Below are 226991 nucleotides of genomic sequence, written 5' to 3'. Positions count from 1 at the left end.
AGCCGCCCTTGGCCGCGGGGGCCTCGACGATCTGCACGAGGGTCTTCAGCATGCCGAATGCCTCTTCGAAGCGGAGCGGGGTCGGGTTGTGCGAGTTGCCCACGAAGCCGGTGACACCGGGCGTGTGGCGCACGACCGACCAGCTGTCCTCGTTGAGGTCCATGCGCACGAGCACGTATCCGGGGATGCGCACGCGGGTGACCATCTTGCGCTGGCCGTTCTTGATCTCGACGACGTCCTCCATCGGAACCTCGACCTGGAAGACGTAGTCCTCCATGGCCATCGACTGGCGACGGTTCTCGATGTTCTGCTTCACGCGGCGCTCGAAGCCGGCGTAGGAGTGGATGACGTACCACTTGCCGGGCTGGAAGCGCAGCTCCTGGCGGAACTCCTCATATGGGTCGACCTCGGCGGGCTCGGCGTCGGCGTCGGCCTCGGCGGCGTCCTCCTCGGCGAAGACCTCTGCGGCGTCCTCGGTCGCCTCGAGAGCGGCTTCCGCCTCGTCGACGGAGTCGATCTCGAGGGCGTCGTCGACGACCGCGTCAGCCTCGGGGTCGTTGCTGTCTGCGATGGCGTCGAGCGCGGCATCCAGGTCGATCTCGACGTTGTCGGGGTCTTCGATGTGGATCGCGGAGTGCTCGGCGGCCTCTACGGAGTCCTCGTCGTGCGCGAGGGTGTTGCCCTCCTGCGCCTCGTCGTCCTCGGACGACTGCTCTGCAGCCGTTGCCCAGTCGACGTCGTCGTGCTCAGTCTTAGCCACTTGCTCTCAATCCTTAGTTTGTGCGTACTTCCGTACGATGCCTGCCCGTGCAGCCGCGGACGGCCGCTGTGTCGAACTCGTGTGTTCGTTACTGAGGGGTACCGAACACGTAGGCGACCACGAGGGCGAACACCCAGTCCAGCCCGGAGACGAGCGCCATCATGATGATCACGAAGACCAGCACGACGCCGGTGTAACTGAACAGTTCCTTGCGGGTCGGGGTGACGACCTTCTTCAGTTCCCCGAAGACCTGGCGGATGAAGAGCGCCATACGGGCGAACGGGCCGCGCTTGGAGTCGCGGTCGCGCTTGGCGTTGGCGACGACATCTTCGCTCGGCTCGTCGATAACTTTTCGGGCCACCTCAGTTACACCTTTCGTGGGCCGGTACGTCAGCACCGACTTGCAGGGCGGACAGGACTTGAACCTGCAACCTGCGGTTTTGGAGACCGCTGCTCTACCAATTGAGCCACCGCCCTAAGGCATCCGTCGGATGCCGTAGATCGCGAGCCCTGCTCCATTCCCAGCCACCCCGAAAAAGGGCGCAGAGAATCTTGCTGAATTCACAACATGCACAAGTGTACGCGACGGGGCGGAGAGAGTAAAACCGCGACGGATGCCGTCCCCGTGGATATCATCGCTGAATGACGTTCATCGATCCTGACGGCGCCACTGGGGGCAACATCTGGGGGGATCCCGACGCGGCCATCGCGCGGGTCAACGCTCAGATCGCTGAAGCGGCGGAACGAGCCGAGCGCGCGGAGGACGTGCGCCGTGATGTCGACGCGCTGCGAGCGCGGGCGAGTTCGCCGGGTGGCGAGGTGACGGTCGAGGTCGATGCCACCGGCCGACTCACGAACATCGAGTTCGACTCCGCCGCCCGCACGCTCCGGTCCGATGCGCTGTCGCAGGCCGTTCTCAAGGCCGCGGCATCCGCCCAGCGACAGGCTGGAGACAGGGCCGTCGCCATCGCAGCCGATGCGTTCGGCGAGGAGTCCGAGGTGACGGCGCACCTCAGGGCTGAGGTCGAGGAACGGATGCCGCCGGCCACCGACGACACGACTCTGGGGTACCGATGAGCGACCGCATCTCGATCGACTTCGATCGCATCCAGCAGCACGCCACGAGGGTGGGCACCGTGGCCTCCGACGTGCGCAACGCGAAGGATGCCGCCGGTTCCATGAACCTGGGCGGCGGCGCCTTCGGACTCATGTGCAGCTTCCTCGTCGCTCCGGCCAGCATGATCACCGGGGTCGCCAGCAGCATGATCGGCACGGCGGGCGCCCTCGTCGAACGCAGCGCGCGCGAGATCCGCGGCGTGGGATCGGACTTCACGGCGCTCGAGAACCACATCAGCGACGAGCTCGCGCCCCTGCTCTCCGCCGTCGACCAGGTGCGTTGATGGCTGCGAACTCCCTCGTCGCGGCATCCGTCGACATGTCGACCCCGTTCTCGGGGACGTTCCTGCTCGAAGACGGCGAAGCCCTCGTTCAGGCAATCCAGTCGGGCGACTGGGTCTCCGGCGGCCTCGCCGCGTTCTCCGCCATCGCCGACACCGTCGCCGCCGTCATGGACCCGCTGGGCTCCCTGATCGCCGCGGGTCTCGGCTGGATCATGGAGCACCTCGAGCCGCTCAAGGGCTGGCTGAACGACCTCACGGGTGATGCCGGCGAGGTCGCCGGGTTCGCCGCCACCTGGGCCAACATCGGGGCCTCCCTTGCCGCCTCGGGTGACAACCTCGTGAGCGTCCTGGGCGACCTCGACGCGTCGGAGGGCGACGCGATCGACGCCTACCGTCGCTTCCAGCAGGAGACGGCCGAACACCTCCGCGCCGCGGGCGGCTGGGCCGAGGCGATCGGCGTCGGCATGAACATCGCCGCCACCATCGTCAAGATCGTGCACGACCTCACCCGCGACGCGATCGCCCAGATCGTCGGCTCCGTCATCAGCTACGCCGCCACGCTCGTCATCACCCTCGGCACGGCGACGCCGCTGATCATCTCGCAGGCCACCAGCCGCGTCTCCTCCCTCTCGGCCCGCATCGGCAAGACCGTCACCCGCCTGCTCGAGTCGGCGAAGCAGCTCACCAAGCTGATCGACCAGCTCGCCACGCTCTTCAAGCGCTTCGACGCAGCAGCCGGCCGGATGCTCCCCGGCGGCCGCACGCCGGATGCCCCCGGCGCACGCTCTCCCGAGCTTCCCGGCGGCCGCTCCCCCGATGGGCCGGGTGGGCACCGTCCCGGCGATGGCCATGTCGACATGAGCTCTCGTCCGGATCCGACGCCGTTCCCGGACGATCCACCGACACCGACGCCCATCGATCCCTCTCTCGTCGACTGGAGTGTCGTGAACCAATTCGATCCCCGCACCGGTGACGGCAATGCGACGTTCTGGTCCGGTCGAGTGCGTGACGGCGATGACATCGTGCCCGACGGGTCGCAGGTGGGTGCTGCACGACTCACCGATCAGACCCACGGCGCCACACTCGAGCAACTTCTGGAGCGACAGGGACTCACCGACCGGATGCCGAGTGACTGGGACGCGAAGTCCACCCAGCAGACATGGGCCGAGGTCTCGAGCCAGCTGGCGCGAAACTCGTCCGGAGACGTCCGTGCCTACGTCGGCGACATCCGACCGGCTTCGGTGTGGAACCAATACGAGCTCCCGGAGCTGCTCCACAACCCGAATGTGAGTTCGATCACTCTCATTGACGCCCACACAGGAAAGATCATTCAGGTCTATGAACGCTGACACCTTCGACCCAGGACTCATTGCCGAGGCGATCATCGCCTACACGGGCAAAGGGCGCGAACGCACGCCGAGCGCTCATCCGGAGGCTGTGCTCGCGCTCGTTCCGGGAGCCACGGGAGAACAGCTCCTCACGGAGGTTCGGCGCATCGTCGAACTCTCCGACACCGTCACAGCAGACTGGTCGGAGGCGGTCGGCGACAGCCTGTTCCCCGTTTTCGCTGAACGGATGACCGCGCTCTATCCGGGTCTCACCGAACCCGCTCTGCGAGCTCTCTCCTGGCGCTGGGCATTCGTCGCGTTCTATTGATGGCGGATGGCGTGGACTCGACAGAGCGTGGGGTGCCACCTCGAGGCGTACGACTCGCCCCACCCGCGGCCCGGCAGTCCCGCGGAATCCTCATCCCACCGATTCGATCTCACCAGGAGGGACCGTGACGACCCTCTCCGACGTGAAGCAGATCATCGCATCCGAAGGGCTGACGAAGTACCGACTGTTCGATGACGAGCAGCGCCGACCCGACGAGGTCGGCATCCGGCGGGTCGATGGCGGCTTCCTGGTGTTCACGACCGACGAGCGTGAAGTACCCGGGAACGAACTCGTGTACGACGATGAGAGCGCCGCCTACGACGACTTCCTCAATCGTCTCCGCGCAGGAGCACGTCTCGATGCGCGGCGACGGGCACGCAGGAACGAGTGATGGGTCGGGTGGCGCGCGACGCCGTCGACGACGGCCTGCACCCGGTCGTCGCCGAGCTGATGCTGCTGCTCGAGCCAGGACCGGATGACCGCGCGCTGCACGCTCCGTCCTGGCGATGGTCCTATCTGCGGACCTTCTGACCGACGCCATCCTCTGTCTCAGGCGAGGCCCGTGGCTAGGATTGGACCGTGGCTGAACTGCGTCGAATCTCCTCCAAAATCTCTGCGATCGCCGAATCGGCGACCCTCAAGGTCGATGCCAAGGCGAAGGCCCTGCAGGCCGCCGGGCGTCCGGTGATCAGCTACGCCGCCGGCGAGCCCGACTTCGCGACTCCCGCGCACATCGTCGAGGCGGCCCTCGCGGCTGTGCACGACCCCAAGAACTACCGGTACACGCCGGCGGCCGGCCTGCCCGAGCTGCGCGAGGCGATCGCGGCGAAGACGCTGCGCGACTCGGGACTCGAGGTCTCCCCCAGCCAGGTCATCGTGACCAACGGCGGCAAGCAGGCCGTGTACCAGGCGTTCCAGACACTGCTCGACCCGGGCGACGAGGTTCTCGTTCCCACGCCGTACTGGACCACGTACCCCGAGGCGATCAAGCTCGCGGACGGCGTGCAGGTCGACGTCTTCGCCGGCAGCGAGCAGGGCTACCTCGTCACGGTCGACCAGCTCGAGGCCGCTCGCACCGACCGCACCAAGGCGCTGCTCTTCGTGTCGCCCTCGAACCCCACCGGCGCCGTCTACTCCCCCGAGCAGACGAAGGCCATCGGCGAGTGGGCCGACGCCAACGGCCTCTGGGTGATCACCGACGAGATCTACCAGAACCTGGTCTACGACGGCGTGAAGGCGGTCTCGATCGTCGAGGCCGTTCCCGCCCTCGCCGACCGCACCATCCTGGTGAACGGCGTGGCCAAGACCTACGCCATGACCGGATGGCGTGTGGGATGGATGGTCGGCCCCGCCGACGCCATCAAGGGAGCCGCAAACCTCCAGTCGCACCTGTCGAGCAACGTGTCGAACATCTCCCAGCGCGCTGCAATCGCAGCCCTCACCGGCCCCCAGGACACCGTCGAGGTGATGCGCCAGGCCTTCGACCGCCGTCGCAAGACGATCGTCGCCGAGCTCAACAAGATCCCGGGCATCGTCGCGCCGACCCCTGAAGGCGCGTTCTACGTCTACCCCGACGTCTCCGGCCTGCTCGGCCGAGAGTGGCACGGCGTCACGCCGACGACCTCGCTCGAGCTCGCCGACCTCATCCTCGAGAAGGCCGAAGTGGCCGTGGTTCCCGGCGAGGCCTTCGGTCCGAGCGGCTTCCTGCGACTCAGCTACGCACTCGGCGACGACCCGCTGCTCGAGGGCGTGCAGCGCCTGCAACGGCTTTTCGCGTAGGCGCTCGCTCGCCGGCTCCCCTCAGCGCCCGAGTGCGAGCCGCTCGAAGCCGTCCAGCAAGCGGTCGAGACCCCAGGTGAACTGCTCGGTGCCGATGTAGCGCGCCATGACCTCGGCGCTGGCCGCTGACAGCGGGAAGTGCTCGGCGGGCACGGCGGCGAAGGTCGCGCGGCGTTCCGTGATCCGTTCCTCCTCAGACGGAACCGCTGCGGTCTGGTCGACCTCTGCAGCCTCGAGGGCGATCGCGCCGAGCACGTAGACGATGATCGCGTACGAGGCGCGGGCGGCGTCGTCGGGCGCGAGCCCGGCATCGGCGAGGAGCCCCAGCATCGCCTCCCCGAGGGCGAGCGAGTTCGGTCCGTCGATCGGCGAGCCCATCAGCAGGGCTGCGGACCCCGGATGCGCCAGCAGAGCGCCGCGGATGTCGAGGGCGACTGTGCGGAGGCGATCTCGCCATGCCGTCTCGGCACGCCCGAGCACCGCGGTGTCGCTCTCGCCGATGAGCCTGTCGACGACCGCGCGCAACAGGGCCGCCTTGTCGGGGAAGTACGTGTAGATCGCGTTGGGCGCGACGCCTATGCGCGCAGCGATGCGACGGATCGAGACGGCTTCAGCTCCGCCCTCGTCGAGCAGTTCCAATGCGACGGTCACCACCTGCGCGTCCGTGAACGCCCGCTCCGGACCCGGCCGTCGTTTCTCATCCCCCACGAAGTTCTCCTCTTGACAAGATCACTGTACACCGTGCAGTCTTAGGGCATTGGCATCACTGAACACCGTACAGAAATAGAGTGCAGATCATGAAGAGGACCACCGTCACCGGGCTCATGCTCATCGCCAGCGCCGTCGTGGTGAACGCCGCGTTCATGCTGCTCGGCATCGCCTTCGACTACCCCGACATCCTGCAGCGACCGGCGACCGAGGTGCTGGCCCGTTTCGCAGCCGACCCGTTCGTCATCGGCGTCGGCTTCACGCTGCTCGCTGCCGGAGCGGCCATGATGGCGCCGATCGCCGTCCGCATCGCGCGGCACGTGCCGGCAGGCCGCATCGGAACGGCAGCCGCGATCGTGGGGATCGCCGCCGCCGTGGTGCAGGTCGTCGGACTCCTGCGCTGGCCGCTCATCGTGCCGTTCCTCGCCGCAGCGATGGGCGATGCGACACCAGCACGGCGGGCCGACATCACCGCGCAGTTCTCCACCCTCAACGCCGTGCTCGGCCAGGCGGTCGGCGAGACGCTCGGCTACCTCTTCACCGCCGCATGGACGATGCTCGTGGTCATCGCTCTGCGTCGCGCCGCAGTGATCGGTCGGTTGCTCGCCGTACTCGGGTTCGCCTCGGCCGCCCTCATCCTGACCGGCGACCTCATCCCGTTCGGAGTTCCCGGAGCGGATGCAGCCAATTTCATCGGCTACGTGCTCTGGAGCGTGTGGCTCGTGGCGCTGGGTGCCGTGTTCATCAGGCGCGGCATCCGACGGGTCGCGCCGCCGGTGCCGGCACTCGCCTCGTAGCGCGCACGAATGCAGGATGAGGCGCGACCTGGCCGCGTATCGCTGCCGAGTCGAGCCTCATCCTGCATTCGCCACGCGCTCAGGGGCGCAACGCCTCGCGTGCGGCATCCGCCACGGCGTCGGCGACCGCCGTGAGCAGCTCGGAGCGCAGGTTCCACTGCTGCCAGAAGAGCGGCACGTCGATCGACCTGTGCGGCTGCAATCGAACGAGCTCGCCGGCCGCGAGGGCCTCGGCGCATTGGGCCTCCGGCAGCATCCCCCAGCCCATCCCGAGAAGCACTGCCCGGGCGAAGTCGGCGGATGCCGGCACGTAGTGCAACGGAGGGTCGCTGGGCACGCCGTACTCCCGCAACGCCAACGCCTGCAGGTCGTCACGGCGGTCGAAGTACACGCTGGGAGCGAGCGCGTAGTCCGCGACATCCGGATGCCCCGGACTCCCCCGATGACCCGGCAGCCAGCGATCCCGGAACGCCGGCGAGGCGACGGCCAGATAGCGCATCGCCCCGAGACGGCTCGACGTGCAGCCGGCCACCGGCGCCTCCCGCGACGTGACCGCAGCCATGACGGCTCCGGTCTCGAGGAGCTCGGCCGTGTAGTCCTGGTCTTCGCGGTGCAGGTCGAAGACCACGGGAACGGATGCGGCCACGCGCGCGAGCGGCGGCAGGATCCACGTGGCCAGGCTGTCGGCGTTCACCGCGAGCGGCATGCGCGTCACCTGCTCCTCGTCGAGTCCGACAGCGGCGAGCGCATCGTGCTCGAGCAGGGCGGTCTGGCGGGCGAGGCGCACGACGGCGGCACCGGCATCCGTCGCCCGGACCGGCTTGGAGCGCACGAGCAGCACGCGTCCGAGTCGCTGCTCGAGCGCCTTGACGCGCTGGCTCACGGCCGACGGCGTGAGGCGCAGGTCTCGGGCCGCGGCCTCGAGGGTGCCGGCGTCGACGACGGCGAGCAGGGTGCGGGCCAGATCGAGCGGGATCTCCATGTGAAGCAACGCTAATGCAGGTACAGAATCTTGAGCTGGATTGATGACCAATGGGCCCGTAGCGTCGTCACCATGCTCCCCCTCGTGCCCCTGCTCGCCGGTCTCGGCGTCGGCTTCTCGCTCATCATCGCCATCGGCGCGCAGAACCTCTACGTGCTGCGGCAGGGCATGCGCCGTGAGCACGTGATCGTCGTCATCGCCATCTGTGCCATCTCCGACGCCGTTCTCATCGCGGTCGGCGTCAGCGGAATCGGCGCCGCGCTGCAGCACCTTCCGTGGCTCGTGGTCGTGGTGCGCTGGGCCGGGGCCGCATTCCTCATCACCTACGGACTGCTCGCGGCCCGGCGGGCGTGGAGCGGCGAAGGCGGACTCGTCGACGCCTCCGAGGGCACTCCGGTTGATGCTCCGGCGACGGATGCCGCAGGCCCGGCGAGCGGTGGCATAAGCGCAGGCGTCGCCACAGCAACGCGCGCGCCCCGAGTCGCGGCATCCGTCACCGCAGTCGTCACGACGACCCTCGCCCTCACCTGGCTGAACCCGCACGTGTACCTCGACACCCTGTTCCTGCTCGGATCCGTCGCCAACAGCTACGCCGACGAGCGCTGGTGGTTCGCAGTGGGCGCCATGGCAGCCAGCATCATCTGGTTCTCGGCACTCGGCATCGGAGCGGGCCACCTCGGCCGCGTGCTGCGGTCTCCGCGGGCCTGGCGCATCCTCGACGGAGTGATCGCGGCCGTCATGATCGTGCTCGGCGTGCTGCTCGTACTGCCGCTCTAGGACGCTCGGCAACGAATCGAGCCGAATCCGCACACCTGTCGATTCCGCCGTTCCCCTGTTCGTCGTACTGACGTAGCGTGACGAGAAGTCGCGCGGTGCAGACGACGAGAGCAGGAGAACAGATGCGTTACATGTTGTTCGTGGCCACGGACCCCGAGGCCGAGCCGTACGACGCCGGGAAGGACGACATCCGGGACTGGGTGAAGGAGGTCTACGGCAGCGGCATCGGAGTACTCGGCGATCGCCTGCGCGAGCCGCAGGACGCCCGCGTCGTGCGGGTGCGCGGCGACGAGTTGCTCGTCACCGACGGCCCGTTCACCGAGTCGAAGGAGTGGATCGCCGGCTTCGACATCCTCGAGTGCGCCTCGCTCGACGAGGCGGTCGAGATCGCGTCGCGGCATCCGATGGCCCGGTTCGGACGCATCGAGGTGCGCGAGTTCTGGACCCTCGGCCTCGACTCGGAGGGCTGAGACTCATGCAGTACGTCATGTTCGTCGTGGTGGATCCGGATGGCGAGCCCTATGTGGCCGCCGACGACGACTACGCCCGGTGGGACGCCGACCTCGAGGAGCGCGGGGTGATGCTCGACAAACGGCGCCTGCGCCCGGCCGACGAGGCCACGACAGTGCGCATGCGCGGCGGCGAGTTGATCGTCACCGACGGGCCGTTCACCGAGTCGAAGGAGTGGATCGCCGGATTCGCCGTGCTGGACTGCGCCGATCTCGACGAGGCCATCACGATCGCCAGGACGCACGCGATGGCCCGCTTCGGCCGCATCGAGCTACGTCCACTCGCGCAGGCGAACGGGGAACCGCTGGCGTGACGAGGGATGCTGATGCTGCGATCACGGATGCCGCGACTCCGGATGTCGTCGCCGCAGCCGTCTCCGCTGCCCACGCGGCGGAGTGGTCGCGCATCGTGGCGAGCCTCATCCGAGTGACCCGTGACTGGTCATTGGCCGAGGATGCCGCGCAGGACGCGTTCACCAAGGCGATCGAGCGTTGGCCTGTAGAGGGAGTGCCCCGCAACCCCGGGGCGTGGATCACGACGGTGGCGCGGAACGGCGCGCTCGACCGCATCCGTCGCTCCGCGAACGAGGCGCTGAAGATGAGGGAGGTGGCGATGATGGACGAGCTCGACCGGCCCGACCGCGAGTACGACTCCGGGCACGACATCGACGACGACCGCCTGCGCCTCATCTTCACCTGCTGCCACCCGGCTCTCGCGATCGAGGCCCGGGTGGCGCTCACCCTGCGCACCGTCGCCGGGCTCACGACTCCCGAGATCGCGCGGGCGTTCCTCGTGCCGGAGGCGACCATGGCGCAGCGGCTGGTGCGGGCCAAGCGCAAGATCCAGAACGCCGGAATCCCCTATCGCGTGCCGCCGGCCGAGCTCCTCGACGAGAGGCTCGGGGGCGTGCTGGCCGTGCTGTACCTCGTCTTCAACGCGGGCTACACGCTGACGGATGACGCCGCCCACGACGAGGCACTCTCGCGGGAGGCGATCCGCGTGGGCAGCCTGCTCACCGAACTGCTGCCCCGGTCGGCGTCGGCTCAGGGGCTGCTCGCCCTGATGCTGCTGCAGCACGCACGTCGCGCCGGGCGCACCGATGCCGACGGCGAGCTGGTGTCGCTCGAAGACCAGGACCGCTCGCGCTGGGATGCGCTGGCGATCCGGCGCGGACTGAACGCGCTCGACGCCTCCTACCGACTGGAGCCCGTGCCCGACCGCTACCAGGCCCTGGCGAGCATCGCGGCCTGCCATGCGACGGCGGCGTCGTCCGACGCCACCGACTATGCGCGCATCGCAGCGCTGTACGCCGGGCTGGCCGCAGCGGACCCTTCGCGCGTCGTCGCACTGAACGCCGCCATCGCCCGCGGCATGGCCGATGGCCCCGTGGTCGGACTCGGAGCGGTCGATGAGGTCGCGGCATCCGGAGCCCTCGACGGCTACTACCTGGTGCCGGCCGCCCAGGCCGACTTCCTGCGCAGACTCGGGCGAGCGGATGCCGCCGGCGAGCGTTACGACGCGGCGATCGCGCTCGCGCCTCCCGGCCCCGAGCGGCGGTACCTGGAGCGGCGGCGCGCGGCGCTTCCCGTTCGTTGACGCCCGGACGGAGTCCGCGGCCGAACGCACCGATGGCGAGCCGACGCTTCGGGCGTCGCTCCGCTCGGCGCGACGCTTCGGGCGTCGCTCCGCTCGGCCCTCAGCGAGCGCTGGAGCATCCACCACTCGGTGGATGCCGCGAATCAGCCGACGAGGGGCTGCCGCCGCAGAGCCGCCGCTGCCACTCTGGGGGCATGACCGAACCTGAATCCGTCGTGCGGGTGCGCGACCTGCACAAGAAGTACGGGCACCACCACGCCGTCGACGGTGTGAGCTTCGACATCCACCGCGGCGAGACCTTCGCCCTGCTCGGCCCGAACGGCGCAGGCAAGTCCACGACGATCGAGATCCTCGAGGGCTACCGCGACCGTACCGAGGGCGACGTGAGCGTGCTCGGCACCGACCCCGGCAAGGGTGGCTTGGCGTGGAAGGCCCGCCTCGGCATCGTGCTGCAGTCCGGTGGGGAATCCGGCGTCATGACGGTGTCCGAGCAGCTGCGGCACTTCGCGGGCCTGTACCCGAACCCGCGCAGCGTCGACGAGGTCATCGCCGCCGTCGGACTCCAGGAGAAGGCGAAGACCCGCATCAGCCGGCTCTCGGGCGGCCAGCGTCGTCGGGTCGACGTGGCCCTCGGCATCATCGGTCGGCCCGAGCTGCTGTTCCTCGACGAGCCGACGACGGGCTTCGACCCCGAGGCCCGGCGCGACTTCTGGACCCTCATCCGTCAGCTGAAATCGGAGGGGACGACCATTCTGCTCACCACCCACTACCTCGACGAGGCCGCCCAGCTGAGCGATCGTGTCGGAGTCATCGCGGGCGGCAAGCTCATCGACATCGGAACGCTCGACGAGATCGGCGGCGACGACGCACGCATCCCGCGGGTGCGCTGGCGCGATCGCGACGGCCTGCGCGAACGCAGGACGCCCGAGCCCGGCGCCCTGGTCAGCGCCCTGTGCGCCGAGTTCGGCCACGAACCGCCTGAACTCGAGGTGATCCGCCCGAGCCTGGAGGACATCTACCTGCGCCTGGTCGCCGACTCGCAGGCCGCGACAGAGGCGGCCGCGACGCCGGTAGCCGCGGCACCGGCAGCGGCCGCACCGGCCGCACCGGCCGCCGACGACGAGGAGGTGCTCGCATGAGCATCGTCACCCTGGGCGCCTCCCGCGTGCGCTACGAGACGGCCAGCTACTTCCGCACCCCCGACGCCGTCTTCTTCACCTTCCTGTTCCCGCTCATCATGCTCGGAATCTTCACGACGGCCTTCAGCTCGTCAGGAGACGTGAGCGCGGGGCCGGGCACCACGACCATCAGCGTCGGGGCGTACTACCTCCCCGGCATGCTCGCAGCGGGCATGCTGCTCTCCGGCGTGCAGAACCTCGCCGTCGACATCGCGGGTGAGAAGGGCGACGGCACCCTCAAGCGCCTCGGCGGCACTCCGCTCTCCCCCGTGAGCTACTTCCTCGGCAAGATCGGGCAGGTCTTCGTGACGGGCATCCTGCAGGCGGCACTCCTGCTCCTCGTGGCCGGGACCCTCTTCGGAATCGCCCTGCCCACGGAGCCGTCGAAGTGGCTCACCTTCGCGTGGGTCTTCGTGCTCGGCGTCATCACCTCGGCATTCCTCGGAATCGCCCTCTCGGCACTTCCGCGGTCCGGACGCAGCGCGACCGCCGTCGTCATCCCGATCGTGCTGATCCTGCAGTTCATCTCGGGTGTCTACCTGCAGTTCTACCTGCTGCCCGAGTGGATGCAGAACATCGCCAGCATCTTCCCGCTCAAGTGGATGGCACAGGGCATGCGCGCGGTCTTCCTGCCCGAGGACTTCCAGACGCTCGAGGTGGGTGGAACCTGGGACCTCGGCGCCGTCGCCATCGCCCTCCTGGTCTGGCTCGTGATCGGCCTGGTGCTCAGTCGGCTCACGTTCCGCTGGATCCGCAAGGATGCCTGACGGGTCGCCTCGATTCGTTCACGGATGCCGCCCGCCACGTTGGTGACAGAGTAGAGCCGTGCAGAACCGACGCTGGTGGGACGTGGCCGCGGTCGCGGTCGCGGTCGTGGTGGCCGCGATCTCGGCGATCGCCGGCTCGCTCATCGCCTCGGACTGGGGCGCCTGGGCGTCCACGGCTGCATTCCTGGTGTTCTACTTCGCCTACGCTCGCTGGCGCATCACCGCACCTCCCAGCCCGCACGATGCGGTCGCCGTGCTGGGGTTCTCGGTCATCCTCGCTGTCGGCGTGGCCTTCGAGCCGTCGTTCGCCATCCTGCAGACCTTCCTCTACCCCTTCGCCTGGTCGATCGCCACGAACACGCGCAGTGCCGTCTTCGCCAACCTGCTCGTCGGCTCGGCCGTCGTCGTCGGCTACACGGCCCGCTACGGCATGGGCGGCCTCTGGAACGGCATCGCGATCGCAGCCCTGTCGGTCATGTTCTCGCTCGCGCTCGGCCTCTGGATCACCCGCATCGCGGAGTACGGCGAGGAGCGCGCCCAGCTGCTCTCCGACCTGCAGGCCGCGCAGGGCCAACTGTCTGCGCTCTCCCGCGAGTCCGGGGTGTCGAGCGAGCGCGAGCGGTTGGCCCGCGAGATCCATGACACCATCGCGCAGAGCCTCACCGGACTCGTCATGGTGGCGCAACGTGCCCGTGGGGAGGTGGCGGCTCTCGAGGGATCGGAGCGCGCCGTCGAGAGCATCGAGATGATCGAGGCCCTCGCCCGCGAGTCACTCACCGAGGCGCGCTCACTGGTGGCGTCGATGGCGGCGGTGCCGTCTGGGTCGAGCCTGGCCGAGGCGATCGAGCGGCTGGCGGAGAGGTTCCAGCGCGAGACCGGCGTGCTGGTCAGCACGACGGTCGATGCCGAGGGCCTCGACCGCGAACGCGAGGTGGTGCTGCTGCGCTGCACACAGGAGGGTCTCGCGAACGTGCGCAAGCACGCGCGGGCAGCCACGGCATCAGTTCGCATCGAGAGCCGGGACGACGCGATCGTGCTCACCATCAGCGACGACGGGTCGGGGCTCGCCGGGGTTCCCGACGGGGCATCGGGCGGCTTCGGCCTCGCCGGCATGCGCGAGAGGGTGGGGCTCGTGGGCGGACACCTCACCGTCGGCGAGACGCCGGGCGGTGGAGCGACGCTGACCATCACGCTGCCCGTGGCCAACGCCGCGCCTGCAGTCCCCGCCTCGTCCGCTGCTGAGACCGCGGGGACGGATGCCGGCGGCGGCGTCGCTGCATCCGATGCCCAGCAAACGGGCCTGCCGAGCTGGCGCAACGGGGTGACGCCGTGATCCGGGTGGTGGTCGCCGACGACCACCCCATCGTGCGCGCGGGCATCGTGGGGCTGCTCGCGACGGCCGACGACATCGAGGTCGTCGGCGAGGCGTCGGACGGCGAGGAGGCGCAGCGCCTGACGGCCGAACTGCAGCCGGACCTCGTGCTCATGGACCTGCGTATGCCGGGCGTCGGAGGCGTCGAGGCGACGGCCCGCATCCTGGCCGCGAGCGGTGCTGCCGGGGCGACTGGAGCGACGCGGGTGCTGGTGCTCACGACGTACGAGACCGACGACGACATCATCGGCGCCATCGAGGCCGGGGCCAGCGGCTACCTGCTGAAGGCGGCTCCGCAGGCCGAGATCATCGAGGGGGTGCGCGCCGTCGCCCGAGGGCAGACCGTGCTCGCCCCGAACATCGCCGCCATGCTCGTGCAGCGAGTGCGCATGGGAACGCAGGTCCCGGAGGCGGCAGACACACCGCGGCTCTCGGCACGCGAACTGCAGGTGCTCAGCCTGGTGGCGGCCGGCCACAGCAATCCGCAGATCGCGGCCGCGCTCTTCATCGGCGAGGCCACGGTCAAGACTCACCTCCTGCACGTCTTCGAGAAGCTCGCCGTGAGCGACCGCACCCGCGCCGTGACGCGCGCGATGGAGCTGGGCCTTCTCTAGCCCGCCTCGCCTCACCTCGCCTCAGGAGACGACTTGTCAGTTGTGGTCGGGTGACGGATGCCGCACCCAGCCACAACTGACAAGTCGAGCTCAGAGCGCCAGGGCGACGAGCAGCAGCACCAGGCCCAGCAACGGGGCCGTAGCCTGCACCATCGCGGCGCGGGCCTTGGTGCGGTCCGACAGGATGAGCACCAGGGCGGCGGCCACCATGGACCCGGCGCTCGCGAACGCGAGTGCCGCGCCGATCTCGAGCGAGCCGACCGCCAGGAAGACCACGCCGATGGCGAGGATGATCGCCAGGAACAGGTTGTAGAAGCCCTGGTTGAAGGCGAGGCCCTTCGTGATCTCCGCGGTCTCGGCGGTGGTTCCGAACGTCCTGCGCGTCGACGGCTCGGTCCAGCGCACTGACTCCAGCACGAAGATGTAGACGTGGATCAGGGCGGCGATGGAGAGGATGACCAGGCTGGCGATGAGCATGCCATCACCCTATGACCGGCGGTGCGGATGACGCAGCTACAGCAGCTTGCGCGCCGTCGCCCAGGCCGTGAGTTCATGCCGCGACGACAGCTGCAGCTTCCGCAGCACGCTCGACACGTGGGTCTCCACGGTCTTGGTCGAGATGAACAGCGTCGCCGCCACCTCCTTGTAGGCGTAGCCGCGGGCGATGAGGCGCATCACCTCCTGCTCGCGGGCCGACAGCCTGTCGAGCTCCTCATCCGTCGACGCGATCTCGCCGCCGGCAGCACCGAAGGCGTCGAGCACGAACCCGGCCAGCCGCGGTGAGAAGACGGCGTCGCCGCCGGCCACGGCGTGCACGGCACGGCTGACGTCCGACCCCGAGCTGCCCTTGGTGATGTACCCGCGGGCACCGGCACGGATCACTCCCACCACGTCCTCCGCCGAGTCCGAGACGCTCAACGCCAGGAAGCGCGTGCCGGGCACGAGGGCCGCCGTGCGCCTGATGACCTCGGCGCCGCCGGAGGATGCCGCATCCGTCCCTCCCGGGAGATGCACGTCGAGCAGCACCACAGTGGGCGCCGCAGCGGTGATGACCGCGATGGCGGAGTCGACGTCGTCGGCCTCGCCGACCACGAGCACCGAGTCGTCGAGATCGGCCCGCAGTCCGGAGCGGAAGATGGAGTGGTCGTCGACGACGACCACGGTGATCTGATCAGCCACGCGCTGCCTCCCCGGTCTCGAACCGCAGGTGCACCTCGGTGCCCACGCCGCCGGCACCCGGGCCGACCGTGCCGCGGCCGCCGGCTCGCCGCATCCGTCCGATGATCGATTCGCGAACGCCGAGACGATCCGAGGCGACGGATGCGACATCGAAGCCGGGCCCGCGATCGCGCACGAACACGTCGACCGCCGTCGCCGCGCCCTCGATGTAGACCGAGACGTCGCCCCCGGCGTGCCGGGCGGCGTTGAGCATGGCCTCGCGCGCGGCAGCTGCGAGCTCGCCGCTGGCGCGCTCGGTGGACGATCCGACGGCCACCACTTCGATGTGCACGGGGTAGTCGAGTTCGAGGGCCGAGGCGAAGTCGCGGAGGTCTGAGGCGAGATCGCTGTCGGCGGGCGAATCGCCCTCGAACAGCCAGCTGCGCAGCTCCCGCTCCTGGGCGCGGGCGAGGCGGCCGGCCTCGCTCGAGGCGCCGGCGCGATTCTGTATGAGGGCGAGGGTCTGCAGCACGGAGTCGTGCAGGTGAGCAGCGATCTCGCTGCGCTGCTCGTCACGGATGCGCGCGACGCGCTCCGTGGTGAGGTCGTTCCAGAGCGTCACGAGCGACGGCGCATAGAGCAGCCCGATGCCGATGACGACGAACAGCGCGGCGAGGAACACGAGGGTCGGAGCCTGATCGGCGCTCGGCCCCGTGAGCAGCACCACCGCGAGCACGGTGAGGGCGCCCGTGGCCACGAGGCGCACCGCGAGCTCGGTGCGGCGCCCGCGCTCGGGGTCGCGGCGATCGATGAAGCTCGCCCACGCCCCGGCGGCCACCGCGAGGAGCACCGTGATCACGACCGTCGGGATCCACGGAACCGCGCCGCCGACGCCCACGTCGTACGTGGTGAGAGCCTGGCCGATGGCCGTGACGGCGCCGCCGATGGTGAGGGCGACGAGGATCCAGGCGACGGGGGCCCGACGCGTGACGCGAGGGGCGGCATCCGTCGGCTCAGCCCACGGCGTGAAGGCCCAGAGCCAGATGTAGAGCAGCACTCCGGCGCCGATCAGACCCGTGACGAGGAAGATGACGCGCACCAGCAGCGGCGACCAGCCCAGGTGCGTCGCCAGCCCGCCGGCCACCCCGGCGACGTAGCAGTCGCGGTCGCGCACGAGCGCTGGCACGGGGCCGGCGCTGCGGGGAGCGCCCGACCGCGCGTTCTGCGCGTTCAGACGGCGGGCGGATGCTGTTGACACTCCTGAATCCAATCACGCGACGGTCGACCCCGGGAGGACGGCAGGGAGAAGTCAGGGTGCGGTCAGGGTCGTACCTGATAGCGAGCCGAGTGCCCGGGCGGCACCATCGAGATATGGCAGTGAAACAGACCCCATCAGAAGAATCGTCCGGCTCCGAGTCCGCGGCACCGGACACGGAAAGCAGCACGACGGATGCGGCGTCGACTGCCATGATCCCCGCGGATGCCACGGCACGCACTGCCGAAGCAGACGCGGGGAGCACGGCCGGCGGATCGCCGGGGGGCGAATCCGCCGGCCGCATCCCGGGCGGCGAAGGCGACGAGGGACACACGGGCCACACCGACGGCTCAGCCGCAGTTGACGGAGCGGGCTCCGCGGCTGGCGGCGCCGACGGCACCGGAGGCACCGGGGGCGCCGGAGGCACCAGAGGCAGCGGCACCGGGGGCGCCGGAGGCAGCGGCACCGGGGGCACCGGAGGCAGCACAGGCGCACCCTCCTCCGGTGCAGCACCATCCGCTCCCGACACCGGCTTCTTCGGCTGGATGCGCTCACTCGGTGTTCCGCGCCTCCCGGGCTGGCTCGGCGGTGTGGCTGCCGGCGTGAGCGCCCGCCTCTCGATCGACCCCATCATCGTGCGCGGAGTCCTCGTCGTGTGCGCCCTGTTCGGCGTTCCCGTCTTCCTCCTCTACGGCCTCGCCTGGCTGCTGCTGCCCGACCTCACCGGGCGCATCCACCTCGAACAGCTGCTGCGCGGAGTGTTCGACAAGGCCCTCGTGGGCATCGCGATCCTCGTGCTGCTCGGTCTCTCGCCCTTCGCCATCGGCGGCGACCCGTTCTACGGCGACGCCTGGAACGACATCCAGTACGGCAGCTTCTGGACGTCGAGCCCGTGGGTCTACGGCATCCGCTTCCTCTGGACCATCGCGCTCATCGGCGCCATCACGGCCCTCATCATCTGGCTGGTGCGCCGCAACCGCACCTCCGACCTGGCGTCGCGCTCCGCCTCGACCTCCCCCGAGGCTGCGTTCGCGCAGTACGAGGCCGAGGCGGCCGCAGGTACCGCCACGGCCTACGGCGCGCCCACCGCGGCAGCGGCATCCGGAGTCCCCAACCCGACGCAGACAGCTCCGGTGACGGATGCCGCCCTCGACGGCACCGAGCCCGTCGCCCCGACACAGCCGGCCAGCACAGACCCCGGCACGGACGAGTACGAGGCGTGGAAGGCCCAGCACGCCGCCTGGCGTGTCGACCACGAGGCGTGGCGGCAGTCGCAGGCCGACGCCAACCGCGCCGCGCGAGCTCAGCTCGTCGCCGACAACAAGGCGCGCGCCGCAGCCTTCACCGCTCGTGCCGACGAGGCCAGGCGCCTGCGCAAGCTCACCCGCCCGCGCACCAGCTTCGCCTACATCGTCGCCACCCTCGGCGCCGGCCTCGTGGCCGGATCGATCGCCGCGATCACCGCACTCGACGGAGTGAACGGCGCCTACGCCGTGACGATCGGACTCGCCGTCGCCGCCCTCGTGTCGGCGCTCTCGATGATCGTCGCCGGCCTGCTGCGTCGGCGCAGCGGCTTCCTCGCCTTCGTGACGATCGCCGCCCTGGTGCTGGCCATCGGGTCGGCTGCGGTCCCCCGCACCGATCACCTGCTCCTCGGCGACAACTCCATCGGGCTCGACGGATCGAAGAGCTACCTGCTCCCGGCCGGCACCGCGTTCATCACGGCGGCCGCGAGCACGGCGGCGCTGCCCGGCACGCAGAAGGTCGACATCACCCTGGGCGCCGGCAACGTCTACCTCGACGTCTACGACGGAGCCACGGTGAAGATCGACGCCGAGCTCGCCTCGGGCTACTCCTCGGTGTGGACAGTCGGCGCCGACGGCGAGTACACCGACGGGCAGGACCTCAGCCGGGTGACCGACGCCGACGGCGACATGCACCTCGTCGGGGTGGTCGGTGAGAGCCCGGGCATCGGCACAGCGCCCGACGCCGCGATCACCATCCACGGACTGACCGGCGGCATCCAGGTCACCGTCCACGAGGAGAACTGACCATGAGCGACGACCAGGATACGCAGAGCCGCCATCACCGTTCACGGACCGACCGGTTGAATCCAGGTCACCAATCTCGAGGGGCAACGACCATGAGCACAGACTCGAACCCGACCACGCCGTACGATTTCGGCACGACGGCGACGGATGCCGCTGCGCCGGATGCCGCGTCGACGACGCTCGGTTCCCCGACACCGGCGGCATCCGTCCCGGCCGGGCCCGTCATCCGCTGGGCCGCCATCGTCTGGGGACTCGCCTTCGCGGCGATCGCCTCCGTGCTGCTCGTGATCGTCACCGACGTCGAGCGCCGCCAGGACTTCTCGTCGTGGCTCGAGACGCTCACCCCGGGCACCTTCGCGCTCTACGCGGTGCTCGCTCTCGGCGGGCTGCTGCTCGTGGCCGGCCTCGCAGGCATCCTGCGGCGAGCGACGCGCGCTCGACCCGCTCGCTGAGGCCCGGACGGAGTCGCGGGCGCTTCCCAGTCGCCCGCTCGCCGCTTACGGCCGCTCAGCTCAGGCTGAAGCGGCCAAAAGTGGCGAGCGGGTGGTGGGCGCCTCGGGCGGTCGCTTCGCTCGGCCCTCAGCGAGTAGGTGGTTGGCGAGGTCGGAGCTCAGCGAGCCGGCACCCGATCCACGACGATCGCGCCATCGACAACCGTCAGGAGCACCGGTGACTCGGCGAAGGCGTCAGGATGCGTCGTCAACGGGTTGTCGGCGAACACGGTGATGTCGGCGCGCTGTCCGACCTCGAGCCGGCCACCGTCCTCACCCACGGAGCGCCAGTACTGGCTGGTGTAGCCCTCGACCGCCGCTGCCGCAGAGATGGCCTGCTGCGGCTGGACCGGCTCGACCTCGAGACGCCCCGTAGGGCGTCGCAGCACCGCGGAACCCAGCGAGGCCCGCGGGTCGTAGGGTGCGATGGGCCAGTCGGATCCGAGGGTCACGATCACCCCACGCCGACGCAGGTCGCCGATGCGCCAGGCGCGATCGGCACGCTCGTCACCGAGTCGCGTCGACCAGTTGTCGGTGTGATCGGCCCGGGAGTAGTGGGTGCAGTGCGTCGGCTGCATGCTGGCCGCGATGCCCGCCCGGGCGATGGTGTCGAGCACGTCGTCCGGCAGTGTCTCGATGTGCTCGATGCGGTGCTGTGTGCCGTTCGAGCCCAGTGCGGCCAGTGTCTCCGCGACGAAGGCGATGCCCTTGTCTCCGATGGCGTGGGTGGTCGTCGGGATGCCTCGATCGTGCAGGAATGCAACGGCGCGGCGGTATTCCTCCTCGTCGAGCCAGAGCGAATCGGTCGACTCGCCTCGCGCATCTGGTTCGAACAGCCAGGCTGTCCCGTTGTCGATGGTGCCGTCGATCATGAGCTTGACGCCCTTCACGTGCCAGCGCCGACCGCCGGTGCCCTGCAGAGCCACGACCTGGTCGAGGTCGGCATCCGTGAAACCGGGCATGACGAAGGGAGAGATGCGCAGACGGATGCCGAGCTCTGCGCGCGCCTCGACGGCCTCCAGAAGTTCGAACGAGTCCGGAGCCGAGAGATCGAGCATCTGGCCCGCCACGAGACCCGACTCGGCCATGCCGCGGAACAGCGCCTCGAGAGCGTCGACCCGATCGGCGAAGGTCTGCTCGGGCAGGTGCGGCCACACCAGTGCCTGTGCACTCAGCTCGAGCAGCAGCCCGGTGGGAGCGCCCAGCGAGTCGACGACCACGCTCGAAGCGTCCGCGAAGGTCTCGCGGCCGGTGATGCCGGCGACGCGCAGCGCCTCCCGGGAGGCCACGGCCGAGTGCCCGTCGAACAGGGTGACATAGACCGGGCGGCCCCCGTCGATGCCGTCGAAGAGGGAGAACGACGCCTCCCCCGACCCGAAGGCGTTGGGGTCCAGACCCCATCCGAAGATCCACGGGTCATCGCGGGCGCTGATGTGCGCCGCGAGTGCCGCGCGAACCTGCTCCCACTCCACGAGCCCGGACAGGTCGACGCCGCGGGTCATCTGCAAGCCCATGATCGGGTGGATGTGCGCGTCGATGAATCCCGAGCTGATGGTGGCGTCGCCGAGATCCACCACACGAGCGGCATCCCACCGGTCGGAGTCCGACGCGGGCCCGACCCCGACGATGACTCCACCGCTGATCGCGACGAAGCCGGCTGATGCCGCCTCGCCATCGAGCACCTCGGGGGTCAGTACGGAGCCCCCGAGCACGAGCAGGTCGCACGTGGCGTTCATCGCGTCACCTCGGTGTACTCGCTCGCTCCGCCGATGCCGGCGTAGACGTCGGGGCGAGTGCGCTTCCAGACAGCGGCGAGTACGACGCCGATGAGGAAGGTGACCGGGGTGATCGCGATCAGGATGGCGTTGACGGCCGGGCCTGCAGCGGTGAGCAGGTCGAACGATGTGCACAGCACCCAGAGGATGGCGATCTGCAGCACCCCGGCCACGATGGCTGCGGGGATGACGTACCACCTGCGCGCGAGCTCGCGGTTGCGCAGGAAGAAGACGACCACGGCTATGCAGGTCAGCACCTGCAGGGCGATGATGCCGATGACGCCGGGGCTGTTCACCCAGAGCAGCAACTGCAGGTACGGGTCGAGGCCGAAGACGGCGAACGCACCGACGACGATGACGGCGAGCGCTGTCTGCACGAGCCCGGAGACGACCGGCGATCCTGTCTTCGGGTCGACGCGGTGCAGCACCCTCGGAAGCACCCCATCGCGGGCGAGTGAGAAGGTGTAGCGGTTGATGGCGTTGTGGAAGGCAAGCTGCGAGGCGTAGACGCTCGTGAGGATCAGCAGGTACATGACCAGCTCGGCCCAGGCTCCGAGGTACTGGCCGGCCTCGGCGAAGACCAGTCCGGCCGGGTTCTCACCTGCAGCAGCAACCGCGTTCGCCTCTCCCAGGCCAATGATGATCGCCCAGAGGATGAAGCCGTAGAAGACGGCCATGAAGATCACCGAGATGTAGGTGGCTCGAGGGATGGTCTTGTTCGGGTCGCGCGCCTCCTCGCGGTAGAGGGCGGTCGACTCGAAGCCCATGAAAGCGGCGAAGCCGACACCGAGGATGGCGAACATGCCCGGGTTGAACAGGTTCGCCGGATCGAGGGTGCCGAACGTGATGCCGTCCGCACCACCCTGCGCGAGAATCACGACGGCGAGCACGATGAGGATGAGCGCCTCGAGGGCGAGCAGCACGCCGAGCACCTTCGCACCGACGTCGATGCCGCGCCACGCCACGAGGAAGACCGCGGCGATGCCGATTCCGGCGATGACCCACCAGGGGACGTCGATGCCGAACTCCTTCTCGAGCATCTCGTGACCCTGCGTGCCCATGAGGCCGTAGAGGCCGATCTGCAACGCGTTGTACGAGACAAGAGCCACGAAGGAGGCGCCGAGGCCGACGGCCTTGCCCAGGGCCTGCGTGATGTAGGTGTAGAAACCGCCGAGTGCCTTCACGTAACGCGTCATGGCCATGAAGGCGATCGCGAAGATGCCCAGGATGATGCCGGCCACGGTGTACGCCAGCGGCGCCGAGACGCCACCGATGAGGATGGCCAGCGGCGCGACGCCGGCGATGATCGTGAGGGGCGCGGCCGCGGAGATCACCATGAACACGATGCCCCCAGTGCCCAGGGCATTCGTGCGGAGGGACTGCGAGTCCTGTGGCGCGGTGGCTGATGCGGTCACGGATGCATCCTGCTCCGATGCGGGTGACGTGTCGATGAGTTCCATGGCTGAGCTCCCTTGCTCGAGTCGTTCGTGTCAGCGATCCAGATCGGTGATGACGGCTCGATAGGCGATTGCGATGGTGTCGACGGTAGGAGTCAGATGTTTCGAGCACGTCACGAAATTCAACCGATTTCGTAAAGTAAATCGATTATGCACTATTTATTTCGTATTGCATAACCGATTTTGCACGACTAAATCCGCATTTCTGATGCAGTATGTCTACGGAATCCGTCGCGTGGATCGCCTCTCGATGACGGAGATCGCGACCTCGACGCGCTCTCCTCGCCGGGAGCCGCCGTCGAGGGAGTCCGCGAGAAGCTGCATGCACTGGCGTCCGAATTCGCGGGCATGCAGGTCGAGCGCTGTGATCGAGGGCTCCACCAGAGCGAGCGAGTCGCTGTCGACGTAGCTGGCGAGCAGCAGGTCGTGCCCGATCTCCAATCCGGCCGAGCGGATGGCGTCGAGTGCGATGAGAGCCGTGCCTTCAGGGGCCGCGATGATGCCGTCGACACCGTCGAGGGCGCCCAGCAAGCCGTCGAGCAGGCCGCGCACCTGCTCCGTCGTCGACTGGAAGTCGCCGACGAGCATGTGCTCCGCGATGCCCTTCTCGGCGCACCACTCCCTGTAGCCGTCCTGCATGCCGCGGCCCCAGGCGATCGAACGGTCGGGCAGCAGGCACGCGGGCCGGCGGCATCCGTTCGCCCACAGATGATCGAGCAGAAGGCGGATTCCGCGACGGTGGTCGCCGTAGACGACGCCGTACGGCTCCTCGGCGTCGGCCGGTGCGTCTTCGCCGCTCACCACGGGGCTGCGCCCCGAGAGCAGGCGCTCGACGATGGGGTCGCCGTCGATGGGGTCGATCATGATGAAGCCGTCGAGGTGTTCGGTGATTCCGGAGCGTGGAGCGAATGCCGTGGGCATCAGGGTGACGAGAAGGTCGGAGGCCTGAGCCTCCTCCACCGCGCCGAACGCCACGTCCATGTAGTACCTGAAGCTCAGGGTGTGGTCGGGAACGTAGAGGCCGATGGCACCGGAGCGGGAGCCCCGCAGGTTGCGGGCCATGACGTTGACGACGTAGTCGAGATCGTCGGCGGCATCCTTCACGCGCTGACGCGTGGCCGGCGCGATCCGCCCCTTGCCGCTCAGCGCGAGGGAGGCCGTGGCCCTGGAGACGCCGGCCCGATCGGCGACATGCTGGAGGGTGATGACGTCGGGGGCTTGCTGCACCTCGTCAGTCTAGGCACGGCACCGGGGCGCTTCAGCCGCGGACTGCGTCCGGGCCTCAGCGACCGGGTTACTCCGGTGACTCGGTCTCAGCCGCCGTCAGCGTCTCGCCGCGGAAGAAGGCGGGGCGCTTGTGCCACTGCCAGAGCATCACGACGACGCCGCCGAGCAGCACCACCATGCCGAGCACGAACACCAGGCCGAGGCCGCCGACCGACGACCCGCTGCCGTAGTCGGGGTCCATGCTGTCGATGAGCGTCGTGAAGAACAGCACGCCCAGGATGACGCCGCCGATGAGCGGGAACAGCAGGGTGAAGAACACGTTCCGCACCGAGCGGAACCACTGGGCGCGGAAGTACCAGACGCAGGCGAACGCCGTGATGCCGTAGTAGAAGCAGATCATCATGCCGAGTGCCGTGATGGTGTCCCACAGCACGTTCTCGCTGAGGAAGCGCATCACCGTGTAGAAGACCGAGGCCACGATCGCCGACACGATGGTGGCATAGCCGGGGGTGAAGAACCGCGGGCTCACCTTCGCGAACTTCTCCGGCAGAGCGCCGTAGTGGCCCATGGCCAGCAGGGTGCGCGCCGGGGAGACGAATGTGGACTGCAGGCTCGATGCCGAGCTGGTGAGGACGGCGAGCGAGACCAGCACAGCGAGCGGTCCGAGGATGGGGCCGGCGAGGTGGAAGAAGACGTTGTCCTGGATGTCGGGGTTGCCGAGGCCGTACTCCCCGTCGCCGACGCCGGCGAACGCGATGAGCGAGACGGCGATGAGCAGGTAGAGGATCACGATCGTGACGACGGTGATGGTGGCTGCCTGGCCGGGCGTCTTCGATGAGCCCTTGGTCTCCTCGTTCATCGTGAGGGTCACGTCCCAGCCCCAGAAGATGAAGATCGAGAGCGAGAGGCCGGCGGCGAACGCGCTGAACGAGTCGATGGCGAACGGGTTGAACCACGACCACTCGATGGCCGTGGCGTCGAAGGCGTTGCCGTTGGCCACCTCCACCAGTGCCGCGACCGAGAAGAGCACGAGCACGAGCACCTGGAATCCGACGAGCCAGTACTGCAGCTTCTGCGTGGTCTGCATGTCGCGATAGGAGATCCATGTCGCACCCAGCATGAAGAGCAGGCAGGTCACCACGTTGACGAAGGGGTTCATCGCGATCTCGGCGATGTCGGGGTTGCCGACGATCTGCGAGATCAGCAGGAACAGGAAGTCCACGGCGATGCCGGCGAGGTTCGACAGCACGAGGATGGTCGCCGCGATGAGGCCCCATCCGGCCATCCAGCCCACCCACGGCCCGAACGCCCGGGTGGCCCAGGTGAACGAGGTGCCGGAGTCCGGCATCCGTCGATTCAACTCGCGATAGCCGAAGGCCACGAGCAGCATCGGGATGAACCCGACCAGGATGATGGCGGGAACCTGCACCCCCACCTCGGAGACAGTCGGACCGAGCGCCGCGGTGAGCGTGTAGGCCGGGGCGATGCACGAGATCCCGATGACGATGGCGCCGATGAGCCCGACCGAGCCGGCGCTCAGGCCCTTGCCCTTCTTCGCTGTCTCACTGCCGGCTGCCGTGCCGGGGATGGCGGAACTGGCCGCTGTGAGCGGTGCCTGCGGGTCTGAGGGGTGCGTCATTGCTGCCTCTTTCAGGCGGTGGTGCGGGGCACCACGATCATGGGGACGGGGAGCTCGCGCAGCATCTTGGCCGCTGTCGAACCGAGGAAGAGGTGTCGGGGTGCTGCGAGGCGGCTCGAGCCCACCAGCACCATCTCGCCTGGCTCCCAGTCGAGGGCGCGCACGGCATCTTCGATGCTCGAGCCCGTCGCCGTGGCTGCCGACGCCGCGATGCCATCGGGGAGGGCGCGGCGGGCCTCGTCGAGCACTTCGTCGGCGTGGGCGCTTCCGGTGAGGGCTGCCAGGTGCTCGTCGAGTCCTGCAGGCAGGTCGATCGAGGCGAGCGAGAGCAGCCGCAGCGGCGTCTCGGTCTGTCGGGCCAGGCGAACGGATGCCTCGAGCAGCGCATCCGCCCCCGGGCGCGTTCCGATCATCGTCGTGACACGCGTGACGCCCAGGTCCACGGGCACTTCGCGCGACCCGGCCGGCGCCAGTGCGACGGGCACGTCGGAGGAGTGCAGCAGCTCGTCTGCGACCGAGCCGATGCGCGACCGGCCGAACAGGCCTCCGCGCGCGGCGCCCACGACGATGAGCCTGGCGCCGAACTCGTGCGCAGCCTGGATGAGCCCCTCGGCGAACGATTCGGCGTAGCGGATGTGCAGGGCGCGCTCGACATCGTCGCCGAGGGCGCGCGACGCCGTGGTCAGCCAGGCGCGCGACTGCTCCTTGAGGAAGCGCTCGTAGCCGGCATCCGTCGGCACCGAGGCGTTGCGAGCCTCGCTCGGAAGTACCATGACCACCTCGAGCAGCGCACCGCTGGCGCGGGCGAGACGTCCGGCGAGGGCCAGGGCGTCTGCCCCCGAGTCGTCGGCTGTGTAGCCGGCGACGATGCGGGGCGCGGCACTCATGCGCCCGCCCGCTCCACGATGGCGGCGGCGGTCTCGATGCCCATGCGGATGGCTCCGTCGACGTGTTGGTAGCCCTTGCCCGCCAGATCGCTGCAGGAGAAGTGGATGGGCCCGACGGGGGTGCGCAGGTCTGCGCCGTAGCGGGCCAGGCCTCCCATGTCGAAGCTCGCGGCATAGGCGCCGCGGGTCCATTCCTCGCTTCCCCAGTCGCTCAGGTAGAACACCTCGGGGGTGAGGGCCTCGTCGCCGTAGTAGTGCGACAGTGACTCGAGGATGCGCTGCTTCCGTTCCTCCTCGCTCACGGCGAAGACGCCGTCGGCCGCCTCATCGGCCACGAAGCCCACGAGGGTGCCGCGCGGGTCGCCGTGGTAGCTGTTGTCGTAGGCCTCGTGCACCAGCTCGTAGGGGCTGAACGCCGTGCCCGAGAGGCCATTGGTGCGCCAGAACGGCGTCGAGTACACGGCATGGACCTTGATGACGAAGCCCATGGAGAGGTGCTGGTGCAGCTGCTGCTGCCGACGCGGGAGCGGCGGCTCGTAGGAGATGCGGCTGATCAGGATGGGAGGCACCGCGAGCACGGCGAAGCGGGCGCTGACCTCCACGTTCTCGCTGATGGCGGTCACGCCGTCCGGCCCCCACCGCAGCGTGCGCACAGGCGAGTTCAGGTGCACGTCGTCGCCGAGGCGCTCGGCGAGCAGGAGGGGCACCTGCTGCAGGCCGCCGACCACGCGCTTGTCGAGGATGAAGTCGGCGTCGACGAGGTTCGAGAAGCTGCCGGCGGATGCCGCCATCAGGAGTGCCTGCAGGGCGGAGAACGCGTGGGCGGGCTTGGTGAGCATCGCGCCGGCGATGAACATGCCGATGTTCTCGCGCGCCTCCTCGTCTTCGGTCTGCGTCTCGAGCCAGCGGCTGAACGAGATCTCGTCGAGGTCCTTGGCGAGCGGATGCGCCCACGGCTGGTCCGGGTCGATCTCTGCCACGAGAGCGTCGAGCTTCTCGATGAGCGTGACGATCTCCTGCTCGGTCTGCGCTGCCACGGGGAAGATCTCGCCCTCGAAGGTGCGCTTCTCACCGGTCGGGCCGATGTAGACGTTGAGTCCCTCGCGGTAGCGCTCGTAGGTCTCGAGCCCGAGGTCATCGAGGGTCTCGATCAGGGCGTCCTGGTCGGGTGACACCCACTGGCCGCCGATCTCCAGCGTTGCGCCGTCGATGTCGTCGGTCCAGAGGCGGCCCCCGACGCGGTCGCGGGCTTCGAGCACGGCGACGGTGAGGCCGGCCTTGCGCAGCTCGGTGGCGGCGGTGAGTCCGGATGCTCCGGCTCCGATCACGACGACGTCGCGTTCGATCTTCTGCATGGTGCGTGTGTTCCTTCTTCAGTTCTCGGTCGCTGAGGCCCGGACGAAGTCCGCGGTCGAAGCGCTGCTGGGGTGCGTCGCCCTCTGCGCTTCGGGCGGTCGCTTCGCTCGGCCCTCAGCGAGCGGTGGTCGGCTAGGAGACGGGGATGAGCGTGTACTTCGTCGAGAGGTACTCGTGGATGCCCTCGAGCCCGCCCTCACGGCCGATGCCCGACTGCTTGACCCCGCCGAACGGCGCGGCCGCGTTGGAGACGACGCCGACGTTGAGGCCCATCATGCCGGTCTCGAGGCGCTCGATCATGCGGTGTCCGCGCGCCAGGCTCTCGGTGAAGACGTACGACACGAGGCCGTACTCCGTTCCGTTCGCGAGGCGCACAGCCTCATCCTCGTCGCTGAACGTCGTGATGCCCAGCACCGGACCGAAGATCTCCTCGCGGAGCATGCGACTGTCGGCCGGAACGTCGGTCAGCACTGTCGGCTCGAAGAAGCTGCCCTCGCCGTCGACGGCGCTGCCCCCGGTGAGCACCGAGGCGCCACGGGAGACGGCATCCGTCACCAGCTCCAGCGAGGTCGAGACCGCTGCGTCGTTGATGAGCGGGCCGATGGCCACGCCGTCCTCGGTGCCACGGCCCACGGCCATCGCCTTCACGCGCTCGGCGACCTTGGCGGCGAACTGCACAGCCACGGCCTCGTGCACGATGAAGCGGTTGGCTGCGGTGCAGGCCTGGCCGATGTTGCGGAACTTCGCCAGCATCGCGCCGTCGACGGCCTTGTCGAGGTCTGCGTCCTCGAACACCACGAACGGGGCATTGCCGCCGAGCTCCATCGAGGTGCGGAGGATGCCCGTGGCCGCCTGCTCGATGAGCTTGCGGCCGACACCGGTCGAGCCGGTGAACGAGAGCTTGCGCAGGCGCGGGTCGGCGATGATCGGACCCGAGACGGCCGACGACGTCGACGTGGTGATCACGTTGACGACTCCGGCGGGCAGGCCCGCCTCGACGAGCAGGGCGACGAACGCCAGCGTCGTGAGCGGGGTGAGCTCGGCCGGCTTCACGACCACTGTGCAGCCCGCGGCGAGCGCCGGCGCGATCTTGCGCGTCGCCATCGCCAGCGGGAAGTTCCACGGCGTGATGAGGAAGCAGGGGCCGACGGGCTGCTGCGACACGAGCATGTGGCCGGTGCCCTCTGGATTGAGCCCGTAGCGACCGCTGATGCGCACGGCCTCCTCGCTGAACCAGCGCAGGAATTCGCCGCCGTAGGCGACCTCTCCGCGCGCCTCGGCGAGGGGCTTGCCCATCTCGAGCGTCATGAGGAGGGCGAAGTCCTCCTTGCGCTCCTGCAGCAGGTCGAAGGCCTTCCGCAGGATCTCGCCGCGCACACGGGGTGCGGTGGCCGCCCAGTCGGCCTGGGCGGCGACGGCGGCGTCGAGCGCGCGGGCGCCGTCCTCGACGGAGGCGTCGGAGATCGTCGCGATGACGGCGTTGGTGGCCGGGTCGCGCACGTCGAGCGTGGCACCGCCAGCGGCATCCGTCCACTCGCCGCCGATGAAGAGCTGGTGGGGAACGGATGCGAGCAGCTCGGCCTCGCGCGATGCCGTCACCGTGGCGCTCATGCTGCGACCGCCCCGGTGTCGGCTGCGAGAACGTCGGCGATGACGCCGAGGCCCTCGAGCAGCAGGTCGTCGCCGATGGTGAGGGGTGGCAGGAACCTGATCACGTTGCCGTAGGTGCCGCAGGTGAGAACGATGACGCCGGCTTTGTGGGCGGCGCCCGCGACGCGACCGGTGATGGCGGCATCCGGAGCTCCGGTGGCCGGGTCGACCAGCTCGATGGCGACCATGGCACCCCGACCGCGCACGTCTCCGATGCGAGGGTCGGATGCCGCGAGCTCGTTGAGGCGACCGAGGAGCACCTCGCCGATGGCGGCCGCGCGCTCGATGAGGCCGTCGTTCTCGTAGGCGTCGATCGTGGCGAGGGCCGCGGCGCAGGCGATGGGGCTGCCGGCGTAGGTGCCGCCGAGGCCACCGACCTGGGCTGCGTCCATGATCTCGGCGCGACCGGTGACGGCCGACAGCGGCAGTCCGCCCGCGATGCCCTTGGCGGTCACGATGATGTCGGGCACGATGCCCTCGGCATCGCTGGCGAACCACTGGCCGGTGCGGCCGAAGCCCGTCTGCACCTCGTCGGCGATGAACACGACGCCGTTGGCGCGGGTCCAGGCGAGCAGGGTGGGCAGGAAGCCGTCGGCGGGAACGATGAAGCCGCCCTCGCCCTGGATGGGCTCGATGATGAGCGCGGCGAGGTTCTCGACGCCGATCTGCTTCTCGATCTGCAGGATGGCGCGCTCGGCGGCTTCGACGCCGTCGAGGCCGCCGTCGCGGAACGGGTACGAGAGCGGTGCGCGGTAGATCTCGGGGGCGAACGGGCCGAAGCCGTTCTTGTACGGCTGGTTCTTGGCGGTGAGGCCCATCGTGAGGTTGGTGCGACCGTGGTAGGCGTGGTCGAAGGCTACGACGGCCTGCTTGCGCGTGTAGTGTCGGGCGATCTTCACGGCGTTCTCCACGGCCTCGGCGCCCGAGTTGAACAGGGCGCTGCGCTTGGTGAAGTCACCGGGGGTGAGGCGGTTGAGGGCCTCGGCGACCTCCACGTAGGAGTCGTAGGGCGCCACGGTGAAGCAGGTGTGGGTGAAGCGCTCGAGCTGCTCTGCGACGGCGGCGACGACGCGCGGGTTGGAGTTGCCGACACCTGTGACGGCGATGCCGCTGCCGAGGTCGATGAGCGAGTTGCTATCGACGTCGACGACGACTCCCCCGCCGGCGGCAGCGGTGAAGATCGGGATGGTGGCCCCGACTCCGGCCGCGACGGCCTCGGTCTTGCGGCTCATCAGCTCGATCGACTTGGGTCCGGGGATGGCGGTGACGAGGCGGCGTTCCTGCGGCAGGCTCGGGCCCCCGGTGACGGCAGACGTGGGCGCGGATTCGACGAGGGTCATGAGCGGTCTCCAGATGGTGCGAGGGTGACGTGCGATGTGGCGATGCTAGACCCGCTCTCGGCGTGAGCCGATGGCCGCTGCGTACACTGAGGTTGCCTGCACTGTTCATGATGTCTATCGCCTGGAGGGACCGATGCTCCCCACGCTCGCCACCCTGCTGCACCGGCCCGAGCTCGCCCTCACCCTGTTGAGCGACATCGACGCACTGCCGATCGGCGCTCTCGACCGCGGCGTGCAGTGGGCTCACAGCACCGACCTCGTCGACCCGACCCCGTTCCTCGTCGACGATCAGGTGCTCCTGACGACCGGCACGCAGTTCGGCGATTCACCGACGGATGCCGACGCCTACGTCGCCCGGCTCGTCGAACGCGGCGTCGTCGGCCTCGGCTTCGGCACCGAGGTGGTGCGCGACGGCACCCCGACCGCCCTCGTCGACGCCTGCCGCCGCTCCGGGCTGCCGCTGTTCGAGGTGCCGTACCGCGTCCCCTTCATCGCGATAGCCAGGGCCACAGCCGATCTCATCGCCGAGGACGCCTACGCACGGCACTCATGGGCTCTCGATGCGCAACGCGCCATCTCGCTCGCGGCCCTCCGCCCAGACGGCCTGCGCGCAGCCCTCGCCGAACTCGCTCGCAGCCTCGGTCAGGGCGTCGCGCTCTTCGACGCGTCAGGAGCGGTTGATCGGGTCTTCCCGGCCGACGCGATCGACCCGACGGCGCTCCGCGGAGTGCGTCAGGATGCAACCCTCCTCCTCACCCGCGGAACCCGCGCGAGCGCGACCTCGGCCGCCGGCGACGACACCCTCACGCTGCACACCCTCGGGCGCCGCGGCCGGCTGCGCGGAGTGCTCGCCGTCGGCGGTGGAACCTCGCTCGACCAGTCGGCGCGCGAGGTGGTGGCATCGGTCGTCGGGCTCGCGAGCCTCGCCCTCGAGCAGAACCATGAACTCGACGCCTCCAGGTCACGCCTGCGCACCGGGTTGCTCCGCCTGCTGCTCGGGGGCGAGGTCGAGTTGGCGAGCACCTCGGGAACCGAACTCTGGGGCGGGATGCCCACGGGCGACGTGAGAATGGCCGCCATCGCCGTCGACACCGACCGCCGGGGCGCACTCGAGGAGCTCCTCGAGTCCGAGACCCGCCGCACCCCGTCGTCCCTCTTCTTCGGTGCCGTCGACGGAGACCTGCTGGCCGTCGCGACGTCGGCCGTGCTCCCTGTGCTGCGCCGGCTCGCCGCGACCTTCGACGCGCGCATCGGGTTGTCGGCTCCCGGCCCTCTGACCGAGCTGGCACGCTCTCGGGCGCAGGCGCACCGCGCGCTGGGGGCGGCATCCGTCATCGAGGGATCGGGCGGGTCCGTCGTCGACTTCGAGACCGTCGCTGCCGGCGGTGTCCTCGCCTCGCTCGGGGCGACGGATGCCGCTGAGATCGCCCGCGCCAGCCTGGCCCCGCTGGCGCAGCACGACGCCGAGAACGGCACCGTGCTCGTCGCGACGCTGCGCGCATGGCTGGAGAACGACGCGCAGTTCGACGCGGCGGCCCAGGCACTCGGGGTGCATCGGCACACTGTGCGCAACCGCATCGCGGTGGCCGAGCGCGTTCTCGGACGGGACCTCTCGACCTTCCCGGCGCGAGCGGAGCTATGGGCGGCGCTGGTCGCCTCCCGCTGACCTCCGCTCGCGGGTCGGGACCTAGATCTCCAGGCCCACGGTCACGGGCTCAGGATGCAGGATGATGCCGAACTCTGCCTGCACTCGCTGCTGCACGTACCGCGCCAGCTGGGCGATCTCCTCGCCCGTCGCCTCACCGCGGTTGGTGATGGCGAGGGTGTGCTTGCTCGAGATGGCGGCCTGCGTTCCGGGCAGCCCGAAGCCGCGACGGATGCCGGAGTGCTCGATGAGCCATGCCGCCGACAGCTTCACGAGGCGCGGGGTCGGCTCCGCCGAGGGTGCCGGTGCGGCGAGAGCCTGCTGCGCAGCCTCCCACGGGTCGATGGACGGCCTGTCGAGGGGCTCGACGACGTCGGGCTCGTCGGCCGCCATCGGCCAGCGCGGAGCATCGGCCGGAAGCGTGCGGGCGAAGCTCTCGCGCACGATCGGGTTGGTGAAGAACGAACCGGCGCTCCAGGTGTCGTTGTCGTCGGCGTTCAGCACCATGCCCTTCGACGCACGCAGCGCAAGCACTGCAGCCCGCACCTGCGAGATCGAGACCCTGTCTCCCGGCTGCACGCCGAGGGTGCTGGCCAGCTGCGCATAGGCGATGGGCTGACCGAGCTCCTCGCCGAGCACGTCGCGCTCGTGCGCCGTGTCGTGCAGCTCGAGCTCGATCGACACGACGACGCCCTGGCGACCCTGCTTGATGACCGAGGTGCGGTAGCCGAGTTCGAGGTCGGCCGCATCGACCCGCTCGACCTCGCCACTGTCGTAGTCGAGGAACTCGATGGCGGTCAGAGCGCTGGAGACCTCCTGGCCGTAGGCTCCGATGTTCTGGATCGGGGCGGCTCCGGCCAATCCGGGGATGCCGCTGAGCGCCTCGATGCCCGACCAGCCGTGCCGCACCGTGTAGGCCACGAGGTCGTCCCAGGGTTCACCGGCCTGTACCCGCAGCCGCACGAGCCCCGGGCCGGAAGACTCCGGCAACACCTCGATGCCCTTGGTCGCGATGCGGATGACGGTGCCATCGAACGGCTCGTCGCTCGCGACGGTGTTCGAGCCGCCGCCGAGGAGCAGCCAGTCGCCGCCATCGGCCCACACCGCGAGAACCGCATCGACGAGGTCGCGCTGCGTCGTGACAGTGAGCATCCGTTCGGGCAGACCACCGACACGCATGGTGGTGAGCTCGCGCAGGGCGACGATCGAGGAATGGGACATGGGCTAGAGCCGCACCCGCACCTGGGCCTTGCCCAGCACGGTCGCATCGTCGAAGCTCACGGTCAGGTCGATCCGGGCGACGGACGCCTCGACGTCGAGTGCGCCGACCTTGGCGACGACGCTCACGACGGCGCCGTCCTGCGGGTCGACGAGTACCGGACGCGTGAAGCGCACCTGGTAGTCGACGACGCGGGCCGGGTCGCCGGCCCAGTCGACGACGGGCTGCACGGCGAGACCCATGGTGAGCATGCCGTGGGCGAGGACGCCGGGCAGGCCCACGGAAGCCGCGACGTCATCGCGGTAGTGGATGGGGTTGAAGTCTCCGGATGCACCGGCGTAGCGCACGAGGGAGTCCCGCGTGAGGGTGACGGATCGCTCGGCGACGATGTCGCCGACGGTCAGGTCGGTCAGCTGGGGCATCACTCGTCTCCTCGCACGACCAGGGTGGAGATGGCGGTGACGACGTGCTCTCCGGCTGCATCGGTGATGGTGGACTCGGCGGTGACCATCGAGTGGCCGCCCAGGGTCTTGACGCTGGTGACTGCGAGCTGCGCTGTGAGCTCGTCGCCGGCGACGATGGCGCGCGTCGTCGTGAAGCGCTGGTCGCCGTGCACGACCCGGGTGAAGTCGATGCCCGAGTCCTCCTCGGCCAGCAATTGGGCGAGGGTGATCTCCTGCACGACGATGGCGAACGTCGGCGGCGCGACGAGGTCGGCGTGGCCGGCGGTGCGGGCGGCGTCGACATCGAGGTTGATCGGATTCGTGGCGAAGACCGCACGCGAGAACTCGCGCACCTTCTCACGACCGACGAGATAGGAGGGCGCAGGCGGGAACGTGCGTCCCAGCAGCTCGGGGTTCACAGGCACCCGGCCAGTCTACTGGTCGCGCTTCGACCGCGGGCTGCGCCCGGGCCTCGGCGAACGAGTACCTCACGCTCGCTGAGGGCCGAGCGAAGCGACCGCCCGAAGCGCACAGCCTCCGCCACCTTCGGCTAGCGGGTCGGCTGGCAGGTCTAGGCTCGACGGGTGCCCGGCCGAGCCGGCACGGGATCGGGGAGAGTACGTGTTCAGCAGTTATGTGGCCATCGGAGACAGCTTCACCGAAGGCGTCGGCGACGAGCAGCCCGACGGCACTGTGCGCGGTTGGGCCGACTTCGTCGCGGTCGGGCTCGCCCAGCACGCTGCCTCGACGGGCGGCGGTCCTGTCACCTACGCGAACCTCGCCATCCGTGGCCGCAAGCTCGTTCCGATCATCGACGAGCAGCTTCAGCCGGCGCTCGACCTGCGCCCCGAGGTGATCAGCTTCAACGGCGGCGGCAACGACATCCTGCGACCGCGCATGGACGTGGAGCTCATCGCCGGGCGCTTCCGCGGGGCCATCGAGCGCATTCGTGCCGAGGGCATCCACGCGCTCATGCTCTCGGGAGCCAATCCCCTCGACCACCTGCCGTTGGGCTCGGCGTTCGACCGTCGCGGCCGCGACCTCACGACGGCGCTGCGCGACCTGGCGGAGTTGCCCGGCGTGACCTTCGTCGACAACTTCTCGGATGTCGGACTGCGCGACATCCGCTACTGGTCGGCCGACCGCCTGCACCTGAACGCGCTGGGCCACGCCCGCGTCGCCAGCAACGTGCTCACCGAGGTCGGGGTTCCGGTGCCGGTCGAGTGGGGCGTCGAAGAAGTCGCTGCGGCTCCCTCAGGACCGAAGTCGCGCAACACCGCCGCGTACTACCGCGAGTTCGTGCTGCCGTGGATCGGGCGCCGCCTCACCGGGCGCTCGTCAGGCGACGGCCGCGCGGCCAAGCGCGCTGTGCTGGAGCCCGTGCAGCTGTAGCAGCCCCGTTCGCTGAGACCCGCGCGCAGCGCGCGGTCGAAGCGTCGCCTGACCGCGTCGCTCAGCCCCGGGGCGCTTCGGCCGCGGACTTCGTCCGGGCCTCACCGAGCGATGCGGCCGCATCCGTCGCCGCCGCAGACACCATGCGGATCAGCACGATCAGCCACGTGAAGATGAGCGCGAAGGCGATGATCTCGACGGCGGTCAGGTTGTAGTACCCCGTGGCGAAGAAGACGGCAGTCACCGCGATCACCGCGATGAAGATGTAGCCGACCACGAAGAACGCCCGCGGCAGGCCTGGAACCACCCACGGCAGCCTGAACACCAACACGGCGAACACGACGGCCATGCCGATGGCGACGGTGTTGTGGATGGCGAAGAAGTCGTCGACGGGGAAGATCCCGACGCAGGCCAGGAACACGCCGATCAGGACGAGCGACCACTTGACGTATCGGGCTCGGCCTCGAGACACGGCATCCGTCGTCGTCTCGTCGGTTCGCGTGAGCGGCCCGGACTCCAGTTCGGCCGTCATGTAGTTGGCCATGGTGGTGATCACGATGCCTGCGATCACGAGGGTGAAGTTGAACACGTATCCCGACAGGTCGTCGCTCATGCCGAGAGCGCTGATGTTCATCTTCCACCAGTTCGGATCGCCGGCCGTCAGCATGCTGGTCAGCAGACCGAGCACCAGGAAGATGGCCATGGTCGCCGCCACGCGCGAGGTCGTCATGTGCACGGCGGAGAGGTAGACGAAGTAGCTGCTGGCTGCACACGCGGCACCGAGCATTGCTGCCGCTGCGAACGGGAACACGACCGCGCCGATGAAGGCGCCCTCCAACAGCTTGAAGAGCACGCCGAAGGCCAGGAAGCAGAGCACCGCATGCGCGAAGGCCAGCCCGCCGATGTCGAGGAACTGCCGGCCGAGGCGCACATCGCGCAACCAGGCCCGCGACGGCTCGGCGTACGACAGCACGTACCCGGCGATGAACACGACGAGCGCGATGACAGCGCTCACCACGGCGGTCACGTTGCCGAGCGAATCCGCGCCGGCGAGAGGCACGTCGCGGCCGCCGAACAGGATGAGCCCGATGACCGCCGCGGCCACGAAGCCACCGATGGCGAAGAGCAGCGCGCGCGATTCGACGTTCGCAGCCGTGGTGGCTCCGGTCGGGCCGGGTGGGGCGACGGATGCGACGGACTCGGCGGGTGTCGACTGTGCTGGTGTGGGGTGGCTCACGCGCCCGAGCATAGTGAGGCGGGGGCACCGGCCGCCCGCGACGCGCGCACCCCGCTCGGTGAGGCCCGGACGCAGTCCGCGGCCGAAGCGCCCTGTCACCGCACTTCGGACTGTCGCTGCGCTCGGTCTGCTTCAGGGCCGCTTCGCGGTCCTTCAGTACGGCGCTCAGCGACCGGGAAAGTCAGTCGACCGCGTCGAACTCCACCAGCACGGCGTTCTCGGGCGCGATCAGCGGCATCGGCAGCCCGACCTCGCCGAGCACGGCTCCCGAGAGCACGACCTCGCCTGCCTCCCACCACGCCGGGGCGGCATCCTGCAGCGTGAAGACGTCGGCGCCGAGCACGAGCGGGCGCACCCTGTAACGCCGCGCGGGATCGAGCCCCGGGAAGCGCTGGGGCGCCGGGATCGCGGCCGCCGGAGCCGCCAGGGCCGCGTAGCTGAACAGCGCCCGCGAGCCGTCGGACGCGACGACGCCGTGACACAGGATGGCGGCATCGCTCGCGTCGGGTCGCACGACGCGGCCGCTGTGCAGCAGTCCGCGCTCGCGCTTGTACACGGCGATCCACTCGGCCACGCTCGTGCGCTCCGCCGGGGTCGCCTCCGCGATGTTCCACTCGATACCGGCGTGCCCGAACAGCGCCGTCGCGAGCCGGAACGACAGCGTGGCGGTGCGCCCTGTCGTGTGCGCCCTCGCGACGCCGAGGTGCCCGCCCAGATACTCCGGCGGAACCACGAGCGAGGTGTACCGCTGGATCGACTGCCGCTCGAGCGGGTCGTTGGTGTCGCTCACCCACACTCGATCGGTGCGCTCCAGGATGCCGAGGTCGACGCGACCGCCACCCGAGGCGCACGATTCGATCTCGACGCCGGGGTGGGCCGCACGCACCGCGTCGATGAGGCGGTACAGCGCCGACGTCTGCCGGTGCGCGGAGCCGCCGAGCAGGTCGCGGTTGTGATCCCACTTGAGGTACGCGATCGGATACTCGGCGAGCAGGGCGTCGAGCCTCCGGAACACGTAGGAGAAGGCGTCGGGATTCGACAGGTCGAGCACGTTCTGCCAGCGCCAGGTGACGGCATCCGACGCCCCGAGAACCCAGTCGGGATGCGCGCGGGCGATGTCGGAGTCGCGGTTGACCATCTCGGGCTCGACCCACAGGCCGAAGTCCATTCCGGATGCCACAACGCGTTCGATCAGCGGATTCAGCCCGCCGGGCCATGCGGCCGGGTCGACGAACCAGTCGCCGAGCGCCCGGCGGTCGTCGCTGCGGCCGGTGAACCAGCCGTCGTCGAGCACGAAGCGCTCGACGCCCACCTGGGCCGCGGCGTCGACCAGCGGTGTCAGGCGTTCGAGGGAGTGGTCGAAATAGACGGCCTCCCAGGTGTTGAGGACGACAGGCCTCGCGCTCCGGATGGTCGACCACGATCGCACCCACGGATGCAGCCTGTCGGAGACTCCGTCGAGCCCGTCGTCGGAGTACACGAGGACGGTCCACGGGGAGGCGTACGAGGCGCCGGCGTCGAGGCTCAGCTCGCCGGGCGCGAGCATCTCGCCAGCGCCGATCGTCGACGGACCCAGTGGAGAGCGCTCGGCCCAGACCACAGCGTCTCCACTCCAGGCGAGGTGCGCAGCCCAGACCTCGCCGTGCCCGAAGCCGAAGCCGGGCGTGCCGGCAGCCAGCAGGTACGCGTTGTCGTGACCGGGGCGTCCGTGCCGCGACTCACGCGACCACACGCCCTGACCGAGGGTCCGGCGTTGCGGGCGGCGCTCGTGGGTCCAGAGACCCGAGAAGTCGAGCACCTCGCCCGCGCGATCGGGCACCGGCACGACGACGGATGCCGCCGCCAAGCCGAGCCCGGAGTCGCCGGTGTTCGTGACGGTGTGGCGCACGCGCAGCACGCCCTCGACGCTGAGCTCGATCTCGGTGGCGACGTCGACTCCTGCTGCGGCATCCGTCAGCCTCACGACGACGCGGGATGCAGTGCCGGAGCCCGCGGACTCGACCTCGACGAGCTCCAGCGCCAGGTCGACCGGAGCATCGCGGAACACCGACAGCGCCGGCCGTCCGCTCCAGCCATCGCGGAACGAGGGCAGGAGGCTCAGCCTCAGCGGCACGTCGATCGACGACGGAGACACGGCGGGAACCAACGCGTCGGCGAGCGACACGAGTTCGGCGTCGGGCAGGGGGCCGAGGTCTCGCCCCCAGTGCACGATGCCGGGCACGCCCGTGCCGCGGGTGTCGAGAAGGAGACTGACGCCCGCGGCACGGAGGTGATGCATCAAATGACTATCCCTTGACCGGAATCGACTGGGCCTTCATCGCGTCGATGGTCGACTTCTGGCCATCGGTGAGCGCATCGAACAGGGTACCGTCACCGGTCACGGCGGCCTTGAAGCCGTCGGAGACGTCGGCGTAGGTCTGCGTCATGGTGGGGCCCCACACGAAGTCGGGGTTCACCTGGGTCGCGGCATCCGCGAAGACGTCGTAGATCTTCTGGCCGCCGTAGAACTCGACGCCCTCCTGCAGCGACGGAAGGGTGAGGCCCTCGGTCGTGGCGGGGTAGATGTTCGCCGACTTGTTGAGCAGCGTGAGCGACTCGTCGGAGGTGTTCAGCCAGAGTGCGAACTTCGACGCCTCGTAGAGGTGGTCGGTTCCCTTGAAGACGGCGACGGATGATCCGCCCCAGTTTCCGGCCTTCTCCTCGCCTGCGTTCCACTGCGGAGCGGGAGCGACCGACCACTTGCCGGCAGTGTCGGGAGCGCCGCTCGCGATGGAGTTGGCACCCCAGACGGCGGAGTTCCAGCTCCAGACGTTGCCCGAGTTGTAGGCGTTGTTCCACTCGTCGGTCCAGGCCGGAACCGTGGAGACGAGATCCTCGTCGATGAGCTCCTGCCAGTAGTCGGCGACCTGCTTGGAGGCGTCACCGGTCAGGTCGACGGTCCACTCGTCACCGTTGTTCTGGAACCACTGGCCGTCGGCCTGCCAGACGAAGCCGGCGAACTGGTTGATGTCGCTCTGCGAGAAGTTGGTGATGTACCCGCCGGCGGCGCGCACCTTCTTGGCGGCATCCTTATACTCGGCCCACGTGGTCGGAACCGGGATGTTGTTCGCCTCGAACAGGTCGGACCTGTAGAACAGGGCCATGGGGCCGGAGTCCTGCGGAACGCCGTAGACGCTCTCGTCGGTGCCGAGGGTGACCTGACCCCAGGTCCACGGCACGAAGGAGTCCTTCGCCGCGGCGACCTCGGAGCAGACGCCGATGTCCTCGAGGCCGTCCTGCACGCGGAAGTTCGGCAGGGCGTCGTACTCGATCTGACCGAGGTCGGGCGCGTTGCCCGCCTTGAGCTGGTTGAAGAAGTTCTGGTACGTACCGGAGTTTCCGTTCGGTCCGGTCTGCACCTTCACCTGGATGTCGGGGTTCTCGGAGTTCCACAGGGCCACGGCATCCTCAATGCCGGGAATCCACGAGGTGAACTCGAGATCGACCTTGCCTGTCGACGGCTTGCAGGCATCTGCGTCGGCTGCGGTGCCGTCGCCTCCGCCTGTGGCCGAGCAACCGGCCAGTGCGAGCGTTGCGAGCAGGACTACGCCGGCCGCTCTCTTCATGTGCTGCATGGTGATCCTCTTGTCTAGTGATGGGGTGATTACTTGGTGGGGCATCCGCTCGGCCACGCGATGTCGCGGCCTTCGCGGAGGGGTCCTACTTCAGCGATCCGGTTCCGAGGCCGGAGCGCCAGAATCGCTGGAGAAGGAGGAAGGTGACGATCAGGGGGATGATCGAGAGCAGGGCGCCGATGAGCACGTACGGGCGCAGTTCCGGCACCTGGTTGAGCTGGGTGTTCCAGGCGTAGAGGCCGAACGTGACCGGGAACAGTTCCTCGCTGCGCAGCATGATGAGCGGCAGGAAGAAGTTGTTCCAGATCGCCACGAACTGGAAGAGGAACACCGTCACGAGTGCCGGAGCCATGAGCCGGATCGACACCGTGAAGAAGGTGCGGATCTCACCGGCGCCGTCGATGCGGCTGGCCTCGATGAGCTCATCCGGAACCGACTGCGCGGCGAAGATGCGGGTGAGGTAGACCCCGAACGGGCTCACGATGCTGGGCAGGAAGACGGCCCAGAAGGTGTTGGTGAGCTGGGCCTGGCTGAACAGCAGGAACAGCGGAAGCGCGAGGGCCGTCGCCGGCACCAGCACGCCGCCGAGCACGACGTTGAAGATGACCTCGCGCCCGGGGAAGCGGTACTTGGCCAGCGCGTAGCCGCACATGCCGGCGATGACCGTCGCCACCAGCCCGCCGAGGCCCGCGTAGAGCACGCTGTTGCCCATCCACCTGAGGAAGACGCCGTCTCGATAGGCGAACAGGTCGGCGATGTTCTGGAAGAGGTTGAAGTCGGCGAACCAGAGCCCGTTCGTGGTGAGGAGCTGGCCCTGGCTCTTGCTCGAGGCGACGAACAGCCACCAGATGGGGATGAGGAAGTAGAGCGTGAAGATGCCCATGATGAGCATCGCGCCGGTACGGGAGAGCAGGCTCTCCTTGAGCGATCCGGCCGAGGCCGACGGGTCGGAGGCCTTCGACGGCTTCAGCGACCGCGGCTTCTTCGTGTTCTGGTCCAGCGTCGTGGAACTCATTCGGCTTCCTTCCGCTGGGTGAACTTGAGGAACGTGAACGACAGGATGAACGTGGCCAGGGCCAGCACCACCGAGAAGGCGGCGGCGAGAGAGGCATTGGGCACTGATGCTGTGGCGTAGACGGTCATGTTGGGGGTGAAGGTGTTCGTGACAGCCGAGCTGAACGACCGGAACACCTGGGGTTCGGCGAGCAACTGCAGCGTGCCGATGATCGAGAAGATCGCGGTGAGCACGATGGCCGGGCGCACCAGCGGGATCTTGATGGACCACGCGATGCGGGCCTGACCGGCGCCGTCGAGCCTGGCCGCCTCGTAGATCTCGGTGGGGATCGCCAGCAGCGACGAGTAGATGATGAGCATGTTGTAGCCCACGAACACCCAGGTGACCACGTTCGCGATCGACCAGAGAACGAGGTCTGCGCCGAGGAAGTCGATGTTCTGGGTCACCGCGGTGAACGGCGAGAGGTTGGGCGAGAACAGGAAGCCCCACATGATGGCCGCGATGACGCCGGGAACGGCGTAGGGCACGAAGAAGGCCAGCCTGAAGAACTTCTTGCCGCGAACCAGAGGCGAGTCGAGCAGCAGCGCGAAGAGCAGCGCGAGGCCGAGCATCACCGGCACCTGCACGACGCCGAACAGCAGCACGCGTCCGACCGAGCGCCAGAACGGTCCGTTCTGGAACACCAGCACGTACTGCTGGAACCAGCCGAACACCTCCTGCGCCTCGCCGAAGGTGCCGTCGCGCTCCACCACGAGCATCGACTGGTAGATCGCGTAGCCGATGGGGATCAGGTAGAACAGCGTGAACAGCACGCCGAACGGCAGGATGAAGAATGCGATGGCGCGCTTGTGCTGCACCACGCGCCGTCGGCGGGGAACCGCCGCCACGGTCGACGTCGTTGTCATGCTGTGCCCTCCTGGGTGGTGTTGCTCTCGCGCACGATGCGCACGCTGCCGCCGGGAACCAGCAGGGTTCCGGTGACGGATGCGCCGGTCACGAGCTCCTCGCCCGTCGCCTGGAACTCCAGGTCGTCTGGGGTGTGGTTGATGACGAAGAGGTGGGAACCCGCGTCGCCGACGCGACGCACGATGTCGACGTCCTCGCCGCCCGCGTGGCGGGCGACTCCGGCATTCCGGGCGACATCGGCGAGCAGGTTCCTGTAGGCGCCCGCCTCGAGCATGGTGGCCACGTACCAGGCGGAGCCTGCGCCGTGGGCGTTGCGGGTGACGGCCGGGATGCCCGCGGCGGGTCCGTCGGCGAAGGTGTCGAGCACCTCGGCGGATGTCGCTCGCAGCCGCTCGGTCCAGAGGCGCGCGCTGGCACCGGAGGTCAGGCCGACCGACTGCCCGGGCAGCAGAGGGGCGAACTCCTCGACACGGATGCCCAGCAGCTCGCGGAAGGCGCCCGGGTAGCCGCCGAGGCGCACCCTGTCGTCCTCGTCGACGATGCCGCTGTAGAAGGTGATGAGCACGTGGCCGCCGCCCGCGACATAGGACTCGATGCCGGCGGCATCGGCATCCGTCACCAGGTGCAGACCCGGCAGCACGACCAGCTTGTAGGCGCTGAGGTCGGCATCCGGCGGAACGATGTCGACGGTGATGCCGAGGTCGTGCAGGGCGTTGTATGCGGCGTGCACCTGGTCGAGGTAGGCGACGGAGTGGCTCGGGCGGTTCTCGCCGTCGCCGGCCCACCAGGCGTCCCAGCTGAAGACCACGGCGACCTCGGCCACGACACGACTGCCGGCGACCTCGCCCAGGCGATCGATGAGACCGCCGAGCTCGACGACCTCGCGCCACACGGCGGAGTCGGTGCCGGCGTGGGGAACGAGCGCGGAGTGGAACTTCTCCGAGCCCTGCGCCGACGCCCGCCACTGGAAGAAGCAGATGCCGTCGGCGCCGCGGGCCACGTGGGCGAGGGCGTTGCGGGTGAGCTCCCCCGGCGTCTTGGCGATGTTGTGCGGCTGCCAGTTGACGGCGCTGGTGGCAGTCTCCATCAGCAGCCACGGGGCACCGCCGGCCAGGCCGCGGGTGAAGTCGGCGGCGAACGCCAGCTCGGCCGTCGGCTCCTCGAGGCGGTGGTCGAGGTAGTGGTCGTTCGCGACGATGTCGACCTGGGGAGCCCAGCTCCAGTAGTCGAGGTTGCGGATGTGACTGGTCACCATGAAGTTCGTCGTGATGGCCACCTCGCTGTAGCGCCGGATGACGGCGGCCTCGGAGCGGTAGTAGTCGAGCAGCTCGTCGGAGCTGAAGCGGTGGAAGTCCAGCATCTGGCCGGGGTTGCGGCTCGAGAGGGTCTGCAGCGGCGGCAGGATCTCGTCCCAGGCGCTGTAGCGCTGGCTCCAGAAGCTGGTGCCCCACGCCCGGTTGAGCTCGTCGATCGAGCCGTAGCGGTTCTCGAGCCAGCGGCGGAACGCCGTCGTGCTCTCGGCGCAGTAGCAGAGCGCGTTGTGGCAGCCCAGCTCGTTCGAGACGTGCCAGAGCTCGACCGCCGGGTGGGCGCCGTACCGCTCTGCGACCCGCTCGACGAGTGCGAGCGCGTAGCGACGGAACACCGGCGAGCTCGGGCACCAGGCCTGGCGACCGCCGGGGAATCGGGTGGTGCCGTCATCCGCCACCGGGAGGATCTCGGGGTGGAGGGTGGTGAGCCACGGGGGCGGCGACGAGGTGGCCGTGCCGAGATTGATCCGGATGCCGCCGGCGTGCAGCAGCTCGATCACGGTGTCGAGGGCACTGAAGTCGAAGACGCCCAGGCCCGGATTGATCTGCGACCAGCCGAAGATGTTGATGGCCACGAGGTCGACGCCTGCGGTGCGCATCAGCTCGACGTCTTCGGTCCAGATGGCCGGGTCCCACTGCTCGGGGTTGTAGTCGCAACCGAATGCGATCCCGTCGTGAGCGAAGTCCCGGGCGGAGACCCGTGGCTTCTCGTGCGCTGCTCGCGACATCGACTCCCTCTCAGCGTCTTTGCTTCTGTGAACGTGCACAGGTGGGCGAGACGATCATCGCCGAGTATTTTCTGTGAACGTGCACAGACTATCCACACGATTCTGCGGATGTCAATACGGATGCCGCGCGGGGCGCCCGCCGGGGCACCCCGCACGGCACCCAATACAGTGGGTCTCGTGTCCACTCCGCCCCTCCGCCGTAAGCGCGCCACGGTGCACGATGTCGCCGTCGAGGCCGGGGTGTCGCGCGGCACTGTGAGCCGGGTGGTCAACGGTGAGCGCTACGTCTCGGACGAGGCGCGCGTCGCCATCGAGGCGGCCATCGTCAAAGTCGGCTACGTGCCGAACAACGCGGCGCGCAACCTGGTGATGCAGCGCACGCAGGCCATCGGCTTCATCGTGCACGAGCCGCACTCGCTGTTCCTCGAGGACCCGAACATCGGCGAGATCCTGCTGGGGGCGAACACCGCGCTGTCGGATGCCGACTACCAGATGGCCTGCCTCATCGTCGACTCCGAGCGCGACACCGATCGGGTCGCGCGCTACCTCAGCGGCGGCTTCGTCGACGGAGTGATCATCGTCTCCGCCCGCCAGAACGACCCGATCACCCGGGTGGTCGAGCGCCTAGAGATCCCGGCGGCCTTCGTGGGGCATCCGCCCGACCTCGCCCGGGCGCCCTTCGTCGGCATCGACAACCGCGGCTCGGCCCGCACCATCACCGAGCGGCTGCTCGGCACGGGCCGCACTCGCGTCGGGATGATCGCAGCGGCCCTCGACCGCGACTCGGGCGCCGACCGCCTCGCCGGCTTCACCGATGCCCTCGGCTCGCGCTTCGACCCGACGCTCGTCGAGCGGGTTCCGCTGTACTCCTACGCCGCCGGCCGGGCGGGAATGCACGCCCTGCTCGAGCGCGCCCCCGACGTCGACGGGATCTTCGCCGCGTCGGACGCCGTCGCCGCCGGCGTGCTCGACGCCCTGCGCGAGGCCGGTCGAAGCGTGCCCGGCGACGTGGGCGTTGTCGGATTCGACGACAGCGCCTGGGCCGTGCGTGCCCAGCCCGCTCTCTCCACCGTTCACCAGCCGGCCGAGGGCCTCGGCCGCGCCGTCGCCGAGAGCGTGCTCTCGCAGCTGCGTGGTGAGGACCAGCCCGTCGGCGGCATCCTGCTCGAGACCCCGATCGTCTGGCGCGACTCGGCGTAGGCCTCCTCCACTCGCTCCGCGCTGTCGATCCTCGGTCGCGCTGTCGAAACAACGACCGCGCGACCGAGGAACTGCAGCGAAGCGTAGAGCGATTCGACGCGACGCGACGCGACGCGCGACCTAACCCAGCACCCGTCCGATGAAGCCGTTGGTGCGCTCGACCAGGCCCGAGATGCGCGCCTCCGGATGCCCTGCCGGAACCACCTCGTGGGGTGTCAGCGGTGCTCCCAACCGCACGTTCTCGGTGCACGAGAGGTCGGCGCAGATGTAGGTGCCCACTGAGTCGCCGCGCTCCCCCGCCTCTCCCGACCGCCGAGCCGTGAACATCGACACCTGGTCGGCCGGTTGCAGGGTGTGGCACAGGTTGCAGTACGCGGGCCGCTGGTGCGACATCGACGACTCCGACGCCCGCAGCACCACGCCAACGGGCTCGCCGTCCTGCTCCACCACGATGTAGCCCCGGCGCGGTGCCTTCGGATCGCGCCAGCCCAGGAAGTCGATGTGATCCCATTCGATGAGCATGTAGTCGATGGGGAGACTCAACGTCTCGACCTCGTCGACCGATCCGTTCACCAGTGAAGCGCGGATCTCGTCGTCCGTCAGCGGGCGCATGGGCCTCCCCCGGGAGTGTTCGTTCGTTCCCATCCAGTCTAGGCAGAGCCTCGCGCGCGATCTCGGGCCGCACATGGTGCGAACCGTGCTACCGGCGTAGGCTCACCGCATGGTCGCCGATGACCCGGTCGTGACGAATCCCGATCACTACAGCATCCTGTTCGAGAACGAGTTCGTGCGCGTGCTCGAGTACCTCGATGCCCCAGGTGACGCCTCGAGGCCGCACGAGCATCCGAACAGCGTCATGATCACGCTGACAGCCTTCCGCCGCCTGCTGCAGTCGGGGGATGCCGAGCGGGAGGTGGCCCTGCCCGCCGGCGTCGCGACCTGGCTGCCGGCCCAGCGGCACTCGGGCACGAACATCGGCGAGACCCAGACGCACACCATCTTCGTCGAGCTCAAAGGCGCATCGGCCGGCGCCCCCGGACCGTCGGTGCTCGGTCCGAACTGATCGACCACCTGAGGTTTCGCTGCTCATCCTCCCTGAAACACCGCTGTGCTCGGGCGGCGGACTTACGCTTGACGCGTGTCGACAGCCGCTGATCCCGTGACGGATGCCCGCGCGCCCGGCTCCGGCAACCGCGCGGCGGGGGCGACACCGTCGGGCCCGTCGGCCCGTCGCACCTTCTGGCTCTCCGCCCTCGTCGGCGTGATCGCGGCCGGCGTCACCCTCGGCGTCGCCGAACTCGTCGCCGTCTTCGTCGGAGCGGCGAGCAGTCCCATCTTCGCCGTGGGCGCCTGGGTCATCGACCTCGTTCCCGGCTGGTTCAAGACGGTGGTCATCGACCTCTTCGGCACAGCAGACAAGGCCGTGCTGCTGCTCAGCCTCGCCCTGCTCATCCTCGTGCTCGCCGCCGTCGCCGGGGTGCTCGAGTACAGCTGGCCTCCGTGGGGCATGGTCACGCTCATCGTCGTCGCCGGCGTCGCGGCCCTCGCCGTCGTGACGCGCCCGGAGGGCAGCGGGATCCTGGCCCTCTCGACCGTGGTCGGCATGGTCGCGGGCGTCGTCGTGCTCCGTGCGCTCACGACCCGCCTGCACCGCTGGCGTGATCGCACGCGCCCGGTCTCGGCGGCTGTCCCGGGCACGGCCGCCCTCGACCGACGATCCTTCGTCGTCTACGCGTCGGTGGCCGCCGTCGGCGCTGCCATCGTGGGCTTCGGCGCCCGCATGGCCAACGCCGGGTCGACCGCCGTCTCCACTGTGCGCACGGCTCTGAAGCTTCCCGCGCCAGCGACCCCGGCTCCTGCCATCCCGACGGGAGCCGAGCTCGACATCCCCGACCTGAGCAGCTATGTCACTCCGAACGCCGAGTTCTACCGCATCGACACGGCACTGCAGGTTCCGTCGGTCGACCCGTCGTCGTGGCGGCTGCGCATCGTCGGCATGGTCGAGAACGAGACCGAGATCACCTGGGATCAGCTTCTCGCGCTTCCTCTCACCGAGCACCTCGCCACCCTCAGCTGCGTCTCGAACGAGGTCGGAGGCGGCCTCATCGGCAACGCCCTGTGGCTGGGCTACCCCATCCGTGAACTCCTCGCCCTGGCCAAGCCGAAGGGCGGGGCCGACATGGTGCTGTCGCGCAGTGCCGACGGCTGGACCGCTGGCACCCCGCTCGACGTGCTGCAGGATGCCGACACCGAGGCCCTGCTCGCCGTCGGCATGAACGGCGAACCGCTGCCCATCGAGCACGGCTTCCCGGTTCGCATGGTCGTACCCGGCCTCTACGGCTACGTCTCAGCCACCAAGTGGGTCACCGAACTCAAGGTCACCACCTTCGCCGACGACTTCGGCTACTGGAGCGACAAGGGCTGGTCCGAGAAGGGCCCGATCAAGACCGAGTCGCGCATCGACACCCCGCGCGGCGGCACGGTGAAGGCCGGCACCGTCGCCGTCGCCGGCGTCGCGTGGTCGCCGCACACGGGCATCGACGCCGTCGAGGTGCGCATCGACGAGGGGGCATGGCAGAAGGCGAGGCTGGCCGACACGGCCTCAGCGGACACGTGGCGCCAGTGGGTCTTCGAGTGGGATGCATCCGTCGGCTCCCACACCGTCGAGGTGCGGGCGACGGATGCCACGGGCTACACGCAGACGTCGAAGCAGGCGCCGCCGGCACCCGACGGGGCGACGGGCTGGCACAGGGTGAGTGTGAACGTCTCCTGACGTCGACAGCTCGCCGAGGCACGGACGGAGTCCACGGCCGAAGCGCGGTTCCCGCGGTACCGCATCCGTTCACCCCTGTCCATCGGTGGGCAGGATGTGCGCGACGGGCGTAGCGTGGCCGACGACCGAACCGTCCGCGAGCAGCAGGAGGAACGATGTCGACCGATCAGTACCACGAGCCGCCCGGCGAGCTCTCCCAGTCCACCCGGACCTTCGCCCGCATGTGCGCGAGCCTGTCGGAGGAGGCGGAGGCGATCGGCTGGTACGAGCAGCGCATCGCCGTCGAACAGGACGACGTCGCCCGGGCGATCATGCTCGACTCGCTCGGCGAGGAGTACAAGCACTTCTGCATGGAACTCGAATTCCTGATGCGCGCGAAGCCGCTCTGGCGGGAGACGGCTCGGGGCATCCTGTTCCAGGACGGCGACATCGTGGAGAACGGCGAGGCGGCCGAGGCCGCTGCCGGCAGCGACTGACCTGCCGCTCGCCGAGGCCCGGGCGGAGTCCGCGGCCGAAGCGCATCACTCGGCGGATGCCCTCAGTCGCCGGCACCGCTCAGCGGCGTCAGGAATTCGAGTTGCGATCCGTCTTCCACGATGAGCGGCGCCAGCGCCGTGTTGAACGCGGAGCCGTAGTCTGCCGCGATGTGCGCCTCGAAAGCGGCGCGATCGCGGTAGACCTCGTAGACGGTGAAGTGATCGGGTTCGTCGATGCCCCGCGAGGGATCGAACACCAGGTTCCCGGGTTCGCCGCGCACCCGCGCGGCGAGCCCGAGGAGCAGTGCCTCGACTGATGCCTCGTGCCCCAGCCGTGCGGTGAAGGTGGCGATGAGCGCGACCTTCACCGCCGCCGAGGCCGAAGCCGAGACGGCAGCCGCATCCGCCAGGGCACGCCCGCCGGAATCGGGGACGCTCACGCCGTTCGTGCGCCGGTCATGATGGCGACGGCATCCGTCATCGAATGCGACTGCGGGGTGATCGTCGCCGCCCGCTTGCCCAGGCGCTGGATGTGGATGCGGTCGGCCACTTCGAAGACCTGCGGCATGTTGTGGCTGATGAGGATGACCGGAATGCCCTTGTCGCGCAGGTTCTTCACGAGCTGGAGCACCTGGCCCGACTCGCGCACGCCGAGGGCTGCGGTCGGCTCGTCGAGGACGACCACCTTCGATCCGAACGCGGCGGCTCGCGCCACGGCGACAGCCTGGCGTTGCCCACCCGAGAGGTTCTCGACCGGCACCGTCACGTCCTGGAGGGTGCTGATGCCGAGCTCGGTGAGCTCGTCCCGGGCCATCTTGCGCATGCCCTTCGAGTCGACCACCCGGAACAGCGATCCGAGAATGCCCTTCTTGCGCACCTCGCGACCGAGGAACAGGTTGGAGGCCACGTCGAGGGCTGGCGAGACGGCGAGGTTCTGGTACACGGTCTCGATACCTGCCGCCCGGGCGTCCTGCGGGCGCTTGAACGAGATCGGTTCTCCATCGAGGAACAGGTGGCCCTCGTCGGGGATCTCGGCGCCCGTCAGGCACTTGACCAGGGTCGACTTGCCTGCCCCGTTGTCGCCGATGATGGCGAGCACCTCTCCCGGGTAGAGCTGCAGGCTCACGCCATCGAGGCCGACGACCCGCCCGAAGGTCTTCACGAGGCGCTTGGCCTCGAGGATGGGCTTGCGCGTCTCCGCCGGCGCCGGAGCTGCCGCGGTGTCTTCTGCGATGGTCATTTGCGTACCTTTCGGATCCACTGGTCGATGGCGACGGCGACGATGATGAGCACGCCCACGGCGAAGGTCTGCCAGAGAACGTCGAGTCCGGCGAGCGAGAGCCCGTTGCGGAAGACACCGACGATGAGAGCACCCAGGAGGGTGCCCCACACGGTTCCGCGCCCACCGAAGAGGCTGGTTCCGCCGATGACGACGGCGGTGATGGAGTCGAGGTTGAGGTCGGCACCGGCGTTGGGGGATGCGGCGTTGGTGCGACCGATCTGGATCCATGCCCCGATGGCGAGGATGGCCCCGGCAGCCAGGTAGACGCTCATGAGCACCCGGTTGACCCGGATGCCGGCGAGGCGCGCCGACTCCTTGTCATCTCCGACGGCGTAGACGTGACGACCCCACGCGGTCTTGCTCAGGATGAAGGCGATCGCGATGTAGAGCACCAGCATCATCACGACGCCGATGGTGAAGTTCACGCCTGCGATGTTGAAGGTCTCGCCCGTCCAGGTGAGGAGGGCGGGCATCTCAGAGCCGCGCACGGTCGCGCCGCTGGAGTACAGCAGCGTCAGGGCGAGGAAGATGTTGAGCGTTCCGAGGGTGACGATGAACGGCGGCAGCTTGAATCGGGTGACGAGCCAGCCGTTGAAGGCTCCGGCTGCGAGGCCGACGATGAGGCCGAGCAGCAGGCCGATGATGGCGGGCACGCCCGCCTGGACCGTCGACTGCGCGATCACCATCGAAGCAAGAACCATCACGGCTCCGACTGAGAGGTCGATGCCGGCGGTGAGGATGATGAGGGTCTGTGCGATGGCGAGGGTTCCGACGACGGCTACCTGTTGGGTGATGAGCGACAGGTTGGCCGGGTTCAGGAAGCGGTCGTTGAGGAAACCGAACACGATGACCGAGAGCACGAGCACGATCGCCGGGCTCAGGGCTGGGTAACGGTGCAGGGCCCCGCGGATGCGGGTGAGCGGGGTCGTCCTGTCGAGGAACTCCTCGGCCAGGTCGAGGGCGCCCGTCGCGGGTGCCGGGTCGGTCTTGGGGTGACTCACGGTGAACTCCATTGATCGGTGGTGCGGAGGTGCTCGGTGGTGCGGAGGTGCTCGGTGGAGCGGAGGTGCTCGGTGGAGCGTGGTGAGGGTGGAGACCGGACGGCCGCTGCGGTTCGGATGGCCAGCGGCCGTCCGGCGGCGGTCTCGCGGGGAGCGAGACCGCCGCCGGGAGGTCAGCCCCAGCAGATGTCTGCGGCTGCGGCGGTGTCGATCGACTCCACGCCATCCTGAGCGTCATCGGTGACGAGGGCGACGCCGGTGTTGTAGAAGTCGAGGCCCTCGGTGACCTCGGGCTTCTTGTCCGTCTTCACCAGGTCATAGATGGCCTGAACGCCGAGGTCGGCCATCTTGACGGGGTACTGCTGGCTGGTGGCTCCCAGGGTGCCGTCGGCGACCTGCTGCACTCCGGCGCATCCGCCGTCGACCGAGACCATGATGAGTCCCTTCTCGGTGCCCGCTGCCTTGAAGGCCTCGTAGGCGCCGGATGCCGCCGGCTCGTTGATCGTGTAGACGACGTTGATATCGGGGTTCTTGCTCAGCAGCGTCTCGGCTGCGGTACGCCCGCCGTCCTCGGCGCCCTGCGAGGCCTCATTGCCGACGATCTCGTAGTCGCCCCCGCTGTACGTCCCGGTCTTGGCCTCATCGCCGTTCTTCTCCTTGTCGACGGTGTCGATGCCCATGCCGTCGAGGAAGCCCTGGTCGCGGTTGTAGTCGACCGAGACGACCTTGTCGTCGAACAGGTCGATGAGGGCGATGGTGGCCTTCTCGCCACCCAGCTTCGCCGCCGCCCACTTGCCGATGTCCTGGCCCGCGAGGTAGTTGTCCGTGGCGAAGGTGATGTCGACGGAGTCGGGATCCGACGGAGGGGTGTCGAGCGCGATGACGTAGAGGCCGGCATCGCGGGCCTTCACGAGGGCGTCCTCGACGCCCGGGCCGTTCGGGGTGATGAGGATTCCGGCATCTCCCTTGGAGATGGCGTTCTCGATGGCCTGGATCTGGGTGTCCTCGTCTCCGTCCTCCTTGCCCGCTGCGAGGGTGAGCTTCACACCGAGCTTGTCTGCCGCGGCCTTGGCGCCGTCCTCCATGGCGACGAAGAACTGGTTGGACGTCGTCTTCACGATGAGCGAGACGCCGATCTCGTCACCGGAGGCCGACGAGCCTCCTCCGGATCCGGAGGAGCATGCGGTGAACGAGAGGGCAGCGAGGGCTGCGATCGAGCCCGCTGCGACGAGGCGCCGAGCGAGCGGACGGGGTGCTGTGCGATTCATCGGTGAATCTCCTTGAGTGTGGAACGCTGTCCGTTGACAACGATGTCAATGACTGTTGTAGCCCGGATCTGAGATATAGTCAACTCGATCCCCACATTGGAGCCAGAACCGTGACATCGTTGTCAAGCACCAGCGCCGAGACGGTCGCCCCCACGGCACGACCGACCATGAAGCAGGTCGCTGCTCTGGCCGGCGTCGGCATCAAGACTGTCTCGCGTGTGATCAATGGGGAACCGAACGTCTCGGCCGCCACCATCGCCAGGGTGACGGATGCCGCCCGCGCCCTCGACTACCAACCCGATCTGCACGCCGGAAACCTCCGTCGCGCCGACGGACGCAGCCGCACGCTCGGGCTCCTCGTCGGCAGCGTGAGCAACCCCTTCTCCGGCGCCGTGCACCGCGCAGTCGAGGAGGCGGCCATCGAACGAGGCGTGGCGGTCTTCGCCTCCAGCCTCGATGACGATCCGAGCCGCGAGGAGCAGAGCGTCTCCGCGTTCCTCCGCCGCCGCGTCGACGGGCTCATCCTCACCACCATCTCGCCCAGCCAGGGGTACCTCTCCGCCGAGATCCGACGAGGCACGCCCGTCGTCTTCGTAGACCGGGAACCCTCAGGCGTCACCGCCGACACCGTCGTGAGCGACAACGCGGCTGGTGCTTCACTCGCCGTGCGGCACATGCTCAGCCACGGCCACCGACGTATCGCCTACCTCGGCGACCGCGGGGACATCCAGACGGCACGCGAACGTCGGCGCGGATTCCTCGAGGAGCTCGGCCGCGCCGGCGTGGCGACGTCGAGCGTTCCCGTGATCGAGAACCTGCACGATGAGGCCACCACCTTCGACGCCCTGCTGGGGCTGTTGTCGTCGGATTACCCGCCCACCGCTGTCTTCAGCGCCCAGAACCTCGTCACCATCGGCGCCATCAGGGCCCTCCGTGCCCGCGACCTGCACCACAGCGTCGCCCTCGTCGGCTTCGACGACGTACCGCTGGCCGACCTCCTCGAGCCCGGCGTCACCGTGGTGGCGCAGAATCCGCAGCGCATCGGCCAGCTCGCCGCCGAACGCGTCTTCGCACGACTCGACGGCGACGACACCCCCGGCGCCAGGCACATCGTGCCCACGCGGCTCATCGTGCGTGGAAGTGGAGAGATCAATGCCATCGGCTGATGCGGCATCCGTGCCCGAGAGCGTCCGAGGGAGCGAACCGCGCGTCGTCGTGATCGGCGACGCCCTGATCGATGAGATGCGCGACTCCGCGGGCTCGCGCGACTATGTGGGCGGCGCCGCCCTCAACGTCGCCGTCGGCCTCTCGGTGCTCGGGGTCCCCACGACGCTGCTCGCCATGGTCGGCGACGACGAGTCCGGCGACCTCATCCGCGATCACCTCACCGCCTACGGTGTCGAGCTCATCACGAGCGACGCGCCCCTCGGCTCGGCGAGAGCCGTCTCCGACCGCACCGACGGCGAACCGCGCTACGCATTCAACGACTCGGCTAAGTCGCGGCGCTTCCCCCTCGACGGCGATGCCCGTGCCGCCATCGACGCCGCACCGCTGGTGGTCGTCAGCTGCTTCCCCTTCGACGACACTGCGCAGACGGATGCGCTGATCGAGGCCCTCTCCACCGGCGAGCGCCGCCTCATCGTCGACCCGAATCCGCGCTCCGGCATGCTCGCCGACCGCGACGCGTTCCTGGCGAACTTCGTTCGCGTGGCCGGCGACAGCCTGCTGTCGAAGGTCGGCGACGAGGACGCGGAGTTGCTGCTGGGCGACTCGGTGGACGAGTTCGCCAGCCGCCTCCTCGACGCCGGGGCCGCATCCGTTCTGGCCACCGCCGGATCGAAGGGGGCCGCGGTGCGCCTGCCCGACGGCCGCACAGTGACCGCGGGCATCGCCCAGCTGCCCGGAGCCGTCATCGACACCATGGGCGCCGGTGACGCGACGCTCTCGGCGACGGTGCGCGACATCGCGCAGTCCGGGCTTCCGGAGTCCGACGGCGAGTGGGCAGCACTGCTCGCCGACGCCATGCTCATCGCCGCAGCCACCTGCCGCGCCGAGGGCGCGCTGCTGCGGGTTCCGAGCGCATGAGACACCAGCGCTGTCGCCGAGCGCACTACTCAGGCTAGATTCGCAACACGCCGCCGACTCCGGCCTGACTCGCCGCAGCCGGGCGAATCCAGCCTGAATCGTGCGCAGCGCAATGGCCATCACGCGAGGGAGCAGTCATGGCAGACAAGAACGTCACCGTCGAGGAGTACATCTCGCGCTACCCCGACGACATCCAGGAGATCCTGCGCAGGGTGCGGCAGACCATCCTCGATGCCGTGCCGAGCGACGAGGAGAAGGTGCGCTACGACATCCCCGCCGTCATGCTCGGCGGGCGTTACGCCCTGCACTACGCGGCCTGGAAGAAGCACCTCGGCATCTACCCCGTTGCCACGGCCGGCCCCGAGCTCGAGGCCGCCATCGCGCCGTACCGCTCGGGCAAGGACTCGCTCAACTTCCCCTATTCGAAGCCGATCCCCTACGAGCTCATCGGACGGGTGGCGGCGTTCGTCGCCGAGCGACGCGCCCCTCTCTGAGCCGGACGCCGACGTCCGCTGCGAACGAGCTCGCAGCGCCCACCACACCTTGGCCGAAGCATCCGCTCATGACAACCCCTGTTGTGTCGCATGCCGCGAAGAGAATAATGAGGGGTTCTCGCTGATTGGAGTGCAATGGCTGCACAGGATGCAACACCCAAGCCCGCCCTGGTCGCGATCCTCGCGATCGTCATCCTCGCCGTCGTCGCCGTGTCCGGCGTCTACCTGCTGATGGGACCACTGCCCGACGGCTTCGAGAGGCCGGCCCTCACCGACGTGCTCGCGATCACGGCATCGGTGATCGCACCGATCGTGTCGATCGCCGCGGCCTACTACGGCATCACCATCGCGCTCAAGGCCACGACCGAGAGCGCCGAGCTCACCCGGCGAGCCACCGAGACCTCGCTGCAGGCTGCCGAGAACTTCACCACGGCGATCACCAACATCACCGTCGACCTGCACAACCAGAATGTGCAGCTCATCGAGACCCTGCAGCGCGGTGGCACCTTCGCCGACAGCGCTCCGATGACGGATGCCGCACCCCCCGCGCCACCGTCCCACGCGCGCTCGGTCCCCACGGCCACGGGAGCCATCCACGTCGTTCCGTCGACGGGTCCGAACCCGACCGTCGACATCCCGCAGCCGACTCCGGCCGGCCAGCACGCCAACGCCGATGACATCGGTCTCGGGCAGGATCGGTCGCAGGCCGGCTCGGAGAGCCAGCCGACGTCGTCTTCCTGACCGCGTCGTAGGTCCTTGCAGCTCGCCGAGTGAGCCTTCAGCGGCGCACGGGCGTACGCTCGTCGCAGGAGGAACGATGCCGGACAGGCTGCTGAAGTCACTCGTGCTCATGCGCGCGTCGACACTGCTCGGCGCCGCATTCATCGTTCTCGCCCTCGCGCAGCCCGGAGCATCGACCACTCTCGTCGCCGGAGCCGCCATCCTCGCGACGGCCGGAGTGCTCGCCACCGTCTATGTCGCGCTGCAGGCTGCAGCACCCGAGCTCACAGTGGGCTCTCGCTCGCACCAGCACCGCGAGGTGCTCTCGAGCATGGCCGCGCCGCGGCATCCGAACACGGCGGGCCGCCCCCGCACCCGCGCGCCGTCTCTCCCCGAGACGGCCGCGTAGTCCTTCGTCGAACGAGGGTCTCGCGACCACCCATCGCGACCACCCTCACCCCTTCGACAAAGGACTCCTTCGTGAACCTCTATGACTTCGGGCCCATCGCGGCCATCCTCGACTCCGCCTATCGCCTGCTCCTAGGCTTCGCATCATTCATAGAACCGTTCGCCGGCGAGCTGAGCGCGGCGATCGCCATCGTCACGCTCACTCTCCTCATCCGCTCGGTGCTCATCCCGGTCGGCCGCTCGCAGGTGCGGGCGGAATTCAGCCGGCGTCGCCTCGCCCCGCAACTGAGTGAGCTGCAACGCCGCTACAAAGGCAAGCCCGAGGTGCTGCAGCGCAAGATGATGGAGCTCTACGCCGCCGAGAAGACCTCCCCGTTCGCCGGCATCCTGCCCGCCCTGGCCCAGGCGCCGGTGCTCTCCCTGCTCTACGGGCTCTTCGTGCTCGCCGTCATCAACGGCCACACCAATGCGTTGCTCGGCATGCACCTGTTCGGAGTTCCGCTCGGCACATCGCTCGTCGCCTTCCTCGGGGCCGGGATGCCGCCCGTCGGACTGATCGTATTCGCATCGCTGCTGCTCGCGATCGCGGCGACGGCGTGGATGTCGCGCCGTCATGCCCTGAAGATCGCGACCGAGAACCCGCCGATCCCGCCGGTGCCAGGCACGACCGGCCGGGTGGGTGGTGGCACTGCGGCGTCTGCGACCCCGATGCCGACCCCACCGGCGTGGCTGCCGTCGGCCCTCAGCTGGCTGCCGTTCATCACGGTGGTGTTCGCCCTCTTCGTGCCGCTGGCCGCCACGCTCTACCTTGCGGTCACCACGGCGTGGACGCTGATCGAGCGGGCGTGGCTGCGGCGGGCGCTCGCCCCACGCTGACCGCGGCGTCCCCGCTCGCTGGGGCCCCGGCGGAGCCGGCGGTCGAAGCGCCGGTCGGTGCTGCGCGTCGGGCGCGGGCTCCGCCCGGCCCTCTGCGAGCGGGTCGCCCAGTCAGCGCGCCGACCAGCCGCCGTCCATCGTGTAGCTCGCACCCGTCACCATCGCCGAGTGCGGCGAGGCGAGCCAGGTCACCAGCGTGCCCACCTCCTCGGGCTCGACGAGGCGCTTGATGGCGCTCTCCGCGAGCATCACCGTGGCGAGCACTTCATCCTCGGGGATGCCGTGAGCCTCGGCCTGGTCGGCGATCTGCTTCTCGACGAGCGGCGTGCGCACGTAGCCGGGGTTCACGCAATTGCTGGTGACCCCGTGCGGGCCACCCTCGAGAGCCGCCACCTTCGACAACCCCTCGAGCCCGTGCTTCGCCGCGACGTACGCCCCCTTGAACGGTGAGGCTCGCAGCCCGTGAACCGACGACACGTTGATGATGCGTCCGAAGCCCTGCTCGTACATGTGCGGAAGGGCAGCCCGAACCAGCAGGAACGGCGCCTCGAGCATCAGCGCCAGAATGCGACGGAACGCGGCGGGTTCGAACTCCTCCAGTGGGCTCACTCGCTGGATTCCGGCGTTGTTCACCAGGATGTCGACGTCGAGCTCGAGCGTCTCGAGCGCGGCGACGTCGAGCAGATCGACGGTCCAGCTCGAGCCCCCCACCTCCTCGGCGAGCGCCGCGGCGCCTTCCTCATCGACGTCTGCCACCACCACGTGGGCTCCGGATGCCGCCAGCGCACGCACGCACGCGGCGCCGATGCCGCTCGCCCCACCCGTGACGAGAGCGCGGCGCCCCTCGAGCTCAGGCATGCCGGGCCGTCGCGGCCGGTGCGGTGCCGAACCGCTCCTCGTCGACCGCATCCACCTGGCGGAGCGATGCGCCGCGCGTCTCGCGCAGCGTCAGCACCGTCACGGCCGTGATGGCGGAGGCGATGAGGACGTAGATGGCCACCGGCACCCAGGAGTCGTACGCCTGCAGCAGGGCCACGGCGATGATGGGCGCCAGCGAACCGGCGATGATCGAGGTCACCTGATAGCCGAGCGAGACGCCCGAGTAGCGCATCCGTGTGGGGAACATCTCGCTCATGACGGCGGGCTGGCCTGCGTACATGAACGCGTGGAAGACGAGGCCGATCGTGATGGCCAGCACGATGAGCGCCGGGCTCGCCGTGTCGAACATCGGGAAGGCGAAGAACGCCCACGTCGAACCGAGCACGGCGCCGATGAAGTAGATCGGCTTGCGCCCGAAGCGGTCCGACAGGCGCCCCACCTGCGGGATCGCGAGGAAGTGCACGACGTGGGCGATGAGCAACGCCAGCAGGAGTTCGCTGGTGTTGTACCCCACGACGGTCGACAGGTAGACGATCGAGAAGCTCACGATGATGTAGTACAGGATGTTCTCCGCGAACCTGAGCCCCATGGCCTGCAGGATCTTCACCGGGTAGCGCTTGATGACGGCGCCGACGCCGTAGCTGGCCGCCTTCTGCTTCTCCTGCTCGGCCTTGGCCTCGAGGAAGATCGGGGCATCCGTCACATGCGTGCGGATGTAGTAGCCGATGATGACGATCACGGCAGAGAGCCAGAACGCCACACGCCAGCCCCAGCTGAGGAACTGGTCGGCCGGGAGGATCCACGACATGGTCAGCAGCACGAGGGTGGCGAGCAGGTTTCCGACGGGAACAGCGGCCTGGGGCCAGCTCGACCAGAAGCCGCGCGACTTGTCGGGGCTGTGCTCGGCCACGAGCAGAACGGCGCCACCCCACTCGCCTCCGACGGCGAAGCCCTGGATGAAACGCAGCGCCACGAGCAGCGCCGGAGCCCAGTAGCCGATCGTGTCGAAGCCGGGCAGGCAGCCCATGAGGAAGGTCGCGACGCCGACGAGGATGATCGTGGCCTGCAGCGTGTGCTTGCGGCCGAACTTGTCGCCGATCTGGCCGAAGACGATACCGCCGAGGGGGCGGGCGATGAAGCCGACGGCGTAGGTGAGGAACGCGGCGATGATGCCATCGAGCTGGGTGCCGGCCGCCGGGAAGAAGAAGGTGCCGAACACCAGCGACGCGGCCGTGGCGTACAGGAAGAACTCGTACCACTCGACCACGGTTCCGACCATGGACGCGGAGACGATCCGCTTGAGTCCGGAGAGCGACGTTCCGCCGTCGGTTCCGGATGCCGGAGCCGGGGACCCGGCCTGCTGATGTTGAACGCTCATGGGCGTCTCCTTCGGTGTCGTCATTGACCCTGATCGCGGACAGTCGTGCCGTCGCGCAATGCCGTTCGCATGAACGGCGGACTCGTCGAGTGTGACCGACGCCGGATGCTGCATCAATGACCAATCGCGCGACCGCCGTGTGCATAATTGCAGATATGGCAGCGAAGCCCACCTCCAGGCCCGGCTCTTCCGAGTCGCAGGCCGACGACCTCCTCATCCTCCTCGCCGTGGCCCGCACGGGACGCTTCACGACGGCGGCTGAGAGCCTGGGCGTCAACCACACGACGGTGTCGCGCCGCATCGCCGCGCTCGAGCAGTCGCTCGGCGGTCGCCTGCTGGCAAAGGCCGTCGGCGGCTGGGAACTCACCGAACTCGGGCGTCGAGCAGCGCGGGCAGGCGAGGGCATCGAGTTCGCCATCGCCGGGCTCTCGTCCGAGACCGACACCCCCGAGCACGAGCTCTCCGGCGTCGTGCGCATGTCGGCGACCGACGGATTCAGCGCCTACATCGCCTCCCCCGCCGTCGCGGCACTGCAGCGGAGGCATCCGCGGCTCTCCGTCGAGATCGAGACCGTCACCCGGCGCGTGCGGCAGTACCGTTCCGGGCTCGACATCGAAGTCGTCGTCGGAGAACCGCAGGTGCATCGTGCCTCGGCCTTCCTGCTCGGCGAGTACGTGCTCGGCATGTACGCGTCACGCGACTACCTCGCCGAGCGCGGAATGCCGGCATCGGCCGAGGAGTTGACGCGGCATCCGCTGGTCTACTTCGTCGACTCGATGCTTCTCGTCGACGACCTCGACGCACCGCGCAGGCTGGTGCCGACCATGCGCGACTCGATCAGCTCGACGAACGTGTTCGTGCACGTCGAGGCGACCCGAGCCGGTGCTGGGATCGGGTTCCTGCCGTGCTTCATGGCCGAACGACATGGCGACCTGGTGCGGCTGCTGCCCGAGCGATTCGCCGAGAGGCTGCCGTACTGGATGGTGCTGCGGCCGGACTCGCTGCGGCTTCCCGCCGTGGCGGCCGTGGCGGATGCGCTGCGAGCGCAGACGGCAGGCTACGAGCGGGAGCTGTTGGGGCGTCTGGCGCCGCTTGTCGAGTAGTGCCCGACGGAGTCGGGCGCTACTCAGCGGAGGGACGTCTTCCGTCGCCGCAGCACCAGCCCGAGACCGCCGAGCAGGATCAGCGCGAGGGCGAGAACGAGAGCCGCCGTGGCATTGACGCCGGTGCTCACGAGTCCCGAGCTGTCGACACCCGAGGGACCGGCGGCCGGTGGAGTTCCAGGGTCACCGGGAACCGGAGTGGGATCCACCGTCGTCGGGGGGTCGGTTGTGGGCGGTGGCTCCTCCTCGTCGGGCAGCAGGGTCACCCCGGCCGTCGCCTCATTGTCGGGCGTGTTCGGGTCGAGCGCGCCCGAGCCGATGAAGCCGGTGTTGGAGAACGTCGTCGCCGCGAGCGCCGAGGTGTCGACGGTGAGGATGACCGTCGACGTGCCGCCGACCGGAAGGGCGCCGACCGGGCAGTTCACGACGATGTTGCCCTCCTGCTCGACCGTCGTGCAGACGGAGGTCGACCCCTCGACCACGGCGGAGATCAACGTGGTTCCTGTCGGGAGGGTGTCGGTGAAGACCGTCGCCGGCGCTGTAGCCGGGCCGTTGTTCACAGCGTTCAGGCGGAACGTGACCGGTTCGCCGATCGTCGGCCGCGGGGTGACGACGGTCTTGGTGATCGCGGTGTCGGCGACGACCTGCAGGTCGACCAGCGCCGAGGAGGTGTTGTTCGACGCATCCGCATCACTCGTGTCGGACGCGGCCGTCGCGATGTTCTCGATGGAACCGGGCAGTGAGCCGTCGGGGAGGAGCACGGTGATCGCGACCCCCTGAGCGCGGCCGGCAGCGAGCCCGGGCGAGGTGCAGGTCACCACGACGGGCGCGGGCGACGCGGAGCAGTCCATCGAGAACTCGGTGAGGCTCACGAACTCGACCCCGGCAGGCAGCGGATCGACGATCGTGGTGTTCACGGCGTTCGACGGCCCGTCGTTGTTGAGTGCGAGGGCGTAGGTCACCGTCGACCCGGACGATGGCGTCGCACTGTCGGCCGTCTTGCTCAACCGCAGGTTCGCGTCCTGGACCACCGGCGTGGTGATCGTCGTCGTCTCGCCGCCCGGTGCGGGATCGGGGGTGTCGGAGGAGACCGACGCCGTGTTCGAGAGTTGGGCCACTGTGCTGGCCGGATCGAGTCGGCCCGAGATGCGCACTGTCAGCGTCTCACCGGCACCGATGGTGTCGAGCTCGCACGTCACGTTGGCGGCGACCAGGCCGCAGGCGGGATCGCTCGCATCCGCATCGAAGACGATCGCCCCGTCGAGCACATCGGTCAGCACCACGCCGGTGGCGTTCGACGGCCCGGCGTTCGTGACCGACACCGTGTAGGACGCCGTGCCGCCGGCCACGAGAGTATCGGTGTCGGCCGTCTTCGTGATGGAGAGGTCGGCCTGCGACTCGACCTGCGATGTGACGAGCACCTCGTTGTTGCTGTCGTCGGGGTCGGTGGTCGAGCTGGTGACTGTGGCGTGGTTGCCGACGGGTCCGCTGACGGCAGGCGACACGGTTCCCGTGATCGTCACAGTCACCGGGGGTGGCGGCTCGGCCGCGATCTGACCGGGAACCACACCCAGATCACAGCTCACCTGGGTCGCCGATACCGTGCAGTTTCCCTGGCTGGGTGAGGCGCTGGTGGCCGTGAGCCCTGGCGGAAGGTCATCGGTCACCACGACGCCGGAGGCATCGGATGCCGCGGTCGCCGAACGGACGTTGCTGACCTCGAGCTGATAGCTGAAGACTCCGCCGGCGACCAGGGGGTCGGTGAGCAACGTCTTCGCGACGGCCAGGTCGGCCACGGGATCGGTGATGGTCTCGGTGAAGGTCGCGACGTTGTTCGAGGCATCGGATTCCGGCGTCGATGTCGACGCCCGAACCGTGTTCAGGTAGGTGCCCGGCTGCGCCGATGACGGCGTGATGATGCCGAGATAGACCTGGGCGCTCGCGCCGGGTGCGAGGTTCAACCCGTCGATGGTGCAGGTCAGGTCGCCACTGGTGATGTCGCAGGTCCCGCCCTGCAGCACCACGGCCCCGGCGCTCAACTCGAAGGTGTCGACGAACGAGACGGCCCGCGCCGTCGACGGCCCGCTGTTGGTGAGGGTGATGATGAAGACGTCCTGGCCGCCCGGAGCAGTCGATCCGAAGAACGCAGTCTTGGTGACCGACAGGTCGACGATGGCCGTGGTCTCCGTCACTGCGGTCGCGCTGTTGTTCGCCTGGCTGGGGTCTGCCGTCGAGGATGCCACCGTCGCCGTGTTGCTGAGCAGGGTGCGGATGTTCACATTGCCGCCGACCTGCACAGTGACGGTCAGGTCGGGTTCCTCCCCTGGGTCGAGCGTGCCGAGGTCGCAGGTGACGACGCCGGCTGCAGCTGTGCACGGGGCCGTCGCCGACACGAACGTCACGTCGGCGGGCAGCGGATCCGTCACGATCGTGTCGGCCGCACTCGACGGACCGGCGTTGCGGGGACTGATCGTGTACGAGAACTGGGATCCGGATGCGGCCGTCGCCGGCGCCTGCTTCGAGATGCTCAGGTCGGCGCTCACCTGCGTGGTCGCAGTCCACGACGCCGTATTGTTCGACGCGTCGGGATCGCTCGTGTCGCTGGTGGCCGTGACGGTCTCGACGGCCTCCGGAGTTCCCGTGTAGTCGGCCGGGATGTCCATGACGACCTCGAGCGTGGCAGTCGCGCCGTTGACGATGTCGCCGATATCGCAGGCGAGCGCGGAGTCGACCGTTGCATCGCACGTTCCCTGACTGGGTGACGCCGAGGCGAAGACGAACTCGGGCGGCAGCAGGTCATCGAGCACCACGCCGCGTGAGGTCGACGGCCCGCTGTTGGCCACGGTGATCGTGTAGGTGATCGAGCTGCCGGCGACGGCGGGGTTGGGCGTGGCCGTCTTCGTGACGACGAGGTCGGCATCACCGGTCACCTCGGTGTCGGCGCTCGCGGAGTTGTTCGAGGGGTCGGCGTCGGCCGTGGCCGAGCTCACGCTCGCGGTGTTGGTCGCCGTGCCGATGGCCGTGTCGCCGTCGACGGTGGCCTGGATGGTGATGACGGCAGTCGCACCCGGCGCTCCGAGGAGACCTGCAGGCAGGCTCGGGATGGCGCACTCCACCGTCGCGCCGAGAGTGCAGGTGCCTCTGGTGCTCGCCACCGACGTGGCGACGACACCGGCGGGCAGCACATCGGTCACGACGACGTCGACGGCATCCGACAGCCCGTTGTTCGCCGCGGTGATGGAGTAGGTGAGGGTTCGACCTGCCACGACCGTCGCCGGACCGGTCTTCGTGACACTCACCTCGGCCTGAGGCGCGGCAGCCGTCACCGTGGCCGTCGCCTCATTGTTGCTCGCCACAGGATCGGGAGTCGCCGAGCTCACCGTGGCGACGTTGTCGGTGCTGGCGCCGGCCGCCACCGATGGCAGCAGCAGCGCGTTGAGGCTCAGCTCCACGCTGGAACCGGGGGCCAGTTCTGCGACGGTGCACTGCGCGTTCGGCAGGGGCTGGGAACAGGTCGCCCCGGCGCCGCTGGCGTCGAGGATGCCGAGTGCCGCCGGATCGGTCGCCGCATCACTGACGGTCACGCTGCGGGCCGTCGACGGACCGTTGTTGGTCACGCGCACGGTGAACAGTGTCGTGCCACCCGGAACGACGGTGGTGGGGTCGGCCGTCTTCGTGATGACGAGGTCGGCCGCTTGGGCGAGCTGGGCGGTGGCACCAGCGGTGTTGTCGCTCAGGTCGGGGTCGGAGGTGGTCGACGTGACCGTGGCGATGTCGGTGACGGATGCATCCGTCGAACCGGGGTCGGTGGTCCCGGTGACCACGACCGTGGCACTCGCACCGGATGCGAGGGTGCCGAGCGCACAGCTCACCGGGCTGGCATCGGACGCACAGGAGCCCTGCGTCGACGTCGTGCCCGTGATCGTGATGCCGTCGGGGATCGGGTCGGTCAGCACGACGCTCCGGGCCGGGTTCGGTCCGTTGTTGACCACGAGCATCGTGAAGGCGACGGGACCGCCCGCCTCGGACGGGTCGGGCGTGACCGTCTTCGTGATGGCGAGGTTCGCGACCTCCTCGACCGGCGTCGACACCGGGCGCACCCTGTAGGTGAAGGCGCTGCCCACGGTCTGGGCGACGTAGTCGAGCTGGGCCTCGTTCGTGACCGAGGTGCCTGCTGCGGCATCCGTCACCGTCGCATCGAACCTCACCGTCGTCGACACTCCCGGGGCGAGCACGCCGCCTGCGGTCGCGTTCGCGCCGGCTCCGACGCGGAACTGCACGGTGCGACTGGCCGCGTCGTAGTTCCCCTGGTCGTCTCCTGCGGCGTCGGTCTTGGCTCCAGCACCGGCGCCGGCCACGATCTGCAGCGATCCCGGCACGTACTCGGTTCCCGACGGAAGCGGATCGGAGGCGACGGATTGGGCCGCCGGATCTCCGCCCACATTGGTGAGGTTGACCGTGTACTGCAGGGTGTCGCCGGGACGGGCCGGGGAGTTGCCGTTGAGGTTGACGACCGACTTCGTCGATGGCGTGAAGTCCGGCGCGAACAGGTTGATGGCCGTGGTGAGCACGCCCGGGAAGTACCGGTCGCCGCTGCTGGTGAAGCGGAAGTCGGCGGAGGTCGCCCCGTTCGGGATGACGCCGGAGGCGCCGAGCTGCTTCACGTCGAAACCGAGCATGTTGCGATCTGCCGTCGAGCGCGTCGTGACGGAGGTTCCGTTGCGATCATTCGACCCGTTGAAGAAGTTGGTTCCAGGCGAGACCGTGGTGCCGAGCTGGGTGGAGTTCAGTGTGACCGTGTCGCCGGAGGTGGAGAAGTCGCCCTCATAGCCGACGATGCCGAGTTGGGTGTCGACGGGGCCTGTGAGCGGCGCGAGGAAGCCGCTCACGGTGACGGTCTGCGGTTCGTTCTGGCCCACGTCCGCGAAGCCGTCGAAGACTGTGAGGTTGCGCAATGGCAGCTCGGGCGATCGGAATACCACGGCGAGCGACCACCCGGCGTAGCGGTCCTCGCCGGTGCCGCCTCGCACGTTCGCGCCCCAGTAGTCGCCCGGGCCGGCTGCCCGCACGAGCGCCGTCACGTCGGCGAACTCCTGGTAGGCGCGGTCGGCCGACGTCGTCGGTCCGAAGCTCGTCTGCGACGCCACAGCCGCGTAGTCCGTTGCTCCAGGCACCTTGAACGAGATCATGCGCCTGTCGCCCGTCGCCGCCGTGCCCCCCGTGCCTGCCGACAGGCGAGCACCCCAGTACAGGCCGGCCCAGAGCACCTCTCCGTCGGTCGGAGCCTCGAGCGCGGCGCTCGAGGAGTTGATCGTCGTTGGGTCGGAGTCGACGTCGAGGTTGACCATGGCGAACGAGTTGTTGTTGTAGCGGGCGGTCCCGGCTCGGGCCCCGACACAGTTGGCCGCACTCGTCTGGCAGGTCTGCAACTGATTGCCGACGACGGCGATCGCACCGTTGTCGTTGGTCTGGAAGCGCACGCCGAATGGAGCGACTGTCGCACCCATCGCCGAGGTGGTGAGACCGACGAGGGCGAGAGCGGATGCCGCCACGAGGAGGGCCGCGACCCACGATCGGAATCGTCGCTTCACGTGCATCCCCTGTTCGCTCGTTCACTCAACGTACGGTGCAGGAGTGAAGAAGTGAAGACTTCTCATGCTCGGATGTCGGAGAACACGCTCTCAAGTTCCGTTCGCTGGCCCGACGCCACCCGCTCGCTGAGGCCCGACGCCACCCGCTCGCTGAGGCCCGACGAAGTCGCGGCCGAAGCGCCCTCCGCCCTCAGCCCTCCGCCCTCAGCGGCCGCTGATGGTCGGCGGCCCCGCGGCCACGCGCGACCGCGCGTAATCCGCCACCTCGTCGGCCGGCACCTGCCAGTTCGCATCGAGCCACCACGTGACGCCGGCATCGGCCCACGGTCGCACGCGCGCGGCGTCTTCTGCGGCATCCGTTCCCGTCGTCGTGCCCTCCTGGATCACCTCGAAGGGCCGGTCGGCCAACCCGGCGGCCGAGCGCTCGGCTCGGATCCAGGCGATGGCCTCGGCGGCCACCTCGGGCGTGAAGAGCAGCTGCTGCGCCTCGGGACCGGCCGCACCCGTCGCCCCGGGCGGCGCGTAGTTGGGGATCCACCCGTCATAGCGCGCGACCCGGCGCATCGACCGCAGCCGAGGCCACACTCCGACCACCCAGGTGGGGATGCGCGGCTGCTGCACGATGGGCGGCGGCAGCATCTCCTCGGTGCGCGCGGCCCGGAAGTGCACGCCGCTGTGCTCGAACGGCTCGCCCTGCCACAGCTTCTGCAGCAACTCGAGGCTCTCGTCGAGCTGCTCCGCCCGCACCCTGCGCCCCGGGTCGCTCTCGAAGATCCAGAACCGCGCCTCGATGTCTTCGGGTACGCCGAGGCCGGCCGAGAGGATGACCCTGCCGCCCGAGAGCCGATCGACAGTCATGGTCTGTCCCGCGAGCTCCCACGGCCGGCGCCGCGGAACCGGCGTGAGCATCGTGCCCAGCCTGATGCGCTCTGTCGCGACGGCTGCGGCGGCGAGAGTCGACCATGGATCGACCGCCCAGATGCCCTCCCACACGAAGAAGCCGTCCCAGCCGCTCTGCTCGGCCAGCACCGCCAGCTCGACCGCGAGCGACGGATCGCTGCCGGTGAAGATGAACCCGTACTTCATGGGCCCGACGCTACTGCGTCCCTCCGACACGTCAAGCCCCTGCGGCGAGCGCGGTGAGCCTCATACTCTCGGACCACCCGGACAAGCAGAGAGAAAGGCGCCCCCATGCCATCCGAGATCACCGTGCTCGCCCTCAACTGCACCCTGAAGCCGTCGCCGGCGGCATCCAGCACCGACCTCATCGTGCGGCAGGTGCTCGACCTGTTCGCGGCCGACGGCCTCCCCGGCGAGGTCGTGCGTGTGGTCGACCACGACGTGCGGCCCGGCGTCGAGACCGACATGGGCGACGGCGACGAGTGGCCTGCCATCCGCGCGAAGATCCTCGCCGCCGACATCCTGCTGTTCGCGACCCCCACCTGGGTCGGCCACCTCTCGAGCGTGGCGCAGCGCGTCATCGAGCGCCTCGACGCCGAGATCTCCGAGACGGATGCCGAGGGCAGGGCCCTGCTCGCAGGCAAGGTCGCGGCCGTCGCCGTCGTCGGCAACGAGGACGGCGCCCACGCTGTCGTCGCCGACCTCTATCAGGGCCTCGTCGACGTCGGCTTCACCATCGCATCGCAGGCGGCGACGTACTGGAACGGCGAGGCGATGAACACTGTCGACTACAACGATCTGCCGTCGACTCCGGAGGCCGTGGCGAACGCCAACGGCATCCTGGCCCGGAACACCGCCCACCTCGCCCGCCTCCTCAAGGGGAGCCGGTACCCGGCCCCGGCATGATCACCGCCGAGGCCCGGGCCGTCAGGTCAGCCGTCTGTCGCCGGGCTCCACGACCCGCAACCAGCGGTAGCCGTAACCGTCGAGATGCACCTCGGCCCGACCGCGCTCGTCGAGCGGAATGCGCGTGACGGCGAACAGGTCGGACAATTCCCAGCCGGCGCCGTCCACGTCGAGCTCGAGAGGGACGACCACAGGGGTGTTGGCGAAGTTGTGCAGGGCGACGAGGCGACCGACGTCTGCCGACACCTGGTGGGCGAGCACGGAGCTGTGCGGCTGATCGAGCACGGCGAGCTCGCCCCATCCGATCTCCGGCGATGCCCTGTAGCGGGCCGTCAGGCGGCGGATGAAGAGGAGCATCGACTCCTCATCGTGCATCTGCGCCTCGACGTTGACGTGCTCCGGGGCGTAGCCGTCGCCGGGCGGCTGGGCAACGAGGCGTGACGGAATGGCACGCGAGAAGCCGCCGTTGCGCTCGCTCGTCCACTGCATGGGCGAGCGCACGGTCAGCCGACCGCCCAACTCCTCGTTCTCCCCCATCCCGAGCTCCTCGCCGTAGAACAGCACGGGCGTTCCCGGCAGCGAGAACAGCAGGCTGTAGACCAGCTTCACCCGACGCGGGTCGCCGCCCAGCATGGGTGGGAGACGGCGGGCGATGCCGCGCCCGTAGACGCGCATCCAGTCCTCCGGCGCGAAGGCGTCGAACACCTCCTCCCGTTCGGCATCGCTGAGCTTGTCGAGGGTGAGCTCGTCGTGATTGCGCACGAAGTTCGCCCATTGCATCTCGGGTTCGAGCACCGGGCGCCGCGCCAGCGTCTCGGCCAACGGCGTCGCGTCCGACCGGGCGAGCGAGAGGTACATGCGCTGCATGGCCTCGAAGTCGAACTGCATCGTGAGCTCTGCGGAGCGGCTCGCCCCGAAGTACTCGACCTGCTGCTCGTAGGGCAGGTTCACCTCGCCCAGCAGGATCGCCTCGGGCGAGCGACGCTGGAGGAAGCGACGGACGTCGCGCAGGAACTCGTGCGGGTCGCCGATGTCGGTGCCGGAAGGCGGCTCGATGAGGAACGGCACGGCGTCGACTCTGAACCCGGACACGCCGAGCGCGAGCCAGAACCCGACGGTCTTCGCGATCTCGTCGCGCACCTTCGGGTTGGCGATGTTGAGGTCGGGCTGGTGCCTGTAGAAGGAGTGCAGGTAATACTGGCCGGCCTTCTCGTCCCAGTCCCACACGCCGTCCTCCTCGCCCGGGAAGACGGTCTCGGGCTGCTTCGCGGGCGGTTCGTCCCGCCAGACGTAGTAATCGCGATACGGCGAGGTGGGGCTCCGGCGAGCGGACCTGAACCACGGATGCCGGTTCGAGGTGTGATTCATGACGAGATCGATGATGACCCTGATGCCTCGGTCCGACGCCGTGCGGATCATCTCCGCCACGTCGCCGTGGCTTCCGAAGCGCGGATCGACGCCGTAGAAGTCGGTGATGTCGTAGCCGTCGTCACGGTCGGGCGTCGGCTGGAACGGCATCAGCCACAGGCAGGTGACTCCGAGCTCGGCGAGGTAGTCGATACGGTGCTCGAGGCCCTCGAAGTCGCCGCATCCGTCGTCGTTCCAGTCCATGTAGGTCTCGATGTCGAGGCAGTACACGACGGCGGTCTTCCACCACAGGTCGCTGGTGTCGCTGATCTTCATGCGCGCACCCCCGCCAGCTGCGGCAGCACGTCGCTGCCGAAGACGTCGATGAAGCGCTCCTGCTCCCGCCCGACGTGGTGCAGGTAGAGCCGATCGAAGCCGATCGACGCCAGCGACTCGAGGTGGGCCAGGTGGGCGCCGGGGTCTGCAGAGACGAACACCGGGCCGCGGATCGCGTCGGGTGCGGCATCCGCCGTCTCAGCCACGAAGTCGGACGGATCGTCGAGCTCCCACGAGCGCACCGGGGGAACGAGGCCGTTGCGCCACTGCGCGTTCGCGATGGCGAGCGCCTCGTCGTCGGTGGGGGCGTAGCTCAGGTGCACCTGCAGGCAGACCGGGCCGGACCCTCCTGCGCCGCGGTAGGCGTCGACGACGGATCGCAGCTGCTCGGGAGGCTGCGCCACGGTGATGAGCCCATCGGCCCACGCGGCGGACGAGGTCGCCTTCTCCACGCTGACGGCTGCGGCGAAGATCGCCGGCGGCTCGTCGGGGAGGCTCCAGATCCGAGCCCGGTCGACTGTGACCAGCCCGTCCGTCGACACCTCCTCGCCGGCGAGCAGACGACGGATCACGTCGACGCACTCGACGAGTCTCGCGTCGCGCACGGGCTTCTCGAGCCACGCATCGCCGGTGATGTGCTCGTTCATGGCCTCACCGCTGCCGAGGGCCGCCCAGAAGCGGCCGGGATACATCGCGGCGAGCGTCGCCATGGCCTGGGCGATGATCGCCGGGTGATAGCGCTGACCCGGAGCCGTCACGACGCCGAACTCCAGCCGCGTCGACTCGAGAGCCGCGGCCAACCAGCTCCACGCGAAGCCGGAGTGCGCCTGTTCCGGCAGCCAGGGCGCGAAGTGGTCGGAGCACATCGCGGCCTGGAATCCAGCCTGTTCGGCACGCTGCACGGCAGTGAGGAGGGTGCGCGGGTGGATCTGTTCGTGTGAAGCGTGGAATCCGACGAGCGGCATGGTGTCCTCTCCGAACGGCACTCTGCCGCATCGCACCCCACCCTCGCGGAGAGCATCCGACCTCCACAACCCCTTGCGAATCTGCCGCGTCGGCGAGCGCGCGGCCGCGACGGCGCTCAGCCCGCGGTCGAGCCAGCGCCCCTCCCGGCCGTCATTCCGGCGGTCTCGCCTCGTGATGCCTGCGGTCGTGCGTGCGCCGCTCCTCCTTCATCTCCGCCTCGAAGAGGTGCCGGCGACCGGCGACGAGCTCGTCTCGCGCCATCCGTTCGAGCTCGACGAATTCCGCGTGATACCCGTCGTCGTAGTCCTCGACGATCTGGAAGGTCCACCGCCCCTCGATGACGTTGCGACCGACGAGTTCGGTCTCGATCCGGTCGGCGATGCCGTGATGCCCGGCGGCACGCAACTGGTCGACCGCATCGCCGAGAGCGAGGTCCGCCTGGCCGGTGAGCCTGTGGAAGGCGTACAGGTGGCCGCGCGCGTCTTCGGCGACCTCGAGCGCCTCGGACAGCTTGCCGAGCGCCGCGACGGTCTCATCGGAGACGCCGGCCGGGCGGAGGTGCTCGTCATCCGGCCCGTCATCGGTGAGGTCTCTGCTGGCTGTCATGCAGAGACTCTCCGCCGCCCGGGTCGAAGAGTCAACGGGTTGCGAGTGCGCCGGTGGCTGCTGTCAAGCACTGTCGGCGCACGCCGGGGGCACCGTACTGTCGAGGGCAGGTCGCACGAACGCGATCGTGCGTGACGTGCGTCGCATCGGCGCCGGAAGGAGAGCCACCGTGTCTCGCAACGTGAAGCGGATGTCGTGCCAGCCGTCTGCGGTCTTCGAGGTGCTCGCCGACGGGTGGCTCTACCCGGTCTGGGTCGTCGGCGCCTCCCGTATGCGCGATGTCGACGATGCCTGGCCCGCCCCCGAGAGCGCCCTCCAGCACTCCGTCGGCGTCTGGCCCGCGGTGATCGACGACGAGACCGTGAGTGAGGAGTGGGCGCCGCCGCACCGCGCGGTCATGCGGGCCAAGGGCTGGCCGATCGGCGAGGCCCGCGTCACCATCGACGTCAAGCCGTGGGGGAACGGATGCCTCGTGCGCATCCAGGAGCATCCTGTGGCCGGACCAGGCGACTGGGTCCCCCGCATCCTCACCGAACCGATGCTCTACCTGCGCAACCGGGAGACGCTGCGCCGACTCGCCTACATCGCCGAGGGCCGCCAGCCATCGACCTTCCATGGCGCTCACTCGGAGACGGTGCCCTCAGCATGACCGAGTTCGACGCCGTGGTCGTCGGCGCCGGGCCCAACGGGCTCGCCGCCGCCGTCACGCTCGCCCGCGCCGGGCTGCGCGTGGTGGTCTACGAACGCAATTCGACGCCGGGAGGCGGCGCGCGAACGGCAGAGCTGACGCTGCCAGGGTTCCACCACGACGTCTGCTCGGCGGTGCATCCGCTGGCCCTCGCGTCACCGTTCTTCCGCGAGTTCCAGCTCGATCGGCGCATCGACCTGCAGCTGCCCGGGGCGTCGTTCGCGCATCCTCTCGACGACGGCCGAGCCGGGATCGCCTACCGCGACCTCGATCGCACGGCGGCTGAGCTCGGCCGGGACGGCGGCGCGTACGCCGCTCTCATGAGGCCGCTCGTCGAGCAGGCCGACAGGGTCGCACGCCTCACCGGTGACAGCCTGCTGCGCGTTCCCGAACACCCCGTGCTCGCCGCCCGCTTCGGCCTGCGCGTTCTCGAGCAGGGCACGCCGCTGTGGAACCTGCGCTTCAGCGACGACCTCGCCCCCGCGATGCTCAGCGGCGTCGCGGCCCACGCCATCCGCTCTATGCCGAGCCCCACCACAGCCGGAGCCGGGCTCGCCCTCACCGCCCACGCCCATGCGCGCGGCTGGCCGATCCCCGTCGGCGGCACCCAGGCGATCATCGACGCCATGATCGAAGACCTCGTGACCCACGGCGGTTCCGTGGTGACGGATGCCGAGGTCACCGACCTGCGCGCCCTCCCGTCGAGCCGCGCCGTCATCCTCGACACGACGCCGCGGGCGCTGCTCGCCCTCGCCGCGGACAGGCTGCCCGCCTTCTATGCACGAGAGCTCGAGTCGTTCGAGTACGGCAACGCTGCTGCGAAAGTCGACTTCGCGCTCGACGCGCCCATCCCGTGGGCGAACCCGGCCGTGCGACATGCGGGCACTGTGCACCTCGGCGGTACTCGCGCCCAGATAGCCGCGGCCGAGCGCACTGTCGCGGCGGGCCGACACAGCGACGCCCCCTATGTGCTGATCTCGCAGCCGACGGTCGTCGACGGATCGCGGGCCCCGGCCGGCAAGCACACGGCGTGGGCGTACACGCACGTTCCGGCCGGCTCGGACATCGACCAGACCGAGGCCGTCACCGCGCAGATCGAGCGTTTCGCCCCCGGATTCCGTGACACGATCCTGGCCTCGTCGAGCCGCACGGCGATCGACCTGCAGGAGTACAACCCGAACTACATCGGCGGCGACATCGCCGCCGGGGCCGCCAGCATACTCCAGTTGCTCAAGCGACCCGTGCTCGCGCCGGACCCGTGGCACACTCCGCTCGACGGCGTGTACCTGTGCTCGTCCTCGACGTCGCCCGGCCCGGGCGTGCACGGCCTGAACGGCTGGCATGCCGCGCGTTCGGCCTTGCATCGCACCTTCGGGATCGAGGCGCTTCCCGACCTGTCGATCGGAGCCTAGGCCGGTTTCGCACCGATTCGTCAAGGGGTCTTGATCACGAAGGAACCCGACGTATCCTTATCTCAGAGACCAGCCACGCTGGCATCTGTCGAGACGCGATCCGGGTCGAGCACAAAGACGTGCGGGCTTGATGCTCCCGTCCGACGCCGTGGCCCCTCAGCGCAGTGCGCCGAGGGGCTGCGCCTCTCTTCGGCTGATGAGCTCAACTCTCCGCGCCGGCGCCGTACTCCTCGTCGGTCACGTGGTCGCCCCAGGTGGCGTCGTCGTCCTCCCACATGGCGAGGTGGCTCATGAACGAATCCCCGGAGGCCCCGTGCCAGTGCCACTCCTTCGGCGGGGTGTACACGGTGTCTCCGGGCTGCATGGTGATGACCTCGCCGCCGCGCGACTGGATGAAGCCGACTCCGTCGGTCACGTGCACGGTCTGCCCGAGCGAGTGCTTGTGCCACGCCGTGCGGGCGCCGGGCGCGAACCGCACGAGGTTGACGCGCAGTCGCGAGGGTGCCTCGCCCCGGGCGATGACGTCGAAGTAGACGTCGCCCGTGAACATCTGGGCGGGCCCCTTGGTCGACGGGGTCCTGGGGATCAGTTGCATTGCCGTTTCCTTTCATTCAGCGTTGGTCGGGTAGCGACCGAGCGCAGCAAGGCCGCGTATCGAGACCGCTGATGATGATCTCGATAGGTGTCGGACGTCGTCCGGCATCACTCGATCAGCGAAGCTGCCTGCTCCTGGGTCATGGCCCAGCTCGCGAGCATCTTCAGCGCGTCGGCCGTCGGCGACCCCACCGGTGCCGTGTAGACGAGCAGGGTGAGGTCGGCATCGCTCGAGAGCTCCATCGCCTCGAAGTTGAGCTCGAGGGCACCCACGATGGGGTGGTGCAGCCTCTTGAATCCGGTGCGATGGAAGCGCACGTTGTGCTTCGCCCAGCGCTGCCTGAACACCTCGCTGCGGGTGGAGAGCTCGCCGATGAGGTCGGAGAGGGCCCTGTCGTGCGGATGCCGCCCCGCCTCCGAGCGGAGCATCGCGGCGATGTCGTCGGCCGCACGCTCCCAGTCGGTGAAGAACTCCTTCGAGGCCGGGTCGAGATAGATGAAGCGGGCGGAGTTCGGCGGCTGATGGGCATCCGTCAGCATCGGGGAGTACAGCGCCCGGGCGAGCCGGTTGGACGCGAGCATGTCGTGCCGGGCGTTCCGCACCCAGGCCGGGGCATCCGTGATCGCATCGAGCAACTGCTGCACCGGCTCGCGCACGCCCTTCGCCGCCGATCGGCGACGCGATGGCGACGGCGAGAGCACCGGCACCGAGGCCCGCGCGAGGTCGAACAGGTGCGCCCTCTCGGCATCGTCGAGCTGCAATGCCCGGCCGAGTGCCTCGAGCACGCTGTCGGACACTCCGCCCAGGTTTCCGCGCTCCATGCGCACGTAGTAGTCGACGCTCACACCGGCCAGCATCGCGACCTCTTCGCGACGGAGCCCGGCCACGCGACGATTGCCGCCGTACGCCGGCAGCCCGGCCTGCTCCGGGGTGATCCGCGCCCGGCGTGTGCTCAGGAACTCGCGGATCTGCGCTGTCTGGTCCATGGTTTCGACAGTACGCCCGGCCCATCCGGGAAGGGAGGCACTGGCGTTACCCGGTAGGACAGTGCGCGGTTCGGATTGTGACGGCACTCGTTGCGCCATACAGTGACGAAGGTCGGCCACTCGGCTCGCACGAACGAAGGAGCAGGAGCACATGACGGTTCCCGGCGAATCCCGATCGGATGCCTCCACGTCGGCCGTGTCGCTCGACGGCAGGCGTTTCCAGTTCCAGGGCAGCGTCGACCAGCCGTTCGAGCCAGGAGACTTCGTGTCTGTGCTCGACGCCTCGGGCCATCGATACATCGGCCAGGTCGATGAGGTCACCTTCACCATGGAGGGCACGTTGCTCGGCACCGGGCGCATCTTCGGTGCCACGAATGCCGCAGGCACATTCGACCCGCGCGCTTCAGCTCCATTCGCAGCGGGCGTGCTCCGGCGGGCTGATGCCGACACGGTCGATCAGCTCTTCTCTGCCGGCGACCTCGAGGTGGGGAGCATCGTCGGCAGCGACAGCGTGACGGCACGCCTGATGTCGAAGCGGTTCAATCGGCACACCTTCTGGTGCGGCCAGAGCGGGTCGGGCAAGACCTACGCGCTCGGCGTTCTGTTGGAGCAATTGCTCCTGCACACGGCCCTCCCGATGGTGGTGTTCGACCCCAACGCCGACTTCGTGCGCCTCCGCGAGTCGAATCCCCGAAATGGCGACGCGGCGGACTCTGCGGACGGCCACACCCTCGCCAGTCGCGACATCCGCATCCTGCGCCCCCATGCCGACGGTGACGACGGGTTGCGGGTGCGATTCACCGATATGTCGATGAAGACGCGCGCTGCGGTACTCCGACTCGACCCGTTGCTCCATCGCGAGGAGTACAACGAACTCGTGCACCTGGAGGAGCGACTCGACAGCCTCGATCCGTCGGGGATCGTCCCGACCCTCGAGGAGCGGAACGTGCCGGCAGCCGCCGCCCTGCGCGCTCGCATCGAGAACCTGCGCACGGTCGACTGGAGCGTCTGGGCGCTCGGCCAGGCCGCGGCGACCGAGGTGCTCGACCAACGGCCCGACGCGACGGTGCTCGACATCGGCGGATTCACGTTCCCCGAGGAGCATCTCGTCGTCGCCCTGGCCGTGCTCGACGACCTCTGGGCCAAGCGCGAAACGCGGCGGCCGCTTCTCATCGTCATCGACGAGGCCCACAACCTCTGCTCACCAGAGGGAGAGAGTCCGCTGCACGTGGCGGTGCGCGAGCGCATCATCCAGATCGCCGCGGAGGGCCGCAAGTTCGGTCTCTGGCTGCTGCTGTCGACCCAGCGTCCATCGAAGATCCACCCGAGCATCATCTCCCAGTGCGACAATCTGGTGCTCATGAAGATGAACTCTCCACTCGACCTGGCCGAGCTCGGCGAGACCTTCGGATTCGCACCTCCCGGCATGCTGGCGCGCTCTCCTCAGTTCCGGCAGGGCGAGGGACTGTTCGCTGGCGGTTTCATCGCAGCGCCGGCCATCGTGTCGGTGCGGCCGCGCCTCACCCGTGAGGGCGGGATCGACGTGGACGTGCCGATCAGGGGCACGGAGAGAGTCGAGGCATGAGTCGCGACGTACTCGGGCCCCTCGTGCGGCGCACGGGGTTCGTCACCGAGGAGTCCGTGTACGGCATCGTGCTCGTCAGCGGCATGATCACGGTCAGTGGCGGGCACGGTGAGGATCCGTGGCAGGTGTTCATCACCGTCTTCGCCACAGTCATCGTGTTCTGGGCCGCCCACGTCTACGCCGGCACCATCGCCGGTCCACGTGGGGCGGCGCAGGATACCCGCGGCTCGCTCGCAGAGGACTTGCGCCGATCACTCCGCCGGTCGCTCGGATTCCTCACGTCTGCCCTCATCCCGTCGGCGATCCTGCTGCTCGGCGCCCTCCGGGTCGTCGATGACGAGACCGCGATCTGGATCGCCTTATGGGCCGGCGTGCTCATCCTCGCCGTGCTCGGCTACGTGGCCTTCACCCGCTACGGACACGGCTGGCCGATGCGCATCCTCGGGGCCCTCATGACGGCGCTCTTCGGCTTCGCGATGATCGCGCTCAAGGCCTTCGTCCACTGACCTGCAGTCTGCGAGCGCGCTCACACGAAGGGGGTACTCGCAACCCCTCCCAGTGCTCACCGCCACGCACGTAGGCTGGGCGAGCCGCCGCGATGATGCGGGCAGAGATGGCGCAATCCGCCGCTGCTCCCCACGGCCGGCCGTTCCCCCTCGAGTACCCCAGGAGATCCATGCTCACCGTCGACGCCTACGCAGCGCCCTCAGCCACCGAACCCCTCATCAAGACCACCATCGAACGTCGCGCCGTCGGCGCGAACGACGTGCTCATCGAGATCGCGTACTCGGGCATCTGCCACTCCGACATCCACACTGTGCGCGGCGAGTGGGGACCGATCAGCTACCCGCAGGTCGTCGGCCACGAGATCGTCGGCACTGTCACCGAGGTCGGCTCCGATGTGACCCTCCACACCGTCGGCGACCGCGTGGGTGTCGGGTGCATGGTGAACTCCTGCCGCGAGTGCGAGAACTGCCTCGCCGGCGAGGAGCAGTACTGCCTCGCCGGCAACACCGGCACCTACGCCGTGGTGGACCGTGACGGCACCATCACGCAGGGCGGTTACTCCACGCACGTCGTCGTGGTCGAGGACTTCGTGCTGAAGGTTCCCGAGTCGATCCCGTTCGATAAGGCCGCGCCGCTGCTCTGCGCCGGCATCACCACGTACTCGCCGCTCGCCCACTGGAGCGCCGGCCCGGGCAAGCGCGTCGCCGTCGTCGGCATGGGCGGGCTCGGCCACATGGCCGTCAAGATCGCCCACGCCATGGGCGCAGAGGTCACAGTGCTGTCGCAGTCGCTGAGCAAGCAGGAGGACGGCCTGCGTCTCGGCGCCGACCATTACTTCGCGACGAGCGACGAGGCGACCTTCAGCGACCTGAAGAACCACTTCGACCTGATCATCAACACCGTGAGTGCGTCGATCGACATCAACGCCTACCTGTCGCTGCTGCGCCTCGACGGCACTCTCGTCAGCGTCGGGGCCCCGGCCGAGCCGCTGCCCGTCGGCGTATTCACGCTGTTCGGCAACCGCCGCACCTTCGCCGGTTCCAGCATCGGCGGCATCCGCGAGACCCAGGAGATGCTCGACTTCTGCGCGGAGCACGGCATCGCGCCGGAGACCGAGCTCATCTCGGCTGACTACATCAATGAGGCCTACGAGCGCGTGCTCGCCTCCGACGTACGCTACCGCTTCGTCATCGACGCGGCCACCATCTCGGCCTGACGCGAGCGGATGCAGCACGGGCGGGGCTGCGCGACCTGATCACGGTTGCGCAGCCCCGCCTGTGCGTGAGCGGTTCCTCCTAGCTTCCCGGAACGAGCACGCGATCGATCGTGTGGATGACGCCGTTCGACGCCTTGATGTTGATGGCCTTCAGCACGAGCTTCGGATCCTTGAGCGTCGGGGACTCGTCGCGCAGGGTGATGAGTCGGGGCTTCACGATTCCGCCGTTCGCCATCGTGAGCTTGCCCGCGAAGATGACCTTCACCGGGCTCAGGGCCTTACCCGCGACAACGTGGTACAGCAGGATGTTCTTGATCTGGTCGACCGTGAACGCTCCGGTGATGGTCGTGAGCGCTGCGGCCTCGCTCACCGGGGCAGCGCCGGTGAGGTCGGTGACGAGGAGCGCGAAGGCGCGGTCGTTCGGAGCGAACACCGTGAACTTCGTGCTCGTGTCGGCGAGCACCGGCACGAGACCTGTCACCGTGAGTGCCTGGATCAGGATGTCGTAGTCGCCGGGGTTGGAGTCGGGCGTTCCGCCACCGGACGCGGCGACGGCGACGTCGACGATCGATCCGGGAGCTGTGTGCGCGACGGTTCCGGCGTTGGCTGGAGCTACGGCAGCGAGCACCAGGGCTCCGGCTGCGACGAAGGCGGCGGTGGCCGCGATCAACTTCTTCATGGGGGCATTCCTCTTCCTTGAGGGCACGAGCGTGCCGGTTGGTGGATGCCTCCGTCGGGGAGTCTATGCCCCTGTTCGGGGGTGATGGCAAGAGGTCGGGCCAACTCGAATCCGTTGCATCCGATGTGCCCGTTCTGCTGGAAGTACTGAGTGAAGAGCACCGCGCGAACCTCCTCGCGCATCGGGAAAGGACCCCATGCTCCACGACTCGGCAGGGCTGCCGACGGATGCCTCCACGGCAGCCCTGCCGGACCACCCCCACGACGCGCTCGTGACTATGCTGGGGCACAGCAACGCTCCCAGAGGCCGACGACCGTCGGCGCCGGGAGGAACGCGGCGCGTCGATCGGACGCGACCCCACCACGGAGGACGACTCGCCACTGTGCTCGACATCGATGACGACGCGGCCATCGGGCTGGCATTCCGTGCCGGTGACGAAGAGGCCATCGCCGCTGCCTACACGCGCTGGTCGTCGCTCGTCTACACGCTGGCCGTGCGTGCCCTCGGCATCGCGGCCGATGCCGAGGACGTGACCCAGCAGGTGTTCGTCTCCGCCTGGCAGGGACGCGCCAACTTCGACCCAGAGCGCGGCCCATTGCCCGCGTGGATCGTCGGCATCACGCGGCACCGCATCGCCGACGCGCTCGCTGCGCGCACGCGAAGCCTGCGCATCGTGGAGTCCAGCGAATCCGTGGCTCGCGTTCAGGAACAATCCGTAGAGGTCGACGTCGCCGAACGCCTCATGATCGCCGATGAGCTCGCACGACTCGATCCCGTACCACGCGAGGTCATGGCCCTGGCGTTCTACGGCGACATGACGCACACCGAGATCGCCGACAGCACGGGTCTTCCACTCGGAACCGTCAAGAGTCACATCCGCCGAAGTCTCGGGCGTCTGCGCACACGAATGGAGGTGGATGACAGTGCATCTCGATGACGGCACCCTCGCACTGCTCGCCCTCGGCGATGCCGAGCCCGATGCAGTGCAGCGCTCCCATCTCTCCTCTTGCGAGCGGTGCTCGAGTGAACTCGATGATCTCCGCCGGACTGTTAGCATCGCCCGCTCATCGCGCGACGTCGAGCTGCTGGCTCCACCGCCGCGGGTGTGGGAGAGCATCAGCGCGGAACTCGGCCTCGGACTGTCGAGTCCGGCAGTGGCTCCGGATGCAGCTCCGGATGCCGCGACTCCGGCACCGGCATCCGTCACCGGGCGCCGCCCTCGCTCGACGGGCTTCGCCCGCTGGTGGCCCGTCGCCGCAGCGGCGCTCGTGGTCGGCGTTCTGGCCGGCGTGGCCGGCGCGGTCCTGTGGCCGACGCCCTCGGCCGACGTCATCGCGGAGGCGGCGCTCGATCCGCTCCCCACCTGGAACGCCTCGGGCACCGCGCGCCTCGAGGAGAGCGATTCGGGCAGCACTCGTGACCTGGTCGTCGACCTCGATGCGCCCTCGGGCACCGATCTGCGCGAGGTGTGGCTCATCGACCCTGCGACCAACGGACTCGTCAGTCTCGGCCAGCTCGCGGGCGCGAGCGGTCGCTTCACTGTTCCGAACGGCATCGACCTCGAGCAGTTCTCCGTCGTCGACGTCTCCGACGAGCCCGCCGACGGCAACCCGGCGCACTCGGGGGACTCCATTGTTCGGGGCGAGCTGCGCCTGCTCTGACAGCGCCGGCCTCAGGCGTCGCGCAGTTCGGCCTCGCCGGGACGCAGCCCCAGCGCCTGCTCGACGACCTTCCGCTCCGCCGGGGCGAATTCGCGCAGGAGATCCGTCGCTGCACGCACCACGGCTGCGCCCTCGCGACGCGCCCGCTCTCGCCCGGCGGCGGTGAGGAAGACCTCGACGTTCTCGCTGTTGCGACCCCTGATGCGGCACAGCACGGATCCGTCGCGCACCAGCCCGCGCACAACCGCTGTGGCGGCATCCGGTGCCAGGTCCATCGCCCGGCCGAGCTCGCCCAGCACGATCGAGCCGCGCACGAGGGCGTACTGCAGGATGAGCATCGTGTCGATCCGGTCGTCCGCCTCTGCGGGGTTCATCACTGCTGCACTCACGATGGGCCTCTCGTCACACGGTCCGGGAAGGATCATTTCCCTTGATCACCACTTCTGCTCAGAGCTGCCGATCGGATGCAGCACCGCGTCAGCGGGATCGATCGCCTGACGCTCGAATGCAGACGCGACGCCGCGTGTCCAGCCCCGCGGCGCTGACGTTCATGACGGGTACCGTTGGCCCATGAGCGACAACAAGCCTGCCTCCGTGCCCGACCCCGGTGCACCGATCCCCGCGACGACACCGGCATCGAATCCCGGGCCAGACCTGGTGGCACCGGATGCCGCCCCTGCTGCAGCCGTCGATACGTCGCACCGCCGCCGCCCGCGCCCCACGCTGCGCTCCCTCCTCACCGACGGGCTCGGCGAGGTCGGCATCAGGAGCGGGCAGATCCTCCTCGGTCTCACCCTCGCGGCGGTCGTGGTGTGGGGGCTCGTTCAGCTGAAGCTGGTCGTCATCCCGGTGCTGGTCGCCCTCATCCTCGCAGCCGCCCTGTCTCCCGTGATCAGGTGGATGCGCCGCCGTGGCCTCCCGGCGATCGTCGCCACCTGGATCACCCTCATCGGCGGCATCGTCATCTTCGGCGGCATCATCACGCTCATCGTGTTCGCGGTGCGAGGCCAATGGGAGGAACTCTCGAAGTCGGCCACCCAGGGCATCGACGCCGTCGGCGAATTCCTGCAGAGCGGCTCCCTGCCGATCGACCAGGACCAGCTCGACAGCCTCAAGAAGACAGTCACCGACTTCTTCACCAGCAGCCAGTTCGGAACCGGTGCCATCGCCGGAGTCTCGGTCGCCGCCGAGCTCGTCACGGGCGCCCTGCTCGCCGTGGTCGTGCTGTTCTTCTTCCTCAAGGACGGCGACCGCATCTGGGCGTTCTTCCTGCGCCCGTTCAGCGGCCGCAGCCTCGAGCGCGGCCAGCGCATCGGCGCCACCTCGGTCAGGACCCTCGGGGGCTACGTGCGCGGCACGGCCATCATCGCCTTCGTCGACGCCGCCGGTGTCGGCATCGGCCTCGCCATCCTCGGGGTACCGCTGGCGCTCCCGCTGGCCGTGATCGTCTTCATCGGTGCGTTCATCCCGATCGTCGGTGCGACTGTCGCCGGCATCCTGGCCGCCCTCGTCGCCCTCGTCGCGAACGGACCCGTCGTCGCGCTGATCGTCGTGGGAATCGTCATCGCCGTCAACCAGATCGAGGGCAACTTCCTGCAACCTGTCGTGCAGGCCAGGTCGCTCAAGCTGCATCCGCTGGTCATCCTCGTGGCCCTGACAGCCGGAACCATCCTCGGCGGCATCGTCGGCGCCGTGCTCTCGGTGCCGATCGCGGCCGTCGCCTGGGCCATCGTCAAGGCCTGGAACCCAGAGGACGAGGCCGCTCCCCCATTCGCAGAGCCCTCGCTCGCCGAGAAGGCGGGTACTGTGTGAGCATGAGCGAGGTCGGCGACTTCATCGCGGCTGTCCCCTCCGCCAGGAGGCGAGCCGATGCCGAGACCCTCCTCGGGCTCTACACGAGGGTCACCGGCGAGGCGGCCGTGCTCTCCGGCACCATCGTCGGATTCGGCAGTTATCACTACAAGTACGACAGCGGCCGCGAGGGCGATGTCGCTGCGGCGGGCTTCGCGCCGCGCAAGGCGGCCATGTCGATCTACCTGGTCGACGGCATCTCGCGCTATCCCGATCAGCTCGCGCGTCTCGGCCCTCACACCACGGGCGTCGGATGCCTCTACATCCGCGATCTCTCGGCCATCGACCTCGGCGTGCTCGAGCAGATCATCACCGAGTCGTACACGACCCTCACGAGGGACACGTATCGCCTGCGGGCCCGCGACGGGGAGCCGGCGAAGGACTGATCCGACTCCGCGGCAGCGAACACCCGCTCGCTGAGGGCCGAGCGAAGCGATCGCCCGAAGCGACAGCCCGAACCGCGCCGACTCGGCGGCATCCGCCAGAGGAATGGGCTCGTCGAACGAGCCTCTTGTTGTAGCGGGAGCGGGACTTGAACCCGCGACACCACGATTATGAGCCGTGTGCTCTAACCACCTGAGCTACCCCGCCGCGGACTCCGACGCACTGTTTCACATCGAGAGTCTGAGCCCCCTGTGGGAATCGGACCCACTACCTCTTCCTTACCAAGGAAGTGCTCTACCAATGAGCTAAGGGGGCCAAAGTGTGAGGCGCTCGGGAGCGCGCCACGTTTTTGGCACCAGTAGAGAATAGCATCCGCAGAACGTCGCTTTGACCGCGGGGCACCCCGCGCAGGGCTACGCCCTCATCACCGCCGCGGTCACCCCCGGCAGCACCCACGCCGAGAACGACGGGCCGCTCCCCTGCAGGCTGATGCCGTCGGCGGATGCGGCCAGCCGGCCGTCGCCGAACGCCGGCGTCGCGGCATCCGCCCCCGCGAGAGCGGTCGACGGCAGAGCGACGTCGTAGTCGGCGCGCGCAGCGACGCAGAGCACCGTCTCCGACGCGGACTCCCGCGCGTACACGAGCACGTCATCGCCAACGTGCAGCCAGCGCATGCTGCCCGTCGAGAGGGCGAGGTGCGCGCGCCGCAGACCGATGAGCGACGCGTAGAGGTCGATGCGGGGCGCCACCTCGGCATCATCCGTCGTGCTCCACGGCATGGGCGTGCGCGATGCCTCGCCGTCCTCACCGGTGAGTCCGAACTCGTCGCCGGCGAAGACGACGGGGATGCCGGGCAGCGTCACCGAGAGGCCGAGCGCCACGGGAGTCACGCCGGGCCGCGCCGAGGTGGCGAAGCGCGGGGTGTCGTGGGTGTCGAGCGCGTTCATGGCGCCGAGCCGAGTGCGCCAGGGGAAGCCCGCAGCGAACTGCGTGTGAGCCTCGACGAACTGCTCGCCTGTGAAGTCCGGCACCATGCCGAGAGCGAAGCCCAGGCCGCCGAACGCCGTGCTGCCCGGAACCAGCAGCCAGGACCACAGCGGGCGCGTGAAGTTCGCGTAGGTCATGGCGCCATGCCACGCGTCGCCCTGGAAGTCGCCGGCGGCGTCGTTGGTCGACTCTCCCAGCAGGATGGTGTCGGGGTTCACCTCGTTCATGGTGCGGCGGATGATGCGGCGCACCTCGGCGTTGTGGTCCTCGTCGAGGTACCGACCCGTCATGTTCGCGACGTCGATGCGCCAGCCGTCGAGGTTGAACGGCGGCTGCAGCCAGCGCGCGACCACGGATTCCTCGCCCTCGATGAATCGGCGGCGCAGCACCTCGGAGTTCCAGTTGAACTTGGGCAGGCTGGGCACTCCCAGCCACGAGACGTACGACCGGCGGGGCGCCGCAGCGGGGGCGGCATCCGTCACCGCGTAGCTGGCATCGACGGCGTCGGCAGCCGACGCCGACTCGTCGGGGGCGAGCTCGGCCTGCACGGTGTCGAGCCAGTAGTAGAACGCAGCCTCATCGGAACCAGCATCGGCGAGGGCCGAGGCGAACCACTCGTGACCGTCACCGGAGTGGTTCGAGGTGAGATCGCCGATCACCCGGATGCCGCGAGCGTGCGCGGCCTCCACGAGACGCACCAGCGCCTCGTCGCCGCCGAGCAGCGGGTCGACGATGCTGAAGCTGGAGGCGTCGTACCGGTGGTTCGAGCGGCCGGGGAAGACCGGGGTCAGGTAGAGCAGGTTGACGCCGAGGCCCACGAGGTGGTCGAGCTTGCTGCGGACGCCATCGAGGTCGCCGCCGTAGAACTGCTTCGAGCGTCCCGGCGGCCTGGTGTCGACGGGGTCGCCCCACGCTGCGGCGATGGCCCAGTCCGGCGTCTCGCGCGAGTCGGCGGCATCCGACCGCGCGAAGCGATCGGGGAACACCTGGTAGAGCACGCTCTCGGCCGCCCAGTCGGGAGCATCCGCGCCTGCCGCGATGCGGAAGTCCTCGCTGTCGAGGGTCTCGATCCGCGAGAGGCCTCGGGCATTGAGCCAGTGCTGACGGCCGTCGTCCGTGACGATCAGCCAGCGGTAGTGGTGCACCGGATTCTCGACCTCGACGGTGGCCTGCCACCAGTCCCAGCCGGCGGCACTCGCCACGAGCGTGGCCTCGGCGAAGCGCGGCTCGCGGTTCGGGTTCGACCTCACATGCACGCTCGCGACGGCCCCGAACGTCTGGGGCACGCGCATCCGCATCACCAGATCCTGTCCGAGCGACGGATGCTGCTCCTCTATATACAGCGGAGAACCATCGTGGTGCGGCAGGTGGGCGAGAGGCACGGGGTCATCCATTCGTCGACGGTATCGCCCGGATGTTACGGGCAGGTATGCAGGATGAGGCTCGACTTGGACGCCCATCGCGTCCCTGTCGAGCCTGGTCCTGCATTCGCGGGCCGGGCCGGCAGCGCGCGTGCTGAGGTGGCGTTACTTGACGGCTCCGGCGGTGAGCCCGCCCACGATATAGCGCTGCAGCAGGAGGAACAGCACCACGACGGGCACGGCGGCCATGATCGCTCCGGCCGAGAATGCGCTCCAGTCCGCGTAGCGCGGGTTGGACACCAGCTTCACGAGCCCGACGGCGAGAGTCTGCTTCTCGGGGTCGATGAGCACGACGCTCGCGATCACGTAGTCGCCGAAGGTGGCGATGAACGAGAGCAACGCGACCACCGCGAGGATCGGCGCGACCAACCGCAGGATGATCGTGAAGAAGATGCGCGCGTGGCCGGCTCCGTCGATCTTCGCCGCCTCGTCGATGGAGGCGGGGATGGTGTTGAAGAAGCCGTACATGAGGAAGGTGTTCACGCCGAGAGCTCCGCCCAGATAGACCATGATCAGGCCGATGTGGGTGTTGAGGCCGATCGCCGGGAAGAGGTCGCCGATCGCGTTCAGCAACAGGAAGATCGCGACGACGGCGAGCATCTGCGGGAACATCTGAACCACGACGATGGTCACGAGCCCGAAGCGGCGGCCCGTGAACCGCATCCGCGAGAACGAGTAGGCGGCGAGGGCTCCGAGGAACACCGTCGCGATGGCGGTGATGCTCGCGATGATGATGGTGTTCCAGTACCAGGGCAGGTACGGGACCTGCGGGTCGGTGAGGATGCGCGCGTAGCTGTCGAGCCCGAACTTCGAGAACAGGGCGTTCGAGCCCGTGAGCGTTCCCTTCGGGTTGAGCGAGGCCGACAGCACGAAGACGAGCGGGAACAGCGCGAAGATGCTCACGATCACGCCGACGAGGTGGCGCCACCCGGTCGCGCCGAACCAGCGGCCGAAGTTGAAGGGGCGGCGCCTGCCGGCCGGGCCGCGCAGGTGCGGCGGCTGGGCCGGCCTCTGGGCTGCGGCATCAGCCTCGAGGATCAGGGCCTCGGTGAGGCCGACATTCGTGCCGGGCACGGGCTTCTGCGCGTTCATCAGTTGAGATCCTCCAGCGCCTTGGTCTTGCGGAAACTGACGATGGCGATGACCGCCACGATGATGAAGATGATGATCGCGAAGGCACTGGCCAGGCCGTAGTCGCGAGTCTGGCCCGTGAACGCGACCTTGTAGACCATCGAGATGAGGATGTCGGTGAAGCCGACGGGGATCGGTGCGTTGGAGTCTCGCGGACCGCCGTTGGTGAGCAGGTAGATCAGGTTGAAGTTGTTGAAGTTGAACGCGAACGACGCGATGAGCAGGGGTGTCAACGTCACGAGCAGCAGCGGCAGCTTGATGAGCCTGAAGATGGCCCACGGCCTGGCGCCGTCGACCGTCGCTGCCTCGGTGATGTCTTCGGGGATCGCCTGCAGGGCGCCCGTGCAGACGAGGAACATGTACGGGAAGCCGAGCCAGAGGTTGACGATCAGGATCGACACCTTCGCCAGCGTCGGATCGGTGAGCCACGGTATCTCGGCCCCGCCGAAGATCACCTGGTTGATGAAGCCGAAGGTCTCGTTCATCATGCCCGCCCACACCAGCGCGGTCAGGAACGCCGGGAAGGCGTAGGGCAGGATCATGATGACCCTGTAGTACTTGCGTCCCCTCATCCGCGCGTCGTTGAAGACGATGGCGAGGAACAGGCCGAGGAAGAACGTCGTGGCCACGGACAGGATGGCGAAGACGAAGGTCCAGATGGTGACGTAGATGAGCGGACCACGGATGCTGGAGTCGGTGAAGGCGCGCACGAAGTTGTCGAAGCCCACGTTCACCTGCCAGCCGGGCAGCAGCTCAGTGCCGTCATCAGCGGTGAACGCTCCCGTGCCGATGTTCGAGTAGACGATGCCGGTCTCGGTATCGGTCATGGTGTCCGCGGCCTCGTCGTACTCGAGCGACGAGGTGTAGAGGTAGGCCGAACGGCCGTCCTGGGTGCGTAGTGCCCCGTCGTTCGGATCCTCGGAGAACGGCACGGAGAGTTCGGTGATCTCGTCGGTGCGCGCGATCACCTGGGCGAAATCCAGACTCGTGGCATTGGGGATGGCCACGGCGAGACCGCCCTCGACCGTCGCATCCGACACTTCGCGCAGCGGGGTCTCGTTGTTTCCGACACTGACGGTGCCGTCGGGGGCGGTGACGAGCAGGCCGAGCTGGCCGGCCTCGTCGACGACGGTGACACCGTAGGTGGCGGAGTCGGGAACGCGCACCAGGGCCGAACTCATGAGCGAGTCGATGGCCTGTTCCTGGGTGCCGTTGTGGCCGGTGCCGTAGTTCGTGAACGCCACGTAGCCCGTGTAGACCAGCGTGAAGATCTGGAAGACGACGAGGAACAGCACACCCGGTGCCAGGTACTTGGCCGGCAGCTTGCGCGGCGAGAAGTAGATCCAGTTGAACAGCGCGGTGACGACGACGACGATCGCTGCCACCAGCCACTGCTCGTGCCCGACCAGCACGAAGAGGGCGTACAGCGCGATCGCATCGACCACACCGAGCAGCACGATCTTCAGCAGAAGCATCTTCGTGCCGACGGATGCCGCCTCGGCGACGCGGGCCGCTCGCTTCTGGTTCCTCGTCGGGGGCGGGGTGGTGCCGGCCTCGACGTCATCGGTGATGGTGCTCATGTACATCCTCGTTCTCGTCGCCCGGGGTTCGCATCGTCGGCTCCAGCCTCGGTCGCGTCGCCCGACGAACACCGAAACCCGGTGCGGATGCCGTCGGCATCCGCACCGGGTCGATGGGTCGTGTTACTTGATGGCGGCCTGCACGTCGCTGGCCAGCTTCTGCCAGGTCGTGACGGGGTCTGCGCCGTTGATGATCGCAGCCTCGGCGATGCCCCAGTACTGCCAGACCGAGCCCATGGCCGGGATAGCCGGCATCGGGACGGCGTCGGCGCCGACGGTCTCGAAGCCCTTGATGATCGGGTCCTCCGAGGCGGTCTCTGCGGCGGCCGTGAGGGCGGGCAGCACATTGCCGGCCTTGAACAGCTCGAGCTGCACGGCCTCGGTGCCGATGTAGTTGACGAGGAAGTCGGTCGCGGCGACCTTGTTCTTCGACTCGGCGCTCATGAAGAAGCCCTTCACACCGGCGAACGGCTGTGCGGCCTGGTCGGTGGGGCTCGGGATCGGGTCGATGGCGACGTTGATGCCGGCCTCCGTCGCTGCGCCCACGTTCCACGGGCCGGTCAGCCAGAAGGCGGCCGTTCCGTCGAGGAAGGCCTGCTTGGCGATGTCACCGTCGATGTCGGTGTTGAAGGCGCCGGTGCCGTTCTTGCCCTGGTTGCCGAGCCAGGTGGCGAACTGCTCGCCGCCGGCGTTGCCGAGCTGGAGGTCGGTGGGGTCGTAGCCCTCGGCTCCGGAGCCGAAGACGGGAGCACCGAACGCGGTCTGGAACGGGTAGAGGTGGTACGGGTCGCCCTCTGCACCCTGCTGCACGACGAACGGCTGGGTGAGGCCGGCGGCCTTGCCCTTGGCGATCATGTCGTCGAAGCTCGTGGCGGGCTCGGCGACGATGTCGGCGTTGCGCAGCATCGCGATGTTCTCGACGGCGTAGGGCAGGAGGTAGGTCGTGCCCTCGTAGGTCGAGGCGTCGATGGCGACGGGGAGGTAGTCGGCTGCGGCATCGCCGAGCTCGAGCGGAGCGACGACACCGTTGGTCGACAACTCGCCCAGCCAGTCGTGCGCGCCCATGACGATGTCAGGGCCCTTGCCGGTCGGAACCTGCTGGATGAAGTCGTCCTTGATGGTCGACGTGTCCTTGCCGACGAGCTTCACGTCGATGCCGGTCTTCTCGCTGTAGTCCGCAGCGGCACCCTTCAGCGCGTCAACGCGCTCGGAGTCCACCCACACGGTCAGGGAGCTGGTGCTGCCGCTGGCCTTGGTGTCGTCGGAACCGCCGGTGCTGGCCGAGCAACCCGACAGAACCACGGCGGCCGTGAGCGCTACGGCTCCGAGCCCCACAAGACCCTTCTTCTTCACCATCATTGGTGTCGCCTCTCGTTTGAACGCTGATGTGGAGAGAATTCCTTCACCCGCGGGAGGCGCGAAAGGTCGTTCTCTCGACTTGCCTGCAGAAATGCAAGCGATTACATGTATACCTGCTCGGACCGGTAACGCCAAACTGCGTCAGGAGAACCGATACGGGGTTGTGACCTCCTAAGCCGGCCCGAAACATGCAATCGCTTGCATATCGTCGGATTCGCGTATGGTGTCGCCATGAGCACTGAGAAGACCGTGGCCGCCGAGGCGAGCCCTGCGGCCGCCATCGGCGACGCATCCGAGGCCGCATCCCCTGCCGCGAACCCGGCCTCGGAATGGTGGAGAACCGCCGTCATCTACCAGATCTACCCGCGCTCCTTCGCCGATGCGAACGGTGACGGCATGGGCGATCTGGCCGGCATCACCCACCGACTTCCGGCCCTCGCCGACCTCGGTGTCGATGCGATCTGGCTCTCGCCGTTCTACACCTCGCCTCAGCGCGACGCCGGCTACGACGTGGCCGACTACTGCGACATCGACCCGCTCTTCGGAACCCTGGCCGACTTCGACGTGATGAAGGATGCAGCGCACGCTCTCGGCATCCGCGTGATCGTCGACCTCGTTCCCAACCACTCGTCGAGCGACCACGTCTGGTTCCAGGCTGCACTCGCGTCTCCGGCCGGCAGCGTGGAGCGCGAGCACTACATGTTCCGCGATGGCCTGGGCGAGAACGGCGAGCTGCCGCCCAACAACTGGGACTCGGTGTTCGGCGGCGCAGCCTGGACGCGCGTGACCGAGCCGGACGGAACGCCCGGCCAGTGGTACCTGCACCTCTTCGACTCCTCGCAGCCCGACCTCAACTGGGACGACCCCTGGGTGCGCGAGCAGTTCCGCGACATCCTGCGGTTCTGGCTCGACCGCGGGGTCGACGGCTTCCGCGTCGACGTGGCGCACGGCATGGTGAAGAAGGCCGGCCTGCCCGACTACACGCCCGCCGAGGGTACCGGCAGCATGGGCGGCGGCACCGCCACGCTCGAGCCGGCAATCAGCACCGAGCTGCCCGACCTGCCGCCCTACTGGGGCCAGGACGGCGTGCACGACATCTACCGCGACTGGCGCGAGCTTCTCGACACCTACCCCGGCGAGCGCATCCTCGCGGCCGAGGCGTGGGTCGATCCGCTGTCTCGCATGGCCGACTGGGTGCGGCCGGATGAGATGCACCAGGCCTTCAACTTCGCCTACCTCGAGACTCCGTGGGACGCCGCGGCCCTCCGGGCGGTCATCGACGAGTCGCTCGAGGCCTTCGCGGCCGTCGGCGCCCCGTCGACCTGGGTGCTGTCGAACCACGACGTGGTGCGCCACGCCTCGCGCCTCGCGCTCACCGCCGAGAACCTGCAGGGCCACGGCATCGGCCCCAAGACCGTCGGCCTCCCCGATCCCGAGGTGGGTCTGCGTCGGGCACGCGCCGCGACTGCACTCATGCTCGCGCTCCCGGGCTCCGCCTACCTGTACCAGGGCGAGGAGCTCGGCCTCCCCGAGGTCATCGACCTGCCGGACGACGCCCGCGAGGACCCGACCTGGTTCCGTACGAACGGCGAACGCTATGGGCGAGACGGATGCCGCGTGCCCATCCCCTGGGAGACCGGCGGGCCGTCCTACGGCTTCGGCCCCTCGACAGCCTCCTGGCTCCCGCAGCCTGCCGTGTGGGCGCAGTTCGCCCGCGACCAGCAGGTCGGCGTCGAGGGATCGACGCTCGAGCTCTACAAGCGCGCCCTGGAGTTGCGCCGATCGCACGCACTGGCATCGGGCTCACTCGTATGGGGTGAGGCTGGCGCTGATGCCGGTGCTGACGCTGTTGCCGGTCTTGGTGCCGGTGCCGACGTACTGGTCGTGCGCAATGGGTCGATCACGGTGGTCGCCAACACGGGCACCGCTCCGGTCGAGCTGCCCGACGGCGAGGTGCTGCTGAGCAGCGCTCCGCTCACCGGCCGCACCCTCCCGGCAGACACGACGGTCTGGCTCGCCGCCTAGCCCTCTCGCCTGCGCGCTCCCGCCCCTGCTGCGTTTGCAGGATGAGGCTCGACACAGCTGCATATCGCAGTCATGTCGAGTCTCATCCTGCAAACGTGAATGCGAAGGGACCCGCCGAAGTCGCTCGACCCCACCGGTGCTCGTTCCGACGCACCAAGTGCAGGATTCCCGCGGCGACCTCGTCCCACCTGTTCATCACCATCTGATAACTGATCCGAAGCACCAGATACCCCTGCATGATCAATGCGAAGTCGCGCCGCCGGTCGTCTTCGAATGCTTCCCCGGTGTGGAAGGTCCGTCCGTCGAGCTCAAGAACCAGCCTGTCGCCGATGAGGATGTCGACTCGGCCGGCTGGCGCGATCCACACCTGAGTCCGATGCTGAACCCGCGTCGTGGCCAAGAGAAGCCTGACGAGCGACTCGAGTCCAGATTGAGCACCGGCGTCGGCTCGGTCGAAGATCCACAGCTTGCCCAACGGGATCCGCGGACGCATGCGCGCGAGATCTGCCTGACCCAACAGACGCTTGTTGAGTGCAGAGTCCAGGGCAGCCAGCGCTGACCTCCCGTCGCCACAGCGGAACATCTCGACGATCGCATCACCGACCGAATCGACGCAGGGCGACGTTTTCGGCCAGAGGGAGTAGTGGACGCAGACCTTGTGGAGATCGGCGGCAAGGGGAGTCGCACGATCATCGGGCGACGAGAGCCTGCTTGCCGTCGACCTCACCCTCACATGAAGGAGGTCATCGGATAGAAGCCACAACCCGTTGGTTCTCGCAACCGATGCCCCAGTGAGTACGCCACCCACTCGCACCGCCCTGACGACATCAGGGTGCGCTAGAGGTGAGGCGAACCACCTGCTACGCACGGGCACCAACCCACCCGTGCGCACAGCCTCCCTCACAACTGACCGGGGTATCCCCATCGCATCCATCGCTCGATAGTCGGCCACTCCCCCGACGTTGGTCACCAGTCGTTGAATCTCGTTCATCCGCCCAGCGTCGATCCATCGCGCTCGGCAACCTGTCATCCGCGTGCTGATGAGGACAGCATCCGACTCAAACGGTGCTGGGGAGGAGTCCAGTTACTCGAATGCAGGACCAGAATCGGCATGGGCGCATATAGCAGTCATGACTGACGTGGTCCTGCAAACTCGAAGGTGCGCGGGAGTGACGGCGTCAGTTGACGTGCGCGTAGAGCCACTCGAGCGGGTCGGTCCAGGGGCCGGTCCTGCCGCCGAGACGGATCTCGAAGTGCAGGTGCGGGCCGGTCGACATGCCGGTGTTACCGGTCTTGCCGATGACGTCGCCCACCTTCACTGTGTCGCCCTCCTTGAAGAGCATCGAACCGTGGACCATGTGCGCGTAGACGCTGGTGACGACCTGGCCGTCGATGACATGGTCGATCATCATGTGGACGCCGAGGTCGCCTTCGCCGTCTTGGGCGTAGCTGACGACGCCGTCGGCGATGGCCTGAATGGGCGCGCCGAGGCCGGGGTTGAAGTCCTGGCCGTGGTGGTCGCTCGAGCAGCCGGCGCAGTCGCGGGCTCCGAACTGGTCCCCGATGTGCACTCCGACGCGGAACGGCCACTGCACGGTTCCGTTGGGGTCGTTGGTGAACGATGCCTCGAGACGGATGCCGCTCTCAGCGGCGACCTGCGCCACCGTCGAGGTGTCGTAGCCATCTCGCTGCACGGCGTAGGCCGACACGTCATCGCCGACGGTGACAGTCTGCGCGACGCCGCTGTCGGTGCCCGTGGCGGCGGCGACGGCGGCTGCCGCCTGCACGTCGGCCGCCGAGAGCAGGGCGTTGGCCGGAGTAGAGGTGGCAACGGCGAGGAGGGCGACGACGACGATCGCGAGGCCGGCCATCCCCTTCGCGGCGAGGTGGCGCGAGACGCGACGGGAGACTGATGCCTGAGCCGGGACGGGAACCGGAGCCGTGGGAACTCCCGCACGCTCGGGCAGTGAGCGCACAGGAGCGGCTCGGCGGCCCCGCGTGGGTGCGGTGACGTCTTCGGCGATGGTGCTGCGCGCCTCGCGTCGTGACGACGACTGGTTGGGAGCAGGGGGAAGGTCGGCTGCGGGAAGCTCGACACGGAGCGCCGCACGATCGCGGCCGGGAACCGACGTGGCGGGAACGATGGCGGGGAGGGCAGCAGTCGACGGGAACGCCGATACGTCGTCGAAGGGAGCGTCGTCCGAAGGCGCGGAAGCAGGAGCGGCATCGAAGGCAGTCTCGGCAGCGACGGGCGCAACCTCGGGAGCGGCATCCGCAGCAGTGAGCCCGGGATTCAGCAGCGCGAGGAATTCGTCGTCAGCAGCGCGCGAGACGGAGGGGATGTCGGCGGGGACCGGGATCTCGAACGCTTCGGGCTCGGTCTCGGCTGCCGGGCTCTCGGCCTCGACGGGCTGCGATGCAGCGGACGATCCAGGTGCAGACTGCTCCGCGGCCAGCTCGCGGGCACGCTCGCGTTCGCGGATCTCGCGCCGGGTGAGGCCTGCATCCGGGGACCCTCCAACGCCAGACGAGGCTGGAGTCAGGGGGTCATGAAGCAAAACGGTTACCTTCGGCACAGGATGGAACGGGGCGCCACCGGTCAGGGGATACCGGTAACGGATTGGTAAAGGCTAACGAAGCCCACCTGAAAACTCTATGTATATGAGTGGAATCACCCCCACAAGAGTCACAATCGATCATAACCGCCACCGCTTGAGCGCCCGTACAGGAACACCCCATGTGGACACCGACGCGACCATCGTGTCGGGGGAGGAACAGCGCCGATCAGGCGGTGTATCCGGCCTCGATGAGCAGTCCCTCGAAGGCGTCGAAAAGTGGCGGTGCAGCCGCGATGGTCATGGCCGTGCTCTCGGCGTCGCCGCCGACTCCGCCCACTTTCGCCCCGGCTTCGCGTGCGATCAGACCGCCGGCAGCGTGGTCCCAAGGGTTCAGCCCGCGCTCGAAGTGGACGTCGAGCCGCCCCGCCGCGAGGTAGCTCAGATCGAGCGCGGCCGAGCCGATGCGTCGGATGTCGCGCACCCTCGGCAGGATCGTGCGCAGGATCTCGGCCTGCTCTGCGCGCGTCTCGGACGAATAGGAGAAGCCGGTCGCCACGAGCGCATACGGCAGCTCGACATCCCGGGTGACCGCGAGGCGGGTGTCGCCGAGCCACGCTCCTCCCCCGGCGCTCGCGCGATAGGTCTCCCCGGCGGCGGGGCCGACGACGACTCCGGCGAGCGCGTTCCACGTCGCCGGGTCGGGATCGCCCTCCACGACGGCGACGCTCACGGCCCAGGCCGGCAGCCCGTAGAGGAAGTTGACGGTGCCGTCGATGGGGTCGACGACCCAGGTGAGCCCGCTCGACCCGCCCGAGGCATCGGACTCCTCTCCGAAGAAGCCGTCGTTCGGTCTGGCGTCGGCGATGAGCGAGCGGATGAGCGCCTCGGTCTCGCGATCGGCCTGGGTCACGATGTCGGTCGGCCCCGACTTGGTGGCGGCGACATCGACCCCCTCGCGCCGGCGCTGCAGGGCGAGGGCGCCCGCCTGCGTCGCGATGTCGTGGGCGAGGGCGAGCAGGTCGGAGTTCGCGGCAGCGGTCATGACGGCAACGCTACTCCGGGCGACGGATGCCGTTTCGGGAGATGCACGGTGACGAATGCCAGCCGGAGGATGCACGGCGACGGATGCCGCCCCGGGGCGAGCGGCATCCGTCACCCGCGCCGCGATCAGCCGATCGCGGCGTGCAGTCCCTCGACGAGCGGCGTCGTCGGACGACCGATGAGACGCGCGAGGTCGCCGCTCGTGTCTGCGAGCAGTCCGTCGCGGATGTTGCCATCGAGCGCCACCACGAAACCGGCGGTCCCGTCGTCGAGACCCGCAGCAGCGAGCGCCGCGAGGTGCTCCTCGGGGCTCAGCGACTGGAAGGTCACCGGAGTGTCGAGAACCTCGGATGCGGCCTCCGCGAGTTCGGTGAAGCTCCAGGCGTCGTCGCCGCTCAGCTCGTAGACCGCGCCATCGTGGCCGTCGGTCGTGAGCACGACGGCCGCAGCCTCGGCGTAGTCGGCGCGGCTGGCGCTCGCGACGCGACCGTCGCCCACGGAGGCTGCGATGACGCCGCTGGTGCCGGCATCGGTCACGGCTCCGACGTAGTTCTCGGTGTACCAGCCGTTGCGGAGGATCGTGACGCTGAGACCGGATGCCTGCAGCAGGTCCTCGGTCGCCTTGTGCTCCGGCGCGAGGATGAGGGGCGAGGTCGTGGCCTTCGGGGCGCTCGTGTAGACGATGCGCCCGACGCCGGCCGCGACAGCCGCGTCGATGGCGTTGCGGTGCTGCTCGACGCGCTGGCCGACCTCGCTGCCCGAGACGAGGAGCACGGCATCGGCTCCGTTGAAGGCTGCGGCAAGGGAGGCGGCATCCGCGTAGTCGATTCGCGCTGTGCGCACTCCGCGCTCGGCGAGGTCGGCGAGCTTCTCGACCGAGCGGCCGGCGGCGACGATGGAGGCGGGCTCGACGCCGCGTGCGAGGAGGGATTCGACGGCGAGGCGTCCGAGGTGGCCGGAGGCTCCGGTGACGACGATGGTCATGGTGGGGGTCCTTTCCCGAGGGAGGAAGTGAGTGGTGTTGCGAACTGCGTACGGGGGTTCCAACGGTGGGCCGCCTCGATTGCTTCCCGTCGCGCAGTACCCACTTTTTGGTAAGCTACCCACATGACGGTAAGTGACCCCCGACTCGTCGACCTTCCGGGCTACAGCGGCGGAAGGTTTCCGGCTGCATGCAACAGCCGAACCGTTCTCGACCACGTGACGAGCAAGTGGGGCGTGCTCGTGCTGCTCACCCTCTCGGCCGGCAGCCTGCGCTGGGGCGAGCTGCGGCGCACCATCGAGGGCATCAGCGAGAAGATGCTGGCGCAGACCCTGCGCACCCTGGAGGCCGACGGCTTCGTGCTGCGCGAGGCCCAGGCCGTCATCCCGCCGCGCGTCGACTACAGCCTCACGGAGCGCGGGCACGAGCTGGCCGACCGCCTCATCCCCCTGATGGGCTGGATCGCGGACAACGCCGACGACATCGTGGATGGCCGGGCAGCGGGACGCCTGGGCTGACACCACAGCCCTACCAGCGGCATCCGGACACAAGAAAAGGACCCTGCGGGCCCTTTGTCTGTTGGTGGCGAGTGAGGGATTCGTCCCCACCGCACGGCCGTCACGTCGCTTCGCGCCGCGCCGGAACCGGCGGCGTGGGCCCACCCGGGGGTTCTCATCAGCATTCATCACCAACAAAAAAAGGACCCTGCGGGCCCTTTGTCTGTTGGTGGCGAGTGAGGGATTCGAACCCCCGAATGCTGAGCAGTCTGATTTACAGTCAGATCCCTTTGGCCGCTTGGGTAACTCGCCGAAGCGCACCCGACCACATGCAACCACATGACCGAAGACGCGTGATAAGGATACTCGGCAGATCGCCAGTCGTGAAATCGACGGATGCCGCCGCCCGAGCACCCTCGAGAGCGGGCCCACGCGCGGCGCGGCGAACAGCACGACGGCCCCCGCGCACCGGGCGTGCCGCGCGCCGATAGGATTCACGGGCAGACGAATCGAAGGGCACGTTCATGGCCGGCATCGAAGAGGTCGCCCGGCTGGCCGGGGTCTCCACAGCCACCGTCTCGCGCGCCCTCAGCGGCAACGCCCACGTCTCCCCTGCCACCCGCCTCAAGGTGGAGGCAGCCGCGCTGGAGCTCGACTACGTGGTCTCCTCCAATGCCTCGAGCCTCGCATCCGGTCGCACGCGCAACATCGGCGTCGTGGTGCCGTTCCTCAACCGCTGGTTCTTCTCCTCGGTACTCGAGGGCGCCCAGCAGTCCCTGCTGCGCCACGGCTACGACCTCACCCTCTACAACCTCTCGGGCGACGGCGACGAGCGCCACAGCGTGTTCGAGCACTTCCTGCTGCGCCAACGGGTCGACGCCGTGATCGCCATCTCCCTCGAGCTCACGGAGAGCGAGGTCACGCGCCTGCACGCTCTGAGGAAGCCCCTCGTCGGCGTCGGCGGCCCCATCCCGGGCGTGCGCACCCTCACCGTCGACGATGCTGCCGTCGCACGTCTGGCAACCGAGCACCTCATCGGGCTCGGCCACACCCGCATCGCCCACATCGGCGGCACCCTCGAGTTCGACCTCGACTTCCACCTGCCCACGAACCGGCGACTCGGCTACGAGCATGCGCTGACGGATGCCGGACTCGAGATCGATCCGTCACTGTTCGCCCCGGCCGACTTCACCATCAAGGGCGGCTACCACGCGGCCAAGCAGCTGCTCGGAGTGCCGCACAACCGGCCGACGGCCATCTTCGCGGCGTCGGACGAGATGGCCATGGGCTCGCTGCTCGCGGCCCGCGACCTCGGCCTGGTCGTGCCGCGCGACGTCTCGATCGTCGGCATCGACGACCACGACCTCTCCGACTTCTTCGGCCTCACCACCGTCGCGCAGTTCCCGCGCGGCCAGGGCGAGAAGGCGGCCGAGATGCTCATGGAGGAGCTGGCGCCGTCTCCGCTCGCCGAGCTGCCGGCCACGACGCCGCTGCCGTTCGAGCTGAAGGTGCGCTCGAGCACGGCCCGTCCGCCGGCATAGCGTTGATCGAGTAGCGCCGCCGCAGGCGACGCGTATCGAGATCACAGTCGGCCTGATCTCGATACGCGTCCGACTTCGTCGGGCAACTCGATGAGCGGGAGCAGGGATCGATAGGCTGGGAGCATGGCTGATTCCACGTTTGACATCGTTTCCAAGGTCGACAAGATGGAGGCGGAGAACGCCGTCAACCAGGCGCGTAAAGAGGTCGAGCAGCGCTACGACTTCAAGAACGTCGGCGCCTCGGTCGAATGGAGCGGCGAGAAGATCCTGCTGAAGGCCGCCACCGACGAGCGCGTCAAGGCCGTGCTCGAGGTCGTCGAGTCGAAGTTCATCAAGCGCGGCATCACTCTGCGCTCGCTCGACACGGGTGAGCCATACCCCTCGGGCAAGGAGTTCCGCATCGAGATCGAGCTGAAGAACGGCATCGACAGCGAGAACGCCAAGAAGGTCTCCAAGATCATCCGCGACGAGGCGCCGAAGAGCGTCAAGAGCCAGATCCAGGGCGACGAGCTGCGTGTCTCCTCGAAGAGCCGCGACGACCTGCAGGCCACCATGGCCCTGCTCAAGGGCAAGGACCTCGACGTCGCCCTGCAGTTCGTCAACTTCCGCTGACTTCGATGACGGATGCCGCTGCCGGCGCCAGCACGCCCGACCTCGGCCGGCCTGGGGTCGACGTTCCCGACCGCCGCGGACGCACCGGGCTCGACAGGATCGGCCTCGACCTCACCGGCAACCCGCGCGTGCGGGTGCGCGACGTACGCCTGCTCACCTCGAACTGGTACGTGACCCGGGTCACCACCTTCGACTTCCAGCGCCGCGACGGCACCTGGTCGACCCAGGAGCGTGAGACCTACGACCGCGGCGACGGCGCCTGCATCCTGCTCTACGACCTCGAGACCCGCAGCGTCCTCCTCACCAGCCAGTTCCGCTACCCGGCCTACGTGAATGGGCACCCCGACGGGGACCTCATCGAGATCGTCGGCGGACTGCTCGACGACGATGACGCCGAGACCGCCATCCGCCGCGAGGCCGAGGAAGAGAGCGGCGTGCGAGTCGGAGCCGTCGAGCACGTCTTCGACGTCTACATGAGTCCGGGCTCCGTCACCGAGAAGCTGCACTTCTACGCAGCGCCCTACGACGCGGATCGCACAGACGGCGGTGGGCTCGCCGACGAGGGCGAGGACATCACCGTGCTCGAGGTGCCCTTCGACGAGGCGCTCGCGCGCATCGGCGACGACATCATCGACGCGAAGACCATCATGCTGCTGCAGTGGGCGGCGCTCAGCGGCCCGTTCGCCCGCTGAGGCGGCGGCGCGCTGCGCCCGCGAACATCTCGCGCACGCGCACACACCCCGCGCCATTTCGCGGGTTTCTGCGCCAACTGATGTGGCGCACAACCCCCGGAAATGGCGTGCGGGGCGAAGACGGCCCGACGCTGCCCGCCGCCGCTGCCCGCTGACGCATCAGTTGGGCGCGTATCCGCTCAGCCAGCGCGTGATCGCGGCCGTCGCGGCCTCTCGGGCAGGCGGCGCCGAGAGCATCACGTCGTGCAGGGCGCCACGGATGCGCGCGACGGTCACAGTGGCGCCCAGCCTGAGCGACCGGGCGGCGATGTCGTCGACCACCAGCACCGAGTCGCTGGATCGCATGGCGGTCGACCAGCGAGGCGCGATGGTGGAACGATCCGACATCATCGAGAGCACCGGCGCCTGGATGTCGAGGCCGGCGGCGACTCGCGCCTGCCCCGAGAAGATTGCGCTCAGCCACGCAGGGTGCACCGGGAACCCTCGCACCGGCCGCCAGGCGTCGTCGTACTCCCACTCCCCCTCTCCGGCGGCCTTGGAGACAGCACGTGTGTAGAAGCCGAGGTCGACGTTGGGCATCGGCGCGAGCGGATTCAGCCGGGCCTCGGCTCGGGTGAGCGGCGTGATGGCCTGGCGCCCGAGGGCGCTGGCCTGGAACTCGAGCCAGGCGCTGTTGAGAACCACGCCACGGGTGCGATGCGGATGCCGCGACGCCCACAGGCTCAGGGTGAGGCCTCCGGTCGAGTGGCCCATGAGCACGAGCGACCGTCCGCCGAGGTCGTCGTTCACGGAGTGGCCCATCACCGCCAGCGCAGCCTCGATGTCCTCGTCGTAGGCACCGAGATCCGTCACGAACCCTGGCGTCTGGTGCTCACGCAGGCTGCGGCCGTACTTGCGCAGGTCGAGGGCGAAGAAGCGCGCGCCCTTCTCATGCCAGTAGTCGGCGAGGTGGGTCTGGAAGAAGTAGTCCGACCAGCCGTGCACGTAGAGCACGTCGATGCCATGAGCCGGCCCGTGCCCTGGCAGCTCCAGCGGCAGTCCGCGGCGGCGCACCAGGGTGGCCACGACCTCGCCCTCGGAGTCGTCAGGGAGGGGCAGGGTGAGCTGCTCGTATCCGCGACCCAGCACATCCGGCTGCCATCCGTGCGATCTGACCACTCCCTCACTCTATGAGAGCAGCCTCCCCGTCGTGCCGCGCCCCCGCCAGTAGAGTTCCCTCACGAGCGAAGGAGCACGCATGATCGACCGCGCCCGACTGGCGACCCTCACCGAGCGCGAAGCGGCGGTGTTCGCCGAGCGCAACCCGAAGTCGGCCGCAGCCTACGCCGATGCCGGCCACCTGTTCGGGCGCGTGCCCATGACCTGGATGAACAAGAAGGCAGGCGCGTTCCCGCTCTACGTCGAGAGCGCTCGCGGCAACCGGGTGATCGACCTCGACGGCAACGAGTACCTCGACTTCGCCCTCGGCGACACCGGCGCCATGGCAGGTCACTCCCCCGCGCCCGTCGTCGACGCCATCGGCCGCCGCATCTACGAGCAGGGCGGCATGACCATGATGATGCCGACGACGGATGCCGAGTGGGTCGGCGCCGAGCTCTCCCGCCGGTTCGGCATGGACGCCTGGAGCTTCGCTCTCACGGCAACGGATGCCAACCGCTGGGCCATCCGCCTGGTGCGTGCCATCACCGGCCGCAGCAAGATCCTGTTCCACTCCTACTGCTACCACGGCAGCGTCGACGAGTCCCTGATCGTCGTCGGACCGGACGGCAAGGGCATGGACCGGCCGGGCAACGTGGGAGCTCCGGTCAAGGTCACCAAGACCAGCCGGGTCGCCGAGTTCAACGACATCGAGGGCCTCGAGAGGCAGTTGGCCCACGGCGACGTCGCCGCCGTGCTCATCGAGCCGGCGCTCACGAACATCGGCATCGTGCTTCCCGAGCCCGGCTACCACGACGCCGTTCGCCGTCTCACGCGCGAGCACGGCGCCCTGCTCATCATCGACGAGACGCACACCTTCTCGGCCGGGCCCGGCGGCGCCACGCAGGCATTGGCCCTCGAGCCCGACGTCGTGGTCATCGGCAAGGCCATCGGCGGTGGCATCCCGAGCGGCGCCTACGGCCTGTCAGCCGAGCTCGCGGAGCGCATCCTGAACCGCACCGACCTCGACATCGTCGACATGGGCGGAGTCGGCGGCACGCTGGCGGGATCCCCGCTCTCTGTCGCAGCGATGCGCGCCACTCTCGAGGAGGTGCTGACGGATGCCGCCTTCGAGGGCATGATCGCGACGGCGACGGCCTTCACAGACGGCGTGCGCGAGATCATCGCCGAGTTCGAGCTGCCGTGGTCGATCAACCAGCTGGGGGCGCGGGCCGAGTACCGCTTCGCGACGCCGTATCCGACCAACGGAACTGATGCAGCAGCCGCGGCGGACCCTGAGCTCGAGGACTGCCTGCACCTGGCGCTGGCCAATCGCGGCATCCTGCTCACGCCGTTCCACAACATGGCGCTCATGTGCCCGACGACGACGCTCGACGATGTCGCGGCGCACCACGCGGCCCTGCGCGAGGTCGTGCGCGCTCTGCTCGCAGAGGGCTGAGCGAAGCGACCGCCCGAGGCGCACCACGCGCGTGCTGCATTGGTGGCGCTTCGACCGCGGACTTCGTCCGGCCTCATCGATAGAGGGTTCCTCCGCTTCGGACGCCGACTTCGTGGGGTCCTCAGCGAGCGGGGACGGTGGCGCGTGGGACTAGGAGCGCGAGATCTGCACCATCTCGTCGCGCGGAACGACCTTGATGCGCACGCGACCCTCGGCCTCGCCGAGCGCCTTCTCGTGCTCGTCGAGATTGTGCCAGCCATCGAGGTCGGTGTAGGCGATGCCGCGTTCGTCGAGCAGTGCGACGACCGACTCCTCCGACGGCGACTCGGGGCTCCACCAGTTGCCCAGGTCGTTGATGAGGTGCTTGATCGTCTCCATCGCGTCCGACTTGGTGTGGCCGATGAGACCGACGGGGCCGCGCTTGATCCAGCCCGTGGCGTAGACGCCGTACATCTGGCGCGACTGGCCCGTCTCGTGGTCCTTCACGAGCACCTGGCCCTCGTGGTTGGGGATCACCCCGCGCTTCTTGTCGAACGGAACGCCGGGCAGTGGCGAGCCGAAATAGCCGACGGCGCGGTAGAGCGCCTGGATCGGCAGCTCGCGCACCTCGCCCGTTCCGACCACGCCGCCCTCGCCATCCGGGGCAGTGCGCTCGAAGCGGATGGCGCCGACCCGACCGGTGCCGTCGTCGACGAGCTCCAGCGGCTTGGCGAAGAAGTGCAGGTGCAGTCTGCGCGACGCCTGGCCGACCTCGCGCTGGCGCCACTGCTGCAGGGTCTTGTCGATCACGAAGACCTGCTTGTTGCCGCTCACGGCAGCACGGGCCGCATCGTCGTAGTCGAAGTCCTCGTCGTGCACGATCATGTCGACATCGCGCAGTTCGCCGAGTTCGCGCAGTTCGAGCGGGGTGAATTTCACGGATGTCGGCCCGCGACGGCCGAACACGTGAACGTCGGTGACGGGAGATGCGGCGAGGCCGGCCCGCACGTTCTCGGGGATCTCCGTGGGCATCAGGTCCTCGACGTGCTTCGCGAGCATGCGGGCGACGTCGAGAGCCACATTGCCGTTGCCGATGACGGCGACCGCCTCTGCGTCGAGCGGCCACTCGCGCGGGTAGTCGGGGTGTCCGTCGAACCAGCTGACGAATTCGGCTGCACCGTAGGAGCCCTCGAGCTCGACACCCGGAACCGAGAGGTCGGCGTCGCGCACGGCACCTGTGGCGAAGATGACGGCGTTGTAGTGCTTCTTGAGGTCGTCGAGGGTGATGTCCTCGCCGAATCGCACGTTGCCGAAGATGCGGATGTCGCCCCGGTCGAGCACCTCGCGCAGCGCGTTGATGATGCCCTTGATGCGCGGGTGGTCGGGAGCGACGCCGTAGCGCACGAGCCCGTAGGGCGCGGGCAGGTGATCGAACAGGTCGATCGAGACGTCGAAGTTCCGTTCTGCTTTGAGCAGGATGTCGGCTGCGTAGATTCCGGCAGGGCCGGCGCCGACGATGGCGAGGCGGAGCTTGGTCATCGTGAGGGGACGTTCCTAACTGCTGCGTTCGACGATCGTGTCGGCGAAACGGATGAGCGCTTTCTTGACGGGGCCGTTGGGCAGGGTGTCGAGACCTGCGACGGCCTCGCGTGCCCAACGGTGGGCTTCGGCGAGGGTCGCCGCCGTTGCGGGGTGCTCGCGGAGCTCGGCGACGAGCGCGTCGGCCGCGGCCTCGTCGACGTCGAGCAGGCCGATGACGCCGGCCTCGAGACGAAGGAGCAGGTCTGCGGATGCCGCATCCGTCACAGCTGCCTCACGCAGCCGGAGCAGCGGGAGCGTGACGACACCGGCACGCAGGTCGGTTCCCGGGACCTTGCCCGTCTCCTCGGGCTGCGGCGACAGGTCGATCACGTCGTCAATGAGCTGGAAGGCGATGCCGATGCGCTCGCCGTACTCGATGATGGGCTGCTCGTACTCGCTCGCGGCGTTCGAGAAGATGACGCCCGACTGGGCGGCGAGGGCGATGAGGGAGCCCGTCTTGTCGGCGAGCACGCGGATGTAGTGGTCGACGGGATCCTCGCCGTCGGCCGGGCCGACGGTCTCGTGCAGCTGACCGAGTACGAGCCGCTCGAAGGTCGTTGCCTGCAGGCGGATGGCGCCCTCGCCGAGGCCGGCCATGAGCTGGCTGGCACGAGCGAACAGCAGGTCTCCCGCGAGGATGGCGACGGAGTTGCCCCACACGGTCTGCGCGCTCGGAACACCGCGGCGCTTGTCTGAGTCGTCCATCACGTCGTCGTGATAGAGCGAAGCGAGATGGGTGATCTCGATGGCCGTTGCTGCGGTGATCACGTCGCGGTTGATGCCGTCGCCGAGGTGGGCCGTGAGCAGTGTGAGCATGGGCCTCACGCGCTTGCCGCCGGCGTTCAGGAGATAGCGCGTCGTGACGTCGGCGATCTCGTCGGCGAACGCCACCTGCTCGCGCAGGCGCTCCTCGATCTCGTCGAGTCCGGCCTCGAGGGACCGGAAGAAGTCGCGGTCTGCTGGGGTGGCGCGCAGTCTGTCGCTCAGGCCCAACTGCGAGGCAAGCGCACTGCCGCGGCGCACGCTACGGGAAATCACCCCCTCAGCCTACCGAGTGCGGCTGAGGGTTCGCGCCGAGCGGCTGGTTCGCCCCTGGGTCGCTCGCTACTCGATCAGCGAGCGGCCTGGGGCTTGGTACCGCGGTGCAGCGCGACGACGCCGGCCGTGAGGTTGCGGTGCGCGACGTCGGTGTACCCGGCGGCGCGCAGCCAGCCGCTCAACGTGGGCTGGTCGGGCCAGTCGTTGATCGACTCGTTGAGGTAGTCGTAGGCGGAGTCGTTCGAGCTCGACAGCTTCACCAGCGGCGGCATCACGTAGCGCTGGTAGACGCTGTAGCCGAGCCGCACGAAGCCGAGTGGAGGGGTGGAGAACTCGCAGATCACGAGGCGGCCGCCCGGCTTGGTCACCCTGAAGAACTCGGCGAGCGCCTTCTGCGGCTCGACGACGTTGCGCAGGCCGAAGGAGATGGTGACTGCGTCGAAGGAGGCGTCATCGAACGGCAGCTTCGTGGCATCCGCTTCGACGAAGACGATGTTGGTCGCACCGGCCTGGCGGCGGCGTCCGACCTCGATCATGCCCGGTGAGAAATCGGCCGCGGTCACCCAGGCGCCGCTCGCGGCGAGGGAGGCGCTGGAGGTTCCCGTTCCTGCGGCCACGTCGAGCACGGATTCGCCGCGAACCGGTGCGACTGCACGCGTGGTGGCGCGGCGCCAGAGCGCGGCGTTGCCCATGGACAGCACGGTGTTGGTGCGGTCGTAGCTCGCGGCGACGTCGTCGAACATGGCGGAGACCTGCTCGGGCTGCTTGCGGAGATCGGCGCGCGTCATGTCTCGAGTTTAGGCGGCGGGCGATCCGTTCCGTCCCGCGCTGCGAACACCCTGACAGCGGGAACAGGATGCGTCTGCATACGGTTACCGCTCACGACCCCTGTATGACGACGAAAGGCAACTCATGAAGAAGGCCATCTGGAACGGTGCAGTTCTCGCGGAGTCCGACGAGACCATCGAAGTCGAAGGAAACCAGTACTTCCCGGCTGCCGCCCTCGATCCGCAGTACTTCAGCGCCAGTGAGCGTCACACGGTGTGCTCCTGGAAGGGTACGGCCAGCTATTTCCATGTGACCGTCGACGGCACGCAGAACGCGGATGCCGCCTGGACCTACCCCACGCCGCTTCCCGCCGCCGAGAACATCACCGACTACGTGGCCTTCTGGCGCGGTGTCGAGGTCGTCGACGCGTGATCGGTCACCGATCGCTGAGAGCCGAGCGAAGCGACCGCTCGAAGCGCACGCGGGTGGCGCTTCGACCGCGGACTTCGTCCGGGCCTCAGCGAGCGGTGAGTGGCGCGTAGGCTGAGATGGTGACGGCGACGGAGTCCCGGGTGCGGGCATTGCGAATCGAGACGACCCCCGTCGACGGCATCCGCTCGCTCCTGTTCTTCGCGGAGCAGCGGTCCCCGTTGCTCTGGATGCGCCGCGGCGAGGGCTTCGTCGGAGCCGGCGAGGCACTGCGCCTCGAATTCAGCGGACCGACACGGTTCACGGATGCCGCTGCCGCTTGGGCCGAGGTCGCCGGCCTCGCGCAGGTGCATGACTCCGTCGGCCTGCCGGGCACCGGCCTGGTCGCGTTCGGCACCTTCGGCTTCGCCGACGACTCGAGCGCCACCAGCGTTCTCATCGTTCCGGAGATCATCGTGGGCCGACGCGGCTCCCACTCCTGGGTGACGCGGGTGTCCGCGACTGATGCGGCGGATTCGGCAGACGGATCAGCTCATGCCGACGATCCAGTCGCGACGGCCTTCGGCGACGACTACAGAGTGACCTTCCGACCCGGGGCGCTGCCCCCGGCGGCGTTCATGGAGTCCGTCGCATCCGCCGTGAGGCATATCTCGGCATCCGACGCCCGCAAGGTGGTGCTCGCCCGCGACCTGGTCGGAACGGTGCCGGCTGGCAGTGACCTGCGGCGGGTCCTGGCCGAGCTCGCGCTCGGCTACCCGGACTGCTGGACGTTCTCGGTCGACGGCATGCTGGGATCGAGCCCGGAGACCCTGGTTCGCTCGGAGGCCGGCACCGTCTCGGCTCGCGTGCTCGCGGGCACGGCTCCGCGGGGTCGAGACGCCATGACCGACGAGAACGTCGCCACCGGCCTCTCGCGATCGCCCAAGGACCTCGCGGAGCACGGCTTCGCTGTGCAGAGCGTGCTCGCCACGCTCGGCCCGCACACCACGCGCCTGCAGAACTCGCAGCCGTTCACCCTGCAGCTGCCCAATCTCTGGCATCTCGCGACGGACGTCGAGGGCGTGCTGCACGACGGCTCGACCTCACTCGACCTGGTCGCCGCGATGCATCCGACGGCGGCTGTCGCCGGCACGCCCACGGATGCCGCCCTGACGATCATCCGCGAGCTCGAGCCATTCGATCGCGGTCGTTACGCCGGGCCGGTGGGCTGGATCGACGCCAATGGCGACGGCGAGTGGGCCATCGCCCTGCGCTGCGCCCAGGTCGACGCCGACGACAGCATTCGGGCATATGCCGGATGCGGCATCGTCGCTGACAGCGTGCCCGCCGAGGAGCTGGCGGAGTCGCGCATCAAGTTCCGGCCGATCGTGGAAGTCTTCGCGTAGGGGCTCCCGCTGTACCACCGCTCGCTGAGGGCCGAGCGAAGCGGCCGCCCGAAGCGCAACGGCCGCGGACTCCGTCCGGGCCTCGGCGGGCGGATCCCTCAGCTGGCGGCCAGCCGCGCCTTCTCGTGCTCGACGTCGTAATCGGGCTTCGGCCACTGCGGGTCGATCGATCGCAGCGCATCGATGAGCAGGTGCTGCACCGCCAGGCGGGCGTACCACTTGCGGTTGGCCGGAACGACGAACCAGGGAGCATCCGTCGTCGACGTCTTGTCGAACACGCGCTGGTACGCGGCCTGGTAGTCGTTCCAGAGCAGTCGCTCGGTCACGTCGCCGGGGTTGTACTTCCAGTGCTTGTCCGGCCGCTCGAGGCGGGCTGCGAGCCGCTCCTTCTGCTCGTCGGAGCTGATGTGCAGCATCACCTTCACGATGACCGTGCCGTTCGCGACCAGCTCCTCCTCGAACGCCACGATGTCGTGGAAGCGCTGGGCGATCACGTCGTCTGGCGCGAGCTTTCGCACTGAGCCGATGAGCACGTCCTCGTAGTGCGAGCGGTCGAAGACTCCGATCTGGCCGGCGAGCGGCACCTCGCGGCGGACCCTCCAGAGGAAGTCGTGCGCAAGCTCCTCCTCGGTCGGTGCCTTGAAGGCATGCAGATGCACGCCGCCCGGGTCGACAGCGCCCACGACGTGCTTCACGATGCCGCCCTTGCCCGCTGTGTCCATCGCCTGCAGCACCAGCAGAACGGAGCGGGTACCGCCGACAGTGCTGTCGGCGAAGAACTTCTCCTGCAGGGTGGCGAGCACCTCTGCACCCTCGGCGAGCGCCCCGACGGCGTCGCGCTTGCGTCCGCCGAAGCCCGGGGTGGCGTCAGGGTCGGCGTCGGCGAGGACGAATCCCGGCTCGACACGAAGCAGCGGCGCGGGGTCCTCACGCCAGAAGGTCTCGAATTCGGCCATCGGATGCCTCCCGGCGTCGCGGATTCCCCCATCCTGCCCTATGAGCCACGAGACCCGAGCGCCTCGGTCGCGGACTCCGTCCGGGCCTCAGCGAGCGGGAGGGTTCAGCGCGGCAGCGGAACCTCGAGGATGGTGGGACCCGTGACGGGCGCTGTCAGCGCATCCGTCAGTCGTCCCTGGTTCTCGGCGCGCCTGTACTCCCAGCCGTACGCGGCCGCCAGCGCCGAGAGGTCGGCGGCCTGCGGGGTGTAGAGCACGCGGTCGAAGGCATCGCGAGGAGCACTGGCGGCGACCTCGAGGGTGTCGAAGATGGTGCCGCCGCCATCGTTGCCGACCACGATCAGCACGCGAGGGCGCACCTCGCCGTTCCCGATCAGCAGCGAACCGGCGTCGTGCAGCAGGGTGAGATCACCGAGCAGCACCCTCGTGATGCCGGGCGCTCCGGCGGCCTGGCTGGCGACGGCGATGCCCAGGGCGGTGGCCACGGTCCCATCGATGCCGGCGAGTCCACGGTTGGAGTGCACCCTGATGCGCTTGCCGGGAACGACGCGATCGGCGTCACGGATGAGGCGGGACGCCCCGAACATCAGCCTGTCGTGCGGCCACGTGGCGTTCCACAGCGCCTCCACGAGCATCCGCCTGTCGACGGGCTTCTTCACAGCGGCCAGCTCCACCTTGAGGAATTCGCGCCGGGCGTCGACTCCCGATCCGAGCGGCACGAGCGAATCGGCAGCCGCCTCGGTCGCCGCGTCGCGCAGCGCCCGGCTCGTGGTCACCCACCGGCCGGTCCAGCGGCGCTCATCGGTGGTCTGCTCGTGGGACTCGATGCTCACGGTCGAGGCGAAGACCGCACTGTGGCCGGGGTCGTAGCCCTCAGCGGCGGTCGGGTTGACGACGATCGTCTCGACACCTTCACTCATGAGCAGGGCAGGCACTTCACGGCTCAGAGTCGGATGCCCGAACACGACGGCGCGTTCGATGCGACCACCGAAGTCCTCGTCGGCGAGCAGCTCGCGGTAGGACACGACGAGTTGAGGACCGAAGCGGGCGCCGCTCGAGACCTCGGCGAGGAGCGGCCAGCCGCCAGCTCGGGCCGCGGCCTCGGCCTGCTCGCCCGCTCCGTGGCCGGCGATGACGACCGTTCGCGGTCCGTGGCTCAGGGCGAGGGCGTCGGATGCGGCATCAGCGGCGGTGGTGGCATCCGATGCCTCGCCGCCCCCGGACCCGGCGTCCGGCGGGGGCGCGTCCGGCGTGGCGGTAGCGGAGCGCGGCCCGCCAGACGACAGCGGCTCACGGTACTGCAGGTTGAGATGTACGGGGCCGGGATTCGCGGAATCCGTCGCCGCAGCGATCGCCCGCGCAGCGAGCGACGAGACGGCGACGACGTCAGCTGCACCGGCCGGCGCCTCGACGTCGGCCTCGAGCCGCGTTGCTCCCCCGAACATCCCGGGCTGCACCGTCGTCTGGTTCGCCCGGATTCCGCGCAGTTCGACGGGCCGATCGGCGCTCAGCACTACGAACGGAACACGCGAGTGATGAGCCTCGAGCACGGCCGGGTGCAGGTTGGCGACGGCCGTGCCCGACGTGGTCACGACCAGGGCCGGCACACCGGTCTCGATGGCCAGGCCGAGTGCGAGGAAGCCGGCGCCCCGCTCGTCGAGGCGCACGTGCAGCCGCAGAACGCCGTCATCGGCCAGCGCCGCCGCGGCCAGCGCAAGGGCCTGCGAGCGAGATCCGGGGCAGACGACGACGTCGAGCACGCCGAGGCGCGCGAACGATTCGAGCAGCGCGAACGCGGCATCCGACGCTGGGCTCTCGCTGACGGGTGCTGGAGCCTCAGGCATCCGCGCGGCCGGGCTTGTCGCCGTCGGTGCGGTGGTCGGGGTCTACGTCGGGCTCCGGGTCCTCTGCCTCGGCGCGTGCGTCGAGGTCGGCGAGCTCCTGCTCCATGCGGCGGATGCGCTCCTCCTGGGCCGCGTCGCGCTTCAGGCGACCGAGGAACTCGGGGTCGTCATCGGGGGCGACTGTGCGAGCGCCACCCCGTGCGCTCTTGGCACGACGACCACGGCCGACGAGGAACCAGAGTGCGCCACCGACGAGCGGGACGAGGACGATGACGAGCAACCACACGCCCTTGGGCAGCCCTCGAACGCGGCGGCGGTCGAACAGTGCGCAGTCGATGATCGAATAGATCATGAACACGACGGCCGCCACAACGAGGCCGACGAGCAAACGAGTCATGGGGCAAGTCTAGGCACCATTCCTGCACGATCCCGGGGACAGCAGAACTCGATCGCGGCAGGGGCACTCAGCAGCCGATCGTAGACTTGAGAGGTGAAGGCTTCCTCCTGGGTGACGTACACCGTTCTGCGACTGCTCGCGTTCTTCGTGCCGTTCGCGGTACTGATGCTGGTGAACGTGCCGTGGTACGTCTCCGCGATCGTCGCGGCCCTGTTCGGGTTGGCCTTCTCCTATATCTTCCTGCGCCGTCCGCGCGAGAAGGTGGCCACGTCGATCTACGAGTCCCGCCACCGCGACAAGCCGCTGGTGAACGCCGACGACGAGAGCGAAGACGCCGCCATCGACGACGCCTCGACGATGGATGCCGCTCCTGGAGCAGCAGCTGCGGGATATGGATCGGCATCCGTCAGCTCGCAGAAGGCCACGACTGACGCCGCCGGCGGGTCAGAGGGCGAACGCCAGTCCTAGTCCGATGCCCATGAGCAGCCCGGTGAAGCTGGTGAGCTGCAGGGCGAGGATGAGCTCACGCGCTGTCTTCGCCGTGATGGTGATGAGGCAGGCCGGCAGCGCCAGCAACAGGGCGAACAGCACCAGCCACGCCAGCGGGTAGAGCAGCGCGAGGAACGCCACGATCACGAACGGCGCCAGCAGGAAGACGCAGAACAGCGCCTTCGCCCACCGTGCGCCGATCAGGACGGCGAGGGTGCGCTTGCCTGCGACCTTGTCCTGGGCGATGTCGCGGATGTTGTTGACCATGAGCACCGCGCAGGCGACCAGGCCGAGGGCGACGCCCGCGAGCCAGCTCTCGAGGTTCACGTCGAGCACCTGGACGAAGGTGCTGCCGGCCGTGGCCACGAGGCCGAAGAAGATGAAGACGACGAGCTCACCCAGCCCGAAGTACCCGTACGGACGCTTGCCGCCGGTGTAGAACCAGGCCGCGACGATGGCCACCGCCCCCACGGCAAGCAGCCACCACTGCTGGCTGGCGATCACGAGCAGCAGGCCGGCCACGGCCGCGAGGCCGAAGAAGACCAGCGCGACGGTGAGCACGCGCTTCGGGGCGACGGCGCCCGACGCGGTGAGGCGAGCGGGTCCGACGCGATGCGCATCCGTTCCCCTGATGCCGTCGGAGTAGTCGTTGGCGTAGTTGACGCCGATCTGCAGGCAGAGTGCCACCGCGAGACAGAGGAGCGCTCGCACCCAGTGCACGACCTCCGGGTCCGTGAGCACCACGGCGGCACCGGTGCCGGCCGCGACGGGTCCGACGGCCAGCGTCAGCGTGCGCAGGCGTGCTCCGGACACCCAGTCGCCGAAGGTGACCCGGCCGAGCGGATGCTGCACTCCCGCGGCGCGCTTGGCCGGATTGCCGCTGCGGGCCGGGTTCGTGCGCGCTGCGCCGCTGTTCTGCTGGGTCTGTCGTGATGTCTGGGCCACGAGGTGCATCCTAAAGGCTGGAGCTATGTCGGGCACTGCGCGCGGCCGACGTCACGAATGCAGGACCACTGTCGACACGGCTGCGATATGCGGCCATGTCGGACCTCATCCTGCATTCTGCGTCGCCATCAGCTCGACGATGGCCCGCCGATCGGGCTTGCCCGAGCTGAGAAGCGGCACCTCACCGAGCTCGACCAGTACGGCGGGGCGGGCAGCGACACCGAGAGTGCGACCCACGACGGCGCGGATGTCGTCCAGCGGCGGATGCACCGACCCTCGCCCGGCGGCCGTCGGCACGGCGACGGCCGGCACCTCTCCCCATCGCGGATGCGGGATGCCGACCACGACGGCGTCCTCGAGTCCGGACAGCGCGCGCACGGCGCGCTCGACGGCGTCGAGCGACACCTTCACGCCGCCCGAGATGATGACGTTGTCGGCGCGACCGAGCACGCGGAGACGCGGGGTCTCTGCCTCACCGGCGCCAGCGTCGACGCCGCCGGCCACCAGCTCCCCGAGGTCGCCGGTGCGATACCACCGGCATCCGTCGCGCTCGACGAAGGCAGCGGCCGTGCGCTCGTCGTCATCGAGATAGCCCCGCGCGAGCGTGGGGCCGGCGAGTTCGACGAGGCCGTCGCGAACGGCGACCCGTGTCGACCCGATCGGCACGCCGTCGTAGACGCAGCCTCCTGCTGTCTCACTCGATCCGTAAGTGCGGGTCACGGCCAGCCCGAGCGCGGCAGCGCGATCGAGCAGCGCCGCGGGTGCCGCCTGTCCGCCGAGCAGGATGCGGGTGAAGCGGCGAGCCGCCGCGAGCACGTCTTTGTCGTGTTCGGCGGCGTCGACGATGCGCGCCAGCTGCGCCGGCACGAGGGACGTGAAGCGCAGATCGGCGGTGAGGCGTGAGGCGGCATCCGCGAACGCCCCGGCATCGAAGTGCGAGGCGTCGAGCATCACCGGCGTCGTGCCCGCGGCGATCGAGCGCACCAGCACGTTGGCGCCGGCGATGTAGTGCGCGGGCAGGGCGAGCAGCCACTGGCCCGATCCCCCGATGGCGGCAGCGGATGCCGCGGCCGAGGCGAGCAGCGCGTCCGCGCTCAGCGCCACACGCTTGGGCCGACCGGTCGATCCGCTGGTCTGGACGACGAGCGCGACCTCATCGGGCACGAACGGTGCCTGGCCGAGGTCCGCCGCAACGAGCGCGTCGTCGGCAGGAGCGATCGGGAACACGGCAGGGCCCGAGCCGTCGAGGGCTCCGCGCAGACGCTGGAGAACGGCATCCGCGTTCCCGCCGTCGACGAGGGCGAGCGGCCCGGTCACCTCAGAACTGCCAGGGGAACGGCGACCAGTCCGGCTCGCGCTTCTCGAGGAAGGAGTCGCGGCCCTCGACGGCCTCGTCGGTTCCGTAGGCGAGGCGCGTGGCCTCGCCGGCGAACACCTGCTGGCCCACGAGACCGTCGTCGACGGCGTTGAAGGCGAACTTGAGCATGCGGATGGCCGTCGGAGACTTCGTGAGGATCTCGCGGGCCCACTCGATGGCCGTCGACTCGAGCTCGGCGTGAGGCACGACGGCATTGACGGCGCCCATCTCGTAGGCACGGTCGGCGGAGTACTCGCGGGCGAGGAAGAACACCTCACGGGCATTCTTCTGGCCGATCTGACGCGCGAAGTACGCGCTGCCGTAGCCGGCGTCGAACGATCCGACATCGGCGTCCGTCTGCTTGAAGCGCGCCTGCTCGCGGCTGGCGATGGTGAGGTCGCAGACGACGTGCAGCGAGTGCCCGCCACCGGCCGCCCAGCCGGGAACGACCGCGATGACGACCTTCGGCATGAAGCGGATGAGGCGCTGCACCTCGAGGATGTGCAGGCGGCCGGAACGCGCGGCGTCTACCGCTGGTCGCGTGGCGCCCGAGGCAGTCGGGCCCGTATCGGGGCCGCTGCCCTGGTCGCCGGTCTCGTACTTGTACCCGTCGCGCCCACGGATGCGCTGGTCCCCGCCGGAGCAGAACGCCCAGCCGCCGTCCTTCGGGCTGGGCCCGTTGCCGGTGAGCAGCACGACGCCGATGCGCGGGTTCGTGCGGGCGTCCTCGAGGGCCGAGTAGAGCTCGTCGACAGTGTGCGGCCTGAAGGCGTTGCGCACCTCGGGCCGGTTGAACGCCACGCGGGCGATGCGGCCGTCCGTGCTGTGGTGGTACGTGATGTCGGTGAGGACCTCGTACCCGGGGACATCCGTCCACTGGCTCGAATCGAAGATCTCGGACACCGTTTCTCCCATGTCCCCAGCCTACGGTCTTCGGGGTTCACCCCCTCGTGCGATAAGCCTGCCCGCTCCTATGCTCGTGCAATGACTCTCCGCGCGTCGGTTCTCGTCGTGGTCGTTTCGGCGGCCGCACTGCTCACGGCCTGCACGGGAGCGCCCACCGCTTCGACGATGGCCCCATCGCCGTCCTCGACTTCCGTACGGGCGACGCCGACGGAGGTCACCTCGCCCACTCCGGTTGCCGCGGCACCGGCGGCTGTCGTGATCGGTCCGGAGGGATTCGAGGTTCAGGATGCCGCCGGCGTCGCCCTCCTCTCGGTGTCGTACGGCGATGATCTCGACGATGTCGCGGCGTCTCTCGCGGCTGTGCTCGGCGCCGCACCTGTCGTCGGACAGGACGCGGGCCACATCGAGCGCCGGCCCTTCGAGACGCTGACCTGGGACGGCCTGCGTCTCGGCGCCTACGGAGACCAGATTCCGAAGTTCGACGTGCTCGCGACGGGCCCGGCCACAGGCGGCATCGAGGTGCGCACTCCCGAGGGTGTCGCCATCGGCGACGACGCCGCCACGCTCGCAGCCACTTACCCCGACACGTTCGAGAGCTACTCTCCCGACTTCGATATCGCGCGCGGTCCGGCCGCCGTGGTCGACGCGTCGGCTGATCCTGTGCGCACCTTCTCGGTGGCCATCTACGTGGACGATGCGGCCCCCGCGATCACGCGCATCGGCGCTCCCGTCGACAGCCGGGGGCCGTGAGCGCGAGAAGCCTGCCGCCCGTCGTCCATCCCGCTGCTCGGACTCGGACGGCCTTCGCGACTCACTGCCCAGCGCCGGAATGCGGCGCGGCGCGGAATCCATCGGCATCGCGGCAGAGTTCGGCTCGAGGTGCAACGATGGGGAGGTGCCACTGCCGCCGCTCGTCGAACTGCTGTCCTCCGCTCGCGTCGTCGCGCTTCCGCTGCGCACCAGGTTCCGCGGGATCGAGGTGCGCGAGGCCATGCTGTTCGAGGGCCCGGCAGGCTGGACCGAGTTCTCCCCCTTCGTCGAGTACGACGATGCCGAGGCCGCGAACTGGCTGAGCGCCGCCATCGACTTCGGCTGGCGCGAGCTTCCGGTGCCGCTGCGCACCCGCATCGCCGTGAACGCGACGATCCCCGGCGTCGCCGCACACGAGGTGGCCGGCATCCTCGCCCGCTACTCCGGATGCCGCACCGCCAAGGTCAAGGTCGCCGGCGGCGACGTGTCGCTCGCCGACGATGTCGCCCGCGTGGCCGCCGTGCGCGAGGCGCTGGGCCCCGAGGGCCGCATCCGTGTCGACGCGAACGGCAACTGGAACGTCGACGAGGCCGAGCACGCCGCTCACGCCCTCGAGCCCTTCGACCTGGAGTACATCGAGCAGCCCTGCGCCACTGTCGAGGAGCTCGTCGAGCTGCGTCGCCGCGTGCGATACATGGGCATCCCTGTGGCCGCCGATGAGAGCGTGCGTCGGGCCGAGGACCCTCTGGCCGTGGCCGAGGCCGGTGCGGCCGACCTGCTCGTGATCAAGGCCCAGCCCCTCGGGGGCATCAAGGCGGCCCTGCAGATCGTGGGCCGCGCCGGCCTTCCCGTCGTCGTCTCGAGCGCCATCGACACCAGCGTGGGCCTGTCGATGGGCGCCTTCCTCGCCGCAAGCATTCCCGAATTGGAATACGACTGCGGTCTGGGTACGGCCGAGCTGCTGGCCGCTGACGTCACGGCCGAACCGTTGTCGGTGACGGATGGCGCCATCGACGTACGGCGGGTCGTCCCGGATGCCGCCCTCCTCGATCGGCACGCGGCGGCACCCGAGCGCCGCGACTGGTGGTTGGCGCGGCTGAAGGCCGTGTACGCGCACTTGTAAGGCTCCGGCTCACTGCGCTTCGACCGCGGACTCCACCCACCGCTCGCCGCGCTTCGACCGCGGACTCCGTCCGGGCCTCAGCGAGCGAGAACTCCCCGTACCCGCTCGCAGAGGGCCGAGCGAAGCGACCGCCCGAAGCGCTCACGCCGTGCGGAACCCCGCTCGCCGCGCACAGCCCCTACCAGAGCAGCACCGGCAGCGGGATCGACCGCGAGCTCTCGTACGGCGCCACACCGGCGAACGTGGTGCGGATGAGGTGCAGTCCCTTGCCGAGCTTCGGCAGCTTCACGTCGATGCGACCCTTGTCGCCGGCCTCGAGCGTCTCGGTCGCGATGACCTTGCCGTTGTCGGTCACGGTGATCGTTCCCACCGGGTTGCTCCGATCGGCGGCGATCACCTTTCCGACCACCTTCACGGCGCTCCCCGCCTTCGCGAGCAGCTTGTTCGGCGCGGCGAGCACGGTCGTCCTGACCGGAGCGGGAGCCTGGTCGTCGAGCAGCACGGCCACCGAGCGGCCCGGAATCGTCACCGACCCTGCGGCCTTGTTCCACGTCGTCTGCTTGACCACGGCGTCGGCTCCGGATGCCTGCACCGACGACAGCGCGTAGTCCCGGCCCTTGAGCGAGGGCAGCGTCTGGGTCGCGGCATCCGGAGACGCGTTGAACACCACGAGGGCGCCGTCGAGGTCGGAGTCGGCATCCGGGCCCACGAGGTCGTCGATGCTCATCGCGATGACGCCGGGCACGGCCGTCGGGCCGCTGCCCGGGAACGACACCTTCTGGTCGATGAGTTCAGCCGAGCCCAGGCGCAGCAGGTCGACGTCGGAGCGCAGCCGCAGGAGGTCGAGCGCCTGCGCCTCGGCGGCGGCGATGTCGGCCGCGGCCGGCTTGAGCGCCGGGTTCGCGAGCAGCGGCGCCATGAGCGGCCACTTGTCCTCGTTGTCGGCGGCCGGCGGGAGGCCGGAACCGAACGTCGACGTCTGTCCGGTCCAGTCGATGCGGTTGAACCAGTCGCCGGAGTTGAAGCTGTTGCGGTCGAGAGACTTCGAGCGCAACAACTCGGTGCCGGCGTGCCAGAACGACGGTGACTGCGACAACGTGGCGGTGGCCAGCGACAGCGTGTTCATACGGATGCGGTCTGCCATCGGGGTGTCAGTCGGCAGCTTCAGCACCCCGAGGTCGTAGAGCGTCTCGTTGTCGTGGGCGTCGAGGTAATTGATCGTCTCGGCCGGCTCGTCGGAGTAGCCGGCGGGCTGTCCGTTGTAGTCGAGCGCGTCGCCGCGCTTGACCGTGCCGTCGGCGGTCTCGAACTCGTAGCCGCGCAGGTTGCCGGCGAGCCCGAGTTTCACCAGGTCGGTCTGGCGAGCGAGGGCCGCCGCGGCCTCCTCCGCCGTGCCGTTGATGGTGTTGCCGTTGGAGTCGGTCGACAGCCCGGTGCCATAGCCCTGGGCGTAGGTCGTGCTGGCATCGACGGGGCTGCCGCCGTGCACGGCATCACGCAGCCTGTCGTTGAAGGTGCCGATGCCCGTGCCGCCGAGCTGGCCCTGCGTGGCCTGCTCGAACAGCGCGTTGTCTGCCACCTCGCCGAAGTTCCAGCCCTCGCCGTAGAGGTAGACGGCCTTGCCGTCGACACCGTCGTCGGCCAGCGTCAGCTCGTCGAGCGCAGCACGCACTGCCAGCATGTTGGCCTTGGAGTGATGCCCCATCAGGTCGAACCTGAAGCCGTCGACCTTGTACTCCTTCGCCCACAGCACGACCGAGTCGACCATGAGCTTCTCGGCCGCTGCGTGCTCGGTGGCCACGTTCTGGCAGCAGGTGGAGGTCTCCACGTTGCCCACGGCATTCAGCCGCTGGTAGTAGCCGGGCACGACGCGGTCGAGCACGCTGCGCTGACCCTGGCCCGCCTCGGCCGTGTGGTTGTAGACCTCGTCGAGCACGACCTGCAGGCCGGTGGCGTGCAGTGCACCGACCATCTCGCGGAACTCCTCCACCCTCGCCCCACCGTTCGGGTCGACGGCGTAGGAGCCCTCGGGCGCCTGGAAGTGGAACGGGTCGTAGCCCCAGTTGTAGCCGTCCGTGTCGGCGACGGCCGCCACGCAGGCCTGCTGCTCGGCGGATGCCGGTCCGAAGCTCGCGAGGTCGCAGTCCGGCTGCTGCTGGGCTGCGCGGTCCTCCTCGATGGTCGCGAGGTCGAAGGTGGGCAGCAGGTGCACGGTGTTGATGCCGGCGTCGGCGAGCTGGCGCAGCTGATCCGTTCCAGCACTGTCGCGGGTGAAGGCGCGATACGTTCCGCGCTCGGCCTCGGGCACGGTGGTGTCTCCGATGGAGAAGTCGCGCACGTGCAGCTCGTAGATGGCGCGGTCGACGGGCTTGTCGATCACAGGCGCCGCAGTGTTCGCCCACTGCTCGGGCGCCCACTCGTCGTCGGCGAGGTCGACGACCACGCTCCGCTCGGAGTTCGTGGTGAGCGCCACCGAGTACGGGTCTGTCACCGAGTTGGTCTCGATGCTCCCCGTCGTCGGCGCGTAGACGTCGACGGACCAGCGGTATTCGGTTCCGGCTGTGACGGATGCGTCCGTCACGGCCCAGGTTCCATCGGCGTCGTTCCACTCGGCGGGCACCGAGACCGGGTCTCCAGCCACACCTGTCGGGTAGACCAACAGCGCGGCACTCTGCGCAGTGGGGGCCCACAGCCGCAGGGTGGGGGTGGCTCCCGACCAGCTCACGCCGAGGGTGCTCGAGCCGAGATCGGCGGCGTAGAGGTCGTCGAGCACGCCGGGCAGCTGCACGCCGGTGAGGGCGCTGAGCGTGTCGTCGGTCTGCTGCGAGACGAGCAGCTGCTCGGTGACGAGTCCCGCGACGTCGGAGCGGGAGAGGTCGACCGGATGCAGGGCCACGTAGCTGGCGAGCGCCGGGAAGGCCGCCTTCTCTGCGTCCGACAGTCCGGCGGAGTCGTACTCGAGCTCCACGGTGCCGTCGTCTCCGGTCACGGCGCCATCCGTCACGGCGAGGGCGGCATCGGCCGAGTGGTGCAGCGCGAAGCTCGCGTCAGCGGCATCCGTCTCGCCCAGAAGCGACTGCGGCCAGGCCAGGGTGTTCTCGCTCACCCAGTGGGCGCGCAGCTCTCCGGTGCCGGCGAGCGGCGGGTCGGCCAGCACGACCTCGAGCACGTGGGTGGCGAGGGTGTAGCGCAGGGTGACGAGCTTGCCCTCGGTCGCGGTGAAGGAGAGATTGCCGCCGCCGGGCGCACCGCCGACGCCGTAGTTCTCATCCCACGACAGCCCGTGCGTCACCTTGAGCTCGTAGGAGCCCGACGGGATCTCGTCGCTCGACCACTCGTAGACGCCGTCGCCGTCGCCGTCGGTCAGCCAGGTGGCCAGGCACTCGGGCTGCCAGTCGCCGGGGCAGCCGACCTCGCTCTGGTAGCTGCCCGGCGCCGTGACCATGGGGCCCTGCGCCGTGTTCTGCACCTGGTGGGTGCGCGGGTCGAAGTAGAAGGTGATCGGTCCGCCGGGTGCGGTGTACGCGATGTTGCCGCCGTCCTTCACTCCGTTGGCGCCGTAGTTGACGTCCCACGAGCCGTTGAGGGCGACCTTGAACTCGTAGTCGCCGGCCGGGATGTCGAAGGTGCCGGCGTAGATGCCGTCGGCGCGCTTGGTGAGCTTGGCCGTCTCGCAGGCCGGGGTCCAGTCGCCGGCGCAGCCCATCTCGCTGTTGTGGCTACCCGGGATGGTGACGAGGGAGATCTCCTCCTCGGGCTCCTCGGTCACCGCGGTCGTGACGGCGTTTCCGACGGAGGCGTACGTGCTCGCCGCGGCGTGGTTGCCTGCGGCATCCGTCGTCACGGCCCTGTACTCGACGAGGGTTCCTGCGGCGAGCCCCTTCACGTCGTGGAAGACGCGCGGCGCCGTGGTCTCGGCCGTGCCGAGCTCGGTCCACGCGGTGTCGCCGACGGTGCGCCAGGCGAAGCTGGTCTGCTGCCAGGTGTCGTCTGCCACGTCGGCCGAGACCGCGCTCACTCCCGAGAGCCCGGCGCCCGCGGTCGGGGCGGCCAGGGTGATGGCATCGGGAGCCGTCGGCGCACTGACCGGTGACCCGGCCTTCCAGACCACGGCGCCGAGCGCGGGCACCGTGACGGATGCGAGCCCGTCGGCATCCGACGCGAGCGCACCGGTTGCGCCGTAGAGCGGGGTGAATGCGGCGCTCTTCGTGAGCGTCGGAACCGTCACGGTCTTCTCGGCCGCGGAGTTGTTCACGGCCACGAGGTACTCGGTCTTCTCGCTCGAGTCGACGCGGGAGAAGGCATAGACGCCGGGCCCGTTGTCGACGTAGCGCTCGATCTGTGCTCCGCTAGAGAGGGCGGGGTGCGCCTGGCGCAGGGCGGAGAGTTCGGCGATGTGCGTGTAGAGCTCACCATCCGTCGCGAAGTGCTCCCCTGTGCCAACGGGCTCACCCGTGATGAGGTTCTGGCCGGTGTACTCGGTCACCTGGCTCGGGAACAGCGTCTGGCGCGCGCTCTGGTCGTTGCCCTGACCGGCGCCGGCGAAGCCCTGCTCGTCGCCGTAGTAGACGACGGGCTGGCCGCGGGTGAGGAACATCAGGTCGTGAGCAAGGGTATCGCGCTGCACGGCGGAATCGGTGTTCTGCAGGAAGTAGCCGACCCGGCCCATGTCGTGGTTGCCGAGGAAGGTGGGCAGCGCCGTCGCTGAGCTGTGCGGCGTCGTGTAGTAGTCGTCGCCGGCGAACAGGCTCTGCAGGCTCTTCGCCGAGTTGCCGGATGCGTATCCGACGGCCTGCGACTGGAAGGTGAAGTCGAGCACCGAGTTCATGTCGCTGTTGCGCACGTAGGGCGAGAGCTTCGTCGGGTCGGCGTCGTAGACCTCGCCGAACATGAAGAAGTCGTCGTTGCCGATGGAGGCGGCGTGAGCCTTGACGGCGGTCGACCACTTCTGCCAGAACTCGAAGTTCACGTGCTTGGCGGTGTCGATGCGGAAGCCGTCGATGCCGAGGTCGACCCAGTCGTTGTAGACGTCGACGAAGCCGTCGACGACCTTCGGGTCCTCGGTCATGAGGTCGTCGAGGCCGGAGAAGTCGCCGAACGTCACCGACTCGCCCTCCCACGTCGAGTCGCCGCGGTTGTGGTAGATCGTGGGGTCGTTGAGCCAGGCCGGAACCTTCACGTCAGCCTCGGCCGGGTCGATGGTGGGCACGTACGGGAAGCTCGTGGCCGGGTCGAGCGTGGGGAAGTCCTCGGTCCCGGCGTAGTCGGCCGGGTTGAAGGCGACACCGTCGGCGTCCTTGTACGGACTCGTCGCCTGGTCGATGTAGGAGGTCTGGCCACCCTCGTAGGCGATCACGTCGGCCGTGTGGTTGGTGATGATGTCGAAGTAGACCTTGATGTCCTTCGCGTGGGCCTCGTCGATGAGGGCCTCGAGCTCGGCGTTCGTGCCGAGGTGCGGATCGATCTGGGTGAAGTCGGTGATCCAGTAGCCGTGGTACCCGGCCGAGGCATTCGCCCCGCTGCCCTGCACGGGCTTGTTCTTGAAGCTCGGTGTGAGCCAGATGGCCGTGGTGCCGAGCTGGTCGATGTAGTCGAGGCGCGAGCGAAGCCCCGCGATGTCGCCGCCGTTGTAGAAGCCCTTGGCCGTGGGGTCGTAGCCGGTGGCCAGACCGTCGCCGGTGAGGCCGCCGGCGTCGTTGGAGGCGTCGCCGTTCTCGAAGCGGTCGGTCATGACGAAGTAGAAGACGTTGTCTGCGCCGGGCTGGCGCACGGGGTCGGCGATGAGGTCGGCATCGGCATCGCTGTAGGCGCCGTCGAGCTCGAGGGGTGCGAGGCCGACACGGTGGGTGGTGTCGTCGAAGGTGAAACGGATGCCGGTCTCCCCGGCGATCGTCAGCGGGATGTTGTCTCCCCCGCCGTTCAGGCCGTAGGCCTCGTCCCACGAGTCGTCGACGGCGACCTTGTACTCGTAGCTGCCGGCCGGCAGCGTGAAGTCTGCGGCGTAGACGCCGGGTACGTCGGTCGGAGCCAGCTCGGTGTCGGCACAGTCCGGAGTCCAGTCGCCGGGGCATCCGAGCTCGGACTGCAGCGAGCCCACGAGGGCGAAGGTGCGCGGATCGTCGGCCAGCGCCGGCTGCACTCCGACCATGACCAGAGCTGATGCGGCGAGCGCCGCGATCGTTCCCGCAGCGAACCAGCGCCGTGTCTGTACCCGAACCGTCATCGTCGACTCCCCGCTCTCGCCGGCACACCCCTGTGCCGCGCGTCGAGTGTGACGGTAGCAGCGCGCTCCCTGCGCGTGCAAGCGTTTACACGTTAAATGTGCGAGGTCCCATCAGGAAAGGCGACGAGGACGCCGCGCTGGCGCGAGACGGCGCGCAGAATCCATGCAAGCGCTGTCGACCCCGAAGGAGGGGTCCGTCACGCTCGACCGCTCCGTATCCGCTCGCTGAGGCCCGGACGCAGTCCGCGGTCGAAGCGCCCTGGACTCGGCACGGCGCTCGGTGCGCTTCGGACGGTCGCTGCGCTCGGTCCTCAGCGACCGGGATAGCGGAGAACGGCGCGACTCACAGCCCCGAGTACGCGTGCAGCCCCTTGAAGAACAGGTTCACGATGGTGAAGTTGAACAGCACGGCCGAGAAGCCGATGATCGCCAGCCACGCCGAGCGCGAGCCGCGCCATCCGCGGGTCGCCCGAGCGTGGATGTAGCCGGCGTAGATGACCCAGATGATGAAGGTCCAGACTTCCTTGGTGTCCCAGCCCCAGTACCGGCCCCAGGCCTTCTCGGCCCAGATAGCGCCGGCCATGAGGGTGAAGGTCCAGAGGATGAAGCCGATGATGTTGATGCGGTAGGCGAGCGCCTCGAGCTTGGTCGACGACGGCAGCGTGGCGAGCAGTCGACGGCCGGTGGTCTTCGCGCCGACCGTGTTGCTCTCGCGGCGGAACTGCATCAGCTGCACCACGGAGAGTCCGAAGCCGAGCGCGAACAGGCCCACGGCGGTGGCCGCCACGAACACGTGGATGACCAGCCAGATCGACTGCAGTGCCGGAGGCAGGGGCGACACGGCGACGTAGAAGTTCACCGAGGCGAGGCCCAGCAGGATGAGCACGAGCCCCGTCACGAAGGTGCCGAGGAAGCGCAGGTCGACGAAGAGGTTCGCGACCAGGAACACGGCGACGATCACGAGCGTGCCGGTCATGGCGAACTCGTACATGTTGGCCCACGGAACGCGGCCGGCAGCGAGGCCGCGCAGGATGTCGGCCGAGAGGTGCAGCAGCCACGCGACGACGGTGAGGGCGACACCGACGCGCAGCGACACCGATCGCCCGTACCCGCGAGCGGCATCCGTCGCCGGAGCAGCGGGCGCGATGGTGGTGGTCGAGCCGGCGCCGCGGGCAGTCGCAGCGTTGAGGCCGGTGGATGCCGCGGCACCGCCGCTCGCACCCTCGGCGACCTCGTCGGTCGACGACGAGCGCTTCGCCAGGTCGATCGCATAGGCGATGAAGGCGATCGCGTACACGGCCATCGCCGAGTACAGCGCTATGACGGACATCTCATCGAAGTTCACGGCTCAACCCTACGCTTCACGGTATCGATCACTGACTGCTTCTCAGGCCCTGGCGTCCGGGGATCCCGGAGATGCCGGAGCATCCGGACCCTCGGCGACGACCGCGGCATCCGGAGCGAATCCGGCAGCGTGCCGGTCGGCCACGGCGGCGACGGCGGCATCCAGCCCGGGGTCGTCGCCGCGGGCGAGGCCGGCGTACTCGAAGCGCAGGGCTCCGCCGCCGGCGTCGTGCACCTTCACCCACACCCGGCGGCGCGGGATGAACAGGCTGGTCACGAGTCCGGCGAGCACCAGCAGTGCGAAGACCAGCACCCAGCCCTGCGTCGGGTCGTGGTGGATGTCGAGCGACGCGAAGCGCAGCACGGACTTCGAGTAGTCGGTGCCCGCTGTACCGGCGGCATCGCTCTCCTCGGTGACGGGAGGGGCCGCATCCCCGCTCGGGTTCGCCGCGTTCTCGAAGGTGACGGTGCCGAGGCCGTTCGGAAGCTCCTGCGTCTGCCCCGGCATGAGCTCGAGGGCCTTCGCCTCGGCCTTGCCGCCTGCGATCTCGGTCATCGAGTCGGTGTCGAGGGTGAAGACGGATGTCGGAGTGCCTGCGTCGATGCCCAGGTCGCCCTCGAACACCTGGAGCGTGAGCACCGGGTACTCGAGGTCGGGGTAGCTCGAGAAGTACGGCGGCTGCTGGGCGCCCTGCGTCGGGTAGAACAGGCCGATCATGCCGAGCTGCTCCTTCAGGCCGTCGGGGATCTTGACGACGCCGATGGAGGTGAGCTGGGCGTCCTGGGGGAGGAACGGGATGGCGTCGGTGAAGACGACGGTGCCGTCGGGGTCGCGCACGGTGATCGTCGGGGCGTAGCCGTTGCCGAGCAGGTAGATGTTGGTGCCGCCGGTGTTCAGCGGTTCATTCACCTTGATGGTCTGCTCCGAGGAGGCGCCGTCCTGCTCGGTGACCTGGACTGTCGCCGTGTAGTCGATGGGCTGCCCGAACGCCTTCTGGTTCTGCTGCTCGTAGGTCACTGCCATGTCGGTGAGCGTCAGCGAGTACGGGTCGAGGGTGTCGGGATCGAAGAAGCGACCGGGATTGAACGAGTCGAAGGCCCCGAGGGTGTTGACGAAGGTCTGGCCCTCGACGAGCACCCGCTGCCCGGCGAATCCGAAACCGCCGCCGAAGCCGACAGTCACGAGGATGCCGACGAGGGCGCTGTGGAAGACCAGGTTGCCCGTCTCGCGCAGATAGCCTCGCTCGGCGGAGATGCTCTTCTCGCCGGGCTTCTCGAAGACGGCGACCCGATACCCCGCCGACCGCAGTTGGGCGCGGGCGGCCTCGGCGGCGTCATCGAGCGACCCTTCGCCGTCGCGCTCGGTGTAGCCGGCGAGGCGGCCGAGGCGAACCGGCGTGCGCGGTGGCTGGGCGCGCAGGGCATCGAAGTGGTGCTTGGTGCGCGGGATGACGCAGCCGATGAGCGAGATGAACAGCAGGATGTAGATCGACGAGAACCACGCCGAGGTGTACACGTCGAAGGCCTGCAGCTTGTCGAGGAACGGCGCGAGGTCGGCATTGTCGCGGAAGTACTGCGTGACGCCGTTGGGGTCGCTCGAGCGCTGCGGCACCAGCGATCCGGGAACGGCGGCCACGGCGAGCAGCAGGAGCAGGAACAGCGCCGTGCGCATGCTCGTGAGCTGCCGCCAGAACCAGCGCAGCCAGCCGATGGGTCCGAGCTTGGGCTGCGTGATCTCGCCGCCGGGGCCGGAGCCGACACCGGATCCCGAGTCGGATGCTGCCTCGACGGATGCCGCAGCATCGATGTGGTCATCCGGACGGCGCAGCCGCTCCTCGGCGCCGCCGCGTCCGTCTTCGTGGGGCCCGTCGTTCATGTCCTCGCCACGAGGGCGCTCGGTGTCGTCAGAGGAAGAGGTCAAAGCCCGCCATCACCGCCTGCAGCTCGCTCATCCATGCCGTCCAGACTCCGGTCACCATGAGCACACCGACCGCGATCAGCAGCACGCCCCCGATGATGTTGATCGTGCGAATATGCCGTTTGAAGAATGCCACGGCTCCGGTCACCCAGCTGAGCCCGAGGGCGACCAGCAGGAAGGGCAGGCCGAGGCCGATGCAGTACGCGACGCCGAGGATGGCTCCGCGCCAGGCCGAGCCGGAGTCGAGGCTGAGGCTGAGCACGGCCGCGAGAGTGGGGCCGATGCAGGGCGTCCAGCCGATGCCGAACACTATGCCGAGCAGCGGTGCACCGGCGAGACCTGTTGCCGGTCTCCAGACGGGCTTCAGCTGGCGCTGCAGGAAGGTGAACTGACCGATGAAGACGAGGCCCATGATGATCACCACAACGCCCAGGATGCGGATGATGAGGTCGGAGTAGACCTTGAGCCACACGCCGAGGGCGCCGATCGTAACCGTGTAGGCGACGAACACCAGCGTGAAGCCGAGCACGAAGAGGGCGACCCCGAGCAGCAGCCTGCGGCGGTACCGGCGTTCCTCGCCGGCGTCGGCAGAGGCATCCGTGAACCCGCCGATGTACCCGAGGTACCCGGGGACCAGCGGGAGCACGCAGGGCGACAGGAACGAGATGAGGCCTGCCGCCAGCGCGATCGGAATCGCCGCGATGAGCTGGCCGCTCATCACGATGTCGCCGACGCCGCCCACCTCAGTCGCTCTCGGCGAGAGTGTCGCGCACGAGAGTCTCGAGGATGGATGTGCTCTGCAGCTGACCGAGGATGCGCGCGGCCACGCGGCCCTGCTTGTCGAGCACGAGCGTGGTGGGAACGGCGTTGGCGGGCACCTTGCCGGCGAAGGCGAGCTGCACGGCGCCGGACTCGAGATCCATGATCGACGGATACGTCACGCCGTACTTCTCGTCGAAGGCCTGGGCCTGCGCGGCCTGGTCGCGCACGTTCACGCCGATGAAGGTCGCGCCGTCGTCGCTGAACTCCTGGTTGATCGACTCGAGGTCGGCGGCCTCGGCGCGGCAGGGAGCGCATCCGGCGTACCAGAAGTTGACCACGAGCACGTCGCCGGCGTGCTCGGTGGAGTCGAACTCGCCGCCGCTCTCCGTGGTTCCGGAGAAGTCGATGGCCTCACCGCGATCCTCGATGTCGATCTCGGTGACAGTGCCGTCGCCGGCCACGTAGTTCTTGCCGCTGCCCGCCCGGTACTGGTCGGCGAGGGGATCGCTGGTGCAGGCGCCGAGCGAGACGACGGCGGCCACGGCGATGCCGATGGCAACGGACGCGCGAAGACGGGGGGCGAGACGCCGGCGCATCACACGGCTCCCACGTCGGTCGCCTCGGCGTGCAGCGGGCCGGCAGGGTCGGAGTAGGCGACCTCGACGTAGACGCCATCGCGCTTCTCGAGGCTCGTGATGGAGGACAGGTCGCAGCGACGCTTGCGCGGATCGTGCGCGAGGCGCTTGCCGGCGACTGTGTGCGCGACCATCCAGATGGGCAGCTGGTGACTCACGATGATGACGTCGCCGCCGTCGACCGAGGCATCCGCATCGACGATGCCGGCCATCATGCGCGCAGCGATGGAGGCGAACGGCTCGCCCCAGCTCGGCTTCAGCGGGTTGCGCAGGAGCACCCAACTGCGCGGGTCGCGGAGAGCACCGTCAGGGCCGGTCATGCGTCGGCCCTCGAAGTCGTTGGCCGGCTCGATGAATCGCTCGTCGAGCTGCGGCGTGAGGTCGAACGCGCGCGCGATGGGCGCAGCCGACTCCTGAGTGCGCTGCAGCGGAGAGGAGAACAGGGCACTGACGGGGCGACCGGATGCGGCCAGCTCATCGGCAGCGGCCTGGGCCATGCGCTGCCCGAGAACAGAGAGTCCGTAGCCCTCGAGCCGTCCATAGAGGACGCGCTCGGGGTTCTCCACCTCTCCATGACGGACGAGGTGGATTCGGGATGCTGCCACGCCCTCCAGTCTACGGATGCCGAAACCGCGAGTTCGCCGTGAGCGGGGGCTGACGAGGTCCATCTGCCCCGCTCGTTGAGGGCCGGACGCAGTCCGCGCCCGAAACGCATCGGACGCGCGGCCGACCCTGGTGCGCTTCGACCGCGGACTGCGTCCGGGCCTCAGCGGGCGATGGGGCGCCGACGGTAGACTTTCCCCTCGTGACTCGAGTACTCGTGAAGAACCTCTCCGCCCTCCCCGACGGCCCCGTGACGGTGTCGGGCTGGGTCGACACCGTGCGCGACCAGAAGAAGGTGCAGTTCGTCATCCTCCGCGATGAGTCCGGCGCCGTTCAGATCGTGAGCCCCGCGCTGCGCGAACTCCCCGAGGGAGCCGCGGAGGGCGATGCCGCCCGTCTCGCCACCACCGAGGCGATCTCGGCCCTGTCGCACGGCTCCTTCATCACCGTCACCGGTGAGCTCAAGAAGGACGAGCGAGTCAAGCTCGGCGGCCTCGAGGTGAAGCTCGCGAGCCTCGACGTCGTCACCGCCGCCAACCCCGAGGCTCCCATCGCCGCAGACTCCAGCCTCGACAAGCGCATGGACTGGCGCTTCCTCGACCTGCGCCAGCCCAAGCAGGCGCTGATCTTCCGCATCCAGACCACCTTCCTGCATGCCCTCCGCAGCTACTGGGTCGAGAACGACTTCGTCGAGATCCACACCCCCAAGCTCATGGCCAGCGCCTCCGAGTCCCGAGCCGAGCTGTTCGAGGTGGAGTACTTCGACGGCAAGGCCTACCTCTCGCAGAGCCCGCAGTTCTTCAAGCAGATGGCACAGCCCGCCGGCTTCGGCAAGGTCTTCGAGGTCGGCCCCGCGTTCCGCGCCGACCCCTCCTTCACGAGCCGCCACGCGACCGAGTTCACCAGCGTCGACGCCGAGGTGAGCTGGATCGACTCGCACGACGACGTCATGAAGCTGCACGAGGAGCTCATGGTCGCCGGCTTCACCGCGGTCAAGGCCAAGCACGGCGCCGAGATCCAGGAGCTGTTCGGCATCGAGATCGAGGTGCCGGCCGTTCCGTTCCCGCGCATCCCGCTCGCCGAGGCGAAGCAGATCGTCGCCGACCGCGGGTACGTCATCCCCCGTGCCGACGACGACATGGACCCGGAGGGCGAGCGCCAGATCGCGGCCCACGTCAAGGAGACCTACGGGCACGACTTCGTGTTCCTCACCGACTACGCCTCCAGCATCCGGCCGTTCTACCACATGCGCCGCGAGGGCGACGAGACCATCACGAACTCGTACGACCTCATCTACAACGGCACCGAGATCTCGACGGGCGCCCAGCGCGAGCACCGCATCGACGTGCTCGTCGAGCAGGCCAAGGACAAGGGCCTCGACCCCGAGGAGCTCGGCTTCTACCTCGACTTCTTCCGCTACGGCGTTCCCCCGCACGGCGGCTTCGGCATGGGCCTCGCGCGGGTGCTGATGCTCATGCTGGGCGAGTCGTCGATCCGCGAGACCACGTACCTGTTCCGCGGTCCGACGCGCCTGCTGCCGTAGTCTCCCAGTCGTCCGCTCGCGCAGCAGCTGCACCTGCCTCGCGCCATTTCGTGGGGCACTGCGCCAGCTGATGTGGCGCTGCGGCCCACGAAATGGCGTGCGGCGGGCCATGAGCGCTGCGTCGGGACGTAGGCTCGACGGGTGACGGAGACGACGCGCATGATCCGGATCCCCGGCGGCACCTTCACCATGGGCTCGACCTTCTATCCCGACGAGTCCCCGGTGCACCAGCGCACTGTCGCGCCGTTCGAGATCGACCGGCATCCGGTGACGAACGCCCAGTTCGCCGCGTTCGTCGACGCCACGGGTTACGTCACCGTGGCCGAGCGTCCGCTCGATCCGGCCGACTTCCCGGGCGTCGACCCGGCCGATCTCGTTCCCGGTGGCCTGGTCTTCCGGCCGACGCCGGGTCCCGTGGACCTGCGCGACTGGCGTCAGTGGTGGACATGGGGAGCCGGCGCGAGCTGGCGGCATCCGTTCGGCCCGGAATCGTCGATCGACGACAGACTCGACCACCCCGTCGTGCAGGTGAGCTTCGAGGACGCCTCGACGTACGCGGCCTGGGCCGCCAAGCGCCTGCCCACCGAGGCGGAATGGGAGTTCGCCGCCCGCGGAGGTCTCGACGGCGCGCTCTACACCTGGGGTGATGCTCCGGATGCCGCCGGCGATCTGGGCGGCAACCATTGGCAGGGCTCCTTCCCCTATCGCAACACCGGGGCGAACGGCTGGGTCGGCACATCGCCGGTCGGCACCTTCCCGCCCAACGGCTACGGCCTGGTCGATTGCGCCGGCAACGTGTGGGAGTGGACGATCGACTTCTACACCGAGCGCCACATCGTGCCGGGGTCGGAGTTCGCCGAGGCGGGCGCTCGTCCCAATCTGCTCGCCGCCGCGAGCGCCGAGCCGGGATCCCGGATTCCGCGCCGCGCCCTCAAGGGCGGCTCGCACCTGTGCGCCCCCGAGTACTGCCTGCGCTACCGCCCGGCGGCCCGCTCGCCGCAGGCCGACGATTCAGCGACGACGCACATCGGGTTCCGCTGCGCGCGATGACGGCCCGGCCCGGCCCCGCCCGGCGCCGCGTCGAAGTGACGCAAACCGACGCTCGTGGCGCCACGAAGGTCGATTCGCGTCACCTCGACGCACCGGAGGTACGGTCGGCGGGTTCGTCCGGGGTCCAGCCGCGCGCGATCAGCGCCGCTCGGACGCGCTCGAGCACCCTCTGGCGACGGATGCCGCGGTGCGTCTTGTTGACCCGGAACACGCGCCATCCCTCCTCCGCCACGTCGTCGAGGCGATCGACGTCGCGGTGATACTGCCGCGCGTCGGATCGATGCTGCTCGCCGTCGTACTCGACCAGCACGCGGTACCGCCGGAACACCAGGTCGCCGATCGCGATCTGACGCCCGTCTGTCGCGCGGATGATCCCGTTCACCTCGGGCTCGGGCAGACCGAGCTCCACGAGGTCGAGTCGCAGCTCCGTCTCGGGTGCGGAATCCGTTCCGGCTCGCACGGCCAGCAGCGCCGCCTTCAGCGTCCTGCAGCCGCGCCGGCGTCGGTAGCGCTGCACCCGACACACATCGCCTCGATGTCGGACAGCGGATGGTGACGCCGCAGGAGTCCGTCACCCGCCACGATGAGCTCCCTCTCGGACAGCAGTGGCGCGAGCTGGCACCAGGCGTCGACCGGAGAGACGATCGGGGTACCGCGCCAGATCACGACCTCGACCGACGCCGACGCCGACGCCGACGACAGGCGGTGGCCGCGCACGCCACGGGATCGAGGCAGCGCCGGAGCATCGATGGAGGCGACGTCGAGCGGTCCGCTCTCCAGCCGGGCCGGCAACGGCAGCCCGTACAGGAGCGCCGCGGTGACGTGACTGAAGACCTGGGCCGGCGGGATCCGGAGCTGATAGGCCCGACACCTCTCGGTCAGCGTGAGGGGCACGGATGCCGGGGTGCGCACTCCGTGGAACGGCAGTTGCAGGTCGGGGCCGCGCAGCCGGCCCTCCCCGAGACCGGCCCGTCGGGCATCGCTCGTACGGAAGGATGTCGAGGCGAGGTGAACGGGCAGCGGTATCCGGGCGGGCATCCCCTCAGCGCGGCCCCGGCCGACGCCCCGCAACCTCGACCGCGTGACGTTGTGGACACCCATCCGGTCATCCCCTGCCGTCGAGGTGACGCAAACAGACCCTCCCTCGAGCGAGAGGGTCGATTCGCGTCATCTCGACGCCGTCAGGAGCGGGGCGGCGGCGGCGCCGGCGTGCCCGCGACCGCCTCCTCGACCGTCGCGAACGATCGTCCAGACGCGAGCACCCCGCGATACCACTCGGTGCGGAGGGCGATCTCGGCGGCAGACGCCGGCACCCCGGCCAGCCGCAGCTGCACGCCGGTCTCGGCCAGTTCGCGGTCGAGATCCTCGAGCGCATCGAGCACGGTGACCGAGGTCTCCCGCATCCGTGTCACATCGAGTACGACGGATGCCACGGGCCTGGCCGCGTCGACGGCATCGAGCACCGCAAGCTCGGTCTCGAGCACGTTGGCCGTGTACATCGGGTTGCCCACGGTGATCACGAGCACGTCTCCGACGCGCTCGGCCGCGGCCACCCGCACCTTGTTGAGCGCGTGCAGCACCACGGCGAGCGTCACGACGACACCGACGGCCACGGCAGCGAGCAGCCCCGCGACGAGGCCGACGACAGCCGTCGAGAGCGCGATCCAGAAGTCGCGGGGGTTGATGCGTGCCAGCCGGACGAGCGCCCGAACGTCGATCAGGCCGATCACGGCGACGATCACCATGGACGCCAGGGTGGCCTGTGGCAGCAGGCTGAGCACGGGCCCGAGGAACAGCGCCACGATCACCGCCAGCACAACGGTCACGAGAGATGACACCTGCGAGCGCGCGCCGGCGCCCTGGTTCACGGCGCTCTGCGAGAATCCCCCGGCTGCGGGCATCGACTGGAAGAACGACCCTGCGACGCTCGCAGCAGCCGTGGCGAGGAGTTCCTGGTTGCTCTGGATCTGCGTCTCGCCGGCTCGACGGATGCCACGGGCCACCGCGGCCGACTCCAGGAACGCCATCACCGCGATGGCGAGGGCTCCGGGCAGCAGCGCGCCGACGTTCTCGAACGACGGCAGCACCAGCGTCGGGAGCCCGGCCGGCACCTCGGCGATGAGTTCGACGCCTGCGTCAGCCACGTTGGTGAGGGCGACCAACAGGATGCCGCCGATCACGACGACCAGCGGGCCCGGCACCCTCGGGACGAAGCGCTTGAGGATGAGCAGCACGGTGATCGAGACCGCCGACAAGAGGATGGTCGGCACGTTCGCCCCGGGCAGGGCCTCGACGACGGCGACCAGCGAGCGGACGAATCCGTGCCCCGAGTAGTTCGACGTCTCCCCCAGCAGCTTCGGCAGCTGCCCGACGGCGACTGTCGCGCCCACGCCCACCTGGATGCCGATGATCGTCGGCTTGTTGATCGCCTCCACGAGCGACCCCAGCTTGAACAGGCGGGCGAGCAGCAGCAGCACGCCCACCAGCAGAGTGAGGGTCATGAGGTCGCGCGATGGCTCGTCCGAGGCGACGGCCACGCCGGCAGACACCAACGTGGTCGCTGTGAGCGTCGCGATGGTCGAGGTCGTCGACACGCTCATCGCGCGGGATCCGCCGAGCATCGCATAGACGAGCATCGGCACCATGCAGGTGTAGAGGCCCACCTGCACCGGCAGGTTCGCGATGGTCGCGTACGCCATCGCCTGCGGCACCACGACAGCGCCGGCGCTGAGCCCGGCGATCACATCGTTCAGCAGGAACGAGGCCCTGTAGCCGACGAGGGTCGGCAGCCACCACCGACGCAGCGACGAGGTGGCGGCAGTCGTCACGCGCCCGCCTCGGGCTCGGCGGCATCCGGGAACACGACCGACCAGTCGCGCTTCACGCTGACTACCGTGATTCCGGATGCCGCATCGGACGCGGCATCCAGCGCATCCTCCGCGCCCTTGTCGTATGGCGTGTCGCCGCGACCGGAGTCGTCGTCGTGGTGCACGAGCAGCGAGAGGCTGCTGGCACTGCCGTTCGTGTAGCGCAGCATCGGGAGGTCGCCGTTGGAGTTGCCTGCGGCGAGGATCGGGCGGCGCCCGATGCGGGTCCAGATGCGCACGGGCTTGATCGGGCCGTCGTCGAGGAAGTCGAAGCTCGTGCCGTACCGCACCGCGTTCGACTCCGCGTCGTAGACCAGACCCACGGCGGAGCCGATCACGCGTTCCGGCGGAATGCCGTAGTAATCGACCGTCATCGGCCGCATGAAGTCGCGGTCGCCGCCCGAGACGATGTAGCAGGTGAAGCCGTTCGCCTCGAGGTACTTCAGCAGCTCGACCATGGGCTCGTAGACCACGCCAGAGTAGGTGCGCTCCAGCACGGGGTGCAGGGCATCGCGGTAGAAATCGGCGACGGATGCCGCGTAGTCCTCGACGCTCTCGTTCGCGGTCGCGGCGATGATCGCCCCGACGATGGCGTGCAGGTCGGAGTCGTCCCCGGCGTAGTGCTTGTCGACCGCGGCGCCGAGCCAGCCGAGCTCGCCGTTGGCGACAGCCGCATACGGCTGCTTCGAGGCGAGCGACGGGTCGGCCTCGGCCGCGGCTCCCCATCGCTGCACGAGGTAGTGCAGCTGGGTCGGCATCGGCTTCTCGGTCCAGAGCGTGCCGTCGTTGTCGAAGACGGCGATGCGCTCCTCGACGGGAACGGCGTCCGGCCCGTCAGCGGTCACCCGCTCGACGAAGTCGATGATCGTCGAGCGGGTCGCGGTGTCGCGCCACGAGGGGAGGATCTCGCTCATGCCTACTGCTTCAGCATCGCGACGTGCAGCTTGTGCTCGTCGTCGATCAGGTGCGAGTGGTCGTCGTCGCCGAGGTCGATCTGCACCCAGTCGAGGGTTCCGGTGAACTCGTTGCCCTTCGCCGTGTAGTCGGTCGACACCGGCGAAGCGAGGTCGACTCCGACATCCGTCGTCTCGTCGAAGGTGAACTGGAACGGGATGGTCTTCTCCACCCGGCCCTGGCCGATCTGGTCGCCATCGGCGAACAGGGTGACGGTTCCCCCCTTGCCGAGACCCCCGCCGTCGTAGGCGAAGTGCGCGCGCAACTCGGTGGCGCCGGCTGGCACGGCCGCGTCGGAGCGCACGATGTCCAGCTGGATGCCGAGCAGGTTGTAGGCGAAGGCCAGCTTGCCGTCGACGCCGTAGAACGACCAACCGCCGTATGCGCCACCCTGGGCGATGACGACGCCGTCGGCGCCGCCGTCGGGGACCTCGACCTTGGCGGTCACGGTGAACGACTTGTTCTTGATGTTGATCGACGAGTTCTCGCTCAGGCGGCGCATGCCGCGGTACAGCTTCTGGCTCTGTGCGGTGATGAGCGCGGGCCGACCGGCGAGGTCGGGATTGAAGCGCTCTGCGGTCCGGATGTCTAGGGGCAGCACGTTGAAACGGGCGGCCTGGATGAGGAACAGCTGCTGCAGGTGCGCGAGCTTCTCGGGCTCCTGAGCGGCGAGGTCGTTGGACTGGGTCCAGTCCTCCTCCACGTTGTAGAGCTCCCAGACGTCTTCGTCGAGTCCGTGGCTCGACCCCAGCCACGGGTCCTTGTGCTTCGCGACGGCGGTCCAGCCCTTATGGAAGATGGCGCGGTTCCCGACCATCTCGAAGTACTGGGTGGTGTGACGCTCGTCGGCCTCGGCATCCGCGAAGGTGTAGTTCATCGGCGTGCCCTCGTATGGTCGCTGCGTCACGCCGTTCACCGTCGACGGCTCGGGGATCCCAGCCGCCTCGAGAACCGTCGGCGCCACGTCGATGACGTGACTGAACTGGTTCCGGATGCCGCCCTTCTCCACGCCGCCGTTCGGCCAGCTCACGATCGTGCCGTTGCGGGTTCCGCCCCAGTGCGATGCGACCTGCTTGGTCCACTGGTACGGGGTGTCCATGGCGTGCGCCCAGCCCACGGCGTAGTGGTTGTACGAGCTCGGCTTGCCCAGGTCGTCGATGTGCGCGGCGACGTACTCCTCGCTCTCGATCTCGTTCATGTGGTTGATGGTGAAGCCCTCGTTGGTCGTACCGTGCATCGACCCCTCGGCGGAGGCGCCGTTGTCGCCGATGATCACGTAGACGAGAGTGTCGTCGAGGATGCCGAGCTCCTCGTAGGCGTCGAGCAACTTGCCGACGTAGTGGTCGGCGTAGGCGAGGAAGCCGGCGTAGACCTCCATCTGGCGGGCGAGTGCCGGCTTGATGACGTCACTCATCTCATCCCATGACGGGATGCCGGGGCTGCGCTCGGTGAGCACGGAGTCCGGAGCGATGACTCCGAGTTCGAGCTGGCGGGCGAAGGTCTCCTTGCGCACCTCGTCCCAGCCCTGGTCGAACTGACCCGTGTACTTGTCGGCCCACTCCGTAGGCACGTGGTGCGGAGCGTGCGTCGCACCGGGCGCGAAGTAGGTGAAGAAAGGCTTGTCGGGAGCGAGCGACTTCTGCTGGCGGGTCCAGTCGATGGCCTTCTCGGTCATGTCGGCCATGAAGTGATAGCCCTCTTCCGGCGTTCCCCACGGCTCGACCGGCGAGGTCCCCTCGTAGATCGCGGGATACCACTGGTTGGTCTCACCACCGAGGAAGCCGTAGAAGTACTCGAAGCCGTTACCGGGCGACGGCCAGTGGTCGAACGGGCCGGTCGCGCTCGCCTCCCACACGGGAACCTCGTGACACTTGCCGAACTGCGAGGTGTTGTAGCCGTTGAGCTTCAGCGTCTCGGCGAGGGGCGCGCAGTTGTTCGGTCGCACGCTGCTGTAGCCGGGAGCGCTGGTCGCGATCTCGGTGATGCCACCCATGCCCACTGTGTGGTGGTTGCGGCCCGACAGCAGGGCGGCGCGGGTCGGCGAGCACAGAGCCGTGGTGTGGAAGCGGGTGTACTTGAGGCCAGCGGCAGCCACACGCTCGAAGTTCGGCGTCTGGACGGGACCGCCGAAGGCGCTCGAGGCACCGAACCCGGTGTCGTCGATGAGCACGACGAGCACGTTCGGCGCTCCGGCCGGCGGACGGATCGGCTGGATCGGCGGGTAGTGGGTGTCGGGATCCGTCGCGTCGTAGGTCACGGTTCCCGTGTAGGCCAGATCGGGGATGGGCAGGGCGCTGCGCTGGACGTCGTCGTTCGTCATGTCTTCTGGGATTCCTCGTCAGTCTCGTGCCAATGCCGCGGCCAGGTGCGCCTCGACGTCCACATACAGGTCGTCGCCGATGTCGAAGACCACCTTCTTGATCTCGCCGCCGGTGAACTCGAAGCGCGACCCCGAGTACTCGCTCGACACGGAGTCTCCGCTGTCATAGCCGATGCACAGTCCCTCGCCACAGAGCGAGAAGTGGCCCATCACCGTGCGGATCTCCTGCTCGGCGACCTGCTCGTCGTCGATGTGGAGCTTCAGCGGGCCGACCCCCTCGCGGAACTCGCCCATCCTCTCCTTCGTGAACTCCACGCCGATGACGTGCTTCCCCGGTGCCGGCAGCGGAGCCACGATGTGGTCCTCCGGCGGGATGCCCAGGAAGTTGTACGCGTAGACGACCTGGCCGTCCTTGACGAACAGCGAATGGCCGCCGAAGCGCGACCCGGCCGCGAAGATCACACCCTCGGTGTCGGCCGTGATCTCGACCTCGGCGAGGATCTTGTACGACACGTTGTGCACGTTGGCCGCCGAACGCTCGGGAACCTCTGTCGTTCCGGGGTAGTAGGTGTACTGGCCGCTGGGCGGGACAGGCACCTTGAACTCCATGGTGAGGAAGGTCTCGAAGTCCTTCGGGTTGCCGATGATCTGGAGGTCGTTCAGCGGCAGCACCTTATTCGCCTTCGCCTCGCTCAGCCAGAGCGCCTTCAGCTCCTCGACCTTGTCGGGGTGCTCGGCGGTTAGGTCGTGCGCCTCGGACCGATCGACATCCGTGTGATAGAGGTGCCACGTGTCGTTCTCGAAGCTGCTCATGCCGGCCATGGGGCCGTGCTCGGTGACTGCCTTCCAGCCCTTGTGCCAGATGCCGCGGGAACCGAGCATCTCGTAGTACTGGGTCTCCTTCTGCGTCGGGCCGTCGGCTGGAGCGTCGAAGGAGTAGCGCATCGAGACGCCGTCGAGAGGGGTCTGTTCGGCTCCGGCGTATGTCGTCGGCATCTCGACACCGCAGACGTCGAGGATGGTCGCGACGATGTCGGTGGAGTGGTGGTACTGGTTGCGCACCTCGCCCTTCGACCTGATGCCGGCTGGCCAGTGGATGACCATCGGATCGCAGACACCGCCCTGGTAGGTGTAGCGCTTGAACATCTTGTACGGGGCCGAGAACGCCATCGCCCACCCGGTCGGGTAGTGGTTGTAGGTGTCCGGGCTTCCGAGCTTGTCGACCATGGTGAGGTTCTGCGCCTCGTCGTCGGGATAGCCGCCGAAGATCTTGCCCTCGTTGACGGATCCGTTCGGGCTTCCCTCGCCGGATGCCCCGTTGTCGGCGCAGTAGATGACGATGGTGTTCTCGAGTTGGCCGGACTCCTCGAGGTAGTCGATGATCCGGCCGACCTGGGCATCCGTGTACTCCGAGAAACCGGCGAACACCTCAGCCATCCGGGAGAACATGGCTTTCTCCTCGGCGTCGAGCTCGGCCCACGGCCGCACCTCGTCGGTCTGGGTGAAGGTGCCGTCGGGCATCGGGTTGATGTCGCCGAACGTCGTGCCCTCCGGCAGCAGTCCGCGTTCGATCATGCGCGGCACCACCCAGTCGCGGTAGGCCTCGTAGCCGTCATCGAAGGCGCCCTTGTACTTCGCGATGTACTCCTCGGGCGCGTGGTGCGGTGCGTGGTTGGCCCCGGGGCAGAACCACATGTACCAGGGCTTGTCCGGCTCCGTCTGCTTGGAGTCGCGGATCATCTTGAGCGCCTGGTCTGCCAGGTCCTTCGACAGGTGGTAGCCGTCCTCGGGGAGGTAGGGCTGGTCGATGTAGTGGTTGTCCTCAGCGAGCGAGGGGTACCAGTTGTTGGTCTCGCCGCCGATGAAGCCGTAGAAGCGGTCGTAGCCCTGGGCGAGCGGCCAGTTCTTCTTCGATGCTCCTGCCGTCCACTCGTCGATGGGCACGTTGTGGTTCTTTCCCACCCAGTACGTGGACCAGCCGGCGTCTCGCAGGATGTTCGCCATCGTGGCGTTCTCCGGCGGGATGTGGGAGTTGTAGCCCGGGAAGCCCGTCGACGACTCGGAGATCGTCGCGAAGCCGTTGGAATGGTGGTTGCGGCCTGTCAGGAACGTCGACCGCGTCGGCGAGCACAGCGCTGTCGTGTGCCACTGCGAGTAGGTGAGGCCGTCTGCGGCGAGTCGGTCCATGGTGGGCATGTTGATGCGTCCGCCGTAGGGTGACCACGCTGCCTGTCCGGTGTCGTCGTAGAGCACGACGAGCACGTTGGGAGCTCCGGCCGGCGCCTTGTCGGAGAGGAACGCGTCCCAGTCCGCCGTCGAGTCCCGAACGTCGAGCTTGATCTCGCCCCTGAATTCCCTGACCATGCTGTCTTCTCCCCATCGGCCCGCGACAGAGAGCGAGCGTCCTTCGACACTATTGCCCGGTCGGCGGCTTGAACAGAGACACCCGCCAACCGCACGGGAAGTTCATATCGCGCCCCTCCCCGCGCCACGCACATGAGGTGAATGCTGAACTCTTTTCACTTGCGCTACATTGATGGCGACTACTGGCACCGGGATGGTCGCCGGTAACACCTGAACATTTACGGGAAAGGTCTCCTCATGTGGGGTAACTTCTGGGACATCATCTGGCTCTTCTTCTGGAGCTTCGCCTTCATCGCCTACCTGATGGCGCTCTTCGCGATCATCGGCGACCTGTTCCGCGACCACAAGCTCAGCGGCTGGTGGAAGGCCGTCTGGATCATCTTCCTGCTGTTCGTGCCGTTCCTGACGGCCCTCGTCTACCTGATCGCTCGCGGCCAGGGCATGGCGGAGCGCCAGCTCAAGGACGTCAAGGCAGCACAGGCAGCCAACGACGCCTACATCAAGCAGGTCGCCGGCTCCAGCGCCGCTGACGAGATCGCCAAGGCGAAGGCCCTGCACACGGCAGGCAGCATCACCGACGCCGAGTACGAGGCCCTCAAGGCCAAGGCGCTCGCGTAAGCGACAGCAACACCCTGAGAGGGCGATCGGCGCGCGGGCGCCGGTCGCCCTTTTCTGCTTCCCACCCGCTCGCTGAGGGCCGAGCGAAGCGACCGCCCGAAGCGCGCTTCGGCCGCGCGCTGCGCGCGGGTCTCAGCGGGCCGGTGTCGTCAGTGCCGCCCGCAACCGCTCGGCGTCAACACGCCAGTACGTGTGCACTGCCCCGTCGATGAGCAGCACCGGGATCTCCTCGGCGTAGCGGTCGCGCAGCGCATCGTCGTCGAGGATCGACAGCTCGTCGAGGGCGGCATCCGGGAACTCGGTCAACACCGTGGAGACCACCGCGCGGGCGTCGTCGCACAGGTGGCAGCCGGGCTTGCCGATGAGGGTGAGAGTGGTCACCTGTCCAGCCTAGACAGCTGCCGGATGCGGTCCGCCGGTGTCGCCGTCAGAATGCAGAAAGCGCCCGACCATGACGGTCGAGCGCTCGTGCAAGTAGAAGTCGAAAGACTCTACTTCTTGTTGCGACGCTGGTGGCGAGTCTTGCGAAGCAGCTTGCGGTGCTTCTTCTTCGCCATGCGCTTGCGACGCTTCTTGATTACAGAACCCACGCGAACCTCACACGAATCGGGGGCGACCGGCGGATGCTCGGCCACACGAAGTGCCCAGTCTACCGGATGGAACGGCTTCGTGGCGCCACGGGATGCGGTTGGGCACGACGGCGGAGATCAGGCCGTGTCGGCGACGTGGTTCTCGACGGCTGCAGCGACGGCCGATTCCGGCACCCGGAAGGAGCGACCGAAGCGGATGGCGGGCAGCTCGCCGGCGTGCACGAGGCGGTACACGGTCATCTTCGAGACGCGCATCATCTCGGCCACCTCGGCGACGGTGAGGAAACGCACGTCTGAGAGATCGCTCGTCATGGTGGTGGGCCTTCGCTCGGGACCGTCCTGGTCGCTATCACACTCGAGTGAACCGTTGTGACTGGAGTGTTTAACGAGACTCTAGAACTCCGGGCGCGCGGCGTCCAGTGGTGATCCGCCACCAGTACAGGGGAGACGGATGCTGCAATCGGCGGCGGAGCCCGACCGGGCTACTTGCGCCAGGACTTCGGCCGAACGTCCTTCACGGCGCTGCTGACCTGGTGCGACGCATCCGCGACGGCCTTGCCGATGGCGGCGGCGAAGGCCTTCTGCTCCTCCTTGAGTCCCTCGGCGATGGCAGCCTCCTCGGCGACGGCTGCCTCGAAGTCGACACTGAGGAACGGGATGAGCCAGTCCTCGATCTCTTCGAGGGGCGCGTAGACCAGGTGGTAGTAGCGGTGCTGCCCCTCTTCGCGCACGCTCACGAGTCCGGCTTCGCGCAACACCTTGAGGTGCTTCGAGACCGTCGGCTGGCTGAGACCCAGCTCGGCGACGATGGCCGAAACGCTGATCTCGCTCGGACGCGTCGAGCCCTCGGTGTGGTGCGCGAGCAGGGTGCCGAGGATGTCACGTCTGGTGGCATCCGCCACAACGTCGAAGATGTCCGCCATGGTGCAAGGTTAGTCAGTCCGACCGGGGAGTACCATGACATTTCGAACCGCCGTCGGAACAATCGGCTTCACAGGGAATGAGGGGTCGTGATGCAGCGCAGTCTGGCGGCTCGCGGCTTCGTCACCCCGTCGAGATCGTGGGGCGGGCGCGTCCGCGACGGCGTCGACTTCCTCGCCAGGCACTCCCCGGCCAGGTTCGCGATCCTCATCTTCTCGGCGCTCATCCTGCTGTGGACGTTCATGCTCTCGCTGCCCATAGCGAGCCAGAGCAGGTCGATGACGCCCCTGGCCGACGCCCTGTTCACGGCCGTGTCCGTCATCTGCGTGACCGGACTGTCAACGGTCGACATGGCCACGCACTGGTCGGGTTTCGGCAACGCCATCATCTTCATCGGCGTCAACATCGGCGGTGTCGGCGTGTTGACGCTCGCCTCCATCCTCGGCCTCGTGGTCTCCCGGCGCATCAGCCTGCGCACCCGCCTCATGGCCGCGAGCGACAGCAACCCGTCGCGCATCCACGTCGGTCCGGTGAACGAGGGCCAGGCCGTGCGTCTCGGCGAGGTCGGAAGCCTGCTCGCCACCGTGGCCATCAGCGCCCTCGCCATCGAGGTGGTCACGGCCATCGTGCTGTTCCCGCGGGTCCTCGCCGCCGGCTACGACCTCGGGCACTCGATCTGGTACAGCGTCTACTACGCCGCCATGGCGTTCACGAACACGGGGTTCATCCCGAATCCGGAGGGCATCGCGCCGTTCGAGCACGACTACATCTTCCTGGGCGGGTTGATGTTCGGCGTGGTGCTCGGCGCGATCGGATTCCCGGTCATCTACGCGCTCGTCAAGCTGTGGCGTAATCCGCGCAAGTGGACCGTGCACGTGAAGCTCACCCTCTTCACCTTCGCGGTCCTGCTCGTCGCCGGCACCGCGCTCTTCATCTGGCTGGAATTCGACAACCCGAAGACCTTCGGAGGCCTGAACGCCTTCGATACGGTGTTCCAGTCCTTCTTCATGTCGGTCATGACCCGCTCGGGCGGTTTCTCCACCATCGACATCGCCGACCTGCACGGGTCGAGCCTGCTCGTGGCCGACATGCTCATGTTCATCGGCGGCGGCTCGGCGTCGACCGCCGGTGGCATCAAGGTGACCACGCTCGCCGTGCTGTTCCTCGCGGCCTTCGCCGAGGCCCGCGGACGCGACGCGATGGAGGCCTTCGGCCGCCGCATCCCGCGCGACATCCTGCGCCTCGCCGTCAGCGTCGTGCTCTGGGGAGCCACCACCGTGGCGGTCTCGAGCATCCTGCTGCTGCACATCACCAAGGCGTCGCTCGACATCGTGCTGTTCGACGTGATCTCGGCGTTCGCCACCTGCGGCCTGTCGACAGGCCTGACGCAGGACCTGCCGACGGCCGGCGTCTACGTGTTGTCGGCCACCATGTTCATGGGTCGCGTTGGTACAGTGACTCTCGCCGCGGCGCTGGCCGCCAGCCAGTCGCGACAGCTGTTCAAGCGTCCTGAAGAGAGGCCCATCGTTGGTTGATCGCATCAAGCACGACGCCCCGGTCCTCGTGATCGGCCTCGGTCGGTTCGGAGCGGCGACGGCCGGTCAGCTCGACCGCCTCGGCCGCGAGGTGCTCGCCGTCGACGACAACGAGCTGCTCGTTCAGAAGTGGTCGGAGCGGGTGACCCACGCGGTGCAGGCCGACGCGAAGTCCATCGACGCCCTGCGCCAGATCGGCGCCCAGGACTTCTCCATCGCCGTGTGCGCCGTCGGTTCCAGCGTCGAGGCATCCGTGCTCATCACCGCGAACCTCGTCGACCTGAAGATCCCGCAGATCTGGGCGAAGGCCATCTCGACCTCGCACGGCAAGATCCTCGAGCGCATCGGCGCCAACCACGTGATCTATCCCGAGCGCGAGGCCGGCGAGCGCACGGCCCACCTCGTGAGCGGACGGATGCTGGACTTCATCGAGTTCGACGACGATTTCGCCCTCGTGAAGATGTATCCGCCGAAGCCCATCCGCGGCCTGTCCCTGCAGGACTCCGGCGTCCGCTCGAAGTACCGCATCACCGTCGTGGGCGTGAAGAGCCCAGGCAAGCCGTTCACCTATGCGACCGAGCAGACCGTCGTCTCCGACCACGACCTCATCATCGTCTCGGGCACCGAGGCCGACATCGAGCGCTTCGCGGCCCTCGGCGGCTAGGTCCCCGCGCCCGCACTCAGCCTCCGTTCGTTGAGGGCCGGGCGAAGCCCGCGCCCGAAACGCATCGGCATGCTGAGCGACGCTTCGACCGCGGACTGCGTCCGGGCCTCAGCGAGCGGAAGTTGCGAGCGGAGGCAGGTCTAACCCGCCGCGAGCTCCCTCGCCCGGGCGAGGGCGGCATCCGTCGCCTCATCGAAGATCTGCTTGAGCCCGGCGCCCTCGAGCACGGCGACGGCCCGCTCGGTCGTGCCCTTCGGACTCGTCACCCGACGGCGCAGCTCGGTCGGGTCGACGTCCGACGAGGCCAGCAGCTCGCTCGCCCCACGGAAAGTCCCCTCCACCATGGTGCGGGCCTGCTCGATCGTGAACCCCTTGTCGACCGCCGCGGCCGTGAGCTGCTCGATGAGGTAGAACACGTACGCGGGGCCGGAGCCCGAGATGGTCGAGAGGGCGTCGATCTGCTCCTCGGGAACCACCAGCACCTCGCCGACGGTCTCGAAGAGCGCCACGGCGAGATCGAGGTCCTCGTCGGTCGAGCGCGTGCCTGCCGCAACGCCGGTCACGGCCCGACCCACGACTGCCGGGGTGTTGGGCATCGAGCGGATCACGGAGACGGATGCCGGCAGCAGCGACTCGAAGGTCGCGATCGTCACGCCGGCCGCGACGCTCACGACGACGGTTCCCGGATCGAGCACGTCGGCGATCTCGCGCAGCAGGTCGGGCACCATGACGGGCTTCACCGCCACGACGACGAGCTTGGCGCCGCGCACGGCGGCGCGGTTCGCGTCGGCATCCGTCTCGGTGGCCGCCGCGCTGACCCCGTCGAGGGCGTCGAGCTCCGCGGCCTTCTCGGCCGAGCGATTCGTGGCACGGATGCCGCCGGCCACGCTCACCTCCGGCTGCAGCAGGCCGCTGATGATGGATCGGGCCATGGATCCGGCACCGAGGAACGCGATCGAGGGGAGTTCTGTGCTCACCCGACCATCCTAGGATTGCGGTATGAGCGCATCCGGCGGCAACAAGGCGATCCTCGCGGCACTGCTCGCGAACCTGGGCATCGCCATCACCAAGTTCATCGCCTGGTTCTTCTCGGGATCGTCGTCGATGCTCGCCGAGGGCGTGCACTCGCTCGCCGACACCGGCAACCAGGTGCTGCTGCTGCTCGGCGGCCGCAAGGCTCGCAAGCGCGCCGACCTCTCGCACCCGTTCGGCTACGGCCGCGAGCGCTACGTCTATGCCTTCGTCGTGTCGATCATCCTGTTCTCGGTCGGTGGCGTCTTCAGCGTCTATGAGGGCTACGAGAAGCTGCAGAATCCGCACCCCCTCGACAACTGGTGGCTGCCGATCCTCGTGCTCGTGATCGCGATGATCCTGGAGTCGTTCTCGTTGCGCACTGCCGTGCGCGAGTCCCGCCCGCACAAGGGCAAGGAGAGCTGGGTGGCGTTCGTCAGGCACGCGAAGGCCCCCGAGCTCCCCGTCGTCCTGCTCGAGGACGTCGCAGCCCTCACCGGACTCTTCTTCGCCTTCATCGGCGTCGGGCTCACGGCTCTCACGGGCAACGGAGTCTGGGACGCCATCGGCACCCTGGCGATCGGCGCGCTCCTCATCCTCGTGGCCGTCGTCCTGGGCATCGAGACCAAGAGCCTGCTCGTGGGCGAAGGCGCCAACCTGGCCGACTCCGCCGCCATCGAAGACGCCATCCTGGCCGGCGGCGAGACCGACCGAATCATCCACATGAAGACGCTCTACCTCGGCCCCGATGAGATCCTCGTGGGGGCGAAGATCGCCATCGACGGCGACCAGCGCTTCGCCGAGGTCGCCGCCGGCATCGACGCCATCGAGAAGCGCATCCGCGCGGCCGTGCCCGCCGCACGCACGGTCTACCTCGAGCCCGACGTCTACCACCCCAGCACCGACCCGGCTCCGCCCACCGACGCCATCGTCTTCAAGGGTCTGGAGTGACGGGCGCCACGCCGAGCTCCGCTCGCACCACCCGCACGGCCGTCGTCCTCCGGCACGATGCCGGCATCGGGCTCGGGAACCTCGGTCCCGTGCTCGTCGAGCACGGCTACGAGGTGCAGATCGTCGACACCCCCGCCGCCGACCTGAACGCCATCGATCCCGCCGCCGCCGACCTCGTCGTCGTGCTCGGCGGAGACGAGGGTGCCTACGAGGGCGCGCTGCATCCGTTCATCGATGCCGAGATCACTCTGCTGAGGAAGCGCATCGCGGCCGAGCGCCCCATCTTCGGCGTCTGCCTCGGAGCCCAGCTGCTGGCCGAGTCCCTCGGCGGCTCGGCCTACAAGGGCCCGACGACCGAGGTCGGCTATCTCGAGGTCGTGCCGACGGATGCCGGAGACTCATCTCCCGTTCGCCACTTCCGCGGCGTTCCCGTCGTGCAGTGGCACGGCGACACCTACGACCTGCCCGAGGGCATCACGACCCTCGCAACGTCGGGTCAGTACTCCAACCAGGCCTTCGCCATCGACGAGTGGCTGCTCGCCGTGCAGTTCCACCCCGAGGTCACGGCCGAGATGCACGAGGACTGGCTGCAGCGCTGGGGTGCCGAGTTGCCCGACCACGGGCTCACGGCCGACGGGCTGCGGGCGGATCGAGCGCGCTACTCGGATGCCATGCAGCGTGCGTCGCGGGCGCTGCTGGGCGAGTACCTGGACGGGATCGCGCTCGCTGAGGCAGGCGCGCAGTCCACACACGCTTCCGCTCGCTGAGGACCGAGCGAAGCGACCGTCCGACGTCCCGCTCGCTGAGGACCGAGCGAAGCGACCGTCCGAAGCGTTGTCGGCGCGGCTTCCGGCGCTTCGACCGCGGACTTCGTCCGGGCCTCAGCGAGCGGTTCGGCGCCGCGGCCTACTCGACCAGCGGTGGGCGCCGCTTCCCCTCGAAGAAGTCGAGCAGGATTCGCGAGCACTCGGCCTCCTCGACGCCGGCGAAGACCTCGGCGCGGTGGTTGAGCCTGCGGTCGCGCAGCACGTCGTACAACGAGCCCGAGGCGCCGGCCTTCTCGTCCCAGGCGCCGAACACGACGACGGGCAGGCGTGCCGCCAGGATCGCCCCCGCGCACATGACGCAGGGCTCGAGCGTCACCGTGAGCGTGCAGCCCTCGAGGTGCCAGTCGCCGAGGGCCGCCGCGGCCTCGCGAATCGCCACGATCTCGGCGTGAGCAGTCGGGTCGTTGGTGAGCTCGCGCTCGTTGCGGCCTCGCCCGATCACACGGCCGGCGGCATCCGTCACCACCGCCCCGACGGGGACGTCGCCGCCCGCTAGGGCAACCCGGGCCTCGTCGAGTGCGAGCAGCATGAGCGCGCTGTGCGCGTCGGAAGACCCCATGGGCCGCCACCTCCTGCTCGAACTAGGATGAGCCTATGCGAGTCCACGTTGCCGACCACCCGCTCATCACTCACAAGCTGACGGTTCTCCGCGACAAGGACACCCCTTCGCCGGTCTTCCGCTCGCTCGTCGATGAGCTCATGACGCTGCTGGCCTATGAGGCGACTCGCGACGTGCGCGTCGAGCCGCACACCATCCAGACGCCCGTTGCCGAGACCACCGGCGTGCGCATCAGCGAGCCCCGGCCGCTCGTCGTTCCCATCCTGCGAGCCGGCCTCGGCATGCTCGAGGGCATGGTGAAGCTGCTCCCCACCGCCGAGGTCGGCTTCCTCGGCATGGCGCGCAACGAGGTCACCCTCGAGCCCACCACGTACGCCGAGCGCCTGCCCGACGACCTCTCCGCCCGCCAGTGCTTCGTGCTCGACCCGATGCTCGCCACCGGCGGCTCGCTCGCCGCGGCGATCCAGTTCCTGTTCGACCGTGGGGCGCAGGACGTCACCGCGATCTGCATCCTGGCCGCTCCAGAAGGCCTCGCCGCGGTCGAGAAGGCCTTCGAGGGTCACGACGTCACGATCGTCCTCGGCGCTGTCGACGACCACCTGAACGAGCACGGCTACATCGTCCCCGGACTGGGCGACGCGGGCGACCGGCTCTACGGACTCGTGTAGGGCGAATATTCTTCGGTCGACGACACGCCGTCGCCGCATCCGATCAAGAAAATCCGATGGAACTCGCTTTCATCGGTTTTTCTTTGCCCATTAGTCCGTCGATGACGGATGCTGCCACGCCGTGCGCCCTTCAGCGCACCTGATGCGGTCGCGTGTCCGTCATGCGCCGACAGTGAATTGACACATCTCGTCACAGTGGTTTTACTGACCATCATGACCAAGAACGCACACCCCCTGACCTCGCTCGAGGCCCAGAGGCATGCCGGCATGATGATGCCCGGCCGTGCGCGCATGTGTTGTCGAATGTGCAGCTGACACCAGCACCGACCGCCGAGTCCCGTAGCGGACTCCCGAGGCCTTCCGGCCGCCATTCACCGAACCCCTCTCGTCGCCCCTCACCCGCGACAGGTTCATCACAGCACCATCCTCTCTGAAGGACTTCTCATGTCGATCGCCCAGTACACCTCACCCGACTCGCTCACCGATCTCGCCGCAGAGGCCCCGACGCAGCCGCCCCGCGTTCGCGCCGTGCCGGACGGAACCGAGGCGCGCGGCTTCGTGCTCTACGTCGGGTTCGACGAGGCCAAGGCAGCCGCGTCCGGAACCACGCTCCACCGCGTCGTCGAGGCTCTGAAGGCGCTGGCCGCCGAGGTCGCCCCCGGCTCCGAGACCTACGCCGCCGTCGCCCTCGCACCGCAGGGAGCCGGCGGACGCGACGTCGACGTCGTGCGCCTCGCCCTGCAGGACCCGTCGGCACTCGCCAAGCACCGCCAGACTCCGGATGCCGCCGATCGCCACCCCGCCGGCGTGATCGTCGACATCTCACGCAAGCGCGTCCTCCTCGACGGCGAATCGGCCGGGCTCACCTACAAGGAGTTCGAGCTGCTGCAGTACCTGGTGCTGCGCGAGGGCCGCACCATCGAGCGCGCCGAGCTCATCTCATCGCTCTGGGATGCCGCGGGCGACGACGAGGTGCCGAACGAGCGCACCATCGACGTGCACGTGCGGCGTCTGCGCGCCAAGCTCGGCGCCTACGAGGACATCGTGCGCACAGTGCGCGGCGTCGGTTACCGCTTCGATCGCCACGCGGATGTCTCCATCCGTCAGGCCTCGACCCCGAGCCCTGACCTGTACTGAGCCGGTCAGAGGCCGCTTCGACCGCGGACTTCGTCCGGGCCCCAACGAGCGGTGCTCATGCACCCGCTCGCTGAGGGCCGGTCGAAGCCACCACCTGAAGCGGGCGCCGCTCAGTGCTCGTGAGCTCCCGAGAGCTTGAACGCCAGACGGCCGTGGGTGTAGCCGCCGCCGGCCCTGATCGCCGTGGCGACCCAGGCCGCCTCGGCGAGCTCGGCCTCGTCGGCTCCGGCCTTGACGGCGTTCTTGCTGTGGCCGTCGATGCAGTACACGCACTGCGTGGTGATGGAGACGGCGAGCGCGATCAGTTCGCGGTACTTGAGCGGGATCGCGCGACCGTCCTTGGCGAACACGGCCTCGTCGAAGGTCGCGAACGCCGCGAGGATGTCGGGCGTGTGCTCCTTGTAGACCTTGGTGTACTGGCGGTCGGTGCTCTCGAGATACTCGCTCATGTCATCAGTCAAGCCGACGGTCCGAGCGCATCCACGCAAGCGTGACGCCCCGTGACACGAGCGTTCGCCGTGTTACGACCGCGGTTGTCAACGTCGGCCGCCGCTCTCAGGCTGGTGCAACGCGATCACGGAGCAGGCACGCTCCGACCAGGCGGGCACGTTCGACAAGGAGCACTGAGAGTCATGACCAGAACCATCGCCGTCGCCCTCGATGGAGCCGGCTGGCATCCGGCGGCCTGGCGCGAATCCGACGCCCGGCCCCGCGACCTGTTCACGGCCGGGTACTGGCTCGACCTCGTGCGCACGGCCGAGAGGGGCGGAGTCGACTTCGTCACCATCGAGGACTCGCTCGGCCTGCAGTCGGCGGCATTCGCCCGCCCCGATGATCGCATCGACCACGTGCGCGGCCGCCTCGACGCCCTACTCATCGCCTCCTTCGTCGCGCCGCTCACCGGCCGCATCGGGCTCATCCCGACCGTCACGACGACCCACACCGAGCCGTTCCACGTGGCCACGGCCCTGCAGACCCTCGACTTCGCCAGTCTCGGCCGTGCCGGCTGGCGAGCTCAGGTCTCGGCCGGCGCCGCGGATGCCGCCCTCATCGGCCGGCGTTCGTTCCCGTCGCTGACCATCGACCAGCTGAGCTCCGCCGAGGGCATCGCGCTGGAGAAGCGTCTGTTCGCCGAGGCCCGCGACGCCATCGAGGTGGTGCGCCGCCTCTGGGACAGCTGGGAGGACGACGCCATCATCCGCGATGCGTCCACCGGCCGCTTCATCGACCGCGACAAGCTGCACTACGCCGACTTCGAGGGCGAGTACTTCAGCGTGAAGGGCACCTCGATCACGCCGCGCTCCCCGCAGGGCCAGCCCCTCGTGACGGTGCTCGCGCACCAGCGCATCCCCTACGAACTGGCCGCGACCAGTGCCGACATCGTCTACGTCACCCCGCACACCGACGCCGACGCCGTGTTCATCCGCGACGAAGTGCGCGACGCCGAGGTGCGCGTGGGTCGCGGCGGCCGCTCACTGGCGCTCTACGCCGACCTCGTCGTGCTGCTCGAGGACTCGCCTGCCGCCGCACGGTCGACCCTCGACCGGCTCGACGAGCAGAACGGCACGCCGCTCGCATCCGACGCCCTGATCTTCGCCGGCACACCCGACGAACTCATCGATCAGCTCGACGCCTGGACGGCACTCGGCTACGAGGGCTTCAGGCTGCGCCCGGCCCGCCTGCCGCGCGACCTGGTGACCATCACCGAGAAGGTACTCCCCCGGCTCGAGCGCGAGGGCGCAGCGGCAACCGACGGCCAGACCCTCCGCGAGCGCCTCGGCTTCGGCCGTGCCGAGAACCGCTATGCCGCAGCGCCCGCCACCCGCACGCCATCCACGAGCACCGAGGAGACCGCAGCATGACCACGACGCCCCGACGGGTGCACCTGGCCGCCCACTTCCCGGGTGTGAACAACACCACCATCTGGAGCGACCCGCGCTCGCTCAGCCAGGTCGACTTCTCCTCCTTCGAGCATTTCGCCCGCAACGCCGAGCGCGGCCGCTTCGATTACCTCTTCCTCGCGGAGGGCCTGAGGCTGCGCGAGCACCGCGGGCTCATCCACGACCTCGACGTCGTCGGCCGGCCGAACACCCTCGCCATCCTCGCGGCGGTGGCCGCCGTCACCGAGCACATCGGCCTGGTCGGCACCCTCAGCGCCACCTTCAACGAGCCCTGCGAACTGGCACGCCAGCTTGCCACCCTCGACCACCTCTCGAACGGTCGCGCCGGCTGGAACGTGGTGACCTCATCCGATGCCTTCCACGGCGCGAACTTCCGCCGGGGCGGCTTCCTCGATCACGGCGACCGCTACACCCGCGCCGCCGAGTTCGTGAGCCTGGCCAAGGAGTTCTGGGACAGCTGGAGCGAGGGCGCCCTGGTGGCGGATGCAACCACCGGACGTTTCCTCTCCGACGACGCCATCGACACCGTCAGCCACCACGGAGCGCAGTTCGACGTGACGGGTCGGTCCAGCGTTCCGCGCAGCCCGCAGGGCTACCCCGTGATCGTGCAGGCCGGCGACTCCCCCGACGGCCGCGACTTCGCCGCCCGTCACGCCGAGGTCATCTTCTCGCTGCACAGCGCGTTCGAGGACGGTCGCACCTTCTACTCGGACGTCAAGGGACGCCTGGCCGGATGGGGTCGCACCGAGGACTCGCTGAAGATCCTGCCCGGGGCCACCTTCGTCATCGGCGATTCGGCCGCGGATGCGGCGGAGAAAGCGCGCGAGACCACCCTCGCCCAGGTCAGTCACCAGACCGCGATCTCCACGCTCGAGCAGGTGTGGGGTCGCGACCTCAGCTCCTACGACGCCGACGGTCCGCTGCCGGAGGTGGAGCCCGACCTCGACGGCCCCGGCATCTCGCGCGGGCGCGCGCGGCACACCCGCGACGTCGGCGCGCTCGTCGCATCGTGGCGCGAGTTGGCCGCGGCCGAGAACCTCAGCATCCGGGAACTGGTCATCCGCACGACGGGACGGCAGAGCTTCGTCGGCACGCCAGAGCACATCGCCGCCGAGATCGACCGCTTAGTGCAGCACCGCGCCAGCGACGGCTTCGTCATCGTGCCGACCACGAATCCCTACGGCCTCGACGAGTTCGTCGATCGCGTCATCCCGTTGCTGCAGGAGCGCGGCGTGTACCGCACCGAGTACACCGAGGGCGCGACCCTGCGCGACAACCTCGAGCTGCCCGAGCCGCAGCCGGCCCGGGTCGAGGCCCGCGAGGTCGGCTGAGCAGCCCGGCGACCGGCCGCGCGGCCGCCACCGGCCGCATCAGGTCTCCGTCCGACCTGCGCTTCGACCGCGGACTTCGTCCGGGTCTCAGCGAGCGGGTTGAGCCGCTCGTCCTCGCTCAGGCCGGCTCGAGTGCCCGCTCGTCGCGCACTCGAGCCGCCTGCGCGAGAAGGGCGAGCGCCAGAGCGTCGTTCTGGCGGAACGGCAGGGCGTTGATGCCGGGCCGTGTGAAAGCGCCGGATTCGGGGGCCGCGGTGAAGCTGCCGACGGCGAAGACCGACGGATGCTCCCGGCCGAGGTCGTCGACGACCCTCGAGTGCTCGGGGTGGACGGTGATCCGCTCCGCTCCTGCACCGCGGGACACCAGCTCGCGGAGCACGGGGTTGACGCTCGCCGCCGCGTTCGACTCGGGCAGCCAGGCGTCCACCAGGGCGGCGGCCGTCACCGATCCGGGGGTGCTCGGGCTGTCGGCGACGAAGCCGACGCCCTCTTCGGCCCGCACACGCACGTCCGGCCCGAGGAATCGCACGAGGCCGCCCTCCGCGAGAGCGAGCAGCTCCTCGAGTCGATGCCCGGGCGGGCCGCTGGCCACATAGGAGAAGTAGTGGTGCCAGTCACGCGGCAGCGTCTGGGTGCGCGTGCGCTCGTTCCAGGCGTCGCGCGGGATCTCGGCGACGGCCATGAACGCGTAGAGCGTCGCGAGGAAGAGTCCCTGGGTCGCGCTGTGCCGCTGCTCGGTGCGTAGGGCGAGGTCGTCGGCGATGTGCGCACGCACGCGCTCCTGCAGCTCGGCGGACGAGGCGAATCTCTCCTGCCCGAGCGGCCGGTCGAAGCTCACGAGAGCGAATCGGTCTGCGGCATCCGGAACCGCCTGCGCGATGACCTCCAGCAGCTCGGCCGAGTTCCACGGCAGGCTCCGGATGCGCTCACTGACCTCCGCCCACTCGGCGGCGATCCGATCGGGATGCCCGGTGAACAGCTCGCGGTAGTAGCCGAGCAGCTGCTCGGTGGCCACGAGGGGCCAGACATCGCGGTCGAAGTCGAGGGTGCCGGATGCCGCCCCCAGCGCGGCGATGTGCTCGGGCGTCAGCACCTCCAGCCGGGGTGCATCGCCCTGCAGCGCCGACGTGATCTTCGACCGATACGGCACTCCGCGACGGGAACCCAGGTGCGCGATCGGCTCCTGTCCGGACGCGACATAGGCGAGCCGTCCGTCCGCGCCGCGCGAGAACGAGCCGCCGCGCCCCTCGAACAGCAGCACCACGAGGTCGGTGGCGGCGAGGCCCATGCCACGCACGATCACATTCCGGCCGGCACTGATGCGGCTGAGGTCGGCGTCGGCGGTGAAGTCGGGGGCGACGTAGGTGAAGCCGTTGCGGCCGGCGAAGGCCAGCAACTGCCGCTCGCGCTCGCCCTGCTCGCGGGCGTTGTGGCCGACGGCGTAGACCACGATGTCGGCGTCGAGGGTCTCACCGGTGTCGAGCTCGACGCGGTGGGCGTGGGTGCCCTCGTCGGCCCCGCCCACCACCGAGAGCACCGTCGCTGCGAGAACAGTGACCGCGAGCGACTCCGGCGCATCGCGCACGATCGACTCGTGGAACCAGCCCAGGTAGGCGCTGTTGAGGCGCCTGGTCGGGAAGCTCCCACCCTGCAATGCGGCGATCTCGGCCTGCACCGCGGCATCCGTCACGGTGACTTCGGGTCGAAGGCCGGACCGCACCTCCTCGGCCCACTCGATCAGCGACGGTCCCGGCGTCACGGGCCCGGCGATACGGCAGGACTCGTCGGTGAAGACCGTCACGTCCTTCGCCATCGAGTTGAGCTTGAGCAGGGGTGACTGGTCATGACGCCAGATACGACCGGCTCCCGGCGGATGCGGGTCGACCAGGGTGACATGCAGCGGCGTCGCGTCGCCGCGGTTCGAGGTGTCGGCCTGATTCGCCGACAGGCGCTCGAGGAGCATGACGGCGCGCGGGCCCGCCCCCACGATGACTATGCGCACGGCGTCGTCCATGGCAGCACGGCTCCCTTCGCGCGGGCCTGTCCGGCTCGGCATCGTGCGAAGCTAACGGAGCGACGGATTCCGCAGCAATGCGCTGCGTCACGAACGCGTCATGCGTCGACACCGCGGGTAACACAGCTCCCTCTCACGGTCGAGTCAGCACAATCGAAGGTAGAGAGAAAGGATCGCCAGCGAGTGACATCCCCCATCGAGATCCGCCCAGCACACCCCGACGAATACGACGAGGTCGGGCGCGTCACCGAGCGCGCCTTCGCCGACGGGCCGTACGGGCATCTCCCCGTGACGACCGAGCGCCGGGAGCTCGTGAACGACGTCGCGGCGCGGGCGGCATCGGGCACCGTGCTGGTGGCCGTGGGGTCAGACGGCGCCATCCTCGGAACCGCCACGCTGCTGCGTGCTGGAACGCCGCAGTCGCGCCTGGCCGTCGGCGAGGAGGCAGAGCTGCGCCTGCTCGGCGTCGTGGCCGAGACGCGCGGGCTCGGGCTCGGTCGCTCGCTCGCCCTCGCAGCCGAGGAGGTCGCCCTCGGCTGGGGTGCGGCATCCGTGGTCCTCGACACCGGAACCCGCAATCTCGTGTCGCAGACCCTGTACCGAACCCTCGGCTACGAGCTGATCCCGAACCGATCGGCCGAGCCCGACGGCTCGCCCATCCAGCATGTCGAATTCGTCAAGCCTCTGCGCGATCGCGACGACGTCCTGGTGAGGCTGGTGCGTCCCGACGAGTACGAGGCCGCCGCCGACCTCTCCGAGCGCGCCTACACGAGCGAGTACGACATCACCGAGAGCTACCGCACCTCGATCAGGCAGATCGCCGAGCGGGCGCGGGAGCACCAGGTGTGGGTGGCCGTAGACTCGGTCTCGGGGACCCTGCTCGGCGCCGTCGCGACGCCGCGACCCGGCCACAGCATCTCGCCGCTCGCCCGGGACGGCGAACTCGACTTCAGGCTCCTTGCCGTCGACCCGCCTGCTCGCGGCCGTGGCATCGGCGCACTGCTGACGCGGCACGTCATCGAGCTCGCGCGCCTCAGACGCCTCGACCACGTCGTCATGAACAGCGGCCAGCAGATGGTGGGCGCCCACAGGCTCTACGAGAGGCTCGGATTCGGCCGTCTGCCGGAGCGCGAAGGCTCCATCACCGAGGGCGGTCGCACGATCCAGCTGCTCGCGTTCACCATTCCGGTCGGGGCCGCCTGATGACCACGACGGATACCGATGTCGTCGTCATCGGCGGCGGAGCGATGGGCTCGGCCACGGCCTGGCAGCTCGCGAGCCGCGGCACGCGGGTCACGCTCCTCGAGCGTTTCTCCCCCGGGCATGCCCAGGGTGCTTCGCACGGCGCCTCCCGCAACTTCAACGTCAGCTACGGCGATCCGGTGCACCTCGCGCTCCTGGTCGAGTCGCTGCGCCTCTGGCGCGAACTCGAGGACGAGACGGATGCCGCCCTCCTCGCTCAGGTCGGCATCGTCAACCACGGCGACAATCCCGAGCTCGACGCCGTGCACGCCGGCCTCGAGTCCGTCGGCATCCCGAGCGAGTTCCTCCCGGCATCCGAGGCCGCGGCCCGATGGCCCGGACTGCGCTTCGAGACCCGCGTGCTCCACACGCCGACGGCAGGTCGGCTGAACGCCGATGCCTCGGTCGCAGCCCTGCAGCAGGCCGCTCGCGCACGCGGTGCCGAGGTACGCCACGACACCCGTGTGCTCGCCGTCGAGGCGCTCGGCGAGCACCGGGTGCGTGTCACGACGGAGACAGGCACGATCACCGCTCGTCACGCCGTCGTCACGGCCGGTGCGTGGACGCAGAAGCTGTTGGACGGCATCGTCGACCTTCCGCCGCTCGTGGTCACGCAGGAGCAGCCGGCGCACTTCGCCGTGCTCGACACCTCCTTCGAGTGGCCGGGCTTCAACCACCGGCCCGGAGCGGAGGACACCTGGTGGTACTCGGGCGTCTACGGCATGCACACGCCGGGCGAGGGTATCAAGGCCGGGTGGCACGGCGTCGGTCCCGTCGTCGATCCCGATGCGCGCGACTTCACCTCCGAGCCCGTCCAGCTGGCGGCCCTGCGCCGCTACGCGCGTGAATGGCTGCCTGGAGCGGATGCGGATGCCGCAGTCGAGATCAGCTGCACCTACACGACCACACCGGACTCGACGTTCATCCTCGACTCCGCCGGCCCGATCACCGTCGGTGCCGGATTCTCGGGCCACGGATTCAAGTTCACGCCCTCGATCGGCCGGGTGCTCGCCGACCTCACCATCGGACGGGCCGCCCCGGGAGTATTCTCGCTGGGGCGATTCTCGCCCGGCGGAGCCTGACCTCCCCGCCCCGGACGCGGCCCATCCTCGCCGCGCGCCATTCTGTGGGGGTCTGCGCCAACCGAATGGGCGCAGAACCACGCGAAACGGCGCGCAGTCAGAACCACCGAAGGAGAACACCATGGCGGAGACCCCGTCGCTCACGATCGAGTCCGTCGACTGGGATGACGCGCGCGCCGACGCGCTGCGCGCTGCCATGGACGAGGAGATGGGCGCGCGGTACGCCTCGGCTTGGGACGACTGGGATCCGGCTGCCGCCGAGGAGGCGCGGAAGGCGCTGGCGCTGAACCCGGCCGACATCCGTGCGACCTACCTGGCCGTCGTCGACGGCGAGGCCGTCGGCCACGCGGCCCTGCGCCGTCTCGGCGAGGAGTGGGAGCTGAAGCGCGTCGTCACCCTGCCCAGCCACCGCGGTCATGGCATCTCGAGATCGCTGATCGCGGCCGTGGAAGCTGCGGCCGTCGCGGAGGGCGCGACGCGGCTCATCCTGCAGACCGGCGACCGCCAGCCCGAGGCCGTGCGCCTCTACGAGTGGCTCGGCTACACCCCGATCCCCGTCTACCCGCCGTACGACGCTCTTCCGATGTCGCTCTGCTTCGCCCGCGAGCTGGTCTGACCGTTCGCAGCCGCCTCCCGCCGCTGAGACCCGGACGAAGTCCGCGGTCGAAGCGCACCGGCCGAGCCGTGCACGCAGCGAGCGGCGGGAGGAGCGCCGCGCCCGCATGTGGTCTCGATACGGCTGCTCGCTGCGATCACGGCCTGCGCGAGCGGCGACCCGAGAGAGTAGCCTCCTGTCACCGAGCAGAAGGGAGTTCTCATGACGGACAAGACGCCCGAGGAAGAGCGCATCCAGAAGGAACAAGAGCGACGCGATGCCGAGAAGGCCCGCCTCGAAGCCGAGGAGGAGCGACGCTTGGAGTGACGCGCCCACGAACACGAACGGCCCTCTCCCACACGCGGGAGAGAGGCCGTTCGCCGTTCAGTCCCAGTAGGTCAACCGCGAGGAAGGCCGGCCGGATTGACCTCGCTCTCCTCGATGCCCTCGGACTCCAGACCCCAACGCTTGAGGATCTCGTCGTACTGGCCGTTCTCGATGGCGTAGTTCAGCACGATGCTGACGGCTTCGATGAGACCGTTGCCCTTGGCGGTGCCGGCGGCGATCTGCGCATTGGCCGGGTAGCCGCCGTTCACGAGGCCGACGAGCTTCGTCTTCCCGTCGACAGCCGCCTTGTACGCGGCCGTCGCGTTCGGGCCGAAGGTCGCGTCGACGCGACCGGACTGCAGGGCGAGGGTGCCGGCTGCGTCGTCGTCGAAGTACTGGAAGTCGACGGGGTCGAGCCCGGCGGCCCTGTTCTCCTCGTCCCAGGCAAGCAGGATCTTCTCCTGGTTGGTGCCGGAGCCGACGATGATGGACAGGCCGGCGACATCCGCGGCATCCTTGATCGAGGTGATGTCGCTGTCACTGCGCACGTAGAAGCCGAGCTCGTCGTTGCGGTACGAGGCGAAGTCGAACAGATCCTTTCGCTCCTCGGTCACGGTGACGTTCGCGGTGATGAGGTCGTACTTGCCCGACTGGATGCCGAGAGGCCAGTCGGCCCACGCCGCGACCTCGCTCTTGAGCTTCAGTCCCAGACCGTCGGCGATGAGCTGGCCGAAGTCGGGCTCGCTGCCGAGCAGGGTGGCATTGTCGTCCTCGGCGAGGAAGCCGAGTGGCGGGATGTAGGCACTGCCGACGACGGTGAGCGATCCGGACGTGACGGGCTCGAAGCCACTGGCCTTCAGCGCGGCGACGGCATCGGGAACGGGATCGATGCGCGGGCGCCCTTCGACGTTCTTGCTCGTGAGGTCGAACTCGAGCGCGGCCGAGGTGGGCGTCGGTGCCGGAGCCGCCTCGGCCGAGCCAGCGCCGGCCCCGTTGACCGCGACTGCGGCGATGATGCCGCCGACGATCGCGACGACGGCGACGCCACCGACGATCACGCCGACCTTCTTCTTGTTGACTGCCATGATGTGCCTCTTCTCCTGATGTGGGATCCGCGGCGCCGGAGTGGGCGCGCGGGGTCTGCCCTCCCGGCCGATGCATGCCGAGAGGAACGTGTGGGTGGGGCTGGGGAGCCTCGGTCAGAGCACCTTCCGCAGGAAGTCCTGGGTGCGCGGATGCTGCGGATGCAGGAGCACGCGCGCCGGCGTCCCCTGCTCGAGCACGCGCCCGCCGTCGAGGAAGACCACGCGATCGGCCACCTCCCGGGCGAACCCGATCTCGTGGGTCACGATGACGAGCGTCGTGCCGAGCTTCGTGAGCTCACCGATCACGGCGAGCACCTCGCCGACGAGTTCCGGGTCGAGGGCGCTGGTCGGCTCGTCGAACGACAGAACCTTCGGCTTCAGTGCGAGCGCGCGAGCGATGGCGACCCGCTGCTGCTGTCCGCCCGAGAGTTGGCGCGGGTAGTGGTCGGCCTTGTCGGAGAGCCCGACCCGCGCCAGCAGTCCTAGCGCGAGCGCCCGGGCATCCGACTTGCTCAGGCGTCCGAGAGCGATGGGAGCCTCGACGATGTTCTCGATGGCCGTGAGGTGCGGGAACAGGTTGAAGTTCTGGAACACCATCCCCACCTGCGTGCGGCGCTTGAGCACCTCCTTCTCGTGCAGCTCGTAGAGCTTGTCGCCGCGACGCTCGTAGCCGATGTACTGGCCGTCGATGGTGACGGAGCCGCGGTCGACGCTCTCGAGGTGGTTGATCGCGCGCAGCAGGGTCGACTTGCCTGACCCCGACGGACCGAGCAGGGCCACGACCTCTCCAGGCTCGATGGTCAGGTCGATGTCGTGCAGCACCTCGTGTGGTCCGTACGACTTGCTGACTCCGCTGATCTCGACGAGCCCGTCGGTGCTGCGGCGCGACTGGGCAGCGGTGATGTTCTCGTCGAATGATGGCGCGAGACGGGTGGTTGTGCTCATCGGGCGGCTCCTGTCGGGGTGTCGAGCGCGGGTTCGTCGGTGACGGATGGCGTGTCGTCGAGCCGCGCCCACTGCGTGCGCACCCAGCCGGTCGCGCGCTGGATCGGCGTGGGCGGGAGCACGCGCAACGCTCCTCGCGAGAAGCGGCGCTCGATGTAGAACTGCGCGATCGACAGGATGGTCGTGATGATCGCGTACCAGACCACGGCGACGAGCAGCAGTGGAATCACCAGCTGGTTGCGGTTGTAGACCACCTGCACGGTGTAGAACAGCTCGGGCAGGGCGACCACGAAGACCACTGAGGTGCCCTTCACGAGACCGATCACCTCGTTGAAGGCGTTGGGCACGATGGCCCGGGCGGCCTGCGGCAGGATGATGCGGAAGAACCGCACGCGCCGCGGCAGGCCGAGGGCAGCCGCCGCCTCGAGCTGACCCTGGTCGACGGAGAGGATGCCGGCGCGGATGATCTCGGCCGAATAGGCGGCCTGGTGCAGTGACAGACCGAGCACGGCCGCTGCGAACGACGAGATGAGCGTGACGGTGTCGAACGACGCGAACCAGAAGTCCGTGGTGAACGGCCAGCCGAGTCCCAACTGCGGGTAGAGGTAGCCGAGGTTGTACCAGACCACCAACTGAACGACGAGCGGCACCGAGCGGAAGAACCAGATGAAGCTCCACGCCAGCGAGTTGAGCAACGGCGACTTCGACAGTCTGGCAACGGCGAGCAGGCCGCCGAGGGCGAATCCGACAGCCCCGGCGATCACGGTGAGCCAGAGCGTCAGGCCGAGGCCCTTCACGACGGCGTCGCTGAAGAAGAACTCCGCGAAGACATCCCAGCGGTACTGGCCGTTCGTCACGAGCGACCAGAGGAACTGGGCCACGAAGAACACGGCGACGGCACTCAGGATCCAGCGCGTCCAGTGCTTCGGATGCACCACCTCGAGCTGGGCGGTCGCGCCCGGCTTCGCCTGCTCCGCCGGCTCCGATGTCGGCGAGCGATCCACGGACGCTGGCGGCGCGGCGGCGAGGGCGGCATCCGGCGTGCGGGTCTGCAGCGGTGTCGAGGTCTCAGGCGGCGTCATGGCTGACTTCCTTCCGGTGGGTGATGCCCAGAAGGTATGTCGGGGCCGCAGGCCCTGACCAGCGCGATGTTTCACAGTTCGTCACTATCGTCACGAACTGTCACAGCGGCGACGGATGCTGGCACCGGGGGCGTGCGCATGCAATGGCGCCCCGCCCGGTGACGCGCTTCGGGCGGTCGCGTCGCACGGCCCTCTGCGAGATCCGCTCGCTGAGAACCGGACGAAGTCCGCGTTCGAAGCGCAGCGAGCCGGGGGCTACTCCCCGGCGTCCGGCGCGTGCAGCTCGATGCTGATCTGGTCGGCGTCGAGCGACTGGAGCGCCCAGGTGAGTGCGCCCGACGAGTAGGTTCCCGCCTTCTGCAGCTCGAGGAGGCGCAGCCGCTGTGCATCGATCATCTCCACGCGTATGGCACGAACCCGATCGAAGTCCGCCTTCGGATCCGGCACGTCGGATGCGGTCTCGTCGGTACTGCGGCGCATCATCTCGCGCGGGTCGATGCCCTTGTCGGTGAGGACCTTCAGGGACACCTCCCTGAGCTCGGCCGAGAGTCGCTCACGCTCCTCGATGTTCACGCCGATGCCCGTGAGCCCTAGTCGGCGGGCGAGCCAGCCGAGGGTTCCGCCCTGGATGAGCAGCGACAGCGCCGCCACGACGAAGGCGATGAGCACGAGCAGCGATCGAGACTCCGTGTCCTGGGGCAGGGTCTGCGCTGCCGCGAGGGTCACGACGCCGCGCATGCCGGCCCAGACCACGACGGCGCCCTGCCTGACTCCGAGGGGCTCGGCCTGCATGTAGTCCGCGTCGGCGACGTAGCGCACCACTCGGTCGCGGAACCTGTCGGCGTCGCCGGGCCGCAGCTTCGGGATCGGGCGATCCTCCATGCGGGTCGGATCCCCAGGCGGCATGCCACGACTGCGCCGGGGATCGCCGCCGGCCTGCCCGTCGCCGAGCGCCGGCGTGCCAGCCTCCATCCGGTCGATGCGCTCCTGGATCGCACCGAACTGCTCGGTCCGCGCCGCCTTGCGCTTGGCCGAGCGGGCAAGACCCTGCAGCAGCGGGACCACGTAGGCGGTTCGGACCAGGACCGTGGCCACCAGGGCCAGTGCGCCGATCCAGAGTGCGGTCCAGAGTCCGTTGTCCGCCGTGCCGACATCGTCGAGCAGCGTCCAGAGTTCGAGGCCCATCACCAGGAAGACCGCACCCTCGAGCAACAGCTCGATGGTGCGCCAGTTCTGGGCATCCGAGAATCGATGAGCCGGTGTGAGCCAGCGCGGCGCGCCGATTCCGGTGACGAGTCCGGCTGCCACGGCCGCCACGAGGCCGGAGGCTCCGAGCACCTCGGCGGGCACTGAGGCGATGAACGGGATCGTGAACGAGATGGCGGTGTTGACCGCCGCGTCCTTCACGCGGTGCCGCAGCCGCAGGTTGAGCCAGCCGACGACGACCCCGATCACGACGGCCACCGCGACGGCGTAGGCGAAGTCCCCCAGGACGCCCCAGAACGAAACTGTGGCGGCCGTCGCGGCGATGGCCGAGCGCAGCAGCACCAGCGCCGTCGCGTCGTTCAGCAGGCTCTCGCCCTCGAGCACGGCGACGATGCGCGGCGAGACGCCGAGCTTCTTGACGATCGAGGTCGCCACGGCATCCGTCGGACTGACGATGGCGCCGAGGGCGATGGCGGCCGCCAGCCCGAGCCCCGGGATGAGCCACGCGAACAGGAGGCCGAGGAGCACCGAGCTCACGACGACCAGAATGACGGAGAGGCCTGCGATGGCCCGGAAGTCGCGGCGGAACTCCATCGTGGGCATCGACACCGCAGCGGAGTAGAGCAGGGGCGGCAGGACACCGGCGAGGATCCACTCGGGCTCGATCTCGATGTCGCCGACGAACGGAAGCAGACTCACACCGATGCCGAGCACGACGAGCAGCAGCGGTGCCGCGACACCGAGCTTGCCCGAGGCCTGTGCAGCGAGCACGATGGCGAGCACACCCAGCACCCCGATGACCAGCACGTCCATGCGTTCCCCCTCGAGTACCCGCAGCGCGGATCAGTTGTCGCCGGGCTCCCGCAGAGCGCGTGCGTGGGCGGCCATCCCGTCGGCGGCCGCTTCAAGATACCCGTTGATGAGCTCGCGCTCCTGGGGTGTGTAGCGGGCCAGCAGGTCCGACGAGATCTTCCCGAGCGGGCCGAAGAACTGCTCGGCCACTTTCATGCTCGCGTCTGCGTAGTACAGGTGCACGCGACGGCGGTCCTCGTCGTCCCGGCGGCGCTCGAGGTGACCGGCCCGTTCCAACCGGTCGACGAGGCCAGTTGTCGCCGCAGAGCTCAACCGCACGGCAGCTCCGAGCTGACCCGGGGTCAGCGGCGACCCGGCTCTCTCCGCGTTCATCACGGCGAGGAGCGCCTCGAGATCGATCTGGTGGAGGCCCTGCAGCGTGGCGAAGGCGCTGGAGACCTGCTCGGTCGCCGAGTGCAGTCGCTGGTGGGCGCGGGTGATCCGTCGAAGGCTCCCCGCCTCGACACCCGTCTCATCCTCGACGCCCATTTCGTCCACGGTCTCATTGTGACTGAAGCCGGGCGGGGAATAAACTCTCGGTGACAGAGACTTACGATTACAGAGACAGAAGTACGGCGAAGGGAGCACGATGGAACCGAGACAGAACGAGACACTGCGCGAGCAGCGCCTCCGGGCCGAACGGATCGTGCGAGAGACCCTCGCGGACTTCACCCCCGAGGAGCAGGCCGTCATCACGGCTTTCCTCGACGATGTCACCGAACCGGAAGGACCCACGACGTGAGCGGGCAGCATCCGTCGGCCATCGGCGATCGTCGCCGCTGGCTCGGCCTCGTCGTCATCAGCCTCGCCGTCGCTCTGATCATCGTCGACTCCACGATCGTCAACGTGGCGATCCCGTCGATCATCGACGACCTCGACATCAGCTCCACGCAGGTGCAGTGGGTGCAGGAGAGCTACACCCTCGTCTTCGCCGCACTGCTGCTGGTCTTCGGCACCCTCGCCGACCAGTGGGGACGACGACGGATGCTGATCATCGGCATCTCGATCTTCGCCCTGGCGAGCATCATGGCCGCCTTGGCGCCGACGGGCGAGTTCCTGATCTTCTCGCGCGTCATCCAGGGCATCGGCGGCGCCATGATCCTGCCGACGACGCTCTCCCTCATCAATGCGACCTTCCGGGGCAGGGAACGCGGCATCGCCTTCGCCGTCTGGGGATCGACGATCGGCGGCATGGCCGCCGTCGGACCACTGCTCGGCGGGTGGCTCACCACCGAGTACTCCTGGCGCTGGGCTTTCGGCATCAACGTGCCGCTCGGCATCCTCATCGTCGTCGGCGCCCTCTTCGCCGTCACCGAGTCGAGGGCGGCGCATCCTTCCCGCGTCGATGTCGTCGGCGCCGTGCTCTCCGTGATCACCTCGGCCAGCCTCGTCTTCGGCCTCATCGAGGGTCGCACCTACGGCTGGTGGCTCGCCGCGGACGACCTGACCATCGGCGACTGGACCTGGCCGCTCGCCATCTCACCCATCCCCATCGTCTTCGCCATCACCGTGGTGGCCGGCGCCGCATTCATCTGGTGGGGCCGCCGGCGGCAGCGGCAGGGCCAGAGCACGATGATCGCGTTCTCGCTGTTCCGGCTGGCGTCGTTCCGCAACGGCAACATCGCGGCGCTCATCGTCTCGCTCGGCGAGTTCGGCATCATCCTGTCGCTGCCGTTGTGGCTGCAGAACGTGCTCGGCTACGACGCCCTGCAGACCGGCTACGTGCTGCTCGCCCTGGCGATCGGCTCCTTCGGCGCGAGTGGCGCCGCCGGCGCGTTCGGCCATCGCTTCGCCCCCGTCTGGATCGTGCGGGCCGGCATCCTGTTCGAGATCATCGGCCTGGTGATCATCGCCCTCGTCATCTCGGTCGACACCCCGTGGTGGCAGATCGTGATCGGCCTGTTCGTCTACGGCTTCGGCGTGGGTCTCGCGACGGCTCAACTGACCGGGGTGGTGCTCGCCGATGTCCCGGTGGAGCAGAGCGGGCAGGCATCCGGAACCCAGAGCACAGCTCGCCAGTTCGGATCGGCGCTCGGCATCGCCGTGCTCGGCACCGTGCTGTTCACCTCCCTCGGCAACAGCCTCGACTCCTCCCTCGAGTCGACGATTCCGGATGCAGCCGCCCGCGAGCAGGTCGTCGACCTCGTGGTCGACAGTTCGGGTTCTGCCATCCCGGCACTGGAGGAGAAGTCGCCGGAGGCGGCGGATGCCGCGCGTGCCGCCTTCAGCGACGCCACGCGCTACTCCGCCTTCACGGCCGCCGGATTCCTCGCACTCGGCCTGCTCACCACGATCTCGCTCGGATCGGGCCGTCCGCGCGAAGATGAGGAGACGGGCTCCCCTGAGTCCGACACGGACGCGGCCCAGCCGGTCTGAGCTGAGCTGAGCTGAGCTGAGCTGAGCTGAGCTGAGCTGAGCTGAGCTGAGCGATTCTTATGGGACTCATGTGAATTCTGAGAATTCACCTGCAGGGTACTAGCGGCCGTTACCTCTTCGTTATATATTCGATTCAGCGTCAGTTGTTTGCTGTGGCGGCTGACGCGGAATGTGATTGCAGGACACTCTTGGTGCAAGGGAGAGGGCCGGTCGTTAGCCTCAACGACCGGCCCTCAATCACGTCCGGGGACAGTTCGCGGACACTCACCGGGCGCGGCGAAACCAGCTCCGCGCACCACTCGAGTCGGCTCCGGACTCGCAGAGAAGCCCAGTCCAGAGGGCTCATCCGCCCGGTGCCAGCTTGCCTGCGCACGCCTGAGGCCGCCGCCCCCTATTCTTGTACCTCGAAGGGGAGGGCAGGCATGTCGAACAAAGCAACGGCCGTCGGAGCGTGGGAGTCGCTGTTCCGCGCCCAGGTCGCTGTGATGCGGACCCTCACCCACGAGTTCCCGGCTCACGACATCTCGTTCAACGAGTACGACGTGATGTTCAACATCTCGCGTCAACCCGGACGAAGCCTGCGCCTGCGCGACCTCAACAAGCACGTGCTGCTCACCCAGCCCAGCGTGAGCCGCCTCGTCGACCGCCTCGTGTCCCGCGGCTTCCTCGACAAGATCACCGATCCGAGCGACGGCCGGGGTGCCATCGTCACGCTGACCGACACCGGCTACGACGCCTACCGCCGAGTGGCCGTCGAGCATGCCGAGTCGATTCGCCAGCGCGTCGGCACCATGCTCGACAACGCCGAGCTGACCGAGCTCGCCCGCCTCTGCGACAAGCTGCGCGGCGCCGAGGGCTGAACACTCCCGCCCCACTCCCGCCCGCAGAGGGCCAAGCGAAGCGACCGCGCGACGCGCGTCCGCAGAGCGGTCGCTTCGACCGCGGCTTCGCCCGGGCCTCAGCGGGCGGTGGGGGTTGAAGAAACGATGGGACGGAGACCCTACTCCCCGCCCCATCGCGGCAGTCCCTCGCAGGATTGCCATCTCGGCCGGGCTACCCGAACATGGCCCGTCGAGAGCACACCGATGGCGCGCCACACAGGCTCCCTGATACCGCGCGAAGCGCAGTCGGGGCATGACCGAGCACAGCCGGAGCGGGGTGCTCCAGTGTGGGCAGACGGAGTTCGGGCTCCATGTCCACGTGCCTTTCGGGTCGGCTGACGTGTGTGCCGTCACAGGAGTGCGCTAGGGGCGGCGCTCGGTAGTGACGCGTAATCGGGTTGGGGTATCCGCGTGGCAGATACCTTGAGGTGAGCCTAGTGTCCCGGGTGCCCCACCACAAAGTACCCCGAGTGGGGGGTGTCGTCATCCGCTGAGGACGGCGCTGCTACTGAAAACCCCGGTGAGATCGCCGGAATTCGCCGGGGTACAGGGGACGGCATAAAGGGGGACCCGGGGCCTCGAATCGGGCCATCGTGGTACATCATCGATCTCGTGGCGCACCCGGGCCGATAGTCGATCTCGTGCAACAGACCCAGCGCAAGCGCTGTTTCGAGGGCGTTACGGGCATTTTCCGTGCGTCGCACGCCAGACCCGTGCATCCAGGGCGGGGAAATCACTGCTCCATCCCGCGCCGACCCCTTCTCGTGTGACACCACTACTGGGTGCAGAGTATCCGGGGTACATCGCTAGGTCGGTCGTTATGCGGACATATACAGTCGGCCGAGGTACACGTCAAGGTGACGAGTACTCAGCACGAGCCCTACATCAGTGTTCCGCCTCGCGTGAGGCGCGACTTCGGGCCGACACGGCCGCGCCATTCGTGGTGAGCCCGTGCGTCGGCACGCTCATCCGGAAGGAACCGCACCACATGAACAAGATCATCAAGGGGTCCATCGCAGGCGCAGCCGGCATTGCCCTTCTCCTCGGCGGCGCCGGCACATTCGCGCTGTGGAACGACAGCGCCACTGTTGACGGCCAGAACATCACCTCAGGCAAGCTCAGCATTTCGAGCGTGACGGGTGGCGGGTGGTTTGCCGACAACGGCAACACCGACTACACCGATGACGCCCCGATCACCATCGGGACTTATCAGGTGATCCCGGGCAAGAGCATCTACTACAAGGGCACGACGACCATCACTGCAGAAGGCAACGGCCTTTCGGCAACCCTCGGTTTCGCAGGCGGGCTGACTGGTGATGCTGGCCTCATCGCCGAATCCGCCACTTTGCTCGCCGTGAAGCTCGGCAGCAGCGCAGAAGTCACCGGACCGGCGACCGTGCCCGTCGCCCCCACTGGCGGACCCCAGTCAGCAACTATTCGCATCAAGTACACGTTCAACGACGTTACGACCACGGCTGGCAATGCACTTGCGGCCCAGGGCAAGACAGTCAACTTCTCGACGGTAAAGCTCGAGCTGAAGCAGCGCTAGTACCAGACCCACACCGAAGTCACGCAACCCGAAGGGAGGAGGAGTTCATGCGCAGTTCCCAGTCACAGCCGAAAGCAGGCCGTCAGTTGCGCCGTGAGCGCGGCTCCTCCTCCCTGCAGGGTCGGCTGACCGTCATCACCGGCGCGATCGTCGCCCTCTGCGCGGCCGCCATCCTGACCTCCGGCGGCACCTTCGCCCTCTGGAACTCCACGGCGTCGGTCTCCGCCGGAACCATAACCTCGGGTACCCTGGCGATCACCGTCAACGATGGGTCCACCAGCCCCATCTCCTTCTCGCAGATGCCCCTGGCACCGGGAACGATGGGCATAGCCGCGATCAAGGTCACCAACTCCGGGACCATCCCGCTCGACCTCCACGTGCTCAGCACCACAGTCAGCAGCACGACCAACGCGCTCGCCCCTCAGCTTCGGCTGGGCGTGGCAGCGGTCGCGTCGAGCGCGGCGTGCACCGGCGCCGCCGTCGCTGACCCCACGGTCGCCCTGGCTTCGTTCAGCACGCCGGCCTCACCCGGCCTGAGCACGCTCGCCGCGGGCGTCAGCACCTACCTCTGCTTCGAACTGAAGCTCGACAGCGCAGCCCCACAGAGCGTGCAGGGTGGCACGGCCACGTTCACGATCACGCTCGAGGGCAATCAGAGGACGTCGTGACCCGTCCGCTCCACACTGTCGGCGGAGCCCTGATCCTTGCGACCGCCCTCCTGTTCGCGACAGCGATCCCGAGCTATGCGGACTGGGTCGTGAACCGCAGCACGGCATCGGCGTCTTCGTCGGCAGGCACCATCTCGGTGACCCAGTCCGGGTTCGCGGGCCTCGCGACCACCTACTCGGCATCATCGACGATGATCGCGACATCCGTCACGGTGCAGAACACCGGCACCCTGAGCGGCACCTTCAGTTCCAGCGCGGCGCTCGCATCCGGGTCCAATGCGACCATCGCCGCCAAGACGGCGGTCAAGGTGTGGCCGCAGACCACCGGCAATCCCTGCACTTCGCCCGCGCCCGCATCGGCACTCTCCGGAACCTGGGCGAGCGTGCCGGCGCTCAGTGGCTCCCTCTCCGGTGGCGCCTCCGTCACGTACTGCATCCTCACCACCTTGCCCGCTGCCGATCAGACCGTCGTCGCCTCGGTCGCACCGACCCTGAGCGTGAAGCTGGCGGGCACCGGCAGCTGGACGTCCACCGCACTCACCCCGGTCACTCAGTCCGTCGCGGACCTCACTGCACCGAGCATTCCCACAGGTCTGGCCGCTTCGAGCACCGTCGCTCGGGGAACCACTCTCACGTGGAATGCATCGAGCGACGTGGTCGGGGTCACCGGCTATCGTGTGTACCGCAACACCACCGGTACCACCACGTACACGCTGCTTGCGACCGTCGGCTCGACCACCACGTTCACAGACTCGGGCCTCGACCCGTCCAAGACGTACTACTACACGGTCGCGGCCATCGACGGAGCCGGGAATGAGTCGACCAAGTCCGCTCAGGTCGCCGTGACCACCCCTGCGCCGACGTCGCCGACGTCGTGGTACAGGATCCTGAACGACAACAGCGGGAAGTGCCTCGACGTGTTCGGGGAACAGACCACCGACTCCACAGACCTCATCATCTGGCCCTGCCACGGTCACAACAACCAGCAGTTCCAGCTTCAGCCCGTCACCGGAGGGTTCAAGGTGATTCCGCGCCACGCGCCGGGGCTCGCGTGGGCTCTCCCGCAGGTGGCGAGCACGACGGCCGGAACGCAGGTGCTCATGCGCACCTACTCCGCAGCTGACCGCTGGTATTGGACCGTCGTCCCTGTACCCGGAACCAACAGCTACCAGTTCAAGTCGGTGCGAAGTGGCATGTGCCTGTCCCTCGATGATGCGTCGAGCACCGATGGCGCCCTCCTGGAGCAGCGTGCCTGCGCGTCGACGAACCCCACCCTGACCGCGCCCGAGCAGACATTCACGCTGGTGCTGGCAGGATGACGATGCGATCGGGCAGGATTCCCCCGAACCGACCGGTCGCGATCACCGGGGCGGTCGCACTCGCCTTCGCCCTCTGGGGCTCGCCGGCATCGACTGCCAGCGCCTCCGCCACTCCCGACGCAATCTCAGTCAGCTCCGACGGAGTCTCCTTCGCGCCGACCCTGCCGACCGGCCTGTTCGCGACGCTGGGCACGTTCATCCCCGGGCGCAGCGCTTCCGCCCGCATCTGGGTGCGCAACGACAGCTCGGTTGCGGCCAGACTCCGGGTGGACGCATGGATCGAGGACTCGACTGATGCCTCGTACACGGCGGCCCTGAGCATCCGCGCGACCGTGGCCGATACCGAAGGCGCAAACGTGGGGTTGGGACCCCAACCGTCGTCATGCACCCCACTCGTCGACGATCGACTCGTCGGGGCCGGCTCCGTCGTGCCGATCACCTTCCGCCTGTCGATGGCGGATGTGGGCGGCACGACCGCTCAGGCAGCATCCGCTGACGCGGTGCTGAGGTTCACCATGACCGAGGACGCCGTTCCGGACCCGGCGACCGATGAATGCCCGACGGGCGGAGCGACGATCCCGATCGTCGGCGGCCCCGGTGCCGCCCCGGCATCCGACCATGACCTCGACGTTCTCGCCCACACGGGAGTGGATCCCGTCGTGCCGATCGCTGCGGCCGCAGCGCTCCTGACCGGCGGGCTCGCCGCCATCCTGCGCCGCAGGCGAAGGGAATCCTGATGACCACCATGATCGATGCACCCGAGCGTCAGGAGAACGCTGGAAAAGAGCGTGGCGTCTTCCACTACGTCGGCCTCGGTTCGAGCCTCGGCCTCCTCGCCGTCGTGATCGGCCTCGCGATCGCACTGATCGTCGTTCCGAAGATCGCAGGCGCCACCCCGATGACCGTGCTCACACAATCCATGGAGCCGTCGCTGCCCCCTGGCACGCTTCTCGTCGTGAGGCCGGTCGACCCGGCCGATGTCCGCATGGGTGACGTCATCACCTACCAGATCCGTTCAGGGGACCCCGCCGTCATCACCCACCGGGTGATCGGGATCCAGGCGGCGAGTGACGGGTCGTACTCGTTCACGACGAAGGGCGACAACAACGACGTCGCCGATCCGACAGTGATCGAGCCGCAGGTACAGGGGCGGCTCTGGTACAGCGTGCCTCTCGTCGGCTACGTGAACGCTGCGGTGAACGGTGATGCGCGCTCCTGGATCGTCCCCATGATCGCCGTGGCCCTCTTCTGCTACGCCGCATTCATGATCGTCTCCGGGATCATCGTGTCCATGCGCCGCCGACGCCGGGAGATGGATGCCGCCGAGCCGGAAGCATCCGCCGACGACGCGGTCATCAACGCGGTCGGCGCCGCGGGCACCCACCAGGAATCTCAGCGCCCCTGAAGCTGCCCCAGCGGATCGAACGGCGTGAGCAGCTGACGACTCACCAGGCCCACGGTGCTCGCGAGGGTCTGCCTGGTGATGTCGCGCACGAACGGAACGTCGCGAACAGTCCAGAGGGTGAGCGCCGACGCCCAGGCCGCGTCGCGCGCCTTCTCCATCGAGAAGTTGGTGAGCATGTCGGCGAGCGGGCTCAGGGCTGCACCGTGCTGCACGACGGTCTTCTCGAGGAACGACCGTCGGATGGGCCGTACGAGCTCGCCGAGCACGTCGTTGATACGCACGAAATCGGCGCGGATCGATCCTGAAGCCGGGTCGCGATCCTTCTTCGCGCACACCGTGACGACTGCCAGGGCCAGGTCGTGGTTGATGTGCGCGTTCATGCCGGCGAGGGCGAACTGCAGCGGGAACAGCCTCGCGGCCCGACGCTCGACGAGCGGCTCCCACGCCTTCGACACGGGCCTGTCGGCGGCGAGCGCCTTCGGCACGGCGAGGAAGTACCCGGCGAACATCACGTCGAGCACCTCGACGAAGTCGGGATCATCGAAGGTGCCGTCCGTCACCCGTTGCGCGACCAGCGCTGTCACCTCGCGGTAGACGTCCACGAACACGGCGACGCCGTCGTCGGCGTCGAGTGGACGGCGCACTTCGTCGAGGTCACGGACCACTCTCCCGATCGGCGTCGACGGATCGACGTGCGTCAGTGCCACGGTCACGGTCGCCCCTCGAGCACGCTGACGAAGGCGTCGGGCAGCACGACGTTCTGCGTCGCATCAGCGAAGTAGGGCGCGATCTGATCGGGGGTGTAGCCCGCGATGCCGCATCCGATCTCCGTGACGAGGAAGCGGAGTTCCGGATGCTGCGCCGCGAACTCGAGGAAGGTGGCCACCTGCTTCGCGATCGTCGGAAGGCCGCTCATGGTGTCGATGCCGTAGCTGCGGCCCTGCAGCCCCTCGGCCTGCCCCCAGACGGCGCCGAAGTTGTCGGCGGCGAACCTGGCCGCCCCGCCTCCGTGCGCGCCGCTCGCGTTGGAGCCGAATACGAAGATCTCGTCAGGACCGAGGCTGGTGATCATGCGACCACGATGCTCCGAGGCGGGCGGATGCGCAATGCCCTGCATGCGACGACGCCGACCGGTCCGACTCGACTCGGCGCGCCCGACGATCCGACTCGGCGCGGACTCGATGGTCTGGCGGGTGCAGGAACACCTGCCGAGTCACCGTAACCCCGCCAAGTGAAGCGGAGGGGTCGAACGCGGGGTTCCACGAGCGCTGACGCGTCGGGCGAATGAGAAAGGCCCCGTCGTGAGACGGGGCCTGATGTGCGCCCGGAGGGATTCGAACCCCCAACCTTCTGATCCGTAGTCAGATGCTCTATCCGTTGAGCTACGGGCGCATGTTCTCCGCCGGCCAACCGGCCGGAAGCAACCTACAGACTATATCCCAGAGAGTGGCGTCTCACCAATTCGAGGGACGGATGCCGCTACCGGGCGGGCTGGCGCGCCTGCGTCCCGCCGAGCGGGCGGGCGACGGGCGGGAGACTGCCGCGCGGCATCCGTCACCCCTTCACGGCACCACCGAGCCCGGCGCTCCGCAGGAAGAGCCGCTGGAAGACGAGGAAGAGCGCCACCGGGATGATCGTCGAGATGGCGAGCGCCGCGAGGAACACGTCGAGCTCGGTCTGCGACTGCACCGCGGGCAGGCGCACCGACAGCGGCTGCACCGCCGGGTCGGGGAGCACGAGCAGCGGCCAGAGGAAGTCCTTCCAGGCCGCGATGATCGCGAACACCGAGACGACGCCGAGGATCGGCCGGGACATCGGCAGCACGATCGACCAGAACACGCGGAACGGTCCGGCTCCGTCGGTCTTCGCCGCTTCGAACACCTCACGCGGGAGGTTGTCGAAGAAGCGCTTGACCAGCAGGATGTTGAACGCATTCGCGGCGGCAGGCAGCCACACCGCCCAGTAGGTGTTGAGCAGCGACGTTCCGATGACCGGCGGATGCAGGATGGTCAGGTACAGCGGCACCAGAAGCACCACCGCCGGAATGAACATGGTCGCGAGCACGGCCATGTTGAGGATCGGCGCGTACTTCGGCTTCAGCACCGAGAGCGCGTAGCCGGCCGTCGTGGCGACGAGCACCTGGAACAGCCAGGAACCGGCGGCGATCACCAACGTGTTCACGAAGTACTGGTCGATGTGCACGTCGTTCCACGCCGTCGACAGGTTCGCCCAGTCGATGCCGTTGGGCCAGAGTTCGAACGGATGCTGCAGGGTGTCCTGCGTGGGGGTGACGGCGGCCTTCGCCAACCACAGGATCGGCCCGAGCCCCGCGACGACGAGTCCCACGAAGAGCACGATGTGCACCCCGGTCATCGAGGCGCGAACTCCCCCGCGCCGTCGCTCGTGCTCCGAGAGCACTCCGCGGTCGGCCTCGTCGTCGAGCGACTTCCGAGCCTTCTTGCGGCGGCCCTTCGTGTCCCCGATCAGCGCACGGCGGCCGGCGGCATCCGAGCTCACACTGGTGGTCAATTGGTGCTCCATCGTTCGGTCAGCTTGAAGTACGCCCAGCTCATGAGGCCGAGGAAGATCGCGAGCATGAGGCTCAGCGCCGTGGCCTCGCCGTAGTCGCCGCCGAGGGAGTTCTGGAAGGCGTAGCGATAGATGAGCAGCAGGATCGTCAGGGTCGCGTTGTTCGGCCCGCCCCCCGTGAAGAGGTAGGGCTCGAGGAACACCTGGGACGTCGCGATGATCTGCAGGATGAGCATGATGAACAGCACCCCGCGCAGCTGCGGCAGCGTCACGTGCCAGACCTTGCGCCAGATTCCGGCGCCGTCGACCTCGGCGGCGTCGTAGAGCTCGGGCGGCACGCTGATGAGCGCCGCTAGGTAGATGATGATCGATCCGCCGGCAGCTGCCCAGGTCGCCTCGATCACGAGCGACGGCATGGCCGTGGCCGCGCTCTGCAGCCAGGGCTGCGGAGGGATGCCGACCCAGCCGAGCATGGTGTTGAACACGCCGTTCGGACTCGCGTCGTAGAAGACCTTCCAGAGCAGCACGGCGACCACGGGCGGGATGACCACGGGCATGTAGGCGAGGGCGCTGTAGAGGCCCTTGCCGCGCTTGACCTCGCTCATGAGCACCGCGAGGAACAGCGGGATCGGGAATCCGAAGAGCAGCGCCAGGAACGCGAAGTACAGGGTGTTGACGATGGCGGTGCCTAGGTTGGGGTCGCTGAGCACGCGCTCGAAGTTGTCGAGCCCGACCCAGGTGGCCGGCTGCACGAGGTTCGTCTTCTGGAAGCTCATGATGACCGACTGCACGATCGGCGACCAGCTGAACACAGTGAACACGATGAGCATCGGGGCCAGGAAGATCAGGTTCGACAGCCCACCCCCGCGCACCCACGTGGCCGGGTTGCGCTTGCGGCGTCGTCTCGTGGCGACGGATGCCGGTGGCGCTGGTGGCACTGCGTCTCTGACCACGGGCGGATGATCCGTGACTGTCATGGTGCGGGTTCCTTCGTATGGGGCTGCGGTGACCCCGGTGACTGCTCCGGGTGCTGTGACTGATGACGAGCGGTGGTGCGGATGCCGGCTCCCGACGCGAGCGCTGGGAACCGGCATCCGTCACCGATGGGTCCTACTGCCCGTCGAGCAGGGCCTGGGCGTCGGAGTCCGCCTTCGTGAGGAGGGCGTCGACGTCGGCGTTCTCGTCGGTCAGCACGGCCTGGATGACGTTGTCGAGCAGGCCGTAGACGGGCTGGGTCTGACCCTTGAACTCGCCGACGGGCTTCTGGTCGAAGATGCCGTCGAAGAACCCGGCCATCTGGTCGGTCGGAACGTTGACGTAGGGCTTGATCCACTCCTGCTGCTGGTCGTAGGTGGCCTTGTCGAGCACCGGGAGGACCGGGGTTCCGACGGCCTGGTCGCTGTCGGCGAGGGCCTGGGCGTCGGCCTGGGCCGCATCCTTGTTCAGCAGCTTCTGCATGTAGTACCAGTCGATCCACTTCACGCCAGCCGCCTTGTGGGCGTCGTCGATCTTGGGGCTCATGACGGCGATGTCTCCGCCGCCGAGCACGCCGGCGTCAGCGCCCTCGGTCGGGATGACGGTGAGGCCGTACTGCTCGGGCTTCATGGAGAAGTCGCGAACGAGGGCCGTGTAGACGTCGGAGCCGCTGGTGTACATGCCGAGGTTGCCTGCAGCGAACTCCTGGTTGATGCTTCCCCAGTCGAGCAGGAAGTTGTCGCCCATCGAGTTGTCGTCCCAGCGCAGGTCGTGGAAGTACTCGAGCGTGGCCTTCGTGCCATCGTTGTTCAACGTGGAGGTGTAGGTGCCGTCACCGTTGTCCTTCTGCATCTCGGCGCCGCGCGAGATCGACTGCGCCGTGAGTTGCCAGCCACCGGTGTTGCCCATGGTCATCGTGGCGTAGCCGGCCTTGCCCGTCTTCTCGGCGATGGCCTTGGCGTCTGCGCGCACTTCCTCCCACGTGGTCGGAGGCTGGTCGGGGTCGAGGCCGGCCGCCGTGAACAGGTCGCGGTTGTAGTGCAGGCCCATGGCATAGGCCTGGCGCGGGAAGCCGAAGATGCTGCCCTTGTCGTCCTGCACCTCCCCGATGATGATCGGGTTGAACTTGTCGGCGTACCCGAGGTCCTCGACCTCCTTCGTCACGTCCATGAGCTGGCCGTTCTCGAGCAGGGTCTTGGTGTCGGTGAACGGCACCGTGAAGACGTCGGGAAGGCTGCCGCCGGCGAGCTGGGCCGCGAAGGTGGGAGCCTTCCACTCGTACTCGACGCCGATGACGTCGATGTCGGGGTTGAGCTTCTCGAACTGCTTCTCCTGAACGGCGAAGGCGTCGTAGGCGGCCTGATCGGCTCCGGGCGGGAAGGTGGCGACGCGGAGCTCGAGCTTTCCGCTGTCACCGCCCGATCCGGTACCGCAGCCGGCGAGTGTGCCGGCCAGGGCGAGCGCGGCGAATGACGCGATCGCGACCTTGGCTGCTGACTTCATTGTCGTGGTCCTTTCGATGCTGTGTTGCTGGTGTGTGGTGGTGGGTTGTCGGTGCTGGGTGGTGGTGCTTCGTGCGGCCCGATGCTCCGAGCCGCCTCTGCGGTCAGCTGGGCGTGATGCGCAGCCAGGCCGTGGAGTCAGTGGGCAGCAGCCCGCCGTCGAGCGGGGCGCTGGCGAGCAGGATGCTGTCGTGCTCGGGAAGGTCAACCGCGGCGGCCGAGAGGTTGGTGACGCAGAGGAAGTGCTCGCCGCGGGTGAAGGCGAGCACGTCGGGCTGCCCGCCGACCCGCCAGGCGAGGGTCCCGTCACCGAGTTCCTCCTCCCGTCGACGGATGCGGAGGGCCTCGCGGTAGAGCCTGAGCATGGAGGCCGGGTCGGCCTCCTGCGCCTCGACGGTGAGCGTCGACCAGTCGTCGGGCTGCGGCAGCCAGGGCTCGCTCGACGCCTGCGCAGGGCTGAAGCCGAAGGGCGCGCCGGTGCCGCGCCAGGGCAGGGGCACGCGGCATCCGTCTCGCCCGGGATCGACGCCGCCCGACCGGTAGTGCATCGGATCCTGCAGCAGGGTCGTCGGCAGCTCCACCTCGGGGAGGCCGAGCTCGTCGCCCTGGTAGATGTAGAGCGACCCGGGCAGGGCGGCAGTGAGCAGCGCCGCCGCGCGGGCACGACGGGTGCCGAGACCGAGGTCGGTCGGGGTGCCGAAGCGCTTCTTGACGAAGGCGAACGACGAGTCCTCGCGGCCGTAGCGCGTCACCGGGCGGGTCACGTCGTGGTTCGACAGCACCCAGGTGCTCGGGGCACCGACAGGGGCGTGGGCAGCGAGCATGAGATCGATCGACGCCCGGAACTCGTCGGCTCCCCACGGGCGCGACATGAAGTCGAAGTTGAAGGCGGTGTGCATCTCGTCGGGCCGCAGGTAGTCGGCGAAGCGCTTCGCATCCGGAACCCAGACCTCTCCCACGAGCACCCGGGTGCCGTCGTAGGAGTCGGCGATGCGGCGCCACGCGCGGTAGACGTCGTGCACCTCGTCGCGGTCCTCGGTGGGGTGCTCCCCCGGACCGGGGTTCTCGGGCACCTCGGCCAGGGTCGGGTCCTTGATGAGCAGGCCCGCCGAGTCGATGCGCACGCCGGCGACGCCTCGGTCGAACCAGAAGCGCAGGATGTCCTCGTGCTCGGCGACGACATCGGGGTGGTTCCAGTTGAGGTCGGGCTGCTCGGGGGTGAAGAGGTGCAGGTACCACTCACCCGGCGTTCCGTCGGGGTTGGTCGTGCGGGTCCAGGTGTCGCCGGCGAAGTTCGAGACCCAGTGGTTGGGCATCTCGTCGCCGTTCTCGCCGAGTCCGGGGTGGAACCAGAAGCGCTCGCGCTCCGGTGATCCGGGGCCGGCCGCGAGAGCCTGCTGGAACCACGGATGCTGATCGCTCACGTGGTTCGGGACGATGTCGATGATCGTACGGATGCCGAGGGCCAGCGCCTCGCTGATGAGGAGTTCGGCCTCGTCCAGGGTGCCGAACGCGGGGTGGATGTCGCGGTAGTCGCTGACGTCGTAGCCGCCGTCGGCGAGCGGCGACGGGTACCACGGGTTGAACCAGATGGCGTCGACGCCGAGGTCCTTGAGGTACTGGAGGTGCTGGCGCACGCCACGGAGGTCGCCGGTTCCGTCACCGTCGCTGTCGGCGAAGCTGCGCACGTAGACCTGGTAGATGACGGCACTGCGCCACCACAGGGCATCGGCCGAGGCCTGCTCCGGTGTCCCGGCATCGAGCACTGACATGGTCACTCGGGTGGCTCCTCATCGCGTCTGGCACGGGTGTCGTGCGCACCGCGGAGGGCTGTTCTACGAGCGACTCCATCGGCGTGAGGTTGAACGTAGTGTTTGTAACAGATTGACGCAACAATTCAACAACCTGCAAGCAGCTTGCTCAATTCTGCGTAAAGTTTCATGCAGTTGTCGTGCAAGTGGAGCGCGAGTGCCGCTCGCAGAGGTCAGCGCACCGCCGCGACGGAAACCGGCCCAGTCGAGGCCCGCACCACGAGCTCGGGCGCGAACAGCAGCTCGTCGGTGACAGGAGATCCGCTGGTCATCTGCCGCATCAGCAGCTCCACGATCATGCGACCCATCGACTCGATCGGCTGCCTGACCGTGGTGAGCGGCGGCTCGGTGCAGTTCATCAGCGCCGAGTCGTCGTAGCCGATCACCGAGATGTCCTCGGGCACGCGGAGCCCGGCGCGACGCACGGCCCGCACGGCGCCGAGCGCCATCGGATCGCTCGCACACACCATGGCCGTCACGCCCTCCTTGAGCAGCCGCGTCGCCGCAGCCTGTCCGGCCTCGAGCGAATAGAGCGAGTGCACGATCCGGCGCGCGGGCAGCTCGAGACCCGTCGCCGCCGCGATCCGCTCGGCCGCCTCCAGCTTGCGCCGCGACGGCATGTGGTCTGTCGGACCGAGCAGGATGCCGATCTCGGTGTGTCCGAGCTGCATGAGATGGCTGAAGGCCTGCTCCATCGAGACGCGGTCGTCGCACGAGACGGTGGCGAAGTCGAGGTCGGGCACCGGCGCGTTGACGAGCACCGTGGGGAGGTTGAGTTCCCGCAGGCGCTCGTAGTGATCGTGGGAGGTGTCGGCCTGGGCGTAGGCGCCGCCGACGAAGATGACGCCGGAGACCTGTTGATGCAGAAGCAGCTCCACGTAGTCGGACTCCGAGATGCCCCCGGCCGTCTGGGTGCAGAGCACCGGGGTGTAGCCGTTCTGGGCGAGGCCGCCCGAGATCACTTCGGCGAAGGCTGGGAAGATCGGGTTCTGCAGCTCGGGCATGACGAGGCCGACCAGCCGGGCCCGCTCTCCGCGGAGCTTCGTGGGGCGCTCGTAGCCGAGCACATCGAGGGCGGTGAGCACGGTGCGACGGGTGGCCTCGGAGACACCCGGCTTGTTGTTGAGCACGCGGCTGACCGTGGCTTCACTGACTCCGACCTTGCGTGCGACATCCGCCAACCGTCTCGACATGCCCGCAAGTGTACGACTGAATCACGCAAACAGACGCGCCCTCGACCTCCCGCGATGGCGGGAGGTCGAGGGCGCGTGGCTGATGCGGCCCGCTACTTGGCGCTGCAGGCGCTGTTGACAGCAGCGGCAGCGTCGGAGATGTCGGTCATCGCCTTGGCCTGCGCGTCGGCGTCGAGCTGCTCGGGGTCGGTCGGCACGGTCTCGATGTAGTCCTCACCGGCGTCGAGCGCGTCGCTGAGGCCCTCGAGGGCCTTCTCGACCTCCTTGTTGTCGTCCCAGTCGTCGGACAGGGTGTCGACGCGCTCGCCGAGGCCGTCGAAGTAGGTCTTGGCGTCGGCCTGACCGGCCGAGAGATCGCCGGCGAGGGTGTTCTGCGCACCGTTGTTGATGTCACGCACCTCGGACTGAAGGGTGTCGCAGTTCTGGGCCGAAGCGGTGGAATCGCTCGACGAGCCGCTGGCGCAGCCCGTGAACAGCAGGGCCGCGGAGACGGCGAGGGCGGCGACGATGGCCGGGCGGGTTGTCTTCATGGAATTGCTCCCCTTGTGTTGCGGATGGAACGGATGTTGCAAAGCAACAAGCCTACGCTTCACCCACCGACACCCGACGCGGCCGCCGGCTTACCGGCTCGCCCGCAGGAGCAGCTCAGTACCAGTTCACCGACTGGCTGTGGCTCCAGGCCGAGCACGGCGATCCGTAGCCGGCAGCGATGTAGCCGAGGCCCCAGGTGATCTGGGTCGCGGCGCTCGTGGCCCAGTCGGCACCGGCCGTCGCCATCTTCGAGCCCGGCAGGGACTGCGGGATGCCCGTCGCCCCCGAGCTGCTGTTGCTGGCGTTCACGTCCCAGCCGGACTCCTTGGTCCATAGGCTGTCGAGGCACTGGAACTGGTCGTCGCCCCAGCCGTACTGGCTGGCGGCGAGCTGGCGTGCCGTGGCACGTGCGCCGTCGGGGGTGTTCGCGACGCGGGCGGCCTCGGCGGCGGCTGCCGCGGCGGCGTCGGCCGCGGAGACGGCAGCTGCGGTCTGCGCGGCGGCAGCCTGGGCGGCATCCGTCAGTGCGACGGTGCGACCGACGCTCAACAGCTTGTAGTCGGCGAGCTGGGAGACCGTCGTCTCGAGCTCGGTCGCGTCGACCTTCGAAGCGGCCGAGGCGATGACGACGTTCGCGCTCGTGATGGTGGCACGAGCTTCACTCTGCGCCTTGTATGCGGCGATGTCCTTGTAGAAGGAGAGGTGATCGTTGTCGAGAGCGCCCTGCTGGGAGAGGGCGGCGGTCTCGCGCTGGGCGGCGGCCTGATCGGTGCTCGCGCTGGCGATGAAGGGGGCCGAGAGAAGGCTTCCGGCTGCGACGAGGGCGATGGCCGTCGTGGCGATGACTCGGTTGCGACGGGTACGGGGGGTGATCGTGTGGATGTGGCGGTGCACGGGGGTCCAATGCTCATGCTTCCCTGCTGCGGGCGATGCGCTGCATTCGGAGCAGGCATGGGCGCAGTGCTGCACGTCGGGTCGGTGCAGCACGCAGGCTGGATCTGGCTCGGAAGGATCGGGCCTCCGGCCGGCGCGGAGAGCCGCGCACGACTCTGCCACTGCCGCGCGAGGCGCGGTCAGTGGCAGAGCGGTCATGCCGATGGGGGGATCGGCACGCGTGATCACGATAGGCAGTCGCCCTGAACGAGTTCTGTGCTGCCGCTGCAACGGTGCTGTGAGCGTGCACACCCGGTCGCTCGCCGCGCCCTGGCGTCGGGCGCGTGGCCACACGAGTTGCGGCATCCGAGTTTCGAAACTATGTTCGAGGCATGGGACAGAACCGGCGCTACGGCAGTGACATCACCGACCAGGCCGTGCACGAGACGGCTACACGCGCTCAACCCATCTCACTCGGCAAGGCCGAGCTGGGCGACGAGCCCGTGAAGGAGGCCGACCGCCCCATCGCCGTCTCGGCGTGGGTGCGCTTTCCCGAGTCGCCCATCCGTGTGCGTTGCACGGCCATCGCCTGGACCAGCAAAGCCGTGCGCGTCGAGTTCACCATGAAGGACGGCGCCGTGCGGCGGGCCTGGGTGTGGGCGTCGGCGGTGGAGCGGGTGTAGGCGGGTGTCAGCTGGCTTCGGCTTCGGCGCTCGCTGATGCGGCGGCCTCCGCATAGCTCGACGTCACCAGGATGGGCAGGTGGTCCGACGACCCACGGGGTAGCGTGACGACGCTCTCGATCGTGAGCCCGACGGAGGTCGCCAGGTCGAAGTGTCCGCGGAACACCTTGTAGCGCGTGTAGGTGCGGCTGTCGCTGAGGGTCAGGTCGTAGCCGGACGCCGTGATCTTGTCGCTGAGGCCGGACTTGAACACCGGGTAGTTGTAGTCGCCGACCATGAGCACCGGGAGCCCGGGACCCATGAGTTGCATCTCGGCGAGGGCCGCGTGGATCTGCTTGCGGCGCAGCGAGTTGAGCGCGGTGAGCGGCGCGGCGTGGAATGAGGCGACGACCAGTTCGCGGCCGTGCTCCTCATCGCGGAGCCGCACGGCGATGAGGCGTTCGTGGGCCGGCTTGGCGACCCTGTCGTAGAGCGAGCGCTTCAGCTCGAACGCCCTCGTCGCCTGCACGGTGAACTGCCCGTTGCGGTGGTAGACGGCCAGGCCCAGCCTGTTGCGGGCCGTCGCATCCGACAGGTGCAGGTCGCCGATGAACTCGGGGAGGGCCCGATCGTCGCACTCCTGCAGGCACAGCACGTCGGGAGAGTGACGCTGCACGATCTCCGTCAACTCGCCGATAGCGCGGTGCTTCCGGAGGTTGTAGCTGATGACCTTCACGATGTCTTCTCTTCGTTTCTCGGCGGACTCGACAAGCCTACGGCGATGAGCGCCTCGCATCTGAACGTGGACTGTGCAGCGACTGAAAAGTATTATTCGCGATGCGCGTCGGCGACGGATGCTGCAATCCGGCCGGCCGGCGGCCGCACAGCCGTCGCTCGCCGGTCTCTCGGTGCAGCTCGGCGGCAGCTCAGCCCAAGGGCTCGATCAGGGTCGGATCGGCAGGGTCGACCTTGTGGGTGTTGTTCACCTTGGGGTCGACCTCGAACGTGGTTATGGTGGCGGCCACCTTCTCGGACTCGGCGTCGAGCAGGGCGAGCAGGTGCTCCTTGCCCCCGTCGTCGAGCTTCACGGGTGCGAGGTACTCGTCCCAGACGTCGCGCTCGAGGAACACCGGCATCCGATCGTGGATCTCGCCGGATGCATCCCGAGCCGCCCGCGTGATGATGGCCGTCGACACCACCCACTGGTCGTCGACCTTGCGGGCCGTCGCGAGGCCGGCCGCCGCGAGGATGCTCCCCTGACCCTGGATGAAGTGCGCCCGCTTGTGTCCGGGTTCGCCATCCCACTCGTAGTAGCCGCGCATCGGCACGATGCAGCGCGAGCCGGTGAAGGCGCCCTTCCACATGCCGTTCGTGGCCACGGTCTCGATGCGCGCGTTGAAGTTCGGTCGCTTCGAGTCCTTGATGAACGAGGGATGGAAGTCCCACACGGCCGGCTCGATGCTGCGCGTGATCTCACCGGTGTCGTGATGCTGGCGCTCCCGCACGATGGGCACGACGTCGGTCGGGGCGATCGAGTAGGTCGGGCGCCAGTCTCTGTAGTCATTGCCCTGCGCCACGAATTCCTGGATGAGCTCATCGACTTTCGCGTCGTTGGCGAATCTTCCGCACATGCCGCCAGTCTGTACGAGATGCGGATGCCGGCACCAGTGCCAGCTCGCCGCGTGTGACTGGAACGCGCTATGCGACCCGGGAGCGCGCCACGTAGACGGTGTTCGACGACGTACCGCCCGTGATCGGGTTGGCGAAGTCGACGATGTGCGCCACCGGGTCGACGAAGACCAGCGCCATCGTCGCCAGGAAGTCCTCGTCGGGCGGATCGTCCGACCACAGCGCGAAGACCCCGCCGTCGACGAGGTGCCGCGAAAGCGCCCGCAGTCCGGGCATCGTGTAGAGGTCGGCGTGGCTGGGGTCGAGCTGGTGTCGCGGCGAGTGATCCACGTCGAGCAGGATGGCGTCCCAGCGGGCGCCATCGCCGGGCGGACGGCGCATCAGCGCGAAGAAATCGTCGAGCACGAGGCTGGTGCGGGCATCCGTCGTCAGCGAGATCGAGACAGGCAGGAGACCGGCTTCGTGCCAGGCGATGACGGCCGGCATGGTGTCGATCACCGTCAGCGCGCGCACCCGGGGGTCGCGCAGGGCCGCGATGGCCGTGTAGCCCAACCCCAGACCGCCCACGAGCACGTCGAGCGAGGCTGCTTCCTCGCCGACGGATGCCGCCAGCCCGAGGGCAGCCAGCTCCTCCTCCGCGACCGTGAACAGGCTCGACATCAGGTACTCGTCGCCGAGCTTCACCTCGAAGACCTCGACCCCCAGAGACGGCTCGACACGACGACGCAGACTGAGGTCGCCCATCGCGGTCTGCTGCCAGTCGAGTTCCTCGAAACGTGCGCTCATAGTGCTGATCATCGCATCCGGCTCCGAGAGGACGCCCGCGCACGGTCGACGGCTGCCCGGACCGCGCTGTGGCGTCATCCCATCCGAGACGGCCTCGGGCCATCGCAGCCGCCCGAAAGCCTGGACGAACAGGAAATCCCCGCCTCAGAAGTAAATTCTAATCGGGGATTATGCGGAGACGGAGGGATTTGAACCCTCGGTACCCTTTCGGGTACTCCACCTTAGCAGGGTGGTGCACTAGGCCGAACTATGCGACGTCTCCTGAGTGCTCGCAAGCGAACACACCTCAGCAATCATAACCGCACATCGGCCCACGCCAGAATCGAGAGCCCGGGCCCCGCACGAACGATCGGCTAGGGGGAGATCGACAGGAAGATGAAGGCGGCGAAGATCACGAGGTGCACCCCACCCTGAAGTCGGGTCGCGCGTCCCGGCACGAGGGTGAGGATGCTCACCAGCAGCGTGAGAACGAGCAGCACGATCTGCGTGGAGCCGAGGCCGAGGGCCAGGGGGCCGGCGATGAAGAACGAGGCGACGGCCATGGCCGGGATCGTGAGTCCGATGCTCGCCATCGCCGAACCGAGCGCCAGGTTGAAGCTCGTCTGCATCTTGTTCTGGCGCGCGGACCGCACGGCGGCGATGCCCTCGGGCAGCAGCACGAGGAGCGCGATGACGACGCCGACGAAAGAGGGCGGGAAGCCGACGGCGGCGACCCCTGCCTCGATGGAGGGCGACTCGAGCTTCGCGAGACCCACGACCGCGACGAGCGACACGAGCAGCAGGGCGAGGCTGAAGAGTGCCTCGCGCCGCGACGGCGTGCTCCCGCCCTCGTGCGCATCCGCCGCCCGGCGCTTCTCGCCCTCGGTCGCGACGGGCACGAACATCTCGCGGTAGCCGACGGTCTGGGCCGCGACGAACATGCCGTACAGCACGACGGAGGCGATGGCGACGAAGATCAACTGCGGCGGACTGAAGACCGGACCCTGCGCCGAGGTGAAAGTGGGAAGCACCAGGCAGAGCGTCGCCAGGGCGACGACCGTCGCCAGGGCGCCGCCGGTGCCCTCGGCGTTGAACTTCACCGGACCGTGCTTGAACGCACCCAGGAGGAGCGAGATGCCCACGATGCCGTTGAGGGTGATCATGATGGCCGCGAACACCGTGTCCCTGGCCAGGGTCTCGGAGCCCTCACCGCCCGCGGTGACCAGCGTGATGATCAACGACACCTCGATGATGGTCACCGACACCGCGAGGATGAGCGACCCGAACGGCTCCCCCACTGCGTGAGCGAGCACCTCCGCGTGGTGGACGGCGGCGAGCACCACGGCCGCCAGCACGACGGCGATCAGGGCGACGACGATGCCATTGAGGTCGCGTCCCCATCCGGCGACCAGCAGCACGACGCCGAGGATCGGAACGACGATCGGCAGCCAGCGCTGCAGGCGTCCGGGGTCTGCGGTTCCGGTCGATGGCGTGTCGGAGGTCACGGGGTGGGGAGACGGGGATGTCATCGGTCTGTGCCGCCTTCGGGTCGACTACTACTGGTCGTCGAGCGTGCGACCGTTCGAACAGGTGGCCTGGCCGGCGGTCTGACCCTTGACGTCAGAAGGAAGCACGGTTGTCGGCGCCGAGGTCGCGCCGGGGTCCGAGGTCGCGGCGGGATCTGGTGTCGCGGCGGGGTCCGCCGGGACCGCGGGATCCGTGGCCGCTGCATCGCCTTCCTCGACCGAGCCCCCCGTGTCACCCGAGAGCGAGATCGGCTGGTCGGCCAGGAGCGCGCTGTCGAGGGCATCGGCGGCATCCACCATCGGCTGCACTCCACCCTCGGTGGAGCCGGTCGGGTACTGCACGAACACGATCTTGTCGAGATCGATGTCCTTGAGGGCGATGGCGATCGACACCATGCGATCGAGGTTCGCGAGCGTGTCGGAGAGCTTCATGTTGCCGAGCGCGGCCTTGGCCAACGAGTACAACTTGACCGGGTTCGCCAGCGTGTCGGCGCTCTTGATCGTGCGTACGAGCGACGAGAGGAACACCTGCTGGTTGGAGATGCGGGTGAGGTCTGATCCGTCACCGACGCCGTGGCGGGTACGCAGGAACTGGAGCGCGTCGACGCCGGACAGCGTGTGCATACCGGGGTCGAGGAACGTGCCGGTGTACTCGTCCTCGATCTTCTCCGCCACGCAGACGGGAACACCGCCGACGGCGTTCGACATGGCGATGACGCCGCTGAACTGCACCTCGGCAGCAAACGGGATCTCGAGGCCGGTCAGCTGCTCCACGGTGAGAACAGTGCAGGCGAGCCCTCCGTAGGTGAGGGTCGTGTTGATCTTCTGACGCGACATCGAGTCGAAGCTGCCGCCGGCGGGGTCGGGGCAGGAGGGAATGGAGACGAACATGTCACGCGGGAAGCTCACGACGGTGACGTTCGAGTGGTCCTGCGAGATGTGCAGCAGCATGGTGACGTCGTTGAGGTCACCGGTCTCGTCCTCGGCCCCGAAGGCGGGATCCTGGCCCTTTCGGCTGTCGCTGCCGACGAGGAGGAGGTTGACTCCGCCATCGATGGCGCCGATCTGCGGGATGTCGGCGGCCGGAACATCACCGGCGAGGTGCACGGTGGGCTGGGCGGCCGAGGCGAGGCTGAGGGTCGCGATGCCGGCGACGGAGACGCCGCTGATGAAGAGGACGGCCAGGAATCCGGCGAGGACCTTGGCGAGCACGCCGATCGTGGTGCTCCGACGAAGACGTCCATGGCGTGCGATCGTGGGGGTGTGCCGAGACCGGCGTGAGTGATGGCGGATGTCGTCGCTCACACAGTTCCTCTCTGTAGTCGAATGCCCCGTCGTTGTGCGGAGGGCGTGGGATTCGAACCCACGAGACATTTCTGCCCACCAGTTTTCAAGACTGGCTCCATCGGCCGCTCGGACAGCCCTCCCGGCTCGTTCCGGCGTATTCGCATCGGCGAATGTTGGTCAACTGGAAACGAACAGAGCCCGATTCTAGCCGATGGCAGTATCTCCAGAATGGCAGCACTTTCTGCAAAGGTGCTGGGCGGACGCCCGGAATGCCCGATCAGAGGCTCTTCGCAGCACTACTGGTCGTCGAGAGTTCGTCCGGCGCTGCAGGTCTGCTCGGCCGCCGTCTGGCCCGAGATCGACGGCGGCAGTGCCACGGGGACGGACGGGTCGGCCGAGGGAGCCGTCGTCTCGGTGGTGGCATCCGTCGGCGTCGGGGCGTCCGTCGCCGCCGGCGTCTCGGTCTGCGCCGGGGCGCCGGTCGACTGGCTTCCGGCTCCCGTCGACTCCGCGATGACAGGCTGGTCTGCGGCGACGGCCTGCATCAGCACCGTCGCGTCGTCGTCCCGCGGGAGCAGGCCCCCGTCCTCGGAGTAGGTCGGGTACTGCACGAAGCTCACACGATCGAGCGGGATGTCCTTGAGGGCCTTCGCGATGGAGATCATCGTGGTCACATTGTTGAGCGACGTCGACAGGGTCATGTTCTCCGCCGCGGCCTTCGCCAGCCCGTACAGCCGCACCGGGTTCGTGAGGGTGTCATCGCTCTTGATCGTGCGCGCCAGCGCCGCGAGGAACACCTGCTGATTCGAGATGCGGGCGGTGTCGCTTCCGGTGGCGATGCCGTGACGCGTGCGCAGGAACTGGAGCGCGGCCATGCCCTCGAGTACGTGCTCCCCCGGGTCGAGGAAGGTGCCCGTGTACTCGTCCTCGATCCTCTCCGCCACGCAGACCGCCACTCCGCCCACGGCATTCGACATGGCCACGACGCCGTTGAACTCGATGACGGCCGCGTAGGGGATCTCGAGACCGGTGAGTGCGCTCACGGTCTTCACCGTGCACGCCAGGCCGCCATAGGAGAGGGCGGTGTTCAGCCTGTCGGTTCCACCGTCGGTCCCCTCGGCGCTCTCGCCCGGCGACGCGTCGCATTCGGGGATCGGCACGTAGAGGTCGCGCGGGAAGCTGACGACCGTCGCGTTCGAGTGGTCGTTGGCGATGTGGAGCAGGATCGTCACGTCGCCGAGGTGCTCCCCACGCTCGCCGTACACCGGATCGCCCTGGCCACTGTCGCTGCCGACGAGGAGCAGGTTCACCCCGCCGGGGATGGCACCGATCTCCGGTATCGGCAATTCCGTCTGCGCGGCCCCGCCGAGGTCGACCGTCGGCTTGATGCTGGCGGTCAGGGTGGCCACGGCGATGCCGGCCACGGCGAGCGCGCTGACTACGACGACGGCCGCGCCGATCCCCACCGCTCGAGCGAACGCCGAGATGGGCTTTCCGGTCTTCTGACGGCCGTGCCGCGCGATGGGGTCCAGTGCTACATCCCCTCGAAGGTCTCGAGAGCCCGTGCGAGGCCGTCTTCGTGGACAGAAGCCGTGATCTCGGTGGCCACGTCCTTCACCTCGTCCGGTGCCTGTCCCATGGCCACGGCGCGTCCCTCGACGCCCGCCCAACGGAACATGTCGATGTCGTTGCGGCCGTCCCCTGCTGCGAACACCCGCGAACGCGGGATGCCGAGGCGCTCGCGCACGCGCTCGAGGCCCGTGGCCTTGTTCACGCCGTCGGGGGCGATGTCGAGCCAGGCCGTCCAGCCGATGGCGTAGGTCACCTGGTGCAGGCCCATGCCCTCGACGATGGAGAGGAACTCCTCGAGGTCGTGGTCGGGCGACACCACGACGACGCGGGTGGCCGGGTGCTCGGAGAGCTGCTCGAAGGTCGCCAGCCGCGCATTCTCGAGGTTCCACTCGGACATTCCGTCCGTGTAGAGCCGGAACCCGACGGGGTCCTCGACCATGAACCGTCCCGTCGGCAGGTGCGTGCGGATGCGCTCGAGCACGGGGCCGGGATCGAAGGTCTCCACGTGGGCGCGTCGGTAGCCGTCGGCCTCGGTCTCATCGCGCTCCATGACGAGAGCGCCGTTGGAGCACACCACGAACTCCGGTGCCAGCCCGAGGTCGTCGAGCACGGTCTTGGACGCCGACCAGCTGCGCCCCGTTGCGAGTGTGACCTCGTGCCCGAGCTGCTGCACCCGCACGATCTCGTCGCGCACCGCGGCGCTCAGGGTCTCGTCCTCGTGCAGCACCGTGCCGTCGACATCGAGGGCGATGAGCCATCGTTCGGATGCTGCCACGGGGGTGATGTCGTCGTCGCTCGCGGTGCTCATCGGCGTGCGGTCGGCTCGAGGATCTCGAGGCCGCCGAGATAGGGCCGCAGCGCCTCCGGTACCCGTACCGAGCCATCCGCCAACTGGTGTGTCTCGAGGATGGCGACGATCCAGCGCGTGGTCGCGAGGGTGCCGTTGAGCGTGGCGACGGGTGCCGTCTTGCCACTCTCGGTGCGGTACCGGGTGTCGAGGCGACGCGCCTGGAACGTGGTGCAGTTGCTCGTGGACGTGAGCTCGCGGTAGGCGTTCTGCGTGGGCACCCAGGCCTCGACGTCGAACTTGCGGGCGGCGCTCGAGCCCAGGTCCCCGGCAGCGGTGTCGATCACGCGGTAGCTGAGGCCGAGCGACTGCAGCATCTCCTCCTGCAGCGAGAGCAGACGGGCGTGCTCCGCCTCGGCCGCGTCAGGCCTGATGTAGCAGAACATCTCGAGCTTGTTGAACTGGTGCACGCGGATGATGCCGCGGGTGTCCTTGCCGTGACTGCCGGCCTCGCTGCGGTAGCAGGTGCTCCAGCCGGCATAGCGCAGCGGCCCCTTCTCCACGTCGATGATCTCGTCGGAGTGGTATCCGGCGAGCGCCACCTCGCTGGTGCCGGTGAGGTAGAGGTCCTCCTTGGGGAGGTGGTAGACCTCATCGGAGTGGGCGCCGAGGAAGCCGGTGCCCTGCATGATCTCGGGCTTGACCAGCGTGGGAGTGATGAGCGGGACGAAGCCGGCGGCCATCGCGCGATCGAGCGCCATGTTCATGAGGGCGATCTCGAGGCGGGCGCCGATGCCCTTGAGGTAGTAGAAGCGGGCTCCGCTCACCTTGGCGCCGCGACCCATGTCGATGGCATCGAGGATCTCGCCGATCTCGAGGTGGTCGCGCGCCGGGAAGTCGAACGTGGGGATCTCGCCGACCTCGCGCAGCGTGACGAAGTCGTCCTCCCCACCGGCCGGGACGCCGTCGATGATGACGTTGCCGATGCCCCTGACGATCTCGTCGAAGCGGGCAGCGGCATCCGTCGCCGTCTGGTTCGCCTCCTTGACCCGGGCGGCGAGCTGCTGCACCTCGGCGACCAGCGCCTTCTTCTCGTCGGGGGCTGCCTGGGCGACGCGCTTGCCGAAGGCGTTCTGCTCGGCTCGCAGCCGCTCGAACTCGGAGATGGCCGCCCGACGGATGCCGTCGGCTTCGAGGGCGGCGTCGACGAGGGCCGGGGAATCGCCGCGGGCCTCCTGCGAGGCCTTGATGACGGCAGGGTGGTCGCGGAGGAGTACGGGATCGATCACGGTCGTCAGTCTACAATCGCGCTCCTTCGCGCTCGGTCAGGGCGGGAAGCGTCGAGGAGGGCACCGGGCCGCGCGCCCGACGCATCCTCGACACCATGCAATACGGTGGGACGCATGTCATCGCCCGCGCCCCGGACCCCTCGGGCGGCCGTGATCGTGAACCCGACCAAGGTCGATCCGGCGGCACTTCGAGCGGTCGTCGCGCGGCACTCGGACTGGCACGGCTGGGCGGATCCGCTCTGGCTGGAGACGACGGTCGAGGACCCGGGCGGTGGCGTCGCGGCCCGGGCCGTCGAGGCCGGGGTGACTGTTGTTCTCGCCGCCGGCGGCGATGGAACGGTGCGCGCCGTCGCAGCCGCCATGCGAGGAACCGGCATCCCGCTCACCCTCGTGCCATCGGGCACCGGCAACCTCCTCGCCCGCAACCTCGACCTGCCCCTGGGCGACCTCGAATACTCGGTGCGCCTCGCCTTCGAGGGCACCGAACGACCGATGGACGTGGGCATAGCGTCGGTCGTCACGGCGGATGGTGCATCCGCGGACCATGCCTTCGTCGTGATGGCCGGCCTCGGCCTCGATGCCGACATGATCGCCACCGCCAACCCGGCACTCAAGAAGAAGGTGGGCTGGCTCGCCTACGTCGACTCGGGCATGCGGGCGCTGCCGAAGGCCAAGCGCTTCCGCCTGCGGTACTCGATGGGCGACGAGGAACACCGCCATCATGCCCACATCAGCACCGTGCTCATCGGAAACTGCGGCACGCTGCCCGGCAACATCCTGCTGTTCCCGGAGGCGCGGATCGACGACGGCATCCTCGACATCGCGATGATGCAGCCCCGCACCCTGTTCGGCTGGCTCGACGTGTGGCGCCGGGTCGCCTGGGAGAACCGCGTCATGCGCCCCTTCGCCTTCGGTCGGCGCATCATCAAGCTGACGGATGCCGCCGCCCCCGCCACGATGACCACGATGCGCGGCCCGCGCATCGCGATGCAGCTCGAGGAGCCGCGTTTCTTCGAACTCGACGGCGACGAGATCGCGGTCATCAGATCGATGACCGCGTGGGTCGAGGATGACGCGCTCATCGTGAAGGTGCCGCCCCTGGTGTAGCGCCGGTCGCTCCGCTCGGCCCTCAGCGAGCAGAGAAGCGTGCCGCCGCATAGGCCAGCAGTGCCAGCCCGCTCGCGAAGAGCAGCACGACGGACCCCGGCAGCACGAGCGTCTGGACGATGCTGATCGCCACCCAGTCCACGCCCGCGTAGTCCTCCTGCGTGCGCTGCCCGGGCAGCATGGCCGAGAGCCCTGCCGCGCCGACGGCGCAGCCGACCACGCCGACGACGAGACCGGCCCAGAGGGCACTCAGCCACGGGTTCACGGCAGGTCGTCCGCGTCGTAGAGGGTGGCATCCGTGCCCGGATCACCGCGGTCGGGATGGTCGGCCAGCCAGCCGAGAGCCCGCGACAGGGTGAGCGCGACGAGTCCGATCAGTCCGACCGTGACCGCGGGAGGCGCGATCACCCACGCGGCGACGACGAAGGCGTCACCGAACGCCGAGACGCCGAACCCGCCGCCCGACGTGGTGGTCGCGGTCTGGACGATGACCACCACGCCGACCACCACGAGTGCGACGCAGGAGATCCAGAGGGCCAGGAGGAAGGGATTGCGACCGACGGATGCCACGGACCCGGCTCCGGCCGCGGCCGGCATCCGGTCGTCGGCGTCGGCGTCGGCGTCGGCGTCGGGCTCGGGTACCGGCGCGGCTGCAGGGCCGGCGGACCCTCGCGCCGTCGACGTCGCACCCACCCCCGCACTCGTCGCAGCGGGCTGCACCGGGGTGCGCGCTGCGGGGCGGGAGGCGGGGGTATCGAGCGGGCGCGGGATTCCCGCCTTGACCGTCGATGCGAAGGCCGGGCGATCGTCGACCTCGTCGGCCGCGATCGGTCGGCGCACCTGCTGGTGCCTCTCGGGGTCGTACCCGCGCTGGAAGCGAGGGTCGAAACGCGGGTCGATGCCGGCTGGACGCTTGTCATCAGGCCGCGGCTCGGCGGCGGCGGCGGCTCCGACGGGTGACGGCGCACTGTAGCCGCGCTGGAATCGGGGATCGAACCGCGGGTCGAGCCCCTCGCCCCTTACGGCATCACCCTCGTCGCCGTGCACGCCATCGTCAGCCGCCATGGTTCACATTCCCGTTACGGCATCCGTCGCGGATGAGGCCTCGGCCGACTGCGGTTCCCCGCTCACCAGCCCGCGCAGCCAATCGCGCGCCTCGATGAACACCTCGTCGTCGTAGCGTGACGTGAACTCGATCTGCTGTTTGTCGGCGCGGGGATACGAGCCCAGGAAGATGACCTGCGGGCTGAAACGGCGGAGGCCGAGCAGCGCATCCGCCACCCGCTCGTCGAGGATGTGGCCGTCGGCGTCGATGACGAAGCGGTAGCGTCCGAGGGCGTCGCCGATGGGACGGGACTCGAGGAGGCTGAGGTTGACGCCGCGGGTGGAGAACTGCTCGAGCATCTCGAGGAGAGCACCGGCGTGGTCGTCGGGAAGCTCGACGATGAGGCTGGTCTTGTCGGCACCGGTCGGCGCGGGAATCGACAGCTCCCGCCCGACGAGCACGAAACGGGTCACCGCGTTGGGGTTGTCGCCGATGTCCTCGGCGAGCACGTCGACGTCGTAGTGGTTGACGATTCCCGGAGGAGCGACGGCCGCATCGGCCTGCGAGCTGAGGAACAGTTCGGATGCCGCGGCCACGTTGCTCGTCGCTGGGATGTGCCCGTGGGTGGGCAGCGCGGTCTCGAGCCAGCCGCGGGTCTGGGCGTACGCCACCGGATGCGCGTTGATCACCTTGACGCCGTCGATGGTGGTTCCGCGGCGGCCTACCAGCACGAAGTTCACCGGGACGAGGTACTCGCCGATGATGCGGAGGCCCGGGACGTTGGCCAGCGCATCCTGGGTGGCCGAGACGCCGCCCTCGATCGAGTTCTCGATGGCGATCATCGCCGCGATGCTGCGGCCACTGATGACGTCGGCGAAGGCCTCCCCCACATTGTTGACGGGGCGCCAGGTCCTGCCCGCCGCGGCCTCGACCTGGGCCAGGGCGGCCTCGGTGAAGGTGCCGGCCGGGCCGAGGTAACTGTAGGTCTCGTGGGCGGCGTCGGCGGAGGGCTCGTCTGGCATGGGCATAGCCTAGCCACGAGGTGTGGCGCTACGCCCTCGAAATGCGCCGCCCACGATGCCAGACTGGGCACTATGACGGATCGCGCAGGAACGCCGGCCAAGAAGTCCGACCTCATCGATGTCGAGGCTCTCATCCACGCCTACTACGAATTGAAGCCCGACCCCTCGATACCCGAGCAGCGGGTCGTGTTCGGCACCTCCGGCCACCGCGGCAGCTCCCCCACGACGTCGTTCAACGACTGGCACATCGCCGCGACCACCCAGGCCATCGTCGAGTACCGCACCGCTCAGGGCATCACGGGCCCTCTCTTCATCGGCGCGGACACGCACGCCCTCAGCGCTCCTGCCATGACGACGGCGCTCAGCGTGCTCGTCGGCAACGGCGTCGAGGCCATGGTCGACGAGTACGACGACTGGGTGCCGACTCCGGCTGTGTCGCTCGCAATCATCACGTGGAACAATGATGCGGCCCACCGCTCGGCCGGCGAGACCGCCGACGGCATCGTCGTGACTCCGAGCCACAACCCGCCGACCGACGGCGGGTTCAAGTACAACCCACCGCACGGCGGACCGGCGGACTCGGACGCCACGAGCTGGATCGCCACGCGCGCCAACGAGATCATCGCCGATGGCCTGCGCGACGTGAAGATGGCCGAGCCCAGCGCCGTCCAGACATATGACTACCGCGGCATGTACGTGGCGGACCTCGCCAACATCATCGACTTCGACGCCATCAAGCGCAGCGGCATCCACATCGGCGCCGACCCCCTGGGCGGGGCATCCGTCAACTACTGGGGTGCCATCCGCGACTACTACGGCATCGACCTCACCGTCGTGAACGAGACCGTCGACCCGACCTGGGAATTCATGACGCTCGACTGGGACGGCAAGATCCGCATGGATCCGTCGAGCCCGTCAGCCATGGCCAGCGTGGTGAAGCACCAGAGCGAGTACGACATCCTCACGGGCAACGACGCCGACGCCGACAGGCACGGCATCGTCACCCCGGACGGCGGTCTCATGAACCCGAACCACTACCTCGCCGTGGCGATCGAGTACCTCTACGGTCATCGCGGTGGGTGGCGATCCGATGCCGCCATCGGGAAGACGCTGGTGTCGTCGAGCATGATCGACAGGGTCGCCAAGCACCTCGGCCGCCGACTCTGGGAGGTGCCGGTCGGCTTCAAGTGGTTCGTGCCCGGCCTCATCGACGGCTCCGTCGGCTTCGGCGGCGAGGAGAGCGCCGGCGCCAGCTTCCTGCGCTTCGACGGCACGGCGTGGACGACCGACAAGGACGGCATCCTGCTCGCCCTGCTGGCCTCCGAGATCCGAGCCGTGACCGGCCGCAGCCCATCGCAGCTCTACGCGAAGCTGGTGGAGAAGTTCGGCGACCCCGCCTACGAGCGCATCGATGCCGAGGCCACCCCGGTGCAGAAGGCGGCGCTCGGGAAGCTCGACGGCGATGCCATCACGGCGACGGAGCTCGCCGGCGAGCCGATCACGGCGAAGCTGTCGAAGGCACCCGGCAATGACGCAGCGGTCGGCGGGCTCAAGGTCGTGAGCGAGAACGCCTGGTTCGCGGCGCGGCCCAGTGGTACCGAGGACGTCTACAAGATCTACGCCGAGTCGTTCCTCGGCGAGGACCACCTGCGCCAGGTGCAGGCCGAGGCCCGCGACATCGTGGACGGTGCGATCAGCTGACGATCGCTCGCTGAGAGCCGGACGGCGTCCGCGCTCGAAGCGCTTCGAGCGCGAACTCGTCGGGCCTCTGCGAGCTGTACGAACGCTCACACCTGGTTCTTGATGCCCCAGAACTGCACTGTGCCCCCGCCGGTGGCGATCGCCTCGTCGACGTCCCAGTAGTCGGAGTCCTTGGTGTGGCCGGCCACGTAGACCTTCACTCCATCAGCCGTGTGGTCCACGCGGGTCACGGTGGTGGTGTGGTCGAGGTCACCCGAGTCGTCCCAGTCGAACTGGGCGATGTCGCCGACCTTCACGTTCGTGCGGTCGCCGCCGAGGTAGGTCGCGCGCTCCGGGTGTGCGCCCAGGTAGGTGTAGAGCGCGGTGGAACTGATCCAGGACGGACTGGTCTGGCCGTCGGCGGCGTACCACCAGTCGGCATCCATCGTCCAGCCGCGGGCGATGAGCCCCTGGCTGGCGAAGTTGGCGCAGTCCGCACCGTCGATCGACATGTAGTTCTGCCAGTTGTAGCTCGACCAGTAGGTGAGCATGTAGTTCGTCTGAGCTGTGATGTGCTCGTCGGGCGTGTAGCTGAACGTGAGGGCCGGCGCGGCAGACCCCTTCACGTTGAGGTCGGCGAGGGTGGTCGCCGGAGTGACGTCGAGCGGCACGGCGGTCCCCGTGGTGTCGAGCACCGTGATCGGAACAGTGCCCTCCGAGTATCGCGCCGCCGCCGGTGCCGCCACCGTGACGGTCTCATCCGTCGCCGAGAGCACCGGGGCGGGCTGGCCGCCGATGGAAACAGAGGCGACGACGCTGAGGTTCGCACCCGACAGGGTCACAGTCGTGCCGCCGGTCACGGGGCCCGAGGTGACGACGGGCAGCGTGTCGATGACGGGCTTCCCGTCGTCGACGGGAGTCGGCGTCTTGAGGGGCGTGATCGTCGCGTCGCGCTTGGCGCCAGTCGCGGGGCTGGCGGATGCCGCAGCCTGGGCTGGTGCATCCGTCGCCGAAGCACCCGCTGTCGCACCGATCGTCAGGGCACCGGCCGTGACGCTCAGCGCGAGGGCGCAGCCGACCAGCGCTGTGCCCGCCGTGAACGGCGAGTGCGAGGCATGCTGGCCGCGGCGGTGCCGGCGGGAGGCGATGAGGCGAAGGGTGGAGAAGAGGGTGGGCTGGGTGGAGGTACTGGTGGAGCGGTGGAGCATGAATCAGTTTCGAGTAGCCGAGCAGAAGACCCGTAACCTCATCACACGGTTATGGCAGGGTTCTGGACGAATCCTCAACATTTCATGGGAACGCATATATTCATGCCACAGTCCGGCGGTCCGGAACACCGGTTGTCCGACTGTCAGCCATAGTTCGGGGCGGCCGGAAGGCCGAAGAACTCCTCGAGCGTCGTCACGCCGACACGGTGCATCTCGCCGGCGAGATCGACGCCGATGTAGCGGTAGTGCCACGGCTCGAACTCGAATCCCGTGACGGGCACCTTGTCGGCCGGATAGCGCAGCAGATAGCCGAACCTGTACGCGTTGGCGGCCAGCCACTGGCCCTCGGGAGTGTCAGCGAAGCACTGGTTCAGGGAGCAGGCTCCGGATGCGGGCCCGATGTCGATGGCGAGTCCGGTCTGGTGCTCGCTGAAGCCCGGGCGGGCCGTGCTCAGATCGGCGCCCTCCTGCCCGAGCGATGCGACGTCGTTGTCATAGACGTTCTGCTGCGTCGAGTAGCTGCGGTACGCGCTGTTCGACGCGAGGGCCAGGCCGGCCTCGTCGGATGCGGTCTGGAACATCGCGACGACGGCATCCGACGCCTCCTGCCGCAGCACCGGATCCCAGGTGTGCGCGACGGGCACGTCGACGAGGTCGGCGGGCTCGTAGTCCACCGGATTCAGCGGGCGAAGCTTGTCGCTGACGACCCAGATGCTCGCGGGGTCGTCGATCGAGCGAGCGGCCTTGTCGAATCCGGGCACTGCCGTCGGCGTGGGCGTCTGCGCAGGGGCGGGACGGGTGGGTGTCGGCGTCTGACTCGCGGATGCCGACGGCTTCGGCGACCGGGAGGGGGGTGCGGTGGTGGCTCCGTCGTCGCCCTGCGCCCCCGAGATCACTCCGGCAGCTGTGGCGCCGGCGACGAGCACCAGCACCGTCGCCGCGACGGCGATAGTGCGGTTGCGCCGCACGCGACGAGAGGCGCCGTGTGCTCGAGACTCGGACATTGCTCTAATGTATCCGGGCGGCACGTCCCGGCGGCGTCAGTGCCGGCGCGCGGCGCGCTGGAGGCGCCGGCCATGGGGTCGAGCGGAAGCGCAGAGCCTAGGAGGCGATGTGCCAGTAGTAGACGGCACCGCCAGGGTGGTCCTCGGTGATGGCGGTGTCGACGCTGCGGTAATCGGAGTCGAGCGTGTGACCGGCGAAGAACACCTGGGTCCCGCCGTTCTCATGGGTCACCCGGGTCACGATGCCCGTGTGATCGCGGTCGCCCGACTGGTCCCAGTCGAACTGCACGATGTCGCCGACGCTCACCTGGTCGCGCTGAGTGTCGTCGAGCGCGGTCGCGAGGTCTGGTCGGGTCTCGAGCCAGTCGCGGAATGATGTGGAGCTGCGCCAGGTGTCGCTCGACGAGTAGACGTCGTCAGCGTGGAACCACTGGTCGTCCTGCACCCATCCTCGGGCGAGGAGAGTCTGGCTCGCGAAGTTGACGCAGTCGTTGTCGCCGAGTACCCCGTATTCGGCCTCGTTGTAGTTCTGCCAGTACGTGAGCGCATAGTCGATCTGCGCCTGCACAGGGGCGCTGAGTGCGGCCGCCGCCGGAGCCGACTCCGCCTTCGACGCCTCCTGCACCGGAGCCGGGATCTCGGCCGAGGTGCTCGCCTTCGGTGCGGCCTCGGTCTTCTCGGCTGTCGCCACGGGGCCGGAGCATGCGGCGAGGACGGCGACGGATGCCGCTGTCATGGCGAGCGCCGCGAGGGCGCGCGAGTACTGCAGGGAGGAGCGGGGCATCCTCGGACGGTAGCAACCCAACATCGGAGGAACCTATGAGAGTGGCATACGGGAGCACGGAAGCCGAGGATTCAACACTTCCGTCACCCCGACCCGTTGTCCCCCGTGATCCCTCGGGTCTACGTTGAGGGCTGTGACCAACACCGCGGAGTCTCCGGCGTCCACGCCCCTCATGTCGCACCGCCAGATCCTGTTCGTGATCTTCGGGCTGATGGCGGGCATGTTCCTCTCCGCGCTCGATCAGACCGTCGTGGGCACCGCGATCCGCACGATCGGCGACGACCTGCACGGCCTCAGCCAACAGGCCTGGGTCACGACGGCATACCTCATCACCTCCACGATCTCCACACCGCTCTACGGGAAGCTCTCCGACATCTTCGGAAGGCGACCGCTGTTCATCATCGCCATCGTGATCTTCATCATCGGGTCGATCCTCGCCACCTTCTCGACCTCGATGATCGAGCTCGCGCTGTTCCGGGCCGTTCAGGGACTGGGAGCCGGCGGCCTGATGTCGATGCCCCTGGCGATCATGGGCGACATGCTGGCTCCGCGCGAACGCGCGAAGTACCAGGGCTACTTCCTCGCGGTGTTCGGAATCTCGAGCCTCATCGGACCTCTCGTCGGCGGGCTGTTCGCCGGAGCCGAGGAGATCCTCGGGATCGCCGGCTGGCGCTGGGTGTTCCTCATCAACGTGCCGATCGGCGTCATCGCCCTCGCGATCGTGCTGCGCTCCCTCCACCTCCCGAAGACCGAGCGGTACTCGGTGCGCATCGACTGGTGGGGGGCGGCCACCGTGATCATCGCGCTCGTCCCCCTGCTGCTCGTCGCCGAGGAGGGCCGGGAATGGGGATGGAGCAGCCCGGGCGCCATCGCCTGCTACGTGATCGGCGTGCTGGGCATCATCGCGTTCATCCTCATCGAGGCGGCCATGAAGGACGACGCGCTGATCCCGCTCAAGCTCTTCCGCTCCTCGACCTTCTCGATGGCGACGATCATCGGCGTCTTCGTCGGCTTCGGCATGTTCGGCGCCATGCTCACGTTGCCGCTGTACCTGCAGCTCGTCCTCGGCTCCACCCCGACGGAGAGCGGCCTCCAGATGCTGCCGATGATCCTGGGCCTCATGATCTCCTCCATCGCCAGCGGGCAGATCATCGCCCGCACCGGCCGATACAGGATCTTCCCGACCATCGGCACGGCCCTCCTCTCGGGCGGTTTCCTCTACCTCACCTTCCTCCAGTACGACTCCTCGTACTGGTTCATCGCCGGGGCCATGCTCCTCATCGGCCTCGGTCTCGGTCAGCTCATGCAGACCCTCACGATCGCGAGCCAGAATTCCGTTGGCCTGCGCGACATGGGCGTCGCCACCAGTTCGTCCACCTTCTTCCGCCAGATCGGCGGAACCCTCGGCACGGCCGTGCTGCTGTCGCTGCTCTTCACCGTGATGCCGGCGAACATCGTCGGTTCGCTGTCGGATCAGGACACCCTGGCGGACGCGCTCGACGCCGCCCTCGACCCGTCCGTGGCCTCAGCGCCCGAGAACGCGGCCATCATGGAGACGATCTACACCCCCATCGTCACTCCGATCGAGGCGCAGCTACCGGCCGGGGTCGACCTGAGCGATGACGCCCAGCGCGCCCAGGTGGTCAGCCAGGTGACCCCGACGGTCCTGGAGCAGCTCGACAGCGGCACGGGAGGGTCGTTCGGGAGCAGCACACTGGACGACACGTCGTTCCTGAACGGAGCCGATCCCCGCTTGACGAAGCCGTTCCTTGCGGGCTTCAACGCCTCGGCGGTTCAGGTGTACTGGGTCGCTCTGTTCGTCGTTCTGATCGCCTTCGTGCTCACCCTGTTCTTCCGAGCCCCGCCGCTCCGGGCGAAGTCGGCGCTGCAGGAGGCGGCGGACAATCGGGCGGAGGCTGAGGCTGCTGAAGCCGAGACCAGAACCGACGACGAACTGCAGACGGATCTGCAGGCGCAACGGGCAGCCGACATCACCGGATCGCTGCTCGACCCCGGCCCGCGCACGGGATCACTGCCGGTGCAGCGGCCCTGACCTGCGCCTGCGGATCGGGTCTGGCGCGCGTCTGTCGCGCGTCACTCGACCGACCCCGTCCCGTCATCGGCGTGTAACGGGTTCATAACGTATCGGCGCCGTGAGAGCGCTCTCTTGACAGCCGGCATCTGCAGTGCTTATTCTCGGAACGCAATCGTGAGAGCGCTCTCACAGGGTAGTGAGAGAGCGCTCTCAGCGCACGCACCACAACAATTGTCCACGCACACAAGGGAGTGAACCGTGAAGCTTTCACGACGCACCACAGCTGTTGCCGCCGTCGCCGGTGTCGCAGCAATCGCCCTCCTCGCCACCGGATGTTCATCCTCCGGCGATTCAGGATCGGGATCATCCGACGAGAAGGTCGAACTGACCGTCACGACGTTCGGAACCATGGGACTCGACGACCTCTACAAGCAGTACGAGGAAGAGAACCCGAACGTCACCATCAAGGCCACGAACATCGACACCGGTGGAAACGCACTCACCGACTGGAAGACCAAGCAGGCAGCAGGCGCCGGTCTCCCCGACGTGCAGGCCGTCGAAGAAGGCTGGCTCGGCCAGGTGCAGGCGGTCTCCGACAGCTTCACCGACCTCACCGAGTACGGTGCGAACGACATCAAGGACCGCTGGGTCGACTGGAAGCTCAAGCAGGGCACCGACAAGGACGGCCGCATCATCGGATACGGCACCGACATCGGCCCCGAGGGCCTCTGCTACAACAGCAAGCTGTTCGAGGCTGCCGGCCTGCCCGGCGACCGCGAGGCCGTCGCCGAGCTCTTCGGCGGCGACGACGCGACGTGGGATGACTTCTTCAAGGTTGGCGAGCAGTACAAGGCAGCCACCGGCAAGGCCTTCTACGACCAGAGCGGCTTCGTCTGGAACGCCATGGTCAACCAGCTCCCCGAGGGCTACTACTCCTCCGACGGCGAGCTCAACGTCGAAGACAACGCCGACCTCAAGTCGCAGTGGGACAAGCTCGCCGGCGGCGCAGCTGCAGGCCTCTCCAGCGGCCAGGCTCAGTGGGACTGGGGTAAGGGCAAGGCCTTCACCGACGGTTCCTTCGCGACCTTCATGTGCCCGGGCTGGATGCTCGGTGTCGTGAAGGGCCAGGTCGAGTCCGCTGGTGGCGACGCCACCTCCGGCTGGGACTTCGCGGATGTCTTCCCCGGCGGCCCCGCCAACTGGGGTGGAACGTTCCTGACCGTTCCCACCACGTCGAAGCACCCGAAGGAGGCTGCCGCACTGGCCGCCTACCTGACCGACGCCAAGTCGGCCGTCTCCGCCTTCCAGGCTGCAGGCACCTTCCCGTCGGTCACCGAGGCGCAGACCGACCCGGGTGTCACCGGCGAGAGCGACCTGACCAAGTTCTTCAACAACGCCCCCATCGGCGAGATCCTCGGATCCCGTGCCGAGGGCGTCGTGGCCCAGTACAAGGGCCCGAACGACTCGGTCATCCAGGAGCAGGTCTTCGGACCGGCCACGCAGTCGCTCGACAAGGGCGCCTCAGGCGACGACGCGTGGAACGAGGCACTCACCACGCTGCAGAGCCTGGACCTCAAGTAAGTCACACCAGCTCCACGGTGGCCCCCCGGAGACCCGTTTCCGGGGGGCCACATTCCTTGAGAGAGAACAGCATGACCACCACAGTCAGTCCCCCGGAGACGAGCAGCACCCCGGCAGCGGCACGGCCAGCGAAGGCGTCGCCCGCGAAGGTGCCGTTCAAGCACCGCGTGAGCCGCTTCGACCACAAGGTGTCGCCGTACCTCTACGTCGCACCGTTCTTCGTGCTGTTCGGCCTCATCGGCCTGTTCCCGCTCGTCTACACCTTCGTGGTGTCGCTGAACGACTGGGACCTGCTCACCGGCCCCGGCGAGTGGGTCGGATTCCAGAACTACACGGACGAGCTCACTGACCCGTACTTCTGGAACTCGCTGTTCAACACCGTGAGCATCTTCCTGCTCTCGTGCATCCCCCAGCTTCTCGCCGCCGTCTTCATCGCGGCCGTCCTCGACCAGAACATCCGCGCCAAGACCTTCTGGCGCATGAGCGTTCTCATCCCCTACGTGGTCACCCCCGTGGCCGTCGCCATCATCTTCTCGAGCGCGTTCTCCGAGAAGTACGGCCTCATCAACAACATCCTCGAAGCGCTCAACCTCGACCCCGTGATGTGGAAGACCGAGACCTTCCCCTCGCACGTGGCGATCGCCTCGATGGTCAACTGGCGCTGGACCGGCTACAACGCACTCATCCTGCTCGCCGCCATGCAGTCGGTGCCGCGCGACATCCACGAGTCGGCCGCCCTCGACGGCGCCGGTGCCTTCCGCCGCTTCTTCTCGATCACGCTGCCGAGCATCCGCCCCACCATGATCTTCGTGATCATCACCGCGACCATCGGCGGCCTGCAGATCTTCACGGAGCCGAAGCTGTTCAACCCGTCGAGCTCAGTACTCGGCGGCCCGCACCGGGAGTACCAGACCACAGTGCTCTACCTGTGGGACATGGCCTTCAACCGCAGCGACTTCGGAAAGGCGTCGGCCATCGCCTGGCTCCTGTTCATCATCATCGTCGCGTTCGGCCTGATGAACTTCCTGATCTCCCGACGCATCGCGTCGGTCGAGACCCGGACTTCGAAGAAGCGCACCGGGCGCAAGCTCGCGGAACACAACGCACAGAAGGCTGAAGGCGCGCGCGCCGTCGTCGCCGCAGCAGGGGAGAAGCGCTCATGAGCAACGTCACCGACCTGAAGGAGCCGACCACTCCGCCGACGGATGCCGGCACTCCCGGCATCCCCGTGAAGCCGGCGAAGCCCACCAAGCCCGCCCGCGCCCGCGACGTCGGCATCGACCGCCGCCCCGGGTTCCTGACCTACGGCCTGCTGATCGCCCTGTTCCTCGGCGGCGCCTACCCGCTGTGGTGGTCGTTCGTCGCCGGATCCAGCGACAGCTCGGTGCTGGCTGACACCTGGCCGCCCCTCCTCCCGGGTGGACGGTTCTGGGACAACGTCGCCTCGGTTCTCGACACCGTGCCGTTCTGGCAGGCCCTGGCCAACAGCATCATCGTCTCGAGCGTCATCACCATCTCGGTGGTGTTCTTCTCCACCCTCGCCGGCTACTCGTTCGCCAAGCTGCGCTTCAAGGGCCGTGAGGGGCTGATGATCTTCGTGATCGCCACCCTCGCCGTGCCCACCCAGCTCGGCATCATCCCGCTCTTCATGCTCATGAAGGAGTTCGGCTGGACCGGCACCCTCGGCGCGATCATCATCCCCACGCTCGTCACGGCGTTCGGCGTGTTCTTCATGCGCCAGTACCTGGTCGACGTCATCCCCGACGAGCTCATCGAGGCCGCCCGTGTCGATGGAGCCTCCATGTTCGGCACCTTCTGGCACGTCGGCCTTCCGGCTGCGCGCCCGGCCATGGCCATCCTCGGCCTGTTCACCTTCATGACGGCCTGGACCGACTACCTCTGGCCGCTCCTGGTGTCGCCGCAGAATCCGACCCTGCAGGTGGCCCTCAGCCAGCTGCAGAGTGCGAAGTACGTCGACTACACGATCGTCCTCGCGGGCGCCGTCATGGCGACGATCCCGCTCCTCATCCTGTTCGTGCTCGCCGGCAAGCAGCTCGTCTCCGGAATCATGGCGGGAGCAGTGAAGGGCTGATGACCATTCCACTCACAGAACGCACCTGGCCGACCGGCTTCCTCTGGGGATCGGCCACGGCCGCAGCCCAGATCGAGGGAGCAGCCCACGAGGGCGGCAAGGAGGACTCCATCTGGGACGCGTACTCGCGCGTTCCCGGCGCCGTCGCCAACGGCGACACCCCCGAGCAGGCCGTCGACCACTATCACCGGGTACCGTCCGACGTCGCCTTGATGAAGGACCTCGGGCTCGACTCCTACCGCTTCTCCACCAGCTGGGCCCGCGTGGTACCTGGTGGACGCAGCGTCAACCAGGAGGGGCTCGACTTCTACAGCTCCCTCGTCGACGAACTGCTCTCCCAGGGCATCCTGCCGTGGCTCACGCTCTACCACTGGGACCTGCCGCAGGCACTCCAGGAGGAGGGCGGCTGGGCCAATCGCGACACGGCCTACCGCTTCGTCGAGTATGCCGAGGCGGTCTACGCGGCTCTCGGCGACCGCGTCACGCATTGGACCACCTTCAACGAGCCGCTCTGCTCCTCCCTCATCGGCTACGTCGCCGGTGAGCACGCGCCGGGCCTGACGGATCCGGATGCCGGGCTCGCCGCCCTGCACCACCAGCACCTCGCCCACGGCCTGGCCGCGGCCCGCCTGCGCGAGCTGGCCGCCCGCGACGGCCGTGAGCTGCAGATCGGCATCACGCTCAACCTCACGAACGCGGTGCCGAACGACCCGACCGACCCCGTCGACCTCGAGGCCGCCCGCCGCATCGACGGGCTCTGGAACCGCATGTACATCGAGCCGCTCCTGCTCGGCGAGTACCCGGTCGATGTCATCGGCGACCTGGAGGAGTACGACTTCCTCCAGTACGTGCAGGGCGGCGATCTCGCCGTCATCAGCACGCCGATCGACTTCCTCGGCGTGAACCACTACCACGACGACAACGTCTCGGGTCATCCGGCTGCCCCGGATGCCGAACCCGGCCTGGTCCCGACCGACAAGCCCGGCCGTTCGCCTTTCGTCGGCAGCGAGTACGTGACGTTCCCGACGCGCCACCTGCCGCGTACGGCCATGGGCTGGGAGGTGAACCCCGACGGGCTCCGCACGCTGCTCGTGCGCCTCGGTCGGGAGTACCCGACTTTGCCGCCGCTCTACATCACCGAGAACGGCGCGTCCTACGACGACGAGATCATCGACGGCGCCGTGAACGACACCGAGCGCTGGGCGTACATCGACGCCCACATCTCGGCGGTGGGCGAGGCCATCGCGGCCGGCGCCGACGTGCGCGGGTACTTCGTGTGGTCGCTGCTCGACAACTACGAGTGGGCATGGGGCTACAACAAGCGCTTCGGGATCGTGCACGTCGACTACGACACCCTCGTGCGCACCCCCAAGTTCTCGGCCACCCAGTACGCCTCCGTCATCGCGGCGTCTAAGGCGACAGCCTGATCGGCACTATCGTGGGAGCCAGTTCGAACATGGGGAGCGATGGAGTGGCAGAGAAGCTTCGGGCCGGCGCCGTACCGACGCTCGAGATGGTCGCGGCACATGCGGGCGTCTCGCGCGCCACGGTGTCACGAGTCGTCAACGGCTCACCGAAGGTCACCCCCGACGTCACCGAGGTCGTGCAGCGCGCCATCGAGGCACTGAACTACGTACCGAACCGGGCGGCGCGCTCTCTCGCCAGTCGAAAGACCCAGGCGATCGCCCTGATCGTTCCGGAATCGGCCGCCCGCGTGTTCGCCGACCCGTTCTTCGCCTCGGTGGTGCAGGGCATCGCCCTGCACCTGGCCGATACCGACTACACGCTGAACATGATCATCGAGTCGGAGTCGCAGTCGGGCAAGACCAGGCGCTACCTCCTCGGCGGCAATGTCGACGGCGCACTCGTGGTCTCGCACCACACGGGCGACCACTCCTACGCGCAGTTGAGCCGCACCCTGCCGGTCGTCTTCGGCGGTCGGCCGCTGAGCGACACCGAGAGCGACAACTACTTCATCGACGTCGACAACCAGCACGGTGCCGAGACGGCGGTCGCCCACCTGGTGGCATCCGGTCGCACGACGATCGCCACGATCGCTGGGCCCCAGGACATGCCGCCCGGCCTCGATCGCCTGGCCGGTTGGCGCGAGGTGCTCACCCAGCACGGCATGGACACGGAACTGTTCGAGGTCGGAGACTTCTCGCCGGCGTCGGGTGTCACTGCCATGAAGCGCCTGCTGGCCCGGGAGCCGAAGATCGACGGGGTGTTCGCGGCGAACGATCAGATGGCGATCGGAGCGTACTCCGCCATCCGGGAGGCCGGACTGCGCATCCCCGAGGACATCGCGGTGATCGGCTTCGACGACGACATCTACGGCGCGACGGCGACGCCGGCGCTCACGACGGTTCACCAGCCGTCGGTCGAGATGGGCCGCGAAATGGCCCGCGTGCTCGTGAAGCTCATCGAGGGCGAGCCCGTCGACACCTTGACGAAGCTGAAGACGTCGCTCGTGGTGCGCGCGTCGGCTTAGAGCCACCCCATCCGGTGGTCGCTTCGCTCGCGGCCTACTCGACCAGCGTGTTCTACTGAGGCGCGAACTGGCTCACCGTGAACAGCGCACCGTGCGGATCGCGGATGAGGGCCTCGCGGGTCCACGGGCCGTCCTCCGTCGAGAGCACTGTTCCGCCGGCGGTCACGGCGAGAGCGGCGGCGGCATCCCGGTCCTCCACCGTGAATTGCACCTCCCAGCGCGCCGGAGCGTCACCCTCCTCGATGCCGGCGACGACGTCGGCGAATCCCGGCGGGGCGAAGGCCTGACGCTCCCTGATCTCGGGGTCGACCGTCGCCGCCAGGTGATCGCCGTACCCCGGCAACCTGGCCATGCCGGCACCGAGGGCCGGGTCGACCTCCCATCCGAAGACCTCCGAGTAGAAGCGGATGCCGCTCTCGGGGGACGGCGTGATGAGCACGCTGAAGTTCCAGGTGCCTGGCTCGTTGACGAGCTGGGCGCCCAGGCGTCGGCGCGCCTGCCAGACCCGGAACACGGCGCCGTCGGGGTCGAGGAACTCGGCCCAGCGGCCACCCGGACCGGCGTCGACGGGGCTCGTGCGCACGCTGCCGCCGGCGGCGACGACCGTCTCGACGGCGGCGTCGGCGCTGCGAGTGGCGACGTAGCTGTTCCAGACCGACGGGACGTCCTCGACCGAGGGCGAGATGGCCGCGACGTCATGACCGTCGATGGTCGCGACGAGGTACGATCCCGGAGCTCCCGGTGGCACGGCATCGTGGAAGCGCCAGCCGAACAGGGTTCCGTAGAACTCCATGGCTTCATACGGATGCGGCGTCTCCACGTCGATCCAGCTGGGAACTCCAGCCGGATACTCTCGGGCGTCGTTGACTGTCACCATCGTCGTCTCCCTCCATCGTTGCCGTGATCGAGAACAGGCCGGACCGGCCTGTTCCGCCGTTCCGACCTGTTCTCGAGTCGCGCTACTCGATCGCCTTCTGCGGCTCCCCGCCCTTCAGCGCGGCGAGCCGCGCCTCGACCTCGGTCAGCTCGCCGAGGTCCTCCAGGTCTTCGAACTGCGCGTCGAGGCTGGAGGCAGCGAGCTCCTGCTGGCCGCGCACCTTCGCCTCCTCGCGCCGGATCTTGTCCTCGAAGCGGCTGATCTCGCTCGTGGGATCGAGGATGTCGACGCTCTTGATGGCGTCGTTCACCTGCGACTGCGCCTCGACGGTCTTCGACCGAGCCATGAGCTCGTCGCGCTTCGACGAGAGCTGGTTGAGCTTCTCGCGCATCTTGCCGAGGCCGTCCTTGAGCTGGTCGACGACCGCGGTCTGCGAGGCGATCATCGGCTCGGCGCCCTTCGCCTCGTTCTCCGACTGCAGCTGGCGGCCGAGGGCGACGCGGGCGAGGGCGTCGAATTTGTCGGCATCCGTCGCGTTCCCCGCTCCGCGCAGCTCGTCGGCCTTGCGGCTCGCTGCGAGGGCCTTGCGGCCCCAGTCGTCTGCTGCAGCGACGTCTTCGCGGTGGTCTTCCTCGAGCATCCGCAGGTTGCCGATGGTCTGCGCCACGGCGCTCTCAGCCTCGCCGATGCTCGACGTATAGTCGCGCACCATCTGATCGAGCATCTTCTGCGGGTCCTCTGCCTGATCGAGCAGCGCGTTGATGTTCGCCTTGGCGAGCTGGGTGATGCGGCCGATGATGGACTGCTTTGCCATGATGTTCCCTCTCTCGTACTGCTGATTGATGCTGTTGCTTCGTTGCCTGTTACACCTGTGATCGTCTCCGGATGTCGCTCCGGGATGCCGCCGCTAGAACCTGCCGCCGGATCCGCCGCCGCCGAAGCCGCCTCCACCGCCGAAACCTCCACCGAACCCTCCGCCACCGAACCCTCCGCCGCCACCCCCGCCGAAGATGCTGCCGGAGTCGCCGCCGCGACCTCCGCCGCCGGTGAGCAGTCCCCCGAGGATGCCGCCGATGATGGCGCCGGTCAAGGCGTCGCCGCCGCCCGAGCGTGTGCGACCGCCGCCTCCGCCGAAGCCGCCACCGCCCCACGAGTCGTCGTCGTAGCCCGACACGTCGCTCTGAGCGATCTGAATGGCGCTGGCCGCGAGGGCCTGCGACCGCTGCGCCTGGTCGAGGGCCTGCACGGGGTCGCCGGGTCCGATCGCACGCGAGGAGTCGAACAGGCGCTGCGCCTCCGAGAGGCGCTGGCGAGCGTCGGAACCCACTGCTCCGCGTCGGGTGGCGATGAAGTCGGATGCCGCCTGGATCTGCGCCTGAGCGGTGCTTTGCGCACGCCCGAGCAGGGCGACGGCGCGCTCCTGCTGCACCCTCTCCTCTCGAGACGGGGCGAGAGCGGCATCGAGCGCGGCCTCGGCTTCCTGCAGGCGTCGCACCATGGCGAGCGGATCGGTGCGGGAGCCCGAGGCCTGCCGTGCGGCGGCGAGGACCTGCTCGGCTGCAGCGATCGGGGCCGCCAGAGCCGCCTCACCGAGGCGGGTGGTGACAGCGGTCTGCCTGGCCTCGGCCAGGTCGCTCTCGACGTCGTCGATCTCCTTCGCGACGGCGGCGGTGGCCTGCTCCAGGCTCTCGGCCACGGAGTCGACGGCGTCGAGCAACTGGCCGGCCTGGCCGATGCTCTGCTGCGCCGCGCGCACGGGGACGGCGACGCTCGGTCGGTGACCGCCCTCCGGCGCCGGAGCCGACAGCGTCGCCGCAGCGGCCGCGGCCGTCTCGGTCGCGAAGGCGAGCAGTTGGCGTGCCTGCGCCGCGTTGCCCGTGAGAGTCGACATGGTCTCGCCCTCGAAGCGGGTGTGCAGCTCGGCTATGCGCGCCTCGGTCGCCGAGAGGCGCCCGCCCAGCTTCTCGGCATCCGTCGTCACCGTCTTCAGTACGGGGAGTGCGTTGTCGTCGAGGGCCCGCAGTGCGTCGAACTCGTCGGAGCGCGCGTCGAGGCCGGCGATGGCCTGCTCGGCGAGGCTGGTGACCTCGGCCGTCATGGCCGCGCGCTCTGCATCGCTCTCGGGGAAGGCGTCGTCGAGCTTCTGCTTCACGGCGAAGGCCTGCCGGGCCGATGCGCTGGCCGTCGCGAGGGCGTCGGTGAAGGGCTTCACCGCCTCATCGCCGAACTCGGCCGCAGCGAAGCCGACCTCCTGCTCGCTGGTCTTGAGGGCGTCGTCGAGCTGCACCAACAGGCTGCCGGCGCGCTGCTCGAGCGCGGCGCGGTCCTGGGCTGCCTGGGCTCGTGCGAGGCCGGCCCGGCGGCGCTTTCGGATGACGGAGACGAGCACGATGACGAGGGAGATGACGCCCACGACGAGGAAGCCCCAGAGCAGCACTGCGCCGCTGTTGCCGGAGCCCGACCCGGAACCAGAACCCGTTCCGCTGTCGGTTCCGCCGCCGCTCAGTTCGCCATTCGATGCCGCACGGATGCCTTCCGTCGCGCCGATGGCGGCTCCGGCCCAATCGTCCTGCGACAGGCTGGGCACGACGTACTCGGAGGCGATCTGCTCGGAGTCGGCCTGCAGGGGCGAGTCGTCGGAGAACGACAGCTGGTAGATCCTGTCGTCGATCGCCACGGCCAGCACGACGTTCGAGGCGCCGAGCTGGTTCGCGTCGCGCACCTCCTGCACCCACTGCTCGCGATCACTCGGGTTCTCGAAGCTGTTCACGTAGGCCACGAGCAGGGTCTGGCCGGTGTCGGCCTGCAACTGGTCGATCGCGTCCTGAACGGCCTGGGTGTCCCCGCCGAGAACGCCGGCGGTGTCGACGATGTCGCTCGAGCCGAAGTCGACAGGATCATCGGCCAGCGCGGGCGACGCGGCGCCGACGGCCATGGCGAGACCGATGGCCCCGGCCGCGAGTCCTGCGAACACGCGGCGAAGGGCGTTCCTGCCTGTCGTCACGCGGGTAGCCTCCTCGTCGCGCCATCCGTCGTCGGATGCGCTCTAGTCGTTCCCGTCTACGCTATCGGCCACGACCATGCGTCGACGAGGCATGCAGCGACCTCTCGGCCAGTGCACAGAACCGCGTCTCGCCGACTACTCGAAGACGACGCCGTCGACGGGCGCGAAGCGCGCACGCATGATGGCGACGGCATCCGGCGACTCGTCGATCAGGGTGAACCGGCGCCCGAGCGCTGCGGCCACGGCCCCCGTCGTGCCCGAGCCCGCGAAGAAGTCGAGCACGGCGTCGCCAGGGCGGCTCGAGGCCTGGATGATGCGCCGCAGGATGCCCTCGGGCTTCTGGGTCGGGTAGCCCGTCTTCTCCCTGCCCGTCGGCGAGACGATGGTGTGCCACCACACGTCGGTCGGCAGCTTGCCGAGCTCGGCCTTCTCGGGGGTCACGAGACCCGGAGCCATGTAGGGCTCGCGGTCCACGGCCGTGGAGTCGAACCAGTAGGCCTTCGGGTTCTTCACGTAGACGAGGATCGTGTCGTGCTTTGTCGGCCAGCGCTTCTTCGACTTGGCTCCGTAGTCGTAGGCCCAGATGAGCTCGTTGAGGAAGCACTCACGACCGAACAGGGCGTCGAGCATGACCTTCGCGTAGTGCGCCTCGCGGTAGTCGAGGTGCAGGTAGAGCGTTCCGTCGTCGGCGAGCAGTCGCCAGGCCTCGATCAGGCGCGGCTCGAGGAAGCCCCAGTAGTCCTCGAAGTGGTCGTCGTAGCTGTACAGGTCGCCGCGGATGCGCTGGTACTGCCGCCCCTTGAATCCCGAGATGACGCCCGCGGCGCGCTGGGGGGCGACGTCGGTGCCTGTGCTCGTGCTGCCATCCTCGAGGCTCGCATCGAGGTCGCTCTGCTCTGTGCGCACGTGCGTCGTGCTCTGCCGGGACTGTGGGCGACCGGTGTTGAACGGCGGGTCGAGGTAGATCAGAGTGAACGCTGCATCGGGAAGCGTGGGAAGAACAGAGAGGTTGTCGGCGTGGATGATGCGGCCGACGGATGCCGCGGGCTCGGGTGTCGCTGCATCCGTCTCGGGCATTCCCTCATTGTGTCAGCTAGAGGTCGAGGCGGATGCGACCGTCGAACCGGGTGGTCGGGTCGTCGGCGTCGTTCGTCTCGAGGATTCCCTTGTCATCGTCGTCGGCGACGGGAGACGGGGCGGGAAGCACGCTCTCCGTCTCGCGCTGCACCTCGATCTCGTGCCGGTGCGGCGCGAACACCTCGTCGACCACGCCGAGAGCGCCGCCGCCCGGTGTTCCACGGCCGGTCTTGTTGCTGAAGTCGACCCAGCCCTTGTGGGAGGCGAACACGATGATCGCGACGAGCACCACGAGGGCGACGGGGATCCACCAGGTCATGCGTCCAGCCTAGGAGAAAGCTCCGGCGGCCGCCTCTCGTACGACGTTCACGGCACGCGGTTGAGCCACTCCGACGTCGCGAACTTCGACTCGACGAGGGCCTCGGCCTGCGCGTACTCGTCGTCGGTGATGTCGCCGGGAGCGGCATCCGTCAGCGCCATGAAGGTCTTCTCGAGCTGCTCGATGATGACGGCGCGCTCGACTCCGGCCTGGCGCTTGAGAGGGTCGACGCGCTTGGCGGCGCTCGCGATGCCCTTGTCGCTGATCTTCTCCCGGCCGATGCGCAGCACCTGCGTCATGATCTCGCCGTCCATGTCGTAGCTCATGGTGACGTGATGCAGGATGCCGCCGTTGCCGAGGCGCTTCTGTGCGGCTCCGCCGATCTTGCCTGTCGGGCTCGTGATGTCGTTGAGCGGCTGGTAGCTCGCCTCGACGCCGAGGGCGCGCAGCGCGTCGATGACCCACGCGTCGAGGAAGGCGTAGGAGTCGGCGAAGGTCATGCCCTGCACGAGATCGGCGGGAACGTACAGCGAGTAGGTGACGACGGAGCCCTTCTCCATCATCATCGCGCCGCCGCCCGAGATGCGGCGAACGACGTCGTAGCCGAACTTCGCCGCACCGTCGGGGTCGACCTCGTTCTTGAGCGACTGGAAGCTGCCGATGACGACGGCGGACTCGTCCCACTCCCAGATGCGCAGGGTGGGCTGGCGACGTCCGGCGCCGACCTCGACGGCCAGAACCTCGTCGAGAGCGAGGTGCATGGCCGGACTCACGGCCTTCGCGTGGATGATCTGCCACTGGTAGTCGCGCCAGCTGGTGGCCTTCTTGAGGGCTCGACGGATGGCCACCGCCACGCCTTCGGCTGAGAAGCCGAGCATGACGGTTCCGTCGGGGAGGGCTTCGGTGATGGCGCGCGCGATCGCGGTCGCATCCGACTCCGCCGAGAGTCCGTTGACGGCGCCATCGATGGCGCCGAGGGCCTCGTCGGGCTCGAGGAAGAAGTCGCCAGCAAGTCGGAAGTCCGAGATGAGATCGTCCACGACCTCGAAGTCGACGACCACGAGCTTGCCCTGGGGAACCTTGTACTCACCGTGCATGCGTCCAGCCTAGGACTGGCGCCGCATGAATGGCCTCGCTCGCTGAGGGCCGGACGGAGTCCGCGCCCGAAGCGCATCACGGCAGGTGAAGCCGCGTTGGTGCGCTTCGGGCGGTCGCTCCGCTCGGCCCCCAGCGAGCCGAGCGACGTGATGGTGTCACCCTCAGTCCGAGGCGCAGGGCTTCCCGTTCAGCGTGAACAACCAGGGCTCGACCCGCTGCTTCGCATGGGAGCCCACGAAGGCGACGGGCACCCAGGCGCCCGGCTTGATCTTCGCGGTCAGCGAGGAGTTCTTCACCGTGACGGCATCCGCCACCTGCGTGACCTTGCCACCGACGAGCTTCACCACCTTCTCGGAGCCGGCGAAGTTCCACTTCAGGGTCCAGCCGTTGATCGGGGTCGTGCTCGTGTTGCGGATGCGCAGCTCGGCTGCGAACACTCCGAACAGCGACTTCGTGGCCGAGTACGACACCTGGCAGCTCGTGGCCGGGAAGGCCGGCACCGCGTTGGCGATCAACTCGCGCGCCTGCTCGACGAACCACTGGCCTGCCGCCGGATCCTCGATGCCGCGCACGGGGTCGAGCGGTCCGTCGGTGCCGCGGTAGCACTGGCCGTCGGACTCACCGGGAACCTTGATCCACAGGTAGGCGTCGATGAGGGCGTTCCCCGTGTCCGTCGTCGGGCGTGCTCCGGCTCCGCGATCCGGCGGGTTGCACCAGACCTCGGCGTCGCCCTCCCAGCCCGCCGGCGCAGCCCAAGGGCCGACGCCGTTGCGGCTGGTGTCGATGACGAAGTGCGCTTGGGCGGCCGGGTCTGCGGTGAGGCCGGTGTCGGCGTAGGCCTGCGCGTAGGCGGCATCCGTCAGCCCCCAGGTCGAGAAGTCGTCGGGGCTCGCCGGGTAGTACTGGCTGCCGCAGTAGCTCGGCTCGTACCAGCTGTTGACGCTCAGGTTGATGCAGTCCGAGATCCAGGTGCCGTACTTGGTGAGGCGTTCGGTCTGCACGTAGTTGGAGGCGTTGAGGAAGAAGCCGTCGGCCTTCTCGACGCCGCCCGCGATGAGGCGCTGCGAGATGTCGCCGACGCCGAGCCAGCCGCTGTGCGTTCCGTCGAGGTAGACGGCCGTGTTGGGAAGCGCGGTGAGGACGTCGACGGCGTGGTTGACCTGCTCGAAGCGGTCGGCTGCGGCCGTGGCCGGGTCGAGGTCGGCCGGCTGGCACCACTCGAGGTTGCCGTTGATGTCGGTGTGCCACGGGATGATGCCGAGTCCGTCGGGCTCGAGGATGACGGCCGCCTTGGCGTCGCCGATGCCCGCTGCGACCCCGTCGACCCAGGCCTCGTAGGCTGCGGTGTCGAGCGCCCCGTCCGCCGAGTACTGGGCGCAGTCGCGGTAGGGCAGGTTGTAGACGACGACGGTGGGGACCGCTCCGGATGCTGCCGCCGCCGTGGTCACCTCGACTGCGGCCGCCTGCGCCTCGGCCGGGGTTCCCTTGGTGAGCCAGGTGGCCGAGGGGAAGCTGCCGAGGAGCTGGGCATCGGTCCGCGCCTGGCCGGACAGACCGGCTGCAGCCTCGAGCGTCGTCGAGTGCGGATCGACGTAGAGCGCGCTTCCGGGGCCGAGCACGTCATTGGCCGCTGCGGCGGGAGGTGCGGTGAGACCGATCGTCGCCAACGCGGCGATCGCCGTGACGGCCGCGACCCGCAACGAGCGGCGGGTCAGGTTCTTCGTCGTGCGTGTCGTGCTGTTCTTACGTGTCGTGCTGTTCGTCATGCTGAGGACTCCCAGGGGGTCATCGTCGACCTCGGTCGACATCCTTGTGGACCGTGCAGGGTGAAGCGTCATGCGTGCGGCACGTGACCGAGGCCGTCGTGAGAGCGCTCTCACGGGTGCCGCGTCTCCCAGAGTGCCGCAATCCGTGGCCCCCGTCAAGGGGTCGTTCACGCCCGGCCGATGCCGCGGTGCGAAGGCGGGCGCACCGCGGCGCTCCGCCGTGTGAAGGCATCCGTGCTCGCGCGTGAAGGCGTGCAGGACGAGACGCCTGAGTTCACGCGGACATGCCCTGCGCGATGCCTTCAGACGGCGGAGGTCATGCCTTCACACGGCGGCAGCCGTACTAGCCGAGGTGCTCGTCGAGCCACGCGGTGGTGTCGGCGAGCACGTCGACGCGGTTGATCTCGTTGAAGACCTCGTGGCGAGCCTCGGGATAGACGATGAGGGTGACGTCGGTGAGCCCGGAGCGTCGGCGGTATGCATCGACCAGCTTGAGCGCGCTCTTCTCGCCGCCAACGCTGTCGTCACTGCCCACCTGGATGAGCACTGGGATGTCGGGCAGGTCGGGCGCCGGGCGCCCGTACAGGCGTACGCCATCCACCAGTCCGAAGAGCTTTGCGATGGGAACGGATGTGGTGAGCGGGTCGTCGAGGAAGGCCTGCTGCACGTCCACATCGCGGCTGAGCCACTCCATGCCCGTCGTGCCGAGGGTCTTGTGGCGCCGGTTGAGGTCGCCGCTGTTGACAGATCCCGGCATCCGGTACCCCGTGCCAGTGAGAATGGCGGCGGCGTAGTCGACGGCCGATGAATTCAGGATGATCTGGGCCATGAGCGAGCCCCACGAGTGGCCGAGCAGCACGATCGGCACGCCGGCGTTCTCGTCACGGATGAGCTCCGTGAACTGGTGCACCGCCGCGATGGTCGCGCGGAGTCCACCGGGCCCGAGGTGGCCGAGCTTGACAACGTCTCCGGCATGCTGCTCCATGCCTGTGCGCCCATGGCCCCGGTGATCGTCGGCGTAGACGGTGTAGCCCGCGGCGTTCAGCGCCTCGGCCACGTGCGCGTACCGCCCGGCGTGCTCGCCGACCCCGTGCACGAGCTGCACGATCGCCTTCGGCTGCTGGATCTCGTAGACATCGAAATGGATGCGGATGCCGTGCGGGTCGGTGAAGGTGCGGGCTGCGCTGCTCATGGGCTCAGGCTAGGGCACGGATGCCGCGGTCCCGCGACGCGCACACGGCGCCGATAGTGTCGGGGGATGCCCCAGGGACCCCGTCGACGTCGGATCGGAGACATCGCGACGGGGGTGATTCTGGGCCTGCTCTCGGCCGTGCTGGTCGTCGTCGTCATCGCTGCCGTCAACCCGTGGCCGAGTGCCATGCTCATCCGGTCGCTCTTCGAGCAGGGCGCCAGGAACACCGTCGCCGAGATGAGTCCGTACGTGCCGACCAGCGGGGTCGGTGCGCAGCACGACATCACCTACGGGGACGCCGGTGCCGACACATCGCTGGACGTCTTCTCCCCGGAAGGGGCGACGGAGCCGCTCCCCACCGTGGTGTGGATCCACGGGGGCGCCTGGATCTCCGGCGACAAGCGCGATGTCGATCCCTACCTCCAGATGATCGCGTCTCACGGCTACACCGCGGTGGGCCTCAACTACTCCATCTCCCCGGAAGTCACCTACCCGACCGCGCTGACCCAGCTCAACGACGCGCTCGGCTTCCTCGTCGAGCACGCCGACGAGTACGGCATCGATCCCGGTCGCATCGTGCTGGCCGGCGACTCCGCGGGCTCGCAGTACGCCTCGCAACTCGCGACGCTCGTGACCCGCCCCGACTACGCGGAGAAGGTCGGCCTCACGCCGTCGCTCACCCCCGCACAGCTGCGCGCCGTCATCCTGAACTGCGGCATCTACGACGTGAGCGGCATCCCCGATGCACCGGGCATCGGAGGGTGGGGGTTCCGGGTGGCGCTGTGGTCGTACCTCGGCGAGAAGGACTGGTCCGCGACCCCCGGCGGTCGAGACATGTCGACCATCGAGTACGTCACCGCCGACTTCCCCACCACGTGGATCTCAGGCGGCAACGGCGACCCGCTGACCGACGGGCAGTCGAAGCCGATGGCCAAAAAGCTGCAGGGACTCGGAGTCGATGTGACGACGGTGTTCTACCCGGAGGACGAGGAGCCGGAACTCCCCCACGAGTACCAGTTCCACCTGGACTTCGCGGCGGCCCGGTCTGCGCTGGACTCGACGCTCACCTTCCTCGGGACGGTGACCGCGCCGTGATCCGGCGGGCCCGGCACTGCTTCCGGGGCCGCGGCGGGCGCGCTCACGCCTCGCGCGTGATCTCGACACGCACGAACAGCTTCGAGGCGCTCGGGCCGGCGTAGACGCCGCGCAGAGGAGAGACATCCGAATAGGAACGACCGCGCCCGACGAGCACGTGCCTGTCACCGATCTCGAGCTGGTTCGTGGGGTCGTAGCCCACCCAGTCGCCGCTGAACCACTCGACCCAGGCGTGCGATTCACCGATCACGGTCTCGCCGATGGCGGCTTCGCGCTTCGGATGCAGGTAACCCGAGACGTAGCGCGCCGGGATGCCGACGGAGCGGAGTGCGCCGAGGGCGATGTGGGCGATGTCCTGGCAGACGCCCTTGCCCTGCTCCCACGACTCGCGGGCGGTGGACGTCACCCGCGTCGAGCCCGGCACGTACTGGATGCCGTTGCCGATGGTGCGGCAGATCTCGAGGGCCGCGTCGTGAGGGTCGAGTCCGCGGGAGACGATCTCGGCGGCGAGCGCCGCCACGTCCTCCGGAGGATGGGTGGCCTCGGTCTGGCGCAGCTGTTCGACGTAGATGCTGGCGGTCTCGCGCAGTCCTGCGAGGTCCTCCCAGCCGAGTCGCATGCCGGTGAGTGCGACGGGAGCGACGTCGACCAGGCTCGTGGCCGTGACCGAGAGCTCGGTGTGGGGGGTGAGCACGTCGAACGTGCTCACGCGCGTACCCCAGTAGTCGATGTACGAGTGCTGATGGGCGACGGGATCGATGTGCAACTCGCTCGACAGCACGAACTGGCCGCTGCCGTGCCAGGGCAGCATCCGTGCCTCGTTGTATGAGGCCGTCGCGGCTCGGGAGTACGAGAACCCGGTGCGGTGGACTATGCGCAGGCGGCTCATGAGTTCTCTCCGATCCAGACGGGAACGGCGCTCGTCGGGAAGTACCGCTGTCTGATCGCCTCGCTCGCCGAAGCCGTCGCCACCTGGAACTCTTCCATATGGCCCGGGAGGTCGGAGATGATCTCGCTGATCGGCCTGAACTCCAGCTCCGCGCGGATCTGCCCGAGCACGCGCTGCGCCTCCTCGCGCACGCCCAGTCGACTGCTCGTGGGATCGAGGGCGACGAGGTACTCCTCGGCGCGGCTGAGCGAGAACATCACCGACCGCGGGAAGAGCCTGTCGAGCAGCAGGAACTCGGCGGCGTTGCGGGCCGACGGCATGCCGCGGTAGCTGCGCAGGTAGGCCTCGAAGGCGCCGCAGCTGCGCAGGATCGTGGTCCAGCTCGGCCCGCTCGCCTCGGTGAGCGACCTGGTGGCGAGCAGGCGGGCCGTCATGTCGGCCCGCTCGATGGTGCGGCCGAGGGAGAAGAACAGCCAGGCGTCGTCGTGACTGGTCGACGTCTCGGTCACTCCGATGGCCAGGGCAGTGCGCTCGCGCACCCAGCGGAAGAACTCGTGCGCCTTGTCACCGGCCACGCGTCGCGGCATCCGGGCGTGGGTGGTGTTGAGGCACTCCCACAGCTCGGTCGAGATGATCTCGCGGGCCCGCCGGGCGTTCTCTCGAGCCGAGCTCAGCGAGTAGGCGATCGACGCCGAGTTGTCGCGGTCGACGGCCAGCAGCGCCAGGACGTCCTTGCGTGTCAGCTGCACGTCGGGGTTCGCCTCGCCGCCCATGAGCGAGATGAGTGAACGGCAGGCCGTGTCCTCGTCGATCCAGGGATCCTCGAGCAGCAGTTGCAGGTGCACATCCAGGATGCGCGCCGTGCCGTCGGCCCGCTCGAGGTAGCGGCCGATCCAGAACAGCGACTCGGCGATGCGACTCAGCATGTCGGGGCCTCCTCTGCCGCTTCGGCCGCGCGCTGCGCGCGGGCCTCAGCGAGCGATTCGGTCTGCTGTTGCTGCTGCTCCTGCTGCTGGCGCACCTCGCCGTTGTCCTGCGGCGACGTGGCGGCAGCCGGCATGGAGTCGTAGATCACTGGGGCGCTCGGCAGGGCGGCCTGATCGGACACCAGGCTCGCGGCATCCGTTGCCGGAGGAGCCCCGATGCGACCGGTGACCCAGGTGTCCTTCGAACCGCCGCCCTGGGATGAGTTCACCACGAGCTGACCCTCAGGCAGTGCCACACGGGTCAGACCGCCGGGGAGCACCCAGACGTTCTCGCCGTCGTTGACGGCGAACGGCCGGAGATCCGCGTGACGCGGGCGCATGCCGTCGTCGACGAGGGTGGGGATTGTCGAGAGCTGCACGACGGGCTGCGCGATCCAGCCGCGGGGATCGGCGATCAACTGCGAGCGCAGGGTGTCGAGTTCGGCGCGGCTCGCATCCGGCCCCACGACGAGACCCTTGCCACCCGAGCCGTCGACCGGCTTGACCACGAGTTCGTCGAGGCGGTCGAGGACCTCCTCGAGGGCTCCCGGATCCTCGAGGCGCCAGGTGTCGACGTTCGGGAGCACGGGCTCCTCCGACAGGTAGTACCGGATGAGGTCGGGCACGTAGGTGTAGACCAGCTTGTCGTCGGCGACGCCATTCCCCACGGCGTTGGCGATGGTGACGTTGCCGAGCCGCGCGGCCAGCAGGATGCCCGGGGAGCCGAGCACAGAGTCGGGGTAGAACTGCTGCGGGTCGATGAACTCGTCGTCGACCCTGCGGTAGATGACGTCGACGCGGGTGGGGCCCGACGTCGTGCGCATCCAGACGCGGCCGCCGGAGCAGAACAGGTCGCGGCCCTCGACGAGCTCGACGCCCATGAGGCGGGCCAGCAGGGTGTGCTCGAAGTACGCCGAGTTGTAGACGCCCGGGGTGAGCACCACGATCACGGGATCGTCGACGCCCTCAGGCGCGCTGGCCCGCAGCGCCGAGAGCAGGCGGTTGGGGTAGTCGCCCACGGGGCGCACGTGCATCGAGCTGAACAGCTCGGGCAGGGTCTGCGCCATGACGCGTCGGTTGGAGATGACGTAGCTCACGCCGCTGGGCACGCGCACGTTGTCCTCGAGCACGCGCCAGGCGCCGTTCTCGTCGCGGATGAGGTCGATACCCGAGACCTGGATGCGCACGCCGTTGGCTGAGACGATGCCGGCGGCCTGACGGTGGAAGTGGGTGGAGCTGGAGATGAGAGCTGCCGGGATGACGCCGTCGCGCACGGCGGCCTGGGCTCCATAGGCATCGGAGAGGAAGGCCTCGAGCGCCCGGACGCGCTGTTGCACGCCCTTCTCGACGACGGTCCAGTCAGCACCGTCGATGACCCGCGGAACCGCATCCAAAGGGAACGGGCGTTCCTCTCCGGCGAAATCGAAGGTCACTCCCTGGGCGAGGTAGGAGCTGGCCAGCGACTCGGTGCGGCCGCGCAGTTCCTCCTGCGTCATGCGGGCCAAGGCGGAGTGGATGTCGGTGTAGGCGTCCCGCACCGACTCGCCGTCTCCGATGGCGGGGAACATCTCATCCCACGGGGACGCACCCCGTCGCTTGATCGTCGCGGATCCGTAACCTTCGAACAGGTTCACCATGGGCCGAGCATTCCAGCGCGGGGTTACGGGCGTGTTTCCGACACGCGTCCCTGCCGCTTTCAGCAGGGAATCGACGGGAACGGATGCCGCCGGCCCCAGGCTGCCGGCCGAAGCGTCAGAAGCGTCAGCCGACGGCGAATCCGCCGTTGCTGTAGAGGACCTGCCCGTTCATCCAGGAGCCCTCGTCCGAGAACAGGAAGCGCACCAGATCGGCGGTGTCAGCGGGCGTGCCCAAACGGCCTGCAGGGGTGGCGGCGATCCCCGACGCGCGGATCTCGTCATCCATCCAGCCCGTGTCGATCGGGCCCGGGTTGATGACGTTCGCACGCACTCCCCTGTCAGCCAGCTCGACGGCCGCCGCTGTCACGATGCGGTCGAGGGCGCCCTTGCTGGCGCCGTATGGCAGGTTGCGCACGGTGTGGTCGCTCGTGAGGGCGACGATGCGGCCCCCGACCCGCCCCGGATCGACGGAGGCCGGAAGCTGCTCGGCGAACGCCTTGATGAGGAGCCAGGTCGCCCGGGCATTGACGGCGAAATGGCGATCCCAGCTCTCGAGGTCAGTGGTCAGGATGGAACTGTCGACCGACTCGCAGTGCGACATGACGAGCCCGCTGACCGGGCCCATGCGCCGCGCTCCCTCGAGGAGGCGGGCGGGCGTGGCCGGGTCGCCGAGGTCGCCGGGGATGAGCTCGACGGCGGCGCCGAGTGCGCGACACGCCTCCGCGATCACTTCGGGATCGTCGGGGAGCCGCTCGAGGCCGATGCGGTCGTCGTACGGTCGCCAGTGGTTGATGGCGAGATCCCAGCCGTCCTCCGCCAGGCCGAGGGCGAGACCGGCACCGATCGAACGGCGTCGACCGACTCCGGTGATGACGGCGATGCCCCGACTGTTCAGCGTGCTCATGGTCAGAACGGTACAAGACAGTCATCCGGCGACCCAGCGGTGTGAGGATGAGGACATGGCCTCCACGCTCGTGTCCCGCTTCGTCACGTCACTCACCACGAAGCCGCATCCGTCGACCACCCCGCAACTCATCGGCCGCATCGCGCTGGGCGCCGCCCTGCTGTTCGCCGGCATCAGTCACCTCACCTTCGCGCGGGGCGACTTCCAGGCGCAGGTGCCCGACTGGGTTCCGGCCGACAAGGATTTCGTGGTGATAGCCAGCGGCATCGTCGAGATCACCCTCGGCGGCGCCCTCATCGTGCTGGGCCGCAGGCGTATCGCCGTCGGCTGGATCGTGGCCGCCTTCTTCGTCGCCGTCTTCCCGGGCAACATCTCGCAGTACGTCACCAGAACGGATGCCTTCGGCCTCGACACCGACGCGGCCCGCGGGATCCGGCTGGTCTTCCAGCCCCTGCTGGTGCTGTGGGCGCTGTGGTCGACGGGTGCGCTGCGGGCGCTGCGGAGGCGCGCTCGCTGAGGGCCGAGCGGAGCGACCGCCCGAAGCGCACCAGGCACGACTCTCCGTGGACCCTTCGACCGCGGACTTCGTCCGGGCCTCAGCGAGCGAGAGAGGCCACCGCAAACACTTAGCAAGACTAATGAGCTAGGCTAAGTGATCTCATGACGATTCCCCAGCAGAGCTCCCTCCTTCGGATGTCGACGTTCCGCCTGGCCCGGCGACTCCGCGCCCAGAAGAGCGACGACTCCGTATCCGACGCGCAGTTCGCCGTGCTCGCGACCCTGTCGATCCACGGCGAACACACGCTGTCGGCCCTCGCCGAGCGCGAGCGTGTTTCGGCTCCGTCGATGAACCGTACGGTCAACTGCCTCGAGGAGGCCGGGTACCTCGCCCGCGCCGAGGATGCCATCGATCGACGCAAGACGAACATCAGCCTCACGGCATCCGGGATCGAGCTCGTCGAGGCGACGGTCTCCAAGCGCGATGCCTGGCTCACGGAGCGCATGCGCGCCCTCACCGCCGACGAGCGCGACCTGCTCGCCCGCGCCGCCGAGCTCATGGGGAGGCTCGCCACCCAGTGAGTGCCATGTTCCGCTCCCTCTCGGGCTACAACTACAGAATCTGGTTCGTCGGCGCCCTCGTCTCCAACATCGGTGGCTGGATGCAGTCGACCACGCAGGACTGGGTGGTGCTCACCCAGCTCACCCAGAACAGCGCCGTCGCCGTCGGCTTCACGATGGCGCTGCAGTTCGGACCCCAGCTCGTGCTCGTGCCGTTCACCGGTCTCGTGGCCGACCGCTTCGACCGCAGGCGCATCCTGTTCGTGACGCAGTCGGTGCTCATGCTGCTGGCCGTCGGCCTCGGGGTTCTGCTGCTCGCCGGCCACGCCGAGCTGTGGCACCTGTACGCCTTCGCGCTGGCGCTCGGTATCACGAACGCCTTCGACGCGCCGGCACGCCAGAGCTTCGTGAGCGACCTGGTCTCGGGCCAGAACACCTCGAATGCCGTCGCCCTGAACGCGGCATCCTTCAACACTGCCCGTCTCATCGGCCCCGCCGTCGCCGGCCTGCTCATCGTCGTGATCGGCTCGGGCTGGGTGTTCATCGTGAATGCCTTCACCTTCATCGCCATGCTCGCCGCCCTCGTGATGCTGCGCCGCGACGAGCTGCGACTGCACCCGAAGATGAAGCGCGCCCGCGGCCAGTTCGTGCAGGGTTTCAGGTACGTGGCGACGCGCCCCGACCTCAAGGTCGTGTTCGTGATCGTGTTCCTGGTGAGCGCGTTCGGCATGAACTTCCCCATCTTCGCCTCGACCATGGCCGTGGAGTTCGGCGAGGGAGCCGGCGAGTACGGCCTGCTCTCGTCGATCCTCGCGATCGGATCGTTGACGGCGGCGCTGCTCTCCGCCCGGCGATCGCGCGCCCGCCTGCGCGTCGTGATCGCGGCGACGGGCTTCTTCGGACTCGCCGCCCTCGCCGCCTCGCTCATGCCCAGTTACGCGACCTTCGCCGTGTCACTCATCTTCATCGGCTTCGGCACCGTCACCCTGCTCACGACGGCGAACGGCTACGTGCAGACCACGGTGCCCGGCGAACTGCGCGGCCGCGTGCTGGCCCTCTACATGGCACTGCTCATGGGAGGCACGCTCTTCGGGGCACCCATCATCGGCTGGGTGGCCGACGCGTTCGAGCCCCGGTGGGGGCTCGGCGTGGCCGCCATCGCAGCCACCACCGGATTCGTCATCGGCGCGTGCTGGATGTTCTTCTCGCGCGGCGTGCGCCTGGTGCGGGTTCCGCAGACGCGGTGGCGCTTCGCCGTCGCCTCGGTCGAGGCAGCCGACGCCATCGCGGTGGGCGACCGCGTGACGCTGCCCGGAGCGACACAGCCCGGAGTGACGGTGACGGATGCCGCCCCGACGGCGTCGCGGCATCCGCTGCCAGAGGACTTCTCGGACGAACTGGCACTCACCTCGCCGATCCCGCTGCCGAAGCTGCCGCCGCGCGACCCCCACGCCCACGGACACGCGCGCACCGGACCACTGCCGCGCACGAACTGACGCGACGGCGACCGAGCGCCCAGCGCCCAGCGCCCAGCGCCCAGCGCCCAGCGCCCCACCGTCCCACCGCTCAGCGCCTGCGAGTCAGCGGAGTTCGCCCATCAACCCACGGGTGCAGACGCGCGGATGCAGGAGCTCGGGCGAGCGCCGGGCGGTGAACTCCGCTGACTCGCAGGTGACTGGCGGCGGGCGCTTCAGCCGCTCGTCGACTGCCGCACCACGAGTTCGGGCTGGAACACCACGTGCTCGCGCTCGAACCCTGCGCCGGCTGCAGCCTCACGCAGCATGAGGTCGACCGCGGTGTAGCCGATGAGGGCTGCGGGCTGGCGGATCGAAGACAGCGGCACCACGGCGGCCGACGCGAAGCCGATGTCGTCGTAGCCGATCAGGGCGATGTCGTCGGGGATGCGGATGTCGCCCAGCATGTGCAGCGCCTGGAGCACGCCCATGGCGAGGAGGTCGTTGGCGGCGAACACTCCGTCGGGTCGATGCACGGCCTCGCGGGAGCGCAGCGACTCCCCCGCGGCTCGCCCCTGCAGCACCGACAGCGAGTCGGTGTCGATGAGCTCGAGCTGCACGCCGGGCGTCTCGGCCACTGCCTTGCGCGCCCCGGCGAGGCGATCCTGCACCTGCCGCAGGCTGTGAGGACCACCCACGAAGGCGATGCGCCGCTTGCCCTGCTCGATGAGATGCCGGGCGGCGAGATAGCCGCCGGCCACGTCGTCGACCGACACCGACGAGAACTGAGCACGATCGGCCTCGCGGTCGACGAGCACGGCCGGCGTTCCGTTGGCCTGCACCCGTCCGAGTCTGGCCAGGTCCTCCCCGACCGGGGTGATGAGGATGCCGTGCACGCGCTGCTCCTCGAACAGGTCGAGGTAGGACCCCTCGCGCGCCAGCTTCTCGTCGCTGTTGCCGAGCAGCAGGGTGAAGCCGTCCTCAGCGGCGCGATCCTCGGCTCCTCTCGCGACGTCGGTGAAGAACGGGTTGCCGACGTCGAGCACCACCATGCCGATGCTTCGACTCTTGCCTGCGCGCAGCTGCCTCGCGGCATCGTTGCGGATGAATCCGAGCGTCTCGATGGCGGCCTGCACCCTGGCCACGGTCTCGGGAGCGACCTTGTCGGGGTGATTGAGCACGTTCGACACCGTGCCGACCGAGACGGATGCCGCAGCTGCGACATCGCGCACACTCGCTGACATGGGACCCCTCGTCTCGCTCGCGCAGCGCCGGAACCTCGGCGATCGATGCGTGGCCACCACCGGCCGCGTTCTGCATGATGTCACGGCGCATCCACCCTCGATCGCGGACCACGCTGAAACGAATCAAAGACCTGACTTCCGAGAATGTCAAGATTGAACGCCGAAGTCCCCAGTCGTCTTGACTTGCGGGAGCTATCGGCTCTAGTGTTCCGAGTGTTCAAATCTTGAAACGATTCATTCTCGACGGGGAGATCTGGTCCACCAATGACGCTCGACCATGAGAACGCCACTGAGGCATCGGGGCCATTCACGCTCTCGCTGCAGGGGGCGGCTAAGACCTTCGGGCCGGTGATCGCCCTCGCAGACGGCACCATTCAGCTGTCGGCCGGAGAGATCCACGCCCTCGTCGGTGAGAACGGCGCGGGCAAGTCGACTCTCGTCAAGATCCTCGCCGGCCTGTACCACCCCGACGCCGGCGAATTCCTCATCGACGGCGAGCCCGTCGCCTTCCGATCGGTCGCAGACAGCAAGGCTGCCGGCGTCTCGGTCATCTACCAGGAGCCCACGCTCTTCCCCGACCTGACCGTGGCGGAGAACATCTTCATCGGCCGGCAGCCCAAGGGCCGGGCCGGCCTCATCAGCCGGGCGGCGATGCGCCGGCAGGCGAGGGAACTCTTCGCCAGGCTCGGAGTGCCCATCGATCCCGACCGTGTCGCCGAGGGCCTGTCGATCGCAGACCAGCAGATCATCGAGATCGCCAAGGCCATCTCGCTCGACGCCAGGGTGCTCGTCATGGACGAGCCGACGGCCGCCCTCTCCGGCATCGAGGTCGACCGCCTGTTCGCCGTGGCCAGGAGCCTGCGCGACAAGGGCGCGGCCATCCTGTTCATCTCGCATCGCTTCGACGAGGTCTTCGCGCTCTGCGACCGCATCACCGTGATGCGCGACGGACGCTACATCGCCACGCATGCGACATCCGGTGCCACGGTCGAACAGATCGTTCGGGAGATGGTCGGCCGGGACATCGCCACCCTCTTCCCCAAGGAGGATGCCGCGATCGGCGACGTCGTACTCTCCGTCGATGGCCTCGGCCGCGCCGGGGTGTTCAGCGACATCGACTTCGACGTGCGGGCAGGCGAGATCGTCGCCCTCTCGGGTCTCGTCGGAGCCGGTCGAACCGAGGTCGCCCGTGCGGTCTTCGGCATCGACGCCTACGACCGCGGAACGGTGACCCTCCTCGGATCCCGGCTGAAGCCGCGCGACCCGCAGGCCGCCATCAACGCCGGAATCGGCTTCGTACCCGAGGATCGCCGCAAGCAGGGTCTCGTGATGGACCTGACGGTCGCCCGCAACACGGCCCTCACCCTGCGCAACTCCCTCGCGCGCTTCGGAATCATCAGCGGAGCGCGCGAGCGCGAGGCTTCGGAGAAGTGGTCGAACCTCCTGCAGGTGAAGACCGGATACCAGGATCTGCCGGTCTCGACACTGTCGGGCGGGAACCAGCAGAAGGTCGTGTTGGCCAAGTGGCTGGCCACCGAGCCGAAGCTCCTCATCGTCGACGAGCCCACCCGCGGCATCGACGTCGGCACGAAGGCTGCCGTGCACAAGCTGCTCTCCGACCTCGCCGGCCGCGGAATCGCGATCCTCATGATCTCCTCGGAACTCCCGGAGGTGCTCGGCATGGCCGACCGCGTTCTCGTCATGCACGAGGGGCGGATCACGGCACGGATCGATCGAGCGGATGCCACTCCCGAAGCAGTCATGCATGCCGCAACAGCATCGATGGAGGGTGCCCAGTGACCACGACAGTCCAGCCGACCGGGAGCGGAACGCCCTCCCCGGCAGCATCGGAGAAGCGCAACGTCGTCGGCTCCGTGATGCACCTGCGCGAGCTGCCGGTCATCCTCGCACTCGTCGCCCTTGTGCTCATCACCTGGGCGATCAACCCGCTCTTCCTCAGCCCTCAGGGCGTCAAGGACATGCTGCTGAACGCCACGATCGTCATGATCCTGGCGGTCGGTCAGGCGATCGTGATCATCACGCGCAACGTCGACCTGTCGGTCGGCTCGATTCTCGGACTCGTGGCATTCGGCACTGGAACGCTGTTCGTGAGCTTCCCGGGCATCCCGATCGTCGTGGTGTTCATCGCCGGTATGGCCTTCGGCGCACTGCTGGGCGCTGTGAACGGCCTCCTCGTGACCCTCGCGAAGGTGCCCGCCCTCGTGATCACCCTCGGAACGCTCTACATCTACAGGGGCCTGAACAACGCCTGGGCCGGTGGAACGCAGTACTTCGCCGACGACCGCCCGGAAGCTTTCGGCAACCTGTCGGTCGACACCGTGCTCGGTTTCCCCCTCATCACGCTCATCGCCGTGATCGTCGTGGTGATCGTGGCGATCTTCATGGCCGGAGCCCGGTCGGGGCGTGACCTCTACGCCATCGGCTCCGATCCGGATGCCGCCCGGGTGTTCGGCATCCCCGTGACCAAGCGGGTCCTTCTCGCCTTCGTGGCCAACGGCGTTCTCGCCGGTCTCGCCGGGGTGCTGTACACCTCGCGCTTCAACTCGGTCGGAGCCACGACCGGCACCGGCCTGGAACTCGACGTCGTCGCCGCGGCCGTCGTCGGCGGCGTCGCGATCTTCGGTGGCAGCGGCTCGGTCGTCGGTGCCGCCTTCGGCGCCCTGCTGCTCACGACGATCACCGGCGCACTGACCGCCGTGCGCGTCGACAAGTTCTGGCAGCAGGCCATCGTCGGCGTGCTGATCCTGGCGTCGATCGTCATCGATCGCATCGCATCCGTTCGAACAGCAAGGAGACTGCGAGTGAGCGAGGCCCGGGATGTCTGAGACAGTGACTGTTCCCCCGCCGACGGGCACGATCAGCGCCCTCGCTCCGAAGAAGCGCTCGCGGTCTGCTCGCCTGCTGCTCGGGCGCGACGCCATCATGATCTACGCGCTGCTCGTGTTCGTGCTCTACGCCTGCATCTCGATCCCGCGCTTCGCCTCACCGGTCACCGTGGGCTTCCTGCTGCTCGACGTCATCCCGGTGCTCCTCATCGCCATGCCGATGACGCTCGTCATCATCACGGGCGAGATCGATCTGTCCGTCGCGAGCATCGCCGGCCTCACCAGTGCGCTCATGGGAGTGCTGTGGCAGGCGGGCCTCGACATGCCAGTCGTGCTGGCCATCTCGGTGGCAGCCGGTGTCGTCGCCGGGGCTTTCAACGGCTTCCTCATCGCCGTCGTCGGCCTCCCGTCCCTGGCCGTGACGATCGGTACGCTCGCGCTGTTCCGAGGGCTCGCCCTCGTCGTCATCGGCGACAACGCCGTGGCGAACTTCCCCCCGGATCTGACGGCGTTCTTCACCTCGAAGATCGGCGGCACCGGCATTCCGACCGTCATGATCGGCGTGCTCGTCGTCATGGTGTTCTTCGGCGTCCTCCTGCACTTCACCCCCTTCGGCCGCGGACTCTACGCCCTCGGCTACAGCAAGGAGGCCGCACGGTTCGTCGGCATCAAGGTGGCCCGCAGCAAGTTCTGGCTGTACGTCGCGACAGGCTCGGTCTCCGCACTCGCCGGCGTGTACTGGACGCTCCGGTACTCGAGCGCTCGCAGCGACAACGCGAGCGGCCTCGAGCTCGCCGTGATCGCCGCCGTCCTCCTCGGCGGAGTGTCGATCTTCGGAGGCA

The 226991-nt window shown here is 68.6% G+C and carries 209 protein-coding genes and 7 tRNA genes (2 of these 216 running past the window's edge); 90 read left to right on the top strand and 126 right to left on the bottom strand.

Features of this window, described 5'->3' with window-relative positions; all coding sequences use genetic code 11:
* The 3 genes from nusG to AADV74_RS12070 form a co-directional block, all read right to left on the bottom strand.
* Positions 1-760, bottom strand: partial view of a transcription termination/antitermination protein NusG gene (gene nusG / locus AADV74_RS12080; protein ID WP_342114376.1) — the 5' portion only. Its footprint begins 215 nt before the window's first position; the window shows 760 of its 975 coding nt (coding positions 1-760); its start codon is at positions 758-760; its stop codon lies off the left edge, out of view.
* A gap of 88 nt (positions 761-848) precedes the next feature.
* The gene (gene secE, locus AADV74_RS12075) at positions 849-1121 is read right to left on the bottom strand and encodes a preprotein translocase subunit SecE (RefSeq protein WP_342114374.1); all 273 of its coding nucleotides are present in this window, start codon (positions 1119-1121) and stop codon (positions 849-851) included.
* Positions 1122-1164: 43 nt separating this feature from the next.
* Positions 1165-1237, bottom strand: a tRNA-Trp gene (locus AADV74_RS12070).
* 165 nt (positions 1238-1402) lie between these two features.
* On the opposite strand from AADV74_RS12070, the gene AADV74_RS12065 reads away from it, so the two are divergent.
* The 7 genes from AADV74_RS12065 (at position 1403) to AADV74_RS12035 (ending at position 5595) form a co-directional block, all read left to right on the top strand.
* Positions 1403-1837: a YbaB/EbfC family nucleoid-associated protein gene (locus AADV74_RS12065; protein ID WP_342114372.1), complete on the top strand. Its 435-nt coding sequence runs from the start codon at positions 1403-1405 to the stop codon at positions 1835-1837.
* The gene (locus AADV74_RS12060) at positions 1834-2160 is read left to right on the top strand and encodes a hypothetical protein (protein WP_342114370.1); all 327 of its coding nucleotides are present in this window, start codon (positions 1834-1836) and stop codon (positions 2158-2160) included. The genes AADV74_RS12065 and AADV74_RS12060 overlap by 4 nt, the downstream gene beginning before the upstream one ends.
* Positions 2160-3509, top strand: coding sequence for a hypothetical protein (locus tag AADV74_RS12055; protein WP_342114368.1), 1350 nt, complete (start codon positions 2160-2162; stop codon positions 3507-3509). The genes AADV74_RS12060 and AADV74_RS12055 overlap by 1 nt, the downstream gene beginning before the upstream one ends.
* Positions 3499-3816: a hypothetical protein gene (locus tag AADV74_RS12050; RefSeq protein ID WP_342114366.1), complete on the top strand. Its 318-nt coding sequence runs from the start codon at positions 3499-3501 to the stop codon at positions 3814-3816. Before AADV74_RS12055 ends, AADV74_RS12050 begins: the two co-directional genes overlap by 11 nt.
* Before the next feature lie 124 nt (positions 3817-3940).
* Positions 3941-4207: a hypothetical protein gene (locus tag AADV74_RS12045; RefSeq protein WP_342114364.1), complete on the top strand. Its 267-nt coding sequence runs from the start codon at positions 3941-3943 to the stop codon at positions 4205-4207.
* Complete coding sequence (locus AADV74_RS12040) at positions 4207-4347, top strand: hypothetical protein (RefSeq protein WP_342114362.1); 141 nt, start codon at positions 4207-4209, stop codon at positions 4345-4347. Before AADV74_RS12045 ends, AADV74_RS12040 begins: the two co-directional genes overlap by 1 nt.
* Before the next feature lie 48 nt (positions 4348-4395).
* On the top strand, positions 4396-5595 hold the full coding sequence (locus tag AADV74_RS12035) for a pyridoxal phosphate-dependent aminotransferase (RefSeq protein ID WP_342114360.1): 1200 nt from the start codon (positions 4396-4398) through the stop codon (positions 5593-5595).
* Positions 5596-5616: 21 nt separating this feature from the next.
* Here the strand turns inward: AADV74_RS12035 and AADV74_RS12030 are convergent, their stop codons facing one another.
* Positions 5617-6303 (bottom strand): TetR/AcrR family transcriptional regulator, encoded by a 687-nt coding sequence (locus AADV74_RS12030; protein WP_342114358.1) that lies wholly within the window; start codon positions 6301-6303, stop codon positions 5617-5619.
* Positions 6304-6392: 89 nt separating this feature from the next.
* Here AADV74_RS12030 and AADV74_RS12025 point away from each other — a divergent pair, with 89 nt between their 5' ends.
* Positions 6393-7100, top strand: a complete 708-nt coding sequence (locus AADV74_RS12025) for a DUF4386 family protein (RefSeq protein WP_342114356.1) — start codon at positions 6393-6395, stop codon at positions 7098-7100.
* A 79-nt stretch (positions 7101-7179) separates the two neighbouring features.
* On the opposite strand, the gene AADV74_RS12020 is transcribed toward AADV74_RS12025, so the two are convergent.
* The gene (locus tag AADV74_RS12020; RefSeq protein WP_342114353.1) at positions 7180-8082 is read right to left on the bottom strand and encodes a LysR family transcriptional regulator ArgP; all 903 of its coding nucleotides are present in this window, start codon (positions 8080-8082) and stop codon (positions 7180-7182) included.
* A gap of 72 nt (positions 8083-8154) precedes the next feature.
* On the opposite strand from AADV74_RS12020, the gene AADV74_RS12015 reads away from it, so the two are divergent.
* The 8 genes from AADV74_RS12015 (at position 8155) to AADV74_RS11980 (ending at position 14896) form a co-directional block, all read left to right on the top strand.
* Positions 8155-8859, top strand: coding sequence for a LysE/ArgO family amino acid transporter (locus AADV74_RS12015; protein ID WP_342114351.1), 705 nt, complete (start codon positions 8155-8157; stop codon positions 8857-8859).
* A 122-nt stretch (positions 8860-8981) separates the two neighbouring features.
* Positions 8982-9329: a YciI family protein gene (locus AADV74_RS12010; RefSeq protein WP_342114349.1), complete on the top strand. Its 348-nt coding sequence runs from the start codon at positions 8982-8984 to the stop codon at positions 9327-9329.
* A gap of 5 nt (positions 9330-9334) precedes the next feature.
* On the top strand, positions 9335-9682 hold the full coding sequence (locus AADV74_RS12005) for a YciI family protein (protein ID WP_342114347.1): 348 nt from the start codon (positions 9335-9337) through the stop codon (positions 9680-9682).
* Complete coding sequence (locus AADV74_RS12000) at positions 9679-10965, top strand: RNA polymerase sigma factor (RefSeq protein ID WP_342114345.1); 1287 nt, start codon at positions 9679-9681, stop codon at positions 10963-10965. The genes AADV74_RS12005 and AADV74_RS12000 overlap by 4 nt, the downstream gene beginning before the upstream one ends.
* 194 nt (positions 10966-11159) lie before the next feature.
* Positions 11160-12104, top strand: coding sequence for an ABC transporter ATP-binding protein (locus tag AADV74_RS11995; protein ID WP_342114343.1), 945 nt, complete (start codon positions 11160-11162; stop codon positions 12102-12104).
* Entirely contained in the window at positions 12101-12910 is an 810-nt protein-coding gene (locus AADV74_RS11990; protein WP_342114341.1) for an ABC transporter permease, read from the top strand. The genes AADV74_RS11995 and AADV74_RS11990 overlap by 4 nt, the downstream gene beginning before the upstream one ends.
* Before the next feature lie 58 nt (positions 12911-12968).
* The gene (locus tag AADV74_RS11985; RefSeq protein ID WP_342114339.1) at positions 12969-14243 is read left to right on the top strand and encodes a sensor histidine kinase; all 1275 of its coding nucleotides are present in this window, start codon (positions 12969-12971) and stop codon (positions 14241-14243) included.
* Entirely contained in the window at positions 14240-14896 is a 657-nt protein-coding gene (locus AADV74_RS11980; protein WP_342114337.1) for a response regulator, read from the top strand. Before AADV74_RS11985 ends, AADV74_RS11980 begins: the two co-directional genes overlap by 4 nt.
* A gap of 90 nt (positions 14897-14986) precedes the next feature.
* Here AADV74_RS11980 and AADV74_RS11975 read toward each other — a convergent pair whose 3' ends face one another.
* From AADV74_RS11975 to AADV74_RS11965, 3 genes are read right to left on the bottom strand one after another with little or no spacing between them, the layout of a single operon-like run.
* On the bottom strand, positions 14987-15373 hold the full coding sequence (locus tag AADV74_RS11975) for a DUF1304 domain-containing protein (RefSeq protein ID WP_342114334.1): 387 nt from the start codon (positions 15371-15373) through the stop codon (positions 14987-14989).
* Between the two features lie 36 nt (positions 15374-15409).
* Positions 15410-16075 (bottom strand): LuxR C-terminal-related transcriptional regulator, encoded by a 666-nt coding sequence (locus AADV74_RS11970; RefSeq protein WP_342114332.1) that lies wholly within the window; start codon positions 16073-16075, stop codon positions 15410-15412.
* Positions 16068-17312 (bottom strand): PspC domain-containing protein, encoded by a 1245-nt coding sequence (locus tag AADV74_RS11965; RefSeq protein WP_342114330.1) that lies wholly within the window; start codon positions 17310-17312, stop codon positions 16068-16070. Before AADV74_RS11965 ends, AADV74_RS11970 begins: the two co-directional genes overlap by 8 nt.
* A 113-nt stretch (positions 17313-17425) precedes the next feature.
* Here AADV74_RS11965 and AADV74_RS11960 point away from each other — a divergent pair, with 113 nt between their 5' ends.
* Positions 17426-19360, top strand: a complete 1935-nt coding sequence (locus AADV74_RS11960) for a PspC domain-containing protein (protein WP_342114328.1) — start codon at positions 17426-17428, stop codon at positions 19358-19360.
* Positions 19361-19452: 92 nt separating this feature from the next.
* Positions 19453-19812 carry a hypothetical protein gene (locus tag AADV74_RS11955; RefSeq protein ID WP_342114326.1) on the top strand — a complete coding sequence of 120 codons (360 nt, stop codon included), beginning with the start codon at positions 19453-19455 and terminating at the stop codon, positions 19810-19812.
* Between the two features lie 158 nt (positions 19813-19970).
* Here AADV74_RS11955 and AADV74_RS11950 read toward each other — a convergent pair whose 3' ends face one another.
* From AADV74_RS11950 to gabT, 8 genes are all read right to left on the bottom strand, one after another.
* The gene (locus AADV74_RS11950) at positions 19971-21587 is read right to left on the bottom strand and encodes an amidohydrolase (RefSeq protein ID WP_342114324.1); all 1617 of its coding nucleotides are present in this window, start codon (positions 21585-21587) and stop codon (positions 19971-19973) included.
* Entirely contained in the window at positions 21584-23086 is a 1503-nt protein-coding gene (locus AADV74_RS11945; RefSeq protein WP_342114322.1) for an APC family permease, read from the bottom strand. The genes AADV74_RS11950 and AADV74_RS11945 overlap by 4 nt, the downstream gene beginning before the upstream one ends.
* 216 nt (positions 23087-23302) lie before the next feature.
* Positions 23303-24310, bottom strand: coding sequence for a LacI family DNA-binding transcriptional regulator (locus AADV74_RS11940; protein ID WP_342114320.1), 1008 nt, complete (start codon positions 24308-24310; stop codon positions 23303-23305).
* 67 nt (positions 24311-24377) lie between these two features.
* On the bottom strand, positions 24378-25949 hold the full coding sequence (locus tag AADV74_RS11935) for an APC family permease (RefSeq protein ID WP_342114318.1): 1572 nt from the start codon (positions 25947-25949) through the stop codon (positions 24378-24380).
* 11 nt (positions 25950-25960) lie between these two features.
* Positions 25961-26836 carry a universal stress protein gene (locus AADV74_RS11930; RefSeq protein ID WP_342114316.1) on the bottom strand — a complete coding sequence of 292 codons (876 nt, stop codon included), beginning with the start codon at positions 26834-26836 and terminating at the stop codon, positions 25961-25963.
* Positions 26833-28191 carry a flavin monoamine oxidase family protein gene (locus AADV74_RS11925; protein WP_342114314.1) on the bottom strand — a complete coding sequence of 453 codons (1359 nt, stop codon included), beginning with the start codon at positions 28189-28191 and terminating at the stop codon, positions 26833-26835. Before AADV74_RS11925 ends, AADV74_RS11930 begins: the two co-directional genes overlap by 4 nt.
* 133 nt (positions 28192-28324) lie before the next feature.
* Positions 28325-29803 (bottom strand): NAD-dependent succinate-semialdehyde dehydrogenase, encoded by a 1479-nt coding sequence (locus AADV74_RS11920; RefSeq protein WP_342114312.1) that lies wholly within the window; start codon positions 29801-29803, stop codon positions 28325-28327.
* Positions 29800-31182, bottom strand: coding sequence for a 4-aminobutyrate--2-oxoglutarate transaminase (gene gabT, locus AADV74_RS11915; protein WP_342114310.1), 1383 nt, complete (start codon positions 31180-31182; stop codon positions 29800-29802). Before gabT ends, AADV74_RS11920 begins: the two co-directional genes overlap by 4 nt.
* Before the next feature lie 133 nt (positions 31183-31315).
* On the opposite strand from gabT, the gene AADV74_RS11910 reads away from it, so the two are divergent.
* Complete coding sequence (locus AADV74_RS11910; RefSeq protein WP_342114308.1) at positions 31316-32848, top strand: PucR family transcriptional regulator; 1533 nt, start codon at positions 31316-31318, stop codon at positions 32846-32848.
* 21 nt (positions 32849-32869) lie between these two features.
* On the opposite strand, the gene AADV74_RS11905 is transcribed toward AADV74_RS11910, so the two are convergent.
* Genes AADV74_RS11905 through AADV74_RS11895 form a run of 3 tightly spaced genes read right to left on the bottom strand, consistent with a single transcriptional unit; the run spans position 32870 to position 34914 of the window.
* Complete coding sequence (locus tag AADV74_RS11905) at positions 32870-34048, bottom strand: UDP-N-acetylmuramate dehydrogenase (protein WP_342114306.1); 1179 nt, start codon at positions 34046-34048, stop codon at positions 32870-32872.
* Positions 34049-34051: 3 nt separating this feature from the next.
* On the bottom strand, positions 34052-34468 hold the full coding sequence (locus AADV74_RS11900) for a MaoC family dehydratase (RefSeq protein WP_342114304.1): 417 nt from the start codon (positions 34466-34468) through the stop codon (positions 34052-34054).
* Positions 34468-34914: an FAS1-like dehydratase domain-containing protein gene (locus AADV74_RS11895; RefSeq protein ID WP_342114302.1), complete on the bottom strand. Its 447-nt coding sequence runs from the start codon at positions 34912-34914 to the stop codon at positions 34468-34470. Before AADV74_RS11895 ends, AADV74_RS11900 begins: the two co-directional genes overlap by 1 nt.
* A 196-nt stretch (positions 34915-35110) precedes the next feature.
* On the opposite strand from AADV74_RS11895, the gene AADV74_RS11890 reads away from it, so the two are divergent.
* On the top strand, positions 35111-35881 hold the full coding sequence (locus AADV74_RS11890; RefSeq protein ID WP_342114301.1) for an SGNH/GDSL hydrolase family protein: 771 nt from the start codon (positions 35111-35113) through the stop codon (positions 35879-35881).
* Positions 35882-35942: 61 nt separating this feature from the next.
* Here the strand turns inward: AADV74_RS11890 and AADV74_RS11885 are convergent, their stop codons facing one another.
* From AADV74_RS11885 to AADV74_RS11860, 6 genes are all read right to left on the bottom strand, one after another.
* Positions 35943-37118: a hypothetical protein gene (locus tag AADV74_RS11885; RefSeq protein WP_342114299.1), complete on the bottom strand. Its 1176-nt coding sequence runs from the start codon at positions 37116-37118 to the stop codon at positions 35943-35945.
* A 181-nt stretch (positions 37119-37299) separates the two neighbouring features.
* Entirely contained in the window at positions 37300-39396 is a 2097-nt protein-coding gene (locus tag AADV74_RS11880; RefSeq protein WP_342114297.1) for an alpha-galactosidase, read from the bottom strand.
* Positions 39397-39403: 7 nt separating this feature from the next.
* Positions 39404-40732, bottom strand: a complete 1329-nt coding sequence (locus tag AADV74_RS11875; protein ID WP_342114296.1) for an ABC transporter substrate-binding protein — start codon at positions 40730-40732, stop codon at positions 39404-39406.
* A gap of 85 nt (positions 40733-40817) precedes the next feature.
* Positions 40818-41747, bottom strand: a complete 930-nt coding sequence (locus AADV74_RS11870; RefSeq protein WP_342114294.1) for a carbohydrate ABC transporter permease — start codon at positions 41745-41747, stop codon at positions 40818-40820.
* Positions 41744-42652 (bottom strand): carbohydrate ABC transporter permease, encoded by a 909-nt coding sequence (locus tag AADV74_RS11865; protein ID WP_342114292.1) that lies wholly within the window; start codon positions 42650-42652, stop codon positions 41744-41746. Before AADV74_RS11865 ends, AADV74_RS11870 begins: the two co-directional genes overlap by 4 nt.
* Positions 42649-44691: a beta-galactosidase gene (locus AADV74_RS11860; protein ID WP_342114290.1), complete on the bottom strand. Its 2043-nt coding sequence runs from the start codon at positions 44689-44691 to the stop codon at positions 42649-42651. The genes AADV74_RS11865 and AADV74_RS11860 overlap by 4 nt, the downstream gene beginning before the upstream one ends.
* A 177-nt stretch (positions 44692-44868) precedes the next feature.
* On the opposite strand from AADV74_RS11860, the gene AADV74_RS11855 reads away from it, so the two are divergent.
* A complete protein-coding gene (locus AADV74_RS11855) occupies positions 44869-45891 on the top strand; it encodes a LacI family DNA-binding transcriptional regulator (protein WP_342114288.1) in 1023 nt (340 codons plus the stop codon).
* Positions 45892-46011: 120 nt separating this feature from the next.
* Here the strand turns inward: AADV74_RS11855 and AADV74_RS11850 are convergent, their stop codons facing one another.
* Positions 46012-46503, bottom strand: a complete 492-nt coding sequence (locus tag AADV74_RS11850; RefSeq protein WP_342114286.1) for an FBP domain-containing protein — start codon at positions 46501-46503, stop codon at positions 46012-46014.
* Positions 46504-46612: 109 nt separating this feature from the next.
* Here AADV74_RS11850 and AADV74_RS11845 point away from each other — a divergent pair, with 109 nt between their 5' ends.
* From AADV74_RS11845 to AADV74_RS11835, 3 genes are all read left to right on the top strand, one after another.
* Positions 46613-46954: a cytoplasmic protein gene (locus AADV74_RS11845; protein WP_342114284.1), complete on the top strand. Its 342-nt coding sequence runs from the start codon at positions 46613-46615 to the stop codon at positions 46952-46954.
* A gap of 75 nt (positions 46955-47029) precedes the next feature.
* Entirely contained in the window at positions 47030-48664 is a 1635-nt protein-coding gene (locus AADV74_RS11840) for a molybdopterin-dependent oxidoreductase (RefSeq protein WP_342114282.1), read from the top strand.
* A 155-nt stretch (positions 48665-48819) separates the two neighbouring features.
* Positions 48820-49140, top strand: coding sequence for a ferritin family protein (locus AADV74_RS11835; protein WP_342114280.1), 321 nt, complete (start codon positions 48820-48822; stop codon positions 49138-49140).
* A 62-nt stretch (positions 49141-49202) separates the two neighbouring features.
* Here AADV74_RS11835 and AADV74_RS11830 read toward each other — a convergent pair whose 3' ends face one another.
* From AADV74_RS11830 to AADV74_RS11815, 4 genes are all read right to left on the bottom strand, one after another.
* Positions 49203-49580: a putative quinol monooxygenase gene (locus AADV74_RS11830; RefSeq protein ID WP_342114277.1), complete on the bottom strand. Its 378-nt coding sequence runs from the start codon at positions 49578-49580 to the stop codon at positions 49203-49205.
* On the bottom strand, positions 49577-50380 hold the full coding sequence (locus tag AADV74_RS11825; RefSeq protein WP_342114275.1) for an ATP-binding cassette domain-containing protein: 804 nt from the start codon (positions 50378-50380) through the stop codon (positions 49577-49579). The genes AADV74_RS11830 and AADV74_RS11825 overlap by 4 nt, the downstream gene beginning before the upstream one ends.
* Complete coding sequence (locus AADV74_RS11820) at positions 50377-51423, bottom strand: ABC transporter permease (RefSeq protein ID WP_342114273.1); 1047 nt, start codon at positions 51421-51423, stop codon at positions 50377-50379. Before AADV74_RS11820 ends, AADV74_RS11825 begins: the two co-directional genes overlap by 4 nt.
* Before the next feature lie 173 nt (positions 51424-51596).
* Positions 51597-52691, bottom strand: a complete 1095-nt coding sequence (locus tag AADV74_RS11815; RefSeq protein WP_342114270.1) for a substrate-binding domain-containing protein — start codon at positions 52689-52691, stop codon at positions 51597-51599.
* 167 nt (positions 52692-52858) lie between these two features.
* Between AADV74_RS11815 and AADV74_RS11810 the strand changes: the two genes are divergently transcribed.
* The 6 genes from AADV74_RS11810 to AADV74_RS11785 all read left to right on the top strand — a co-directional run bounded on the left by AADV74_RS11810 (position 52859) and on the right by AADV74_RS11785 (position 57274).
* On the top strand, positions 52859-53857 hold the full coding sequence (locus AADV74_RS11810) for a LacI family DNA-binding transcriptional regulator (protein ID WP_342115176.1): 999 nt from the start codon (positions 52859-52861) through the stop codon (positions 53855-53857).
* The gene (locus tag AADV74_RS11805) at positions 53844-54776 is read left to right on the top strand and encodes a PfkB family carbohydrate kinase (RefSeq protein WP_342114268.1); all 933 of its coding nucleotides are present in this window, start codon (positions 53844-53846) and stop codon (positions 54774-54776) included. Before AADV74_RS11810 ends, AADV74_RS11805 begins: the two co-directional genes overlap by 14 nt.
* 137 nt (positions 54777-54913) lie before the next feature.
* Complete coding sequence (locus AADV74_RS11800) at positions 54914-55270, top strand: iron chaperone (protein WP_342114266.1); 357 nt, start codon at positions 54914-54916, stop codon at positions 55268-55270.
* Positions 55271-55405: 135 nt separating this feature from the next.
* Positions 55406-56011 carry a hypothetical protein gene (locus tag AADV74_RS11795; RefSeq protein WP_342114264.1) on the top strand — a complete coding sequence of 202 codons (606 nt, stop codon included), beginning with the start codon at positions 55406-55408 and terminating at the stop codon, positions 56009-56011.
* Positions 56012-56087: 76 nt separating this feature from the next.
* The gene (locus AADV74_RS11790; protein ID WP_342114263.1) at positions 56088-56399 is read left to right on the top strand and encodes a DUF6412 domain-containing protein; all 312 of its coding nucleotides are present in this window, start codon (positions 56088-56090) and stop codon (positions 56397-56399) included.
* 71 nt (positions 56400-56470) lie between these two features.
* On the top strand, positions 56471-57274 hold the full coding sequence (locus AADV74_RS11785; protein ID WP_342114261.1) for a YidC/Oxa1 family membrane protein insertase: 804 nt from the start codon (positions 56471-56473) through the stop codon (positions 57272-57274).
* Positions 57275-57385: 111 nt separating this feature from the next.
* Here the strand turns inward: AADV74_RS11785 and AADV74_RS11780 are convergent, their stop codons facing one another.
* Together AADV74_RS11780 and AADV74_RS11775 are read right to left on the bottom strand one after the other, a co-directional pair.
* Positions 57386-58132, bottom strand: coding sequence for a 3-hydroxybutyrate dehydrogenase (locus AADV74_RS11780; RefSeq protein ID WP_342114259.1), 747 nt, complete (start codon positions 58130-58132; stop codon positions 57386-57388).
* The gene (locus AADV74_RS11775; protein WP_342114257.1) at positions 58125-59531 is read right to left on the bottom strand and encodes an MFS transporter; all 1407 of its coding nucleotides are present in this window, start codon (positions 59529-59531) and stop codon (positions 58125-58127) included. Before AADV74_RS11775 ends, AADV74_RS11780 begins: the two co-directional genes overlap by 8 nt.
* Before the next feature lie 155 nt (positions 59532-59686).
* Here AADV74_RS11775 and AADV74_RS11770 point away from each other — a divergent pair, with 155 nt between their 5' ends.
* Complete coding sequence (locus AADV74_RS11770; protein ID WP_342114255.1) at positions 59687-60634, top strand: LysR family transcriptional regulator; 948 nt, start codon at positions 59687-59689, stop codon at positions 60632-60634.
* A gap of 23 nt (positions 60635-60657) precedes the next feature.
* On the opposite strand, the gene AADV74_RS11765 is transcribed toward AADV74_RS11770, so the two are convergent.
* Positions 60658-66225, bottom strand: coding sequence for a hypothetical protein (locus AADV74_RS11765; RefSeq protein WP_342114253.1), 5568 nt, complete (start codon positions 66223-66225; stop codon positions 60658-60660).
* A gap of 204 nt (positions 66226-66429) precedes the next feature.
* The gene (locus tag AADV74_RS11760; RefSeq protein WP_342114251.1) at positions 66430-67311 is read right to left on the bottom strand and encodes an LLM class flavin-dependent oxidoreductase; all 882 of its coding nucleotides are present in this window, start codon (positions 67309-67311) and stop codon (positions 66430-66432) included.
* Between the two features lie 105 nt (positions 67312-67416).
* Between AADV74_RS11760 and AADV74_RS11755 the strand changes: the two genes are divergently transcribed.
* Entirely contained in the window at positions 67417-68031 is a 615-nt protein-coding gene (locus AADV74_RS11755) for a flavodoxin family protein (RefSeq protein WP_342114249.1), read from the top strand.
* Positions 68032-68052: 21 nt separating this feature from the next.
* Here the strand turns inward: AADV74_RS11755 and AADV74_RS11750 are convergent, their stop codons facing one another.
* From AADV74_RS11750 to AADV74_RS11740, 3 genes are all read right to left on the bottom strand, one after another.
* Positions 68053-69714, bottom strand: a complete 1662-nt coding sequence (locus AADV74_RS11750; protein WP_342114247.1) for an alpha-amylase family protein — start codon at positions 69712-69714, stop codon at positions 68053-68055.
* Entirely contained in the window at positions 69711-70679 is a 969-nt protein-coding gene (locus AADV74_RS11745) for a TIGR03885 family FMN-dependent LLM class oxidoreductase (protein ID WP_342114245.1), read from the bottom strand. The genes AADV74_RS11750 and AADV74_RS11745 overlap by 4 nt, the downstream gene beginning before the upstream one ends.
* 151 nt (positions 70680-70830) lie before the next feature.
* On the bottom strand, positions 70831-71286 hold the full coding sequence (locus AADV74_RS11740; RefSeq protein WP_342114243.1) for a hypothetical protein: 456 nt from the start codon (positions 71284-71286) through the stop codon (positions 70831-70833).
* A 169-nt stretch (positions 71287-71455) separates the two neighbouring features.
* Between AADV74_RS11740 and AADV74_RS11735 the strand changes: the two genes are divergently transcribed.
* Both AADV74_RS11735 and AADV74_RS11730 read left to right on the top strand, forming a co-directional pair.
* Positions 71456-71935: an SRPBCC family protein gene (locus tag AADV74_RS11735; protein WP_342114240.1), complete on the top strand. Its 480-nt coding sequence runs from the start codon at positions 71456-71458 to the stop codon at positions 71933-71935.
* Positions 71932-73386 carry a phytoene desaturase family protein gene (locus AADV74_RS11730; RefSeq protein ID WP_342114238.1) on the top strand — a complete coding sequence of 485 codons (1455 nt, stop codon included), beginning with the start codon at positions 71932-71934 and terminating at the stop codon, positions 73384-73386. Before AADV74_RS11735 ends, AADV74_RS11730 begins: the two co-directional genes overlap by 4 nt.
* 202 nt (positions 73387-73588) lie before the next feature.
* Here the strand turns inward: AADV74_RS11730 and AADV74_RS11725 are convergent, their stop codons facing one another.
* The gene (locus tag AADV74_RS11725; RefSeq protein ID WP_342114236.1) at positions 73589-73981 is read right to left on the bottom strand and encodes a (R)-mandelonitrile lyase; all 393 of its coding nucleotides are present in this window, start codon (positions 73979-73981) and stop codon (positions 73589-73591) included.
* Between the two features lie 107 nt (positions 73982-74088).
* A complete protein-coding gene (locus AADV74_RS11720) occupies positions 74089-74967 on the bottom strand; it encodes a helix-turn-helix transcriptional regulator (protein WP_342114234.1) in 879 nt (292 codons plus the stop codon).
* A 151-nt stretch (positions 74968-75118) separates the two neighbouring features.
* Between AADV74_RS11720 and AADV74_RS11715 the strand changes: the two genes are divergently transcribed.
* The 3 genes from AADV74_RS11715 (at position 75119) to AADV74_RS11705 (ending at position 78275) form a co-directional block, all read left to right on the top strand.
* Positions 75119-76552: an ATP-binding protein gene (locus tag AADV74_RS11715; protein WP_342114232.1), complete on the top strand. Its 1434-nt coding sequence runs from the start codon at positions 75119-75121 to the stop codon at positions 76550-76552.
* Positions 76549-77058: a hypothetical protein gene (locus tag AADV74_RS11710; protein WP_342114231.1), complete on the top strand. Its 510-nt coding sequence runs from the start codon at positions 76549-76551 to the stop codon at positions 77056-77058. The genes AADV74_RS11715 and AADV74_RS11710 overlap by 4 nt, the downstream gene beginning before the upstream one ends.
* Before the next feature lie 170 nt (positions 77059-77228).
* Complete coding sequence (locus AADV74_RS11705) at positions 77229-78275, top strand: NAD(P)-dependent alcohol dehydrogenase (RefSeq protein ID WP_342114229.1); 1047 nt, start codon at positions 77229-77231, stop codon at positions 78273-78275.
* Positions 78276-78354: 79 nt separating this feature from the next.
* On the opposite strand, the gene AADV74_RS11700 is transcribed toward AADV74_RS11705, so the two are convergent.
* Positions 78355-78954 (bottom strand): fasciclin domain-containing protein, encoded by a 600-nt coding sequence (locus tag AADV74_RS11700; protein WP_342114227.1) that lies wholly within the window; start codon positions 78952-78954, stop codon positions 78355-78357.
* Between the two features lie 382 nt (positions 78955-79336).
* Between AADV74_RS11700 and AADV74_RS11695 the strand changes: the two genes are divergently transcribed.
* Both AADV74_RS11695 and AADV74_RS11690 read left to right on the top strand, forming a co-directional pair.
* Positions 79337-79891 carry a sigma-70 family RNA polymerase sigma factor gene (locus tag AADV74_RS11695; RefSeq protein ID WP_342114224.1) on the top strand — a complete coding sequence of 185 codons (555 nt, stop codon included), beginning with the start codon at positions 79337-79339 and terminating at the stop codon, positions 79889-79891.
* The gene (locus AADV74_RS11690; protein WP_342114222.1) at positions 79872-80615 is read left to right on the top strand and encodes an anti-sigma factor; all 744 of its coding nucleotides are present in this window, start codon (positions 79872-79874) and stop codon (positions 80613-80615) included. The genes AADV74_RS11695 and AADV74_RS11690 overlap by 20 nt, the downstream gene beginning before the upstream one ends.
* 11 nt (positions 80616-80626) lie before the next feature.
* Here the strand turns inward: AADV74_RS11690 and AADV74_RS11685 are convergent, their stop codons facing one another.
* The gene (locus tag AADV74_RS11685; protein ID WP_342114220.1) at positions 80627-81004 is read right to left on the bottom strand and encodes a hypothetical protein; all 378 of its coding nucleotides are present in this window, start codon (positions 81002-81004) and stop codon (positions 80627-80629) included.
* Between the two features lie 181 nt (positions 81005-81185).
* On the opposite strand from AADV74_RS11685, the gene AADV74_RS11680 reads away from it, so the two are divergent.
* Entirely contained in the window at positions 81186-82427 is a 1242-nt protein-coding gene (locus AADV74_RS11680; RefSeq protein WP_342114218.1) for an AI-2E family transporter, read from the top strand.
* A gap of 2 nt (positions 82428-82429) precedes the next feature.
* Positions 82430-82852 (top strand): DUF1801 domain-containing protein, encoded by a 423-nt coding sequence (locus AADV74_RS11675; RefSeq protein WP_342114216.1) that lies wholly within the window; start codon positions 82430-82432, stop codon positions 82850-82852.
* A gap of 131 nt (positions 82853-82983) precedes the next feature.
* Here AADV74_RS11675 and AADV74_RS11670 read toward each other — a convergent pair.
* From AADV74_RS11670 to AADV74_RS11645, 6 genes are all read right to left on the bottom strand, one after another.
* Positions 82984-83057 (bottom strand) — tRNA-Met (locus tag AADV74_RS11670).
* 36 nt (positions 83058-83093) lie between these two features.
* Positions 83094-83165, bottom strand: a tRNA-Thr gene (locus AADV74_RS11665).
* A 98-nt stretch (positions 83166-83263) separates the two neighbouring features.
* Entirely contained in the window at positions 83264-85231 is a 1968-nt protein-coding gene (locus AADV74_RS11660) for a glycoside hydrolase family 13 protein (protein ID WP_342114214.1), read from the bottom strand.
* Between the two features lie 132 nt (positions 85232-85363).
* Positions 85364-86350, bottom strand: a complete 987-nt coding sequence (locus AADV74_RS11655) for a sugar ABC transporter permease (RefSeq protein ID WP_342114213.1) — start codon at positions 86348-86350, stop codon at positions 85364-85366.
* Positions 86350-87969, bottom strand: coding sequence for a maltose ABC transporter permease MalF (malF, locus tag AADV74_RS11650; protein WP_342114211.1), 1620 nt, complete (start codon positions 87967-87969; stop codon positions 86350-86352). The genes AADV74_RS11655 and malF overlap by 1 nt, the downstream gene beginning before the upstream one ends.
* A 123-nt stretch (positions 87970-88092) precedes the next feature.
* Positions 88093-89328 (bottom strand): sugar ABC transporter substrate-binding protein, encoded by a 1236-nt coding sequence (locus tag AADV74_RS11645; RefSeq protein ID WP_342114209.1) that lies wholly within the window; start codon positions 89326-89328, stop codon positions 88093-88095.
* A 231-nt stretch (positions 89329-89559) separates the two neighbouring features.
* Between AADV74_RS11645 and AADV74_RS11640 the strand changes: the two genes are divergently transcribed.
* Positions 89560-91353, top strand: coding sequence for a glycoside hydrolase family 13 protein (locus AADV74_RS11640; protein WP_342114206.1), 1794 nt, complete (start codon positions 89560-89562; stop codon positions 91351-91353).
* An 82-nt stretch (positions 91354-91435) separates the two neighbouring features.
* Here the strand turns inward: AADV74_RS11640 and AADV74_RS11635 are convergent, their stop codons facing one another.
* The 4 genes from AADV74_RS11635 to AADV74_RS11620 form a co-directional block, all read right to left on the bottom strand.
* A complete protein-coding gene (locus AADV74_RS11635; protein WP_342114204.1) occupies positions 91436-92344 on the bottom strand; it encodes an endonuclease domain-containing protein in 909 nt (302 codons plus the stop codon).
* Positions 92345-92531: 187 nt separating this feature from the next.
* Positions 92532-93911, bottom strand: coding sequence for a peptidoglycan DD-metalloendopeptidase family protein (locus AADV74_RS11630; protein ID WP_342114202.1), 1380 nt, complete (start codon positions 93909-93911; stop codon positions 92532-92534).
* A gap of 226 nt (positions 93912-94137) precedes the next feature.
* Positions 94138-94953, bottom strand: coding sequence for an inositol monophosphatase family protein (locus tag AADV74_RS11625; protein ID WP_342114201.1), 816 nt, complete (start codon positions 94951-94953; stop codon positions 94138-94140).
* Between the two features lie 125 nt (positions 94954-95078).
* A complete protein-coding gene (locus tag AADV74_RS11620) occupies positions 95079-95936 on the bottom strand; it encodes an SDR family oxidoreductase (protein ID WP_342114200.1) in 858 nt (285 codons plus the stop codon).
* A gap of 123 nt (positions 95937-96059) precedes the next feature.
* On the opposite strand from AADV74_RS11620, the gene AADV74_RS11615 reads away from it, so the two are divergent.
* On the top strand, positions 96060-96452 hold the full coding sequence (locus AADV74_RS11615; RefSeq protein ID WP_342114198.1) for a winged helix-turn-helix transcriptional regulator: 393 nt from the start codon (positions 96060-96062) through the stop codon (positions 96450-96452).
* 206 nt (positions 96453-96658) lie between these two features.
* Here AADV74_RS11615 and AADV74_RS11610 read toward each other — a convergent pair.
* Positions 96659-96743: transfer RNA gene (locus AADV74_RS11610), tRNA-Tyr, on the bottom strand.
* Positions 96744-96955: 212 nt separating this feature from the next.
* Between AADV74_RS11610 and AADV74_RS11605 the strand changes: the two genes are divergently transcribed.
* From AADV74_RS11605 to AADV74_RS11595, 3 genes are all read left to right on the top strand, one after another.
* Complete coding sequence (locus AADV74_RS11605) at positions 96956-97972, top strand: LacI family DNA-binding transcriptional regulator (RefSeq protein WP_342114196.1); 1017 nt, start codon at positions 96956-96958, stop codon at positions 97970-97972.
* Between the two features lie 123 nt (positions 97973-98095).
* The gene (locus tag AADV74_RS11600) at positions 98096-98584 is read left to right on the top strand and encodes a YajQ family cyclic di-GMP-binding protein (RefSeq protein ID WP_056169361.1); all 489 of its coding nucleotides are present in this window, start codon (positions 98096-98098) and stop codon (positions 98582-98584) included.
* 5 nt (positions 98585-98589) lie between these two features.
* Positions 98590-99276 (top strand): NUDIX domain-containing protein, encoded by a 687-nt coding sequence (locus AADV74_RS11595; RefSeq protein WP_342114193.1) that lies wholly within the window; start codon positions 98590-98592, stop codon positions 99274-99276.
* 159 nt (positions 99277-99435) lie between these two features.
* On the opposite strand, the gene AADV74_RS11590 is transcribed toward AADV74_RS11595, so the two are convergent.
* The gene (locus AADV74_RS11590; protein WP_342114191.1) at positions 99436-100434 is read right to left on the bottom strand and encodes an alpha/beta hydrolase; all 999 of its coding nucleotides are present in this window, start codon (positions 100432-100434) and stop codon (positions 99436-99438) included.
* A 79-nt stretch (positions 100435-100513) separates the two neighbouring features.
* Here AADV74_RS11590 and AADV74_RS11585 point away from each other — a divergent pair, with 79 nt between their 5' ends.
* The gene (locus AADV74_RS11585; protein ID WP_342114189.1) at positions 100514-101872 is read left to right on the top strand and encodes a transaminase; all 1359 of its coding nucleotides are present in this window, start codon (positions 100514-100516) and stop codon (positions 101870-101872) included.
* Between the two features lie 150 nt (positions 101873-102022).
* Here the strand turns inward: AADV74_RS11585 and AADV74_RS11580 are convergent, their stop codons facing one another.
* The 3 genes from AADV74_RS11580 to AADV74_RS11570 all read right to left on the bottom strand — a co-directional run bounded on the left by AADV74_RS11580 (position 102023) and on the right by AADV74_RS11570 (position 105258).
* Complete coding sequence (locus AADV74_RS11580; protein ID WP_342114187.1) at positions 102023-103390, bottom strand: FAD-dependent oxidoreductase; 1368 nt, start codon at positions 103388-103390, stop codon at positions 102023-102025.
* A gap of 15 nt (positions 103391-103405) precedes the next feature.
* Positions 103406-104470 carry a polyprenyl synthetase family protein gene (locus tag AADV74_RS11575; RefSeq protein ID WP_420813428.1) on the bottom strand — a complete coding sequence of 355 codons (1065 nt, stop codon included), beginning with the start codon at positions 104468-104470 and terminating at the stop codon, positions 103406-103408.
* A 74-nt stretch (positions 104471-104544) separates the two neighbouring features.
* Entirely contained in the window at positions 104545-105258 is a 714-nt protein-coding gene (locus AADV74_RS11570; protein WP_342114185.1) for a class I SAM-dependent methyltransferase, read from the bottom strand.
* A 124-nt stretch (positions 105259-105382) separates the two neighbouring features.
* On the opposite strand from AADV74_RS11570, the gene AADV74_RS11565 reads away from it, so the two are divergent.
* Together AADV74_RS11565 and AADV74_RS11560 are read left to right on the top strand one after the other, a co-directional pair.
* Entirely contained in the window at positions 105383-105670 is a 288-nt protein-coding gene (locus AADV74_RS11565) for a DUF427 domain-containing protein (protein WP_056169378.1), read from the top strand.
* A 116-nt stretch (positions 105671-105786) separates the two neighbouring features.
* Positions 105787-107052 (top strand): isochorismate synthase, encoded by a 1266-nt coding sequence (locus AADV74_RS11560; protein WP_342114182.1) that lies wholly within the window; start codon positions 105787-105789, stop codon positions 107050-107052.
* Between the two features lie 98 nt (positions 107053-107150).
* Here the strand turns inward: AADV74_RS11560 and AADV74_RS11555 are convergent, their stop codons facing one another.
* The 3 genes from AADV74_RS11555 to AADV74_RS11545 form a co-directional block, all read right to left on the bottom strand.
* Positions 107151-108008 (bottom strand): PPK2 family polyphosphate kinase, encoded by an 858-nt coding sequence (locus AADV74_RS11555; RefSeq protein ID WP_342114181.1) that lies wholly within the window; start codon positions 108006-108008, stop codon positions 107151-107153.
* A 104-nt stretch (positions 108009-108112) separates the two neighbouring features.
* Positions 108113-109852 carry a 2-succinyl-5-enolpyruvyl-6-hydroxy-3-cyclohexene-1-carboxylic-acid synthase gene (gene menD / locus AADV74_RS11550; protein ID WP_342114179.1) on the bottom strand — a complete coding sequence of 580 codons (1740 nt, stop codon included), beginning with the start codon at positions 109850-109852 and terminating at the stop codon, positions 108113-108115.
* A complete protein-coding gene (locus AADV74_RS11545; protein ID WP_342114177.1) occupies positions 109845-110249 on the bottom strand; it encodes a PLDc N-terminal domain-containing protein in 405 nt (134 codons plus the stop codon). Before AADV74_RS11545 ends, menD begins: the two co-directional genes overlap by 8 nt.
* Before the next feature lie 93 nt (positions 110250-110342).
* On the opposite strand from AADV74_RS11545, the gene AADV74_RS11540 reads away from it, so the two are divergent.
* Entirely contained in the window at positions 110343-110717 is a 375-nt protein-coding gene (locus AADV74_RS11540) for a DUF4229 domain-containing protein (protein WP_342114176.1), read from the top strand.
* Here the strand turns inward: AADV74_RS11540 and AADV74_RS11535 are convergent.
* The 3 genes from AADV74_RS11535 to AADV74_RS11525 form a co-directional block, all read right to left on the bottom strand.
* Positions 110694-111692, bottom strand: a complete 999-nt coding sequence (locus AADV74_RS11535; protein WP_425287295.1) for a 1,4-dihydroxy-2-naphthoate polyprenyltransferase — start codon at positions 111690-111692, stop codon at positions 110694-110696. The genes AADV74_RS11540 and AADV74_RS11535 overlap by 24 nt on opposite strands.
* Positions 111693-111788: 96 nt before the next feature.
* Entirely contained in the window at positions 111789-113000 is a 1212-nt protein-coding gene (locus AADV74_RS11530; protein ID WP_342114172.1) for an AMP-binding protein, read from the bottom strand.
* 1 nt (position 113001) lies between these two features.
* Entirely contained in the window at positions 113002-113955 is a 954-nt protein-coding gene (locus AADV74_RS11525; protein ID WP_342114170.1) for a 1,4-dihydroxy-2-naphthoyl-CoA synthase, read from the bottom strand.
* Positions 113956-114024: 69 nt separating this feature from the next.
* Between AADV74_RS11525 and AADV74_RS11520 the strand changes: the two genes are divergently transcribed.
* Positions 114025-114696: a hypothetical protein gene (locus tag AADV74_RS11520; RefSeq protein ID WP_342114168.1), complete on the top strand. Its 672-nt coding sequence runs from the start codon at positions 114025-114027 to the stop codon at positions 114694-114696.
* A gap of 145 nt (positions 114697-114841) precedes the next feature.
* Positions 114842-115819 carry an o-succinylbenzoate synthase gene (locus AADV74_RS11515; RefSeq protein WP_342114166.1) on the top strand — a complete coding sequence of 326 codons (978 nt, stop codon included), beginning with the start codon at positions 114842-114844 and terminating at the stop codon, positions 115817-115819.
* Between the two features lie 178 nt (positions 115820-115997).
* Here AADV74_RS11515 and pulA read toward each other — a convergent pair whose 3' ends face one another.
* The 6 genes from pulA to AADV74_RS11485 all read right to left on the bottom strand — a co-directional run bounded on the left by pulA (position 115998) and on the right by AADV74_RS11485 (position 127306).
* Positions 115998-122042, bottom strand: a complete 6045-nt coding sequence (pulA, locus tag AADV74_RS11510) for a pullulanase-type alpha-1,6-glucosidase (RefSeq protein WP_342114165.1) — start codon at positions 122040-122042, stop codon at positions 115998-116000.
* A gap of 343 nt (positions 122043-122385) precedes the next feature.
* A complete protein-coding gene (ccsB, locus tag AADV74_RS11505) occupies positions 122386-123345 on the bottom strand; it encodes a c-type cytochrome biogenesis protein CcsB (protein ID WP_342115170.1) in 960 nt (319 codons plus the stop codon).
* 84 nt (positions 123346-123429) lie between these two features.
* Entirely contained in the window at positions 123430-125262 is a 1833-nt protein-coding gene (gene resB / locus AADV74_RS11500) for a cytochrome c biogenesis protein ResB (protein WP_342114163.1), read from the bottom strand.
* A 28-nt stretch (positions 125263-125290) separates the two neighbouring features.
* Positions 125291-126046 (bottom strand): cytochrome c biogenesis CcdA family protein, encoded by a 756-nt coding sequence (locus tag AADV74_RS11495; RefSeq protein WP_342114161.1) that lies wholly within the window; start codon positions 126044-126046, stop codon positions 125291-125293.
* A 1-nt stretch (position 126047) separates the two neighbouring features.
* The gene (locus AADV74_RS11490) at positions 126048-126662 is read right to left on the bottom strand and encodes a TlpA family protein disulfide reductase (RefSeq protein WP_342114159.1); all 615 of its coding nucleotides are present in this window, start codon (positions 126660-126662) and stop codon (positions 126048-126050) included.
* A complete protein-coding gene (locus AADV74_RS11485) occupies positions 126662-127306 on the bottom strand; it encodes a histidine phosphatase family protein (protein WP_342114158.1) in 645 nt (214 codons plus the stop codon). Before AADV74_RS11485 ends, AADV74_RS11490 begins: the two co-directional genes overlap by 1 nt.
* A 200-nt stretch (positions 127307-127506) precedes the next feature.
* Here AADV74_RS11485 and aspS point away from each other — a divergent pair, with 200 nt between their 5' ends.
* A complete protein-coding gene (aspS, locus tag AADV74_RS11480) occupies positions 127507-128847 on the top strand; it encodes an aspartate--tRNA(Asn) ligase (RefSeq protein WP_342114156.1) in 1341 nt (446 codons plus the stop codon).
* Positions 128848-129006: 159 nt separating this feature from the next.
* Positions 129007-129897 (top strand): formylglycine-generating enzyme family protein, encoded by an 891-nt coding sequence (locus AADV74_RS11475; RefSeq protein ID WP_342115168.1) that lies wholly within the window; start codon positions 129007-129009, stop codon positions 129895-129897.
* A gap of 79 nt (positions 129898-129976) precedes the next feature.
* Here the strand turns inward: AADV74_RS11475 and AADV74_RS11470 are convergent, their stop codons facing one another.
* From AADV74_RS11470 to AADV74_RS11445, 6 genes are all read right to left on the bottom strand, one after another.
* Positions 129977-130414, bottom strand: coding sequence for a DUF559 domain-containing protein (locus tag AADV74_RS11470; protein WP_342114154.1), 438 nt, complete (start codon positions 130412-130414; stop codon positions 129977-129979).
* The gene (locus tag AADV74_RS11465; RefSeq protein WP_342114152.1) at positions 130375-130998 is read right to left on the bottom strand and encodes a hypothetical protein; all 624 of its coding nucleotides are present in this window, start codon (positions 130996-130998) and stop codon (positions 130375-130377) included. Before AADV74_RS11465 ends, AADV74_RS11470 begins: the two co-directional genes overlap by 40 nt.
* A gap of 80 nt (positions 130999-131078) precedes the next feature.
* Positions 131079-132725 carry a SulP family inorganic anion transporter gene (locus AADV74_RS11460; RefSeq protein WP_342114150.1) on the bottom strand — a complete coding sequence of 549 codons (1647 nt, stop codon included), beginning with the start codon at positions 132723-132725 and terminating at the stop codon, positions 131079-131081.
* Entirely contained in the window at positions 132722-133678 is a 957-nt protein-coding gene (locus AADV74_RS11455) for an HAD family hydrolase (RefSeq protein WP_342114148.1), read from the bottom strand. The genes AADV74_RS11460 and AADV74_RS11455 overlap by 4 nt, the downstream gene beginning before the upstream one ends.
* 2 nt (positions 133679-133680) lie before the next feature.
* Positions 133681-136038, bottom strand: coding sequence for a sulfatase-like hydrolase/transferase (locus tag AADV74_RS11450; RefSeq protein WP_342114146.1), 2358 nt, complete (start codon positions 136036-136038; stop codon positions 133681-133683).
* Positions 136039-136056: 18 nt separating this feature from the next.
* Entirely contained in the window at positions 136057-138402 is a 2346-nt protein-coding gene (locus tag AADV74_RS11445; protein WP_342114144.1) for an arylsulfatase, read from the bottom strand.
* Positions 138403-138639: 237 nt separating this feature from the next.
* Between AADV74_RS11445 and AADV74_RS11440 the strand changes: the two genes are divergently transcribed.
* Positions 138640-139020 (top strand): SHOCT domain-containing protein, encoded by a 381-nt coding sequence (locus AADV74_RS11440; protein ID WP_342114142.1) that lies wholly within the window; start codon positions 138640-138642, stop codon positions 139018-139020.
* A 132-nt stretch (positions 139021-139152) separates the two neighbouring features.
* Here the strand turns inward: AADV74_RS11440 and AADV74_RS11435 are convergent, their stop codons facing one another.
* The 4 genes from AADV74_RS11435 to AADV74_RS11420 form a co-directional block, all read right to left on the bottom strand.
* Positions 139153-139401 carry a glutaredoxin family protein gene (locus AADV74_RS11435; protein ID WP_342114140.1) on the bottom strand — a complete coding sequence of 83 codons (249 nt, stop codon included), beginning with the start codon at positions 139399-139401 and terminating at the stop codon, positions 139153-139155.
* Between the two features lie 110 nt (positions 139402-139511).
* Positions 139512-139610 (bottom strand): 30S ribosomal protein bS22, encoded by a 99-nt coding sequence (locus tag AADV74_RS11430; protein ID WP_003792170.1) that lies wholly within the window; start codon positions 139608-139610, stop codon positions 139512-139514.
* Positions 139611-139727: 117 nt separating this feature from the next.
* Complete coding sequence (locus AADV74_RS11425; protein WP_055824388.1) at positions 139728-139922, bottom strand: helix-turn-helix domain-containing protein; 195 nt, start codon at positions 139920-139922, stop codon at positions 139728-139730.
* A 170-nt stretch (positions 139923-140092) separates the two neighbouring features.
* On the bottom strand, positions 140093-140533 hold the full coding sequence (locus AADV74_RS11420) for an ArsR/SmtB family transcription factor (protein ID WP_342114134.1): 441 nt from the start codon (positions 140531-140533) through the stop codon (positions 140093-140095).
* Positions 140534-140623: 90 nt separating this feature from the next.
* Between AADV74_RS11420 and AADV74_RS11415 the strand changes: the two genes are divergently transcribed.
* Both AADV74_RS11415 and AADV74_RS11410 read left to right on the top strand, forming a co-directional pair.
* Positions 140624-142066 (top strand): TrkH family potassium uptake protein, encoded by a 1443-nt coding sequence (locus tag AADV74_RS11415; RefSeq protein ID WP_342114133.1) that lies wholly within the window; start codon positions 140624-140626, stop codon positions 142064-142066.
* Entirely contained in the window at positions 142059-142730 is a 672-nt protein-coding gene (locus tag AADV74_RS11410) for a potassium channel family protein (RefSeq protein ID WP_056169435.1), read from the top strand. Before AADV74_RS11415 ends, AADV74_RS11410 begins: the two co-directional genes overlap by 8 nt.
* Before the next feature lie 140 nt (positions 142731-142870).
* Here AADV74_RS11410 and proC read toward each other — a convergent pair whose 3' ends face one another.
* Positions 142871-143707, bottom strand: coding sequence for a pyrroline-5-carboxylate reductase (gene proC, locus AADV74_RS11405; RefSeq protein ID WP_342114127.1), 837 nt, complete (start codon positions 143705-143707; stop codon positions 142871-142873).
* Positions 143708-143729: 22 nt separating this feature from the next.
* Here proC and AADV74_RS11400 point away from each other — a divergent pair, with 22 nt between their 5' ends.
* Positions 143730-144692 (top strand): cation diffusion facilitator family transporter, encoded by a 963-nt coding sequence (locus tag AADV74_RS11400; protein ID WP_342114124.1) that lies wholly within the window; start codon positions 143730-143732, stop codon positions 144690-144692.
* Positions 144689-145459 (top strand): glutamine amidotransferase-related protein, encoded by a 771-nt coding sequence (locus tag AADV74_RS11395; RefSeq protein ID WP_342114123.1) that lies wholly within the window; start codon positions 144689-144691, stop codon positions 145457-145459. Before AADV74_RS11400 ends, AADV74_RS11395 begins: the two co-directional genes overlap by 4 nt.
* Positions 145460-145598: 139 nt before the next feature.
* Here the strand turns inward: AADV74_RS11395 and AADV74_RS11390 are convergent, their stop codons facing one another.
* Positions 145599-146078 (bottom strand): nucleoside deaminase, encoded by a 480-nt coding sequence (locus tag AADV74_RS11390; RefSeq protein ID WP_342114121.1) that lies wholly within the window; start codon positions 146076-146078, stop codon positions 145599-145601.
* Positions 146079-146113: 35 nt separating this feature from the next.
* On the opposite strand from AADV74_RS11390, the gene upp reads away from it, so the two are divergent.
* Both upp and AADV74_RS11380 read left to right on the top strand, forming a co-directional pair.
* Positions 146114-146746 (top strand): uracil phosphoribosyltransferase, encoded by a 633-nt coding sequence (gene upp / locus AADV74_RS11385; RefSeq protein ID WP_056169450.1) that lies wholly within the window; start codon positions 146114-146116, stop codon positions 146744-146746.
* 444 nt (positions 146747-147190) lie between these two features.
* Positions 147191-147883 (top strand): winged helix-turn-helix domain-containing protein, encoded by a 693-nt coding sequence (locus AADV74_RS11380; protein ID WP_055909268.1) that lies wholly within the window; start codon positions 147191-147193, stop codon positions 147881-147883.
* A gap of 110 nt (positions 147884-147993) precedes the next feature.
* Here the strand turns inward: AADV74_RS11380 and AADV74_RS11375 are convergent, their stop codons facing one another.
* Positions 147994-148332 (bottom strand): carboxymuconolactone decarboxylase family protein, encoded by a 339-nt coding sequence (locus AADV74_RS11375; RefSeq protein WP_342114093.1) that lies wholly within the window; start codon positions 148330-148332, stop codon positions 147994-147996.
* 183 nt (positions 148333-148515) lie between these two features.
* On the opposite strand from AADV74_RS11375, the gene AADV74_RS11370 reads away from it, so the two are divergent.
* Together AADV74_RS11370 and AADV74_RS11365 are read left to right on the top strand one after the other, a co-directional pair.
* Positions 148516-149745, top strand: a complete 1230-nt coding sequence (locus tag AADV74_RS11370) for an LLM class flavin-dependent oxidoreductase (protein ID WP_342114090.1) — start codon at positions 148516-148518, stop codon at positions 149743-149745.
* Positions 149742-151115, top strand: coding sequence for an NtaA/DmoA family FMN-dependent monooxygenase (locus tag AADV74_RS11365; RefSeq protein ID WP_342114089.1), 1374 nt, complete (start codon positions 149742-149744; stop codon positions 151113-151115). The genes AADV74_RS11370 and AADV74_RS11365 overlap by 4 nt, the downstream gene beginning before the upstream one ends.
* A gap of 118 nt (positions 151116-151233) precedes the next feature.
* Here AADV74_RS11365 and AADV74_RS11360 read toward each other — a convergent pair whose 3' ends face one another.
* Entirely contained in the window at positions 151234-153129 is a 1896-nt protein-coding gene (locus AADV74_RS11360; RefSeq protein WP_342114087.1) for an FAD/NAD(P)-binding protein, read from the bottom strand.
* 183 nt (positions 153130-153312) lie between these two features.
* On the opposite strand from AADV74_RS11360, the gene AADV74_RS11355 reads away from it, so the two are divergent.
* The 3 genes from AADV74_RS11355 to AADV74_RS11345 all read left to right on the top strand — a co-directional run bounded on the left by AADV74_RS11355 (position 153313) and on the right by AADV74_RS11345 (position 156069).
* Entirely contained in the window at positions 153313-154332 is a 1020-nt protein-coding gene (locus tag AADV74_RS11355) for a GNAT family N-acetyltransferase (RefSeq protein ID WP_342114085.1), read from the top strand.
* Positions 154332-155453, top strand: coding sequence for an FAD-dependent oxidoreductase (locus tag AADV74_RS11350; RefSeq protein WP_342114083.1), 1122 nt, complete (start codon positions 154332-154334; stop codon positions 155451-155453). The genes AADV74_RS11355 and AADV74_RS11350 overlap by 1 nt, the downstream gene beginning before the upstream one ends.
* A gap of 121 nt (positions 155454-155574) precedes the next feature.
* The gene (locus AADV74_RS11345; protein WP_342114082.1) at positions 155575-156069 is read left to right on the top strand and encodes a GNAT family N-acetyltransferase; all 495 of its coding nucleotides are present in this window, start codon (positions 155575-155577) and stop codon (positions 156067-156069) included.
* 377 nt (positions 156070-156446) lie between these two features.
* Here AADV74_RS11345 and AADV74_RS11340 read toward each other — a convergent pair whose 3' ends face one another.
* The 5 genes from AADV74_RS11340 to AADV74_RS11320 all read right to left on the bottom strand — a co-directional run bounded on the left by AADV74_RS11340 (position 156447) and on the right by AADV74_RS11320 (position 162034).
* Complete coding sequence (locus AADV74_RS11340; RefSeq protein ID WP_342114080.1) at positions 156447-157460, bottom strand: ABC transporter substrate-binding protein; 1014 nt, start codon at positions 157458-157460, stop codon at positions 156447-156449.
* 114 nt (positions 157461-157574) lie between these two features.
* Positions 157575-158405 carry an amino acid ABC transporter ATP-binding protein gene (locus AADV74_RS11335; RefSeq protein ID WP_342114079.1) on the bottom strand — a complete coding sequence of 277 codons (831 nt, stop codon included), beginning with the start codon at positions 158403-158405 and terminating at the stop codon, positions 157575-157577.
* Positions 158402-159487 (bottom strand): amino acid ABC transporter permease, encoded by a 1086-nt coding sequence (locus AADV74_RS11330; RefSeq protein WP_342114077.1) that lies wholly within the window; start codon positions 159485-159487, stop codon positions 158402-158404. The genes AADV74_RS11335 and AADV74_RS11330 overlap by 4 nt, the downstream gene beginning before the upstream one ends.
* Before the next feature lie 255 nt (positions 159488-159742).
* On the bottom strand, positions 159743-161506 hold the full coding sequence (locus tag AADV74_RS11325; protein ID WP_342114076.1) for a cation:proton antiporter: 1764 nt from the start codon (positions 161504-161506) through the stop codon (positions 159743-159745).
* A gap of 30 nt (positions 161507-161536) precedes the next feature.
* Positions 161537-162034 (bottom strand): MarR family transcriptional regulator, encoded by a 498-nt coding sequence (locus AADV74_RS11320; RefSeq protein WP_342115166.1) that lies wholly within the window; start codon positions 162032-162034, stop codon positions 161537-161539.
* A 100-nt stretch (positions 162035-162134) separates the two neighbouring features.
* Here AADV74_RS11320 and AADV74_RS11315 point away from each other — a divergent pair, with 100 nt between their 5' ends.
* From AADV74_RS11315 to AADV74_RS11280, 8 genes are all read left to right on the top strand, one after another.
* Positions 162135-162287, top strand: coding sequence for a hypothetical protein (locus AADV74_RS11315; protein ID WP_342114074.1), 153 nt, complete (start codon positions 162135-162137; stop codon positions 162285-162287).
* Entirely contained in the window at positions 162284-163921 is a 1638-nt protein-coding gene (locus AADV74_RS11310) for an MFS transporter (protein WP_342114072.1), read from the top strand. The genes AADV74_RS11315 and AADV74_RS11310 overlap by 4 nt, the downstream gene beginning before the upstream one ends.
* 422 nt (positions 163922-164343) lie before the next feature.
* Positions 164344-164781, top strand: coding sequence for a MarR family winged helix-turn-helix transcriptional regulator (locus AADV74_RS11305; protein WP_342114070.1), 438 nt, complete (start codon positions 164344-164346; stop codon positions 164779-164781).
* A 1009-nt stretch (positions 164782-165790) separates the two neighbouring features.
* Positions 165791-166351, top strand: a complete 561-nt coding sequence (locus tag AADV74_RS11300; RefSeq protein WP_342114069.1) for an alternate-type signal peptide domain-containing protein — start codon at positions 165791-165793, stop codon at positions 166349-166351.
* A gap of 47 nt (positions 166352-166398) precedes the next feature.
* Complete coding sequence (locus AADV74_RS11295; RefSeq protein ID WP_342114067.1) at positions 166399-167019, top strand: TasA family protein; 621 nt, start codon at positions 166399-166401, stop codon at positions 167017-167019.
* Positions 167016-168338, top strand: coding sequence for an RICIN domain-containing protein (locus tag AADV74_RS11290; RefSeq protein WP_342114066.1), 1323 nt, complete (start codon positions 167016-167018; stop codon positions 168336-168338). The genes AADV74_RS11295 and AADV74_RS11290 overlap by 4 nt, the downstream gene beginning before the upstream one ends.
* A gap of 2 nt (positions 168339-168340) precedes the next feature.
* Positions 168341-169075, top strand: a complete 735-nt coding sequence (locus AADV74_RS11285; RefSeq protein WP_342114064.1) for an LPXTG cell wall anchor domain-containing protein — start codon at positions 168341-168343, stop codon at positions 169073-169075.
* On the top strand, positions 169075-169743 hold the full coding sequence (locus AADV74_RS11280; protein ID WP_342114063.1) for a signal peptidase I: 669 nt from the start codon (positions 169075-169077) through the stop codon (positions 169741-169743). The genes AADV74_RS11285 and AADV74_RS11280 overlap by 1 nt, the downstream gene beginning before the upstream one ends.
* Here AADV74_RS11280 and AADV74_RS11275 read toward each other — a convergent pair.
* From AADV74_RS11275 to AADV74_RS11230, 10 genes are all read right to left on the bottom strand, one after another.
* Entirely contained in the window at positions 169731-170456 is a 726-nt protein-coding gene (locus AADV74_RS11275) for a DUF5995 family protein (RefSeq protein WP_342114061.1), read from the bottom strand. The two genes, AADV74_RS11280 and AADV74_RS11275, sit on opposite strands and share 13 nt — an antisense overlap.
* The gene (locus AADV74_RS11270) at positions 170453-170815 is read right to left on the bottom strand and encodes an A1S_2505 family phage non-structural protein (protein ID WP_342114059.1); all 363 of its coding nucleotides are present in this window, start codon (positions 170813-170815) and stop codon (positions 170453-170455) included. Before AADV74_RS11270 ends, AADV74_RS11275 begins: the two co-directional genes overlap by 4 nt.
* A gap of 247 nt (positions 170816-171062) precedes the next feature.
* Positions 171063-171135, bottom strand: a tRNA-Arg gene (locus AADV74_RS11265).
* A gap of 162 nt (positions 171136-171297) precedes the next feature.
* Positions 171298-172230 (bottom strand): carbohydrate ABC transporter permease, encoded by a 933-nt coding sequence (locus tag AADV74_RS11260; protein ID WP_342115164.1) that lies wholly within the window; start codon positions 172228-172230, stop codon positions 171298-171300.
* A 38-nt stretch (positions 172231-172268) separates the two neighbouring features.
* Complete coding sequence (locus tag AADV74_RS11255; protein WP_342114058.1) at positions 172269-173249, bottom strand: carbohydrate ABC transporter permease; 981 nt, start codon at positions 173247-173249, stop codon at positions 172269-172271.
* Between the two features lie 133 nt (positions 173250-173382).
* On the bottom strand, positions 173383-174750 hold the full coding sequence (locus AADV74_RS11250) for an ABC transporter substrate-binding protein (protein ID WP_342114056.1): 1368 nt from the start codon (positions 174748-174750) through the stop codon (positions 173383-173385).
* A 103-nt stretch (positions 174751-174853) separates the two neighbouring features.
* A complete protein-coding gene (locus AADV74_RS11245) occupies positions 174854-176521 on the bottom strand; it encodes a glycoside hydrolase family 13 protein (RefSeq protein WP_342115162.1) in 1668 nt (555 codons plus the stop codon).
* Positions 176522-176733: 212 nt separating this feature from the next.
* Positions 176734-177753 carry a LacI family DNA-binding transcriptional regulator gene (locus AADV74_RS11240; protein WP_342114055.1) on the bottom strand — a complete coding sequence of 340 codons (1020 nt, stop codon included), beginning with the start codon at positions 177751-177753 and terminating at the stop codon, positions 176734-176736.
* A gap of 92 nt (positions 177754-177845) precedes the next feature.
* Positions 177846-178283 carry a hypothetical protein gene (locus AADV74_RS11235; protein ID WP_342114052.1) on the bottom strand — a complete coding sequence of 146 codons (438 nt, stop codon included), beginning with the start codon at positions 178281-178283 and terminating at the stop codon, positions 177846-177848.
* Between the two features lie 115 nt (positions 178284-178398).
* Complete coding sequence (locus AADV74_RS11230; RefSeq protein WP_342114050.1) at positions 178399-179178, bottom strand: aggregation-promoting factor C-terminal-like domain-containing protein; 780 nt, start codon at positions 179176-179178, stop codon at positions 178399-178401.
* 371 nt (positions 179179-179549) lie between these two features.
* Here AADV74_RS11230 and AADV74_RS11225 point away from each other — a divergent pair, with 371 nt between their 5' ends.
* Positions 179550-179840, top strand: a complete 291-nt coding sequence (locus AADV74_RS11225; RefSeq protein WP_342114048.1) for a hypothetical protein — start codon at positions 179550-179552, stop codon at positions 179838-179840.
* A 7-nt stretch (positions 179841-179847) separates the two neighbouring features.
* Here AADV74_RS11225 and AADV74_RS11220 read toward each other — a convergent pair whose 3' ends face one another.
* From AADV74_RS11220 to serS, 10 genes are all read right to left on the bottom strand, one after another.
* Positions 179848-180555 carry an endonuclease/exonuclease/phosphatase family protein gene (locus AADV74_RS11220; protein ID WP_342114046.1) on the bottom strand — a complete coding sequence of 236 codons (708 nt, stop codon included), beginning with the start codon at positions 180553-180555 and terminating at the stop codon, positions 179848-179850.
* Positions 180556-180745: 190 nt separating this feature from the next.
* Entirely contained in the window at positions 180746-181450 is a 705-nt protein-coding gene (locus AADV74_RS11215) for an SOS response-associated peptidase (protein ID WP_342114043.1), read from the bottom strand.
* Between the two features lie 67 nt (positions 181451-181517).
* Positions 181518-182234, bottom strand: a complete 717-nt coding sequence (locus AADV74_RS11210) for a polyamine aminopropyltransferase (protein ID WP_342114041.1) — start codon at positions 182232-182234, stop codon at positions 181518-181520.
* A gap of 173 nt (positions 182235-182407) precedes the next feature.
* A tRNA-Ser gene (locus tag AADV74_RS11205) sits at positions 182408-182496 on the bottom strand.
* 91 nt (positions 182497-182587) lie between these two features.
* Positions 182588-183742: a calcium:cation antiporter gene (locus AADV74_RS11200; protein ID WP_342114039.1), complete on the bottom strand. Its 1155-nt coding sequence runs from the start codon at positions 183740-183742 to the stop codon at positions 182588-182590.
* Positions 183743-183769: 27 nt separating this feature from the next.
* Entirely contained in the window at positions 183770-184951 is a 1182-nt protein-coding gene (locus AADV74_RS11195; RefSeq protein ID WP_342114038.1) for an LCP family protein, read from the bottom strand.
* 130 nt (positions 184952-185081) lie between these two features.
* Positions 185082-185166: transfer RNA gene (locus tag AADV74_RS11190), tRNA-Ser, on the bottom strand.
* A gap of 156 nt (positions 185167-185322) precedes the next feature.
* Entirely contained in the window at positions 185323-186492 is a 1170-nt protein-coding gene (locus tag AADV74_RS11185; RefSeq protein WP_342114036.1) for an LCP family protein, read from the bottom strand.
* A 68-nt stretch (positions 186493-186560) separates the two neighbouring features.
* On the bottom strand, positions 186561-187406 hold the full coding sequence (locus tag AADV74_RS11180; RefSeq protein WP_342114034.1) for an HAD family hydrolase: 846 nt from the start codon (positions 187404-187406) through the stop codon (positions 186561-186563).
* Positions 187403-188674, bottom strand: a complete 1272-nt coding sequence (serS, locus tag AADV74_RS11175) for a serine--tRNA ligase (protein WP_342114032.1) — start codon at positions 188672-188674, stop codon at positions 187403-187405. Before serS ends, AADV74_RS11180 begins: the two co-directional genes overlap by 4 nt.
* A gap of 114 nt (positions 188675-188788) precedes the next feature.
* Between serS and AADV74_RS11170 the strand changes: the two genes are divergently transcribed.
* Positions 188789-189781, top strand: coding sequence for a diacylglycerol/lipid kinase family protein (locus tag AADV74_RS11170; RefSeq protein WP_342114030.1), 993 nt, complete (start codon positions 188789-188791; stop codon positions 189779-189781).
* A 22-nt stretch (positions 189782-189803) separates the two neighbouring features.
* On the opposite strand, the gene AADV74_RS11165 is transcribed toward AADV74_RS11170, so the two are convergent.
* The 3 genes from AADV74_RS11165 to pheA are packed head-to-tail and all read right to left on the bottom strand — an operon-like array spanning position 189804 to position 191848.
* A complete protein-coding gene (locus tag AADV74_RS11165; protein ID WP_342114028.1) occupies positions 189804-190046 on the bottom strand; it encodes a hypothetical protein in 243 nt (80 codons plus the stop codon).
* Entirely contained in the window at positions 190043-190846 is an 804-nt protein-coding gene (locus AADV74_RS11160; RefSeq protein ID WP_342114026.1) for a hypothetical protein, read from the bottom strand. The genes AADV74_RS11165 and AADV74_RS11160 overlap by 4 nt, the downstream gene beginning before the upstream one ends.
* 3 nt (positions 190847-190849) lie before the next feature.
* A complete protein-coding gene (gene pheA, locus AADV74_RS11155) occupies positions 190850-191848 on the bottom strand; it encodes a prephenate dehydratase (RefSeq protein WP_342114024.1) in 999 nt (332 codons plus the stop codon).
* 72 nt (positions 191849-191920) lie between these two features.
* Between pheA and pgm the strand changes: the two genes are divergently transcribed.
* A complete protein-coding gene (pgm, locus tag AADV74_RS11150; protein WP_342114022.1) occupies positions 191921-193549 on the top strand; it encodes a phosphoglucomutase (alpha-D-glucose-1,6-bisphosphate-dependent) in 1629 nt (542 codons plus the stop codon).
* 86 nt (positions 193550-193635) lie between these two features.
* Here the strand turns inward: pgm and AADV74_RS11145 are convergent, their stop codons facing one another.
* From AADV74_RS11145 to AADV74_RS11135, 3 genes are all read right to left on the bottom strand, one after another.
* Positions 193636-194736, bottom strand: a complete 1101-nt coding sequence (locus AADV74_RS11145) for an amidase domain-containing protein (protein WP_342114020.1) — start codon at positions 194734-194736, stop codon at positions 193636-193638.
* A 143-nt stretch (positions 194737-194879) separates the two neighbouring features.
* The gene (locus AADV74_RS11140) at positions 194880-195740 is read right to left on the bottom strand and encodes a M15 family metallopeptidase (protein WP_342114018.1); all 861 of its coding nucleotides are present in this window, start codon (positions 195738-195740) and stop codon (positions 194880-194882) included.
* A gap of 97 nt (positions 195741-195837) precedes the next feature.
* A complete protein-coding gene (locus AADV74_RS11135; RefSeq protein WP_342114016.1) occupies positions 195838-196524 on the bottom strand; it encodes an amidase domain-containing protein in 687 nt (228 codons plus the stop codon).
* A 172-nt stretch (positions 196525-196696) separates the two neighbouring features.
* On the opposite strand from AADV74_RS11135, the gene AADV74_RS11130 reads away from it, so the two are divergent.
* The 6 genes from AADV74_RS11130 (at position 196697) to AADV74_RS11105 (ending at position 204723) form a co-directional block, all read left to right on the top strand.
* Positions 196697-198577, top strand: coding sequence for an MDR family MFS transporter (locus AADV74_RS11130; protein WP_342115160.1), 1881 nt, complete (start codon positions 196697-196699; stop codon positions 198575-198577).
* A gap of 240 nt (positions 198578-198817) precedes the next feature.
* Positions 198818-200140: an ABC transporter substrate-binding protein gene (locus AADV74_RS11125; protein WP_342114014.1), complete on the top strand. Its 1323-nt coding sequence runs from the start codon at positions 198818-198820 to the stop codon at positions 200138-200140.
* Between the two features lie 71 nt (positions 200141-200211).
* A complete protein-coding gene (locus tag AADV74_RS11120; RefSeq protein ID WP_342114012.1) occupies positions 200212-201303 on the top strand; it encodes a carbohydrate ABC transporter permease in 1092 nt (363 codons plus the stop codon).
* On the top strand, positions 201300-202232 hold the full coding sequence (locus tag AADV74_RS11115; RefSeq protein WP_342114010.1) for a carbohydrate ABC transporter permease: 933 nt from the start codon (positions 201300-201302) through the stop codon (positions 202230-202232). The genes AADV74_RS11120 and AADV74_RS11115 overlap by 4 nt, the downstream gene beginning before the upstream one ends.
* On the top strand, positions 202232-203659 hold the full coding sequence (locus AADV74_RS11110) for a glycoside hydrolase family 1 protein (protein WP_342114008.1): 1428 nt from the start codon (positions 202232-202234) through the stop codon (positions 203657-203659). The genes AADV74_RS11115 and AADV74_RS11110 overlap by 1 nt, the downstream gene beginning before the upstream one ends.
* A 29-nt stretch (positions 203660-203688) precedes the next feature.
* The gene (locus AADV74_RS11105; protein ID WP_342114006.1) at positions 203689-204723 is read left to right on the top strand and encodes a LacI family DNA-binding transcriptional regulator; all 1035 of its coding nucleotides are present in this window, start codon (positions 203689-203691) and stop codon (positions 204721-204723) included.
* Positions 204724-204775: 52 nt separating this feature from the next.
* Here the strand turns inward: AADV74_RS11105 and AADV74_RS11100 are convergent, their stop codons facing one another.
* The 8 genes from AADV74_RS11100 to AADV74_RS11065 all read right to left on the bottom strand — a co-directional run bounded on the left by AADV74_RS11100 (position 204776) and on the right by AADV74_RS11065 (position 214056).
* Entirely contained in the window at positions 204776-205600 is an 825-nt protein-coding gene (locus tag AADV74_RS11100; protein WP_342114004.1) for a VOC family protein, read from the bottom strand.
* 82 nt (positions 205601-205682) lie between these two features.
* Positions 205683-206414: a PspA/IM30 family protein gene (locus AADV74_RS11095; protein ID WP_342114002.1), complete on the bottom strand. Its 732-nt coding sequence runs from the start codon at positions 206412-206414 to the stop codon at positions 205683-205685.
* A 93-nt stretch (positions 206415-206507) separates the two neighbouring features.
* Positions 206508-208604, bottom strand: a complete 2097-nt coding sequence (locus AADV74_RS11090; RefSeq protein ID WP_342114000.1) for a TPM domain-containing protein — start codon at positions 208602-208604, stop codon at positions 206508-206510.
* 135 nt (positions 208605-208739) lie between these two features.
* Positions 208740-209681, bottom strand: coding sequence for a DNA-methyltransferase (locus AADV74_RS11085; RefSeq protein WP_342113997.1), 942 nt, complete (start codon positions 209679-209681; stop codon positions 208740-208742).
* Positions 209682-209697: 16 nt separating this feature from the next.
* Positions 209698-210000: a hypothetical protein gene (locus AADV74_RS11080; RefSeq protein WP_342113995.1), complete on the bottom strand. Its 303-nt coding sequence runs from the start codon at positions 209998-210000 to the stop codon at positions 209698-209700.
* 47 nt (positions 210001-210047) lie between these two features.
* A complete protein-coding gene (lplAB, locus tag AADV74_RS11075; protein ID WP_342113993.1) occupies positions 210048-211097 on the bottom strand; it encodes a lipoate-protein ligase LplAB in 1050 nt (349 codons plus the stop codon).
* Between the two features lie 162 nt (positions 211098-211259).
* Positions 211260-212864: a glycoside hydrolase family 6 protein gene (locus AADV74_RS11070; RefSeq protein ID WP_342113991.1), complete on the bottom strand. Its 1605-nt coding sequence runs from the start codon at positions 212862-212864 to the stop codon at positions 211260-211262.
* A 343-nt stretch (positions 212865-213207) separates the two neighbouring features.
* Complete coding sequence (locus tag AADV74_RS11065) at positions 213208-214056, bottom strand: alpha/beta fold hydrolase (protein WP_342113988.1); 849 nt, start codon at positions 214054-214056, stop codon at positions 213208-213210.
* A 66-nt stretch (positions 214057-214122) separates the two neighbouring features.
* On the opposite strand from AADV74_RS11065, the gene AADV74_RS11060 reads away from it, so the two are divergent.
* A complete protein-coding gene (locus tag AADV74_RS11060) occupies positions 214123-215151 on the top strand; it encodes an alpha/beta hydrolase (RefSeq protein ID WP_342113986.1) in 1029 nt (342 codons plus the stop codon).
* 43 nt (positions 215152-215194) lie between these two features.
* On the opposite strand, the gene AADV74_RS11055 is transcribed toward AADV74_RS11060, so the two are convergent.
* The 4 genes from AADV74_RS11055 to AADV74_RS11040 all read right to left on the bottom strand — a co-directional run bounded on the left by AADV74_RS11055 (position 215195) and on the right by AADV74_RS11040 (position 219546).
* Positions 215195-216040, bottom strand: a complete 846-nt coding sequence (locus AADV74_RS11055; RefSeq protein WP_342113984.1) for a transglutaminase family protein — start codon at positions 216038-216040, stop codon at positions 215195-215197.
* A complete protein-coding gene (locus tag AADV74_RS11050) occupies positions 216037-216966 on the bottom strand; it encodes an alpha-E domain-containing protein (RefSeq protein WP_056169606.1) in 930 nt (309 codons plus the stop codon). The genes AADV74_RS11055 and AADV74_RS11050 overlap by 4 nt, the downstream gene beginning before the upstream one ends.
* Positions 216960-218642: a circularly permuted type 2 ATP-grasp protein gene (locus AADV74_RS11045; protein ID WP_342113979.1), complete on the bottom strand. Its 1683-nt coding sequence runs from the start codon at positions 218640-218642 to the stop codon at positions 216960-216962. The genes AADV74_RS11050 and AADV74_RS11045 overlap by 7 nt, the downstream gene beginning before the upstream one ends.
* A gap of 124 nt (positions 218643-218766) precedes the next feature.
* Positions 218767-219546, bottom strand: a complete 780-nt coding sequence (locus AADV74_RS11040) for an SDR family oxidoreductase (RefSeq protein WP_342113977.1) — start codon at positions 219544-219546, stop codon at positions 218767-218769.
* Positions 219547-219601: 55 nt separating this feature from the next.
* Between AADV74_RS11040 and AADV74_RS11035 the strand changes: the two genes are divergently transcribed.
* From AADV74_RS11035 to AADV74_RS11025, 3 genes are all read left to right on the top strand, one after another.
* Positions 219602-220063, top strand: a complete 462-nt coding sequence (locus AADV74_RS11035) for a DoxX family protein (RefSeq protein WP_342113975.1) — start codon at positions 219602-219604, stop codon at positions 220061-220063.
* A 143-nt stretch (positions 220064-220206) separates the two neighbouring features.
* Positions 220207-220626, top strand: coding sequence for a MarR family winged helix-turn-helix transcriptional regulator (locus tag AADV74_RS11030; protein ID WP_342113973.1), 420 nt, complete (start codon positions 220207-220209; stop codon positions 220624-220626).
* Between the two features lie 5 nt (positions 220627-220631).
* Positions 220632-222101, top strand: coding sequence for an MFS transporter (locus AADV74_RS11025; RefSeq protein ID WP_342115158.1), 1470 nt, complete (start codon positions 220632-220634; stop codon positions 222099-222101).
* 194 nt (positions 222102-222295) lie between these two features.
* Here the strand turns inward: AADV74_RS11025 and AADV74_RS11020 are convergent, their stop codons facing one another.
* On the bottom strand, positions 222296-223303 hold the full coding sequence (locus tag AADV74_RS11020; RefSeq protein WP_342113971.1) for a LacI family DNA-binding transcriptional regulator: 1008 nt from the start codon (positions 223301-223303) through the stop codon (positions 222296-222298).
* A gap of 264 nt (positions 223304-223567) precedes the next feature.
* Between AADV74_RS11020 and AADV74_RS11015 the strand changes: the two genes are divergently transcribed.
* The 3 genes in view from AADV74_RS11015 to AADV74_RS11005 are tightly spaced (each overlapping or abutting the next) and all read left to right on the top strand, a layout consistent with a single transcriptional unit that may run on beyond the window.
* The gene (locus tag AADV74_RS11015) at positions 223568-225103 is read left to right on the top strand and encodes a sugar ABC transporter ATP-binding protein (RefSeq protein ID WP_342113969.1); all 1536 of its coding nucleotides are present in this window, start codon (positions 223568-223570) and stop codon (positions 225101-225103) included.
* Entirely contained in the window at positions 225100-226149 is a 1050-nt protein-coding gene (locus tag AADV74_RS11010) for an ABC transporter permease (RefSeq protein ID WP_342113967.1), read from the top strand. Before AADV74_RS11015 ends, AADV74_RS11010 begins: the two co-directional genes overlap by 4 nt.
* Positions 226142-226991, top strand: partial view of an ABC transporter permease gene (locus AADV74_RS11005; RefSeq protein WP_342113965.1) — the 5' portion only. 245 nt of this gene lie beyond the right edge of the window; only the first 850 of its 1095 coding nucleotides appear in the window; the start codon lies at positions 226142-226144; its stop codon lies off the right edge, out of view. The genes AADV74_RS11010 and AADV74_RS11005 overlap by 8 nt, the downstream gene beginning before the upstream one ends.

Source organism: Leifsonia stereocauli (assembly GCF_038432415.1).
GTDB classification, from domain to species: domain Bacteria; phylum Actinomycetota; class Actinomycetes; order Actinomycetales; family Microbacteriaceae; genus Orlajensenia; species Orlajensenia stereocauli.
The sequence above is the reverse complement of the archived record's forward strand: the minus strand, read 5'-3'. Positions and strand labels throughout refer to the sequence as shown.

Coding starts and splice junctions, on each gene's coding strand:
- resB (WP_342114163.1), bottom strand. CDS start 125,262: ATGAACGACGGGCCCCACGAAGACGGACGCGGCGGCGCCGAGGAGCGG.
- AADV74_RS11225 (WP_342114048.1), top strand. CDS start 179,550: ATGGGACAGAACCGGCGCTACGGCAGTGACATCACCGACCAGGCCGTG.
- AADV74_RS11060 (WP_342113986.1), top strand. CDS start 214,123: ATGCCCCAGGGACCCCGTCGACGTCGGATCGGAGACATCGCGACGGGG.
- AADV74_RS11015 (WP_342113969.1), top strand. CDS start 223,568: ATGACGCTCGACCATGAGAACGCCACTGAGGCATCGGGGCCATTCACG.
- menD (WP_342114179.1), bottom strand. CDS start 109,852: ATGCCTGAGGCTCCAGCACCCGTCAGCGAGAGCCCAGCGTCGGATGCC.
- AADV74_RS11580 (WP_342114187.1), bottom strand. CDS start 103,390: ATGACCAAGCTCCGCCTCGCCATCGTCGGCGCCGGCCCTGCCGGAATC.
- AADV74_RS11320 (WP_342115166.1), bottom strand. CDS start 162,034: ATGGGCGTCGAGGATGAGACGGGTGTCGAGGCGGGGAGCCTTCGACGG.
- AADV74_RS11975 (WP_342114334.1), bottom strand. CDS start 15,373: ATGCTCATCGCCAGCCTGGTCATCCTCTCCATCGCCGCCCTGATCCAC.
- AADV74_RS11525 (WP_342114170.1), bottom strand. CDS start 113,955: ATGGGAGAAACGGTGTCCGAGATCTTCGATTCGAGCCAGTGGACGGAT.
- AADV74_RS11920 (WP_342114312.1), bottom strand. CDS start 29,803: ATGAGCGCCACGGTGACGGCATCGCGCGAGGCCGAGCTGCTCGCATCC.
- AADV74_RS11255 (WP_342114058.1), bottom strand. CDS start 173,249: ATGACAGTCACGGATCATCCGCCCGTGGTCAGAGACGCAGTGCCACCA.
- AADV74_RS11350 (WP_342114083.1), top strand. CDS start 154,332: ATGACCACGACGGATACCGATGTCGTCGTCATCGGCGGCGGAGCGATG.
- AADV74_RS11850 (WP_342114286.1), bottom strand. CDS start 46,503: ATGCGCCCGCTGACGGACGACGAGATCCGCGCTTCACTGGTGAACGGA.
- AADV74_RS11475 (WP_342115168.1), top strand. CDS start 129,007: ATGATCCGGATCCCCGGCGGCACCTTCACCATGGGCTCGACCTTCTAT.
- AADV74_RS11730 (WP_342114238.1), top strand. CDS start 71,932: ATGACCGAGTTCGACGCCGTGGTCGTCGGCGCCGGGCCCAACGGGCTC.
- AADV74_RS11285 (WP_342114064.1), top strand. CDS start 168,341: ATGCGATCGGGCAGGATTCCCCCGAACCGACCGGTCGCGATCACCGGG.
- AADV74_RS11025 (WP_342115158.1), top strand. CDS start 220,632: ATGTTCCGCTCCCTCTCGGGCTACAACTACAGAATCTGGTTCGTCGGC.
- gabT (WP_342114310.1), bottom strand. CDS start 31,182: ATGACCCTCGTCGAATCCGCGCCCACGTCTGCCGTCACCGGGGGCCCG.
- AADV74_RS11595 (WP_342114193.1), top strand. CDS start 98,590: ATGACGGATGCCGCTGCCGGCGCCAGCACGCCCGACCTCGGCCGGCCT.
- AADV74_RS11270 (WP_342114059.1), bottom strand. CDS start 170,815: ATGATCACCAGCCTCGGTCCTGACGAGATCTTCGTATTCGGCTCCAAC.
- AADV74_RS12050 (WP_342114366.1), top strand. CDS start 3,499: ATGAACGCTGACACCTTCGACCCAGGACTCATTGCCGAGGCGATCATC.
- ccsB (WP_342115170.1), bottom strand. CDS start 123,345: ATGGCCGTGTACGCGATCGCCTTCATCGCCTATGCGATCGACCTGGCG.
- AADV74_RS11345 (WP_342114082.1), top strand. CDS start 155,575: ATGGCGGAGACCCCGTCGCTCACGATCGAGTCCGTCGACTGGGATGAC.
- AADV74_RS11020 (WP_342113971.1), bottom strand. CDS start 223,303: ATGTCAGCGAGTGTGCGCGATGTCGCAGCTGCGGCATCCGTCTCGGTC.
- AADV74_RS11560 (WP_342114182.1), top strand. CDS start 105,787: ATGGTGACGGCGACGGAGTCCCGGGTGCGGGCATTGCGAATCGAGACG.
- AADV74_RS11770 (WP_342114255.1), top strand. CDS start 59,687: ATGGCAGCGAAGCCCACCTCCAGGCCCGGCTCTTCCGAGTCGCAGGCC.
- AADV74_RS11555 (WP_342114181.1), bottom strand. CDS start 108,008: ATGGCCGAATTCGAGACCTTCTGGCGTGAGGACCCCGCGCCGCTGCTT.
- AADV74_RS11875 (WP_342114296.1), bottom strand. CDS start 40,732: ATGCAGCACATGAAGAGAGCGGCCGGCGTAGTCCTGCTCGCAACGCTC.
- AADV74_RS12055 (WP_342114368.1), top strand. CDS start 2,160: ATGGCTGCGAACTCCCTCGTCGCGGCATCCGTCGACATGTCGACCCCG.
- AADV74_RS11535 (WP_425287295.1), bottom strand. CDS start 111,692: ATGCACCTCGTGGCCCAGACATCACGACAGACCCAGCAGAACAGCGGC.
- AADV74_RS12015 (WP_342114351.1), top strand. CDS start 8,155: ATGCTCCCCCTCGTGCCCCTGCTCGCCGGTCTCGGCGTCGGCTTCTCG.
- AADV74_RS11960 (WP_342114328.1), top strand. CDS start 17,426: ATGGCAGTGAAACAGACCCCATCAGAAGAATCGTCCGGCTCCGAGTCC.
- AADV74_RS12010 (WP_342114349.1), top strand. CDS start 8,982: ATGCGTTACATGTTGTTCGTGGCCACGGACCCCGAGGCCGAGCCGTAC.
- AADV74_RS11635 (WP_342114204.1), bottom strand. CDS start 92,344: ATGAACGAGATTCAACGACTGGTGACCAACGTCGGGGGAGTGGCCGAC.
- AADV74_RS11930 (WP_342114316.1), bottom strand. CDS start 26,836: ATGAGTGCCGCGCCCCGCATCGTCGCCGGCTACACAGCCGACGACTCG.
- AADV74_RS11215 (WP_342114043.1), bottom strand. CDS start 181,450: ATGTGCGGAAGATTCGCCAACGACGCGAAAGTCGATGAGCTCATCCAG.
- AADV74_RS11720 (WP_342114234.1), bottom strand. CDS start 74,967: ATGGACCAGACAGCGCAGATCCGCGAGTTCCTGAGCACACGCCGGGCG.
- AADV74_RS11335 (WP_342114079.1), bottom strand. CDS start 158,405: ATGAGCACAACCACCCGTCTCGCGCCATCATTCGACGAGAACATCACC.
- AADV74_RS11145 (WP_342114020.1), bottom strand. CDS start 194,736: ATGCTCCACCGCTCCACCAGTACCTCCACCCAGCCCACCCTCTTCTCC.
- AADV74_RS11300 (WP_342114069.1), top strand. CDS start 165,791: ATGAACAAGATCATCAAGGGGTCCATCGCAGGCGCAGCCGGCATTGCC.
- AADV74_RS11740 (WP_342114243.1), bottom strand. CDS start 71,286: ATGACAGCCAGCAGAGACCTCACCGATGACGGGCCGGATGACGAGCAC.
- AADV74_RS11640 (WP_342114206.1), top strand. CDS start 89,560: ATGAGCACTGAGAAGACCGTGGCCGCCGAGGCGAGCCCTGCGGCCGCC.
- AADV74_RS11800 (WP_342114266.1), top strand. CDS start 54,914: ATGGCAGACAAGAACGTCACCGTCGAGGAGTACATCTCGCGCTACCCC.
- AADV74_RS11995 (WP_342114343.1), top strand. CDS start 11,160: ATGACCGAACCTGAATCCGTCGTGCGGGTGCGCGACCTGCACAAGAAG.
- pgm (WP_342114022.1), top strand. CDS start 191,921: ATGACGGATCGCGCAGGAACGCCGGCCAAGAAGTCCGACCTCATCGAT.
- AADV74_RS11805 (WP_342114268.1), top strand. CDS start 53,844: ATGCCATCGGCTGATGCGGCATCCGTGCCCGAGAGCGTCCGAGGGAGC.
- AADV74_RS11545 (WP_342114177.1), bottom strand. CDS start 110,249: ATGACTCGTTTGCTCGTCGGCCTCGTTGTGGCGGCCGTCGTGTTCATG.
- AADV74_RS11825 (WP_342114275.1), bottom strand. CDS start 50,380: ATGACCATCGCAGAAGACACCGCGGCAGCTCCGGCGCCGGCGGAGACG.
- AADV74_RS11210 (WP_342114041.1), bottom strand. CDS start 182,234: ATGAGCGCACGTTTCGAGGAACTCGACTGGCAGCAGACCGCGATGGGC.
- AADV74_RS11305 (WP_342114070.1), top strand. CDS start 164,344: ATGTCGAACAAAGCAACGGCCGTCGGAGCGTGGGAGTCGCTGTTCCGC.
- AADV74_RS11100 (WP_342114004.1), bottom strand. CDS start 205,600: ATGGTGACAGTCAACGACGCCCGAGAGTATCCGGCTGGAGTTCCCAGC.
- AADV74_RS11135 (WP_342114016.1), bottom strand. CDS start 196,524: ATGCCCCGCTCCTCCCTGCAGTACTCGCGCGCCCTCGCGGCGCTCGCC.
- AADV74_RS11750 (WP_342114247.1), bottom strand. CDS start 69,714: ATGAAGATCAGCGACACCAGCGACCTGTGGTGGAAGACCGCCGTCGTG.
- AADV74_RS11945 (WP_342114322.1), bottom strand. CDS start 23,086: ATGGAACTCATCGACACGTCACCCGCATCGGAGCAGGATGCATCCGTG.
- AADV74_RS12040 (WP_342114362.1), top strand. CDS start 4,207: ATGGGTCGGGTGGCGCGCGACGCCGTCGACGACGGCCTGCACCCGGTC.
- AADV74_RS11445 (WP_342114144.1), bottom strand. CDS start 138,402: ATGGTCAGGGAATTCAGGGGCGAGATCAAGCTCGACGTTCGGGACTCG.
- AADV74_RS11655 (WP_342114213.1), bottom strand. CDS start 86,350: ATGAACGCGCAGAAGCCCGTGCCCGGCACGAATGTCGGCCTCACCGAG.
- AADV74_RS11625 (WP_342114201.1), bottom strand. CDS start 94,953: ATGACCGCTGCCGCGAACTCCGACCTGCTCGCCCTCGCCCACGACATC.
- AADV74_RS11040 (WP_342113977.1), bottom strand. CDS start 219,546: ATGAGCACGCTGAACAGTCGGGGCATCGCCGTCATCACCGGAGTCGGT.
- AADV74_RS11790 (WP_342114263.1), top strand. CDS start 56,088: ATGCCGGACAGGCTGCTGAAGTCACTCGTGCTCATGCGCGCGTCGACA.
- AADV74_RS11935 (WP_342114318.1), bottom strand. CDS start 25,949: ATGACGCACCCCTCAGACCCGCAGGCACCGCTCACAGCGGCCAGTTCC.
- AADV74_RS11315 (WP_342114074.1), top strand. CDS start 162,135: ATGGAACCGAGACAGAACGAGACACTGCGCGAGCAGCGCCTCCGGGCC.
- AADV74_RS11380 (WP_055909268.1), top strand. CDS start 147,191: ATGTCGATCGCCCAGTACACCTCACCCGACTCGCTCACCGATCTCGCC.
- AADV74_RS11250 (WP_342114056.1), bottom strand. CDS start 174,750: ATGAAGTCAGCAGCCAAGGTCGCGATCGCGTCATTCGCCGCGCTCGCC.
- AADV74_RS11160 (WP_342114026.1), bottom strand. CDS start 190,846: ATGGCGGCTGACGATGGCGTGCACGGCGACGAGGGTGATGCCGTAAGG.
- AADV74_RS11900 (WP_342114304.1), bottom strand. CDS start 34,468: ATGCCCCAGCTGACCGACCTGACCGTCGGCGACATCGTCGCCGAGCGA.
- AADV74_RS11420 (WP_342114134.1), bottom strand. CDS start 140,533: ATGGCGGACATCTTCGACGTTGTGGCGGATGCCACCAGACGTGACATC.
- AADV74_RS11440 (WP_342114142.1), top strand. CDS start 138,640: ATGTGGGGTAACTTCTGGGACATCATCTGGCTCTTCTTCTGGAGCTTC.
- AADV74_RS11905 (WP_342114306.1), bottom strand. CDS start 34,048: ATGTCCCATTCCTCGATCGTCGCCCTGCGCGAGCTCACCACCATGCGT.
- AADV74_RS11245 (WP_342115162.1), bottom strand. CDS start 176,521: ATGTCAGTGCTCGATGCCGGGACACCGGAGCAGGCCTCGGCCGATGCC.
- AADV74_RS11725 (WP_342114236.1), bottom strand. CDS start 73,981: ATGCAACTGATCCCCAGGACCCCGTCGACCAAGGGGCCCGCCCAGATG.
- AADV74_RS11680 (WP_342114218.1), top strand. CDS start 81,186: ATGAGCGACAACAAGCCTGCCTCCGTGCCCGACCCCGGTGCACCGATC.
- AADV74_RS11910 (WP_342114308.1), top strand. CDS start 31,316: ATGCTCCCCACGCTCGCCACCCTGCTGCACCGGCCCGAGCTCGCCCTC.
- AADV74_RS11340 (WP_342114080.1), bottom strand. CDS start 157,460: ATGGCAGTCAACAAGAAGAAGGTCGGCGTGATCGTCGGTGGCGTCGCC.
- AADV74_RS11235 (WP_342114052.1), bottom strand. CDS start 178,283: ATGAAGACAACCCGCCCGGCCATCGTCGCCGCCCTCGCCGTCTCCGCG.
- AADV74_RS11105 (WP_342114006.1), top strand. CDS start 203,689: ATGGGGAGCGATGGAGTGGCAGAGAAGCTTCGGGCCGGCGCCGTACCG.
- AADV74_RS11745 (WP_342114245.1), bottom strand. CDS start 70,679: ATGCCGCTCGTCGGATTCCACGCTTCACACGAACAGATCCACCCGCGC.
- AADV74_RS11170 (WP_342114030.1), top strand. CDS start 188,789: ATGTCATCGCCCGCGCCCCGGACCCCTCGGGCGGCCGTGATCGTGAAC.
- AADV74_RS11570 (WP_342114185.1), bottom strand. CDS start 105,258: ATGACGCGCGCCGATCTCCGCAAGCAGCCCGAGCAGGTCTCCGCCATG.
- AADV74_RS11120 (WP_342114012.1), top strand. CDS start 200,212: ATGACCACCACAGTCAGTCCCCCGGAGACGAGCAGCACCCCGGCAGCG.
- upp (WP_056169450.1), top strand. CDS start 146,114: ATGCGAGTCCACGTTGCCGACCACCCGCTCATCACTCACAAGCTGACG.
- AADV74_RS11085 (WP_342113997.1), bottom strand. CDS start 209,681: ATGCCCGAGACGGATGCAGCGACACCCGAGCCCGCGGCATCCGTCGGC.
- AADV74_RS12025 (WP_342114356.1), top strand. CDS start 6,393: ATGAAGAGGACCACCGTCACCGGGCTCATGCTCATCGCCAGCGCCGTC.
- AADV74_RS11880 (WP_342114297.1), bottom strand. CDS start 39,396: ATGCATCACCTCCGTGCCGCGGGCGTCAGTCTCCTTCTCGACACCCGC.
- AADV74_RS11775 (WP_342114257.1), bottom strand. CDS start 59,531: ATGAGCGTTCAACATCAGCAGGCCGGGTCCCCGGCTCCGGCATCCGGA.
- AADV74_RS11325 (WP_342114076.1), bottom strand. CDS start 161,506: ATGGACGTGCTGGTCATCGGGGTGCTGGGTGTGCTCGCCATCGTGCTC.
- AADV74_RS11520 (WP_342114168.1), top strand. CDS start 114,025: ATGACTCTCCGCGCGTCGGTTCTCGTCGTGGTCGTTTCGGCGGCCGCA.
- AADV74_RS11865 (WP_342114292.1), bottom strand. CDS start 42,652: ATGACAACGACGTCGACCGTGGCGGCGGTTCCCCGCCGACGGCGCGTG.
- AADV74_RS11390 (WP_342114121.1), bottom strand. CDS start 146,078: ATGGGGTCTTCCGACGCGCACAGCGCGCTCATGCTGCTCGCACTCGAC.
- lplAB (WP_342113993.1), bottom strand. CDS start 211,097: ATGCACGGTGAGTACAAGGTTCCCCAGGGCAAGCTCGTGGTCGTCGAC.
- AADV74_RS11375 (WP_342114093.1), bottom strand. CDS start 148,332: ATGAGCGAGTATCTCGAGAGCACCGACCGCCAGTACACCAAGGTCTAC.
- AADV74_RS11115 (WP_342114010.1), top strand. CDS start 201,300: ATGAGCAACGTCACCGACCTGAAGGAGCCGACCACTCCGCCGACGGAT.
- AADV74_RS11095 (WP_342114002.1), bottom strand. CDS start 206,414: ATGGCAAAGCAGTCCATCATCGGCCGCATCACCCAGCTCGCCAAGGCG.
- AADV74_RS11415 (WP_342114133.1), top strand. CDS start 140,624: ATGCAGCGCAGTCTGGCGGCTCGCGGCTTCGTCACCCCGTCGAGATCG.
- AADV74_RS11660 (WP_342114214.1), bottom strand. CDS start 85,231: ATGGATGACCCCGTGCCTCTCGCCCACCTGCCGCACCACGATGGTTCT.
- AADV74_RS11330 (WP_342114077.1), bottom strand. CDS start 159,487: ATGACGCCGCCTGAGACCTCGACACCGCTGCAGACCCGCACGCCGGAT.
- AADV74_RS11465 (WP_342114152.1), bottom strand. CDS start 130,998: ATGGGTGTCCACAACGTCACGCGGTCGAGGTTGCGGGGCGTCGGCCGG.
- AADV74_RS12065 (WP_342114372.1), top strand. CDS start 1,403: ATGACGTTCATCGATCCTGACGGCGCCACTGGGGGCAACATCTGGGGG.
- AADV74_RS11295 (WP_342114067.1), top strand. CDS start 166,399: ATGCGCAGTTCCCAGTCACAGCCGAAAGCAGGCCGTCAGTTGCGCCGT.
- AADV74_RS11600 (WP_056169361.1), top strand. CDS start 98,096: ATGGCTGATTCCACGTTTGACATCGTTTCCAAGGTCGACAAGATGGAG.
- AADV74_RS11080 (WP_342113995.1), bottom strand. CDS start 210,000: ATGACCTGGTGGATCCCCGTCGCCCTCGTGGTGCTCGTCGCGATCATC.
- AADV74_RS11705 (WP_342114229.1), top strand. CDS start 77,229: ATGCTCACCGTCGACGCCTACGCAGCGCCCTCAGCCACCGAACCCCTC.
- AADV74_RS11690 (WP_342114222.1), top strand. CDS start 79,872: ATGACAGTGCATCTCGATGACGGCACCCTCGCACTGCTCGCCCTCGGC.
- AADV74_RS11070 (WP_342113991.1), bottom strand. CDS start 212,864: ATGACGAACAGCACGACACGTAAGAACAGCACGACACGCACGACGAAG.
- AADV74_RS11565 (WP_056169378.1), top strand. CDS start 105,383: ATGAAGAAGGCCATCTGGAACGGTGCAGTTCTCGCGGAGTCCGACGAG.
- AADV74_RS11240 (WP_342114055.1), bottom strand. CDS start 177,753: ATGTCGAGACGGTTGGCGGATGTCGCACGCAAGGTCGGAGTCAGTGAA.
- AADV74_RS11605 (WP_342114196.1), top strand. CDS start 96,956: ATGGCCGGCATCGAAGAGGTCGCCCGGCTGGCCGGGGTCTCCACAGCC.
- AADV74_RS11870 (WP_342114294.1), bottom strand. CDS start 41,747: ATGAGTTCCACGACGCTGGACCAGAACACGAAGAAGCCGCGGTCGCTG.
- AADV74_RS11370 (WP_342114090.1), top strand. CDS start 148,516: ATGACCAGAACCATCGCCGTCGCCCTCGATGGAGCCGGCTGGCATCCG.
- AADV74_RS11400 (WP_342114124.1), top strand. CDS start 143,730: ATGAGCGCATCCGGCGGCAACAAGGCGATCCTCGCGGCACTGCTCGCG.
- AADV74_RS11055 (WP_342113984.1), bottom strand. CDS start 216,040: ATGAGCCGCCTGCGCATAGTCCACCGCACCGGGTTCTCGTACTCCCGA.
- AADV74_RS11030 (WP_342113973.1), top strand. CDS start 220,207: ATGACGATTCCCCAGCAGAGCTCCCTCCTTCGGATGTCGACGTTCCGC.
- AADV74_RS11620 (WP_342114200.1), bottom strand. CDS start 95,936: ATGACCATCGTCGTCACCGGAGCCTCCGGCCACCTCGGACGCCTCGCC.
- AADV74_RS12060 (WP_342114370.1), top strand. CDS start 1,834: ATGAGCGACCGCATCTCGATCGACTTCGATCGCATCCAGCAGCACGCC.
- AADV74_RS11360 (WP_342114087.1), bottom strand. CDS start 153,129: ATGGACGACGCCGTGCGCATAGTCATCGTGGGGGCGGGCCCGCGCGCC.
- AADV74_RS11780 (WP_342114259.1), bottom strand. CDS start 58,132: ATGCCTGAGCTCGAGGGGCGCCGCGCTCTCGTCACGGGTGGGGCGAGC.
- AADV74_RS11950 (WP_342114324.1), bottom strand. CDS start 21,587: ATGAACGCCACGTGCGACCTGCTCGTGCTCGGGGGCTCCGTACTGACC.
- AADV74_RS11715 (WP_342114232.1), top strand. CDS start 75,119: ATGACGGTTCCCGGCGAATCCCGATCGGATGCCTCCACGTCGGCCGTG.
- AADV74_RS11110 (WP_342114008.1), top strand. CDS start 202,232: ATGACCATTCCACTCACAGAACGCACCTGGCCGACCGGCTTCCTCTGG.
- AADV74_RS11140 (WP_342114018.1), bottom strand. CDS start 195,740: ATGTCCGAGTCTCGAGCACACGGCGCCTCTCGTCGCGTGCGGCGCAAC.
- AADV74_RS12020 (WP_342114353.1), bottom strand. CDS start 8,082: ATGGAGATCCCGCTCGATCTGGCCCGCACCCTGCTCGCCGTCGTCGAC.
- AADV74_RS11200 (WP_342114039.1), bottom strand. CDS start 183,742: ATGACATCCCCGTCTCCCCACCCCGTGACCTCCGACACGCCATCGACC.
- AADV74_RS11045 (WP_342113979.1), bottom strand. CDS start 218,642: ATGGTGAACCTGTTCGAAGGTTACGGATCCGCGACGATCAAGCGACGG.
- AADV74_RS11955 (WP_342114326.1), top strand. CDS start 19,453: ATGAGCACAGACTCGAACCCGACCACGCCGTACGATTTCGGCACGACG.
- AADV74_RS11280 (WP_342114063.1), top strand. CDS start 169,075: ATGACCACCATGATCGATGCACCCGAGCGTCAGGAGAACGCTGGAAAA.
- AADV74_RS11050 (WP_056169606.1), bottom strand. CDS start 216,966: ATGCTGAGTCGCATCGCCGAGTCGCTGTTCTGGATCGGCCGCTACCTC.
- AADV74_RS11065 (WP_342113988.1), bottom strand. CDS start 214,056: ATGAGCAGCGCAGCCCGCACCTTCACCGACCCGCACGGCATCCGCATC.
- AADV74_RS12005 (WP_342114347.1), top strand. CDS start 9,335: ATGCAGTACGTCATGTTCGTCGTGGTGGATCCGGATGGCGAGCCCTAT.
- AADV74_RS11860 (WP_342114290.1), bottom strand. CDS start 44,691: ATGTCGCGAGCAGCGCACGAGAAGCCACGGGTCTCCGCCCGGGACTTC.
- AADV74_RS11675 (WP_342114216.1), top strand. CDS start 82,430: ATGAGCGAGGTCGGCGACTTCATCGCGGCTGTCCCCTCCGCCAGGAGG.
- AADV74_RS11710 (WP_342114231.1), top strand. CDS start 76,549: ATGAGTCGCGACGTACTCGGGCCCCTCGTGCGGCGCACGGGGTTCGTC.
- AADV74_RS11645 (WP_342114209.1), bottom strand. CDS start 89,328: ATGATGGTGAAGAAGAAGGGTCTTGTGGGGCTCGGAGCCGTAGCGCTC.
- pheA (WP_342114024.1), bottom strand. CDS start 191,848: ATGCCAGACGAGCCCTCCGCCGACGCCGCCCACGAGACCTACAGTTAC.
- AADV74_RS11615 (WP_342114198.1), top strand. CDS start 96,060: ATGACGGTAAGTGACCCCCGACTCGTCGACCTTCCGGGCTACAGCGGC.
- malF (WP_342114211.1), bottom strand. CDS start 87,969: ATGAGCACCATCACCGATGACGTCGAGGCCGGCACCACCCCGCCCCCG.
- AADV74_RS11130 (WP_342115160.1), top strand. CDS start 196,697: ATGTCGCACCGCCAGATCCTGTTCGTGATCTTCGGGCTGATGGCGGGC.
- AADV74_RS11810 (WP_342115176.1), top strand. CDS start 52,859: ATGAAGCAGGTCGCTGCTCTGGCCGGCGTCGGCATCAAGACTGTCTCG.
- AADV74_RS11450 (WP_342114146.1), bottom strand. CDS start 136,038: ATGACGAACGACGACGTCCAGCGCAGCGCCCTGCCCATCCCCGATCTG.
- AADV74_RS11035 (WP_342113975.1), top strand. CDS start 219,602: ATGGCCTCCACGCTCGTGTCCCGCTTCGTCACGTCACTCACCACGAAG.
- AADV74_RS11795 (WP_342114264.1), top strand. CDS start 55,406: ATGGCTGCACAGGATGCAACACCCAAGCCCGCCCTGGTCGCGATCCTC.
- pulA (WP_342114165.1), bottom strand. CDS start 122,042: ATGACGGTTCGGGTACAGACACGGCGCTGGTTCGCTGCGGGAACGATC.
- AADV74_RS11425 (WP_055824388.1), bottom strand. CDS start 139,922: ATGACGAGCGATCTCTCAGACGTGCGTTTCCTCACCGTCGCCGAGGTG.
- AADV74_RS11815 (WP_342114270.1), bottom strand. CDS start 52,691: ATGAATCGCACAGCACCCCGTCCGCTCGCTCGGCGCCTCGTCGCAGCG.
- AADV74_RS11755 (WP_342114249.1), top strand. CDS start 67,417: ATGCCATCCGAGATCACCGTGCTCGCCCTCAACTGCACCCTGAAGCCG.
- AADV74_RS11990 (WP_342114341.1), top strand. CDS start 12,101: ATGAGCATCGTCACCCTGGGCGCCTCCCGCGTGCGCTACGAGACGGCC.
- AADV74_RS11835 (WP_342114280.1), top strand. CDS start 48,820: ATGTCGACCGATCAGTACCACGAGCCGCCCGGCGAGCTCTCCCAGTCC.
- AADV74_RS11365 (WP_342114089.1), top strand. CDS start 149,742: ATGACCACGACGCCCCGACGGGTGCACCTGGCCGCCCACTTCCCGGGT.
- AADV74_RS11585 (WP_342114189.1), top strand. CDS start 100,514: ATGATCGACCGCGCCCGACTGGCGACCCTCACCGAGCGCGAAGCGGCG.
- AADV74_RS11455 (WP_342114148.1), bottom strand. CDS start 133,678: ATGAGCGAGATCCTCCCCTCGTGGCGCGACACCGCGACCCGCTCGACG.
- AADV74_RS11925 (WP_342114314.1), bottom strand. CDS start 28,191: ATGCAGAAGATCGAACGCGACGTCGTCGTGATCGGAGCCGGAGCATCC.
- AADV74_RS11180 (WP_342114034.1), bottom strand. CDS start 187,406: ATGAGCACCGCGAGCGACGACGACATCACCCCCGTGGCAGCATCCGAA.
- AADV74_RS11700 (WP_342114227.1), bottom strand. CDS start 78,954: ATGAAGAAGTTGATCGCGGCCACCGCCGCCTTCGTCGCAGCCGGAGCC.
- AADV74_RS11845 (WP_342114284.1), top strand. CDS start 46,613: ATGGTCGCCGATGACCCGGTCGTGACGAATCCCGATCACTACAGCATC.
- AADV74_RS11760 (WP_342114251.1), bottom strand. CDS start 67,311: ATGAAGTACGGGTTCATCTTCACCGGCAGCGATCCGTCGCTCGCGGTC.
- AADV74_RS11490 (WP_342114159.1), bottom strand. CDS start 126,662: ATGCGCCGGCGTCTCGCCCCCCGTCTTCGCGCGTCCGTTGCCATCGGC.